Source organism: Hydrogenimonas cancrithermarum (genome assembly GCF_030296055.1).
GTDB classification, from domain to species: Bacteria; Campylobacterota; Campylobacteria; order Campylobacterales; family Hydrogenimonadaceae; genus Hydrogenimonas; species Hydrogenimonas cancrithermarum.
Genome location: NZ_AP027370.1, coordinates 1,465,782 through 1,691,303 on the forward strand (window position 1 = coordinate 1,465,782; position 225,522 = coordinate 1,691,303).

Sequence of the window (225,522 nt, forward strand, 5' to 3'; positions counted from 1 at the left end):
TTTTGTACATGCCTGCAGTCGTTTCCAGTCTCGTCGTCATTCCCATCATTTTGATCGGCCGCCTATACAACGCGACGACGATGGGCTTTTTCGCCGCGTTGCTCGGGTCGATCGCATGGAGTTACTACAACCGTACGATGACCGGCTACTACGATACCGACATGTTTTCGGCGATGGCACCGATGTTCATTCTCTATTTTTTGATCGGTGCGATCGAAAAGGAGAACTTCACCTATCTTCTGTTGGCGGCATTTTCGATCGTGCTCTATCCCTTCCTGTATGACATGGGGCTTTCGATTGTCTATGCGATGGGGCTTATGTACATGCTCTATATGATCGTGTTTCACCGTAAAGAGCGGTTTACCTATCAATCCATCGCCATCGTCGCTTTGGCTCTGATGCCACTTTACTGGCCGGTGAAAGTGGCGCTGATTGCACTTGCATACCTTCTTTTCAGGCAAGATCGTCTTGAAGTACTGTACGAGAAGGTTTTCGCAGCAGTGGCGGTCCTTCTCTTTTTGTGGCTGGGCGATGTCTTTCCTCTCATCTGGCACAAGATAGCCAGTTACGCTTTGAGAGGGACCGAAAGCCATGGGCTCCACTTCTTTCAGGTCAACGCCACGGTCCGCGAAGCGGGCAGGATACCGTTCGAACTGATGGCCAAGCGGATCAGTGGTTCGGTTCCCGGGCTTTTTGCCGCGCTCATAGGCTACATTCTGCTGGTCATCCGTCACCGCTCCTTCATACTCGCTTTGCCGCTTATCGGTATCGGTGTATTCTCTTTGTGGGGCGGGTTGAGGTTTACCGTCTATGCGGTACCTGTCGCCGCGATAAGCCTGGTCTATCTTATTTATCTTATCACCTCGTTTATGCAGAACGCACGTCTTCGGATAGCGGCGACGGGATTGCTGACGGTTGTGGCGTTATGGCCCAATGTTACGCATATCATCGGTTATAAAGTGCCGACCGTTTTCAATGCGAAAGAGGTGGCGATTCTCGATCGTTTGAGCGAAAATGGAAGTGAAAAAGATTATGTGATTACATGGTGGGACTACGGCTATCCGATCTGGTATTATGCCGATAAAAATACGTTGATCGACGGTGGCAAACACGACCACGACAATTTTATCGTCTCCAGAATTCTGACGACCGATTCGCAGCTGGAGGCGGCGAGATTGGCGCGCATCGCCGTGGAAACCTATGTCTCGACAGACTACAAAGTGGTTGCCGATACGCTTTTCAAAAACGGAACGCCGGATCAACTCGACCCCAATCGCTATCTCGCCCGGCTGGCCGAGCCGAAGCCCTTCGAACTGCCCTCCAAAAGCCGGGATGTATATCTTTATCTACCTTATCGAATGATCGATATTTTCCCTACGGTGGCGGTATTCAGCAATCTCGATCTTTCGACGGGTGAAAGATTGCCGCAAAAGATGTTCGTGAAGATGACCCGTTTCAAAAACAGTCCCGATCGTCTGATTTTTTCAAACGGTATCTCGCTGGAGAAAAAAAGCGGCCTTCTTCTGCTTGGAAAGAAAAAAGTTCCGCTTCGTAGATTCGTCACGACTCTCCTCGATCGGAAGGGGAAGAGTCACAACGCGGTGCAGGGGATCGATCCGAATGCACCTCTTTCGCTCATTTTCATGAAAAGCTACAATATGTTTCTACTGCTGGATGAGTCGATGTACAACTCTCTTTTCGTTCAGCTTTTCGTACTCGGAAACTACAATGAAGATCTCTTCGAACTTGTCGAAAGTTCGCCGTGGGCGAAGGTGTACAGACTGAAATTATGAGACGAAGTGACGAGGTTTTGAAACGGGGATTCGATCTTCTCCTTTCGGGTATCGGCCTGATGGTGTTTTGGCCGGTGATATTGGCTGCATGGGCCGCGGCATCTCTTGAAACCCGCAGCAACGGCTTTTTCCTGCAGACACGCGTAGGTAGAGACGGCAAACTTTTCCGTGTAGTCAAAATCAAGACGATGAAGCCGGTTGAAGGGGTCGATACGACTGTGACAACGGCACACGACATGCGTATTACCCGAAGCGGGCGCTTCTTCCGTAGGACAAAAATCGATGAACTGCCGCAGTTGTGGAATGTGTTTACGGGAGAGATGAGTCTTGTCGGCCCGCGCCCCGATGTCCCTGGATTTGCCGATAGACTCGAGGGTGACGATAGAGTGATTCTTACAGTTCGTCCGGGTATTACAGGGCCTGCGACGATAAAATATAAAAACGAAGAGGAGATTCTGGCAACACAGATGGATCCCGAAGCGTATAACGAGGAAGTGATCTGGCCGGACAAGGTCGAAATCAACAAAGAGTATATTCGGAACTGGTCTCTTGCGGGAGATATCGAAATCATCATAAAAACGATCAAAGGCACATAGATGGCCGAAAAGATTTTTCTTTCCCCGCCGCATATGGGCGGCAATGAGATGAAATATATCGAAGAGGTGTTCGAAAGTAACTATATCGCGCCGATCGGGGGGTTCATCGACCGCTTCGAACAGTCGGTCCGCGATTTTACGGGCGTGGGCCATGCCGTGGCGCTCAGTTCGGGTACGGCTGCGATCCATCTGGCTTTGCGGATTGCAGGAATCGGCCCGGGCGACCGGGTGGGCGCCTCGACATTCACCTTTATCGGATCGGTGGCACCGATCCTCTATCAAAATGCCGAACCGGTCTTTATCGATTCGGACGAGAGCTGGAATCTCGATCCGAACCTTTTGGAGGAAGCCATCGAAAAAGAGGGGCTGAAAGCGCTTGTTCTTACCCATCTCTACGGTCAGAGTGCGAAGATCGACGAGATTGCAGAGGTTTGCCGTGAAAAGGGTGTGGTGTTGATAGAGGATGCGGCAGAGAGCCTGGGTGCGACATTCGATGGAAAATATACAGGCACTTTCGGAGAATTCGGCATCTACTCTTTCAACGGAAACAAAATTATCACTACAAGTGGGGGCGGGATGCTGGTGAGCCGGAACGGCGAAGCGATAGCACGTGCGAGAAAACTTTCCACACAGGCGCGCGAGCCTGCCATATGGTATGAGCACGAGGAGCTCGGATACAACTACCGTATGAGCAATGTATTGGCCGCTATCGGGGTGGGCCAGATGGAAGTGCTCTCCAGGCGCATCGGAAAAAAACGGCAGATTTTCGAGTGGTACCGGGAGTCGCTTGGAGAGATTGGGGAGATCGAGTGGATGCCCGAAGTGCCGAAGAGCAGGGGGAACCGTTGGCTGACGACACTGACGCTGAAAAAGAGCGATCCGATCAAAGTGATCGATGCACTTGCGTGCCATCATATCGAGTCGAGGCCGCTTTGGAAACCGATGCATCTGCAGCCGTTGTTCAAAGATGCGAAGCGATATGGCGGCAGTGTGAGTGAGGCGTTTTTTGCAAAAGGCATCTGCCTCCCGAGCGGTACGGCACTGGGAAAAATCGATGTCGAGCGCGTAGCCGATATCGTAAGGGGTCTTTTGTGCTCTTGAAGCCGACTTTTGCCAAACGGATTCTCTTTTTTCTGCTGGCGGACCTTTTTTTGGGCACCCTTTCACTCTATAGCGCCTATGTTCTTCGGTTCAATTTCGCCATTCCGCCGCAGTTCCTGGACCATTTCTGGCGTGTGGCGTTTGTCCTTCTTCTTTGTAAGGCCATCGCCTTTTTTCTCTTCAAAATCTACTACAAGTCATGGCGATATTTTGGATTGCAGGATCTCAAACAACTCTTTTTTGCGCATGTTGCAGCTTACACGGCGTTTGTTCTGATATTTCTTGCAGCCTCTTCGTGGTTCAACCCGATGCCAAGAAGCGCCGTCATCATCGACTTTGTTCTCTCTTTGATGTTTATCGGGTTTTTACGCATTTCCAAACGTCTCTTTCTGGAGACGTATGAGCGTGAAGAGAGGAAAAAAGCGCTCATTGTCGGGATGACGCCGCGAACGCCACAGATTATCAAGAGTGCACTTTCGGGTGATATCCCGTACTATCCGTCGGCGGTGGTGGCCAAAGATGGAAGCATGGCGGGAACGTACGTTGAGAATGTCAAAGTTTACGATTTCGGCAAGCTTTCGAAAGTTATACGTGATGAAGGGATCGCATCGGCCTTGATCGCCGGCAGTTTTGAGCCGAAAGAGCTCGACCGTCTCGTCGAGCAGCTCAATGCGGAAGGGATCAAGGAGATCAAGATGGTATCGCTTTTGGCGGATCGGCAGGAGAAACTGAAAGATATCGCCATTGAAGATCTGTTGGCACGTAAACCCAAAGATCTCGATATGGAGGCGATCGAAGATTTTGTCAAAGGGAAAACGATTCTGGTGACGGGCGCGGGTGGCAGTATCGGGAGTGAAATCTGCAAAGAGGTACTCGAATTCGGTGCGAAACGGCTCATCATGGTCGATAATTCGGAGTTCAATCTGTACCAGATCGCGGAAAAGGTCGATTCGCTGAAATCGGTTGCGAAACTGGTTTCCGTAAGCGACAGGGAGAGGCTGAAGAGAGTGTTTGAAAGGTATCGTCCCGATATCGTGATCCATGCTGCGGCCTATAAGCATGTTCCGCTGTGTGAATCGAACATCGCCGAAGCGATCGAGAACAACCTGTTGGGTGTGATGAACGTCATCGACCTCTCTGTCAAATATGGGGTGAAAAAGGTAGTCAATATCTCCAGTGACAAAGCGGTGAGGCCGACGAATGTGATGGGCGCGACAAAGCGCATTGGCGAGCTTTATGCGCAGAATGTCGAAAACGGCGAAACGGAGATCGTCTCGGTGCGTTTCGGCAATGTTTTGGGTTCGAGCGGCAGCGTCGTACCGAAATTCAAGGAACAGATAGAGCGGGGCGGGCCGGTGACGGTGACCCATCCGGAGATTACCCGTTACTTCATGCTGATTCCGGAAGCGTGCCAGTTGGTGCTTCAGGCGGCGGCGATTGCCAAGGGCGGTGAGCTTTTTATTTTGGATATGGGCGAGCCTGTCAAAATTGTCGACCTGGCCAGAAAGATGATCCGCCTTTATGGGAAAGAGCAGGAGATCGATATCGAGTTTACGGGTCTCCGGCCGGGAGAAAAATTGTATGAAGAGCTGTTGATCGACGATGCGGAGTGCAAAACCAGATATGCCTCGATCTATGTCGCGAAATCGACCGAGTACCCGATAGAAGCGCTTCGTAAAGATATTGAAGCGCTTTTGAATGCGGAAGATAAAATGGAAATTCTGAAGAAGATCGTGCCGGAATTTCTCCGACGGGAAACCGATCGGCTAAAAGAGATACACTCTTCTAGCACTCGGTCTTGAGTACTGCACCGTTGGCGGCGTTGGAGACGAGCAGGCTGTAGCGCTTGAGCCATTTGCTCTGGATATTTTTCTTTTTCGGTGTCCATGTTTTTCGGCGCGTTTCGAGCTCTTCGTCGCTCAGGTCGACACGCAGCAGGTGGGCGTCGACGTCAAGCTCGATGATGTCCCCGTCTTTGAGAAGGCCGATGGTGCCGCCTTCCGCCGCTTCCGGGCTGACATGGCCGATGGAGGCGCCGCGGGTCGCACCGCTGAAGCGGCCATCGGTGATGAGCGCCACTTTGTCGCCAAGGCCCATTCCCATGATGAGGCTGGTGGGTGCCAGCATCTCCTGCATTCCCGGGCCTCCTTTGGGCCCTTCGTAGCGGATGACGACGACGTCGCCCGCTTTGACCTTGCCGCTCATGATGCCCGTAATCGCTTCGGGCTGGCTGTCGAAACAGACGGCCGGGCCTTTGAACCGGCGCATATTCGGATCGATGCCGGCGCTTTTGACGACGGCTCCTTCTTCAGCGAGATTGCCGTAAAGAATCGAAAGCCCGCCGACCCGGCTATAGGGGTTGTCGATCGTATGGATGATGTTGATGTCTTTGATCTCGGCATCTTTGATGCGATCGCCCAGAGTCTCTCCGGTAACGGTCATGGCATCGAGTTTCAGCACATCGCCGCGCTTGCTGATCTCTTTCATGACGGCATTGACGCCGCCCGCTTTGTTGATATCTTCCATGTGAACGGTCGATAGTGACGGTGAGATCTTCGCGATGTTTGCGACACTGTCGCTCAGTTCGTTGATTTTGGCCAGATCGAAATCGACTTCCGCCTCTTTGGCGATCGCCATCATATGCAGTACCGTATTGGTGCTGCCACCCATCGCCATATCGACGACGAATGCATTGTTGACCGCTTTTTCGTTCAGGATATCACGGATATTCGGTCCTTCGGCTCTGGCCATTTCGACAATCCGTTTGGCGGCCACGCGCACCATCTCCAGACGCTCTTCGGTCATGGCCAGTACCGTGCCGTTGCCCGGAAGCGCGATACCCATCGCTTCGCAAAGCGTGTTCATCGAATTGGCGGTGAACATTCCCGAACACGATCCGCCGCTCGGGCACGCTTCGCACTCGATCTCGTAGAGCTGCTCGTCGGAAATTTTGCCTTTGGCGTGTTCGCCGACCGCTTCGAATGCCGTTGCCAGATCGATTGGTGTGCCATCTTTCAGATGCCCCGCTTTCATCGGGCCACCGGAAACGAAGATGGTCGGAACGTTGACGCGCAGGGCACCCATGATCATGCCCGGAACGATCTTGTCACAGTTGGGGATACAGATAAGCGCATCGAGTTTGTGGGCGTTCATCACCGTTTCGATGCTGTCGGCGATGATCTCCCGACTCGGCAGGGAGTAGAGCATGCCGTCGTGACCCATCGCGATCCCGTCGTCGACGCCGATCGTGTTGAACTCGAAGGGCACGCCGCCCGCTTCGCGGATCGCCTCTTTGACGATGCGGCCGTACTCCTGCAGAAAGAAGTGGCCGGGAATAATGTCGATATAGCTGTTCGCCACGCCGATAAAGGGTTTGTCGAAATCTTCGTCTTTGAGTCCGGTCGCTCTCAGAAGGCTTCGATGGGGCGCACGTTCGAAACCGCGCTTGATGATATCGCTTCGCATGAATCGATCCTTTTAGGTAGTAAAATTTTGATTAATTGTATCGAAAAACCGCTTTGCAAGATTAAAAATAGTCGTCTAACACGAAAAACTCTTTACATCGGAGATTTTTTGGGCTATAATACCCATCCCAAAATATGCGGGAGTAGCTCAGTGGTAGAGCACGACCTTGCCAAGGTCGGGGTCGCGGGTTCGACCCCCGTCTCCCGCTCCATATTTTTGTATCCAAAAAAGTTTGTGATAGTTTGACAACCGAACAAATTTACTGCCCGGATGGCGGAATCGGTAGACGCAAGGGACTTAAAATCCCTCGAACGTTTGTTCGTGCCGGTTCAAGTCCGGCTCCGGGCACCAGTTTTTGGCATGGCGGTATAGCCAAGTGCTAAGGCAGCGGCCCTGCAAGGCCGTGATCCCCGTGTTCAATTCCGGGTGCCGCCTCCAGGCAGAATATGGCGACATAGCCAAGTGGTAAGGCACGGGCCTGCAAAGCCCTGATCCCCGGTTCGAATCCGGGTGTCGCCTCCAACAGTTCGCTTCTTTTTCGGGAGATGGCTGAGTGGTCGAAAGCGGCGGTCTTGAAAACCGTTGAGGGTCACACCTCCCAGGGTTCGAATCCCTGTCTCCCGGCCACGTTTTCATTTTGAATCATACATTTTTCCGTTTTGAGAATGTATCGTTCAAAATGAAGAGTTTTGTATAGAGAGGTGGCCGAGTGGTCGAAGGCGCACGCCTGGAACGCGTGTGTGGCGCAAGCCACCGAGGGTTCGAATCCCTTCCTCTCTGCCATATCGATTAGAAGATGAGCATTCAGCCCGTTACGGCGGTTTGAGTGCTCCTCTTTAGACCTGTGCAACGGCTTGGCAGGACACTGGGTCAGGACGGGAACGTAGCAGCCCACCCTGTCTCGCCGGGTGCCGCAGGAATCTGGAGGGGAGTCTTCCTCCGTCGAACCATCTACCGATCAATCCATCGTTCTTACATCCAGAAAACTTCCACTCTCATACTGTTTGACTTTTTCGAACGCTTCGATCAGACGTCGTGCCGCATCTTCGGGGTGCAAAATGGGTCCGTTTTTCAGACGCTGTGCCGAGGGGTAGCGTATCGCGTCGACCGTTTCGGTGATGTGCCGTACCATCGGTGTGTCGACAACGCCCGGTGCCAGTGCCGTAATGTGCGTATTTTCCATCTCTCTGCTGTAGAGTTTGAGTAGCATATTGAGGGCCGATTTTGAAAGCGAATAACTTCCCCATCCCTTGCTGGCATTGACGGCCGCACCCGAAGAGATGCCGATGATCTGCGCGACAGGTATCTGCAGGTCGATCAGCGTATCGATGATCACTTTGTTGGCCCAGACATTCACCTGCATGACCGTTTCGATTTCATAAAGCGGTGTGTATTGCATCTCCTTGATCTCACCGAGCAGGCCGGCATTCAGTATGGCGATATCGATAGAAACCGCTTCTCTCAGAAACTTCGATAATTTCGGTGAAATCGTTTCGATGGCCTGAAGATCGTGTGAAAGGTAGTGAAACCGTTCATGTTCGATAACGGATTGCTCCTTTTTGCCAAGGCCGTAAACCACCGCTCCTCGTTTGAGATAGGCTTCTGCCAATGCTTTCCCGATACCGGAATTCGTTCCTGTGATAAAAAGAGTTTTCATCGTCCAATCCTAAAGTTTCTCTGTCTGTTGATTGTATCGAAACTCCCTGACATCGGGATATCTTCCAATGGTGTATACATAATTCTAACAAAAAATAAGAAATAAACTTGACAATATAGCTATCAACTTGATATAATTCCGTAAATCAACTGAAAAAGGAGGTTATCATGTTGGTAACACGATTCGATCCATTCGCTGAAATCCGAGAACTTGAAAAACGACTGCTTGGCGCCGTCAGCGTTCCGACTGTCTCCGCAGAAGGCGACAAAGAGGTCGTCAATGCATTCGTGCCAAGCGTCAATACGCGCGAAGATGAGAATGCCTATGTGGTCGAGGTCGATCTGCCCGGTGTCAAAAAAGAGGACATCAAGGTCAATATCGATCCCGAGAAGCGTACGCTGACAATCTCCGGCGAGCGCAAGTTCAAGGAAGAGGTGAAAAAAGAGGACTACTACAAAATCGAGTCCAGCTATGGCAAGTTCATGCGAACCTTCTCTCTTCCTGAAAATGTCGATGTCGAAAACATCGATGCCAAGACGGAAGAGGGTGTGCTTCACATAACCCTGCCGAAGGTGAAAAAAGAGGAAAAAGAGGTCAAAGAGATCCCTGTAAAATAAGCTAACGGGCCTTCCGGGCCCTTAGCATCCTCTTTTCAATTTTCTCCAAGTCCCCCTATGTTATAAATCTCCTAAATAACATGTTTCAGGAGACGCTTCATGAGCGATATTTTAAAAATCGGCAATTATGAGTTTACAAGCCGTCTGATTGTCGGGAGTGGAAAATACCCCGATTTCCAAACCACCAAAGATGCGACACTCGCAAGCGGTGCGGAGATGATTACCGTGGCGGTTCGCCGTGTCAACATCACCAATCCGGACGAAGAGAACCTGATGGACTACTTCAAAGAGACCAACGTCAAGTTCCTTCCCAACAGTGCGGGGTGTACGACGGCCGAAGATGCGATTACGCTTTTCAGACTCACGCGCGAAGCGACGGGAATCGATCTGATCAAGCTCGAAGTGATTGGCGATACCCAAAAAACACTCTATCCCGATGTCATCGAAACGATCAAAGCGTGCGAAGTGCTGGCAAAAGAGGGTTTTACCGTCATGGCCTATACCAATGACGATCCGATCATCGCAAAACGCCTCGAAGAGGCGGGTGCGGCGGCCGTTATGCCGCTTGCCGCACCGATTGGAAGCGGACTCGGGGTACAAAATAGGTATAATGTAGTATTCGTTCGTGAAGCGGTCAACGTTCCGGTCGTCGTCGATGCCGGAATCGGCCAGGCGAGCGATGCGGCGGCGGCCATGGAGCTCGGTGCCGACGCCGTCTTGACAAATACCGCCATCGCACAGGCGAAAGAGCCGATCGTCATGGCGGAAGCGATGAAGCATGCGGTGATCGCCGGCCGCATGAGCTATCTGGCGGGACGTATTCCAAAACGCCCTTATGCAACAGCATCGAGCCCGGTAGATGGGATGATACAGTTCTAAATCCCAGCCTGCCTGGGCGTACCTGGAAGTGAAAGGATGCGCCATGCATTTCAACGGAATGCATTTCAAACAGAAGTTGGATGGGTGGATCGAGTCGAGCAACGTGAAGGGCTGCATCGACCGGGAGCTTTATCGTCTGAAGCGTTACGGCAGTCCTGCGACGATGGTAATGTACCGGTCGGACGACCCCCATTTCGAAGAAAAATTCTATCTTCACAGCCGGCGGACGGATCATCTGATACCGTTGGCGGACAAACACTACCTCCTGCTTTATGGCAATACCGACATGCCAAATGCCGTCAAAGCGATCGACAATCTCCGTGTCCATCTCGAAGCGGGTGGGGACAACAGAAAAAATCGTATCGCACTGACGCAACTCAGGGAGAATGACGAGCTCAACGATGCGTTGAAGCGACTGTTGACACTTTTTGTCATCGCGATCCAACGTGAAGACCGTATCGTCGACGACGCGTACCTCATGCGGTGAGATCTCGCGTCAGATTTTCAAAATCCCCATCAGGTTGAGTATCATGAAGATGAGAGCAACCGGTGCGATGTAACGGATACTAAAGCGCCAGATGGCAAAATACTTCTCTCCCATCTCATGTTCGAGCGCTGCATAGACTCTCTCTTTTTGCAACACATAACCCACAAAAATCGCGATCAGCAGACCTCCCAGCGGCAGCAGGATGGAATCGGTCGTATATTCGAGAATGTCGAAGAGTGGTTTGCCACCGATCGAAAAGGTGCTTCCCCACGCTTTTGTATAGCTAAGAAGAGCACCGATACCGACAAGGTAATAGGCGGACCCGGCGATCAGTACCGCCTTGAAGCGGGAAGTATCGAAGCGGTCGATGATGTACTGTACCACCGGTTCGACCAGCGAAACGGCGGATGTGAGCCCCGCGAACGAGAGGGCCAGAAAGAAAAGAAGAGCGAGTACCGTACCAAGAATGCCGAAATTGGAAAGCACCACCGGAAGAGAGATGAAGACAAGCCCCGGGCCCTGGGCGGCCGGCGCGCCTTCATGAAAGAGAAAGGTATAGATGACCAGGCCGGCGACGAGTGCGATGAGGGTATCCATAAAGGTGACGATGAAGGCGGCTTTGGTGATGCTGGTGTGTTTCGGCAACGAGGCGGCGTAGGTCATGATGGATCCCATACCTAGAGAAAGAGTGAAGAAAGAGTGTCCGACAGCCCGCACGATCGCTTCGGAGTTCAGTTTGTTCCAGTCGGGTGCGAACATGAACTCGAAGGCTTTGGAGAAGCCATCGAGATTGAAGGCATAGACGAGCATACCAAAGAGAATGATCATCAGTGCCGGCATGAGAACGAGGTTGGTTTTTTCGATACCTCCTTTGATACCGCGGTAGACGACATAGGTAACGATGAGCGTCGCGAGTGTGTGCCAGAAGATTTGAATGCCGGGTTCGTTGGCGACAAGGTTGTCGAACGTCGCTTTGGCCGCCTCGGTGGATGTGGGAAGACCGGAAAAGATTTCGAAAAGGTAGTAGAAGATCCATCCGATGACGACCGAGTAGAAGGTCATGATGATGAGGCCATTGAATCCCATGAACCCGGCATATTTCCATCCCGGCTGGCTGGGCGGTGCAAGCCGTTCGAAACTGCTGACGGTGTCACGGCGTCCGAGTGCACCGATGAGCATCTCCGCCACCATGACGGAAAAGCCGATAAAAGCGATCGTGATGAGATAGACCAGTACAAAGGCGCCACCGCCGTATTCGCCAGTCATATAGGGAAACTTCCAGATATTTCCAAGGCCGACGGCCGATCCGGCTGCCGCCATAATGAAACCGATCCGACTAAACTGTGCGACTTTCATCGATTTGCCCCTTTGAATTGTGGATATTTTAAATAGGCTTTCGGAAAATAGCGACAATTATACCATTTTTGTTGACAACCATAATCTTTTAGACTATAATTGCAGTCCACTTTTTGGACGGGGTGTAGCGCAGCCTGGTTAGCGCACCTGGTTTGGGACCAGGGGGTCGAAGGTTCGAATCCTTTCACCCCGACCACTTATATATTTTAACTCTTTTATGCTTGTTCATGGTGGGTGTAGCTCAGTCGGTTAGAGCGCCAGATTGTGGCTCTGGAGGTCGCCGGTTCGATTCCGGTCATCCACCCCATCGAGCTTAAGTTCAAGCAGGCAACATCTCGACATTACAGCTGCGCCCGTAGCTCAATTGGATAGAGCGACGGACTTCGGATCCGTAGGCTGGGGGTTCGACTCCTCCCGGGCGCGCCACCTTCTGAGCGCCCATAGCTCAGCTGGATAGAGCAACGGCCTTCTAAGCCGTAGGCCTCAGGTTCGAATCCTGATGGGCGTACCACTTTATTTGACTTCGCGGACGTGGTGGAATTGGTAGACACGCCAGACTTAGGATCTGGTGCCGAAAGGTGTGGAGGTTCAAGTCCTCTCGTCCGCACCACTTCAAACCCCTAAATAACGAACTCTCAAACCCCTAACCTCAAATTTGTGCAAGTTTTTGTGCACTTTCTCACCCGTTTTGATGTTGAGCGATTTGCGTATGTTTAAACGTGGTCTTTGAAAAAAGTCTCGATCGTGCGGAAATGGTTTTCAAACCCATCGAATGCGTGCGATCCTCCCTCTTCGATGATCATTTTAGCTCCCGGGAGTCTCTCTTTCGCGACACGGTAGTCGAGTGTTTCGTCTCCGGTCTGGAGCATCAGCAGAAAGCGAGCCGGGTTTGTGGCCGTTTCGATTTTCATCCGTCTGAGCGATTCGACATGGCGACGGTTCCACTCGAACGTTGTGAGGTCATAGAAATTGGTGACGGTTCCGACGTAGGGGGCGAGGGTGTTGTAGGGTTCGATGGAGGGGTTGACGAGCACGGCTTTGAGGTCGTACGTTTCGGCCAGGTGGATGGCGTAGAAGCCACCGAGGGAGGAGCCGATGAGGTGGACTGGTTCATGAACGGCCGATTTTTCTATCAGCTGCTTGAGGGAATCGAGGGCGAGGTCGGGAACGTAGGAGAGTGACGGGGCGATCGCTTCGCTTTTGAAATGTTCACGTACGAGGCGAGCTTTGGCGCCCAGCCCGCTGCTGGCGAAACCGTGGATGTAGACGATCATTGTCAGCTCCTTGCAGGCTCTAGGATCAGTTGCTTTTTGAGGATGCGTCCATTGCGTGCGATTTCGACGGTGACGACATCACCCACTTTGTAGTTATCGAGAACTTCGCCGAGATCCTTGACGGAGTGAATCGGTTTGCCGTCGATCGAGAGAATGATGTCGCCTGGATCGAACGAACCGTCAGGATAGACGACGATGCCGCGAAGCCCCGCTTTTTCGGCGGAAGTGCCGGGGATGGTGCGCAGGACCATCACGCCGTCGAATCCGAGCCGTGCCTGTGCGAGGCGGTTGATGTGTTCATCCGTTTCGATGCCGAGTGAAGGTTCCAGATATTTTCCATAGGCGATGAGCTGCGGGACGATACGGTTGACCGTATCGACGGGAATGGCGAAGCCGATACCGGCGTAAGCGCCCGATGGGCTGAAGATGGCGGTATTGACACCGATGAGGCGGCCGGCGCTGTCGAGCAGCGGCCCACCGGAATTGCCGGGGTTGATGGCGGCATCGGTCTGGATGAGGTGACGTATGACGGCACCGTTGCTTTCGGTCATCGACCGGTCGAGCGCCGAGACGATTCCTGTGGTCAGTGTCCAGTCGAGCCCGAACGGGTTGCCGATGGCGAAGGTTTTCTGGCCCACTTTGAGGTCATGGCTCGTACCGATCATGACCGGGTTGGGGCGTTTGACGGGGACATTGATGCGAAGTACCGCCAGGTCGTGGGCGGGTGAGGCGCCGATGAGTACGGCATGGTAGTCGCGTCCATCGCTGAGTCGTATGCGTGCTTCGCTGGCCCCTTCGATGACGTGATAGTTGGTGACGATGTGTCCCAGCTCGTCCCAGACAAACCCCGAACCGGTTCCGCGGGGGATGCTGTAGATGTTGCGCGTCCAGGGGTCGATGACCGCTTTGGTTGTGGCGATGTAGACGACCGAACCTTTGGTGCGTTCGAAGAGTTCTATCGTCGCCTTTTCATCTTCGGCCAGATCGCCGCGCGGCGTTACGGGGCGCGGCTGGGCTTGCCGGGCGATGATCAGGCTTTCGATAAACGGCAGGCTTTGCCAAAAAAGCATCAGCGCCATCACTGCGAGCGATGTGACGAAGAGTCGTTTGAGGTAGCGGTCTTCCATGCAGTGGATCTCCCTGGTTATGGTTTGGAAGATTATAGCATTTCAGCCATGCGTCCGCTATGTGGCGAGACGCACGGATAAAGGAGTCTGGCGTGTCACGGCTTCGCTGCAAGAGGCCCGGATCTCTTCGAGGCTCTTTTTTGAAGCCTTGCGCCAATAGACTCCCACATCTTCATACTCGGTAGTGAATGCACGCCAGGCGGAAGCCGTTGCCAGGCACAGAAAGATTAAAAAGGCATAGGGAAGGAGAAATCCCGCACCGAACGAGCCCCACAGCAGCCAGCGGTTGGCGGAGAGTTTCGCAAAGGTTCTTTTCATGGCATCTCCTTGAAAAATCGGATAATGCCATGATAGAGGAGACGTCAGACGGCGTCGTGTCCGTTTTCTCTTCGCAGGGCAAGGGAGAGCGTTTTTTCGTAAGCCTCTTTGACGAAAGTGGGTGCGAGGACGATGAGATCCGGAAGCCACGTTTTGAGCAGTTCCACAGCCTCCGGAACGGAAGTGGCCTTGATGACGACTTCGATATCGCCGTTGGCGTGGCGGGCGATGAGATGCTGGCTTGGGCTCAGGGGGCGCCGCTCCAGGTATTTGACGATGGCCCGCTTGGCGAGAAGGTGAAGTTCGAACGGTTCACAATTGGGGTCGAACCAGGCGTTGAGCGCGCCTTCGAGCCGCTCTTTCAGTTTCGGATCGGGAATGAAGCTGTGTTCGGTCGGTTCGGCGCCGCGAATCTCTTTGATATAGAACTTTTTGACCAGCCCGCTTTTGGGCTCAAAGCCCAGAAGGTACCAGTATCCGTCGAAATTGACGATACGGTAGGGGTGTACGAGACGTGGTTTTTCGTGGTAGTTGAAACGCAGGGCGGTCGATGAGGTGATGGCGCTTTCCAGCAGGCTGAACAGCGCTGCGTGCGAAGTGATATCTTCGATGGGCAGGTAACTCTGTATGGGCAGCTGTGTCGCGTTTTTCAGTTTTCCAAGCAGTGCCTTCGAACGGGCTTCGAACCCTTTGCCGATACTGCCTGCGATGGTCTCGAGGATTTGCAGTGTCAGCAGGTTGTCGATGTCCTGGATCTTTTCGATACCGAAGCCTTGCTGCATTCTCCATCGGCGACCCGTTTTTTCGATAGGAAAACGGATGAGCCGTTCGTTGAAGTCGCGCTGGATCGTCTTTGTCGAGACGTTGAACTCTTCGGCGAGTTCCGTGACGCTGAGTGTTTCTCCGCTGTAAAGCCGTTGCAAAATGGTTGTCAGGCGAGTCAATATTTTGTCGTAGTCGTGCGATTTGTTCATACGCTGCGAAAAGCATTTTCCGTTCCGGGGATGATATGGCAAAAAATGTGCTAAAATATATCAAAGTATCGATACAACAGGGTGGATGATGGGCAAAGAGTTCGTGTTTTTATTATTGGGGATCGGTGCGGGCGCAATTATCGCCTTTGTCGGTGGGTATATTCTAGCCAGGAGCAAAGCCGACAGAAGGCAGGCGATGTATCAAGTCGAGATCGACGAGCTTCTGCAGGCGAACGAAGAGATGGAGCAGGAGCTGCGGCCCCTCAAAAAACGTTTCAAGGAGCTTGAAGCGACACTGAACCAGGAGTATGTCGAAAAGGCGGCGCTTCTGGAGCGTATGAAGCATATCGGTGATGTAAGACGCGAATTGGAACATGAACGCTCCATCAACCGCCAGCTCAATGAACGGATCGCCGAACTCGAGCAGCTGGTCGGAAAACTCGAAGCTCAGATGGCGGCAGAAGCGGAGAGTATCGAGCGACAGCTCGATCAAATCGAAGATATGAAGCGCAAAGTGATCAAAGAGGTTCACGCGATCGTCAAAGAGATTGCAGAGAAAAAGGGGTAAAACTCCAACGAACCTATCTTCCGTACCCGTCATCTTCCCAAACCGGACATCACGGTTTCCTCCAACAATGAGACAATGATCGAAACAGCATAAATCATGAATCAATAAAGGAATTTCCGATGCAGATTCCCATGGAATGGATCTTTTTTGCACTCGGTTTGCTGGCAGGGCTTGTCGTGGCAGCGCTATTTGCCTATATGGTGCTGCGTGCGTGGCGAAAAGCGTTCGAGAAGCGTATGGGTGATGCACTGGTGCAAAAGGACGAGGTCATCGACCGCCTGGAGAGAGACCTTGCGGCGGCGGATGCCGATGTCGAAAAGATCGAACATCTACTGGACAAGTGCCGCTTTGAGAACAGCGCGCTCAAAGAACGTGTGGCGCATCTTGGTGCGATGGAGGAGAGCCTTTCGGAGCATGAAGCGATGCTCGATGCGATGCGCGGCAAAAACGTGGCACTCGAAAAGGAGGTGAGCGAGCTGTCGACGCGTCTGGAAGAGGAGCGTCGACAGTCGCGCCTGCGGTTGAACGAACTCAAAGAGGCAAAAGAGGTGATGCAAAGAGAGTTCAAAGTGCTCGCTTCGCAGGTTATGGAAGAGAACAGCAGGCGTTTTGGCAGGATCTCGAAAGAGGGTGTGGAGCAGGTGTTGAAACCTTTGCAGCAGCAGGTGGACGAGTTCAAAAAGCGAATCGAGCAGGTCCATACCGAAGAGACCAAAGAGATGGCGACGCTTCTGAACGAAATCAAAACCCTCAAGGAGCTCAACCGGCAGATTGGCGAGGATGCCGTCAACCTGACGCGAGCGCTCAAAGGGGAGAGTAAACAGCAGGGAATCTGGGGTGAGATGGTACTGGAGCGGGTTCTCGAGGCGTCGGGGCTGCGCGAGGGCGAGGAGTATGAGCGCGAAGTGAGTCTGCAAGACGGCGAGCGCCGTCGTTTCCGTCCCGATGTCGTCGTCCATTTGCCGGACGACCGGGATATCATCATCGATGCCAAGACATCGCTGGTAGCGTACGAGCGCTATGTCAATGCTGAAACGGACGAGGAGAAGGCGCTTTACGCCAAGCACCATCTTGCCGCTGTCAAAAGTCATATTGACAAGTTGAGTGACAAACGTTACACGTCGCTCGAAGGGGTCAATACGCTTGATTTTATCTTTATGTTCATGCCGATCGAAGGGGCATTGATGCTCGCACTTCAGATCGACTCGACGCTTTACGACAAAGCGTTCGCCAAGCATATCGTCCTGGTGAGCCCGACGACGCTGCTGGTGGCGCTCAGGGCCGTAGAAAACACATGGCGTCATGAACGTCAGAATCGCAATGCGATGGAGATCGCGAAACGGGCGGGGGCGCTTTACGACAAGTTCGTGGGGTTCGCCGAAGACCTGGAGAAAGTCGGAAAACAGCTCGATACGGTGCAGAAGACCTATGACGGTGCTTGGAAGAAGTTGACCGAAGGACGCGGAAACATCGTCCGGCAGGTGATGGCGTTGGAAGAGCTCGGGGCCAAGAGCGGGAAAAAGATGCCTAAGAAGCTTGCCGATGCCGCCGATGGCGGAAACGAGCTTCTTGGCGAATAGGTTTACAAAAGTGTCAACGCATCGTCCACATACGATTTTTTGCGCATTCCCAGCAATATCGTGTCGATTTCGGGACGGTTGATGAGCCATCGGAGGGCGTAGTGCTGGATGGGATGGCCGGCATCTTCATACCCCTGGGCATGAAGATAGGAGAGGGTTTTTTGCGAGCAGAGGTGGCTGACTTCCTGAAGATAGCTGTGCAAGAAAGGATTGAGCAGCGGGATGACGGCGGATTTGACCTGCTGGTCCGGAATGCGCGAAAGGATACCCTGGATAAAAGGGATGGTTTGTCTCTGGAGCGCCTCTTCGGCGGCCCCGGGCCATTTGAATTTTCCTTTGATGGAGTCGAGGTCCGTGACGACGGTGCGAAGCTCACTCAGCGAGTAGGTGTCGGCGGCCATCAGAAGCTTCTCTCTGTTCGTTTCGTATTCGTCGGGTTTTTCATAGGTTGCCAGCCGGTGCATCCCCTCGCTGTCGAAAGCGTTCAACGGCCGGTTGACAAGAACCGTCAACCCGTTCGCTTTTGCCCATGCGGCACATTTGAGCCCCTCCGTTTCAAGAAGATTGATCGGTAGCTGGATCGTCGTGAAGTGGTGGGTATCGCTCCCCGCTTCGGTTGCCGCCTCACGGGCGAGTGCGATGAGGTGGGTGTAGGGCATGAAGTGCAGTGCGTCGGGTGTTTTGGCGAAACTGTTGGAACTGATGCCGTAACTTTTGATCCGGCCTGCCTGTACCTCCTCTTCAAGGGCGATGAAGGCTTCGAGAATGCGCCGGTTCATCTCGTTGCGTGCCGGTTCGACATCTTCTTTCTTCTCGATCGTATGCATCAGGAAATATTCGGGGTTATGAAGCAGATAGGTGTCGATGTAATTCGTTTCCAGACGCTCCAGTGTGCCGCTTAGCTGTGACTTGAGAAAGTCGGAGTGGATTGAGTGGTAGCACCCCTCCTGATAGGGAACGAGGTCGAACACCTCCAGTGCCCCTCTTCGTACCCGCTCCAACAGCGGCCCCTGAATGTAGCCGGCTTTCGAGCAGATGGTCAGTTCCTCGCGTTTGGAACCGCTTTGACGTATCGCTGAGGCGATGGCGCGTTCGGAATCACCGGCGGCATAGTTGGCAGAGGTGTCGAAAAGCCGAATACCGTTTTGCATGGCGTAAGTCAGTGCTTCCAGGTGCTGGGGGCTTTTGGCGCTGATGCGGTAGGTCCCGAATCCGATATTGACATGTGTCAAGCGATTTCCTTTTTTACCGATAGTATAATGTTGAACACCAGGTTTTTATATTTACTGACAATATCAAGGGTTTCACTTAATGTACATTCCAGAATTTATACGAAAGATGCGTCTTTCCGTCATGTTTTCCATATTGATCGCCGGTGCTATGGTCGCGATTTCCACGGTTGTATACTGGTATCAGTTCGAAGAGAACAAAAAATCACTGGAGAGAAACCTCTATAGCGAAGCCACGACCGTTCTAAACTTCGCGGATGTCCTCCTGCAGAGCCGGAACGAGAAGTTCTTTTCCGGCGATTCGGAGGAGGTCCCGCAAGTCATTCAGAACGAGATCTTCGACAAGTTCACGAAAGTGAGTAACGGTAAGGTTTTTTTCAAAGAGGCATCCAAAAAACCGATGGACCCAAAAAACAGGGCCCTTCCGTTCGAAGCGGAGGTTATCGACTATTTTCAGGCACATAAAGATCAAAAAGAGCACACGATGAATGTGGAACTGGACGGAAAAGAGTATTTCATGCTTTCTCGCCCGATGATCGCCGAAAAGCGTTGCAAGCTCTGCCACCCGACATGGACACCGGGCGATATAATCGCGATAGAGGCGGTGCGTATCGATCTGAGCGATTACAAGCAGGCGCTCCAGGGCAACATTCTCTTCTCTTTTCTCAACTGGTTCGTCAATATCACGGTGGTTTTGCTGATCATCCACCTTCTCTTCAAAAAGTTGATTGCGAAACGGCTTGAAAAACTTCTGCAGATTTTCCAGCGCGTAGAAAAAGGGACATTCATTATCGACGATATTTTGGGAGAGGATGCGCATATCGACGAGAAGAGTAAAAACGAGATCGACCAGCTCTTCAGACATCTTAAAAAGATGGTGGATGTTCTTCGGCCTGTCATCGCGAAAGTGGTAAGGCAGTCGAAAAATGTCGCTTTCGAGGCATCCTACGGTTTGATGCGCCTGAAGGCGTCGAACGAGTATGTGATGGAGCAGACTGCAGAGGTCGAAAAAGTCGCGGACAATCTCAGGGAGATTGGTGAGATGAACCAGGCGCTCAATCGGCAGCTCGACGAGCTGGTGACCCATGTCGACCAATCGGTCAAACTGATCGGCAGTGGACAGGAGCAGATGCTGGAGAACGAGAAAGAGACGGTGAAAGCGTCGGAAGCGCTCGAAAATACGATCCGGGCGATCGAAGAGCTCAAAGGGTTTTCCCAAAATGTCTCCCGGACGATCGAACTTATTTCCGACATTGCGGATGAGACCAATCTGATCGCACTCAATGCCGCTATCGAAGCGGCACGTGCCGGTGAACACGGCCGGGGATTTGCCGTAGTGGCCGAAAAGGTAAGGGAGTTGGCGGAAGTGTCGATGGAGAATGCCCAGAACACTCGCCAGATCATCCGTTCGATGGTGGAGAATATCGAAAGTGTGGTAAGAAGCGCCACCCATACGAAATCTTTTTTCGAGCGTCTGCAGGAGAGTTCGGTACGCGTGGGAGACTACTTTACGCAGATCGCGTCGACACAGGAACAGACGATTGGAACGATGCGCCATTTCGGCGAAGAGTTCGAGCGGGAATTCCATGCCTTTTCTTCGATTCTCGAGCGGCTCGACGATGTGACGCATGGCAACGAAAAAATCCTCAAGAGTACGAAAAATGTGGAATCGGTCATGACGATGATTTCGGAAGAGAGTGCGGAGCTCAAGGTGCTGAGCGACGGGTTCGAAACGGTTACGAACCACAGGGCGATGCCACGGACCATCGTTTCGCCGCCACTGAAAGCCATGCTCGAGTTCGAGAATGGAACGACCGAAGAGGGATACATTTTCGACATTTCGAAAAACGGCATTTCGTTTTACGGGATCGATCCGAAGCAGCGGTGCAGCAGGGCGGATTTGAGCGGTGCAAAAGGGGTTGCACGGCCTGAGGTTCCGATCGACGGTGTTGCATCGATCCGTTTCGAAATCGTTTACCAGAGCGAGCCGAAATTCGACGGTATCCGCTTTTGCGGCGCGAAAAGAATCTAAAGGTTCAGAAGGCGCCTAATGACTTCGGGCAAGAGCCGATACTCCGCCTGATGGATCTTGTCGGCAAACGTTTCGAGGGTCTCGCCTGGTTCGATTTTGACGCAGGCCTGGTCGAGGATCTCTCCGTTGTCCAGCTCCGGGGTCACCCGATGGACGGTGACCCCTCCCACTTTCATGCCGCTTGAGAAACTCTCTTCGATCGCATGCGCTCCCTTGAAGAGAGGAAGAAGGGAGGGGTGGAGATTGATCGCTTCGACATTTTCGGTAAAAACGGGTGTGAGAATACGCATAAAGCCCGCCATGACCACCAACGATGGGTCAAACTTCTCGATCGCTTTCACCAGATCGGCATCGAAGGATTCCCTTCTCTCGTAACGCTTGTGGTCGATGACGATCGTATCGATACCATATCTTTCGGCACGCCGTATCCCTCCGGCATCCGGCCGGTTGGTAATCGGAACGATTTTGGTCACTTTTTCTCCGAAACGGATGTTGTGGAACTGTTCGATGAGATTTTCGAGATTGGTCCCTTCTCCGCTGAAGAGGACGACGATGTTCAATTCACCAGCCAACGAATCTCCTCGATCAGATCTTCCGCCGTGGCACTGAAGTTCGCTCCTTTGTATCTGCGGGCGCTCAGGGCATGGGCGAGCGAACCGTTGATCGCGGCATTGAGCGGCGTATAGCCCTGGGCCATCAAAGAAGCGATGAGGCCGCTCAGGATGTCACCGCTGCCGGCTTGCGAGAGAACCGGCGTCCCGAGGGGATTGATGTAGATGATCCCCTCGTGTGCGATCAGCGTATTGGCACCTTTGAGTAGCAATACCGTTTTGGGGTAGGCTTCCGAAAAGCGTTTCGCCCACCCAAAACGGTCGCGCTGAATCTCCGAAACGGTGACATTGTCGATTTCGAGCGTTTTTAGCAGGACGGAGAACTCTTTGGGATGTGGGGTGACGACAGTTTTACTGCACTTTTCGAGCAGTGTTCTGATCCAGGGGACATAGCACATATCGGCATCCATCAGGATGGGAATGTCATCTTCGACGATCGATGTTTTGATAAGGATGGGGTCATAGTCGTATCCCATACCCATTCCCATGGCGATAGCGCTGGTGGTGTCGGGAAGATCGCCGCTCTGCATCAGCGAGAAGGGAAGGTTGTCGATGTTCCGGTCACTGATGAGCGTCACGAGCCCCGCACCGAAACGCAGTGCCGCCGATCCGCAGAGTACGGCGGCGCCTCTCTTCTTCCCAGCGATGACGCAGAGGTGGCCGAAAGTTCCTTTGTGCGATGCGGCATTGGTGCGCAACGGAGGGGTGAAATCTTCCTGGGTCAGAAGAAAGGCATCGGTATGATGTTCGTAGTGTGTGCGGCTGATGCCGAGATCGACCACTTCGATTCTACCGACATAAGGTTTTGCATGATCGGAAAAAAGCGCTTTTTTGAGCGCTCCCATCGTGATGGTGGTGTCTGCATGAAACGCAATGGGGTTGGGGTTGCCGTTTGGATCGATGCCGGTAGGAACGTCACAAGCGATTTTGTACGCTTCCATTCCGTTGAAAGAGTCGACAAGGTCGATCCCTTTCGTATCAAGCGGTTTGGCGAAACCGGTACCGAAGAGTGTGTCGACGACAATGTCGGCTTGCAGGGGAGGTGACTGGACCGGTTCGGCACCCAGTTGCAAAAACCGTTCAAGCTGAATTTTCGCCATGGCGGATTTCGCTCCGTAGGGAAGATAGAGTGAAACGTCGAAGTCGCCGTGAAGCAGCCTTGCCAGTGTAATTCCGTCGGCTCCATTGTTTCCCGGCCCCGCAGCGATGAGAAGCTGTTCTTTGTCGCCACAGGTGTCCCGGATATGTCGAGCCATCCCCTCGGCGGCATGCTCCATAAGGATATCCTCTGTCAATCCGAATTTTTCATAACAGCGTCTGTCGAGATCGTAACAGTTGTTGAAAACCTTTTGCATGCACCACCCTTGTTTCAGCATAATGACGTATGATAGCAAAACTATGCTATAATTTCCGTCCAAATTCAAACTGGAAGGGGGTGATGTCAGAATGCCTGGCATCCTCGTACGTGAAAACGAGTCTTTCGATGAGGCGTATCGCCGATTCAAGAAGCAGGTCGATCGTAACCTGATCGTCACTGAAGCTCGTGCAAGACGCTTCTATGAGCCGATGACTGAAAAGCGCAAAAAGCAGAAAATCGCTGCGCGCAAGAAGTTGCTCAAGCGTCTTTTCATGCTGCGCAGATACGAATCTCGTCTCTAAGCAGCAAGCCCCTCCGGGGGCTTTCTTCTCGATGATGAATTGAGAATTGAAAATGAAGGGTGGAAGATCGCTTTCGCACTTTTTTAGCTCCTTTTAAACTTCGACGATCCATCTCTTCTCAACCCTCAGATATATAGTGGCAAAATACCCACTGACCACCCACTCAATGATGTCCGTGGCCGTCGTGCTCCGTTTTGCAGGTGTCGATTCCAAGCGGTCCGTACAGAGGACACCATCCGATAATTCCCGTAGCCAGCGGAATGATGCCGAACCATCCGACAGGGTTCCCGGAAATCATTGCGAAACCGACAAGAATGATACCGGCTGTGATTCTGCTGAGACGATCCTGCTCTCCCATTTGACATGCCATATTATCTCCTTCTTTAAATCAATTTTAGGTATATTACCAAAAAAAGATTAAGGATGAACCATGCATTTTCCGGCCCCTTTGAAATCGAATTCCGTGAAGATTATGCTGCTTGGAAGCGGCGAGCTGGGCAAAGAGGTGGCGATCGAAGCGCAGCGTCTCGGTATCGAGGTCGTAGCGGTCGATCGCTATGCCAATGCCCCGGCGCATCAGGTGGCGCATGAAGCGCATGTGATCGATATGCAGAACAAAGATGAGGTACTCGACCTTATCCGTCGGGTCAACCCGACCTATATTTTGCCCGAGATCGAGGCAATCAGCATCGATGCCCTTTTTGAAGCGGAAAAAGAGGGGTTTCATGTCATTCCCAACGCCGAGGCGGTCAACAAGACGATGAATCGTAAAAACATCCGGAAATTCGCCGCTGAAGAGTTGGGGCTCAAAACCAGTGCCTACCGCTTCGTTTCGACCTTCGAAGCGCTCAGAGAGGCTGCGGAAGCGATAGGATATCCCTGTGTCGTCAAGCCGGTCATGAGTTCGTCGGGTCACGGTCAGAGCATCGCGAGAACGCCCGAAGATCTGGAAAAATCATGGGAGATCGCCAAAGAGGCGCGCGGTGACGCGAGTGAGCTGATTGTCGAGGAGTTCGTTCGGTTCGATTACGAAATCACGCTTCTTACGGCACGTAATGAAAAAGAGACGGTCTTTTGCGAGCCGATCGGCCATGAGCAGAAAGATGGTGACTATATCTTTAGCTGGCAGCCGGCGTTTATGAGTCCCGAAGCCTTGTCAAAAGCACAGACCATCGCCAAAAAGGTGACAGACGGACTGGGTGGCCGTGGTATCTTCGGCGTCGAGCTTTTCGTCAAAGGCGACGAAGTCTACTTCAGCGAAGTGAGTCCACGTCCGCACGATACGGGGATGGTGACGCTCATCACCCAGAGTCAGAGCGAGTTCGCGCTGCATCTTCGCGCCGTACTCGGTCTGCCGCTGGAGTTTACCTTTTTCACGCCAGGTGCGAGTGCCGCTTACAAAGCCAAAAACGAGAGTGTCACACCGATCGTTCATGTCGACGACAAAGCGTTTTCGAAAGATTCGTTCGTTCGTATTTTCGGAAAACCGGAAAGCCATGAGGGGCGCCGTATGGCCGTCTTGCTGACGATGGCCGCAAGCGAGACGGAAGCGCTCGCCAAAGCGAAAGAGCGTATCGGCTATCTCGACGATTCGGCGCCGGTGACCAGGGTCGTGGAGGAGCATCGTGTGGAGTCGGAAGAGAGCTGTGTCATCAAAAAAGTTTTCAAGTTCATCTTCGGCTGATATGATGCAGATGGTTCAGGTGCCCATCACGCTGGTACACAAGCCGCGGGGTGTGCATCTCGTCACCCACGAAATTGTCTCGCAGCTGCCGCAGATCGGAGCGTTTGAGACGGGACTGCTTCACCTTTTTCTTCAGCACACGAGTGCGGCGCTCGCGATCAATGAAAATGCAGACCCCGATGTACGGCGGGACACCGAAACTTTCATCGATGAGCTGATTCCCGAAAGTTATCCGAAATTCACCCATCTTCTTGAAGGGAGGGACGACATGCCGGCTCATCTGAAGTCGATGCTTTTCGGCTGCCAGTTGACGATACCCCTTTCGGGCGGAACGCTCGCACTTGGTACCTGGCAGGGGATCTATCTGATAGAGGCGAGAAACCATGGGGGAAGCCGACGTCTTGTCGCGACACTTCAGGGCAACATGATATAATGAATATCATGAAACGATTGTTTGTACCTTTATGCTTGATGTTCGGAGTCTATCTTGGGGCGGCAGATGTGCAGTGCCGAGTCGAAAACGAACGTATCTACTGCATCTACTCTCTGGACCGTTCGGATAATCAGAACGGCAAAAATGTGAAGTTCCACTGGATCTCTCCAACCTCTCCCGAAGACGACCGTATTCGCCATTTTCAGATTCCACCCCTTTACGGCTCTGTCTACGACTATCGCTTTCTGCCCGGCCGTGCCGAAGGAAGATGGCATGTCGAAGTGATCGATCTCGAGACCAATGAGACGGTCGAGACGACATTCGATATCAATGCGACCGACAATTCGATGTTTGAAGAGGATTGATATGTTAGAACAGACTCGGTTGTTCCAGTGATTTGATCCTGAAGCTTTTACGGTGAATAGGCGAATAGCCGTTTTTTCTAATCGCTTCGATGTGTGCTTTGGTACCGTACCCTTTGTGTTTTTCGAAGCCGTACTCCGGATAGTTTTTCCCCATTTCGATCATGATTCGGTCGCGTGTCACTTTGGCGAGGATACTGGCTGCACTCACTTCCGCGATGTCGACGTCGGCTTTTATCTGAGAGCGCAAGCCCTGTATGCCGAAGGTAGTGTTGCCGTCGAAGAGATAGCCGTCGGCACTCAGCGTCAGCATGATCTCTTTCAAACCACAGATGAGACAGGCGCTGATCCCTTGCTCATCGATCACGGCGGCATCGAATATGACGATATGATACGCTGCATCCTTGGTTATCGTTTCATAGAGTTGCTCCCGGCGCTTTTCGGTAAGCTGCTTGGAGTCCGTCAGTCCGTCGATTGGCTCGTAGAGAACGACGCCGGCCATCACCAGTGGTCCTGCGAGGGGGCCGCGCCCCGCTTCGTCGATTCCGCATAGATTTTTCATGTTAGAATGATAACGATAGTGAGCTGAAAGGAATATGCGTATGACAAGGTTTTGGATTCTGCCGCTGCTGATACTCGTCTGGTCGGGCTGCGGCGAAAAACCGGTCACGAAAATCTACGAAGCTGCCAGATTGAAGCCGATTGCCTGCATGCGTCTCGATATCTATCCGGCAAGTCCCGAAATGGAACGGATGATGCGGAAACTATACCCTTTCAACAAGAGGTGTGACACGGTTTTGGAAGTGAGGCACAAAGAGAATATCTGCTGCAACAGCAACCAGAACGCTGCCCGCAAAGCGTTGTCGGCCTTTCCTCACCATTTCCTTCGACTGGAGGTTCGGCGTGGATTGACACCGCTCTACAGCTATTACATCGATCTACAGCATCGGGCCGACGAAGAGGATCTGCGCGAAGCATTCGCGAGATTGAAGAAAGATTTGGGATTTTAAAGATCCACTCTATTACTCCCCTACCATCCAGGCATAGAACGGCACCGCTTTCACCTCTATCTCTTCAAACATGAATTCGAATGCGTTGGCGATGGTCAATATGGTGATCTGCCGAATACCCAAAACATCGATTTCGTTGACAAGTTTCGCGATTTTCGCTGCAGAACTTTCCGGATTGGCGAATGGTGAGAGGAGAATGGCGTGGCGTGTTGCCGGCATGAAAAAATCGATTTTGTCGGTAAAAGTGGCTTGTGGGCAGCATTGTCTGATCTTGATGGCGGCAATCGAGTAGAGCTGACCCATGAGAGACTTTTCGAAATAGAGCGAAGCCGGCAACGCGAAGTCGTAGATCAGCAGTCGTCTGGCCGCTTTGGGCTGGTTGTGCTTTTCGACCCAACCGACGATCCGGCGTGCCTCCCACTCCCTGAGAGTTTTGTAAAGCCAGTCTTTGGAGATTTTGTACTCTTTTTTGATCGCGGTGTAGAGCTGATGCGCCGTGACAGGCTTTCCGAGAAAACGTGAGAGGTGTCGAAAGAGAAGCTGTTCGCTTTGCGTAGGGAAAATGGCGCGTATGTGGCTGTGCAACTGTCGGGTCAACAGTGATTCGTGTACCGAAGCCATGGCCGGAAGAGATCCTGTTCGAAGGTAAAGAGAGAAGGAGTGCTCGAGGTGGACGTGCCTCTTTTCAAAGGCAAGATACTCTTCGAAATCGAGTGTCCGGAGTTCAAGTGCGGGCATGACCGGGGTGTCGTCGAGTTGGGCCTGGGTAACGAGAATGGACTGCCTGCACAACGGCGGCGCGAATGAGCCGTCGTAGTGGTCGATGACGACGGTTTCGATGCCGTTCGCTTCGATAAAAAGATTCATCTCTCTGACAAGAGAATCCTTGTTTATGCGCAGGTCGTCCATATCGATGTAAAGATGCCGCTGTTTCGGAATACGGGCAAGGTAGTCGAGAACCAGCCATGTTTTTCCACAGTGCGGTGGCCCGAAAAGATTGAAACTGTGTGAAGGGAGCGACATTTTCCGTTCGGTGAATCCGACTGGTTTGGGTGTCGACTCGTAAAAGGCTTCCAACTGTTGCATGAAAAACTCCAATGAGATCGTTCGTCGTCGAAACAGAGCCGTGCTTCGATTTTTTAAATGACATACATTTCCTTTGAAAAAGGAAACAAATTTCCAAAAGTATAGCAGAAAAACCCCGCAAATCGTTGATTTTGAGAGAAGTTTTATGTATAATCTTGGCTCCAAAAAGCGTTGGTGGGTGCAAATCCAAATACCAACAAGTTCTTTTAAGGGAAAACCTATGGAAAAAATTCGACTTAAGCTCAAAGCGTACGATCATCGTGTGCTTGATCGGTCAGTTGCTGCAATCGTAGAAGCAGTCAAGCGAACGGGAGCCGAAATACGCGGCCCAATTCCTATGCCTACAAAGATCAGACGCTATACAGTGCTCAGATCACCTCACGTTAATAAAGATTCACGCGAACAATTCGAAATCAGAATTCACGGACGTATGATCGACATCGTCTCTGCAACGCCTGATACGGTCGATTCGTTGATGAAACTTGATCTGGCACCGGAAGTAGACGTCGAAGTACGATCTATGGGTAACAAGGGGTAACGGATGGAATTCATCGTAGAAAAAATCGGCATGAGCCGAACAATCAATGTACCGAGTATCCCTGTCACGCTTCTGAAAGTGCAGGATGTCAAAGTATGCGAGATCACGGAAGACGGTCGCGCTATCGTTGCCTACCCGAGCGGTAAGAAGCGCAACAAAGCGATCGAAGGTCAGCAGAAAAAGTATGGGTTGAGCCCTGAATACAACCGTTTCGCGACGCTGAAAGTCGCCAACACCGAAGCGGGCGATCTTGATTTGACACCGCTTAGCGAAGCGAAAAAAGTCAAAGTCACGTTCACCAGCAAAGGTCGCGGATTTTCAGGTGTTATGAAGCGATGGAACTTCGCGGGTGGCCCAAGAAGCCACGGTTCACGTTTCCACAGAGCACCGGGTTCAATCGGTAACTGTGAATGGCCTGGACGCGTACAGCCGGGACAGAAAATGCCTGGCCAGTACGGCAACGCGACAGTCACTGTAAAAAATGAGATCGTATCGTTCGATCCGGAAAACAAGATCCTTGTCGTCAAGGGTGCGGTTCCGGGACCAAACGGTGCGATGGGTCGAGTAAGGATTTCTAAATGAGTACAGCAGTAGTTTTGAACGAAAACCTGGAAAAAGCGGGCGACGCTGAGGTTCCTGCGAGCTTTCTCGAAGCGAGCGCTCACAACCTATATCTATATGTCAAATCATATCAGGCTGCGCTGCGTGCCAACACGGCACACAGCAAAAACCGTTCTGCTGTCAGCGGCGGCGGTAAAAAGCCTTGGTCTCAAAAAGGACGCGGCGGCGCGCGTGCCGGTTCTATCCGAAGCCCGCTCTTCGTCGGCGGTGGTGCGGCATTTGGACCGAAAGCGAACCGAAACTATGACCAGAAGATCAACAAGAAGCAGAAGCGCCTGGCGCTGATGCACGCTTTGGCTGAAAAAGCGGCCAACGGCAAGCTCTACATTGTTGATAGTGTCGAAGTTGCAAGCGGCAAAACAAAAGACGCGGCAGCGATGATGAACAAACTGGGCGAGCGTGATGCTCTGTGGGTAAAGTCTCTGATCGACGACAAAACCTATATGGCATTTAGAAATCTTCCGAACTGTTATTTGATCGAAGAGAATGAACTCAACGGCTATCTTGCAGCAGCGTATCGCGCGGTTGTCATCGAGAAAGCGGTTTGGGAAAATCTGACGAAAGAGGGCTAAGATGGCGGATATTACAGATATCAAATCGATACTTTATACTGAAAAGACATTGGGCCTTCAGGAAGAGGGTGTCATCGTGGTTCAGACATCTCCGAAAGTGACGAAGAATCAGCTCAAAGCGATCTTCAAAGAGTACTTCGGTGTGAACCCGTTGAAAGTCAACTCTCTCCGCCAGAGCGGTAAAGTGAAGCGTTTCCGCGGAAAAGAGGGGAAACGCCCGGATTTCAAAAAGTTCTATGTGAAGCTGCCGGAAGGCGCGAACATCGAGAGCTTGAGCGCGTAAGGGATAGAGCATGGCAATTAAAACATATAAACCGTATACACCCAGCCGACGCTATATGAGCGTCGTCGACAGCAGCGACATCACGAGCAAACCGACGGTTCGCAAACTGCTGAAGAAACTCCCTGCCAAAGCGGGACGCAACAACAACGGACGCATCACATCTCGCCACAAAGAGGCGGGCGCGAAGAAGCTTTATCGTATTATCGACTTCAAACGCAACAAGTTCGGCGTTGAAGGTACCGTTGCGACGATCGAGTACGATCCGTACAGAAACTGCCGCATTTGCCTCATCAACTACGTTGACGGCGACAAGCGCTACATCCTTCAGCCGAGCGGTCTGAAAGTGGGCGACAAAGTTCAGGCGGCGGAAGCGGGTCTGGATATCAAACCGGGCAACGCGATGAAGCTGAAAAACATTCCGGTCGGTACACTTGTTCACAACATCGAGATGAAGCCGGGCAAAGGCGGACAGCTCGTCCGAAGCGCCGGAGGATATGCACAGATCATGGGACGCGAAGGCAAATATGTCATCGTCCGTATGCCCAGCTCTGAAATGCGTAAAATCCTCGGTGAGTGTATGGCGACCATCGGTACCGTCGGCAACGAAGAGTTCGCGAACATCGTCATCGGTAAAGCGGGACGCAGCCGACACCTCGGTATCCGTCCTCAGACACGCGGTTCTGCGATGAACCCGGTCGATCACCCGCACGGTGGTGGTGAAGGTAAAACGAACTCCGGACGTCATCCGGTCACACCTTGGGGTATGCCGACCAAAGGCTTTAAAACTCGTCGTAAAAAAGCCAGCGATAAACTGATCATTTCACGACGCAAGAAAAAATAAGAGGGTAAGACATGGCAAGATCGATTAAAAAGGGTCCTTTTATCGACGAGCATCTGATGAAAAAAGTGCTCAAAGCAAAAGAGACCGGTGATAACAAACCAATCAAAACATGGTCACGCCGAAGCACCATCTTCCCGGAGATGATCGGTTTGACCATTAACGTCCACAACGGACGCCAGTTCGTTCCTGTGTATATCACAGAGAACCATGTCGGCTACAAACTCGGCGAGTTTGCTCCGACACGTACATTCAGAGGCCACAAGGGCTCTGTCCAGAAAAAGATCGGGAAGTAAGGGGTAGATGATGAGTAAAGCAACACTGAAATTCATCCGACTCAGCCCGACTAAAGCACGCCTGATAGCACAGGAAGTCCAGGGAATGAACGCAGAGTTGGCACTTGCAAGTCTCGAGTTCATGCCGAACAAAGCGGCGAAAGTCATTTCGAAAGTGATCGCTTCAGCGGTTGCCAACGGCGGATTCGAGCCGGAAGAGGTCGTTATCTCTTCATGCCGCGTCGACAAAGGGCCGGTTCTGAAGCGTTGGAAACCGCGTGCACGCGGTCGTGCATCACGCATCATGAAACCAACATCTCACGTGATCGTCGAAGTCACAGAAGCGAAGGATAAGTAATGGGTCAGAAAGTCAATCCGATTGGTTTGCGCCTGGGAATCAACCGTAACTGGTCGTCACGCTGGTATCCGAACTGGCAGCGCGTCCCTGCATTCGTAGCAGAAGATGACAAAATCCGTAAGTTCCTGAAAAAAGAACTCTACTATGCAGGTGTCGCAGACATCATTATCGAGCGAACCGCAAAGCGCCTTCGCGTGACAATCGTCGCAGCGCGTCCCGGTATCATCATCGGTAAAAAAGGTGCGGATATCGAGAAACTGAAGACGCGTCTTCAGAACATGGTTCAAAAGCCGGTTGCGCTCAACATTCGTGAAGAGAAGCGTCCGCAGGCCTCTGCACAGCTGGCGGCTGAAAACGTCGCGACACAGCTCGAACGCCGTGTCGCATTCCGCCGCGCAATGAAAAAAGTGATCCAGGCGGCCCAGAAAGCGGGAGCGAAAGGAATCAAAGTACAGGTTGCAGGACGTCTCGGCGGTGCCGAAATGGCGCGAACCGAGTGGTATCTCGAAGGCCGCGTACCGCTTCATACGCTTCGTGCAAAGATCGATTACGGTTTTGCGACAGCGTATACAACTTATGGAATCATCGGTGTCAAAGTATGGATCTTCAAAGGTGAGGTTCTCCAAAAGGGAATTCAGCCCGAGCCTGTTGAAGAGAAACGCGGCCGCCGTGCTCCAAGACGTGGGAGGAACTAATCATGTTGATGCCTAAACGAACAAAATACCGAAAGCAGCAAAAAGGGCGTAACCGCGGAAAAGCGTATCGCGGTAACCAGCTGGCATTCGGAAACATCGGAATCAAGGCGACTGAAGCCGGTCGTATCGACAGCCGCCAGATCGAAGCGGCGCGTGTTGCTATGACACGTCACGTCAAACGTACAGGTAAAGTCTGGATTCGTGTATTCCCGGACAAACCGATCACTGCCAAGCCTCTCGAAACCCGAATGGGTAAAGGTAAAGGTGCGGTGGACAAGTGGGTTATGAATATCAAGCCCGGCCGTATCATTTACGAAATGGCAGGTGTTGAAGATAAGCTCGCGCGTGAAGCGCTGACGCTGGCGATGCACAAACTCCCTTTCAAAACAAAAATTGTAACGCAAGAGGCTAGCAATGAAATATACTGAGATTCAAGACAAAAGCCTTCAGGAACTTGAAGGGATGTTGAAAGAGAAGAAGATGGAGCTGTTTGAGCTGAAACTCAAGCTCAAGACGATGCAGCTTACCAACCCGAATGAGATTCGTGCGTGCCGCAAGGACATCGCACGTATCAAGACTGCCATCAGTGCGCAGAAGAATGCATAAGGATTAGATTATGGCGTCTCATAAACGTATTATTCAAGGAACCGTTATCAAAAAAGCGGGCGACAAGACTGCGACCGTTCTGGTCGAGCGCCGCGTCATGCATCCCCGCTATCACAAAACGGTAAAACGATTTAAGAAATATCTCATCCATGATGAGAAGAATGCAACGAAAGTGGGTGATGTGGTTGTAGCGGTTGAGTGCCGACCGCTCTCTAAAACCAAATCATTCCGCCTCAAAGAGATCGTAAGCTCAGGAGTCGGATCATGATTCAAAGTTTCACAAGACTGAACGTCGCGGACAACAGCGGCGCAAAAGAGATTATGTGTATCAAAGTTCTCGGCGGCAGCAAACGACGCTATGCAAGCGTCGGTGACGTTATCGTCGCTTCCGTCAAGAAAGCACTTCCGAACGGAAAAGTGAAAAAAGGTCAGGTTGTCAAAGCGGTTGTTGTTCGTACGAAAAAAGAGATTCAGCGTGAAAACGGTTCTCTGATTCGTTTCGACGACAATGCAGCCGTCATTCTCGATGCGAAAAAAGAGCCAATCGGTACTCGTATTTTTGGACCTGTCAGCCGTGAAGTACGCTATGCGAACTTCATGAAAATCGTATCGCTTGCACCGGAGGTTCTGTAATGGCTAAGAAATTCAAGATCAAAAAAGGCGATACGGTAGAAATTATCGCCGGAGACGACAAAGGCAAGAAAGCGGAAGTCCTTCAGGTCCTTCCTGCCAAAGACGCCGTCATCGTCGCAGGATGCAAAGTGGTCAAAAAGGCTGTCAAGCCGACCGAGCAGAACCCGGAAGGCGGTTTCGTCAACAAAGAGATGCCGATTCACATCTCCAACGTACGCAAAGTAGAAGGTGCATAAGATGTTGAGACTCAAAGAGAAATTCAATGAACTCAAGCCGGTTCTGCAAGAAGAGCTCGAGCTTAAAAACCCGATGCTGATCCCTGCGCTTGAGAAGATCGTCATCAGCGTCGGCTGCGGCAACGATGCGAAAGATACCAAGCTGGTTCAGAACATCGCCGACACGATTACACTGATCGCCGGACAAAAAGCGATGATCGTTCCGGCAAAAAAATCTGTCGCGGGCTTCAAAGTTCGTGAAGGGATGCCGGTCGGCGTCAAAGTGACACTGCGCGGCGACATGATGTACAACTTCCTCGACAAGCTCATCAGCATCGCGCTTCCGCGCGTGAAAGACTTCCGCGGCGTTTCGCGCAATGGATTCGACGGACACGGAAACTACAACTTCGGTCTGGACGAGCAGCTGATGTTCCCGGAAGTGGAGTATGACAACATCATTAAAACGCATGGTATGAACATTACCATCGTCACGACAACTGACAGTGACAAAGCGGCATTCGCCCTTCTCGAGAAGTTGGGTATGCCTTTTGCAAAAGGACGACAAAATGGCTAAAAAATCGATGATTGCAAAGCAACAGCGAAAACCTAAATTCAAAGTTCGTGCCTATACGCGCTGCAGCATCTGCGGCCGTCCGCACTCTGTTTACCGCGATTTCGGTATTTGCCGAATCTGCCTGCGAAAGATGGCCAGTGAAGGCCTTCTTCCAGGTATCAAAAAAGCGAGCTGGTAACTTTCAGCAAGAAGTCCGCTTGGCGGCGAGCCTTCCGCTGAGGAAAACTCGGCGTTGGCACATTAATCAAATAAAAACAAAGGATATAGCATGGTGAACGATCTGATTGCAGATTCTCTGACACGCATCAGAAACGCATCAATGCGACGACTTGAAGTCACAACACTGATGTATAGCAAAATTGTTGAAGCGATCATGAAAATCTTTCAGGAGAAAGGTTACATCGAGAGCTACAAAGTAGTCGATAACGATGGCAAGAAGAGCATCAATGTTGTGCTCAAGTATGATGACAACGGACGCAGCGTCATCAACGAGATCAAACGTATCTCCAAGCCTGGCCGCCGTGTCTATCAGGGCAAAGAGGCGATCAAGCGATTCAAAAACGGTTACGGCACCATCGTCGTAAGTACATCTCAGGGCGTTCTGCCGAACGATGAAGCGTTCAAGCGCGGCATCGGCGGCGAAGTGCTTTGCAGTATCTGGTAAGGAAAAAAAATGTCACGTATAGGAAAGAAACCGATTGATATCCCGGCAGGCGTAGAGGTCAAAGTCGAGGGTACAGAAGTTGTCGTTTCCAAAGGAAAAGATGTCAAGCGTCTCGACACGCACGGTCGTGTAGATATCGAAATAGCCGACAATAAGATTGTCTTTCACCGCAAAGGTGACGACAAAGCGAGCAGTGCATTCTGGGGAACCTACCGCGCGCTTACGCAAAACATGATTATTGGACTGACACAGGGTTTCGAGAAGAAACTCGAAATCAACGGTGTCGGTTACCGTGCGGCCGTCAAAGGCAAGACACTCGAGCTTCAGCTTGGCTTCTCTCATCCGATCAACTTCGAAATTCCGGAAGGAATCGAGATCGGTGTCGAGAAAAATGTTATCTCTATCAAGGGGCAGGACAAACAAAAAGTTGGTCAAGTTGCCGCAGAGATCCGCGCATTCCGTCCGCCGGAGCCTTACAAAGGCAAGGGTGTCAAGTATGTGGATGAAGTGATTCTCCGCAAAGCCGGTAAAACAGGTAAATAAGGGTTGAACAATGAATAGAACACTACTTTTGAAGAAAAACCTGCAGCGCGCGAAGCGTAAAGCGCGTGTACGCGGTAAGATTTTCGGTACTGCCGATAAACCGCGTGTTACCGTGTTCCGATCGAACAAACACTTCTACGCACAGGCGATCGACGATGTTGCCGGTGTGACGCTTGCTGCGGCAGACGGCCGTGCGATGGGTCTGAAAGCGAACAAAGAGGCGGCTGCAAAAGTTGCGGAAGCGCTTGCTGCTGCGATGAAAGCCAAAGGACTCGAAGCGGCGGTCTTTGATCGTAACGGCTACATCTATCACGGTGTCGTAGCGGCATTTGCCGATGCTTTGCGTGAAAACGGAATACAGGTGTAAAGGTTAAACAGATGGAAAATATCAATCGAGAAGATTTTGAAGAAGTAATCGTCAACATCGGCCGTGTCACGAAAGTTGTCAAAGGTGGTCGACGTTTTCGATTTACGGCACTTGTTGTTGTGGGAGACCGCAACGGTACAGTTGGCTTTGGTATGGGTAAAGCGAAAGAGGTTCCCGATGCGATTCGCAAGGGAATCGACGAGGCGTTCAAGAACCTGGTCAAAGTCAACATCAAAGGCTCGACGATCGCACACGACATCGAGCACAAATACAATTCGAGCAAAATTCTGCTCAAGCCGGCCAGCGAAGGTACGGGAGTTATCGCCGGTGGTGCAGCACGTCCCGTCATCGAACTTGCCGGTATCAAAGATATCCTGACCAAATCACTGGGCTCCAACAATCCGAACAACCTCGTTCGTGCAACTGTTGAAGCGCTAAGCCGAATCAAAGGATAAGCGATGTCACTTCACAATCTAACAAACGCTCAGGGAAGCACAAAAGACCGCAAGCGCGTAGGCCGCGGTCAGGGAAGCGGAATGGGCAAAACCGCAACACGCGGTAACAAAGGCCAGAAGTCTCGAACCGGTTATAAGCAAAAGCGCGGATTCGAGGGTGGACAGCAGCCGCTTCAGCGACGCTTGCCGAAAGTCGGTTTTACATCGAAAGTTGAAAAACCGTATGTGATCAACATCGAGCGCGTTCCAGCGATCGCCGAACTCGAAGAGATCACCATGGAGACACTGACAAGTGTCCATACCATCAAAGGTAAATATAAGCGCGTTAAATTGATCGGCAAAGCTGCACGCGAGCTTGCCGCCAAAATTAAAGACGAGCGTATCACGACCAGCGGAAAATAACAATGAACAAATCATTGGTCAATAAAATCCTGATTACATTGGGATTTTTGCTGGCATACCGGATACTGGCCTATGTGCCGGTTCCCGGTGTTAACGTCGATGTGATCAAAGAGTTCTTTGATTCCAACTCCTCCAATGCCCTCGGCATGTTCAATATGTTCAGCGGTAACGCTATCAGCCGGCTCAGTATCATCTCTCTCGGAATCATGCCCTACATTACGGCATCGATCATCATGGAACTTCTTGCTGCAACCTTCCCCGAACTCGGAAAAATGAAGAAAGAACGCGACGGGATGACGAAGTATATGCAAATCATACGCTATGCGACGATTGCTATTACACTGGTACAAGCCGTCGGCGTCGCGATCGGCCTTCAGAGTCTTACAGGAAAAGGCGGTGAGAGTGCAATCATGATCGATACGACGTCGTTTGTTACGATGGCGGCCTTTTCGATGCTGACGGGTACGATGCTGTTGATGTGGATCGGTGAGCAGATTACGCAAAGAGGCGTCGGCAATGGTATTTCGCTGATCATTTTTGCCGGTATCGTTTCATCCATACCTACGGCGATCGGGGGAACGATCAATCTCGTCAATACGGGTGAACTCAACTTCCTTGTTGTCCTGGCGATTTTGGCAATCATCATTGCGACGGTCGGTTTCATTATCTATGTAGAGCTCGGTGAACGTCGCGTACCGGTCAGTTACTCACGCAAGGTGATGATGCAGAATCAGAAGAAACGGGTTATGAACTACATCCCGATCAAGGTGAATCTGAGCGGGGTCATCCCTCCCATCTTCGCTTCAGCGATTTTGATGTTTCCGTCTACGATTCTTCAGGCATCGACCAATCCGATTGTTCAGAAGATTTCCGACTTTTTGAATCCGAACAGCTATACATTTAACTTTATGATGTTCCTGTTCGTCATCTTCTTTGCCTATTTCTACGCTTCGATTGTCTTCAATGCGAAAGATATCGCCGACAACCTGAAGCGGCAGGGTGGATTTATACCAGGTGTACGACCGGGTGCTCATACGGCAGAGTTTCTGAATGAGGTCGCCAGCCGGTTGACATTCTGGGGTGCCATCTATCTTGCGCTCATCTCCACGCTTCCGTGGATTCTCGTCAAGAGTATGGGCGTTCCGTTCTATTTTGGCGGTACAGCTGTACTTATCGTCGTTCAGGTTGCACTTGATACGATGCGCAAGATCGAGGCTCAGATCTATATGAGCAAGTACGAAACGCTCAGTGCGGTAGGTCTGTAGATGTCGATTGCGATCCGCAAACCTGCCGAGATCGAAAAACTTCGAAAAGCGAACCAGATTGTCGGAGAGACACTCCAGTTTTTACAGGAGAGTGTCAAGCCCGGCATGACGCTCAAAGAGATCGATCAAATGGGCGAAGAGTTTCTGCGCTCAAAAGGCGCGAAACCTTCATTCAAAGGCCTCTACGGCTTTCCTGCAGCCGTCTGTACCTCTCTCAACGAAGTCATCATTCATGGTATTCCGGACGATACAAAGGTCAAAGAGGGGGATATCCTCGGGCTCGACATCGGAACGGAACTCGAGGGATGGTATGGTGATGCGGCGATAACGATGCCGATCGGAAAAATCTCCGAAGAGGATGAGAAATTGATCGCATGTGCCAAAGACGCACTTTATCATGCTATCGATATTATCCATCCGGGGATGAGATTTAAAGAATTGAGTCTGGAGCTTGAGAAGTTCATCAAGTCCAAAGGATTTACCCCACTGCTTAGTTTTTGTGGGCATGGTATCGGCCGTAAACCGCATGAAGAGCCTGAAATTCCGAACTATCTTGAGCACGGATCGCCCAAAAGCGGACCGAAAATCAAAAACGGTATGGTTTTTTGTCTCGAACCGATGATCTGTCAGAAGCTCGGAACTCCAAAGATTCTGGAAGACAAATGGTCCGTCGTAAGTCAGGACGGTCTGCGTGGCAGCCATTACGAGCATACGGTCGCCGTAGTCGGCAACAAAGCAGAGATACTCTCGCAACCATAAGGAGATAATACATGGCAAAAGATGATGTCATCGAAATTGACGGCAAAGTGATCGAGGCGCTCCCGAACGCGACATTCCGCGTCGAGCTTGAAAATGGACATGTGGTTCTGTGCCACATCGCCGGAAAAATGCGTATGCACTACATCCGTATCCTTCCAGGTGACAAGGTGAAGGTTGAACTGACGCCGTACAGTCTCGACAAAGGGCGCATAACTTACAGATATAAGTAAGCTGTAAGTTGCCTTAATGTATCATTCCATCCCCTTTTCCATCTACGTGAAGGAGTTTTGCATAAATCGCACTGTTTATGCAAGGGTCGGTTTGATTCACTCGTCAAACCTGTTTGGGGCGATATTCCGTTTCGATTCGGATGAGTTGTTCAGTGCAAAAAAAGCGCGAAGCGCGGTTTTTTAGTGGACAGTGTGCAGTGGGTAGTGAAGCTGCTTCCAGCTTTTTTACTATCCGTTGTGCATGGTCTCATTTCGGTTACCAGTTAAAGCGGTGCTGTGAGATATCAGGCAGTTTTTTTGCTTTCCCCAGTCAAGAAGCGTGGCGGTATTGACTGAAGCCGCATGAGTGCGGCGGGCCTGCTGCCGAAGCGAACACGGCATCGTTTTGAGATTGAGTCGGCTCTGATGAGCGCGGCATAGCTGCGCGCGAGCCCTCCGCTGAGGAGAACTCAGCGTTAGCGTAGTTGTTACGGGCTTTGCCCGTGCAACGTGTAAAGGAGCTAATAATGAAAGTTAGACCATCGGTTAAGAAGATGTGCGACAAATGCAAGATCATCAAACGAAAAGGCATTGTTCGCGTCATCTGTGTAAACCCAAAACACAAACAGAGACAAGGATAAAAGATGGCACGTATTGCAGGTGTTGATCTACCTAAGAAAAAACGCGTTGAGTATGCACTGACATACATCTACGGCATTGGTCTGACAACATCGAGAAAGATTCTCGATGCGACAGGCATCAGCTATGACAAACGTGTTCACGAATTGACAGAAGAGGAAGCTGCTGCCATTCGTAACGAGATCCAGAACAACTATATGGTTGAAGGGGATCTGCGTAAAAAAGTGGCGATGGATATCAAAGCACTGATGGACCTTGGCAGCTATCGCGGCCTTCGCCATCGACGCGGCCTTCCGGTTCGTGGACAGAAAACGAAAACCAATGCACGTACGCGCAAAGGTAAACGTAAAACTGTCGGCGCAGCAAGCAAGTAAGGAGTAAGCAGTGGCAAAACGTAAAGCAACCAGAAAAAAGATTGTTAAAAAGAATATTGCACGCGGTGTCGTCTACATCAGTGCAACGTACAACAACACTGTGATTACCGTAACCGACGAGGCGGGCAACGTGATTTCATGGAGCAGCGCAGGTTCTCTCGGTTTCAAGGGAAGTAAGAAATCAACTCCTTACGCGGCACAGCAGGCGGTCGAAGATGCCATGGCAAAAGCCATGGAGCATGGGATCAAAGAGGTCGGTATCAAGGTACAGGGACCTGGCAGCGGTCGTGAGACTGCGGTTAAAAGCGTGGGCGCAATCGAGGGAATCCGCGTGATGTGGTTTAAAGACATCACTCCGCTTCCCCACAATGGTTGTAGACCTCCGAAACGACGACGAGTATAAGGGGACGAGATGGCACGATACAGAGGACCAGTAGAAAAAATCGAACGTCGCCTTGGTGTGAGTCTCGGACTCAAGGGCGAAAGAAGACTAGCAGGCAAGAGCGCGCTCGACAAGCGCCCGTACGCACCAGGACAGCACGGACAGCGAAGAACGAAGATCAGCCAGTATGGTTTGCAGCTTCGCGAAAAGCAGAAAGCGAAATACATGTACGGCGTGGCTGAAAAGCAGTTCCGCCGACTCTTTAAAGACGCGAACCGCATGGAAGGCAACACGGGGGAAAACCTGATTGCACTTCTCGAGCGACGCCTCGACAATGTTGTCTACCGCATGGGCTTCGCAACGACGCGTGCGTTTGCACGTCAGCTTGTCACACACGGACACATTCTCGTCGACGGCAAGCGCGTGAATATCCCTTCGTTCCGTGTCAAACCGGGACAGAAGATCGAAGTTCGCGAAAAAAGCAAAAACAACCCGCAGATTCAGCGCGCAATGGAGCTGACACGACAGACCGGTATCGCTCCGTGGGTCGATGTCGACCATGAGAAAGCATTCGGTATCTTTACACGTATTCCGGAGCGTGAAGAGGTTGTCATTCCTGTAGAAGAGCGATTGATTGTCGAGCTTTACAGCAAATAATAGTTAAAAGCGAGTTGCCCATGAAAAGAATCAAAACATCACCCTTTATGCCGAGCGAGGTCGAAATCGAGCAGACCGGCGAAAATCGCATGCGCATTACGGCCTACCCGTTCGAAACGGGTTACGCCGTTTCTCTCGCGCACCCGATCCGCCGCCTGCTTCTTGGCAGTACCATCGGATACGCTCCGATCGGTGTGAAAATCGAGGGGGCATCGCACGAGTTTGATTCTGTACGCGGAATGCTTGAGGATGTTGCAGTATTTATCATCAACCTCAAAAACCTCCGTTTCAAAATCAAAGGTGACGAGAAGAAGGTCGAAGTGAACTACAGTTTCAGCGGCCCGATCGAAATCACCGGAGCAGACCTGAACAATGAACTGGTCGAAGTCGTTACGCCTGACGGATTTCTTGCGACGTTGAACGAAGATGCGGAGCTCAATTTCTCTCTGCTGATTCACCAGGGTATCGGATATGTGCCGAGTGAAGATCTGCGAGACGAACTGCCGGAAGGATACATCACACTCGATGCATTCTTTACGCCGGTACGTGCCGCGAACTATACGATCGAGAACATGCTGGTCGAGGACAATCCGAACTACGAAAAGATCGTCTTCGACATCGAGACCGACGGTCAGATCGACCCGGTCACGGCGTTTAAAAACACGATCGAAGTGATGTATCGACAGATGTCCGTATTTAACAATATCCTGGACATCAATGTGGCGGAGGAGACGACGGCACCGACTGCCGAAAATCCTGTCGTCAAAACATTGATGCAGGGTCTCGAAACGCTGGGACTGAGTGCACGAAGCTTCAACTCCCTGGAGCGTGCGGGACTTAAATACGTCGGAGAACTGGCCTTGATGAGTGAAAACGAACTCAAAGAGATCAAAAACCTCGGCAAGAAATCGCTTGAAGAGATCAAGGCGAAACTCGAAGAGGCCGGTTTCCCGGTTGGCAGCGAACTCGACGAAGAGACAGCGAAACAGCTGAAAAAGAAAATCGACGCAACGAAAAAATAATTAACAAGGAACTACGATGAGACATCGACATGGATATCGCAAACTGAGCCGAACATCTTCTCATCGCGCTGCTTTGCTGAAAAACCTTTCGATCGCTTTGATCGAGCATGGACGCATCGAGACCACGCTCGCCAAGGCGAAGACGCTTAGAAGCGTTTTCGAAAAGTTGGTCACACGCGCAAAAGCAGGCGATTTCAATGCACACCGTGCAATCTTTGCAAAACTTCAGGACAAAGAGGCAACCAAAAAGATGGTTGACGAGATCGCTCCGAAGTATGCTGAGCGCAATGGAGGATACACCCGTATCATCAAAACCCGCCAGCGCCGCGGAGACTCCGCCGATATGGCGATCATCGAACTCGTATAAGTTCGGCTTTCAGGGCTTCGGCCCTGAAATTAATTTCTTCTAAACTCTCTCAACCATTCTAAAACCCTGTTGCCAAACGACAACTTTTTTGTTATGATAGTTTCAAAATCAAATACGATTTAGGACGTTGATCATGATACCTTTTAGCGATGAAGAACTTTACCCGGCAGTGGAAAATGTAATTGAAAAAGTCCGACCTTCTTTGGCACTTGATGGTGGGGACATCAAACTGCTTGGTGTAAAAGACGGAAAAGTCTTCGTGCAACTGCAGGGTGCCTGTGTCGGGTGTGCGAGCAGTGGAAATACGCTCAAATACGGTGTCGAACGTCAGATGCGGATAGATATCCATCCAGAAATCGAAGTCATCAACGTTCCGATCGGAATGGAAAACCAGTGGGACAAATTGGCCAATGAAGTGTAATTATCGTTTTCCAAAATTGTAAAATCTTTAAAATAAATTGTGATTTCACTCCCTGAAAGCGTCTCTTTCGTGAGAGAAATCTCTTTGGAAACGGTTCTCAAAGAAAGGAGAACAAATTAGTGAAAAGTAAAAAAACAGAAAAAATGCTAGAACGTGCAGAAAACCATTTTTATCGCGGAGATTATGACGAAGCGCTTCGGATGTACGGTCTTCTTCTCAAAGATTTTCCCGAGCTTCAGGAAGCACGGATAGGGGCAATATTGAGTGATATCGCCTATGAAAACGACGAGGAGGCGCAGGCGCTTTTTGAGTACTATCAGGTACTCAAAGGGGAGGAGAACGAAGATGCCGAACAGATTATCGAAGAGATGATAGGTTCACTCGACGATGCACTCGAGAAAATCTCTGATCTGCTGGACGGATCGCTTTTTGCCCGTGATGAGACGATCAACGGAATCAGTTATGCCGATTTCAAAGAGTTGGTGGAACTTCGCGGAAGCTTCAGGCGCGCCTTTGAAGACATCATGTTTTCGACACGTGTCGTCATTACCGAAAAAGAGGAGCTGCTCGACTTTCTGCAGCAATTGGTAGAGAACGGTTTCAACGAGATGGCGATGCGCTATATCGAAGGAGCGGCAGTCGCTTATCCGGGTGAAACACGCATTCAGGATCTTATTGAAAAGATCAAAGGCTGATTGTGACGGTCGATTTTGGAAGCGGCATCGGCCGTGTGGCCGACGACAGTCGTGAAGCGGACAAAGATACAGCCTTTCTTTCTACGAGGCTGAACCGTTCTTTTGCGACAGAGGCGAAAGCGAAAGGCTCGCAGATCATTACACCCAAAGGGCTTATCGAAAATCTTCAACTCGCAGATTTGGATGTCGTCGGTATAACCGGCACGAACGGCAAAACGACGACAGCTGCAGCTATCTACTCGATCCTTCTTGATCTGGGCTACAAAACGGCGCTGCAGGGAACGCGCGGATTCTTTATCAACGATGAAAAGATCGAAGAGAAATCACTCACCACCCCGCCTTCCCTTGCAACGATCGCCCATATGGCTGAAGCCAAAAGTCACGGATGCGAATTTTTTGTGATGGAAGTAAGCTCGCACGCGATCGAGCAGGAGCGTATCGAGGGAATCGATTTTGCATTGAAAATTCATACCAATGTCACGAGTGACCATCTCGACTATCACGGTTCTATCGAAGCGTACCGGGCTGTGAAGAGCAGTTTTTTTCAGGACAGCGGAAAGAAATTGATCAACCGGGACGAAGAGATTTTGAAATTCAATATGCAGAATGCCTATAGCTACGGTATCGAAAATCCAGCGACTTATAAAGTGATGGCCTACACACTTGGCGGAGGGGTCAGCGGTGTTTTGAAACACTTCGAGACAGTTGTGCCATTCGAGACGACGCTGCAGGGATTTTTCAACCTCTACAATATCACGGCGGCGATTGCGGCGGCACATATCCTGACAGCCGAGGAGATCGGTGAGATCTGCGAAGCGGCGGAGAATTTCGGCGGCGTCGCGGGACGCATGGAGACGGTGAGCGAAGATCCGCTCATCATCGTCGATTTTGCCCATACGGAGGACGGCATCAAGCAGGTACTCGACTCGCTCAAGGAGAAAGAGGTACGCGTCGTCTTTGGCGCCGGCGGCGACAGGGACCGCAGCAAACGGCCGGCAATGGGCCGTGCGGCGGCTTCGATCGCGAAGAAGGTCTACCTTACCAGCGACAACCCCAGAAGCGAGGACCCCGTAAAGATCATCGAAGAGATCGTCGAAGGGATTACAGAGAAGGAGAAGGTCGAAAAGATCGTCGACCGCCGCGAGGCGATCGAGCGTGCGATCGAAGAGCTCCAACCGGGCGAAGTACTCCTGGTGCTGGGCAAAGGCGACGAAACCTACCAGGAGATCGCCGGAAAGAGGATCCCTTTCGATGACCGGCAGACGATTCGGGAGATTCTGGCCTCGCGTATATAGGCAGTGACTGGGAGATTCGAACGCCTACCGGGTCGTGCGGATGAAATCACATATCACACCCTTTGGGTGGAGACTCGAATCAGACCCGAAATTTGGCACAAATTGGATTGTGGTCGGAAACGGGTGTTTCGAGAACGAAGGCATCCATCAGAACGATGCCGCGGTAAAAGATGTGATCGAGGGGTTCTCCCAGTACCGATTTTACGGCGCGTGCATGGCGGGGGTGGACATGGTGTAGGCTGTGACGGGCCATCACCTCTTCAAGGTACGCACGCCGTTTCGGGCTCCAGGTGTTGAAGTCGCCGGCGACGACGAGGCGAGTTTCGACGACGTCGTCGAGCAGGTGGGAGATCGCATCGAGCTCGCGTGCGAAGAGGCGGTAGGGAACGAAATTGATTGCGTGGATGTTGAGCAGGCTCAGTGTCTCGTCTCCTGCAAGGCGGTAGCGGGTCAGAAGTGCGCTTTTGCGGGTGGCGAACCCAAGCTCCCGTACCTTCGAGTGGTAAGAATAGGTTTCGATCGGTTCCATATGCGAGAGTGTAAGTACCCCGAAACGGTGCCGGAAACGGGCAAAGTTGCTTCCCATGGCATGGAAATAGCCACGCAGTGGCGTAGGGAGGCGATCGTGTGGCATCCGCGCTTCCTGAAACAGCAAAAGATCGGCGGGACAGCTTTTTACGAGGGCCTCGAACGTATGGTAAAAAGAGGCGGAGAGGGTACGCTTCTGGACATTCCAGCTTACAATATGCAGTAGGGCCATATGACGCCTTTCATACCAGTGGCGCAAGCATCCGCATCATATTTTCGATACGGATCTGAAACGGTTTGTAGGTAGGGTCGAATGGGACCGTCGCATCGAGTTTCGCCATTCCCCACGTGGCGATGCTCTCACATTCCGCGGGTGAATAGATAAAGGTGGAGGCTTCGAAATTGTAGAAGAGGCTTCGGTTGTCGAAGTTGATCGAGCCGACAAGGGCACAGTCGTGATCGAAAACGATCGCTTTTGCATGAAGTATGCCTCCTCGAAAGAGGCGGACATCGGCTCCTTTGGCATGGAGTTCTCTTAGATAACTGCCGCGTCCGAGATCGGAAATGAGATGGTCGGAATGTTCGGGAACGACGATCTTTACATCCACTCCACGATGAACGGCAATGGCAAGCGCACGGACGAATTGCTCATTGGGCACGAAGTAGGGGGTGAAGATCCAGATACGCTCTTTGGCGTTGCATATGGCACCCAGCAACGCTTCGATTACGCCGTCGGAGGGTGTGTCCGGGCCGGAGGGCGCCACCTGCAGGGAGACCGTACCTTTCGTCGTTCGGGCCGACGGGGGAAAAAGGCGGGGTTCCGAGTGTGTCGCGAAAGACCAGTCCATTTCGAAAATCTGTGAGAAGAAGTGCGTGGCGGTTCCTTCGATTTTGCATAGAATGTCGTCGTAACGGGTTTCGTTGGAAACAGGAGAGAGATACTCTTTCGAGAGGTTCATACCGCCGGTCATGACGAGATGATTGTCGAAAATGAAAATTTTTCTATGATTTCGCAGGTTGATGAAGTTACGTACGGGAAAACTTAAAAAAGGCATGAAAAAGGCGATCTGCACACCAGCCGCCCTGATGCTCGAGAGTTGTTTTTGAAACAGGTAGAGATTGGCCGATCCGATGGAGTCGAGAAGCAGACGAACTTTTACACCTTCTTGTGCACGTTTTTCCAGTAGCTTCGAGAGAGTCTCCGTTACTTCGTCGAGTTCCAGTTTGTAGATACATAGGTCGATGGAGGATTCGGCGTTCACAATCGCCTCTTCCATTTCGCGATAAGCGAGAAGGGGGGAGTCGATCAGCACGAAACTGTTTTCCGAAGAGGCCGGAGGGATCGCATTGGCACAGAGGAGCTTCTCGGAAGGGTGACGACAGGCAGAGCCGATTTCCCCGATCGGCATGAGGGTGAACCGCAGCTTCTGGTAGCGTTTGAAAAGTTTGTGCTGACCGAAAAGGAAATAGAAGGGAACTGCAAAATATGGAACAAGAAAGATGGCAAGTGTCCAGGCAATCATACTGCTTGGGGCACGCCGTGTCGAAAGCATATGCAAAAACGCCAGAACGATCAAAACTTCAGCACCGACAGTGAGAATGATATCAGTCATACGTTCAGGCCACATGGTTATCTTTTTTTGCAAATTCTGCTAAAATTATAGTGTAATTTAATGTTAAGAGACAAACACTATAATTTGGACAAAATTTATCTGAAAAGAAGGATGGTTCCATGGGAATTCCTCAACCGGCATTTTATATCTTCAAATGTGAGCAGTCGTCACCTCCGGGCATGCCTCGCCCAAGTTGTGTTACGAACGAAACACGCGATCTTTTTCAGCATCTTGCGCAGCGTCTGATGGAAAAAGGGATTATCGGAACGGTTCAGCCAGTACGGACAGGGTGCCTCAACCGATGCCAGTACGGCCCGGTCATGCTGGTCGAGCCGGGTCACGTCATGTATGCGGGGCTGACGAAAGAGAAGATCGACCGTATCATCGACGAGCATATCATCGGCGGCAAAATCGTAGAAGATTTCGTGATCGAACCCGAAGCGTGGGATGATCCGATCAGCCCCGAGCAGATGATGAAAATGACCGGAGCGCACTGACAATGCAGATCGAAATGCTCTACTCCAAAATCCATCGTGCGACCGTGACCGACGCCAATCTGAACTACGTCGGCTCCATTACGATCGACGAGGATTTGCTGGATGCTGCGAAGATGCGGGTGGGTCAGAAGGTGGAGATTCTCAACATCAACAATGGGGAACGCTTCAGCACCTACATCATCCGTGGCGAGCGCGGCAAAGGTGACATCTGCCTCAACGGCGCGGCGGCCCGCAAAGCACACCCGGGCGACAAGATCATCATCGTCGCCTATGCTTCCTACGACGAAAAAGAGCTTGAAAACTACAAGCCGACTGTCGTATTGATGAACGAAGAGAGCAACACCATCGCCTCTGTTCACGAGGAGCTGTAGTATGTTCGAAGGGCTGAATATGGGCGAGTTGGGCAAGATGCTGGAAGAGGTCCAGAAAAAGGCGAAGGAGCTCGAAGAGAAGAGCGAGTCGATCGAGCTGACGGCCAAAAGCGGCGGCGGCCTCGTCAAAGTGACCGCCAATGGAAAAGGCGAGATCATCGACATTGAAATCGACGATTCGCTCCTCGAAGACAAAGAGGCACTCCAGATATTGCTCATATCGGCTCTCAACGACGTGATCAAAATGGTTGAAGACAACAAAAAGAGTGCCGCCATGAATATGCTTGGTGGCGGATTCAATCCATTTGCGGGAGGGGGCGGCAGCCAAAGCTGATGCGTCTTAGGCACCTTCTTCCGCTTCTACTGCTCTTTGGACCCTTTCTCGTTGCATCTGAAAGTTGTTTTCGTTTTTTTCCCGGAAGTTTCAAAGTGATCGGCGGCCATCCGGCCTACGCTGTCGCGAAAAACAGATTTCTATCGCTTGTATGTCCTCCGAACAAAAAGGTGATCGCAAACGATCCGTTCAAAGGGTTGTGTCTGTTTGAAGATACCGCAGCGAAACCCTTCTACCTCACCGCAGCGAAACCCCCGCTCTTTTACTGCCCTGCAAACAGGCCCGAACCGGTCGAAATAGTATCGTATCCCGTGTCGATCTATCCTGGAAAGTTGAAGAAGGAGTACGAAAACGAAGGAGCGCTCTTTGGCGGATGTTGCAGGCTGGCCGGTCTTGTGGCGAGTGGCGGGATATGGTTCGACACCGCTGCGATCCGGAAACTGATAAAAGGCGATACCCGTCATGGCGATATCGGCGTGCGATTTACCGCTGAAAAAGAGAAGGTGACGGTGACGGCCGTGGATCCTTTTTCAAAACTTCCGTTGATGCCCGGCGATCGGCTTATGGCGATAGAGAAGTTGAACCATCCGACGCTTCGGCAGCTCAGAGAACGAATCGATCGGTGCCAAGCGGGAGAGACCCTTTTTCTTCTCGTCGGACGCAACGGAAAGTCGTTCGGCCTGCATGCCGCATGTTTCGATCGTGTCGGCGGCGGCAAGCTCTCCGATACGTTCCTCGAACATTACGGTATCTGGTTTGACGACAGACTGGCCGTTAGAGAAATAGCGCACGATGGTATCGCATACAAAAAGGGGATCAGGCGTGGAGACAGGCTGGTGATGATCGAGGGGAAAAAGGTGAAGAACCAGGCGGAAGTCAGAGTGCTTTTGAGCCATTATGGTGTGAAAAAAAGTGTGCCAGAAAACATGCTCTGGGAGCGTGAAAACTTTCAGTTTTTTTTGGCGCTTCCTGCGCTATAATTCGCAAAATTTTTAGAGGGCGGTCATGCAAGATTTCGAAGCCTATCTGACCACACATCTTCCCGAAGCGCCAAGCTTCCATCCGACATTCGACAGGGCATTGAAGGCGATGCTGCTTGCCGGCGGCAAACGGTTTCGTCCGCAGCTGCTGCTTGCCGTCGTCGACGCCTATACGCCGCTGCTGCGCGAAAGCGCCTATCCTGTGGCGATGGCGCTGGAGATGTTGCATACCTATTCGCTGATTCATGACGACCTGCCGGTCATGGACGATGCCGACCTGCGACGCGGCGAGCCGACGCTTCACAAACGCTACGACGAGGTAACGGCGGTGCTGGTGGGAGACGCTCTCAATACCCATGCGTTCTACCTGATCGCCGACGCTCCACTTCACAACGACGTGAAGGTTGCGCTGGTCAAAGAGCTCGCCTACAGCGGAGGGATCGGTGGCATGGTGCTCGGTCAGGCGATCGACTGTCATTTCGAGGGCGAGAAACTGACCCCGGAACAGGTCGATTTTCTGCATGAATACAAAACGGGCCGGCTGATCGCCGCGAGTCTGAAGATGGGTGCGATCGTTGCCGGGTTGGAGGAAAAAGCACAACAGACGCTCTTCGATTTTGGCCTTGACCTCGGGCTTCTTTTCCAGATTCAGGACGATATCATCGATGCGACGCAAAGCAGCGAAGATGCCGGCAAAACGACCGGCAACGACGATGCCAAGAATAGTTACATCAACCATTTCGGCCTGCAGGGATCGCGGGAGCGTGCCGATGCGTTGGTCGCAAAAATCGAAAAGCAGATGGTTCAGTTCGATGCCCCGCTCCGCGCGAAACTCGAACCGATCCTGGACAACTATCTCAACCGACATAAAATTCAGTGAGGAGTGAGAAGTGAGGAGTGAGAAGTTTATTGCATCCTTCCCACTCCTCACTCCTTACTTCCCACTCAATAAAAAAGGAACTTTTTTATGGACAATCAAATGATGAAAAAGATGGCCGACACGATCCGGTTTCTGGCAGCCGACATGATTCAGGAGGCCAACAGCGGCCATCCGGGCGCACCGATGGGCCTGGCAGACATCGCCGTCGTACTCTCGAAGCACCTCAGGCACAATCCCAAAAACCCCAAATGGCTCAACCGCGACCGACTCGTCTTCAGCGGCGGCCATGCGACGGGGCTCATCTATTCGCTGCTGCATCTGTGGGGATACGATCTTTCGATGGAGGATCTCAAACGGTTCCGGCAACTCGGAAGTAAAACGCCGGGCCACCCGGAGTATGGCCATACTCCGGGCATCGAGATCACGACCGGGCCGCTCGGGCAGGGAGTCGCCAACGCCGTCGGTTTCGCGATGGCGAGCAAATACTGCGCGCATCTGGTCAACTCGGAGACGGCGAAGATCATCGACCACTATGTCTATTGCCTTTGCGGCGACGGAGACCTCGAAGAGGGGATCAGCTACGAAGCGTGTGCGATTGCGGGCCACCAGCAGCTCGACAACCTGATCATGATCTACGATTCCAACCGTATCACGATCGAAGGGGATACGTCGTTGGCGTGGAGCGAAGATGTGCGTATGCGCTTTGAAGCACAGGGATGGAAAGTCTACGAGACCGATGGCCATAATTACGAGCAGATCGACGAGACGATCGAGATGGCCAAAAAGGCGGACAAGCCGGTGCTGATTATCGCCCATACAGTCATCGCCAAAGGTGCCTGTGAAATGGCGGGCGACCACAACAGCCACGGCTCGCCGCTGGGCGAGGACCTGATCGCCCGCGCGAAAAAGGCGGCCGGATTCGATCCCGACAAAAAGTTCTATATTCCCGACGATGTCCTCATCCGTTTCCGCTGCGCCGTCGAAGAGGGCGAACTGGCCGAAAAAGAGTGGAAGCATCGGCTCTTGCAGGCTCCTTACATCGAACAGAACGAAGCGCTCGAGCGCCTGCTTAATCCCGATTTCGACGCGATCGAGTGGCCCCAGTTCGAGCCGGGCAGCGAAGTGGCGACACGCGATAGCAACGGCAAGATCCTCAACGCCATCGCCAAAGCGGTTCCGGGCTTCCTGGGTGGCAGTGCCGACCTCGCGCCCTCGAACAAGACGGAGCTCAAGGGGATGGGCGACTTCCCCAACGGAAAAAACCTCCATTTCGGTATCCGCGAACACGCGATGGCGGCGATTACGAACGGAATGGCGGCTTACGGCCCGCTGTTGCCCTTCAGTGCCACCTTTTTCGTCTTCAGCGACTACCTCAAGCCGGCGGCGCGCATCGCGGCGCTGAGCGGTCTGCAGCACTTCTTCGTCTGGACGCACGACAGTATCGGCGTCGGTGAAGACGGCCCGACCCACCAGCCCATCGAGCACCTGAGCCAGTTCCGTGCGCTTCCGGATTTCTACACCTTCCGTCCGGCAGATGCGAGCGAAAACGTCGCCTGCTGGAAAGTGGCGCTGAATCTCAAAGCGCCCTCGGCGTTCGTCTGCAGTCGCCAGAAACTCAAAGTCCTCAAAGGCGAAGATAAAATCGCCTTCGGCAGCGCCGACAAAGGCGGCTACCTGATCAAAAAACGGGACAATGCCGTCGTCACGCTGGTCGCCAGCGGGTCGGAAGTGATGCTCGCCCTTCAAAGCGGCTGCCATCTCGAAGAGAAGGGTATTATGGCCAACGTCGTTTCGGTGCCGTGTTACGAACTCTTCTGCGAACAGGATAAGGCGTATATCGATACCGTGATCGACCCGAACACGAAGGTCCTCGCGATCGAAGCGGCGAGCGGCAACGAGTGGTACCGCTTTGCCGACGACGTGCTGGGCATGAACAGCTTTGGCGCCAGTGGCAAGGCTGGCGACCTCTTCGAACACTTCGGTTTCACGATCCCCAGCGTCATAGAACGCGTCAAAGCGCTGCTTGGCTGAGGCAAATGCCCGGCCTATTTTTCCGGGCGGCTTGAAAAGAGGAGAGCCACAATAAAAAGATCTCTCCACTTCCCAGCTACGCTTTTGCGTGAAAAACGTGTCGAAATCTGGAGAATGGCTGCGATATCGTACGGAAGTATAGTGTGATGAGATTTTGTGGAGGCCGAAGCCTCCAGGTGGAAGTGACTATTTCCCTGTTTGCGGGTGAATGTTGTCGTTGGGAACGTTGGTTTGGTCTTTCGTGTTATCCTGGGGCCTCTCCATATCGTAATGGACCACTGTATCGGACGGCCCGTATGTCGTGTCGGCATAGTGCACCGTTTCTTCTGCCATGAGAGTTGTCGAGACGGCGAAAATAGCCGCGATTATAAAAGTTTTATTCATGAATTTTCTCCTCCTATGTATAAAATTCAAGTGCATTCTAACCAATCAATCAGTAAAACGAATAAAAATCATTAAGTAGTTTGTTCGTTTGAGGTAATCCGCTTTCAAATAGGTTTTTATTGTGGTCCGAGTTCTGGCTTAGTGACTTAGTCGTGGAGGTTTTCGTTTTTGAGCGGTTGCCACTTCGGTTCTTGGGTAAGCGGCGGGAATCCCTCCAGGACCTCTATCGGTTTGAAGTTCGTTTTGTAGGCAAATGATCGGCATCCTTCGACCCAGTAGCCAAGATAGATCCATTCGAGGCCCATCTGTTTGGCGAACTGAATCTGCATCAGAAGCGAGTAGGTGCCGAGAGAATATTTCGCATAGTCGGGATCGTAGTAGAAGTAGATGGCGCTGATACCGTCTTCACAAATGTCGACGAGGTCCACGCCGACCAGTTTGCCGTCGATGAAGTAGAGAATCTCTTTGCCGAAATCGTGGGCTCCATCGACGAAATTTTCGTAGTAGAGCTGCGGGTTGATAGGGGTGTATTTCCACGCACTCGTTTCGCTTTTGAATTTATGGTAGCGGTTGTAGAGGTCGAGATGCTCTTGGGTCATACTCGGTTTTTGTATATAAATGAGAGTGTCACGATTTTTTTTGATGACACGCTTTTGCGATTTTGTAAGCGTGAACGCTTCAGCATTGACACGAAGGCTTTTACAGCCGTTGCAGCCGGCACAGATCGGATGGAAGAAGTAGCATCCGAACCGCCGCCATCCTCTGCGGATAAGTTCGCTCACCAGTTTTTTGTCGGCATGGCGCATATAGCGGTAAAACATCCTCGTATTCTTCTCCGGCAGGTAACTGCATGGATAGTCGAGCATACAGAAGTCGATGGAGTGTTCGCTGTTTTCCTGAATATTCATGCCGTTATCTCGTATATGATCTCTTTTCTGTTTTTTATCTCTCTGATTTCGACGACGGAAAGATTTTCTATATCCATCGCCAGCAGGCTCTTCTCATCCATAATGCCGTATCGTGCCATATTTTTCAAGACAATGCCCCGGTAGGCTTTGGCCCAGTGGCTGACCGTTTTGCCATTTTTTAGAAATTTCATCGTGATATAGGGCATCGGAATCTTGTAAAACTTTTCGTAAAATCTTGCGCGAAGGTCGACGACGGGGCTGTGTGTTTCGAGATAGTCGTCGAGAAGCTTGCCGAAATGCTCTTTGTAAAACCTCTCTGGTGCGAAGTCGCCGATAGGCTCACCCTGTTTCAGTTTGTACTCGGGGATGCGGTCTTTGGCGCAGACGGGGCCGAAAAGATTGGAAAAGATGATCAGGTGTTCATCGATGTAATTTTTTGCTTTGTCGGGGAGGTTCGTATAATCCAGGTAGTCGTAGGCGACACCATTGTAGCGCTCCACGGCTCTCATCGTCGGCCGTTCGAAGATGTCGGTACGGTAGTGTTCGATCGCGCTTTCATCTTTGATGCCGAAGAGTTTTTGTAGGGCTTCGATCGGGGCGGTTTTGACAAATGAGTCGTACCGTTCGACCACTTCGATCCGGCGAGGGTAAAGTTCGGGAAAACAGAAGGCACTTTTATCGATGGGCGGAAGCGACCCGCCGCTCTTTTTTCCTTCGCTGGGCGCAAAAAGGATCGTCACTGAAACTCCTCGAAAGGTTTTGGTAATTTTAGCGAATTAATCCTTGTCTACGGATGCAGATGTATCGAATCGGTACAATCGAACCAACTCTTTCAATCCTCGTCGAAGAGAGAGTATCCTGATCGAGTACGTTTGTAGATTTGTAAAGAAAGTTTGAGAAGAGGTACGGTTAAAATTGTCATAATCCAGTATGTTATAAAATAAATCGTTATCTGTTATGCAAAAAATAAAAGGCAAACGTTCGATATTGTTTCCGGTCGTACTGCCCGATCATTCGACGGAAAAGGGTTGGAATGAAAAAATTTCTTATTTTGCTGCTGCTGTTGGCCGGGTGCGGGCATATCACGACGGAACCATCCATCCCCGAGACATCCGAGAATTTCCGAATCGGGGCGCGAGTCACACACGATTTGAGCGAACCACAAATCGAATTTCTCAATGCATGTTTCTACTATGTGATGACGCCGCTTCTGGAGGAGGATATGCGCGATGCGATTCGGGGCCCTCAACTCATTCTTTACCGCTCCATTCAGGGGACGTGGGAGGGGTTCGACCAGTTCGACTGGGAGCATATCGATTCTCACGAAAACATGTTTTTGCATCACGAGGGGGCGCGGATTCAAACGGTATGGGGTTCTTGGTTGATGAATCCCGGGGATTTCGTGGACGAATCGGCCCCCGATGCGATGGATCACTGGATCAATTACTATGCCGTCACTGCCGCGGAGCAGGTCTACGCGTATGGCTACGACGGGCTCTTCGTCGATTCCGCGAGCCATTGGCTCAACCCTTCCGCGGTAGATGGTGTGATGCCGGACGACTATGACCTGGATAATTGGTACCAGGATCGTGTGGATGGATTGGCGTACGTCAAATCGAAATTGCCGGACAGATTCGTAGTCTTCAATGGACTGCACAATCGACACGGTGCGGAAGATAGCCTGGCCAATACCGATGGCGGTATGTGGGAGACGTTCGCGTTCGAACCGGGCATCGGCAAGTATCGCGGGGAGGAGGAGTGGTCGGAGGTTCTCGAACTCGTCATGCGTCATCCGGACAGATTCATCGTACTGGTCGTCAAAGAGCAGCCCGGTTTGACGGACGATGTCCGAAAACGCCTCTTCAGTGTGGGGAGTTATCTTCTCGTGAGTGGAGAGAAGGTCGTGTTTTCGATGTCGGACGAGGAGCACACCCGAACCAATTCTCTCCTCTATTATCCCGAATACACTCTCGACCTGGGTGCGCCCCTGGGTAACTATACACGCTCTGAAAATGGTCTCTATCTGCGCTCTTTCGAAAAAGGATTGGTCATCGTGAACCCTTCCGAAACGAAAACTCTTTCAATGATGCTTTCTTCTTCTTTTATGAGGGTGGTGCCGGCAGGCGGGGGCGAGGTCGATGAGGTAGGCGGTTGGGACGGCTCACTCTCCTACGAACCGGTTTCCGGAGAGGTATCACTCCCGCCGGTAAGCGCGCTTTTGCTGGTGGTGCCATGAGCGCGGGTACGCGAACCGGCGGCGTGGGATGGTTCGGAGAGGGAAAGCTTCGTGAACCTCCATCCGTTCACTGCCGCAACAGAAAATCGGCGGCGACGCTGTCCATCGCCTGGATGTGAAGGTTCAGCCACGCGATGAAATCCTCCTCGATGAACGATTTCAATGCGTCGCGATCTTTGAAGTTGCGCCAGTTCATATAGGCCATGCGGGTTTCACCCATGATGCGGTTGTGGTCGTTGCGATGGATGTCATACATTCCGAAGCCACGGTTTTTCAGCATCGACTCTTCGTAGCTGAAGTGTTCCAGCATATGTTCGAGGAGCTTTTCGAAGATTTCGGTAACACTTTGAACTTCGGTATCCGCTTCGATCGCTTCGAGCAGCTCGTTGATGATCTCGACCTCTTCGTAATGGACTTTGTTCATACCGTCGAAACTGACTTTGGGAAGATTCTCTTTTTTTATCATGAATACCACTTTTTTAAAAGTCAGTTTATCAAAAAAGTGGCGAAAATCGGAACCTCCCTTTACAAAAAGAGAAACTTCAGCTATACTCCGGCCAACCAAAAGACACTTCGGTCTGTCTTTAAATGCTCTTCGGAGCGAGTAAACTATTACGAACTACACATTTTCCTCTTTTAGACTACTCACCCAAAAATCAAAACCATTGTTACGCCCGGGACCGGACAAACTATTGCGAACCGATAACTGTGCGGGTAAAACAGAAAGAACAACCATATGTCATTCGAGACTTTAAATCTGAACCCCCAAATCCAGCGTGCCATCAAAGAAGAGGGCTATACCCAACCGACACCGATCCAGGCGCAGGCGATTCCGACGATTCTGGACGGCAAAGACCTTCTCGCGGCTGCACAGACCGGTACCGGTAAGACGGCGGCCTTTACACTTCCGATGCTCCAGAAACTGAGCAGCAAAAAGGGCGAGGGAAAACGCTACGTCCGTGCCCTCGTCCTGACACCGACTCGCGAACTGGCGGCGCAGGTACACCAGAGTGTGCGAACCTACGGCAAGTACCTCAAGCTCAAGAGTGTCGAGATCTACGGCGGTGTGAGTATTCAGCCCCAGACACGCGCGCTTCGCAACGGCGTCGACATCCTCGTCGCAACGCCGGGACGACTGCTCGACCACGTCAACCAGGGCCACGTCGATCTGAGCAAGGTCGAAGTGCTCGTCCTCGACGAAGCGGACAGAATGCTCGATATGGGCTTCATCAACGATATCAAAAAGATCATTGCCGATCTGCCGCACTTCAGACAGAATCTGCTCTTTTCGGCGACCTTCTCCGATGAGATCAAACGCCTGAGCAAATCGATTCTCAAAGAGCCTGAGATGATCAAAGTCGCCGCCGACAACACCACAGCCGACCGTATCAAGCAGACGGTCCACCCGGTCGACAAAGCGAAAAAAGCCGATCTGCTGAGCCATCTGATCGGATCGAACAACTGGCAGCAGGTACTGGTTTTCACCCGTACCAAGCATGGTGCCGACAAACTCTCCAAACGTTTGGCGCAGGATGGCCTCCCCTCGACGTCGATTCATGGCAACAAGACGCAAGCGGCGCGTATGAAGGCGCTCAAAGCCTTCAAAGACGGCCGTGTCCGCGTCCTCGTCGCCACCGATGTCGCCGCGCGCGGTATCGATATCGACAAACTTGGCCAGGTGGTCAACTTCGACCTGCCGGAAGTGGCGGAGGATTATGTGCATCGTATCGGCCGAACAGGCCGTGCAGGCAACGCCGGCGAAGCCTTCTCGCTCGTCTGTATCGACGAGAGACATCTATTGCACCGCATCGAAAAACTGACATCGAGCGAAATCGAAAAAGTGCTCGTCGACGGTTACCATCCGGACCCATCGATCAAGGCAGAACCGGTCAAGAAACGCGGCGGAAACGGCCGCCGTCGAAGTTTCGGCAGCAGGAATCACGCAGAACAACATGCCTCGCGACCACACCGCAGCGGCAACTTTCAGCGCAAAAGCCGCTGAAACCGTTTCCCGGATTCTCTTCCGGGATACTTCTTCAACCGATGTATACTGCGGAACATCGGTTCTTTAAATCTCCCACCTCTTCAAAGAAAATAAAAAGAAAAACCTTGTAAAATAGTGCCAGTTTCAAAGAAGGCACGAATCATGATGATGCAACCTGAACACCTGACCGAAAAACGATATGAGAAATACAAAAGTGCACTGCGTCCCTACGACTATTTTCCGGAGATCGAAACGCTCGATTTCGAGAGTCTGGCCGAAAGCGACCGTGTCTATCTGCAGGATTTTGGCATCTTCAACTCCGAACTGGAAGAGGAGATGTTCATGCTGCGCGTACGGGTACCCGGCGGGCGCGTCGGTGCCGAAAATTTCAAGGCGATTGCCGAACTGGTGGAGAAGCACGATCTGACGTTGCTGCTGACGGCACGTTCGGGCATGCAGTTGCACGGCATAGAGCCGGAGAATGTGCTGGAACTCTTCAACCGCATCAATGCGATGGATGGGCTCAGTACCTGGCAGACGTTCGGTGACAATGTCCGGAACATCGTCACCGATCCCTTCGATGGCCGGGGTAGAAGCTGTGAAATCGAATCTTATCCCATCATTCAACAGCTCCACGGCTATTTCCTCAAAAATCCGGAACTGGTCGGAATGCTGCCGCGGCGCATCTCCATCGGTATCACCGGAATGCGCGAAAACAGTTGGCCTCTCTTTTCGAACGATCTCTTCTTCGGGTTGGCCGAACGGGAAGGCGAAAAGGGCTTCAACGTCTATATGGGCGGAAAAAACACGGAAGTGTCGAAGCCGGCCGATATATTTCTGCCGGCGGAGGAGGTGGCAGACTTCGCCAGAGCGGTCGTCGAAGCGTTCAATCGCTATGGCCTGCGGGAAAAGCGTATGAAGAGCCGCCTTTTTCACATGATCGAACACTACGGTATGGAACAGGTCAAGGCCTTCATCGGTGAATTCTATGGCAAAACGTGGTGTCCGGCGGGGAAATCGCTGCTGCGCAAGCGCCATTTCAGCGATTTCGAACCGCTTTCGGACGGCACATACGGCTACCGCTACCGCACCGATTACGGGCTCGTTACGCCGCAGGAGATAAGAGCCGTATCGGACTATGCGGCAAAATACAGGGCGGATGTGCGCATCGGTATCGACCAGCAGCTCTATATCCTTGGCGTTCCCGATAAATCGGTTCCGTTTGAGGTACGCGACACGTCGCCGACGGTCGTGGCGTGTGCGGGGAGCGAATATTGCCCCTTTTCCTACTGGAGCATCAAAGAGGAGGCGCACTATCTGCCGCGAGAAGAGCTTGCCGAGCATGATATCAAAGTGGGCTTTTCGGGATGTTTGAAGGGGTGTGGCCGGCACAAGCACGCCGATATCGGGATTGTGGGGCTTCGAAACAGCAAGTTCGGGAAGAACGACAGGTCTGCACGAATTTTTCTCGGATGCGAATACACGAAAGGAAAACGGCCGGCCGAAGTGGTTTTCCGTACGATTCCGGTGGGCGAGATGTCTACGATGGTCTCTCTTCTGGTCGATGAATACAAAAAGAGCGGAGCGGACGACTTCGAAGCTTTTACCGCCAATGTGCTCAATCGCTTCGATGAGAGTTTTGTCGAGTTGTTCTTTCTGGCACGGCGTGAAAGCGGGGCGGATATTCGGCTCGATCCGCAACAGGATCCTGATACGTTGTTGAAACAATTTGGCGAGAGATACTACGTAAAAATTGCCGAGCAGGATGGTTTTGCAAAAGCGTCTGACGCCATCGTCAAAGCGCTCTGGTATGCCGAAGAGATCGCTGTGGTGAAGCACATGGATCCTTCGAAACGGCGAAGCAGGTAACCGGTATGGAAGAGAAAAAAAGAGAGAAATATCTGCAGACACGCTACAAAAGAGAACTGGAGCGCTATCTGAACCGTGTCGTCAATTATGCGCAGCAGGAGTCGTTTTCGAAAGAGGGGTATGAAGCCTGGATCGACAAAGTGACAAAAAGGCTGCTGGAGGCGGAAAAGGTGCCCCTCTACAATGATTATTACGAGAAACTCGAAGCTTTCATCGAAAAGACGCATCGGATGAAAGAGAGTAACTTGGATAGTGACGAAATACAGGCGGAGATATTGCACGATGCCAACCAGATTCGCAAGGAAAAGCGCAAGAAAACATATAACAGAAAAGATAGAAAGAGAGCTTTCGAAGACGAATTTTGAAAAAAATCCGAAAAGTTCTTGACAAGAAATGAAAAAGATATTACAATTGCACTCCAATTTCAAACGCCGGTGTAGCTCAGTTGGCTAGAGCAGCTGATTTGTAATCAGCAGGTCGCGGGTTCGAGTCCCATCACCGGCTCCATTTTTTAATTTGTCAGTGTTTGTACCAGAGTGACAACTGGTGGGATACTCAAGTGGCCAACGAGGGCAGACTGTAAATCTGCTGGCTTTCGCCTTCGGAGGTTCGAATCCTCCTCCCACCACCATTTTGTCGTAAGCGATGCGGGAGTAGCTCAGTTGGCTAGAGCATCAGCCTTCCAAGCTGAGGGTCGCGGGTTCGAGTCCCGTTTCCCGCTCCATCGATTCTGGGAGCTGAAATATTTTTTGATTCTTGCAATTAGATTCACCCTGATATTCACTCCTAGTAAAAACCAATGCCCAGATAGCTCAGTGGCAGAGCACTTCCTTGGTAAGGAAGAGGTCGGCGGTTCAATCCCGCTTCTGGGCTCCACGCCCAAACGCCGATAATATCGGGGTTCAAAGAGGCTACGGAGCACACAAGCACAAAATGACAAATTTTTTGGTATAATACGGCCCACAAATTGGCAGGGTGCCTCTGTAAACAGGCTCATAAGAGTTTTTTGCGGGAATGTTTGCAGAGGTACCCTATTTTAATTCTTTTATGGAGGACACTATGGCTAAGGAAAAATTCGAACGAACCAAGCCGCACGTAAACATCGGTACTATCGGTCACGTCGACCATGGTAAAACTACACTGACAGCTGCGATCACTGCAGTTCTCGCTACCAAAGGTGATGCAGAGCTGATGGATTACGATCAGATCGACAACGCACCGGAAGAGCGCGAGCGCGGTATTACAATCGCTACATCTCACGTTGAATATGAGACTGACAAGCGCCACTACGCACACGTCGACTGCCCGGGTCACGCCGACTACGTCAAAAACATGATTACAGGTGCTGCTCAGATGGATGGCGCGATTCTCGTCGTTTCTGCAGCGGATGGCCCGATGCCGCAAACACGCGAGCACATCCTCCTCTCTCGTCAGGTAGGCGTTCCTTACATCGTTGTATTCATGAACAAAGCGGACATGGTTGACGATGAAGAACTCCTCGAGCTGGTCGAGATGGAGATTCGTGAACTTCTGAGCGAATATGACTTCCCGGGTGACGATACTCCGGTTATCGCAGGTTCTGCCCTCAAAGCGCTTGAAGAAGCGAAAAGCGGCACACTTGGCGAGTGGAGCGAAAAGATCCTCGAGCTGATGGACGCAGTCGACGAGTACATCCCGACACCTGAGCGCGAAACTGACAAAGACTTCCTGATGCCGATCGAAGACGTCTTCTCAATTTCTGGACGTGGTACGGTTGTTACAGGTCGTATCGAGCGCGGTAAAGTGTGTGTCGGTGACACAATCGAGATCGTCGGTATCCGTGATACGCAGACTACGACTGTTACAGGCGTCGAGATGTTCCGTAAAGAGATGGATTGCGGTGAAGCGGGCGACAACTGTGGTGTTCTTCTTCGCGGTACGAAAAAAGAAGATGTCGAGCGCGGTATGGTTCTTTGTAAGCCTGGCTCAATCACGCCTCATACACAATTTGAAGCTGAAATCTATGTTCTTACAAAAGAGGAAGGCGGACGCCATACTCCGTTCTTCAACGGATACCGCCCGCAGTTCTATGTACGTACAACTGACGTGACAGGCGCTATTACGCTTCCTGAGGGAACCGAAATGGTTATGCCTGGCGACAACGTTAAAATCACAGCTGAACTTATCGCACCGATCGCAATGGAAGAGGGTACACGTTTCGCAATCCGCGAAGGTGGACGTACTGTCGGCGCGGGTGTTGTTTCTAAGATCATCAAGTAACACACGAAACTAAAGGCAGCCGACAGGCTGCCTTCGCCTAAGGATCAAACAAGATGAGAATCAATATAGGACTCAAGTGCAGCGAGTGTGGCGAAATCAACTACACGACGACTAAAAACTCGAAGACTCATACTGAAAAGTTCGAGACGAAAAAGTTTTGTCCGCGCTGCAACAAGCACACACTTCATAAAGAAGTAAAACTCAAAAGCTAATCCCGCAAGGGATTCTAGCTTTTCGATAGGGCAGTAGCTCCAATGGTAGAGCATCGGTCTCCAAAACCGAGTGTTGGGGGTTCGAGTCCCTCCTGCCCTGCCACGTTAAGGAAAACAAATCATGGAAAAATTGATTAACTATGTCAACCATGCAAAAATTGAACTATCCAAAGTAATTTTTCCAACCAAAATGCAGGTTAGACAGGCTTTTTTTGCCGTTTTTCTCGTCGTGACGGTTGTTTCACTCTTTCTGGCACTGATCGACGTGATCATGTCAGCATCGCTTTCCGCGCTCATTTAAGGGGTTTTTGATGGCAGCTAAATGGTACGCAATACAAACCTATGCGGGAAGTGAGCAAAGTGTCAAAAGAGCGATAGAAACGATGGCCGAACAGCTGGGCATCCAAGATCGCATCGAAGAGATCGTCGTTCCGACCGAAGATGTGATCGAGGTGAAAAACGGGAAGAAAAAAATCACTGAACGATCGCTCTATCCGGGATACGTCTTTGCAAAAATGGATCTCGATACCGACCTGTGGCACAAGATCCAGTCGCTGCCGCGAGTCTCGCGTTTTATCGGCGAGTCGAAAAAACCGACGCCACTCAGTGAAAAAGATGTTCAGAATATACTGGACAAAGTTGAAAACCGAGCAGCGCCGAAGCCGAAAATATCTTTCGAACCCGGCGAGATGGTTCGCATTATCGACGGACCGTTTGCGAACTTTACCGGTATGGTGGAAGAGTACGATCTCGAGCACGGGAAACTTAAACTGAACGTTTCGATTTTCGGCCGAAGTACACCGGTGGAGATCCTCTACTCACAAGTCGAAAAAATAATCTAAACTCAAAAGAAGGGAAACGCAATGGCAAAAAAAGTTGTTGATGAATTCAAGTTGCAAATTCCTGCCGGGAAGGCGAATCCGTCTCCTCCAGTAGGTCCTGCGCTGGGTCAGCGTGGTGTAAATATTATGGAGTTCTGTAAAGCGTTCAACGAAAAGACCAAAGATATGATGGGATACAACATTCCCGTCGTTATCACTGTCTATTCCGACAGAAGCTTTACGTTTATCACGAAAAAGCCTCCTGTCACCGATCTGATCAAAAAAGAGATTGGACTGCAAAAAGGTAGTGACAACCCCCTTAAAAACAAAGTGGGTAAAATTACCAAAGAGCAGATCATGAACATCGTGAAAACGAAAATGGATGATCTTAACGCACACGATGACGAAGCGGCTGCACGTATTATCGAAGGCAGCTGCCGTAGCATGGGCGTCGAGGTAATCGACTAAACGATCTTCACCGCCAGATCTCAAAGATGCGGTAGCAAAAAAATTTGCGGAGAAAATAATTATGTCCAAAAAAGTTTCAAAACGAGTGCAGAAACTGCTCGAAAAAATCGATACAAACAAAACTTATTCTATTGATGAAGCGACAAAACTTGTAAAAGACCTCAAGTCGGCAAAATTCGATGAGACAGTCGAATTGGCTCTACGTCTAAATGTCGATCCGCGACATGCCGACCAAATGGTTCGTGGCGCTGTCGTTCTTCCTCATGGAACGGGAAAAAATGTTCGCGTCGCCGTTTTCGCGAAAGGAGCCAAAGCCGACGAAGCCAAGACAGCGGGAGCTGACGTCGTCGGAGCTGAAGACCTTGTAGAACAGATTCAGAACGGAAATATTGATTTCGACATCGTCATTGCCACACCTGACATGATGGGCCAGGTCGGTAAGATCGGCCGTATACTCGGGCCGAAAGGCCTGATGCCGAACCCGAAGACCGGAACGGTCACGATGGATGTCGCACAAGCGGTCAAAAACGCCAAAGGCGGCCAGGTGAATTTCCGCGTCGACAAAAAAGGTAACATTCATGCCGGTATCGGTAAAGCGAGCTTCGATGCCGAAAAACTGGCTGAAAACCTCAAGACATTCGTAGCAGCTATCAACAAGCAAAAGCCTGCGGCAGCCAAAGGGCGATATATTCAAAATGCTGCATTGTCATTGACGATGAGCCCTTCAATAAAGCTCGACACGACCGAGTTGATGGATATCAAATAAACGATTAGGTTCTGGGAACCACGTTTGGATTTGGGTAACACTTCCGAACCTGAAGAAAACCCAAAGCTTTTTATCTTAGACTGAAGATAGTTAGGGGCTACAAGCTTAATCGGCTTCATGCCGCCCTTCTTGAAGTCTCAGTCGGAAAGGAGGAAACATGACCCGAAGCGAAAAAGAACAGCTCGTTGCACAACTTTCCGATGCATTCAGCGAAGCCAACTGCATCGTCATCTGCGATTTTAAAGGGATGACGGTAAAGGAGTTGGAAGGCTTCCGAAAAATCGGATTTGAAGCAGGGCTCGGTGCACGCGTCATTAAAAACACGCTTGCGGAACTTGCGTTCAAAAATGCGGGAATCGAAGGCGTTGAGTTGCGTGAAACCAACATGGCAATCTGGGGAGAAGATCCGATTGCGACTGCCAAAGCGGTTGCCAAATACGCCAAAGAAAACGACAAATTCGTTATCAAAGGCGGTGTGATCGACAAAGTTGCTGTCGATGCTGCGAAAATCGTAGAGTACAGCAAACTCGCTGGCCGCGAAGAGCTGCTTGGAATGCTTTTGTCCGTATGGACGGCTCCGCTGCGCAATATGGTTTGCGGACTGGACAATCTGGCGAAGAAAAAAGAAGAAGAGGCTGCGTAACAATAGCCGCAGCTTGAAAATGGCTGCCTAAAATGCAGCCAATAAGATAATATTCCTAATAGGAGATAAACATGGCAATTACTAAAGAAGAATTGTTCGAATATATTGAAGGTCTGTCTGTTCTCGAACTCAACGAACTCGTAAAAGAGTTTGAAGAGCGTTTCGGAGTCTCTGCTACACCAATGGTCGTCGCTGGTGCTGCAGGTGGTGAAGCCGGCGGTGGTGCCGAAGAGCAGACTGAATTTGATGTTGTACTGACAAGCCCGGGTGCTAAGAAAATCAACGTCATCAAAGTTGTCCGCGAAGTTACCGGCCTTGGTCTCAAAGAGGCGAAAGAGGCTGTTGACAACGCTCCTACTACCATCAAAGAGGCTGTCAGCAAAGAAGAGGCTGAAGAGCTTAAAGCCAAATTCGAAGAAGCTGGCGCGACTGTCGAAGTTAAATAACATTTTAAAACATTTACATAAAGGGGAGGCTAAACCTTCCCTTTATCTGTTTTGTACTACACTTATTGGTTTTATGCCACTTACCGTATCATTCCTTGATACTTCCCTATGCAACACACTACTGAATGAGGTCTTAGCCCATGCTTAACAATCTTAAATCAGGAAACCGCTTACGTGTTGATTTTGCGAAAACTCCCCAGGAGATCGAAGTACCCAACCTCTTGCAACTTCAACAGAGCAGTTACGACAACTTTTTGATGATCAATGAAAAAGATCGATCCAACAGCGGTATCGAACATGTTTTCCGATCTATCTTCCCAATCCATGACCCACAAAACCGACTGACACTCGAATATGCCGGCAGTGAAATCACCAAGCCGAAATATACAGTCAGAGAGTGTATGGAGCGCGGACTCACGTATGCCGTTTCATTGAAAATGAAAGTGAGGCTCACACTGTGGGAACGCAACGACAAGACAGGTGAGAAAACCGGTGTCAAAGATATCAAAGAACAGGCTATTTTCGTTCGCGATATCCCGCTAATGACCGATCGGACATCATTCATCATCAACGGTGTCGAACGTGTTGTTGTAAACCAGCTTCACAGAAGTCCCGGCGTCATCTTTAAAGAAGAGGAAGCCGCTACCGGAGTCAACAAACTTCTCTACACGGCGCAGATCATTCCCGATCGAGGCTCTTGGCTCTATTTCGAGTACGATGCGAAAGATATCCTCTATGTGCGCATCAACAAACGCCGTAAGATTCCTGTAACCATTCTATTCAGGGCACTTGGCTATACGAAACAGGATATTCTCAAACTCTTCTACCCCCTGATGAGCATCCGTGTCAAGAGCAACAAGTTCCTGATGCCGTTCAAGCCGGAAAATTTTGCAGGCCGTCTCGAATACGACGTCAAAGATGAAGACGGCAATCTCATTATCGCGGCAGGCAAACGCCTCTCTTCAAAGCGTGCGAAAAAACTTGTGGATGATGGCCTCAAGTGGGTCGAGTATCCAGTGGATATTCTCATCGAACGTCATCTTGCCGAACCGATCATCGACCAGGAGAGTGGTGAGGTTCTGCTCGACACGTTGACGCAGCTCGACGAGGGCAAGTTGAAAAAGATCATCGACAACGGCGTCGAAGAGTTCGTTATCGCCGACGATCTCGCCAGCGGCGTGGACCAGTCGATTATCAACGCCTTCCATGCCGATCAGGAAAGCCTAAAGCTTCTGAAGCAGACAGAGCAGATCGAGGACGAGAACGACCTCTCCGCGATTCGTATCTACAAAGTGATGCGTCCGGGTGAACCGGTGACCAAAGACGCGGCGAAAGCTTTTGTCAAACAACTCTTTTTCGATCCGGAGCGGTACGACCTCACGCGTGTCGGACGAATGAAGATGAACCACAAACTCGGCGTCGAGGTTCCCGAGTACGTCACGGTTATGACCGATGAAGATATCATCAAGACGGTCCAGTACCTTATCCGTGTCAAAAATGGCCAGGGACATATCGATGACCGCGACCACCTTGGAAACCGACGAATCCGTGCGATCGGTGAACTGCTCGGAAACGAGCTTCAGACGGGTCTCATCAAGATGCAGAAAGCGATTCGCGACAAGATGAGTACGATGAGCGGTAATCTCGACGAGCTGATGCCACACGACCTGATCAACTCCAAGATGATCACCAATACGATTCTGGAGTTCTTCACCAGCGGCCAGCTGAGCCAGTTTATGGACCAGACCAACCCACTTTCGGAAGTGACACACAAACGACGCCTCTCCGCACTTGGTGAAGGCGGCCTCGTCAAAGAGCGCGCGGGCTTCGAAGTGCGCGACGTCCATCCGACCCATTACGGCCGTATCTGTCCGATCGAAACGCCGGAAGGCCAGAACATCGGTCTTATCAATACACTGGCTTCCTATTCGAAAGTCAACGATCTCGGTTTTATCGAAGCACCTTACAAAAAGGTCAACGAGGGCAAAGTGACAAGCGAGATCGTTTACATGACGGCGACGCAGGAAGAGGGTTTGACGATCGCGCCTGCGAGTACGAAACTCGATGAAGACGGCAATATCGTCGAAGATCTGATCGAAGCGCGACGCGACGGTGAGATTTTGCTTGTCGACCGCAGCGAAGTCGACTATATCGACCTCAATCCGCTGATGGTCGTCGGTGTTGCGGCGAGCCTCATTCCGTTCCTCGAGCACGATGACGCCAACCGTGCACTGATGGGATCGAACATGCAGCGCCAGGGTGTGCCGCTTTTGATCCCCGATGCTCCGGTTGTCGGTACGGGTGTCGAGAAATTGATCGCGCGTGACGCATGGGTCAGCATCAAGGCGAAGCGTGCGGGCATCGTCGAAAAAGTCGACGCCAAAAACATCTATATCATGGGCGAAGATGAAGATGGCGCCTTTATCGACCACTATGTGCTGCAGAAAAATATGCGAACCAACCAGAACACGACTTTTACCCAGGCACCAATCGTCAAAAAAGGCGACAAAGTCGATGAGGGACAGGTGATCGCGGATGGTCCAAATATGGATCAGGGAGAACTTGCGATCGGTAAGAATATCATGGTCGCCTTTATGCCGTGGAATGGCTACAACTTCGAGGATGCGATCGTCGTCAGTGAAAAACTGATTCGTGAAGATACGTTCACATCGGTCCATATCTACGAGAAAGAGGTAGAGGCGCGTGAACTGAAACACGGTGTCGAGGAGATCACGCGCGATATTCCGAACGTTCGAGAAGAGGATATCGGCCATCTGGACGAGAGCGGTATCGTCAAGATCGGTACATACATCAAGCCGGGCATGATCATGGTCGGAAAAGTTTCACCCAAGGGTGAAGTGAAGCCGACGCCGGAAGAGCGGCTTCTTCGTGCCATCTTCGGCGAAAAAGCGGGCCATGTCGTCAACAAATCTCTCTACTGTCCGCCTTCGATGGAGGGTGTTGTCGTCGACGTCAAAATCTTCACGAAAAAAGGGTACGAGAAAGATCAGCGAGCGATCCGTGCCTATGAAGAGGAGAAAGCGGAACTCGACCGTGAACATCACGACAAGCTTCTGATGGTCGACCGCGAAGAGATGCTGCGCATCTATTCACTGCTCGGCAATGCGGTTCTTGAAAGCGATGTCGAGATCGATGGCAAAACTTTCAAAGCGGGCGAAAAAATCGGCAAAGAGGTGCTCGAAGGTGTCAACCGCTTCGCGCTCAATGCGATTGCGAAGCACTTCAGTGAAGAGATTCAGCACAAATACGAAGCGCTGAAGAACTACTTCCAGAAAGAGAAACGAAAACTTCGTGACGAGCATGAAGAGAAGCTGAACATCCTCGAAAAAGACGACATTCTGCCAAACGGTGTCACAAAGCTTGTCAAAGTTTATATCGCGACCAAGCGAAAGCTGAAAGTCGGTGACAAGATGGCAGGGCGCCACGGTAACAAAGGTATCGTCTCCAATATCGTTCCGGAGATGGATATGCCGTATCTCGAAGACGGAACGCCGGTCGAGATCATCCTCAACCCGCTGGGCGTTCCTTCGCGTATGAATATCGGGCAGATCCTCGAAGTTCATCTCGGCCTGGTCGGCAAACGACTCGGGCAGCAGATTCAGGCGATCTTCGACGAGAAGAGAGAGGACTTCGTCAAAGAGCTGCGCAAGAAGATGGAAGAGATCGCGGATGTCGCGAAACTGATGAACGCCAAAGAGATGCTGAGTCAGCTGAACGACGAAGAGCTGATCAAATATGCACGTGATTGGGCGAAAGGTGTCCGTTTCGCGACACCGGTCTTCGAAAGTGTCGATGCCAAAGAGTTTGCGAAACTCTTCGAGATGGCGAAGATCGACAGTGACGGTAAGTGTGTCCTTTACGATGGCAAGACGGGTGAGCGCATGAAAGAGCGTGTCAACGTTGGATACATGTACATGCTCAAACTTCACCACCTGGTCGATGAGAAAATGCACGCCCGCTCCACCGGGCCATACAGCCTCGTTACCCAGCAGCCGGTCGGCGGTAAAGCGCTCTTCGGCGGACAGCGGTTCGGAGAGATGGAGGTCTGGGCGCTTGAAGCGTACGGTGCGGCCAATGTATTGAAAGAGATGCTGACGATCAAATCGGATGATGTCGAAGGACGTGTACGCGCCTACAAAGCGATTACGCGTGGCGAAAACGTACCGCCGGCAGGTATCCCTGAAACACTGTTTGTTCTTACCAAAGAACTTCAGTCACTCGCACTTGATGTAGAGCTTTTAGATGAGGAAGAAGAGAATGAAGAAACTGGTTCCAATTGAAGTAACGGAAGAGAATCGTCCGAAAGATATCAAGGCGATTCAGCTCAGACTGGCATCTCCGGAGAAGATTCTCTCCTGGAGCTACGGTGAAGTCAAAAAGCCCGAAACGATCAACTACCGAACACTGAAACCCGAGCGCGACGGCCTCTTCTGTGCGAAGATTTTCGGTCCTGTCAGGGATTATGAATGTCTCTGCGGAAAGTACAAGAAGATGCGCTACAAAGGTGTCGTATGCGAAAAATGTGGCGTCGAGGTTACAACGTCGAAAGTTCGCCGTTACCGTATGGGCCACATCGATCTGGTCACTCCGGTCGCGCATATCTGGTATGTCAATTCGCTGCCAAGCCGTATTGGGACGCTTCTTGGCGTTAAAATGAAAGATCTCGAGCGTGTACTCTACTATGAAGCGTACATTGTCGAAAATCCGGGCGAAGCGAGTTATGACAACGAGGGGAAAGCACCCGTTCTGAAATACGACATTCTCAACGAAGAGCAGTTCCAGTCACTTTTCCAGCGCTTTGGCGACAGCGGATTCCATGCGGAGATGGGCGGAGAGGTCATCAAGCGTCTTCTGTCGGATCTCGATCTCGCCGAACTCTTCCATACTCTGAAAGAAGAGGTCGAAAAAACCGGAAGCGAAGCGAAGCGAAAAACCTTTGTTAAGCGTCTCAAAGTGATCGAATCGTTTCTGAACTCCAACAACCGTCCCGAGTGGATGATGCTCGACGTTCTGCCGGTTCTACCTCCGGATCTTCGCCCGCTCGTCGCGCTCGATGGCGGCAAGTTCGCTGTTTCGGACGTCAACGATCTCTATCGCCGGGTTATCAACCGCAACCAGCGACTCAAGCGCCTGATGGAGCTCGATGCGCCGGAGATCATTATCCGAAACGAAAAGCGCATGCTCCAGGAGTCGGTCGATGCACTCTTCGACAATGGCCGCCGTGGCAATGCCGTCAAAGGCGCCAACAAACGACCGCTCAAATCGCTCAGCGAAGTGATCAAGGGTAAACAGGGACGTTTCCGACAGAACCTTCTGGGTAAACGTGTCGATTTCTCGGGACGTTCTGTTATTGTCGTCGGCCCGAATCTTCGTATGGACCAGTGCGGTCTGCCGAAAAACATGGCGCTCGAACTCTTCAAACCGCATCTTCTTGCGAAACTCGAAGAGAAGGGTTATGCGACGACGCTCAAAGCCGCAAAAAATATGATCGAGCAGAAGACGAACGAAGTATGGGAGTGTCTGCAGGAGATTGTCGACGAGTATCCCGTTATGCTCAACCGTGCGCCGACACTGCACAAACTCTCGATCCAGGCCTTCCATCCGGTTCTGATCGATGGGAAAGCGATTCAGCTCCATCCACTCGTCTGTGCGGCCTTCAACGCCGACTTCGACGGCGACCAGATGGCGGTCCACGTACCGCTTGGTCAGGAGGCGATCGCCGAGTGTAAACTCTTGATGCTCAGCTCCATGAACATCCTGCTGCCTGCAAGCGGCAAGGCGATCACGGTTCCGAGCCAGGATATGGTCCTGGGACTCTATTATCTTTCGCTCGAGCGTAAGGATGTCAAGGGCTCCAACAAGCTCTTCGCCAACGTCAAAGAGGTCCTTACGGCACTCGATGGCGAGCACCTCGACATCAATGCACGTGTCCGCACGATGGTCGATGGCCGCGTTGTCTATACGACGGCGGGCCGCCTGATCCTCAAGTCGATTCTTCCTGACTTCGTTCCCGAGCATATGTGGAACAAAGTGTTGAAGAAGAAAGATATCGGGTTGCTTATCGACCATGTCTACAAATTCGGCGGCCTCGAGATTACGGCGGAGTTCCTCGACAATCTCAAGGACCTCGGTTTCAAATATGCGACGATGGCAGGGATTTCGATCTCCGCCGACGATATCCGTATTCCGGATGCGAAGTACAAACTGGTCGACGATGCGAAGAAGCGTGTCCGTGAAATTCAGCAGCAGTACAGTGCGGGACTTTTGACGGAGCAGGAGCGCTACAACAAGATCGTCGACGTCTGGACCGACACGAACAACGCCGTCGCAGAAGAGATGATGAAACTGATCCGTGAAGACAAAGATGGCTTCAACTCGATCTTTATGATGGCCGACTCCGGGGCACGTGGTTCTGCCGCACAGATTCGCCAGCTCGCAGGTATGCGCGGACTTATGGCGAAACCGGACGGATCGATTATCGAAACGCCGATCGTCTCGAACTTTAAAGAGGGTCTGAACGTTCTGGAATACTTCATTTCGACCCACGGTGCGCGTAAAGGTCTCGCGGATACGGCGCTCAAAACGGCGAATGCCGGTTACCTGACCCGTAAACTGATCGACGTCGCGCAGAACGTCAAGGTCACGATGGAGGATTGTGGAACGCACGAAGGTGTCGAAATTACCGACATCACGATCGGTTCCGAGATGATCGAGCCACTCGAAGACCGTGTCCACGGCCGTGTCCTTGCCGACGACGTCATCGATCCGATCAGCAATGAAATTCTGATCTCCGAGGGAACGTTGATCGACGATGAAAAAGCGCAGCTTATCAAAGATGCAGGTGTCCGTGCCGTTACGATCCGTACGCCGATCACATGTAAAGCACCGAACGGTGTCTGCTCGAAATGTTACGGTCTCAACATGGGTGAAGGAAAACATGTCAAGGTGGGCGAAGCGATCGGTATCATCGCGGCTCAGTCGATTGGGGAGCCGGGTACGCAGCTGACGCTTCGAACCTTCCACATCGGTGGTACGGCATCGAGCGAGAAGGCGGAGCGTCAGGCGATTGCAACCAAAGAGGGCTTCATTCGCTACTATAACCTGAAGACCTACTCGAGTCGTGAAGGCAAACTTCTGGTAGCCAACCGTCGAAATGCCGGTATCCTTCTGGTCGAGCCGAAAATCAAAGCCCCTTTCAGCGGAGAGTTGACGGTTCAGACGATTCATGAAGAGGTGATCCTGACGCTCAAGAATGGCGACGAAAAGGTCCGTTACGCACTGCGCAAGAGCGACGTTGCCAAGCCGAATGAACTCGCGGGTGTCAGCGGCAAGATCGAAGGAAAATTCTATCTTCCGCATGCCAGCGGAACGAAAGTCGAGGAGCACGATTCGATCGTCGAGGTGATAAAAGACGGCTGGAATGTCCCGAATCGTATTCCGTATGCGGCGGAACTACGCGTAAAAGATGGCGCACCAGTGACGCAGACGATCAAAGCGGGTGAAAACGGAACACTCAAATACTTCCAGCTTAAAGGTGACTACCTCGAGCGATACACAGGCGTGAATGTCGGTGACAAAGTGGAAGAGAAAGGCCTTTTCGCCGTCGTTGCGGATGACGAAGGGCGCGAAGCGAATCGCCACTATATCGCACGCGGTTCGATCATCAAGGTAGGTGACGACGAGAAAGTGACGGCCGATACCGTTATCGCGGAGCCGGTGAGCACCGAACATACGATCATCGCCGAGTGGGACCCTTATACCGATCCGATCATCGCAGAAGCGAACGGAAAGGTGACGTTCGAAGATATCATTCCGGGGATTACGGCGAGCGAGCAGTTCGACGAAATTACCGGACAGACACGTCTCGAGATCAACGAGTATACACCGCCTGGGTACAAGCCTGCAATCGTCCTGGCAACGGAGAACGGCGATATTATCCGCTATACGATGGAGCCGAAAACGGCGATCTACATCCAGGATGGCCAGGACGTGCATATCGCGGACATTATCGCGAAGACGCCGAAAGCGGTCGCGAAATCGCGCGACATTACCGGGGGTCTTCCTCGGGTCAGCGAACTATTCGAAGCGCGTCGTCCGAAAGATCCGGCGCTCATTGCCGAGATCGACGGAGTCGTGGCGTTCGGAAAACCGCTTCGCGGCAAGGAACGCATCATCATCACGGATGAAAATGGCCAGACCAGCGAATACCTTGTCGACAAGAACCGGCAGATTCTCGTTCACAACGGCGAATTCGTCCATGCGGGTGAGAAACTGACCGACGGTACGGTTTCCAGCCACGATATTCTCAGAATTCTCGGTGAAAAAGCGCTGCACTACTATATGGTCAGCGAGATTCAGCAAGTCTACCGACGCCAGGGGGTCAATATCTCCGACAAGCATATCGAGATCATCTACTCGCAGATGCTTCGCCAGGTGCGTATCGTCGACAGTGGGAACACGAAATTTATCGCGGGCGATCTTGTGAGCAGACGGCAGTTTACGGAAGAGAACGAGCGCATTATGAAGTTGGGCGGCGAGCCGGCCATCGCCGAACCTGTTCTTGTCGGTATTACGCGTGCGGCTGTCAGTTCCGACAGTTTCATTTCGGCGGCATCTTTCCAGGATACGACGAAGGTTCTGACCGAAGCGAGTATCTCTGCGAAGATCGATCCGCTTGAAGACCTGAAAGAGAACGTCATCATTGGACGACTCATTCCCGTGGGAACAGGCCTTTACAGGCAGGACAAAGTGAAGTTGGAAAGAGGAGTGGATTGAAATCCACTTCTGCCCATTGCACGGATAAAAATTAAAAGATACTTAATTTAAGTTAAATATAATATTTGTTTGGCTATGATTTGCCATCAATTTTGAGAATACTATCAACAAGAAAGGAATTTGAGTGCCTACCATCAACCAATTGGTTCGTAGAGAACGCAAAAAGGTCATCAAAAAATCTAAGTCTCCGGCATTGGTCAAGTGTCCGCAACGACGCGGCGTTTGTACACGTGTCTACACAACAACACCGAAGAAACCGAACTCGGCCCTTCGTAAAGTTGCGAAAGTCCGTCTGACAAGCGGTTTCGAAGTGATCAGCTATATCCCGGGAGAGGGACACAACCTCCAAGAACACAGCATCGTGCTGGTTCGCGGCGGCCGTGTAAAAGACCTTCCGGGTGTTAAGTACCATATCGTCCGTGGTGCGCTCGATACTGCCGGTGTTGCGAATCGCCGCGTATCACGCTCCAAATACGGTACCAAACGCCCTAAATAATTCAAGATAACAAGAGGAACATATAATGAGAAGACGACGAGCACCGGTTCGTGAAGTGATGCCTGACCCGATTTACAACTCTAAAGTGGTCACCAAGTTTATCAACGGAATTATGCTTGACGGCAAAAAATCCGTTGCAGAAACAGTAATGTACAGTGCTTTGAAGATCGCCGAAGAGAAGACCGGCAAAAAAGGGATCGAAGTTTTTGATGAAGCGATCGAAAACGTCAAACCATTGATGGAAGTCAAGAGCCGACGCGTCGGTGGTGCGACTTACCAAGTGCCGATCGAAGTTCGTCCGGTTCGCCAGCAGGCACTCGCGATCCGATGGATTATCGACGCTGCACGAAAGCGCAACGAACGCACCATGGCTGCACGCCTTGCGAATGAACTGATCGAAGCAAGCGAAAAACGCGGTTCGGCATACAAGAAAAAAGAAGATACCTACAAAATGGCAGAGGCGAACAAAGCGTTCGCACACTACCGATGGTAAGCGACTCAGACCTTTACTTGTCTACCCACACCGAGCAGGTTACGCCTGCTTGGTCTTTTTTAAACTGCAATTTGCTATAATCACCCCAAATTTTACCAATGCTAAAAGGAAACAACGATGGCACGAAAAACACCAATTGAACGTGTACGAAACATCGGTATCGCTGCGCACATCGATGCCGGTAAAACAACAACCACTGAGCGTATCCTCTTCTATACGGGACTCTCTCACAAAATCGGAGAAGTGCACGAAGGTGCGGCGACGATGGACTGGATGGAGCAGGAGCAGGAGCGCGGTATCACGATTACCTCCGCTGCGACGACATGTTTCTGGAAGAACCACCAGATCAACATTATCGACACCCCCGGCCACGTCGACTTCACGATCGAAGTCGAACGATCCATGCGTGTTCTCGATGGCGCGGTTGCAGTCTTCTGTGCCGTCGGCGGCGTTCAGCCCCAGTCTGAAACCGTATGGCGCCAGGCCAACAAATACGGTGTTCCGCGTATGGCATTCGTCAACAAGATGGACCGTGTCGGTGCAGATTTCTTCGAAGTGGAGCGACAGATCAAAGAGCGGCTGAAATCCAATGCCGTGCCGATTCAGATTCCAATCGGTGCCGAAGATGATTTCCAGGGCGTTGTAGACCTTGTTACGATGAAAGCGATCATCTGGGAAGATGAAGGTTACGGACAGAAGTTCGAAGTGACCGATATTCCGGAAGATCTCGTCGAAAAAGCGAACGAATACCGCGAGAAACTGATCGAAGCAGTCGCTGAAACGGATGAAGCATTGATGGAAAAATACTTCGGCGGTGAAGAGCTGACCGAAGAGGAGATCAAAAAAGGTATCAAGCAGGCAACGCTCGAAATGACGATGATTCCTATGCTCTGCGGTACCGCATTCAAAAACAAAGGCGTTCAGCCGATGCTCGATGCGGTTGTCGATTATTTGCCGGCTCCGACAGAAGTCAAGTCTATCCATGCGGAAGACTTGGATGGCAACCCTGTCAGCATTGAAGCGACGGACAACGGCCCGTTCGCGGCATTGGCGTTCAAAGTTATGACAGACCCGTTTGTCGGTCAGCTGACATTCATCCGTGTCTATCGCGGCATCATCGAAGCGGGCAGCTATGTCTACAACTCGACCAAGAGCAAGAAGGAGCGTGTCGGACGTTTGCTTAAGATGCACTCCAACAAACGTGAAGAGATCAAAGAGCTCTACGCAGGTGAAATCGGCGCATGTGTCGGTCTGAAGTCGACACTTACAGGCGATACGCTTTGCGACGAGAAAGAGAAAGTGATCCTCGAGCGTATGGAGTTCCCCGATCCTGTTATCTCCGTCGCCGTCGAGCCGAAAACGAAAGCGGACCAGGAGAAGATGTCGATCGCGCTTCAGAAACTGGCGGAGGAAGACCCGAGCTTCCGTGTCCACACCGACGAAGAGAGCGGACAGACGATCATCTCCGGTATGGGTGAGCTTCACCTCGAGATCATCGTCGACCGTATGATGCGCGAATTCAAAGTCGAAGCGGAAGTCGGACAGCCGCAGGTTGCTTACCGCGAAACCATCAAAATGCCGGTCGAGCAGGAGTACAAATATGCGAAGCAGTCCGGTGGTCGCGGTCAGTATGGCCACGTCTTCTTGAAACTCGAGCCGATGGAGCCGGGAAGCGGATATGAATTCGTCGATGCGATCAAGGGCGGTGTCGTACCGAGAGAATTTATCCCTGCAGTCGACAAAGGTGTCCAGGAAGCTCTTCAAAACGGTGTTCTCGCCGGTTATCCGGTCGAAGATGTCAAAGTAACGCTTTATGACGGTAGCTACCACGATGTCGACTCGTCTGAAATGGCGTTCAAACTCGCGGGTTCCATGGGCTTCAAAGAGGGTGCGAGAAAAGCCAACCCCGTTATCCTCGAGCCGATTATGAAGGTCGAAGTCGAAGTTCCCGAAGAGTATATGGGTGATGTCATCGGCGACCTGAACCGCCGCCGCGGACAGATCAACAGCATGGAAGACCGCCACGGAAACAAGATCGTCAACGCATTCGTTCCGCTTGCAGAGATGTTCGGATATTCGACAGATCTCCGCTCCGCAACACAGGGACGGGGCACGTACGCAATGGAGTTCGACCACTATGAAGAGGTTCCGAAAAACGTTGCCGAAGAGATCATCAAAAAACGCAACGGCTAATCGAAAAACCGGGGACTTCCCCGGTTTTTTAGTGAAAAATGAAAAACTAAAAACTAAAAGTTGCGGAAAACGCTCCGCTTTTTATCTTCTACTCAACACTCAGTACTCAACACTCAACACTATCATCCGACCTCGTAGCTCAGCTGGATAGAGCATCGGATTCCTAATCCGAAGGCCGCGCGTTCGAATCGCGCCGGGGTCACCACCTTAAGCGGCCATGTTATTCTTTCTTTTTATCTCTCGACGCCATTAAATTGCTATAATCTCATCATGAGTAACAAACAAATAGAACATGACCTGATCGAAGCGGTCGAAAACGACGAAATTGTCCGTGTGAAACAGCTTCTCGACGCTGGTGCCGATGTCACGGTAGTGAACGAGGAAGAGATGCCGCTTCTGCTGATCGCCATTAAAAAAGGTGCTTCGAAGGAGATGGTAGAGCTTCTTTTGAATGCCGGAGCGAACATCGAGTGGAAGACGGATGAAGGCGTAAGCCTTCTGGACGAAGCAGTCGAGCGCAACAGAATCGATCTGGCGGAACTTTTCATCGAGTGCGGGATCGACCCTGCCGTCACATCTCGAAAGAGCGGGATGACGACGCTGATGCTGGCAGCCTGTTTCGACTATATCGATATGATGGAGATGCTGCTTTCACGGGGCGCCGATCTCTACGCCGTGGATGAAATAGGGATGGGTGCGACCGATTATGCCCGAAAACTCGGGCGGAAACGGGCACATAAATGGCTTGAAGAGAAGATGGCCAACCCCTTTTAGCGGTTGATCATCCAGGCCGAGAAGATATCGAGATATCGCCAGAAACCCTGTTTGAGATGTTCGGGAGCTTCGACCGGTTCAAGGGCCAGTGCGAACTGCTGCAGCCAAATGACGCGGGCCCTGGCATCGATGGCGAAGGGTTGATGTCGTTTCCCCATCATCGGAGCGCCGCGTCGTTCGTTGAAGTAGGGGTGGCCGCCGCAGATCTGGATGAAGAAGTCGGCACTGTTGCGTTTGGCCTCTTCCAGTTCATCCGGTTTATCCGGAAAGAGATGTTTGATTTTACTTTGAACCAAAAGATCGTAGAAGCGGCTGATGAGTGAGCGCATGCCCGCTTCGCCGATCGTTTGCAAAAATGCCGGATCGGGTTTGGTGACGGGCGGTTTGATGCCGGGGCCCGGAATGGGTGTGATCGCGTAATTCATGAAAATCCTTGATGCTCGATAAATTTTCATCAAGTGTAATGGATGGTTCGTGAAAGAGGCATAAAGTTTTGAAAGTATTGGAGAGATGATGGATTTGGCACAGATAATGGAGGGTGTGCAGGGGAAAAAGATCCTCTTTTTGGGAAAGACCCGCACGATGAGCGAAGAGGATATCGAACTCTTCCTCGATCAGGTTGGAGCTTCGAGGGCCGTAGACGAAAATGACGAGCCAATCGCTCTGATCGTGCAGGGGCGGCTGATCAATCCGGTGGAAGAGGCGTACTGCGATGAAAAGTATAAAACAGGTATTCCGGTTATCGAACTTGAAAAACTGGAGAAGTATTATGCAAGCAGCATCGATCGTGATGCGTTGCTCGGGAGTCTGAAACTTTTTGCCAACCGGGAACGTATCATCGACCTGCTGCATAACCGTGCGATCGGTGACGAACTTTTTTGTGAGATCCTCAAACTTTACGACTGGGAGGGAAAAGGGCCGTTCGAGAGCGACGAAAACCGCGATGTCGCCGGCTCGCTCGTGGCACGCTTCTATCCCGACATCGAGCGCAACCACAACATCCAGTACTCGCCGGTCGGCCCCTTTTTGGTGGCGGCACAAAGTGACAACAGAGAGTTGCTCGAAGCGATGGCACAGATACCGGACTACGAAATCACCCAGCGCAGCCAGGATGTATGGATGCCGCGTACGCTGCACGAGTCGCTTCTGATCAATCCGAATTTGCCCAAAGGATTGCTGGATCGATTCTACAATGGAGGTGACCTTCGAAAACGGGGATTTGTGGCGCGACATCCCAATCTTCCCGAAACGAAGCAGAAAGAGCTCATGCAGTCGAGCGCGTGCTGGGTGCATGAGGGATTGGCGCGCAATCCAAATCTTTCAAAGGAGCTCTACGAGGCGTTTTTGAAGGCGGGCAACGACGTGGTGAGAAATGCCTTTTTGCAAAGCCAGCCGATTGGATGGGAGGCGATCGTGACGCAATTGGAAGGGGCCGACGAAAAACGGCTTCAGGCGATCGGGGGTAATCTTCATATGGATGAGGTGACGGCGTTGAAGCTGATCGAGACGGGAGATGAAAACCTTTTGGCGGCGTTGGCTGCCAATGAATCGCTTGCGCAAAGCGTCTACGAAGCGCTGGAGAAGAGAGAGAAGCTCTCGGTACTCAGGAGGCTGGCCGGCAACCCATCGGTCGATCCGAAAATGCTGGAGCGTCTGACGCGCATTCGGGATAAAGGGGTTTACACCGCGCTCGCCGCGAACCCTTCGACACCGCAAAGTCATCTGAAGAATTTTTCCAAAATCCGTGACAAAGAGATAATGATGGCGCTTGCCTCCAACCCTTCGACCCCGATAGAGATACTCCTTGGGTACCAGACCAATGCCGATCTGGCCAACATCCTCAAACGCAACGAAGCGTTTGGAGAGTACATCAAACAGAATCTGGGAATGTAATTTTTCGATGGAAAATGGAGAATTGAAAATGGAGAATGCCAAGATAGCCGCACAGCGGCTTTTTATTTTAAGTTTGAATGAGAGGAAGCGAATCGACCTTCCAGAATCGCTCGCAACTCGTTTTAAAGGATTGTCGTGCGTCCTGTCGAAGTGAAAGCCGCTGTCTCCCATCTGGTCGACGAAAAGGTACCGCTCTTTCTGTGGGGGCCTCCGGGAATCGGCAAGTCTTCGATCGTTCGGCAGATTGCGGATGAGAAGGGGATCGGTTTCATCGACCTCCGCCTCTCTCTGCTCGATCCGACCGATCTGCGCGGTATCCCCTTTTTCGACCAGGTGAGCCGGCAGGCGGTCTGGGCACCGCCGGCTTTTTTGCCCGACGGCAGCGAAGCGGAAGGGGTTTTGTTTCTCGACGAGCTCAACACGGCGGCTCCGATGGTGCAGGCGAGCGCCTACCAGCTCATTCTCGACCGCCGTATCGGCGAATACCGGTTGCCCGACGGCTGGGCGATCGTGGCGGCCGGTAACCGTGAAAGCGACCGGGGGGTCGTCTACCGGATGCCCGCACCCCTGGCCAACCGCTTCGTACATCTGGAGATGGAAATCGATGCGGCACAGTGGAGACGGTGGGCTCTTGATAATGGAATCGACGCGTCGATTGTCGGCTTTATCGGTGCCCGGCCCGACGCGCTCTTCATGTTCGATGCCAAATCGGCGCATCGCAGCTTCGCGACGCCGAGGAGCTGGGAGTATGTCGACAGGATTTTGAAGTCGACCCCCGAAGCGGAGCTGCTGATGCCGCTGATTGCCGGAAGTATCGGCGAAGAGCTGGCAGCCGAGTTTCTGAGCTGGCGCGCCACAGCCTCCGACCTGCCCGATCTTGATGCCGTTTTGCAGGGTTGCGAGGCCGGCGTCCCGGAAGACCCGAATACGCTGCATGTGCTCGCATCGATGATGATGCAGCGTATCGACCGGGAAACGCCTCGCGAAACGCTCGAACATCTGCTGGCGTATCTGGTGAAACTGCCGGGCGAGTTTTCGGTGATGATCGTCAAGGAGCTTCAGCACAAAGGAGTGTTGCTCGAAAAAGCCTCCAACTGGAAAATATGGATCAAAAACTTCAGCTATCTTCTTGCATGAGTGTCGAAACCGAAATTACAAAAGCCAAAACCCGCCTGATGGTGAAGCATCCCTATTTCGGCCTGCTTGCAAGCCGTCTGAAGACGGAGCCAAGTGACGAGGTCGAAACGTTTTTGAGTGACGGGCGGGTGCTGCAGTACAACCCCGACTATTTCGATGACGAGGGGCTCGAGACGATCGAGTTCGCACTGGCCAACAGTGTCATGCACCATGTGCTGGCACACGAAAACCGCAGGCTCTTGCGCCAGGGATGGCTCTGGCAGTTGGCGACCGACTATGCGATCAACGATATGCTCAAACGAAACGGCTTCAAACTTCCCGCCCGTGTCCACTACGACGACCGTTTCGAGGGGATGTATGCCGAAGCGATTTACGCGCAGCTGAAGGACGAGATACAGAACGAAGATTACAACGACGACGAGAGCAACGAAGAGGGGTTCAACGAGCAGAACAAGAACCGTATGACAGAGCAGCAGCCCCCTGAAGATTCGAAAAAGCGCGACGACAACCTTCCGTTGCCACCGCAGGAGCTGGAGCCGGAGCTCGAAGAGCAGTGGGCGCAGGCGATGAAAGAGGCGCTGGAGAAGGCGCAGAATCAGGGGAGCGACCCCGGTGGTATCGAGCGTCTCTTTACGATCACGTCCGATACGACCGTCGATTGGCGCAGCGAACTCTACCAGGCGATCAACCGCCATCTCAAGAACGATTACACCTTCGCCAAACCCAGCAAAAAGATGATCGCACGGGGTGTCTACCTTCCCTCGACCACCAGCGACCGCCTCATCGTGACCGTGGCGATCGATTCCAGCGGATCGGTGAACGAAGCGCTGCTCGGGCTTTTCGTCGGCGAGCTCGAAGCGCTTTTGATGAGCTTTCCCGGTGCGGAGGTGGATGTGCTGATTTGCGATGCGAAGATTCAGGGTGTCTACCGCTTCGTTTCCGGCGAGATTCTCGAGTTTGCGATGAAAGGGGGCGGCGGGACCGATTTTCGGCCGGTTTTCGATTATATCGAAGAAGAACTTTCCGGCACATCGCTGCTCATCTACTTTACCGATGCCGAAGGAACTTTCCCCGACGAGGCGCCTTTTTACGATACGATATGGGTATTGCCCGAAGAGAGATCCGTGCCGTTCGGGCGGACGATCGTTTTGGAGGTGTAGAATGGGTATCCATGTCAAAACCGGAGACATCACGAAAGAGAGGGCGTGTGCCATCGTCAATGCGGCCAACAGCTCTTTGATGGGCGGCGGCGGTGTCGACGGAGCGATCCACCGGGCGGGCGGCCCGGCGATTCTGGAAGCGTGCAGAGAGATTCGTCGCACGAAGTATCCCGACGGTCTGCCCACAGGCGAAGCGGTGGCGACGACGGCGGGCGATCTGCCGGCGAAATATGTCGTCCATACCGTGGGGCCCATCTGGGGACGGTGTGGCGACCGATGCGACGAACTGCTGGCGAACGCTTACGGAAATTCGCTGAAGGTGGCGGCGGAGCTGGGGTGCGATTCGGTCGTATTCCCGGCCATTTCCACGGGCGTATACGGTTTTCCGCCTGAACGTGCAGCGCAGATCGCCTATCGCACCGTGAGGGAGTTTTTGAAAGAACATCCGGGCATGGAGGTGACCTTCATCTTCCATTCGCCGCAGAGCCGTGAAATCTTCGAGAGGGCCAACGGCCTCCTATAGCATCTCCACGGCGGACCGAATCGTGTCGATGCCGTACTTTTGCCGTATCTTGGCCGTCTGATGCCATAGACGCCGTTCTTTCATCTCTCTCTCGTGGCCGAAGAGCGATCCGCGTGTCGTCGGTCGGGTTTCGAAAGCGCCGCAGCCGATACCAAGTCTGACGATGGCCAGGGAGCGGTAAGTGTCGATGGCTTCGAAAAGTTCCAGGATATGACGGCGCAGGGCCAGTTCGCTGAAGGTGAAAGGTTCGGTGACACTGCGTTTGGCCTTCTGTCCGAACTGGTATTTGATCCCCAGAAAGAGCCTCTTGGGCTGTGCATCGATTTTTGTGACGAGGTGGGAGAGATGGCGACAGAGGATAATGAGTCTGCGCCGGATCTCTCTTCGGTCGAAGACCGGATCGATCGTACGGGAGATCCCGATGGAGCGCCGGTCATGTCCGGCGACGACCGATTCGTTATCGTCGCCGTTGACACGGTGGTAGAGCTGTATGCCCGGTTTTTTCCATCGGTAGAGCAGGTGCTTCGCCGCTTTCAACTCGCCGAGCGTTTCGATTTTGTAGGCCTTTAAACGCTTCGAAAAGCCGCGGCCGATACCAGGGAACGCCTCGATCGGTTTCGGATCGACAAAGGCATCGACATCTTTGGCGAAAAGAGCCTTGCACCCGTTCGGTTTCGCGGCGCTTGTGGCCAGCTTGGCGATCCACTTCGAAGGGGCGGCCCCGATGGAGACGGGCAGGCCGAACGTCGTTTCGATCTCTCGGCGAAGCGAATCGATGAAGGCGGGAACGTCTCTATCGGCGATCCATCCTTTCAAATCACCGAAAAATTCGTCGACACTGTACTGTTCGAGCACGGGAACTCTTTTCATCAGCCACTTTTTGAGTGCATGGGATCTGTCGTGATAGAAAAGGTGGCGGGGCGGAAGGACGATGAGGCCGGGAGATTGCTGAAGCGCTTCACGAATCGTCATACCGGTTTTGATGCCGCAGGCTCTCGCTTCGTAGCTGGAGGTGATTACGATACCCCGGATTCTGTCGTTTTCGACAAAATAGTCTCTGAAACTGCTCTCGGCATTGTAGAAAAGTGTCGGGACGAATGCGCCGCTGTTTTCGAGAGTGACATCGATGTTGTGCCCGCTTTTTTGGTCAAAGATAAAAGGGTCGCCGCGTCCCCCTACCGCGATGGGTCTGTTTTTCAGGCCGGGGTTCAAAAGGCGTTCGCATGAAGCGAAGAAAGCGTCAAGATCCAGATGGATGATCATCTCGCTCCTTTATGTGGGAATGGCTTTGTAAATCAGAAACAATTGTAGGGTGATATGGTATGATTGAATTCAAAATATATCATTTTCTAAAGAGGTAAAATGCTCTCTTTCGATGAGGTACTTTCCAGGCTTAAAGATATTTTGAGTGTCGAGGTGGGTGAACGCAAGGTTTTGGACAAGGATGTCGCCGAAACGCTTGGAATCGCACCGGCCTATTTCGCGGTATTGAAAAAACGCGGATCGGTTCCTTTCGCGCAGATCGCCGACTTCTGTGCACGGCGCAAGATCAGTATCAACTGGCTTCTCTACGATCAGGCTCCGAAGTCGCTGGAGGAGAGCACGGAAAAGGTCGCGACGATCCGCTACTTCAAACAGATCAATGCCTCGGCCGGCAGCGGGGCACTCAACTGGCAGGAGCGTTTCGAAACGATTCGTATCGACGAAGCACTGGTCGGACTCCTGGGAGGCAGAAAACATTTGAAATATATCGAAGCGCTGGAGGTACGCGGAGATTCTATGGAACCGCTTCTGTATGACGGTGACCTCGTGGCGGTCGACCGCAGCCGGCAGGCGGTGAAAAACGGATCGGTTTATGTATTTCGGATCGGGGAAGAGCTTTTCATCAAACAGCTGGAGAAACGAAGAGACGAAGATCGATGGGCTTGTATCTCTTTCAATCCCGCTTATCCCGTTATCTATACCGATCCGGAAGAGATTCATCTGATAGGCGAAGCGATCGCCGTGATGCAGAAGGGAGTTGCGTGAAAGGGTACGATCTGCAGCTTCGCCGCCAGCTTGTCGATATGATTTACGGCGCCATTCCGTTTAGCGTCGTCATCAATATTCTTGCAGGACTCGTCATTTTGGCGACCTATTGGCCCAAATCGCAGGAGAGTGCCGTACAGTGGTTCAGTCTGGTTATCGTCGTCATGTTCTACCGCCTTGGCATCTACCTCTATTACAAGGCCTATCAGGAGGAGATGGCGATAGGCCTTGCGGAGATATTGCAATGGATAGGGACATTTTTCAGTGCGTTGGTGTGGGTGAGCGGGCTTTGGTACTTCCTTGGAAAACAGGGAATCGCCTACGACTTTTTGATGGCATTCGTGATGGGGGGCATGGCATCGGGGGCGATCACGACACTCTCGGCCGATCGTATGACGACCGTGACCTATATCTTCGTGATTCTCGGCGGAACGGCACTCTGGCTGCTGGTGAGTCCGAATCCGATCGAGGTGATGATGGGGGTTTTGGTACTGGTCTATCTCGCCTTTTTGATCTCCAGTTCCGGAAGAATTCACAAAACGCTTGTCGATGCATTGATGCTTCGCAGGGAAAATACGCAGGCGATTCGGGCGCTGAAAGCGCATCAGGCGCAGATGGATCTCATCTTCGACAATGTCCCTGTCGGTATCTTTTTTTACGATACGGAGTTCAAAATCGTCAACGTCAATCAGTATTTCGTTCAGATTTTCGATTCGAGCCGGGAGAAGCTCATCGGTTTGGACCTGGAGGATATCACCGATAAACGGATCGAAGAGACGATACGGATTCCGATCGAATACAACGGCCTGGAAGATGGATACTACGAAGGGGAGTACCATGCGACGACGAGTGACATCGATGTTCTTGTCCGCATTCGTACCACAGCGCTCAAAGATTCCAAAAACCGCCTAGTGGGTGCCATCGGTATCGTGGAAGATATCGCCCAGGAGATGGAAGACAAGCGAAAGATCGAGTCGTTCGCCCAGTTTTACATCCAAAATCCCAACCCTGTCATGCAGATCTCATGCAAAACCCATGCGGTTTTAATCGAAAACGATGCTGCCAGAAAAATTCACGAAGGACTACTCAGACGTGCCCCTACCCGGTGGGAACGCTTTTTGAGGAGAGTGTGCGACGGTGAATACAAAAGCCTGGATTTGCGATTCGACGAGAAGATCTACCAATTCGACATCATGGTGCTGGACGAAGAGAAGATCAATCTTTACGGTCGGGATGTGACAAAAGAGAGGATTGCAAGAGAACGTGCCGACTATCTGGCCTATTATGACGAGCTGACGGGACTTCCGAGAAGAAAGCTCCTTTTCGAACATGTCAAAGTGGCGATGCTGCGTGCCGAACGAAACGGAACGACGAACGCCCTGCTCTTTCTCGATCTCGACAACTTCAAACAGATCAACGATTCGATGGGACACGATGTCGGAGACGATCTGCTCATACAGCTGAGTGAACGTTTGACCAATCTGATGCGTACCGGCGATATCGTTGCGAGACTCGGAGGCGACGAGTTCGTCATATTGATGGCCGACATCGAAGGGGATGCGGAAGAGGCCGCGATGAAGAGTGAAATCGTCGCACAAAAGATTAAAGAGGAAGTATCGAGGCCGTTTGCCATCAAAGGGCGGAAGCTTCATTTCAGCGCCAGTATCGGTGTGACGCTCTTTACGTACGGACGCGACTTTTTCGATCTGTTGAAAGAGGCGGATGTGGCGATGTACGAAGCCAAAACGGCAGGGAAGAACGGCGTCCGGATTTTCGATACGGCACTCGAAATGATTACGGGAGAGAAGAGTGAGCTTCTGCAGGATCTTCACAGTGCGATAGAGAGGGATCAACTGGCACTTCTCTATCATCCTCAGATCGAGATATCGACGGGCCGATGCGTCGGAGCGGAGGCGCTTCTTCGCTGGGAGCATCCTCGTCGAGGGGTCGTTTCACCCGATATTTTCATTCCTCTGGCCGAAGAGAGCGGGTTGATTCACGAAGTGGGACAGTGGGTTTTGCGTCGGGTCGCACAGGATTGTACCCGTTTGAATCTCGATTATATCGCTGTCAACGTAAGCATCAAAGAGTTTGTGCGCAGTGATTTCATCGAAACCATCAAAACCATGGTTCGTGACGGCGAGATCGATCCTTTCCGTATCGAGCTCGAGATGACGGAATCGGTCTTTATCGAAAACTTCGAAAGGACGAACGAGAAGCTTCAGGAACTTCGGGAAATGGGTTTCAGATTCAGTATCGACGATTTCGGTACGGGTTACTCTTCGCTTGCCTATCTGAAAAACCTTTCGATCAAAACTCTTAAAATCGACCGTGGATTTGTCAAGGATATCGGTATCAATCCAAATGACGAGGTCCTGACACGGACGATTATCGATATCGCGTCGCATTTCGAGATGAAAACGGTCGCGGAAGGGGTCGAGAACGAGACGCAGTTGGCATTTTTGAAGAAGTTCGGGTGCGATCTTGCGCAGGGGTACTTTTTTACCAAACCCATACCGCTCGACGCGTTCATCGAATGGCTGGGCCGACGGTGCGAGTCAGTTGCGGCTTCGGATGATGCGGACAACAAGCCTGAGAAGTGAGGTTCCGAGTGTCGCGGCCGCGATGACGGATGCCGCTCCCAACAGAGTGAACGCCGTCCATTCCATGGCTCCTCCTTTGGAAAATTTCATGACTGACAGAGGTGTGTAACGTCAGTTATAATGATAAATCGGTTCTTTCAATAAAGAGTGTATGGTTTGTCAATCAGTGTTAAGGATGAAATATGAACTATCGCTATATCGGCAAAACAGGTTTGAGAGTTTCGCCGCTCTGTATGGGAACGATGACTTTTGGATCGTTCTGTGACAAAAAGAGGTCGTTTGCGATCATGGACAGGGCGTATGAGCGGGGAATCAATTTTTACGATACGGCCGAGCTCTATCCTGTGCCTCCCCGAAGCACATGGGCCGGTACGACGGAGGAGATCGTCGGGGAGTGGATGAGAACGAAGCCGCGTGAATCGATCGTCCTGGCGACGAAAGTGGCGGGTGCGGCGAGTGGCTGGTTCGTCCCGCCGATCCGTCACGGCCTGACGGCGATCGACCGCTTTCACATCGAACGGGCGGTCGAAGGGAGCTTGAAGCGGCTGAAAACCGACTATATCGACCTCTATCAGATGCACTGGCCCGATGCGGTGGTGCCGATCGAAGAGAGCCTGGAAGCGTTCGACCGGCTGGTACAAAGCGGGAAAGTCCGCTATATCGGTACCTCCAACGATACCGCCTATGGGCTGACGAAAGCGAACGAAGCGAGCCGTTACCTCGGGCTGGCGCGTTTCGAGTCGATCCAGAACAATTTCTCGTTGCTCAACCGCCGTTTCATGGATGAGTTGGCAACGGTCTGCCGTAAAGAGAAGATATCCCTGCTTCCCTACGCTCCGTTGGCCGGCGGTGTTTTGACCGGTAAATACAATGGAGAGTTTTTCCCGCCGGATGCACGGTTTACGAAGTACCTGAACGACAAAAACCCGCGTGTGCGGGCACAGGCGACGAAGTATCTCAACGACAAGACACTCGAAGCGACGGCACTCTACATGGAGATCGCCCAAATGGCGGGAATGCGTGTGACGACACTTGCGACGGCATGGAGTATGCAGCACGACTTTGTCGCCTCTTCGATCATTGGGGCCACACGTGTTGAGCAGCTCGACGAGACACTCGCGGCACTCGACGTCACTCTCGACGATGAGATCATAAAAGCGTGTGACGGGGTCCATGAAGCGATTTTGTATCCGATGGGATAGTTCTCCCCGTTTCGTCTGTGACGTCCATCTTGCCAAAGTCGCGAAGTATTTGAGGCTGTTGGGGTTCGATACGCTTTACCGCAACGATATCACGGACAACGAACTGTTCGGTATGTGCCGCTTTGGACGCATCGGAATCACCTGTGACAGGCGTTTGCAGGAGAGACTGCCCGAATCGATCGTGGTGTTGCCGTGTGAAGAGGCCCCGAAGCAGGTCAGGCGCCTGAGTGCGATGTTCGATCTCGCCCGATACGCCCACCCATTCAGCCGGTCGCTTTGCTGTAACCGGACGATGCAGCCGTGTGACAAGCGTGAGTTTTTTTCCAAAATTCCGAAAGAGACCTATCGGTGGCGGAATGGGTTTTGGATCTGTCCGAAATGTAAAAAAATCTACTGGCAGGGAACGCATGCAGGCCGCATGCGTCAAAAAATAATAGATTTGCTTGGTGTATCAGAAAAAGTGCTAAAAGCTTAGGAGGTTGTTTCGAGTAGAAAGAAGTGGTGACCCCTAGGGGACTCGAACCCCTGTGACAAGGATGAAAACCTTGCATCCTGGACCGCTAGATGAAGGGGCCATCAACGGCTTTGTGGGTGAAATTATAGTGAATTTAACTTAAATTATTATAAAATTATGGCCAAAAAAGGAAAAAATTGAAAAATTTCTGTAAAACGCTTTTTCTGGGGCTTTTTTTCCTGTTGGGTGGATGCGCCAAACACTACTATGAAGCGCCGAAGGCGGCATTGATCGTCATCAAGTCGCCCGAATTGAAATATGCCGATATGGGATTTGTCTACAGGGGAAAAAAACAGATAAAGGTGCAGATCTACGCCTCGGGCCATGCAGCGTTCACACTGACGATTGGAAAACGTATCTGTGTCGATTCGCAATGCATGAGCGAAGAGGCGTTTTACAGGAAGTATCTGCACGTACGCTACCCGCAAGGGACACTGGCCCACATCTTTTCGAAAAGAGCGATTTTTGGGGGTGAGGACCTGCATGAAGAGAAGGGCAAAAAAGTACAGCATATTTACGAAGCTGGCAGATTTGATATAATCTACGCCTTTGACGCGACCTCGGTCCGTTTCAAAGACAGAATCAACCATATACTTATCAAGATTACGGAGAAATGATTTATGTCCAATAATAAATACGTTGGTGCCCACGATATCTCGATACGGGGTGCTGAATGCACGCCGAAATCGAGTAAAATCGTTAAGATCGAAACAGTGGGAGGTGAGATATGAAGTATGTCGGTGCCCACGTTTCCGCTTCCGGCGGTGTCTTCAACGCCCCTTTGAATGCCAAAGCCATCGGTGCGAAAGCCTTTGCCCTTTTTACGAAAAACCAGCGCCAGTGGACGGCGAAGCCGCTCGATGAAGAGACGATCGAGAAGTTCAAAGCCAATCTGAAAGCCAGCGGCATCGATGCCAGACATGTCCTGCCGCACGACAGCTACCTGATCAACCTGGGACATCCTGAAGAGGAGAAGCGTCAAAAGAGTCTGGACGCTTTTATCGATGAGGTCAAACGGTGCGAACAGCTGGGACTCGACAAGCTCAACTTCCATCCCGGAAGCCATCTGAAGAAGCTTAGCGAAGAGGCGTGCCTCGATCGTATCGCAGAAGCGATGAACATTACGCTCAATGAAACCGAAGGGGTGACACTCGTCATCGAAAATACGGCGGGACAGGGGAGTAACCTGGGCTATAAGTTCGAGCACCTCGCCTATCTGATCGACAAAACAGAAGATAAAAGCAGAGTCGGTGTCTGTCTCGATACCTGCCACACCTTTACGGCCGGTTACGATTTGCGCACGAAAGAGGCGTACGACGAGACGATGAAAGCGTTCGACGAGATCGTTGGATTCGAGTATCTGAAAGGGATGCACATCAACGACTCCAAACCGCCTCTCGGAAGCCGTGTCGACCGCCACCACTCTCTTGGTTGCGGCGAAATCGGCTGGGATGCCTTCAAATACATTATGAACGATCCGAGGATGGATGATATACCGCTGGTTCTGGAGACGATCGACGAGTCGATCTGGGCCCAGGAGATTCGGGCTCTTTACGATCTGGTGGAAAAGTGATCGTCAGTTGACGATTCTCGAAAGGTTGGCATCGATAGCCACTCCCTGGGAGTAGATGAAAGAATCCATCTGTGTCTGCATCTCGATCGTCGTATCGAGGTTGTAGTCAGGGATGAAGAGCGACCGGTGATTTCCGCTCTGGAAGAAGGTGTAAACGTCGTCTGACGTTTCGGGGAAGATCGTTTTGGTGGTTTCGCCTTCTGCAAAATAGGAGGTGATATCTTTCGCTCCCATCAGATGGACAATGGGGACTCCTCCTGCAAGTGGTGCGGCAGCGACCGTATTCGGAATGACATCGTCATCCTTCACCAGGTGTAAAAGAAGTCTCTGTTTTTCGGCCACTTTGTTCGCATAGTTGAGGGGGTCCGCATCATCGAGGATGGTCTGCATCGCGACAGTGAATGCCGCGAACTCGTTCGTACCCGGTTCGAGTCCGGCACCTTTCAATCCTTCGATGACCGCATCTCCGAATGTTTGAGAGTTGAGCATGATGTCTGTAATGCCGCCTCCCGGCATCGAAAGAAGAACGGTAGCGAGCGAAAGGCCCGCTTCATCCTGGTAGGAGAAGTAGCCAAAAGGTGCGATCGTTCCGAGAGAGTGGCCTACATAGGCGATTTTACTTTCGTCAAAATTCAACCCATTGACATTTTTCTGTGCGGAGGCGATGGCGTTTTGCAATGCGATGTAGTCGGATGTACTCTGCCGGATATTGTCCCGTGCGGTCAATAGGCTGACGAAATTGATGTAGTGGATGCCCGAGGTGTCCGGCTTTCCGTCGGGGACTTTTGCGAGAATGGTTTCGTTTTCGTCCTGGGTAAGAAAATCGAGATTGAACGTGCGTTCGTGATCTTTGTCGTATAGAGGATTCGTCGGATCGGCAATCCCATGCAGAGGCAGGTCGATACCCACGACGGCGTAGCAGATTTTCGCGAACGCTTCGGAAATCGCCAGAATGTCGAGGCGGTTTCTGGTGATACCGTGTTGGAAGATGGCGACCGGCCATCCTTCGGATGGTTCGGTACATCCGGAGCTGCTGCCTGGAACGGCCGCGAGAACGGGAATGGTCACTCTTCCTCTCTCCTGTGGCATGTCGCTACCGGCTGTGAAAACGAACGATTCGGTAATGGGTGCCGTCGGATCCTCGGGTGTCGGAAGGGCGAGATAGTAGGGAAGATTCGCGAGTATGCCGGCGTACACTTCGGCATTTCCTGTCATCGTCGCGTTGATCTCGGCCACTTTTGCAGAATCCCCGAGCCCGGCATAATAGGCCATCAACATATCCTTCGACGTCGCATTGGTGTCTTGCAGTCCCAGATAGGCATCGCTCGTGCCATTTTGGGCGATTGCCTTCGCGACCTTTCCGATGCTTTGGGTCGTAAAGCTCCAGACGGAGACCACATCGGAGGATGTGATGTTTTGGTCCCGTTGCGCGACGGAAAGCATCTGCTGTGTCAGCTGTTGAATGCCTGCGAGCTGCACCAGCGTGGCCTTGTTGACGTCTGGATCGCTGTCGAGAATGACGGTCGGCTTTCCTGCGGCATCGAAGAGCGGTGTGTTGTTGATGAGAAGCGATGTGACGTAATCGGGTTCGATCGCTTTGCCGGTAGCGGTTTTGATGCCGTTCGTCATGAGAACCATATAGTGGGTGTGGCTCTCAAGCGGCTTGAGAGGCAGTATGGCGATTTTCCCATTCGAATAGGTCGCAACATAATCCTGTCCGAATGAGAGTTCGGAGACGATTTTTATTACGACAGGAACGGGAGAGGTGGCATTGGATTCGGTCGCATCGACTCGATAGAAGTGGAGATTACCCGGCAGTGTGGCACTGTCGATGTCGTTACTGACACTCACGCTGATGGGTGCCGTGGTCGAAAAGCCGTCGAGTGTGTCGAGTGCCGCTTTGACCGCCGCATCCTTGTCGCTGGGATCGAACGGGATGTTGACCGTCCCGTCGGCAGGTTGTCCCTCGGCCGGTGCGAACAGAATATCGTTCGGATACGGGATGTCACCCCCTTTGGTATCCATGACGACATAACCTCCAACCGCGTCGGAGGCGCTGAAGTTGTCGGCCGTTTCGCCGCACCCGGACATCAACAGTACAGCAGCACCGCTTAATGCAATGATCCACGCTTTCATGATCGCAATCCTTCTCGTTGTGAACTCTTTCGAAACATTTTATAATCTTAAGTTTGAGGCGTAGATTAATTTAATCATTTTTTATCATATCTTCGGTAGTATTGCTACAAAACCGCGCAAGGATCGATCGATGAAACAGACCACATTTTTGATGCGTGCAGCCGTAACGAGCATGGCGGCTGCGACAGTAGTGATGGCGAGTGCTTACAAAATTCCCGAGCAATCAACGCGTTCGATGGCACTGAGTGCCGCTTATGTCGCCGGTGCCGATTCGGCCGATGCCAGTTACTTCAACCCTGCCAACATGAGCTGGGTGGAGGGCAATGCACTGCTAGAAGCGGGCCTCACCTATATCCATCTGCCGGAGGTCGAGTACAGAGGCAGTGTCGCAGGCGTACCGGCGGATGACAACTCCAAAACGGAAGATTTTCTGCTTCCCTATTTTCATTATGTGAGCCCGAAAGTGGACAACTGGCGTTTCGGCCTCTCGCTGGTCGAACCGGGCGGCCTTTCGAAGAAGTGGAACGGTACGGCGCAGAAGATGAAAGCGGAGGAGTTCACGCTCGCCGTGATCGAGCTCAACCCGACCGTATCCTATGCCGTAACGCCCGAGTTCAGTATCGGTGGCGGTGTGCGTCTCATCTACAGTGACGGCAAGGTGAAAGCCTATCTTCAAGATGCCTATGCGGAAAATATGACCGGAGACACGATAGAGTTCGGTTACAATCTGGCCCTCTCCTACAAACCGCAGCCCGAGACGACACTCAGCGTGACCTACCGTTCCAATGTCGATCTCGACCTTGAAGGCAGCTCGAGCGGGTTTATCGCCGTTGGTTCTCCCCAGCTTCCTTACTACGATACTCCCGGCGGTGTCAGTGTCCCTTTGCCGGCGACGTTGGCACTGGCAGCTGCCCATACATTCGGCAAGACCCGTGTCGAACTGGTCTATGAGCGAACCTACTGGTCGAAATACGAAAAGCTCGATTTCCATTTCGACGACGACACGGTCGATGCGATTTTCGGCAATCCGATCGACAAAGATTGGTCCGATACCAATACCTTCCGCATCGGTATCACTCATCGACTCGACGAAAAGTGGACGTTGATGGCCGGCTACGCCTATGACGAGTCGCCGATCCCCGAAAAGACGCTTGGGTTCGAACTGCCCGATGCCGATGCACATATCTTCTCTTTGGGTGCCATTATGCAGGTCAACGAAGATTTCGAAGCCGGTTTCAGCCTCCTCTATGACAGCAAAGACGAGCGCACCGTCCATACCCCTCCAAATGAAAACGGCATCGATGGCACCTTCAAAAAAGGGGGTGCAATCCTTACCAATATCTCACTTGGATACAGGTTCTAAATGGAGTATCCTTACGAGAATTTCTATGAGATGCTGGCGGTACATGCACGAAAAAAACCCCGCCGTCCCGCCATCTTTGTCGGCGATTACAAGCTGACATACGGCAGATTGCTCAAAAAGGTCGATACACTTGCGCGTTTTCTCGAATTGAGCGACATCAAAAAGGGTGACCGTGTCGCCATTTTCATGCAGAATGCCAAAGAGTTCGTCATCAGTCTCTTCGCCATTACGAAGATCGGTGCCGTTGCGGTTCCGATCAACACGTTTTTAAAGAGCGAAGAGGTCGCCTACATTCTCAACGATTGTGAAGCGAAGATGGTAATGGCATCGAGTGAGTTGAAAAAGGTGGTGGAGCCGTTGTGGGGGATGACGGGTATCAAACGTATCGTCTGGGAGGGCGAGTACGAGTCGCTCGACAACAAAAACATCGGTTTCGACGAGATTTTCGAGATTCTCAAGAGCCACGAAAAGATGGAGCTTCCGAAAATCGACGATCTCGCCGTCATCATCTACACCTCCGGCACCACCGGCAATCCCAAAGGGGCGATGCTCAGTTACCGCAACATCATGCATAACTGTATCGCGATCGGTGAGTTGACGAAATTCACGCGCAAAGACCGTTTTATCGTCTATTTGCCGATGTTCCATGCCTTTACGCTGACGGTGACGGTCATCATGCCGTTCTATTACGGAGCGTCGTTCGTGCTGATCCGCAATATCATGCCATTCAGCAATATCATCAAGCAGATCCTACTCAAGCGGGTGACGATGTTCGTCGGTGTGCCGGATGTCTACAACGCGCTCAGCCGCGCGAAGTTGCCGTGGTATTTTATGTGGTTTCAGAAAGTGCGCTACTTCGTCAGCGGCGCCGCGCCGCTCAGCGAAGCGACGATCGATCGGTTCACCTCCAAGTTCAGCCGCGCGAAACTGCTCGAAGGGTACGGCCTGAGCGAGTGTTCACCTGTCGTATCGGTCAATCTGCCCTCATTGCAGAAACCGATGTCGGTCGGTCCGGCGGTTCCGGGTGTGGAGATCAAAATCGTCGATGACAACATGATGGAGCTTCCCACCGGTGCGATCGGCGAAATTATCGTCAAAGGGGACAATGTCATGCAGGGCTACTTGAACCGTCCGACCGCAACGGATGAAACCATCGTTAACGGATGGCTTCTGACCGGCGATATGGGATACCTGGATGAAGATGGATTCCTCTTTATCGTCGATCGCAAGAAAGATCTGATCATCTCCAGAGGCATCAACATCTATCCGCGTGAGATCGAAGAGGTGATCAACGGTTTCGAGGGAGTGGGGGCTTCGGCAGTCGTCGGTATGCCGGATGAAAAGTCGGGTGAAGTGCCGGTCGCCTTTATCGAACCGGCAGAAGATGAAACGGTCGATGTCAAAGCGTTGCGGAAATATCTCAAAGAGAAGCTGGCCAACTTCAAGCAGCCCCGCGATATCCGCATCATCGACGAACTGCCGAAAAACGCGACGGGCAAAGTGCTAAAACGCATTCTCAAAGAGGAGCTGAAGCAAGAAGCCACCGCTTTTTGAATTCGGCCCTTTCGGCAAACAACCGTTTTTTATATATTTGCCGGGCCGTTCACCGCTGAACCACTCTTCAGCCATTCCAAACATTGCGCTATAATCCATTTCAAAACCGACACTATTACTATTATGTTTTAAGGAACCTATGAAATATCTGATTGAATTTCTGCAAAACCCGGATGTCGCGAAAACGGAAATTTTCGAGCATCTCAAATGCACGGAGGATGAGGCGAAAATCCTACGCGTGATGGCGCGCCGCTATGTCGAAGGAAGCGAAGAAGTCGGCGTGATCGATCTGCTGATGGAGATTTACGGCGATGAAGCCTACGGTTATGTCATGCATATGGAGAAGATCAAAAATCTATTCGAGCTGGGCTGGCTGATGCAGAACAGCTTCCATGCCATCAAGTTCGGCGAACTTTCATCGCTGGAACTTCTGCATACGAGCGTGAGTCTCAGTGTCTCTTTTCTGAAGCTGCTCGAAAACGGAAATCTCGACCTGGCGCTCCCTGAAGTGACGCCCTATACCGACCATCTGGAATATCTGCAGGACCAGTTTTTACGCATCGACCTCTACACCAAAATGGGGTCGTCGCGCCACAATTTCAACAGTACAAGTCCCAGTGTCAGCCGTCTTCAGAACAAACTGGGCCTGCTTGAAAAGCGGATCGAGGAGCGGGTGGCGGTCACGAAAGAGCCGATCGTCGTCGAAGAGTTCTTCAAAGAGAGGGGTCTGGAACCCAAGGAGCGGCTCATATTCCTGGCGCTTCTGAAAGAGGAGTATGCCGGCGGCGAAGGAAACCTGCGGGACATGAACACTTTGATCGATCTGGTCAGTTTCGACGAGTACGACCGCTTCAAAAACAGGGCGCTTCTGGAAGAGGGAGCGAAGCTGGTTTCTGACGATATCATCGACTATGACGAGATGCTCAACCCCTTTGGTGGCATCACCCGTTCTTTTTTTATCAACGAGGAGATTCTGCACGATATCATCCACCCGCAGAAAAAGAAAAAGAGGACGAAACTCAAGCTCGATATGCTGGTTAAAGAGCAGGAGATCTTCGAACTTATCGACCCCAAAACGACACTCGACGATGTCGTTCTGCATCCGCATACACGCGAGATTCTCGACGGCCTTTTGCGCCAGATGGACAAGAAAGTGGCCCAGCGCCTCAAAGCGTGGGGTATCAAATCGAAAGCCCGCAGTATCGATGCACGCATCATCTTTTACGGCCCTCCCGGTACGGGCAAGACGATGACGGCCCTCTCTTTGGCCAAGTCGCTCAAAAAACAGGTGCTCAGTTTCGACTGTTCGAAAATTCTTTCGATGTATGTCGGCGAGAGCGAAAAGAATGTACGAAAGATCTTCGATACGTTCAAAGATCTGGCCGAAAAGTCCAAAAGCGAACCGGTACTGCTTCTCAACGAAGCGGACCAGTTCCTGAGCAGCCGAAGCACAGGGCCCGGAAGTTCGGCTGACAAGATGCACAACCAGATGCAGAACATCTTCCTCGAGCAGATCGAGCAGTTCGAGGGGATGTTGATCGCGACGACCAACCTGCTGGAAAATCTGGATACCGCCTTCTCTCGCCGCTTCAACTACAAGATTGCGTTTAAAAAACCGAATAAGCTGCAGCGGGTGGAGCTCTGGAAGAAGATGTTACCCGAACATGCACCTTATGCCCAGAGTTTCGATATCGAAAAATTGGCGGAGTTCAACCTTACCGGCGGACAGATCAACCTCATTATCAAAAATACGGCCTACCGCGTCGCCGTCAAAGAAGAGCCGCTCTTTACGACAGATGATTTCATCGCCGAGATCAAGAAGGAGCAGGGCGGAAGTTTTGAGGGCGAGGGCAAGTCGATGGGATTTCTGGTGTGAAAACCAGGTACATCTGTGAGGGCCCTGGAGGGTAAAACACCAGGGCTTCCCTTCCTAAGGGTGTAGTTTTTTTATCGTACCGCTGGAGAGAAACCGGCAGAGAGAAAATATGTATCAAAATGTACCACTTCACTTTTGCTCGTGTTTCCATGTGAAACACATTAATCTTCACAACCCTTTCAAATTTCGAAACAATCTTCATTTAAAGTTTATTTGCTAAACTACCCTAACATTGGTTTATAGACACTAAACGAAGCCTAAACAGGCTTAAACAAAGGGGTTTTTGATGACACATATGGTCGTGGATCATCCGTATTTCGGTGCCTTTATGCTGCTGCTGATCACCTTCGGTGCTTTCAGCGCGACTCTGTTTGCCGCACGGTTTGTCAGCCGTAAACTGGCACGGCTCGATACCGAGAAGCTCAAGCTCACCATCTATGAGTGCGGGCCGGAGGTTACAAAACAGCCCAACACGATTTCGGCGCAGTTCTACCTTTTCGCCCTTCTCTTCATCCTCTTCGATGTCGAGATTATCTTTATGTTTCCGTGGGCGATCGACTTTAAAGTCCTGGGATGGTTTGGATTTGCCGAAATGATTCTATTTATCGTATTGCTTGCAATCGGATTTATTTACGCATGGAAGAAAGGAGCGCTTGAATGGCACAGCATCAAGTAAACTATACACAAAGTGGCGGTCTGCCGGTCGCACTGACGACGGTCGACAAGATCCTCAACTGGGGCCGAAGCAACTCGGTCTGGGCCCTGACTTACGGGCTCGCGTGCTGTGCGATCGAAATGATGGCATCGGGTGCGAGCCGTTACGACTTCGACCGTTTCGGTACGATTTTCCGTGCCTCTCCGCGACAGGCGGACCTGATGATCGTTGCCGGCACGCTGACGAAGAAGCATGCCGAGTTCATACGCCGTCTCTATGACCAGATGACGGAGCCCAAGTGGGTCATCTCGATGGGAAGTTGCGCCAACACCGGCGGGATGTTCAACACCTACGCGACAGTACAGGGTGTCGACCGTGTCATTCCCGTCGATCTCTATCTTCCGGGCTGCGCCCCGCGCCCCGAGACATTGCAGTATGCCGTGATGCTGCTTCAGCAGAAGATTCGGCGCGAATCTGCCAACAAATCTCAAAAACCGAAAAGGCTGGTATGATGAGACCCTATACTCCCAAAGACAATGTTCAGGCGAAAGCCTACTACACCGACCGTTTCTGGGTGGCCCCGCGCGTGCCGGAAGAGCCTGTGCCCGAAGAGGGCGTCTATGCAGAAGATCTAGCGGCCGTCAAGGCGAAACATGAAGTACTCAAAGCCTACATCCAGCGTGACCAGCTCGTCATCTACATCAACCCGCAGGACAATCTGGATGTACTCCGCATTCTGAAAGAGGAGCGCTGGTACGAGATGCTCTCGGAGATGAGTGCGGTCGATTTTCTGGCCGAACGCGGCGGCTTTGAAGTCTTTTATCAGATTTTGAATCTCAATACAGCCAAACGAATCCGCGTCAAGTGTTTCGTCGACGAAAATCAGGCGGTCGAGAGCGTCAATCCCCTCTACCGCAGCGCCGATTGGGCAGAACGCGAAATGTGGGACCTGATGGGTGTCAAAGTCAACAACCATCCTTACCTCAAACGCCTCATTATGCCGGACGACTGGGAAGGCCATCCGCTGCGCAAGACCTATCCGCTCGAAGGCGACGAATTCGCACAGTGGTACGAAGTCGACAAAATCTTCGGAAAAGAGGCACGCGATATCATCGGGCCGGAAAATCGCGATCCTGCGCGTATCGACCGCTACGACACCGAACGCTTCGCACGTCTGGGGCATGAGGTACCGAAAGGTGCTCCGGTCGACGAAGGTGCAGCGGCACCGGTTCAGTACCAGGAGGAAGAGGGTGTCTTCCTGATCGAAAAATTCAACAAAGCGCCAAAAGTGCTTGACAAGAGAAAGTAAGGGGACGCGGATGCAACAAACCAACAAACTACGACCGTTTTTCGAAAACCTGGAGTTCGAACGCGAAGACAACCATATGGTGATCAACTTCGGACCGCAGCACCCCTCCGCACACGGACAGCTTCGCCTGATTCTTGAACTCGACGGTGAGCAAGTGGTTCGCGCGGTTCCCGATATCGGCTATCTGCACCGCGGGATGGAGAAGATGGCGGAGAATATGATCTACAACGAGTTCCTGCCAACGACCGACCGTATGGACTACATCGCCGCGACCTCGAACAACTACGGTTTCGCCTTGGCGGTCGAAAGACTGATCGGCCTCGAAGTACCGCGTCGTGCGCAGGTGATCCGTACGATCCTGCTGGAACTCAACCGCATCATCTCACACCTCTTCTGGCTGGCGACACATGCCCTCGACGTCGGCGCGATGAGTGTCTTCCTCTACTGTTTCCGAGAGCGCGAGTTCGCGATGGACTTGATGGAAGATTACTGCGGAGCGCGTTTGACCCATTCAGCCGTACGTATCGGCGGCGTGCCGCTCGATCTTCCGGAAGGATGGCTCGGCGCATTGGCGAAATTCGTCAATGAACTTCCGGGCAACATCAAAGATTACGAAGATCTTCTGACGGAAAACCGCATCTGGCGTATGCGCCTCGAAGGTGTCGGCGTCGTCGACCAGGAGATGGCGAAGAGCTGGGGATGTACGGGCATTATGCTGCGGGGAAGCGGCATCGAGTACGACATCCGCAAAGAGGAGCCGTACGAGCTCTATGGCGAACTCGAATTCGACATTCCGGTGACCGACAGCTGCGACAGCTACGGCCGCTACAAGCTCTATATGGAAGAGATGCGGCAGTCGGTCCGTATCATCCAGCAACTGATCGCGATGTACGACGATACACCGCCGGAATTGATGGCCCACGCACCGCAGTATATCTCTGCGCCGAAAGAGGACATCATGACGCAGAACTATTCGCTCATGCAGCACTTCGTTCTCGTCACACAGGGGATGCGACCGCCGGTTGGGGAAGTCTACGTTCCGACCGAAAGCCCCAAAGGGGAACTCGGCTTCTACATCAATTCGCAGGGCGACCCATATCCGTATCGGCTGAAAGTAAGGGCACCGAGTTTCTGGCACTGCGGTATTTTGCAGGATCTTCTGCCGGGTACCTATATCGCCGATATCGTCACGATTATCGGTAATACCAACATCGTCTTCGGCGAAATCGATAGATAAAAGGGGAGAGAGTATGGTACGTTACGATTTACGCCATCTTCATGATGATTTTTACGACAGAATGATGGAACTGTTGGAGACAAAGACGCAGGTCGGCGAGGTTGCGATTTTCCTGTTCGAGATCGGCGACTTCAGCCCGATTCAGAAAACTGCGGACATGGTCAAGGAAGCTGGACATGAGTTGCTCAACTCGCTCAAGTTCAACGAAGCCGACTGGACCATCGTGGTGAGAAGGAAAAAGTAGTGGCCCGAGTGGTTTTCTCGACCTGGCGCGGTGAGTTTATCGACAACCGCGGCAAACCCGAAGAGGAGTGGGTTGAGTCGACATACAAACTGCCGGAGCAGTACGAAGCGGACCGTAACGCCAAAGCCTTTATCGGCTGGGACGGATTCGCCATATTCGACGAAGCGGTCGATGTCGTACGCCTGGGCACCGAGTATGCGGCGACCTACCAGAAGTATTCGGAAGCGTGCGGCCGTTGCGCGCCGGGTCGATGGGGTGGACGTATTTTGTACGACCTGATGGACAAAATCGCCCGCGGCGAAGGGGAAGCGAGCGATCTCGAGCATCTCAAAGATGTGTCGCGTACGATGATGGAGACATCCAAGTGTGAAATCGGACGGACGGTTCCCAAACCGCTTCTGGATATGATGGAGCACTACCATGACACTTTTATGGATCTCATCGAAAACAAGAAGCCGAGCAAAGATTATCATCTCGAAGAGGTGAACTACATCGCGAAAGTGACGGCACCATGTATGGATGCCTGTCCTACGCATGTCGACATTCCCGCCTATATCGAGGGGGTTCGTGACTTGCGTTACGACGACTCGCTCAAAGCGACGCGTCAGACGATGCCGCTTGCACATACCTGCGGCCGTGTCTGTCCGCATCCGTGTGAAGACGAGTGCCGCCGGGCCAATCTCGACGAGCCGATCTCGATTATGGAGCTCAAGCGTCTCGGCGCCGACTATGAAACCGACCACGGGCTCGAGTGGCTGCATCCCAAGGAGCCGGCGAAAGAGAAGATCGACAAAAAAGTGGCGATCGTCGGTGCGGGCCCTGCGGGCCTTACGGCAGCCTACTATCTCGGCCTCGAAGGGATTCAGTGCGACGTCTATGAAGAGTTGCCTGTTCTTGGCGGTGAAGTGGCTGTCGGTGTTCCTGAATACCGAATGCCGGTCGATCGCTACAACAAAGATATCGAATTGGCAAAAAGTGTCGGCACCAACTTCATCATGAACACCAGAGTCGATGCCGATATGCTCCGCAAATTCGACGAAGAGTACGACGCGACGCTGCTGTCGTTCGGGACACGTCTGAGCAAGAAGGTACGGGCGAAGAACGAACGCGAAGATATGCCGGGCTACTGGGGCGCGATCAGTTTCCTCGACGAGATAAACCTCTATGTCAAATACGGGATCGGAAAGCCGGTCGATCTGACAGGCAAGACGGTTGTCTGTGTCGGTGGTGGTTTCACCTCGATGGATGTCGTGCGCTGTTCGATCCGTGCCAATGCGGAAAAGGTGATCATGCTCTATCGCCGCGACGAGAAGACGATCATTCGCAACACGACGTATGAAGAGTACCATGAAGCGGTCGAAGAGGGTGTCGAGTTCATCTTCCACTCGGCGGTCGAAGAGATCATCGAAGATGAAAATGGGCGTTTGAAGGCACTCAAGTGCAACCGTTTCGAACTGGTACCCGATCCGGATGGCGGGCGCCCACAGTTGGTCAAGATCGAAGGCGCCGATTTCATCATCGAGTGCGATTTCCTGATTCCTGCCGTCAGCCAGGCTGCGGACCTGAGCCTGCTTCCGGAAGAGTGGGAGCTCGAGCTTACCAGTTGGGGAACGCTCAAAACGAACGGCCGTGACTATATGACGAGCCGCAAAGGCCTCTTTGCGGCCGGTGATTGCGAGTACGGCCCGATGACGATCGTCAATGCCGTCGGTCAGGCGAAGCGTGCCGCTTCCGTAATTTCGCGCTATGTCAAAACGGGTGAAATTACCCTGACGGACGAAGAGATCATGGAAGATCATCTGCGAAAACTGCGTGTCTATGACAAAAACGAGAAGGTAACTGGTTGGCTGCCCGGACTTCCGCGGCAGGTTAGCGAAAAACTTTCGGTCGAAGAGCGCCGCGACAATAACCGCGAGGTCAACCTTGGTTTTACGCAGGAAGAGGCGATCGCCGAAGCAGAACGCTGCATGCGATGCTACTATATCGCGATGACGGCTGTATAAGGAAATGTCCATGATTACATTGACAATCGACGGCCAGAAAATCGAAGCTAAAAAGGGTGAAACGATCCTGCAGGCAGCACGCCGTGCGGGACTCTACATTCCGACGATGTGCTACCTGAGCAAAGTGAAGCCGATCGCTTCCTGCCGGCTTTGTGTCGTGGAGGTGAAAGGGGCGGATGGGTTTATCCTCAGCTGCCAGGCACCTGTGCTCGACGGGATGGAGGTTCGGACCAATTCACCCGAACTCTTCGGCCACCGTCAGAACATTATGAAGCTATACGATGTCAACCATCCGCTCGAATGCGGCGTCTGTGACAAGAGCGGAGCGTGCGATCTTCAGAACAAGACGCTCGAGTTCGGTGTCGACAGCCAGGAGTTTTCGGCGAAAGAGCACAAGCGCGACCTACGCAAATGGGAGTTCATCGGCTACGACGAGTCGCTTTGTATTTTGTGTGAAAAGTGTGTGCATGTCTGTAACGAAGTGATCGGTGACGATGCGATCGAGATCTATTTCGGGGGCTACAATTCACGCATTCAGCCAAAGGGAACCGAAGAGCTCGAGTGTACCAACTGCGGCGAGTGTGTGGCTGTATGTCCGGTCGGTGCACTGATCAGTACCGACTTCCAGTACAAAGCCAATGCCTGGGAGCTCGAGAAGATTCCGGCCAGTTGTGCCCACTGCAGTGCAGGATGTGCACTCAACTACGAGCGCAAATATGCCGGAACGTGCGAAGCGGGCGAGCAGAAGCTCTACCGTGCCACAAACGAGTTCGAGTTTTCGACACTCTGCGGTGCGGGGCGCTTTGGATTCGACTTTGAAAACCATGTGCAAGGCAAAGACAAAGAGTCGTTTGAAAAAGCGATCGAAGCTTTTAAAAAAGCCGATACGATACGCTTTACGAGCCGCATCACCAACGAAGAGGCAATGATTTTGCAGAAGCTCAAAGAGAAGCACGGCTACAAACTTCTCAACGAAGACGCGAGAAACTATCAAAGATTCCTCGAAAGCTATGCGACGATGAGCGGTAAGACCCTCTTCAACGGTTCGCTCGAATCATTGGCCGACGCCGACGGTGTGATCGTGATGGGTTCGCGCATCCTGACCGACAACCCTGCGGTACGCTATCACATCACGATGGCTTCCAAGCGTCATAACGCGCGTGTCGTCTATATGCATCCGATGGAAGACAAACAGATGCAAAATGTCGTGACACAGTTTGTGAAATACGAAGTCGGTACCGAAGAGGGCGTGCTTGCGATGCTTGCCAAGACTATGCTCGAAGGCAAAGTCGACGTCAAGAAGATCGAGAGTTTCCTGAACGATCTGGACGAAGGGTATCTCAGTGCCGAGAGCAATGTCGGTGAAGAGGAACTCGAAGCGGTCAAAAAATCGCTGGCACGATGCAAGCGTATCGCCCTCGTGATCGGTGAAGACTGCATCAATCATCCGAGAGCCGAACAGATCGCGCGTCTTGCGGCACTCTTCGAACGCTTTGGCGGGGTCAGCGTACTGCCGGTTGCACCCAAGACCAATTCACTTGGGGTCGCCCTTGTCTGCGATCTGGATGAGAAAGCGGGAAATTACACGATTGGCTACAATGCACCGGGAGATTTCGTACTCAGTTCTCTGGGAGAGGGCGATCTGGACATGCCGGCGCTCAACCAGCAGGAGGGAACGTTCACCACGCTTGACAAGCGTGTCGTGCCGACCAATGTGGCCCTGCCGTTTCATGGATACGTTCTCAACGATATCGCGATCGAATTGGGTGTCGAAGCACGCTATACGATCGACTATACAGAGCAGTTGCCTCAGGAGAAGGGATTCGAAACCGTACGATTCGACGACATCCCATACTACTTCAGCAACAAAGAGGGTGAAGTACGCGGGTATGAGCTCAAGAGAATGAAACATTCAGTCGATTCGACGCTCGAAGAGGTGGCGGACCTTCCGGAGTTCAACGGGGCGATTCTCTACCGTTGCGATCCGGTACTGCAGTTCGGTCCGCAAACCTATCGTGCATCGCAGTTGAGCAAAGAGGAACCGGTTCTGTTCGGTTCACAACAGTTTGCGATGGCCGCGAAACTGAAAGAGGGGATGCGGGTCAAGTTGCATGTTGGGGGAGTCGAGATGGAGCGTGTGTTTAAAATCGACCCAGACCTGAAGGGTACGATCGCGCTCAATCCGACCTTTGACTTGGGATTAAGAGAAGATTTGCTATCTTCAATCTATCGATACAGCCAAAGCAAAATTGAAGTAGTGGGACAATAACTATGAGTGATATTACGATCAAGATAGACGGGAAAGAGTGTAAGACGAAAGAGGGCGAGTATATCCTCAACGTCGCACGCGCCAACGACATTTTCATCCCAGCCATCTGCTACCTGACACGTTGCAGTCCGACCCTGGCCTGCCGTATCTGTCTGGTGGAGGCCGACGGAAAGCAGGTTTACGCCTGTAACGCCAAAGCCAAAGACGGTATGGAAATTACGACGCTGACCGAAAATATCGCAGCGGAGCGCCGTGCGATCATGGAGGTCTACGACGTCAACCATCCGCTCGAGTGCGGCGTATGCGACCAGTCGGGCGAGTGCGAACTGCAGAACTACACGCTCGAAATGGGTGTCGACCAACAGCATTATGCCATTCGAGACACCCATCGTGTGGCGCAGGATTGGGGACTTATCCACTACGATCCGGCACTTTGCATCGTCTGTGAACGGTGTGTGACGGTCTGCAAGGATATGATCGGCGATGCGGCACTCAAAACGGTTCCGCGCGGTGGTGATCCACTCGACAAAGAGCTCAAGAGCGAGATGCCCAAAGACGCCTATGCGATGTGGAACAAGCTCAACAAGTCGCTCATCGGCCCGACGACGGGTGAGACACTCGAGTGTACCGACTGCGGTGAGTGTATTGCGGTCTGTCCGGTCGGTGCGCTTGTCAGCAGCGATTTCCAGTACACGTCCAACGCATGGGAGCTCAACTCCATTCCTGCCGCCTGTGCCCACTGCAGTGCCGGATGCCATCTCTATTACGATGTCAAGCACACCAGTATCGACAACCCCGAACCGAAGATCTATCGTGTCAAAAACGAGTGGAACTACGTTTCGCTTTGCGGAGCGGGACGTTTTGGCTACGACTTCGAAAACCGCACCGAAGGCAAGGACGAAGCGGCTTTCGACAAAGCGATCGAAGCCTTCAAAAAGGCGGACACAATCCGCTTTTCATCGGTCATCACCAATGAAGAGGCACTGATTTTACAGCGGCTGAAAGAGAAACATGGCTACAAGCTTGTCAATGAGGATGCAAGACGCTTTCAGAAGTTTATGGAAACCTTCTCCAAAACGGCGGGAAGCACGCTCTACAGTGGCGATCTGAACGACGTCCACCACAGCGATTTCGTCGTCAGCATCGGTTCTCAGCTCAAAAGTGACAATCCCCGTGCGAGATTTGCGTTTAACAACGCCATCAAGATGAACAAGGGGGCGGGGCTCTACTTCCATCCGGTCAAAGATCCGGTCGTCGAAAGCTTCGGTAAAAATCTGATTTGCATCAACCACAAACCCGGTCTCGAAGAAGCGGCAATGTATCTGATTCTCGACCTCTTCGGCAACAAAGAGACCCTACCGAAAGAGGTTGTGAAATATTTGGCGTCTTTTCACAAAAAAGGAAAGAAGACCATCGAAGAGACGATCAAGGAGAAAGTAACCGAAACCGTTACGAAGAAGGTCAAAGACGAAGAGACGGGCGAAGAGAAAGAGGTAACCGAAGAGGTGACCAAAATGGTTCCGAAAAAGGTCAAAAAAGAGATCAACGTCGATGTGAACGGACTCCTCGATATTCTGGGGGCGCCGGAGGATTTCGATGACAAAATGGTCAAGATGCTTGCGAAAAAAGAGAAGTTCTCCATTATTCTGGGCGAAGACCTGTTCGATCATCCGAAAGCGGAGAATCTCGCGAAACTTGCCGGACTTATCGAACAGCATACGAACTTCAGCGTCGTGATCCTGCCGAGCAAAACCAATACGCTGGGTGTCAGCCTCATCTGCGATCTCGACGACGAAGCGGGTGATTTTGTTATCGGCTACAACGCTAAGGGCGATTTCGTACTGAGTGCGAGCGGAGAGGGCGATCTCGACATGCCTGCGCTCAACCAACAGGAAGGAACGCTGACGATTGCCGACAAACGTGTCGTTCCGACCAATGTCGCACTCGGATACAAAGGTTACGTTCTAAACGACCTGGGCAATGCACTGGGGCTCGAGGCCAGGTTGACCGTCGATTACACTATGGCATTGCCGGAAGAGAAAGGGTTCAAACCTCTCGAATTCGACGATCTTCCGAACCACTACACCAACAGCGGCGAAGAGGTACGGGGATATCGTCTCGAGGCGAAAAAAGTACGCCGCATCAAAACCACTGTCGAAAAGTTCGATAAAGCGTCGGGAATGGAGGGTGAAATCGCCTACCGATGCAATCCCGTGCTCCAGTTCAGCGAGTTCACCAAGAGAGCACATGAGATCGCGACCGAAGCGAAACTCTATGTATCACCCGAAAAACTCGAAGCGCTCGGTCTCAACGAAGGAGACAAAGTACGCATAACGCTACCCGGCGGTACGGTTGAACTTCCGGTCCAGGCCGACAAGTTTATCGGTGGAGAGATTGTCATGGTGCCGGATTTCGATCCGGACATCGAAGCGGGCAGACTCTTTGCATCCAATCGATTCCAAAACGTAAACGTAGAAAAGGTGTAAGCCATGACATTAACAGAATTTGTAATCGCAACGATTGTCAAGATCCTTGTCGTGCTGGGTCTCTTCTCGGCACTTGCAGGGTTCGGAACCTATCTCGAGCGTAAGATCCTGGCCTTCATGCAGCGACGACTCGGGCCGATGCATGTCGGTCCGTACGGCTTGCTTCAGGTCCTGGCAGACGGTATCAAACTCTTCACGAAAGAGGATATCGTTCCCCAAAACTCCGTCAAACCGATCTTTATGATTGCGCCGATCATCGGTGCGGCGACGGCTTTCATCGCCCTCGCGGCGGTTCCGCTTCTTCCGGAATTCACGATCTTCGGCGTGACGATCCATCCGATCATCGCGGATATCAACGTCGGGGTACTCTTCGTACTGGGCGTTATGGCGAGCGGCCTTTTCGCTCCGCTTCTTGCCGGTATGGCGAGTGCGAACAAATGGGGACTTCTGGGAGCGGCCCGTACGGCGATTCAGCTGCTGAGTTACGAAGTCGTTACGGGACTGAGTATCCTCGCTCCGCTGATGCTGGTCGGTTCACTCTCTTTGATCGATATCAACAACTATCAAGTGGGCGGTTTTACCGACTGGATCGTCTGGAAGCAGCCGGTAGCGTTCGTGCTCTTTCTCATCGCGGGATTCGCGGAAACCAACCGAACGCCGTTCGACCTTCTCGAACATGAAGCGGAGATCGTCTCCGGTTATGCGACGGAATATTCGGGCATGCGCTGGGGGATGTTCTTTATCGGAGAGTATGCGAACATGATTACGCTCGGCTTCCTGGCCAGCCTTCTGTTCTTGGGCGGTTTCAACGATTGGGGATTCATCCCGGGAGGATTGGCGATCGTGCTGAAAGTGACGTTCATATTCTTCTTCTTCCTGTGGACACGCGCTGCCTGGCCGCATGTGCGACCGGATCAGTTGATGTGGCTCTGTTGGAAAGTGTTGATGCCGATCGCTGTAATTAACGTTGTCGTTACCGGCATCGTATTGATGATGTAAGGGGGAGAGAATGAGTCTGGAACAGTTCAAAGATAGAAACGTTATGCAAAACTACACCTATATTCCGGTGGACAAGCCGCCGGTCAAGTCGATGGATAAATTCAAACAGGTCGTCAAGCGAACCTTCAAGGGTGAACTTTTCGTCGGCCTTTGGGTCGTTTTTCGTGAAATGGTCAAGTTCAATATCCATACGGTGAAGTATCCGCTGGAGAAACTTCCGATCTCTCCCCGGTACCGCGCGGTACACAAGCTCTACCGGCTGCTTGAGAGCGGCTACGAGCGCTGTATCGGATGCGGGCTGTGCGAAAAGATATGTATCGCCAACTGTATCCGAATGGACACTCGATACGATGAAAATCAGCGTAAAGAGGTAACGGAATACACGATCAACCTGGGCCGATGTATCTTCTGCGGCTACTGTGCAGAGGTGTGCCCCGAGCTTGCGATCGTTCATGGGCCTCGCTATGAGAACGCCAGTGAGCAGCGTGCGCACTTCGTACTGAAAGAGGACATGCTCACACCACTCGACTTTCTGAAAGAAGGCAAGCAGGAAGAGTTCCCAGGATTCGGCGCTGTCAGCCCCAACGCGGATGAGCGTATCAAGAAAACGCCGTTGGCGTATTAAGGATTGGATAATGTTTGAAGCAATAGCATTTTATCTCTTCAGTGCGGTTACGATCGTCATGTTCTGGATCACCGTGATGAGCAAAAATGCACTCTACTCGATGAGTGCACTGGCTGCGGGGATGATTATGATTTCCGGGTTTTTCTTTCTGCTCGATGCCGATTTTTTGGGTGTCGTACAGATTATCGTCTATACGGGCGCAGTGATGGCACTGTATGCTTTCGGAATGATGTTCTTCGATACGACACGTGAAGTCAAAGAGAATATCCGCGCGCCGAAACTGGTTTTTCTACTCAGTGGCATGACGGCGTTGCTGCTTGTCATCGCGTTTGTCGCTCCGATCGTTTCCGACCATATTCAAGCGCTCTATCCGATGGCGGAAGGGGTTGAAAACCCTCAGGCGGTAGGTGTCGTTCTCTTTACCAAATATCTCGTACCGTTCGAAGTAGCGGCGGTGATGCTGTTGGTCGCGATGATCGCCGGAATCATCCTGGCAGGCAAAAAGATGGATGAGAGCCTTACGCTCAAAATCGAAGACGAATTTCAAGAAAAGGGTGCCAAATGATTACACTCAGTCACTACCTGATCCTTTCGGCCATACTCTTTTGTATCGGTTTGATCGGTGTCTACCGCAGAAAGAATCTGCTGTTGCTGCTCTTTTCGACGGAAATTCTGCTTAACGCGGTCAACATCGGGTTTGCAGCGATCTCAAAGTTTTACGGCGACCTGACCGGTCAGATGTTCGCTTTCTTCATCGTCGCCGTCGCGGCGAGTGAAGTAGCTGTCGGTCTGGGTCTGATGATAGTCTGGTACAAGCGCCGCGGTACGCTTGATCTCGATTCTATGCAGTCGATGCACGGGTAAAGGAAGCACATGGAAACATATCTTTATATTGCACTGTTTGCTCCGCTTGTCGGATCACTCTTTGCAGCAATTTTCGCTGACAAGCCGAAAACTCTCGTTACAGGGATCGCGACATCGACACTGCTGTTTGTTTCGTGGATCAGCTCCGTTGTACTGTTGATGCATGTCGTGCACGGCGAAGTCGTACACGTCAAGATGATGGATTGGATCCACGCGGGTGGACTCTATATTCCGTTCGGATTTGTGGTTGACCAGGTTACCGCGACGATGATGTTCGTCGTCACGACCGTTTCGACTGTCGTCCATGTCTATTCGATCGGTTATATGGACCATGATCGTTCGTTCAACCGATTCTTCGCGTGGCTTTCCGCTTTCGTCTTTTCGATGATGGTTCTGGTCATGAGCGACAACTTCGCGGGTCTGTTTATCGGATGGGAAGGCGTCGGCCTCTGCTCCTGGGCATTGATTGGATTCTGGTACGAGCGCGAAAGTGCGTCATGGGCTGCGAACGAAGCGTTTATCATGAACCGCATCGCGGACCTCGGCATGCTTATCGGCATCTTCCTTGTCTACTGGAACTTCGGAAGTCTCCAGTATGATGAAGTCTTCGCGCAGGTCGACCAGATGGACAGTACGATCCTGATGATGACGACGGCGTTTCTCTTTATCGGTGCCATGGGTAAATCGGCGCAGTTCCCTTTACATACATGGCTCGCCGATGCGATGGAGGGCCCGACACCGGTCTCCGCACTTATCCATGCCGCGACGATGGTTACGGCGGGTGTCTATCTTGTCATTCGTGCCAATCCTCTCTACAGCGCCGTTCCCGAAGTGAGTCTTTTCGTGGCGAGTCTCGGAGCGTTCGTCGCGATTTTCGCTGCTTCGATGGCACTGGTCAATCGAGACCTGAAACGTATTATCGCCTACTCGACACTGTCGCAGCTCGGCTATATGTTCGTCGCGGCAGGAATCGGCGCCTACTGGGTGGCTCTTTTCCACCTTATGACACATGCCTTCTTCAAAGCGCTTCTCTTCCTGGGTGCCGGTAACGTCATGCATGCAATGGATGACGAACTCGATATCTTCAAGATGGGTGGACTCGCGAAGAAGATGCGATGGACGATGATCCTGATGACGCTGGCATCCTTGGCGCTTGCAGGGATCTATCCGTTTGCCGGCTTCTTCTCGAAAGACAAGATTCTGGAAGCGGCCTTCGCGACCGACCACTATGTTCTCTGGACCGTATTGTGGGTGACAGCGGGTTTGACGGCATTCTACAGCTTCCGACTCGTCATGCTCGTCTTTTTCGGTGAAGAACGATACAAAATATTCGGTTTCCATCCGCATGAAGCTTACAGGTTCGTTCTCTGGGCGATGGCACCACTTGCCGTACTCGCCGTGATCGCAGGATTTTTCGAGCACGATTTCGTTCATATGATCTCGTATGTACTTCCGATCGAGGAGTACCATGTTTCGACTGCGACGTTCTGGATTCTCGTTGCCGTGACAATGGGTATCGCATTGACGGGTATCGCGGTCGCTGTGTACAAATATGGAAAAGGCGGTTTCAGCAAGAAGTGGGAAGAGACTTTCATCTACAAACTGCTTTTCAACCAGTATTACATTCCGAAGATTTACAACGATTTCATCTGTAAACCCTATGGTGAACTCTCGAGAATCTTCTGGAAAGACCTCGATCTCAGAGTCGTGGATGCAACCGTCGACTTCATCGCGACGACGATTTACAAATCCGGTATGGTTTCCCGCGTCGTTCAAAGCGGTAACCTTTCAAACATGCTGCGCTGGATGGGAGTGGGTCTGCTCATTCTGCTGCTTGCAGCCATCTTTTACAGTCCCGTGCGTTAAGGAGTAGGTATGGATCACATTTTATCAGTCTTGGTTTTCTTCCCGGTGGTTGCCGGGCTGCTTGGCTTTGTCGTCTCAAAAGAGTCGATCCGGGCATACGGTATATCGGTGGCTGCGATTGAATTCCTGCTCTCGTTGTGGCTCTGGTTCAGTTTCGACGGAAGTTATCCTGGAATGCAGTTCGTGGAGATTCTTCCGCTCATTCCGAGTTTTGGCATAAGCTACTATCTCGGTGTGGACGGCATCTCTTTGTTCATCGTCGTTCTTTCAACCTTTATCACGCTGATCGGGCTTATCGCGCTCAGTATCGAAAAAGATCTCAAAAACATGATCATATCGCTCCTCTTTCTCGAGATGACGATGGTGGGTGTATTTCTCTCTCTGGATGCGATACTTTTCTACGTATTCTGGGAACTCTCGCTCGTTCCGATGCTCTATATCATCGGTGCATGGGGCGGTGAGCTGAGAATCTACGCCGCGATCAAGTTTTTTCTCTACACCTTCGCCGGTTCGCTTATCATGCTGGTCGGTATGCTGGTCATGGCCTATCTCTATTACCAGGCAACAGGTGTCTGGAGTTTCGCGATTACGGAATGGCATCGTCTGATTTTGCCGATGAATTACCAGATCTGGCTTTTCATCGCCTTTTTCATCGGCCTCGCGATCAAGGTTCCAATGTTCCCGTTCCATACATGGCTTCCGTATGCACACGGACAGGCACCGACGATCGGTTCGGTCATTCTTGCAGCCGTTTTGCTTAAAATGGGTACTTACGGCCTTGTACGTCTGCCGCTTCCAATGTTTCCAGATGCTTCGGTCTACATGATCTATCCTGTCGCGATCCTGTCGCTCATCATGATCATCTATACCGCGATGGTCGCCTACGCACAGGAGGACATGAAACAGGTCATCGCCTACAGTTCCGTTTCTCATATGGGTGTCATCGTTCTGGGAACGTTCGCGATGAATCCCGAAGGAATTGCCGGCTCGGTATTCTTCATGCTTAGCCATGGTATCGTCAGTGGAGCGCTCTTCATGCTCGTCGGAGTCATTTACGACAGACGCCACACGAAACTGATGAGCGAGTTTGGCGGCCTGGCGAAAGTGATGCCTCGCTATGCGACGATCATGGGTATCATGGTCATGGCGTCCGTCGGCCTTCCGCTTACGATGAGTTTCGTCGGTGAGTTCCTGAGCCTCGCGGGCTTCTATCAGGTATCGCATACGATGACGATTCTGGCGGGGACCAGTATCATACTCGGTGCCGTCTATATGTTGACGCTCTACAAGAAGTCTTTCTTCGGCGACGTCGTACACGAAAAGAACAAAGATCTCAAAGATCTGAACGGAAAAGAGAGCATGGCGCTCTGGTCACTCGTACTTGTCACTGTCTGGTTGGGTGTCTATCCGAAACCGGTCCTCGAACCGATCAACACGAGTGTCGAATCACTCGTTTCATTTATGCATAAAAAAGCGATTACCGATGAAGCCAAAAGCGTGATCAAACCGACGGTAATCAAAAGGGAGGCGGAATAATGTTAGAGCCAATTTCAGTCAGCATGGAGACACTGAACCTCGGTACGCTGGCCCCGATGCTCGTAGCGATTGTCGGTGCATTGGGAATTCTGATCATCGATCTGATCAAGAAAGATCTCGACAAGACACTCTATGTCATGTTGAGTGTCCTGATTCTCTTTGTCGATTTGGGCGTCGTCTTCGGCCAAAGAATCGGAGAGCGCGGCTTTTTCGACGTGATGTTGATCGACGGACTTGCCGTCCTTTCGCAGATCATCATTCTGGCGGCATCGATGATGTTCATTCCGCTTGCACTGACATCCAAGCGATTCCACGAATACAGCTATCCGGAGTTTTTCGCACTCTTCCTCTTCATGGTAGCAGGATTCCAATTCATGGTCGCCAGCGACAACCTGATTCTTATCTTCGTCGGTTTGGAGACGGCAAGCCTCGCGCTCTATACGTTGATCGCGTTGCACAACCGTGAAAAATCTTTCGAGGCTGCCATCAAGTATTTCGTGATGGGTGCGCTCGCCGCCGGCTTCTACGTCATGGGTGCGATGATTTTTTACGCGCTTACGGGAAGTGTCGAGCTTTACAAGATTTCCGAAGTCCTGGCAGAGGGTGGATTCGCCAACATGACGATCCTCCTCGTAGGTGTCGCCTTTATGATCGCGGCACTCGGTTTCAAACTTTCCATGGTTCCTTTCCATACATGGACCCCGGATGTCTACGAAGGTGCGAGTGCCGCGTTGGCGGGGTACATGTCTGTCGTTCCGAAAATCGCCGGTTTTGTCGTTGCGATGAGGGTTTTCGAAATGCTCATTCACAGCGATGTCGTCTGGATGCGCGACATTCTCTACGCTGCCGTGGTCATCACGATGACGATGGCGAATATCATGGCGCTCGTGCAGCACGATGTCAAGCGAATGCTCGCGTTCAGCTCAATTTCGCACGCTGGATTCGTCATGGCGGCGATCATGATTGGAACGACACAGGCCAACAGTGCACTCTTCCTTTACTGGATCCTTTTCCTCTTTACCAACCTCGGTGCCTTCGCAATGCTGTGGGTTTCACGTCACAAAGCGTCGATATGGGATTCACGATACGACCATCCGTATCAGAAGTTTTCCGGTATGATCAAAATCATGCCTGTGGGTGCGGTCGTGATGGCTCTATTCATGCTCTCACTGGCCGGTGTTCCTCCCTTTTCGCTCTTTTGGGGAAAACTTTATGTGATGAGTGCCGCGGTAAACAGCGACTATATCGTCCTTGCACTCATCATGGCGGTCAACAGTGCGATTTCAGCCTACTACTATCTGAAGTTGATCGTCTACATGTTCCTCAAAGATCCGGCGGAAAACGAAGGGACGGTCTATATGCGTAACGCATCCAAACCGCTTCAGACGATCATCGGTTTCTCCGTATTTCTTACGGTATTTGCGGTGTTGGCGGTCGATCCTATGCTGGAGTTCATTACGACATATGTTCAGTCGAGCGGCTTTTAAGCCCTCTCTGAACGGAGCAGGAGTCAAGTATTTCATTTCGGCTTATCCTCTCCCTACTTCTTTTCAGTCTATCGCTGAACGCGCTGACAGTCAATCTCAAACGGGGCATTGAAAAAAACAAGAGTTATGTCATCTTGCATATTCGCGACGGTGCACCGTTTCGCTGCGAAACGGTGTTGGGCGAAGCGGGTGAACCCACATCCTACCGCTGTCTCTTCAGACGGATGCCCGAGAGCCGTCTGGCTCCCATCGTGACCGACTTTTTCGACATAGGGTTCGAAGAGAGAAAAGATGCCTTTGTCTGTCTGATCGCTCCGAAAAAACAGAGTCTTATCCACCCGCTTCCTCCACCCGTTCATGAAAATCCGGAAATCTCCACCCACCCTCTGAAAATTTCGAACCACTGGATCGTGATAGGCTATGAAGATCAGCCTCCCTATCTTGGAAAAAAACGAAAATTCGAAAACGGACTCTCGTTCCCGCTGGATTTCAAGTCATACAGTATTCCCACGGTCGGTGCAGTGGATATCAACGGCGATCCCGTCTTTATGAAAAACAATCGTGATATCGAACGCTTCATTGCGGTCAAAGAGGCTTTTGAACGCGGCAAATACAAAAAAGCGTACGATCTGGCAAGCGAGGCGCTCGAAAGTTTCCCGAACACCATTTTCGCCAGCGATTTTCTACGCTACAAGATCAAATCTCTGGCGAGGGAGGATATGAAAGAGCATGCAGACGAGATCATCGCATTGGGAAAGCTCTTCATCAAACGCTACACTTCCGACGAATATCTTCCCGAAGTACTGCTGCTGCTCGCACGTGTCTACAGTGCAACCGGGTTTACCAGCGATGCCAACTACTTTTTCGATCGTCTCATAAACGAGCACAAAGGGACGCGGTTCGCCAATCTCGGTCTTATCTATCTTGGCGATCAGCTCTATATCAACGGCAAGGTGAAAGAGGCGACCAAACGTTATCTCGAAGCCTACTACAGTGCAAAAGATATCGATGTCGCATCGTTGGCGGCATACAAACTCGCCATCCGTTACCTCGATCGGGGCATGACGAAAGATGCGGTCTCCTACCTGGAAAAGATATGGAAGAGAAATCCCGATTTTCTTCTCAAAGAGAAAGAGGATGCACACTCCATCGCGCAGCAGCTCGCCGCAAGAAGGGCGTACGACCTGGCGATCGAAATCAATAAGGGATTGCTGAAAAAACTGAAAAAACTGGACGATATCTATGAAACGGTGATGTTCGAGATCGCCGAATGGTACGATGAAAAAGGGGATGTCAGATCGGCGATCGATTGGTATGAAAAGTATCTTGACGCTTTTGCCTACGGTGAATTCAGCGACAAGGCGAAAGAGAATCTCGATGCACTCTTCGTCATGAGCAACGATGCCAATGCAACGGAAGCACTCAGAAAGTACGAGAGCCTGATGCGTGAATATCGAGGCTCCCCGATCGCCGACAAAGCTTTGGCCGCCAAACTGAAAGTGCTGTTGGCAGAAAAACGTTTCGACGAGGTACTGGCACTCTCGGATATGATCGACACGATCGAAACGCCGGAAGCGAAACGGGCGGCCGAAGAGACTCGCACCGCGGCGGCCAGAGCGCTTTTTGACGAAGCCGTGAAACGGAAGGAGTGTAAAACTGGTATCGCGATGGTCGAGAAGTATGGCATCGAGACGGCAGAGAAGGAGGACGACTATCTCTACGGCTGCTATGCCAAGTATGCACGCTATGAGGATGCATTGAAAATCGCGGAGAGACATCTCGGAGAAAAAAACCTCAAAGAACGGATTGTCTGGCTTTGCAGATCGGTTCATATGCTGACATCGCTGAGGCGTTATCGCGAAGCCCTGAAGGCCTCTGCCGACGTGAGGGCTTTGAGTGGAAAAGGTGCAGAGAAGGCGTGCCCGAATCTTCCGTGGGACGAGGTGAAAGCGTACCATGCGCTGTCGGACTACGCCAAAGAGATAGCCCTCATCCGTCAAATGGCCAGACGCTACGGGAACGATATGCGTATGGCCGAAATCTATCGGATGGGATACGACAGCGCCAAAAAAGCGGGAGATACGCTTCAGCAGTTCTGGATGCTGAAAAGACTCATCGCCCTGCAAAACAGCAAAGGGAGCCATCCCTACTCGCCGTGGGTAGAATTTGAGGCGATACGACTTTTGAAAGCGCAGAAAAAGTATAAAGAGGCACTCGCGATCGCCGAAGGGATGGAAACACTCTCTTTGAGTGGGGAAAAACGTGGCAGATGGCTCTATGAGAAAGGGCTGCTCTATCGTCTGACAGGTAGACAGAAGGCGTCGAAAGAGGCATTCAGGGAGTGTGCCGCCGTCAAAGGGGGCGGAGCGTGGCGGAAGCTCTGCGAAGAGGCGCTAACGCTCCAGAACTTCTGAGATTTTCTCTTTCAGTTCGTCGCGTCCCAGCTTGGGATGGGGCGGAAACTGTGTGCTATTGAAGGTGCATTGACGTTTGGCCAGCTGCCGCGTGTGGATAACGATGCGTTCTTGCATTTGTCCAAAAGAGAGTTTGCCGTCGAAATAGTCGAGTACTTCGATGATACCGATCGCCTTCATCGCACTTGGTTCTCTGCCGTAGCGCTTTTCCAAGGCAGAGACTTCATCGACAAGACCGGCTTCGATCATGCTTGCCGTACGGCGTTCGATGCGCTGGTGAAGTTCCACTCTCTCGACTCCGATTTCAAAGAGAGAGAGGTCACGAACGATCGGAGCGGGCGGGTGTTCGGCAAAATATCGGCTCGGCTCCTTTCCTGTCTGAAGATAGAGCTGCAGGCCCTTTTCGATGCGGTAGCGGTCGTTGAGCGCGATTTTTTCGGTATAGATGGGATCGATCGAGGCGAGGCGCTTGTGTGCATCGGAGAGATTCGAAACGATCTTTTTCACTTCGGCCTCGACGTTTTCATCGATCGGCGGTATGTCGGAGATCCCTTCTGTCAGGGCTTTCAGGTAGAAGCTGGTGCCTCCGACGATAAAAAGGTGTTTGCCGTACGTTTCGGCATATCTTTTGGCCTCTTTGAAAAGATCGATGAACGTGGCGACACTGAAGTGTTTGTCGGGTGTGACGACATCGATCCCGAAATGCGGAATACCTGCACGCTCATGCAGTGTCGGTTTGGCCGAGGCGATATCGATCTCCTTGTAGATCGAGAGCGAATCGAGTGAAAGGATGACACCGCCGTATTGTCTGGCGAGCTCTATGGAAAGATCGGTTTTTCCCGAAGCGGTCGGGCCCAATATCGCAATAGTTTTCATGGAATGGATTATATGATAAAATCCGTAGAAACAATACAAAAAGGGTCGCAGTGAAGATCGTCAAGTGGTACAAAGATTTTAACGAATTGATCATGTTTCAACATTCTGTCTTCTCGCTTCCTTTTATCTTTATCGCAATGATCGTATCGGCCGACGGATGGTTTGGCTGGCAGCTTCTGCTGCTCGGCGTGCTTGCGGCGGTGAGTGCCAGAAACTTCGCGATGCTGGTCAACCGCTATCTCGACCGCGATATCGACGCACTCAATCCACGGACCCGGAACCGCCCGAGTGTCGACGGGCGCTTTTCACAGACCCAGCTGCGCCTTCTGATTCTCATCAATGCACTCGTTTTCATCGCAACGGCATATATCATCAACGATCTGGCCTTTTGGCTTTCGTTTCCGATATTGCTCGTTTTGGGCGGCTACTCCTGGTTCAAGCGCTTTTCCGAGCTCGCGCACCTGGTGTTGGGACTCTCCCTTGGACTGGCCCCGATCGCCGGTGCCGTTGCCGTCGAAGGGGAGATTCCGATGTGGTCGATGATGCTTGCAGTCGGCGTGATGTTCTGGGTGGCCGGCTTCGATCTGCTCTATTCGCTTCAGGATATGGCGTTCGACAAAGCGCAGGGGCTCTTTTCGATTCCGTCGCGGTATGGGAGCGACTGTACGATCTTTCTGGCACGCATCTTCCATGCGATCGCCGTACTCTTCTGGGCCTTTTTCACGGCGATGGCGTCGCTCGGCTTTTTTGCATGGCTGGCCGTTTTTGTTGGCGCTGCGATGCTCGTCTATGAGCATCGAATCGTCAGCAGAGATTTCACGAAGATCGACCGCGCCTTCTTCACTGTCAACGGCTATCTCGGTTTTGTCTATCTCCTTTTGATCATCGCCGACAGGATGGCAGGATGAGTGACAACATACGACTCGTTCCGGCTCCTCTCGATATAGTCTTTGACGTAGCACAGAGGGATCCCGAGGGTTTCGAGCGTGAGTTTCAACGCCTGAGCGAGACCGACGACGACCCGATCGGACAGTGGCTCAAGATCGCCAAGGCGCGCGGCGAGACGAAAGAGACCGATCCGGTACTCCTGCATCTGATCATCGAACTTCATCGCAAAGTGGACCAGTTGACGCAGATCGTCAAGCATGAAGAGCCCGAAAGGATCGATCTGCCGTATCATGCCCATATCGAGTCGATAGGTTTTGAACACTTTAAACTCAAAGAGTCGATGCTGGAACCCGGCAAGCGCTACTACGGGCGCATCACGATGCCGCTTTTCCCAAAACGGGACATGGGGATATGGTTCGATGCGATCGACGAGCGGATGGCGAAAATCGTTCGCCTGCATGACCGGGACGAGAAGGAGTGGAGCAGTTATGTGGTTGCGAGGGAACGGGTGATGATACGCGAAATGAAAGGAAAGAAGGGTGAATGAAACGGTCTTGATGATTGCAGGCCTTGCCGGGGTGATGCTGATAACGTTGATCTACATGGCGATCAAAGACAAGGAGACGGGCCGAAAGCTGGCGATGATGGAAGCTGGTATCGACAGTGTGAATCAGGAGATATTCAAACTTTCGAGAACGGTCGACATGTTCCAGAAAAAGGTGATGCGGGAGCTGGACGAGCTTTCGCAACAGACGATCGAATTGGAAATCGATGAACGTGTAATCGGTCAGAAACTGCAGCCGCTTGCGCTTCAGGTTCAGCATCTGCAGGAGCAGATCGACAAGATTCGTACGGAACTTCAGGAGCGTGTCGAGCGGCTCGACGGCAAAGTGCGCCAGGTGACGTTCGCCGCTGAACACGCCGCCCCCGATGAACAGAAGATCCTGCAGTTGCATGCCCAGGGGTTGGACAGCGCCAGTATTGCAAAGCAGCTTCGCCTGGGCAAAGGTGAAGTGGAACTCGTTTTGAAGTTCTCGAAAATTCATGCTTGAAGTTCATCCCGAGTGGCGCGACGATATCGCCGCAGCCTACAACGCACTCGATGGGAACTACCGGAAGTTTGTAGAGAACGGCCGCTACATCCCTGCGCAAGAGCACATCTTCAACGCTTTCAAGACATTGCCGAAATCGAAACTCCGCTATATCCTTTTTGGCCAGGATCCCTATCCGAGAGAGGCGTCGGCGACGGGCTATGCATTTATCGACGGTGCGGTAGAGTCGATATTTTCCGAAAGTGGTTTGAGCAAAGCGGTCAATCGGGCCACAAGCCTTCGCAATTTCGTCAAAATGGCGCTGGTCGCCGATGGAAGGCTTCAGCCGGATGAACTTTCGCAAGAGGTGATCGCGGCACTCGACAAGCGTGATCTGATCGACTCGATCGAAGAGTTGCGTCTCAACTTCGAAAAAAACGGTGTATTGCTGCTGAATGCCGCACTACTGTTCGAGGATAAACGCGCTTCAACCCGCCATGCCAAAGCGTGGCAACCCTTCGTCGGAACGCTTTTGGAGCGCATCGATAGCAACGTCGAGCTGATCCTTTTCGGCAATATCGCCAAGATGATTCAAAAGATTCCGGAGGCCGGAAGGTTCCGCCATCGATGCATGGAACATCCCTACAACCATACCTTCATTCTCAATGAAAACGCCCACCGTCTCTTCGGACCGATGCATCTTTTGAAAAAAATCGAGAATTTTTCAAAAAAACCTTGAAATTCAAAACGATTTGGTGTATAATTCCCGTCCACAAAGAGATGCGCTCGTAGCTCAGCTGGATAGAGCACTGGTTTGCGGTACCAGCGGTCACACGTTCGAATCGTGTCGAGCGCGCCATCTTCAAGCTCCCTAAATATCGAACTTCAAAGCATTTTTCATAAAATTATATTTTGTTTAAGGTTTGACCGAGTCCCACTTTTATCTTCGGCAATTACACGTACGAAACGATCTACGAGATCGATTTTTTTTTTCATGCTTAAAGAAGTATTAAAAATTGATTTCAAACCAAATAGACCCATCGTGATTCGCAAAATTCCGCTACAATGGTTTTATAAGGATATGTGATGCACCATCGATTTTGCGAGAAAGAGCTGGATACCGTTTACGACGCTTTTTATCATGAGTTTCTAGCGCAAAAAAATATGTCCTCTTTCTTTGAATCGAAAGAGCAGATCGGGAAGATTGCCGAAAAGCAGAAAAAACTTTTAATCGACTATCTCGAACATGAAATCTTCGATCCGGCACTCTATGAGGAGCTAGGAAAAAGCCATCACGACAGAAAGATCCCTTTTCTATCTATATGCGAAGCGGTCAACTTTCTGGAACGGGCGACCATCTCTCTCTTTCTGCACCCCGAAACCCATGGAGACTCCGTAGAGTCCGTCATTCGCTACTACGAAGAGGCGGAACGCTTCATCGCAAAAGGCTATTTTTTCAACGATATGCATCGCTTTGTGCAAACCCTCACGAAAAAAAGAAACAAATCCAATGCCCCTGTTGTGGCCCATTTGATGAAGATCCATGTCGACTGGATGATGGAGCTGGACAAAATCGTACAAAAGGAGCCGCTCGATTACGATAGGCTCGAAGCGTTTATCGAGACGCCGTGCCGGTTCGGAAAGGAACTGGATATGCTTAAAGAGCATACCCATACCTGTGAAGAGTTCGACCAGATAAAGCGCGAACATATAGAGTTTCACAAAGATCTCTATGTGTTGCACTACACTTTGAAGCGGGAGGATTACATACGTGCTTATGCGCTCTTTCAGGAGATCAAGACGCTTATACTCGAGATAGAGACACTGCTTTTCGTCATCAATATCTTCGATATTTCGGAAGAGTTGAAGTACGATGGGCTGACCCGTGCTTTCAGCAAACGGATGATCGCTCCCATTCTCGGCCAAGAGGTCGAACTGAGCCGTCTCGCCGGAAAACCGTTGCTCGTCGCAATGATCGATATCGACGATTTCAAACGTATCAACGATACTTTCGGACACGCGTTCGGGGATTTCGTTCTCGCCAAACTGGTTCGTCTGATGCAGCGTAACATGCGGCGTTCCGATTATCTGTTTCGTTATGGCGGGGAAGAGTTTCTCGTACTTATGCCCAATACGGATTTGGAAGGAGCGTTGCGTGTTTTGGAAAAAGTGCGCCGAAAAGTGCATGGCCATTTTTTCAAGCAAGGCAATCGAGAAACGAGATTTACGATCAGTATCGGCCTTTTCGAAGTCGACCCGGAGTGGATCCGGTCGATCGATGGAATAATTGAGGAAGCGGACAAACGGCTTTACGAGGCCAAACGAAACGGAAAAAACAAAGTCGTTTATGGTTGTTTGCCTCGGTAGTTTCGGCAGTGTAGCTCAATATTGCAAAAAATTCCGATTTAAAATCCTTTTTTCGCGCGCTCCATCAACTCTTCCATCTCTTTTTTTCTTCGTATCTCTTCACGTCGTTCGACCGCTTCGTTGGACGGTGTTTTGGGATCGGCGAAGACCGCTTTACCGTAAAGGGTACACCCTTTCATACCCGGTTCGCAGGGCTGGTCTAGAAGGTCGCAAATGTTTCCGATTTGGTGGGAGCATGTCCATCCGCCCATCGTCTCTCCTGAACTTTTTAAAAAATCATAACATATTTTGGTGTAACACCGCTGCAGACGACGTTTTCCCCGGCTATTTTCCGACGGCCCGTTCGACGGCGGCGAGAGAGGTGAAGAGAGTGTAGTAGCTGACGACGAGGCTGCTGGAAGCGTCGATATACCCCTGGCGTGCCTGCTGCAGTTCGATATAGTCGCCGATGCCGTGTTCGTAGCGTTTCTGCGCCTGTTCGAACTTCTCTTTGGCCGCTTCGGCGAGGCTCTGGGCCAAGATCACCTCGTCACGGTTTCTGAGTGCCCGGGTGACGGCGTCGGCCACCTCCTGCCGAATACGTGATTTCACGTCGTTGTACTGCGCGAGTCTCTTGAGCAGTTCGGCGCGCGCCTCTTCGATGCGGGCATCGGTTTTGCCCCCTTCGTAGAGGTTCCACTTCAGGATGACGAGCGCGTTGGCCTGATCTTTTGGGACATAGAGCTCGAGATCACTGTCGGCCACTTCGTTGTGCGTATAATCGAGTGTGGCCAAGAACTTGGGGTAGTAGCCGCCCCTGAGACTTGCCAGGCGTGCTTTGGCACTCTCGATCCGGCTGTGGTGACTCCGTAGTTCCATGCGATGGCTGTAAGCGAATGCTACGAGCTCTTCGAGGCTCTTTTCCATGACCGGTAGGCTTTTGTCGGCGTTGGCGTAGTCGATTTCGGGAGCGTAGAGGCGGTGGGGAACCGCATGGGGATCGAGTCCGGCCACCTTCTCGAGCCAGATACGTGCACGACGGTATTCATAGCGTGCACTGTTGAGGGATTTTCGGGCCTGGATGAGGTTGACCTTCGCATCGGAAACGTCGATCTTGGTGCGGATCCCCGCTTCATAGTAGCGTTCGGCGCGGTGGAGCTGTTTTTCGTTGAGACGAACGTTCTCTTCGTTGACCGCGATCAGGTTTTTCGCCTGCAGGACATAGTAATAGGCCTCTTTGACGTCGAAAATCTTGTCGGAGATCTTCTGCTGCAGCGTTGCGTGGGCGGTGTCGGTGCCGAGGCGGTGGGCTTCGATCTTTTTCCCTGTCTTTCCGAAATCGTAGAGCAGCTGGGAGACGGAGAGGGTTCCGGTCATCAGGCCGGAGCTCTGTGTTCCATCGATGGAAGCGCTTTTGACTACGGTGCTTCCGGCGCCGGCACCGATGTCGACCCGCGGTCTGCGCTCCCCTTCGGCTTGGCGGGTACGTTGTTTCGATGCATTGTAGTCGGCCCGCCAGATGTCGAGGTCGGGGCTCTTTTCAAGTGCTATCGTGACAAGATCGTCGATTTTCAGAACCTTGGGCTCGGCCGAAAGCAGGGAAGAAAAGGCAATGAGCGAAAAAATCAAACGTATCATGGTGACTCCCGGTTTCATAACGACTCCCTTCTTGCGACTTCCTCTTCGACATCGACGAATTTCTCGCGCATCGTCTCCAGGACGACGTAAAGCACCGGTACCAGCAGGGTGCTGACGACGGTTGCCATCACCATCCCGCCCAACAGCCCCACGCCGATCGAGCGCTGGGTGATCGCACCCGCCCCTGTCGTGAAGGCCAGCGGCATGACGCCGAAGACGAAGGAGAGAATCGTCATCATGATCGCCCGGAAACGGAGTTTTCCGGCCATGATCGCCGCATCGAAGATGGTGTGCCCCTTCTCCCGTAGCTCTTTGGCGAACTCGACGATCAAAATGGCGTTTTTGGAGGCGAGGGCGATGAGCAGCACCAGCCCCACCTGGGCGTAGATGTTGAGTGGCAGCCCCGCCATCCGCAGGGCGACGATCGCACCGATCATGACGATGGGGACCGATAGCAGAATCATCAGCGGCAGGATCCAACTCTCATACTGCGCCGCCAATACCAGAAAGACGACGATCGTGACAAAGATGAAGACATAGATCTGCGCGTTTCCGGCCAGCTTCTCCTGATAGGACATTCCCGACCACTCGAAGCCGTAGGTTTTTGGCAGCAGGCGCTCGGCGATCTCCTCCATCGCCGCCATCGCCTGGCCGGAGCTGTAGCCCGGTGCGGCGTTTCCCGTGATCTGAATGGCTCGGTAGAGGTTGTAGTGCGGGAGGTTCTGCGGCCCTGTGATCTCTTCGATCTTCACGAGCGAGCCGATAGGCACCATCTTGCCGTAGGCGCTCTTGACGAAGAGTTTGGAAATGTCCGACTTGTCGCTTCGGAAGGCTTTGTCGGCCTGGACGAAGACGCGGAAGACCTTTCCGAATTTCGTGAAGTCGTTGATGTAATAGGAGCCCAGATAGGTCTGCAGCGTCGCGAAAAGATTGGCGATGTCGACCCCTAGGGCGTTCGCTTTTTTTCGATCAATGTCGATGTAGTACATCGGATAGGAGGCGTCGAACGTGGTGAAGGCCCGGCCGATGCGCGGATCGGCGTTGGCTTCTTTTATCAGCTCCCGGACGTGGCGGAGGAAGGTATCCAGGTCGCTCGCCAGGTAGTCCTGTACCCGGAAGTCGAAACCGCCGACACTGCCAAGCCCGGGAATGCCCGGAAGGTTGAAGGCGGCGACGGATGCCTCGGTGAATTTCGCACCTTTGCGGTTGACGGTTTGGATGATGCTTTCGACATCCATTCCCGCCGCTTTTCGCGCCTCCCACGGTTCGAGCGAAACGAAAAGCACGCCGGCACTCGGGTCGAGGGTGTTGGAGATGGCGTTGAAGCCGTCGATCGCGATGACGTCGGCGACACCGGGGATTTTAGCGACCACGTCACTCACCTCTTTGCGCAGATCGAGGGTCCGTTCGATCGTACTGCCGGGACGCAGCGTGAAGGAGACGAGAAACGCACCCTTGTCTTCGGAAGGGACGAAACCTGTCGGGGTGATCGAGAAGAGGTAGTAGACCCCGCCGAGTGCCAGGAAAAAAAGCGTCATGACGGCCCAGCGTAGTTTTACGAGCAGTGTGACGAGGGCCGTGTATCCGGCGGTGAGCCGGTCGAAGAAGCGCTCGAAAAGTTCGAAGCCGACAAACTTCTTCGCATCCGGCCCCTGCCGCCTGATAATGATGGCGCTCAGTGCCGGCGAGAGGGTCAGTGCGTTGAGCGAGGAGATGATGACGGCGAACGAGATCGTCAGTGCGAACTGCTGGTAGAGCGATCCGGTGATGCCCGGCATCATCGAAACGGGGACGAAGACCGCCACGAGCACCAGCGTCGTCGCGATGATCGGCCCGATCAGCTCGATCATCGCCTTTTTCACCACCTGGGGGATCGGCAGGTCGGGCTCTTTTTTCATGATCATCTCGACATTTTCGACGACGAGAATGACGTCGTCCACGACGATCCCGATGGCGAGGATCAGGCCAAAGAGCGTCAGGAAGTTGATCGAAAAGCCGGGGGCCGCCTGCATGACGGCGAAGGCACCGATGAGCGAGACCGGAATGGCGACCGAAGCGATGACGGTGGGGCGCCACGATTGCAGGAAGATGTAGATGATGAGGATGACGAGTAGAATCGCGATGAAGAGGTTTTTCACGACGTTGTCGATCGCCACCTCGACATATTGGGTCGTATCGTAGGGGATCGAGTAGGCGATTCCTTCGGGGAATCGGGATTTCAGCCGATCCATCGTCTCACCCACTTTTTTGCGGATCTCGAGGGAGTTGGAGCCGGGAAGCTGGTAGATGCCGATCATCCCGGTCGGTTTGCCGTTGAGGGCGGCGTTCCAGTCATACTTTTCGGCACCCAGTTCGATGCGGCCGACATCGTCGAGGTAGACGAGCGCACCGTCTTTACGGTGTTTGACGACGATGTTTCGAAACTCATCGACCGTGGCGAGACGTCCTTTGGTGGTCAGGACATACTCGAAGGGCTGGTCGCGGTAGGTCGGTGCCGCACCGATCTTTCCAAGCGATGCCTGCCTGTTCTGGCTTTTGATCGCTCCGATCACCTCGTTCGGGGCGATGCCGAGCGCTTTGAGTTTGTCGGGATCGAGCCATATGCGCATCGCATACTTCTTCTCTCCCATGATCTCCGCTTTTCCGACGCCCGGAATCCGCTTCAGTTCATCAAGGATGTTGATTGTGATGAAGTTGCTCAAAAAGGCATCGTCATATTGCTCGTCGCCGCTGAGGGTGACGGCGCAGACCATACTGGCCGTCTCTTTGTTGACGGTGATTCCCTGCTGTTTCACCTCCGCCGGCAGAGAGGGCTCGGCGATCGAGACCTTGTTCTGAACGTCGACGGCGGCGATATCGAGATCGTATCCCGGCTCGAAGTAGACGGTGATCTTCGACTGGCCTGCCGAGGTACTGGAGGATTCGATGTAGATCATCCCCTGTACGCCGTTGAGTTTGTCTTCGAGGGGGCGTGTGACGCTCTCTTCGACATCGAAGGCGTTGGCCCCCGTATAGTTGGCGGAGACCGTCACGGTCGGGGGGGCCACGTCGGGAAATTCCTGGACCGGCAGAACGTAGATCGAAAGAAGCCCCGCGATGATGATGATGAGCGAGATCACCATCGCGAAGATCGGGCGTTTGATGAAGAGGACGGAGAACATCGGTTATTCCATGCCCATCGCGTCGGCCACTTTTTTCAGCAGCGCTTCGGGGCCTTTGGTCTTCGTGACATCTTCGGGTTTGAGCGGCATGCCGTCACGGACCTTTTTGAGGCCCGACACGACGACACGGTCACCCTCGTCCAGCCCTTTTTTGATCGCGACGAAAAAACGGGTCGAGAAAGCCGGTTCGACCGTGGTACGCTTCGCTTTGGCGGTTTTACCGGCGCGATAGACGAATTTGCCCTGCTGGTCTTCGAAGATCGCCTGGGGCGGGACGACGATAAAGGGGTGCTGGTCGGTGACGAAGAGGTTGAGATAGACGAAGGTTCCCGGGAGGGCTTCGGACTGGCTGTTTTTCAAGACGGCGCGCATCGTGACGGTCGATGTTTTCGGGTCGACCGTGTTGTCGGTGAAATCGACATACCCTTTCAGCCGCGGACGCGAAAGCATCCCGTCGGAAGATGGGATCTCGACGAAGACGTCGAGCTTCGATTTGGATGCGTAGGTCGAAATTTTTTTCGCCTCTTTTTCGGAAGGGGAGAAGTAGACATAGAGCGGATCGGTCTGCATGATCGTCGTCAGAAGCGTCGCTTCGCCGTAGCCGACCAGGTTGCCCACATCGACACGGCGTGCGCTCGTTTTTCCGGCGATCGGGGCCCGTACGACCGTGTAGTCGAGGTCGAGTTTCGCTTCGGCGATTTTCGCCTCGTCGGCCAGAATCGCCGCTTCGTAATTGGCCATCTGCGCTTCATACTCCTCCAGTGTCGCCCTGGGTGCCAACCCCTCTTCGGCAAGCGGCTTGTAGCGGGCGACATTGGCTTTGGCGAGTCTGAGCATCGCCTCGTCGCGTTTTTTGTTGGCGATGGCCGCTTGAAGCGCCGCTTCGTAGCGGTCTGGCTCGATCAAAAAGAGCTTCTGCCCCTTTTTCACCGTTTCGCCGTCGCGGAAAAAGCGTTTGACGAGCCGTCCCGAGACGCGTGCGCGTACCGCCTGCTCGCTGCTGGCTTTGGTCATTCCCGTAAATTCTATCCAGATAGGGATGTTTCGCTTTTTGACGGTGATCGTTTCGACCGGAAGTGCCGGGGTCTCTTTGGCGGCTTTGGCTTCTGGCTTCTTCTCTTGACAACCTGTGAAAAAAAAGCCAAAGATCAATATCAGCGGCAGAAGCGTTCTTGGCATGAAGAATCCTTATACGGAGAAAAATACTCTCATTGGTATTATGATAGGTGAATTCGTGTTAATAGTAGATAAAGAGAGGGTGGAGCGAGAAGTTTAAGACTTCTCGCCGCTCTGTTTTTCGGCTTCGGCCACGAGGACCCCTTCGATCAGTTTGTCGATGTCGCCATCGAGAATCGCGTCGACATTGCTGAAGGCCTGGCCGCTGCGGGTGTCTTTGACCTGCTGGTAGGGTGCCAACACGTAGGAGCGGATCTGGTGCCCCCACCCGATATCGCTCTTTTCGACGCCGTCGGCTTCGGCTTTTTTCTTCTCGAGTTCCAGTTCGTAGAGGCGGCTTTTGAGCATTTTCATCGCCGTCGCTTTGTTTTTGTGCTGGCTGCGGTCGTTCTGGCACTGCACGACGATACCCGTCGGGATATGGGTGATGCGGATGGCGCTTTCGGTTTTGTTGACGTGCTGGCCGCCGGCACCCGATGCCCTGTAGGTGTCGATGCGAAGGTCCTTGTCTTCGATCTCGATATCGATGTCGTCGTCGATCTCCGGAGAGACCATGACCGAAGCGAAAGAGGTGTGGCGTCTGGCGTTAGAGTCGTAGGGGCTGATGCGTACGAGACGGTGGATGCCGTTTTCGACTTTGAGGTAGCCGTAGGCGTTTTCGCCCTTGATGATGAAACTGACGTCTTTGATCCCGGCCTCTTCACCCGGCTGGTAGTCGAGCACCTCGACCTTGAAGCCGTGGCGTTCCGCCCAGCGCAGATACATACGGTACAAAATGCTCGCCCAATCCTGGCTCTCGGTACCGCCTGCGCCCGGGTGGATCGATACGATGGCGTTGTTGGCGTCGTGCGGACCGCTGAGCATCACTTCGATCTCGACCTTGTTGACCCGCTCTTCGATCTCGGGGGCTTCGGAAAAGAGCTGCTCGAGCGTCTCTTCATCTTTCTCTTCGGTTGCCATCTCGAAGAGATCGAGTGCATCGTTGACAGCGCTTTCGGCCTCTTCGTAACGCTTCAAAATCCGCTCGAGGCGATTTTTCTCTTTCTGGATTTCGCCCGCTTTTTTGGCGTCGCTCCAGAAATTCTCCTGCATCTCCATCTCGGAGATCTCTTTAAGACGCTTTTTGATCTCGTCGGGCTTGATAATGTTTTTGATGTTTTCGATCTTGGTCTGAAGTTTTTTCATCAGTTCGGAAAATTCGTAACTGTCCACAGGTGATATCCTTTGATATAATTGCGTAATTATACTATCTCTTTGGAGTTAAAAACTAAAAGTTGAAAGCTAAAAGTTCAGGAAAGTCGCTTCGCTTTGTTCAGATGACTTTTAGTTTTACCAAATAAAGGCTTGCCTTGAAAATTATCCGTGATATCGAAGCACTCAAAGCTGTGCGCGGCCAACTTTCCGGAAGTGTGGGGTTTGTTCCGACGATGGGAGCGCTTCACCACGGGCATCTTTCGCTCATCCAGAAAGCCCGGGCCGAAAACGACCATCTCATCGTCTCCATTTTTGTCAATCCAACCCAGTTTCTGCCCGGCGAGGATCTTGACAGATATCCAAGACGTGAAGAGGCCGATAGAAAGATTTGCGAACTGGCCGGGGTGGACATCCTTTTCATGCCCGAGATCTCCTCGATCTACCGTGCCGACGAGGTGAAACTCAAAGCGCCTGCCTATCTGGGGTATATTCTCGAAGGAAACCGCCGGCCCGGACACTTCGACGGTGTGGTACAGGTGGTGATGAAGCTCTTTGGCCTTACACGGCCGACGCGTGCCTATTTTGGGAAGAAAGATGCGCAGCAGCTGAGAATCCTGCAGAAGATGGCGGAAGACTTTTTCCTGCCGCTCGAAATCGTCCCGGTCGATACGGTGCGCGAAGAGGACGGGCTCGCGCTCAGCAGTCGTAACGTCTACCTGCGACCTGAAGAGCGAGAAAAGGCTCTCTCGATCTCCAGGTCGCTCAAACGCGCTTCACGCCTCGTCATGGCGGGTGAACTGGAGAGTGAAGCGATCAAGCGACAGATGCACGAGATGATGAAAGATATCGATGTCGAGTATGTCGCCATCGTCGATCGTGATTTCAAGCCGCTCGAGAAGGTCGAGATAAAAAATACGATCATTCTCGTCGCCGCGAAGGTTGGGCAGACGCGTCTCATCGACAATCTTTGGATTTAAGTACCTGAGCGCAGAGGAGTTTAATGCCCTCTTTTTTCACCCGCACGGGGGCCCAGTGACGGATCGGGCACCAGATCGCCCTGTTCGACCATCAGGTCGACAATCTGTTTGAAGAGCGGCACGGCCGACATCGCCGCGAAGTAGGCGTAGGGCTTTTTCGCTTCGCGTACCAGCACGCCGATCGTATAGCGGTGGTTTTTGTCATTGGCGAAGCCGATGAAGGAGCTGTTGTAGAGCTTCGCGTAGCCCCCTTTTCTTGAGGCGATATGTGCCGTCCCCGTCTTTCCCCCTATCTGTAGCCCCGGTGTTCTAGCTTTGGTTCCGGTTCCTTTCAGGACAACCTTTTCCAGAATCTTTTTCATTTGAGCGGCGGTGGCCGGCGGGATTACCTGACGGATCGACTCGTCGGCGGTGACCGGATAGTGTCTGCCCATCGGATCGACGATCTCTGCGACGATTTTGGGTTCGACGAGACGGCCGCGGTTGTTGAAAACGTTGTAGGCGCGGACCAGCTGCATGAGGGTGACGCGTATGCCGTAGCCATACCCGACCGTCGCTTTGTAGATTTCGCTCTCCATCTGCGTCACATGCGGCATGATGCCCGTATGTTCGTAGGGCAGGTCGATGCCGGTTTTCTGGGTGAAGCCGAAATCTTTGAAGCCCTCGACGAAATCGACGCCGTCGAGACGTTGCGCCAACTGGGCGATCCCGATGTTGGAAGAGTGGACGATGACGTTTTCGGCACTCATCCACTCCTCTTTGTGTTCGTCGGTGATGATTTTCCGGCCCAGTTTGTAGCGGCCGCCGTAGGTGCGGACGATGTCGAACGGATTGACGCGTTTGTGCTTCAGCAACAGCGCGAAGGTGATCGGTTTCATGACCGATCCCGGTTCATAGGTGTATTCGACGGCGGCGACATTGAGCGAAGGGTAGTCCTTTCGGCGGATGTTGGCCGGGTCGTAGCGGTTGGAGGTGGCGAGCGAGAGGATTTTTCCGCTTTCCGCTTCCATAATGCAGGCGATCGCCTCTTTGGCTTCCAGCTCCTTTTTCGCCTTGTCGAGCAGGGCTTCGACCCCTTTTTGCAGACCGACGGGGATGTTGAGGTAGAGGGTCATTCCGTCGATGGCGGGCCTGACGAGGCTGTTGCCGCTGAGAATGATCGTGTTCCCGATGTCGCGCTCCCCTTTGACGATGCCGTTTTGGATGGGGCGCAGCTCCTCTTGGTAATACTTCTCGAGGCCCTTGACACCCTCGGGGCGAGTGAAGCCATCCTCTTCCCTTTTGCGCATGTATCCCATCACGGGGGTGAGCATGTCTTTGTAGGCGAAGATTCGCGACTCGCCGCTTTCGGTCAGACTCAGGCCGTACTTGATGATGCGGCCGTTCTTGTCTTTGTAGGGGATGAAAACATCGAGCAGACGGAGCTTGCGTGCCAGCGATTTGAGGTATTTCGCGCGGTTGGCATCAACCCTGTAGGAGAGGACGACATTTCCTTTTTTTCGGAGCCGCTTGGCCACCGTTTTTTCCGGGATGCCGCTGTAGATGCTGAAGAGCCGGATGAAGAGCTCTTTTTTGTCGGGATCGATGTTGCGGGTGTTGACCATCGCTTTGTAGAGTTTCTGGCTGAAAGCGAGTTTGAAGCCCTCTTTGCTGACGATGCCGCCGCGAAGCGCACGGTTGGTTTCGCTGATGACCAGTTTGGGTATTTGCCGCTGGCCGAGAGCCGTGTGGACGATGGAACCGACGAAGACGGCAAGACCGATGATGAAGAGAATGAGAATGACAAGAAGTTTGGTCTTTTTGCCGATTAGCTCGTCAAGTTCGCTGGAAGGAGAAAATAGTGGCGACACGGCAGTCCTGGGTGTGAGGTTAGATCTGGGTTCTTAGAATCTCTTTGTACGCATTGATCGCCTTGTTGCGTACTTCGAGCATCAGTTTCATACTCATCTCGGCTTTGTCGATGGCAAGGGCTGCCTGGTGCAGATCTTTTACCTGGCCGGTTGCGATATCGCTCATCGCCTTCTCTCCCTCTTTTTGCAGATCGTTCACCTCTTCGAGCGACTCTTTGAGTACATCGCCAAAATCGCTGCCTTCGGGCTTTGCGACTCTGTTCTTGCTCTGGAGCAGATCGCCGGTAGAGAGTTGGTTGAGACCCTGAACGTTTTTGTCCACTGAAAAGTCCTTACGCTCTTAAGATGTCGATGGCGCTCGTCGCCATCGCTTTGACGCTCTGAAAGGCCGCCACATTGGCCTGGTAGGCACGCGTCGCTTCTATTAGATCGGCCATTTCGATGACCGGGTTAATGTTTGGGTAGGCAACATACCCTTCGGCATTGGCATCCGGATGGGAAGGGTCGTATTTCATACGCGGTTCGCTGTCGTCGCGGACGACTTTGTCGACGACGACCCCCATCACCGGCGGCACGGCCGTTTTTCCTTCTCTCCCTTCCCCGAGCGGATCGGAGTAGGGCAGAAACTCTGAATCTTCTTCTATTTTACTGTTTAAAACTTTATCGAAATTGAAGGCTTTGAAAACCACTTCGCGACGTCGGTAGGGGCCGCCCTCGTCGGTTCGGGTCGTGTTGGCATTGGCGATGTTCGAGCTGATGATGTTGACACGGAAACGCTGGGCCGAAAGACCGTAGCCGTTGATGTCGAAACTGCTCAAAAAACTCATGAAAACTCCTTAGACTTTCGCCGAAGCGTCGATAACGCTGCGGAAGATGGCGCCGTTTTTCTTCAGTGCGGCGACCAGGGCATTGTACATGACCGTGTTTTTGGCCATCTCCGTCGTTTCGACGTCGAGATCGACCGTGTTGCCGTCGTTGCGGGCTGTGTGGCCATCCCTGAAGAAAATCTCGGCGTGTGCCGATGCATCCTCTGTCGTGCCGTTCAGATGGTTTGCATGGGTCGCGGCAAGCTCGAGTTTTGCAGAGGGTCTGGCATAGAGGCGGTCGCGCTCGATGGCCAGCGCATCCTCAAACGCTATGTCGCGCGAGCGGTAGAAAGGGGTGTCGACATTGGCGATATTCGAGCTTATCAGATCCTGTCTGAGTGCCCGGTAGTCGAGAGCTTTGGCCATCAGAGTGTGGGCGCGGTTGATCTCCATTGAGACTCCTTTTGCAAATGTTGCAAAAGAACAAGCAAAAAACGTTCCCAGTTTGTATGGTTTTCGTGATGTCTCAGGAGCGGCTATGCATCGGGGTGGATGACGACGGGACGGTTGGTTTGAAGTTTCGCGCGGTCGAGCCATGCGAGGTTGTTGGTACGGATCAGTTTGATGAGGTCTTCGACGTACGCCTCTTTGCGTTCGGAGTAGTGGTCGAGCGTATGGATAAGCGCCATGCCCGTCAGCGGTCTGTTCTCTTTGCGAAGTCGGGCACGGAGTTCGCGAAAGCGGCGGTAGGCAGGATGGGTGTTGAGGTTCAGAAGATAAGAGCGAATCGAATCGAGCGGCGAATCGAAAGTTGCTAGGCCGTAGTTGCCAAGGTGGCTTCTTTGCTCTTTGGGTTTGAGTGCGGTGTCGCTGAAGCTCCATTGGCCAAAGAGCGCATTGCCCTCCACGGCGAACCGCGACGTTCCCCATCCGCTCTCGACGGCGCCCTGGGCCAAAATGAGCGTCGGCGGGATGATGTCAACCCGCTTGAGCAGTTCATCGAGTTTTTTGGGTGTGAGGGATTCGTTCTTCTCTTTGAGCACTTTGTATTTGAGTGCCAGCTGCCGAAGCCACTTGGTATCGCTGCGTGAAATCGGCCCTTTTTTGAGTTCGCCGTAAATTTTCAGAAGCTTTTCGCGCTCTTTTTGGACCTCTTCGTTCGCCATCAGCGCTTCGGAGGCGAGCAGACGCAGGAAGATACTCTTTTTAAGCGGTACCGGAATCTTGTCGGCCTTTTCGCCCCACCGCTTCGAGATATGGGTAATGACGATGCGCGGAATCGTTTTCATTCCCTTTCTGAAGGCTTCGTCGGTGTAGCCGAGATTGTCGAGTATCTGCATCGTCTGCTGGTACGATTTGACGGTATAACGGATAAACGAGGGCTCTTTGGGTGTCTCTTTTTTCTCCACTTTCGACTCGCATCCGGCATAAAAAAGAAGTATCAATGAAAAGAGCGCCAATCTTCTTGTCATCTTGAAAACCTTTATCCGTTAAACAGTTACGTTTCCATATAATATCAAAAATTAAGAGCCAAACAATTAAAGAAAAACATGCATGATTGACCGTCCCCTCTTTTTAACCGCAACGGTACTCATTGTCATCGGTATCGTCTTCAGTTACTCGTTATCTGCCTATACGGTGCTGCTTTTCAACACGCCGCCGTGGCACTTTTTCCTGCGGCAGTTCGTCGCGGGGATGGCGGGCATCGTGCTGATGTGGCTTATTGCGCGGCAGAATCCGGAAAAGATCGCTACACCGCTGGGATTTACCCTGTTGATCGTCTCGATCTTAATGATGGTCGCTCTGCCGTTTCTGCCCGAACAGTTCGCCAAAGAGGTCGGCGGTGCGAAACGGTGGTTGAGGCTGGGACCGCTCTCGCTGGCACCCGTCGAGTTTTTCAAAATCGGCTTCGTCTACTTTCTGGCATGGAGCTTTTCGCGTAAGGTGCTTCCCAAGCATGTGGCCCGTGCCAAAGAGGTGCGCTACACGCTCAAAGAGGAGCTGCTGATTGTACTGCCGTACCTGATCGTCTTCGTGGCGATCATGTTTATCATCGCCATCTTTCAAAACGACCTGGGGCAGGTGATCGTGCTGGCGGCGACGCTGCTTTTTTTGATGATTTTCGCCGGCAGCAGCATTCGCTTTTTCGGGATGACGCTGCTGGTCGGTCTTCTCTTGATCGCCGGGTTCATTGTCACATCGCCCCACCGGATCGAGCGCTTCAAAGGGTGGTGGTACATGCTGCAAAACGCGATCGCCGAGCTCTTCCCGCAGTGGGCGGCGGCAGTGCCGAAAGTGAACCTTGCCGAGGAACCCTACCAGGTAAGCAACTCGCTTCATGCAATCCACCATGGCGGTCTCTTTGGTGTAGGGCTCGGTAACGGTGTGCTGAAGCTTGGCTTTTTGAGTGAGGTTCACACCGACTTCGTTCTGGCCGGCATGACCGAGGAGATCGGCGTAGTGGGGGTAGCAGCCGTTGTGACGCTGATGATGTTCGTCATCTTTCGGCTTCTAAAAATCGCCGGACGCAGCGACAACGCCATCTACTATCTCTTTTGTGCGGGGCTTGCGATGATTATCGGCTTTTCGTTTTTGATGAATGCGCTCGGCATCAGCGGCGTCATCCCGCTCAAAGGGATCGCCGTGCCGTTTCTCAGTTACGGCGGATCGCAGATACTGGCACTCTCCATCGGGATGGGACTGGCGCTGTCGATGAGCAAAAAAGCGAAACTTTAAACAGTGAAAAATTTGAGGAGTGTGTAACGTGGATAAACTTTCGAAACTTGTCGAGATGTTCAGGCTGCAGCAGCGGCTTAACGACGATACCAACGGCCCGAAGTGGCGCGAAGGCGTGACGAAACAGGGCAAGGTGATCAACTGGAAGCGATGCATCGTGATGGAGACGGCGGAGCTCGTCGACAGTTTCAGCTGGAAGCATTGGAAAAACATCGCCGGCGGTATCGACCTGGAAAACATCAAGATCGAGATGGTCGACATCTGGCACTTCGTCATGAGCTACATTTTACGCTTTCATACCCCCGAAGAGGCGGCGAAACTGGCGTTCTCTACGATGAAGGTGAGCCAAATAAAACTGCCGAAAGCGTGGAGTGAAGCGGACAATGCGCGTCTGGAAGCGCTGCTGGAGCCATTCGAAAACCTGATGGCGATGGCACTCGTAAAAACCGACGACGAGGTCTACCAGGAAGAGCTGCTGGAGCAGTTCTGGGAGTGTGTCGACGCCGTGGGGATGAGTTTCGACGAACTCTACCGTCTCTACATCGGCAAAAACGCTCTCAACCAGTTCAGGCAACGGCACGGCTACAAAGAGGGCACTTACGTCAAAGTCTGGAATGGCAAAGAGGACAACGTCGTCATGCAGGAGATCCTCGCCGCAAATCCCGACATCACTTACGACGCTCTTCTCGCCGCACTGGAGAAGGCGTACGAAAAAGTGAGAAGTGAGAAGTGAGAAGTGAGAAGCCGAAACCATCCAAAATTCTTTTGACCGGAGGAGGAACCGGCGGGCATCTGGCCATTGTCCGGTCGGTCAAAGAGGAGCTGCTCAGGCGAGGCATTCGTCCTTGTTACATCGGCTCCGAGAGCGGGCAGGACAGGGCGTGGTTCGGTGAAGACGCAGATTTCGAAGCGAAACGCTTTCTCCCCACACGCGGCGTTGTGAACCAAAGAGGCTTCGGAAAGCTCGCTTCGATGGCACAGGTGTTCAAAGCGACGCTGCAGGCGCGCCGCTTCATAAAAGCGCACGGCATCGAAGCGGTATTGAGCGTCGGCGGTTTCTCCGCCGCTCCCGCATCGTTCGCTGCCATTCTTACCGGCACGCCGCTTTTTATCCACGAACAAAACGCCGTCAGCGGCCGCCTCAACCGCATTCTCGAACCCTTCGCCAAACGCTTCTTCTCCTCCTACGGCGACGACCGCATCGACTACCCCGTCGGCGAAATTTTCTTCCAAACCGCCCGTCTCCGAACGGAGGTCGAAACCGTCATCTTCCTCGGTGGCAGCCAGGGCGCCAAAGCGATCAACGATTTCGCCCTCGAACTCGCTCCCGAACTGCGAAGACGCGGCATCCGCATCGTCCACCAGACCGGAAACCTCGACTACGAGCGCATCAAAGGTGCTTACGAAGCGCTCGGCATCGAAGCCGACGTTTTCGCTTTCGACAAAGAACTCTACAAGCGGATCGCCCAAGCCGACTTCGCCGTCAGCCGTGCCGGCGCCAGTACCCTCTGGGAACTTGCCGCGAACAGGATTCCAACCCTTTTCGTTCCCTACCCCTATGCCGCAGGCGACCACCAGTATCACAATGCCCGTTATATCGTTGAACGAAACGCCGGATGGATTGTGAGACAGAATGCGTTGAAATCGGATCTTTTTTGGGATATAATCGACAAAGAAAATATCGCCCCGGTCAGTGAAAAACTCGCAACGATGATCGGCCCCGACGGTGCCCGGAAGATCGTGGAGAGCATGCTGGCGGAGGGAAGATGAAAGGGTGTTTTGTACAGAAATTCGGTGATGGTTTGCTAAAAACGTGTGACTATCGGGATATTTTGGACGAAACGGTAGAAAAAGGTCGATGTTCTGTCGCTATGGTGTGAGAATGGTACGGAAATATCGGATCAATAAAAAAGGACACTACGATGATAGCATTTGATTATATTGAACCAAATTATAAATACATTGCAATTTTCACCAATTTAGATCAAGAAAACAATCAAGAAATCCACAAAAAAAACTTAAATAGAGATAGTAGAGAAGGATATAGTGGAAATTGGATTATTTCACAAAATAGAATTTTTCAAAAAGTTTTGCTATATGTTAGAGAAAATGGTCAAAATAAAATATATCTTGCAGATTATTTAGATAGAGAAATTATTGAAGCAAATAGATCAAGGATATATTTTACAAATTTAAAACTTGTTGATACAACTAATTTGCATTGGGGAGCTTTTACTGAAAGTAACAACGCTCAAAGTCCTGTTAGATATATTGAAAAAAAGATATAACAAATACTTGGCGAATGAAACTGTTATAAGTGTTATATGTTATAAGGGTCAGGTGATAACCGATAACTTCAGGATTTTTACGGTAAAATCATAAAATCCCGATTTTCCAAAGGAACACCATGCCCCGCAAGCCCCGTATCGAGATTCCAGGATTTTATCATCTTGTCAACCGCGGTGTCGAACAAAGAACGGTATTCGAAGAACCGCAGGATTATAAAAAGTTCGAAGCGCTGGTATGCGAGGCAGCGAAAACTCATGGTGTCACCCTGCACAACTATTGCCTCATGAGCAACCATTACCATCTACTTGTGGAAATAGAAAAGTCTGTGCTCTCGAAATTCATGCGACAGATCAATGCGGGTTACGCCATCTACTTCAACAAAAAATACCATCGTAGCGGTCACCTGTGGCAGGGGCGTTTCAGGTCGTGGTACGTAACTGACGAGGCCTATCTCTATGCGTTGATTCTCTATATCGAGCAGAACCCTCTCAGAGCCGGGCTTGTAGAACGTCCCGAACGCTACCCCTATGCGACGGCCCGGTATTTCACAGGAGAAGAGAAGCTGCCGGAATGTCTGAAAGAGGCCTGGTTGATCACGAACTTCGAAAAAAACGAAAAAGCGCTTCGTGAAATGCTTTCGGTGCGTGTCAGCAAAGAAACGTTGAGTGAACTCGAAAAAGCTTCTTCGCTCGTTGAGGCGTCAATTCAAAAGGAAGAACCCCCTTCCGAACTTCTGGAAAAAGTGAAAATCGCCCAGAAAAGAGAAGAGCGTAATGCAAAGATTGTGCAAGCCTACGAGGCGGGCCATTCGCAACATGCCATCGCCAAAGCTGTGGGAATTTCCCAGCCGGCGGTGTATGGCATTTTACGCCGGATGAGGGAAAAGTAGTTATCGGTTATCACCTGACCCCTCTATACTTATACTTACTTACACTATATCATCCTATCCTATCTGCTCCCTCTTCTTTTTGGATATAATGTAAAAAATTCGCTTGAAGGAGCGCCCGATGACACGGAAAGCGACGACGGCAAATCAGCCGGATGCAGAGGTCGAAGCACTGAAAAAAGAGATAGAGATACTTAAAAAAGATCTTTTGAGGCTCACGGAAACACTCGGGAAAGTGGGGGAAGAGACGATCAAAAGTTCCGTCGAGGATGTGAAGGAGAAGATTTCCGCCCAGATTCCCGAAGAGCGGCTCGAACAGATCGAAGCTCTGAAAAGTCAGGGGGAAGAGGCGATCGAAGCGATCAGGCAGCAGCAGAAGGAGCACCCGGTCGGAACGCTTCTTCTGGCGGCCGGTATCGGGTTCCTTCTCGGAAAGGTTCTGGGCGGTAAAAGCTGATGAGCAAGGTGACGGTATCCGACTTCATCATCGCGCTGATGGACCTGCTCGAAGCCGAGAGCCGCGCGTTTCAGGAGTCGGCGGAACTCTTCATGCAGCGGCAGCGGGAGTCGCTTCGCGATACCCTCTATCGAAGCGGTTGGATGGTAGGATGGATCGCCGCCGCTTTCATCTCCCTGCTCGGCGCTCTCGCATTTCTGACATGGGGGTTCTACCGGCTTTTCGCCCTCTACGTCTCGGAGACCGCCGCCCCTTTTGTCGCCGGCGCGCTGCTGCTGCTCTTCGCCCTCCTATTCGCCCGTTTCGCCACGAATTCCAGGTTGCGTGAATGAGCGAACTCGAAGAGGCGAGAAGGCGTTTCGACGCCATAGCGAAAGGGCGGTACGCTCCCAGAACGCTTTCGCTCGAAGAGGCCAAAGCCAGACTCCGTGAGACCGATCCGGGCATCGACGTTTCGGATCTTCTCGCTGCACTCGACGAAGGAGATCTGAAACGCGCCGGCACCTCCCTGGTCTGGCAGGTGATAGCGCCCGAAACGATCGCCTATTTCACCCCTTTGATCGTCGAACTCCTTCAGTCCGCGGTGGCCTCCCGCAGTGAAAAAGGCTCCGAAAAAGCGTGATTCTCCTCTATGCTTCATAACAGTTATAAGAGTTATAAGGGTCAGGTGATAACCAATAACTTCAGAATTTTCACTGTAAAATCATAAAATCCCGACCTTCCAAAGAACACCATGCCCCGCAAGCCCCGTATCGAAATTCCAGGGTTTTACCATGTCATCAACCGCGGTGTCGATAGATGAAAAACGATTATACTGCTTGAAAAAAATAGTTACATTTATCGGATTTGTTGAAAAATGTTTATAAAATACCTAATCTTTATCAAATATCTCTGCGACTGTTCGCTGCATTTTCTCTATCTCTTGATCGGTAAACTTTTCAAAGTATCGGTCTCTTTTATTTTTGGAGAGCTTTCCGTGGTTTTGCATCGTGAAGCGGATAAAAAGATCGATCAGGCGATCTGGCATATCGACAATCTCCTTGAGCGCTTTTTTCGCTTTATCGTAACCTGATAGGAACAACAGTTCGTTTGGCAACTCTTCTTCTATTGTCTCTTTCACAAAGTGGTAAAGCGCTTCACTTTGAGATGTCATATCCATATAGCGATACCAAAGTGCTGTATCTGAGAGAACTCGCATCATGCCTTCTTCATCGAGGGCATACTCAATAAGCGGTATAAGTTTGGATGAAAAGGCTTCCAAAGATCTATCGTAAGAGACGGCATCTTTAAGCATTACGGCAGATACAGGGAACATAATGCCACTTGGCGTAAAACCTCGGATAGCAAGAATGTTGTGAATCAAAAAACGGTGTATCCGTCCATTCCCGTCTTCGAAAGGGTGTAAAAAAACAAAACCGTATGCAATAATCGCAGCGTGGACAATAGGATGGACTCCACCTTCTCCCATTCGATGATGACACTCGATCAGCCCTTCCATCAACCCTTCCAGATCTTGGGGTTTTGGTGAAATATAGTGGACTTTTTCTCTTCCAAATGAAACGGTTTCACCCACATAGTTTTGATTTTGACGATAATCTCTGTCTGCGAACCGTTTATCTACAATACGGTTTTGCAACTCGAGTAATCTCTCTTTTTGGCAAAAATCCTCTTTTTGAGCTTCTTGAAGCAAAGCCACAAATCTTTCGGTGCGTGTACTGTTTGGTTCTTCATGCTCTATAAAGAATGAAGATTTGGTCTCCTTGGTATAGAGATAGGCGAGCGCTCGTCTTAGAAGTTCAGGAGGGTAGTCGACAAGCAGATCCTCGCAGAGTTGTGCAAGATCTTCCTCTTCCATCCGCCGGAGTGTTTCCGTTTTTCTAACAATGGGGCAGAATGCTTTGGTTCCCAGTAGATTATTGCGGATCCTTTGTCGTCTGACAGATTCGCCTTTTGAGAGTGTATAGTATCGATCACTCTCAAGAAGATCGATATAGTTTCCCTGCTCCAGATCTTTCAGAGGGAGTTCTTCGCCGGTCAGAAACTCATAGAGAAACCAGATGCGCCTTGCATACTTTCCTGTTGGCTTGGACTCAAGGTATTCAAGCAGTTCCTTCGTATCGACAATGGAAAATATTTGTGAAAGTATGGCAAGGTTCACGCCATCGTATTTCAAGGCAAACTCCAGCTGTTCTCCTATGCCTGGGCCTGGTTGGTATCGTGCAGGGTATATCTCTTCGATACCGTTATCATTGTCTTGCCGGTGATGCACTTGACGCTCTTTCCAAATATAGGAGCGGTGCCAATTTGGTATGACATCAAGACGATACTGTTTTATGATGGCTTCATAGCCGGCAGGGTTATACCTCATGCCAATTCCTTGAAAAACGATTACAATTATTGAAAAATGATTATATATTGTAGCATATTTTGAAAAATGATTATTTAAAAAGGATTGTAGCGGAACAAAGAGGCCGGGGTTCGAGTCTAGAATTTTTCTACGACTTTCCTCTTCCGAACGCTTCGACGATCTGTTGAGGAATGCGCATCGGGCGCATTGTTTCACTGTCGACGAAGATCCACTCTGTTTCTCCTTCGCACACGATGCTGCCGTCACGCGCTTTCGTTATGCGGTAGCGGCGGACCGCCTTGATTTTTCCGATCTCTTCCAGCCATGTCTCCATGAGGAGGGTTTCGTTTTCGAATGCGGGATGTCTGTACTCGATGACGTGTGATTTCGCGACCCATGTTCCGCCCAGTTTTCGGCACTGTTCAAAGCCCCATCCAAGGCTTTCCGAATGGGCGGTGGCGGCTTCTATCATCCACTGCAGATAGGTGACGTTACCCACGTGGCCGTTGAAGTCGATCGCATCTTCTGCAACGGTGAATCGGTAGGTATAGCGCTTTCGTTCATCCATCGTTTAATCGTTTATCTGTAATTGCACGCGGTTTTGTCGACGTCGAAACGAAACAGTTCTCTTGTCGTAGCGGCCGAAACGTAATGGTAGGCGATCGTGATGCCGCTTTCGAGAAAACGTCGAGACGTGTTGCAGACGCCGGCCGTGACGTTTTTTCGCATACGCTCTTTTCCCTCTTTGACGATCGCTTCGTCGTTTTTGGGGGCGGCATCGATCTCGAAGGTGTAGATCAGTTTTTCACCGTCGGCTTTTATGCCGATGAGCTGCGTATGTGGGTCCACGCGCTTGGGAAGCTCTTTGGACATCGCTTCGGCTGCGGCTTTGACGACGCTTTGATTTTGGAGTCTTATCTTCTCCGCCATCTCGTCGGCAAACGTGAATGTGCTTAAAAGCAGAAAAAGCGTCATTAAAATTCTTTTCATATCAACGGACCTTTTTGGAATTTTGGAGATTATATCATATCGGCTTTGGCGAAAAGAGGGTTATCGGTCCGATTTCTCCGGCTATTTTCAGTGCCGTTTTTTCGGAGGGAAACTCTTCATCACCTCTTTGACCACTTCGCGGATATATTTCATGCGTTCATTCGGGGTTTTGAAGCTGTGAAGCCTGTCGGTGGCGACACCTCGCCAGAAGATATTGTTGCCGTGCGGGTCGAGGGCATCGATGATGATCTTGGCCTCTTCGTAGGTGTACTCACGCTCGACAGGGACCATCACTATGGGGGTACGGTAGCCATAGTAGTAGGGGTAGAGGCCGACGGCCTGGTAATCGGTAACTACCTGTTTTCGCGTCGTGACGTCGAGATGGAAGACGATGTAGAAATCGGCATGGGCCTTGTCGGTTTCTACAAACCCTTTGGAGGCCATTTCGTCGGTGACCGCTTTGGCGATGCGCTCTTGTGTAAGCGTGATGGCTTCGTTTTTGGGATAGATGACGGCGAAACGTTTCAGTTTCGAAAAGTCGTACCCGGGGTTGTAGTCGGTCTGGACATTCAGGCTGGAACATCCACCCAAGATCAGAAAAAGCGTTGCGAGAAGAAGGCGGAGCAGCATGGTCACCCCTTGCGTGCGTTAGGGAAAGCGGCGAGCATTTCGCGGATGCGTGCTTTGAAAAACGCTGCACGCTTATGCGGATCGTCGGCCGTTTCAAATCGTTTCGTATCGGAAGCGGACCAAAAAACCTTACGGGTGGCAGGATCGATCATATGCAGTTGAATCGTCGCTTCGTCATGCCTGGGTGTGACCGAGGTGCCGACCGAGGCCCCGATGTTTCTGCCGAAACTTCCAAAACCGAAGCCGAAACTGACGTTGGAGGGAACATCTTTTCGGATCGTGACGGCATACTCGACGACGAAATCGTTTTTCACACCGGTTGCCGCGGCGGTGTACCCTTTGGCGCGAAGCGTCTGGACGATCGCAGCCTCGATCCGTTCACCATCCAGCGGGCTGATACCAGAAGCACCGTTTTGTTTGACGACAAACGTTTGCAGTCTCTGAATCGGATAGTCCGGATCGTAATCGGAGACGCCGTTTTTGCCCGCGCATCCGGCGAAGAAGAGTGTTACACTCATGAGAGCGAGAAGAATCTTTTTCATACCGACGATTATATCACAGGGGTTTTTTAAAAGGCACCGGGACGTCTCATACAGATCTCGACTTCCTTGTCCGAGAAGCATCGGCTGTAGCCTTCGTCCCACCCCTCTTTGTAGAGCGGGTCGTTTTCGTAACGGATCTCGTTTTTTTTCAACGTGGAAAAGGTGTAGCCGGCACGCTCTTCTCCGCTGACACAGCCTGCCTCATACCCTTCCTGAAACGGCACGGGCTTGGTTTTTAGCCACGTCTGTGTCGAGGCACACCCGACAAAGAGCATGATCGAAAGAGCCGAGAAGACGATTTTTTTCATAAGATTCTCCAATATCTCGGTGGTTCAGAACCGGCGGTCGCTTTCGAGTATTACCTATTTTTCATTAGAATTTGGATAAAATCAGATCAATTTTCTTTCAAGGTAACGAAACGATGGATATTCGACAAGCTTTTTTGGACTTTTTTGCCTCCAAAGGGCATAAGATTTACGAGAGTGCGCCGCTGGTTCCCGAGGATGCGACACTTCTTTTCACCAATGCAGGGATGGTTCCTTTCAAAAGCGTCTTTACCGGTGAAGTGCCCGCCCCAAATCCGCCGCGTGCGGCGAGCTGCCAGACCTGTATCCGTGCAGGCGGAAAACACAACGACCTCGAAAACGTCGGCCATACGGCGCGCCACCACACGTTCTTCGAGATGCTGGGAAACTTCAGTTTCGGCGACTACTTCAAAGAAGATGCCATCGCCTATGCCTGGGAGTTCGTCACCGAAGTACTCGAACTGCCTGTCGAGAAGCTCTGGGTGACGGTACACGAGAGCGACGACGAAGCGGAAGCCATCTGGGCCAAATATATCGCCCGTGAGCGCATCCTTCGAATGGGGGACAAGGACAACTTCTGGCAGATGGGCGACACCGGGCCCTGTGGTCCGTGCAGCGAGATCTTTTTCGACCAGGGCGAGGAGCATTTCCACGGCCCCGAGGATTACATGGGGGGCGACGGTGACCGCTTTTTGGAGATATGGAACCTTGTCTTTATGCAGTACGAGCGTGACAAAGAGGGCAACCTCACGCCGCTGCCCAAACCCTCCATCGACACCGGCATGGGGCTCGAGCGTGTTGTGGCGGTAAAAGAAGGGAAGCTCAGCAATTACGACACCGAGCTTTTCATGCCGATCATCCGCGAAGTGGAAAAAATGGTGGGCAAGCCCTACGTCTACGCTGACGGGGCGAGCTATCGTGTCATCGCCGACCACCTGCGCTCGACGACTTTTCTGCTTGCACAGGGCGTCAACTTCTCCAACGAGGGACGCGGCTATGTCCTTCGCCGCATCCTTCGCCGTGCGGTGCGTCACGGCTATATGCTTGGGCTGCGCGAGCCGTTCATGTTCAAACTCGTCGACACTCTCGTCAAGATCATGGGGGACCACTACACGTACCTCAAAGATAAACAGGAGACCGTCAAGCAGCTGATGCAACTCGAAGAGGAGCGCTTCTTCGCTACGATCGCGGCGGGAATCGAACTCTTCGAAAAGGAGCTTGAAAAGACCAAAAAGCTCTTCAGCGGCGCCGTCGCCTTCAAACTCTACGATACCTACGGCTTCCCGCTCGATCTGACGCAGGATATGCTCAAAGACAAAGGGCTCGAGGTCGATATCGCGGAGTTCGAGCGTCTGATGCAGGAGCAGCGCGAACGTGCCAAAGCGGCCTGGAAGGGAAGCGGCGACGCAAAAGTGGAAGGGGACTTCAAAGCGCTGATCGAGGCGTTCGGAAAGAACACCTTCGTCGGCTACGACAACCTGACGGCGGAGAGCAAAGTGCTGGCGGTGCTGAACGACGGTTTCGCACGTGTCAAATGCCTCGAGCCGGGACAAAAGGGCTGGGTAATGCTCGACATCACCCCTTTCTATGCCGAAAGCGGCGGGCAGACAGGCGATGCAGGGGCGTTGCGCACGATGGAGGAGGGCGAGATGGTCGCCGAGGTTTTGGATACGAAGAAGTTTTTCGACCTGAACCTTTCCGAAATCAAAGCGGCGAGAAAGATCTGCGAAAACGACCTTGTCGAAGCGGCCGTCGACACGACACGCCACGAGATCGCCAAGCATCACAGCGCGACCCACCTGCTCCATAGCGCGCTGCGCGAGATTCTGGGTGAGCATGTTTCGCAAGCGGGTTCGCTGGTCGAAGCCGACCGCCTGCGTTTCGATTTCAGCCACCCGAAGGCGCTGAGTGCCGAGGAGATCGCGGCGGTCGAGCAGTGGGTCAACGACAAAATCGAGCGCGGCATCGCGGGCGAGACCGAAGAGATGAGCATCGAAGATGCGAAAGCGAAGGGAGCGATGGCGCTCTTTGGCGAGAAGTACGGCGACAAGGTGCGCGTCGTGAGCTTCGGCGAAAGCAGCATCGAGCTTTGCGGCGGGACGCATGTGCACAACACGGCCGAGATCGGGATGTTCCTCATCACCAAAGAGAGCGGCGTGAGCGCCGGAATACGCCGCATCGAAGCGGTCTGCGGCCACGCGGCGTACGAACTGGTCAAGAGAATGCGCGGCACGCTGACGACGATCGAGCGGGAGCTCAAAGCCAAAGATCCTATGCAGGGCATCGAAAAGCTCAAATCACAGGTCAAACAGCTCAAGCAGGAACTTGTCGAGGCACAGAAGAGTAAAAAGAGCGAGATCAAAACCGAGACGATCGGCGACGTGACGGTCGTGGTCGACGAGGTCGAAGGTGGCGACATCAAGGCGATGATCGACGATCTGAAAAACGCCCACGACAGAGTGGCCGTGATGCTTTTCCAGAAAAAGGGCGACAAAGTTCTGATCGCCGCAGGCCAGAAAAACACGGCCGTCAAAGCGGGTGCATGGGTCAAACAGATCGCCCCGGTTCTGGGCGGCGGTGGCGGCGGCCGCGACGATTTCGCGCAGGCGGGCGGAAAAGATCCGTCGAAGATCGGCGAGGCGAAAGAGAAGGCACTGGCCTATTTGCAAGAAAATCTGTAGAGGAAAGAGGGGGAAGCGGATGAAAGAAGCGATTGTTACACTCTTTGCAGATTACGCCTTTTTTATCGTTTTTCTACATGTGCTCAGCGCGTTTGTCTGGGTCGGTGGGATGATCGCGATCCGCGGGGCGGTCCATCCGAGCCTTCAGCATATCGAGGATCCGAAAGTACGCATCGCGCGCACGCTCGAGATCACGCAGCGGCTTTTCATGATCGTGATGCCGTTTATTGCCGTGCTGATCGTCACGGGCGGCATCATGGCGGTCGCTATGGGCTTCAAAGGGACATCGCTTTATGGCATGGTACATGTGAAAGAGGCGATCTGGACGATCATGACGATCAACTATACGCTGATGTTCATGAAGCGCAACAAAGCCGAGCGGCTCTTCGTCTCGGGCGATATGGCGGGTGCGAAAGCGGTGATGGCGCCGATCCCGGACCTGATGCTTCCGCTCAATATCGCGCTGGGTATCATTGCGCTGGCGGTTGGCGTGATGCTTAGAGGGTTTTAAGCCGTGATACTTCTTGGCTCCTCCTCCCAAACGCGTGCGAAGATTCTCGAGAGCCGCGGCATCGCCTTCAAACAGGTGGGGTGTGACTTCGACGAGGAGGCGTTGGAGCAGACGGTGCCCAAAAACTTCGTCTACCATGCGGCAATGGGGAAGATGAAGGCATGCGAGAGCCGCTTCGGGCTCGAAACGCCGATTTTGTGTGCCGATACGGTCGTAACGGCACACGGCGAGATTTTGCGCAAGGCCAGGGATGAAGCCGATGCCCGCCGTATTTTGATGATGCAGAGTGGCAGCGACGTGAGCATCATCACCTGCATGGTCTACAAATCCGAAAAAAAGATGTTCATTGACCTCTCTGCCACTGTCTATACCTTCGCCCCGTTCGATGAAGCGGATCTGAATCGCTATATAGAAAGCGGCGAGTGGCGCGGCAAGGCGGGAGCGTGCATGGTCGAGGGGTTCTGCAAATCCTACATCCAAAGCGTGCGCGGCTACGAGTCGTGTGCGATGGGGCTGACCATAGAAAAACTGGAGCCGTGGCTCGATGTATGAAAGAGAGTTGGCGGCACTGCGGCGCTCGGGACGGTTTAGAGAGCCGATCACGGCAGATCCCGAAGCGTGTGACATGGCCAGCAACGACTACCTCGGCCTTGCCCACAAACGAAAACTTCTGAAACACGCCTGCAACAAGGTGGCGCATTACCCGTATCACGGACCGAAATCTTCCCTGTTCGTCGGTGGCTACCACCCGATTCACGCCGAGTTCGAGCGTGCACTTTGCGAAGCGAACGGGTTTGAAGCGGGTGTCGTGGCAGGCAGCGGGTTTCTGGCGAATCTCGGGCTCATCGAGGCGCTCGTGCGTCGCGGTGACGTGCTTTTTATCGATGAGAGTTACCATGCCAGCGGAATGGCGGCAACGAAGCTGGTGCAGGGGCAGGTCGTGACCTTTTCGCACAACGATTCGGACGATCTTGTCACAAAACTGGCCGAAACCGATGCGAAAAGAAGACGCATCATCGCCGTCGAGGGGATCTACTCGATGGAAGGCGACATGGTGAAGCGCGAATTTTTCGAGATCGCCGAATGGTTCGATGCACTGATGATCGTCGATGAGGCGCACAGCAGCGGCACCGTCGGGCCCAATCTGCTGGGAGTCTTCGACTACTACGGCATAACACCGAAGGCGCACCACATCAAGATGGGAACACTCGGCAAAGCCTACGGCAGCTATGGCGCCTACATCCTCGGCTCCGAAGAGGTGGTGAGTTTTCTGCACAACCGTGCCAAACCGCTCATCTATGCGACGGCGCCTTCGCTTTTCGACATTGCGCTGGCACATGAAGGTTTTGGATACATCGGTGCCAGGAAAGAGAAGCTGACGCACAAGATCGAAAAGCGTAAAGATATCGTCGAAGAGGCTCTTGGCTTCAGGCCTGAGGGGATGATCGTACCGGTACCGATGCCGGATATAGAGACGGCGTTGCGCATCCGCGATGCATTGAGAGTGGAGGGGTATGAAGTGGGGGCGATCCGGCCGCCGACGGTTCCCTCGCCGATTCTTCGTGTCATCCTGCGTACCTCCATCAAACCGAAGGCGTACCGCCGGTTGTTCGCCCATATTGAAGAGTTGATGCATGGGTGAGCTACGCTGCAGGTCGCTCAAGATCCTTCGGGACGACGAACTTTTTGTCGATATCTCGTTTGTGATCGACCGTTCACTGGCTCTCGTGGGTGAGAGCGGCAGCGGCAAGAGTCTGACACTCAAGGCGCTTTTGGGGATGCTGCCGAAAGGGTTCCGTGTGCAGATGGAATGCGAGAGCGATTTTGCGCTGATCCGCGGCAGGACACTGGGATACGTGCCCCAAAACCCCTTTACAGCCCTTTCCCCTCTCACGAAGATCGAAGATCAGTGGATCGTCGCAACCGAAAAGGCTGCGCATATGATGGAGCAGGTGGGACTCGATGCCGAACTTTTGAAGCGTTTTCCGCCTGAGCTCTCCGGCGGGCAGCTGCAGCGGGTCGTCATTGCGATGGCACTGGCATCGGCGCCGAAACTGCTGCTGCTGGATGAGCCGACGACCGCGCTCGATGCCGATCTGCGAACGGTGGTCGTAAAGCTGCTGCTCGAGCTTCAGAGGAGGCTGGAGTTCAAGATGCTCTTCGTTACCCACGATATCTCGACGGCGGCGAAACTATGCGATGAGATCACCGTCATCAGGAGTGGAAAAGTGATGGAGAGCGGAGCGATGGAGAGGGTTTTGAGCCATCCGGCCTCGGAATATACGAAAGCGCTGATCGAAGCCAATTTTGCGAATCGGGAGTTTAGAAAATAATGAGATTTTTGTTGCGATGGATCGTCCGGCTGGGTTTTTTGGCAGGCATGCTGCTTTTTGGTTACCTGGTCTACCTCTATTTCGAAATCGGCCACGAAGTGGAGCCGCTGGTACATTACAATCCGCCGAAGACGACGCAGATATTCGACAGAAACGGAAAACTTCTGGCCAATGTTTTCGAAAAGGAGCACCGCCTCTATGTTCCCTACGAGCAGATTCCCGGACGGGTGATCGAAGCGCTCGTGGCGATCGAGGATACGCTCTTTTTCGAGCATCACGGGGTCAATCCGGAAGCGATTTTTCGTGCGATCATCAAAGATATCAAGGCGAGAAAGCTGGTCGAGGGCGCCTCGACGCTGACGCAGCAGCTGGTCAAATCGACGCTTTTGACGCGAGAAAAGAAGATCGAGCGCAAGATCAAGGAAGCGCTCCTTTCCATTCGGCTCGAGCAGGTACTTACCAAAGAGGAGATTCTCGAGCGTTATCTCAACGCCATCTTCTTCGGTCACGGTTACTACGGGATCAAAACGGCGGCGCTTGGCTATTTTCACAAAGATCTGGACAAGCTGTCGCTCAAGGAGATCGCGGTGCTGGTCGGTATGCCGAAAGCGCCAAGCGCCTATGACCCGACCCGGCATTACGCCAATGCGATGGCACGTGCCAACCGCGTTTTGGAGCGGATGAAGACACTCGGCTGGATCGACGAAGCGACCTATATGCGCGAAATCAAGGCAGCGCCGAAGGTCTACGACGACACGCTGACGCAAAACAGGGCACCCTACATTGTCGATGCCGTCGTCAACAGGCTTCAGGCGAAGTACCCCGATATTCGACGGGGCGGCTACCGTATCGAGACGGCGGTCGACCTGGAGTATCAACAGATGGCCAGGGTGGCGCTGAAGTTCGGGTACGACGCCTACTGGAAACGCCATGCCGACGACGGCAACATCTCCGATACCTTCAACGGGGCGATGGTGGTGCTCGACGGCCGAAGCGGCGATGTACTGGCGATGCTTGGCGGGGTGGACCATGCCAAAAGTCCCTTCAACCGTGCCATCTCGTCGAAGCGGCAGCCGGGTTCGGCATTCAAGCCTTTCATCTACGAGACGGCACTCAACCTGGGTTACAATCCCGAAAGCAAGATTCCGGATATCGCGCGGACCTACCGCTTCGAGGAGGGAGATACGGAAAAACTTTGGCAGCCGAAGAATTATGAAAAAGATTACAAGGGGATGATCACGTTGCGCGAGGCGTTGGTCCACTCACGCAACCTCGCGACGATCAACCTCGTCAACGAAATCGGTATCATGACGCTTCACAAGCGATTGGATGTCTTCGGCATCGAGAATCTGCCTTACAATCTCTCGATCGCCCTTGGAAACATCGCGCTTTCGCCGCTGCAGATGGCGCGCCTCTACTCGGTCTTCGCCGATATGGGTACCCTGCACGAGCCGCGTCTGATCGTCAATCTCTACGACAACCTCGGCAATCTTGTCGAGCATATCGAGCGTCGCAGCAAACAGGTCTACCCCAAACCGCAGGCCTATCTGATGGTCGATATGCTGCGTGACGTCGTACGGCGCGGTACAGGGCGAAACGCCAGAGTACGGGGCATGGATGTTGCGGGTAAGACGGGAACCACCAACAACAGTGTGGATACATGGTTTTGCTCTTTTACACCCGATATGGAAGCGATCGTCTGGTTCGGAAACGACGACAACACGCCGCTGGCGAAGCGTGAAACGGGTGGCCGTACCGCCGCCCCTGTCGTGAGGGTTTTCTACCAGGCGCTTGTAAAGAAGCATCCGGAGTTCAAGCGCAAGTTCGAAGAGCCCGAAGGGGTCTACCATGTGAAACGGGGCGGCAGAGACTTGATCTATACCGATATCTCCCCGCTGCCGGCGGAAGATATGACCCCCGCAAACGAAGAGATTATATTTTAACTGAGGATATGACATGACAACCAAAGAGCGATACAAAAAACTCAAACAGCATCTCAAAGAGGAGAACCCGGTTCTTCTGGAAGTGATCAAAGAGTACGAAACCCTCGACAGGGTGGCCCACTCGCTGGGCTTTCTCTCTCCCGATGAAAGTTATACGGCCAATATCTCCTGGTGGCCGCTGATCTCGGTACTTGGGACCTTTTCTGCCGGTAAATCGACCTTCATCAACGAGTACCTCGGCCAAAAAGTTCAGCAGAGCGGAAACCAGGCGGTCGATGACAAATTTACCGTGATCTGCTACGGCAACAACGAGAAGGTGACGACACTGCCGGGCTTGGCGCTCGATGCCGACCCGCGCTTTCCTTTCTACAACATCAGCGAAGAGGTGGAGAAGGTGGCGAAGGGCGAAGGGAGTCGCGTCAACCTCTACCTGCAGCTCAAAACGGTCAAGTCCGATGCGATCAAGGGCGAGATTCTGATCGACTCGCCAGGTTTCGACGCGGACAGTCAGCGCGATTCGATCCTGCGCATCACGAGCCATATCATCGATATGTCCGATCTCGTGCTGATCTTCTTCGATGCGCGCCATCCCGAACCGGGCGCGATGCGCGACACACTGGAACATCTTGTCGGAAAGACGGTCGCCCACCGCGACGCCAACAAGATTCTCTACATTCTCAACCAGATCGACACGACGGCAAGGGAGGACAATCTCGAAGATGTCATCGGCTCGTGGCAGCGGGCGTTGTCGCAAAAGGGGCTCATATCGGGCAACTTCTTCGCGATCTACAGCGAAGAGGCGATGAATCCGATCGACGACGAAGCGGTGGCGGAGCGGCTGAAACGCAAACGTGACGAGGATCTCGCGCAGATCGTCGAGCGGATGGAGGGTGTGAAAGTCGAACGTGCCTACCGCATCTCCAAGGCGCTCGAGGATTTCGCCAAGGAGATTACGAACGAGAAGCTTCCGAAACTGCGTGAAGCACTCGGCCGCTGGGGGCGAAAGGTGATGCTGGCCGATCTCTTTGCGATCATCCTTCTGGCGGCAGGTTCCGGCGCGCTCTTCGCGACGGGAGTTCTTCCCTCCTCTGCCGCGGCAGTGGGGGGTGTGACGGCAGCCGCCGTTGTTCTCTTTTTGCTCCTGCACTTCAAAGTGCGAAGTTGGGCGGCACGCTCGGAGATAAAAAAATGGATGGAGAAAGAGCCTGCCATTGCAAAAGCGATCGAACACAATACCCGCTGGTACCGTCCGATGCTGCGCATCTGGGGCAAAGGGTGGAGCAGACGCGCGTCCGAAAAACTCGAGCAGGTCATGGATTACAGCCGTTCGGCGATCCGAAAACTCAACGACCAGTTCGTGAGTCCTGCCGGGGAAGATCGTAACGAAATAAAATAGACATGTAAAAAGTCATAAAACTTGACATTGAAACTGTCAACATTGTAAAATTCTGAATAAAAAATCAAGGAGTTTTGCAATGTCAAAACATGAATTCCAGACCGAAGTGAATCAGCTGCTGCACCTGATGATTCACTCGCTCTACTCCAACAAAGAGATCTTTCTGCGCGAGCTCATCTCCAACGCCAGCGACGCACTCGACAAGCTCGAGTATCTGAAGCTGACCGACGAGAACTACAAAGAGCTCGAGCAGCCATCCAAAATCGTCATCTCGTTCGACAAGGATAAAAAGAGCCTGACCGTGAGCGATACGGGAATCGGCATGAACGAAGAGGAGATGGTCGAAAACCTGGGAACCATCGCCAAAAGCGGTACGAAACATTTCATCGAAAGCCTTACGGGTGACGCGAAAAAAGACAGCCATCTGATCGGTCAGTTCGGCGTCGGCTTCTACAGCTCCTTCATGGTGGCCAAAAAGGTCGAAGTACTGAGTAAAAAGCCGCTCGAAGAGAAGGCGTGGAAATGGGTCAGCGAAGGTGATGGCTCCTACGAGATCGAAGAGGCCCAAAAAGAGAACTATGGCACCGAGATTACCCTCTATCTGCGCGACGAAGCCGAAGAGTTCGCCAGCGAATGGCGCATCAAGAGCATCGTCGAGAAGTACAGCAACCATATCCCTTTCCCGATCTATCTCGTCAACGAGAAGGGCGAAGAGGAACAGATCAACAAAGCTTCGGCTCTGTGGCGTCTGTCAAAGAGCGAACTGAGCGACGAGGATTACAAAGAGTTCTACAAGCAGATCAGCCACGACAGTGAGGACCCGCTTCTGTGGATCCATACACGTGCCGAGGGAACGCTGGAGTACTATACGCTCTTTTACATCCCGAAAAAAGCGCCGATCGATCTCTTCCGCGTCGATTATCAGCCGGGCGTGAAGCTCTATGTCAAGCGGGTTTTCATTACCGACGAAGAGCGCGAACTGCTGCCGACCTATCTGCGTTTCGTGCGCGGTATCATCGATGCCGAGGATCTGCCTCTCAATGTCAGCCGCGAGATTTTGCAGGAGAACGTCATCCTCTCCAAAATCAAGAAGGCGAGCGTCAAGAAGATTTTGGGCGAACTGAAAAAATTGCTCGAAAAAGACCGCGAAGCATACGAAGATTTCTTCAAAGAGATGGGCAAGGCGCTCAAAGAGGGGATTTACAGTGACTTCGAAAACAGAGAGAAGCTGCTCGATCTGATGCTCTTCAAGTCGAGCAAGCGTGAGGGCTACATCACGCTGAAAGAGTACAAAGAGGCGATGAAAGAGGGGCAGGAGAAGATCTACTATATCATGGGAGAGGATGAAAACCTGCTGCGCCACTCACCGCTGCTCGAGAAGTTCAAAGAAGAGGATATAGAAGTGCTCCTCTTCGACGATGAGGTCGATGCGATCGTCATGCCGGCCGTGGCCGAATACGACGGCACGCCGCTTGAAAATATCGCCAATGTCGAGGAAGAGGGTGAAGTGAGTGACGAAGTGAAAGAGAAATTCGCCTCGACCATCGCAGCGATGAAAGCGGAGCTTGGCGAAAGTGTCAAAGATATCCGACTGACCGGACGCCTCAAAGATTCGCCGGCATGTGTCGTCTTCGACAAGAACGATCCCGACGTGGCGATGCAGCAGATTCTGCGTCAGATGGGGCAGGAGGTACCGACACCCAAACCGATTCTCGAAATCAACCCCGACCATGAAATCTTCAAGAAATTGCTGGAAAAGAACGATGAAGCGGTGACGCGGGACATCGCCCATGTCGTGCTCGACGAAGCGAAGATGGCGGCAGGTATCGAAGTGGAGGATATCGCCGATTTCAATGCCCGCCTCAACCGCCTGATCGCCAAAGCGATCTAACGTGCCGGCTTCAGGCCGGTAATGACAAAGTGGTGGCGTCCCTTTTCATAGCGGTGCGAAAGTTCAGCACCGTGGGCGTCGAGAATCGATTTGACGATATAGAGCCCCAGGCCGAAGCTCTCTTTCGAACCTGACGGCGACCCTTTGGCGAATGGTTCGATCATCCGCTCGAAACTTTGCGCCAGAGGCGCTCCTTTGTTGATCACTTCCAAAACATCTTTTCTGTAACAGAGGTCGACGCGTTTGTCGGTACCGTATTTAAAGGCGTTGTCTATCAGGTTTTTCAGAACGATCGTGATCAGGTCGCAGTCGGCGACGATCGAGCAGGGGTGACAGGAGAGTTTGATCCGCTCAGGTTCGACAAAAAGAAGCGTCGCGACATTTTCGACGATGGTTTCGAGGTCACATTTTTGCATCTTCAGTTCGAGCGACTGGGATGTGATGAGTTCGATCTGTGCCATCTCCTGAATCAGCTCCTCCATACGGGAAAAGGCGCGGCGAAGTATTTCGGCCTCGACACCTTCTTCGATCAGTGCGACACTCAATTTCCCTTTCGTGATCGGTGTTTTGAGCTCGTGCATGATGTTTCGCATAAAGAGCGTGCGGGCCTCTTTCATCGCTTTGATCTTTTTGACGGCGGCATCGAACTGGTTGGCGACATAGGCGATCTCGTCTTTTTTGTCGGAACGGGTCGAGATCGTCATATCCCCCTCGCCAAACCGTCGGATTTGCGTGGCGAGCGTCTTGAGCGGAATCAGGCTGCGCCGCATCGTCCAGTAGAGGAGGAGAACGACACCGATCATGCTGCCGAAAAAGAGTGCGATCCATTTGGGACGGTAGGCATCGATGGGTGTCGATATCATACGACTGTGTGTCGGCCCGATCAATTCGAAATAGAGGTGGTTGCCATCGCGATAAATCTTCAGACGGCCGTCGTGGATGCGCTCTTGCAGTGTTTCCGGAAAAGAAGCGGGAGGATGCTGAAATATCGGTTTCAGTTTCGCTCTGATAGCGGAGGGGTCTTCGATGGGCCGATATCCTTTGGATCTGAACGACTCTTCGAGATTCTTGCCGTCATGAATGATGATCTTACGGATCTCGGATTCGCTGGTGACCACCTTTTTTTCGAGCAGGCGCAGCTCCTGCGTCTGGATTTCGCGCACCATCATCACGAAAAAGGCGATGAGTGTCGCGAGCGAAAAGAGAAAGATGAGGTTGAGTTTGAAAAAGATCGAGTGTCGGTTCACGGCGTAAATTTGTACCCTGCACCACGGATCGAATGGATGTAGCGTGGCTGTTTCGGATTGTCACCGATCTTGTTTCTGACACGGCTGATGATGACGTCGATCGTTCTTTCACTGCTCTCCCATGAGATCGATTCCGCATTGTTGGCCAGGTAGTCACGGCTGAGTACCGTACCGGCGTTGAGAAGAAGGAGGCGCAGAATCTCATACTCCGCCGTTGTCAAATCGAGGAGCTCGCCTTTGAATCTGATCTGCATCTTCCCTTCGTTGAGTTCGAAATCGCTCCCTTCGTTTCGAAGGGTGGGGCGGTAGCGGCGAAGGACCGTCTGGATACGTGCGACGAGCTCTCTGGGTTCGTAGGGTTTCGGAAGATAGTCGTCCGCACCGTATTCGAGGCCGATGATCTTGTCTGTCAGATCGCTTCTGGCGCTCGAAATGATGATGGGGATGTCGTAATCTTTTCGGATCAGTTTGCAAAGCTCGAGACCGTCCATCTGTGGTAGCGTGAGATCGAGAATTATCAGGTCGTATTGGTCGAGCTGCAGTGCATTGAGTGCGGCTTTCGGTGTTTCGACACACTGAACGTTCATACCGTATTGTGCGAGAAATTTGGCCAAAAGCGAGCTGATATCGATATCGTCTTCGATCATTAAAATGTTTATCATCTTCTTCAGCCTTTCGTAGAGTGCCCATTGGTCATTGGTATATTATACGCTATTTTGAAATGTGATGTTTTTGGGGCAGAGTGTTTTTATCGTACACGCTTTGCTGCATCGCCGATCCGATGGTCAGAAGCAGGGCACAGATAAGGGCAAAAAAACGTACCAGCATATAGACTCCGTAAAGGTTGAATGTCGTGAAAGTATACGTCATCGAAGTCAATCGGCTGTCAATATTTTGTAAACGGGAATGAACGAAAGGAGTCCGCGCCGAGACCGGCGCGGATAGAGATTAGCAAGAGTAAGTTGTTTTGAATTCGAAGGCGGTCGGGCGGGATTCGTCAGGCCAGATCTGCGTTTCGAATTTGTAAGTTTTGTATGCGTCGATGAACGCATCGCTCATGACGGGCTTGAGGAAATCATTGTCTTTGATCATCGCTTCGACCGCTTCGCGCAGTGTGTGAGGCATCTGCTGAATACCTTTTTCGCGGATCTCGTCGAGGCTCAGCTCGAAAAGGTCGATATCCATCGGGCCGACCGGCTCATATTTGTTTTTGATGCCGTCGATACCTGCAAGCAGCAGTGCCGTGAAGGCAAGGTACGGGCATGCGGAGCTGTCGGGGAAGCGTGTTTCGATACGCGTCGCTTTTTCGCCGGCACCATAAGGGATACGGATAGAAGCGGAGCGGTTCTGGCTCGAATAGGTCAGGATAGAAGGTGCTTCGAAGCCCGGAATCAGACGCTTGTAGGAGTTGGTCGTCGCGTTGGTGAATGCCGCAACCGCCTGTGCATGTTTCAAGACGCCGCCCATGTAGTGACGTGCCGTTTCGCTAAGGTTGCCGTACTCGCCCTCTTTGTAGAAGAGGTTTTTGCCGTCTTTCCAGATGGACTGGTGAACGTGCATGCCGTTTCCGTTGTCGCCAAAGAGAGGTTTCGGCATGAATGTCGCGGTTTTTCCATTGAGGTGAGCGACCATGCGGACGACGTACTTGTACTTCTGGACATTGTCGGCAGCTTCGACGAGGGTACCGAATTTGACACCGATCTCGCCTTGCGCCTGTGCCACTTCGTGGTGTCCGAGGACCACTTCGAGGCCAACCTCTTCGAGAACCTGCATCATCTCGGCGCGCAGATCGACCATGCTGTCGGTCGGGGCGACCGGGAAGTAACCGCCTTTGGTGCGTGGTCGGTGTCCGATGTTGCCGAAGTCGTCGTTGCGGCTTGGGTCGTTCCATTCACCCTCTTCACTGTCGACACGGTAGAATGACTCGTTGATCTCGTCTTTGATCTGAACGTCGTCGAAGATGAAGAATTCGTTTTCTGGCCCGAAGAATGCGACATCGCCGATGCCGGACTCTTCGAGATACTTGAGTGCCTTTTTCGCGATCGAGCGCGGGCATTTTTCGTAGAGTTCGCCTTTGTAGATGTCGAAAACGTCACAGAATACGATGATCGTCGGATCCGCGGTAAACGGATCGAGGAACGCCGTTTCGATATCCGGCTTGAGGATCATATCCGATTTGTTGATCGGCTGCCATGCTTCGATGGAGCTGCCGTCGAACGGAAGGCCATTGCTCAGCATATCTTTGTCGAGTGCGCTCAGAAGATAGGTCAGGTGGTGCCATGCCCCTTTGATGTCCGTAAAGCGCAGGTCAACGAATTTGACGTCGTTGTCCGCACAGAATCTGAAAAACTCATCGACATTGTTGACAAATTTGCCCATTGTCTCTCCTTGGAAAATTTAAAATATCGGGTATTGTAACAAAAAAACTGTAAGAGACAAGTGAAAGAGTTGATTAAAAAATATGCAGTCGTAAAGGGAAATAGCGTTTTAAGTTGAAACTCTTCTTAAGGAGTTCTATTTTATCATTTATTCATGTTCAATTATCAGAAATTATTTTTCTCGATCGGATGTATGTGGCTGTTGCTGGTGTCGGATGGCATGGCGGAAGGCAATACCTCGCAGCAAGAGGGATATATGGACGAGTTGCATAAAAGTTTTTCCGAGAAAGTGCTGGAGTGGTCGGACATGGTCGACGTCACGCTCTCCGAATGGCTCGGCGGCGAAGAGAATTCGACGGAGCCCGGGAGGGCGAAAAGCGAAGAGGAGAAGCTGCTGAAGGAGCGAACGTCGACCGACGCCTTCTTTCAGAGCGACAAGTATCTCGGCGAAACGGATGACACCTATTTGAGAGTGCGTTTCGATACGCAGTTTCAAAATCGCGAGGAGAACGAGTTCAATGTAAGGGTGAGCGCCCATCTTCCGCTTTCACGGAGTAAAAAACGCTTCAATCTCTTCGTGGAGGATGTCAACAAAGACAACGCGAAAAACGTTCTCGAAGATACCGACGAAAAAAATGCCGCCCCGCGTCTGGGGATCAACTATTTCGCCCCCGAAGCCTACGGTGTCAGGTCGAAATACTCTATCGGGTTGGTTGGCATTCACCCCTATGTTCGTGCACGCTACAACATCCTTTTCGAAACGGGAGAGTGGATCATCGAACCCGTTCAGAGTTTCGAATACTCCACGAAATATCAATTCGAGGAAGAGACCGATCTCTATTTCGATACCCAACCGAACGATGTATCGCTGTTTCGTCTTCAGCTCTACCGGAAAACGGAGACCCGGACCGATGGGATGGATTACGCTTTCATATTCAGCTATTTCTATACAGGAAGCCGGGAGACCGGATGGAGAGTGTCGCAAACCTTCTGGGGCAATACCCAATACAGTTACAGTGTCGACGACGGTACCGAGCCTCCTGTCATGAGTGAGCCTTACGGCGGTATCAGCGACTATCGGACGGAATTGAGCTGGCGGCGGAACGTATGGCGCAAATGGTTTTTCTACGAACTCATGCCGAGTGTCAATTTTCACAGGCGGCATGACTACCGTCCCAACTATGCATTCCGTTTCTACCTCGATTTCTATTTCGGCACCTACCGCTGGTAGAGGGGGTCCACCGGTTGATTAAAATAGGGAGAGTTCCCGGTCGCGTCCTTTGAAGTGTGCCGCTTTGGTATAGCCGACCGACTTGGCGAAAGCCCGAATCTCCTCCTTTTTGAATCCGACCTGTTCCGGTGCGTGCGCATCCGACCCGAAGGTGATCGGGATGTCGCGTTCATACGCCATTTCGAGAAGTTGGCGGCTGGGGTAGGGTTCGCCGATCGGTTTGCGGTAGCCGGCGGCATTGATCTCGATGACCATGTCGGCTTTTTTGATCGCATCCATGGCGTTTTCGGCGATGAGGCGTACATCGGTTTTCGGGACATATTTGAAGACTTTGATCAGATCGAGGTGGCCGACGATGTCGAACTTCGCCTCTTTCGCCATCGCTTCGACCAGGTCGAAATAGTCCTGCCAGATGCCGTCGATGTCGGCACCTTCGTATTTTCCGATAAATTCAGGATTGTCGAACCCCCATTTGTCGATGAAGTGGACCGACCCGATGAGGTAGTCGACATCGGCATGCAACACCCGTGCATCCATATGGCCCGGCAGATAGTCGACTTCGTATCCCAGTCTGATGTCGATCTGTCCGGCATATTTTCGACGTGCCGTTTTGACATCCTCTTCATACGCCTGCATCTCTTCGAACCCCATACGGTAGCGCGGATCGAAATCCATCGGTGCGTGATCGGAAAAACCGAAGATATCGATTTTCTCGGCGATCGCTTTTTCGATATAGTCGTCGATCGACCCCTCCGCATGATTACAGCGTGTCGTATGGTTGTGCAGATCGACCGTCACTTGCGACTTGCGGCTTGCGATTTGCGGCTCCTCACTTCTCACTTCCCACTCCTCGTTTTGAGAAACGTTCCGTTCTCTTTCACTTCGATTTTCCCCGTCTCGATCAGTTTCGTCAATGCCCGTTTGAAATTTTTCCGGCTCAGCCCCAGCAGCGCTTTGATCCGCTCCGGATCGCTCTTGTAGTTGAGCGGCATCATCCCTTTGTGATCGTTCAGGTAGGCCAATACCTTTTCGGCCGCCAGCGTATCGCTCTTTTTTCCGATTGGGCGGAGCAGGATGTCGATTTTGCCGTCATCACGAACGATCTTCACGTAACCTTTCGTCCTCTTGCCGATTTCGATCGGTTCGAAGACTTCGGAATGGAACACGAGACCGTCATACTTTCTGTCGACCACCACTTTGTAGCCGAGGTCGGTTTTGGCGTAGACGAAGAGTTCAACCTCCTGATTGCGTTTGAGATCTTTCGGAGAGCGTTCCAGCACTCTGTCGAACTTCTGCGTGCCGACCAGCCGATGTGTTCTCTCGTCATAGGCGACATAGATCAGGTGGCGCTCCCCTTTTCGCATCGGTTCGCGCTGAAACATTTTCGGTACGAAGAGGTCTTTGGGAAGCCCCCAGTCGACGAAAGCCCCGTGCTGTGTCGTATCGACCACTTCCATTTCGGCCAGTTCCCCGAGCATCGCTTTGGGGCGCTCCGTCGTCGCAACGATGCGGTCTTCGCTGTCGGTGTAGACGAAAACGTCGAGTTCGTCACCTACCTTCATCGATTCGGTGACGTAGGCCTTCGGCAGTAGTACCTCCTTCTCCTTTTCGGAGGCGAGCACGAGCCCGTGGTCCGTTTCGCGTGCCACTTTCAATCGGTTGATTTTTCCAAGTTCCAGATATTCATTCATAAGGTGATTATAGCGGATTTTCCGTGACATGGGCCGAGCTTTGCTAAAATGGGGCATCTCTTTTTCGGAGCGTAAGAGCGGATGCGAATCATCGAATATTTTATCACCAACAAGCGACTTCATTATGTGCTGCTTCTGTTTATCCTGATCGCCGGCGTCACGGCCTACCGCGATATTCCCAAAGAGCTCTTTCCCGACGTGACACTCAATATGATCGACGTCGGCGGCGGGTATCCCGGATCGAGTGCGAAGATTCTCGACAAGATGGCGGTACGCGATATCGAGGATGCGATCGAGGGGATCAGCGGGATCGAAACGACCGAGACGATCATCGTTCCGGGACGTTTCGACATTATTTTGACGCTGAGTGACGATGCCGATCCGATCGATGTGCTGAGCAAGGTCAAGGATGCCATCGCCGCCAACCGCCAGTACCTGCCTGCCGATATGACCGAACCGGTGGCGACGCTTCTGACGCGCAAACGGGATCTTCTCTCGATTTCGCTTTCGTCCGAAACACTGACGCGTGACGCACTGATCGCCGCCGCCAAAGCGATCAAGAGCCGCATCATGCATAGGCCCGATATCGCGGAGGTGAAAATTTTCGGAGATTCGGACGAAGAGATCCTCGTGCGTATCGACACCGAAGCGGCAAGCGCGTACGGCATCAGCCAAAAGAGCTTGCTCAACGCCATATCCAACCTCTCCTACATCTATCCGGTTGGAAATATCGAAGAGCCCGGCAACTACGTCTTTCTCTCGACGGTGCATGGCAAGCATGGGGAAGAAGCGTGGCGGGAGGCGCGCTTGAAAGTCGACGGCAAGATGATCCGCCTGGGCGACGTGGCGCGGGTATCGCGCCACCTGGCGCAGACGGCGACGCTCTCTTCGTTCAATACGCGTGACAATGTGACGCTCAAAGTCTACAAGTCGGCCGAAGGGGATGCGATACGCCTCTCGAAAGAGCTGAGAGAACTGGTCGAAACACTCCGTAAGGAGTATCCCGATCTGATTCTCGATATCTACCACGACAGTTCGATCCCGATCAAAAAACGGCTCGATGTCATCATCTCCAATATCATGTTCGGGCTCGTTCTCATTTTCGTCACGATGGCGCTGCTGATCAATCTGCGCATTGCCGCGATCGTGACACTTGGAATCCCCTTTTCCTTCGCGATCGGCCTGCTCTTTCTCTACAATCTGGGCTACACGATCAACATCGTCTCTTTGCTCGGTGCGCTTATCGTCATCGGGATCGTCGTGGACGACGCGGTGGTCGTGGCGGAAAATATCCAGCGCTATATCGACGAAGGGATGGATCGTCGCAGCGCCGTGCTGCGCGGTGTCAAAGAGATGGTGTTGCCGGTAACGCTGGCGACGGTGACGACCATCGTCGCCTTTTTGCCGCTCTTTCTGCTTTCGGGAGAGATTTCCCATTTCATCATTCTCATTCCGATCGTCGTCGTCATGGTGCTGCTCGGTTCACTGATCGAGAGCTTCTTTTTTCTGCCACTTCATGCCGAAGAGTTTCTGAAAAAAGGGCGCAATATGGTCGACTGGCGTCCTCTGCAGCGGAAGTATGAACGAGCGCTCATCTTCATCGTCCGCCACAAAAAGAGCTTTCTCTCACTCTTTTTGATCGGCATTCCCGTTCTGACGGTGGTGATGGTGAAACAGCTCCATTTTCAGTTCTTTCCGACATTCGACAGCCGCTATATCTATGTCACAGGGAGGCTCGATATCAATACACCGATCGAAACGACCCACCGCGTCGCCAAAGCGATCGAAAAGGCGCTCCTGGCGCATAAAGAGGAACTCGGTCTCAAGTCGGTTTCGGCCGTGGCCGGATCGCGTACGACGATGGGCGGTGAGAACGAGAAAGACAACGGATCGTTCTACATCACGATGGAGCTTTACGATCTCAAACCGCGTGACTGGATCAACCGTTATCTCAATCCTCTGCTCAATTTTTCGTTCGATTTCAACGACCCCGATCAGCGAAGAGAGATCGCCACCTATGCGCTGGCACATAAGATCGAAGCGATCATCGCCCCGTTCAGAAAAAAATATCCACTCCAAGAGTTGGGGGTACGGCAGCGTCATATCGGTGTGATTCGCAACGATATCAAGATCAACTTTACAGGAAACGACGATACGAAGGTGGTCGCCGCGATCGAAAGAGTGAAAGAGGCATTGGGCGCTCTCGACGGCGTGACGGGCGTGAGCGACAATCTGCAATACGGCAAAACGGAGTATCGTCTGAAAATCAACGACTACGGCGAAAAGCTCGGGCTCAGCGAAGGAGAGGTGGCACGTCTGCTTTCGGGCTATTTTCTGCAACGGCGTCAGGCATTGACGTTCGGCGAGGAGGGGATTGTGGAGATCCGAACCGAAGAGATCGGAAAGGACGATCTCGCCCGTCTCGAAAATTTCGACTATCCGCTCGCCGATGGCCGTTACGTGAAGCTGACCGAGATCGCCGATTTCGTCAAGTCGCGCGACTTCATGCAGATCAAGAAGCGTGACGGTGAGATCGTCAAAACGGTCTTCGCTACGATCGACAAGCGCAGAACCACGGCGAACGATGTCCTTGAACGCGTCGATCCGCTGCTGAAAAGCATCGAAAAAGAGGGCGTGAAGATCCGTCTGATGGGAGAGAAAGAGAAAAATACCCAGCTGGCGAAGGAGATGAAAAAGGCGGTGGTCGTGGCACTCTTTCTGATACTTATCGCTCTGCTGCTGATCTTTTCGAAGATCAAATATGCACTGATGGTGATGTCGGTGATTCCCTTTTCGATCATGGGCGCGCTTGCCGGCCATTTGATGCTGGGCATCAATCTCACGATGCCTTCGATCATCGGGATTCTAGGGCTCGCGGGAGTCGTCGTCAACGATGGAATCATCATGCTCGATTTCCTGCATGGCACCCATGAGACGAAAAGCTTTTTCGAGCGTGCGGTATTGCGTCTTCGGCCCATCCTCATTACCTCGATCACGACGTTTCTCGGGCTTTTCACGCTGATCTTCTTCGCGACGGGCCAGGCGGTGATTCTGCAGCCGATCGCCGTTTCGATCGGTTTTGGGCTCCTCTGGGGGACCGTCCTCAATCTTTTCTATCTCCCTACGCTTTATGCGGTCGTCAACGGCATTGAAAAAGGGCCGTAATTTTCCTATAATGAACAAAGCAATATAATTTATGCGATTCATACAAAACCGAAGGGTAGCAGCATGACACAAGAAGAGCTCGATGCACTGATGGCCGGAGACCTCGACCTGGAGTCGGACGAACCGGTCGAGGGGAGCGAAATGACCGATGAAACCGTCGATGTGGCCGAAGCCTCCGAAGAGAGTGTGGAGGAAGAGGAGGTGATCACCCCTCCGCCGGCGACCAAAGAGCACCGTGTCGTCAGCCAGCTCGACGATGTCACGCGCGATTCCGAGGAGAAGGCGAGCGAAATCTTCGATGCGCTCGATATCGTTATGAACGATATCGAAGGGGCACTTTCGGCACTCGAACGGATGCAGGCGATCGCCAACGATTTCGAAAATCTGTTCGGAACGCTTCGTGAAAAATTTCCCCATATCCAGCGCTTCAAAAAAGCCTCCGACGAGGCGGACGAGCTGCAGAAACTCGCCGATGAGGCAGTCGCCATGCTTCAGAGTGCCAACGACCAGATTCTGGGAGCGATGGATACGATGCAGTACCAGGATATCCATCGTCAGAAGATCGAGCGTGTCATCAATATCATGCGGGCACTCAGCAAATATATGAGCGCACTTTTCGAAGGCAATGTGGAAGATGAAAAACGGGTCAAGTCGGCCCGTCATATCGAAGGGGACAGCCATGTCGAAGAGGTGATCTCCAACGACGATATCGAAGCGCTGATCGCGCAATTCGGAGGCAAATAGTTTCATGGTCGAACTTCTTTCGCCTGCGGGCAATCTCGAAAAACTGAAAATCGCGTTCACCTACGGTGCGGATGCCGTCTACGCCGGAGTGAGCCACTTTTCGCTGCGTATCCGCAGCGGCAAAGAGTTTACCTACGAAACGTTTCAGGAGGGGATCGACTACGCCCACGCGCTCGGCAAAAAAGTCTATGTGACGATCAACGGATTTCCTTTCAACTCCCAGCTCGAGCTCTATCGAAGCCATATGGAGAAGATGGCGGCGATGGGGCCCGACGCGTTTATCATCGCGACGCCGGGACTCGTGAAGATGGCCAAGGAGGTGGCGCCCGACATCCCGATCCACCTCTCCACTCAGGCGAACGTCATGAATGTGCTCGATGCGCAGTTTTACTACGACCAAGGTGTCAGCCGCATCATCGCCGCGCGCGAGATCAGCCTCAGGGATCTCGAAGCGATCAAAAAGACGATTCCCGACCTCGAACTCGAAGTCTTCGTTCACGGTTCGATGTGTTTCGCCTACAGCGGCCGCTGCCTCATCAGCTCTTTGCAGAGCGGTCGGGTTCCCAACCGGGGCAGCTGTGCCAACGACTGCCGTTTCCCTTATGTCCTCTATGCCGAGAACCCCGAGACGGGTGTCGCTTTCCGGCTCGAAGAGGAGGAGGGTATCGGTACCTACATCATGAACGCCAAAGATATGAACCTGGCCAGCCATGTCGACGAGATTCTCTCTTCCGGCGTCGTCGATTCGCTCAAGATCGAGGGACGTACGAAGAGCCCCTACTACGTTGCCGTGACGGCACACGCCTACCGGCAGGCGATCGACGACTTTTACGCCGGGAGATTTGAAGCCGAAAAGTACCAAAAAGAGCTCCGTACGACCAAACACCGGGGGTTTACCGACGCCTATTTGATCCATCGGCCGTTTGAACGGGAAGGGACGCAGAGCCTGGAAAGTTCGATCAGCGAGGGGACGCATCAGGTCCAGGCACTGGTCGATGAACACGGGTTGGCTTTTTTGGCCAAGGACAAAGTGTGCGAAGGGGATGAGATGGAGATCCTTTCACCCGAGCCCCTCGAGGAGCGTGTCGGCAACGAGCGGGGCGAGATTTTTCAAAAGGAAGACGGAAGTTGGTGGCTGAAGATGAAAAGGCTCGAAACACCCAAAGGCAAAACATATGCGTGCATTCACAGTGGCAACGAAAACCCGATTCTTCTACCCGCACCCCTGCCGCCCTTTACCTTTTTGAGAAAGCCTCTCGATGGATGAGCGGCTGACGGTCAAACGCCTTTTGCGTATCTGGTGGGCATGGCAGTGGCGCACCGTCGTGGCGACTTTCATCGGCTCGCTGGTGTTCATCACCGTTTTCGCCTTTGTCGCCGGCTTTCTGGGCATGTCGAAACAGAATATCGCCATGATCGGCAATCTCATCTATATGGGAATCGGCATCTTCGCCTCCATCTATTTTCTCGGGTTTGTATTGAAGAAAGATTTCGGCGACTTCAAACTCTCCATCGTCGAAAGGGTCTATTGCGAAGAGAAGGAAGAGGACGCGAAAAGTTGAAAACCGAAAGCTTCTAGCCAAGTTCTCGGTTTTCAACTTTTATCTAAAAAAGGAAAGATATGCGATTTGTATCGATCATCATCGGAAGCAAGAGTGACTACGAGGTTATGAAAGAGTGCGGCAAGACATTGGAGAAGTTCGGGGTTCCGTATGAACTGATCATCTCCTCGGCGCATCGAAGTCCCGAACGGACCAAAACCTACATCAAAGATGCCGAAGAGCGAGGGGCAGTCGTCTTTATCGCTGCGGCAGGCATGGCGGCGCACCTCGCAGGGGCCGTTGCGGCGACGACCATCAAGCCGGTGATCGGTGTCCCGATGAGTTCGTCCGACCTTCGCGGCGAGGATGCGTTGCTCAGTACCGTCATGATGCCGGCAGGCATGCCTGTCGCGACATTGGCGATCGGAAAAGCGGGTGCCATCAACAGCGCCTACCTCGCGATGCAGATTTTGGCGATCGACGATGACGAACTGAAGGTAAAGTTGACCGAAGACCGGCTGGCGAAAGCGAAAAAGGTCGAAACCGATTCGGCTGAGATCGAGGTGTTGATCTCGAAACAATGAGCCGGTTGGGCCGTGGACGGCCCGGCTGCCGAAGCAAACCCGGTGTTAACGCAGCTTTCCGGGCTCTGCCCGGAAAGCGTAAGGAATTGAAATGAAAACATGGTTGAGTATCAGAGCCTATGCAAAGCTGGTTGGGAAAGATTTCGACGAGGTGCTCGCACTTGTCGACAGCGGCGAGATAGTCTCGAAAGAGGAGGATGGAGAGATTTTCATCGAAGCCGACTCTCAGCGGCATCTTCCCAGTGCCTCGGCCGGCGGTGAAGTGCTGAAGGTCGACCTGGAAACCGGAGACGGCATCCAGTTCGTCGAAAAGACGATCGGTACGATTTTGACGATGCACGAGAAGGTCGTCGATGCGAAAGATGAGACGCTTCAAGCGCTCAAAAACGAAAACCAGTTTCTCAAAGATGCGCTGATGTCGATGCAGGAGCTTTACGACGAGGACAGAAAGACGATCGAAACCCTCAGCAACGAGCTCAACGCCACACGCGAAGAGCTCGAGTTCATGAAAAGAAAATACAAGTTGATGTGGGGCAAAGTGGTCGAAAAACATGCCGGAGCGGAAAAATGAATATGACACCCGAATGCGTTGCCTGTATCTTCTCACAGGCGCTTCGTGTCTGCGAGACGCTCCATGTCGACAAAGAGACGACGAAAAAGGTGCTCGACACTATCGGATGCATGGTGCCGCAGTGGCGCTTCGACGAAACACCGCCACAGGTGGCGGCGCGAGTCTATCCGAAGATCGCCGAAATTTTGCAGACCGACGACATTTACCGCGATTTCAAGCGTGAAGCGACGGAGCATGCCAAAGCCTTTCTGCCCTATATCGAAGCGATGATCGACAAAAGTGTCGACCCGTTTCATGCGGCCTTGAAAGCGGCGGTGGCGGGCAACGTGATCGATCTGGCCGCGACCGAGCAGTTCGATCTGGAAGAGGAGGTGGCGAAGGTGTTCGAGACACCGTTCGCCATCGACGACAGCGGCGAGCTTCGCACGATGCTCGAATCGGCACGAAGGGTGCTGGTCGTTGGCGACAATGCGGGCGAACACCTTTTCGACAAAGTGCTGATGCAGCGGCTCAAAACGCTTTTTCCGAAACTTTGGATCGGATACGCGGTACGCGGGGTGCCGATCATCAACGATGTGACGATAAAAGAGGCGGAAGAGGCGAAAATCGACGAAGTGGCGGAGATTGTCGACAGCGGTGTCGATACGCCGGGACTCGACCTTTCGCGTGCAAGCGGCGTCATGCGTGCGGCATACGAGAACGCCGATGTCGTCATCGCCAAAGGGATGGGCAACTACGAATCGCTTAGCGATACGCTGACACGTCCGACCTTCTTTTTACTGAAAGTCAAATGCAACGTCGTCGCATCTTCGCTCGGACGCGACGTCGGCGACATTATCTGCTACAAAGGGGAGTGCCATGTTTGACAAGCTGATCGACGAAAAACTGCTGCCGTTTATCTTTACACAGCCGAAGCATCCGATGCGTTTCAACGAATTGATGCGGGCCAACAAACTCTTTGTCGACAATATGCCGCTGGAAGGGCAGATACCAGGCGTCAAGCTGCGGCTGGGGCGCGCCTACCTCTTCATGATCGTCGTCTGGAATCTCGTTCTCATTCCACTGGCGCTCATCTTTCACAAGATTCTGGCCAAGATCGACTGCCACGTCGCGATCATTCTAGCCGTCGTCTTTACGCTACTCTTTTTCGGCATTCTTTCCATTTTCAAACAGTGGGCAGCCGAGAAGATGGCCGAGAAAATGATCAGGCAGGCGTGGAAAATCCACTTCCCCTATTACGATTACGAGACCTACCACGCCAAAGTGGCGAAATTCTACGACGATGCGGTCGAGCGTGGTGTGACGGGCGCGAATCTTGAGATGTATATCATGAACGCCCTGTCGCTGGAAAAGTGATATAATTCGCAGAAAATTTTACGATAAGGAGGGTTGAAATGGCCGAAACGAAACCCAAACGACAAAAACAGGTGGTTCTTTTTACATCACCCGGATGCATCTGGTGTACCCGTGCCAAAACCTTCTTCAAACGCAACAACATCAAATTCAAAACGATCGACATCAGTACCAACAAGCAGGCGGCCAAAGATTGCGAACGCCACGGCTGTCGCGGGGTGCCGGTGGTTCTCGTCGGGAGTCAGTGGATCTGTGGATTCGACGAACCGAAAATCAAAAAAGCATTGGACCTTAGATGATCACATTTACCGACCTTCTTCTCAAACTTCAGACTTTCTGGGCGCAGCAGGGCTGCAACATCGTTCAGCCATACGATATTCCGGCGGGTGCCGGGACGTTTCATCCGGCGACGCTTCTACGAAGCCTCGATTCCAGGCCGTGGGCTGCGGCCTATGTGGCACCCAGCCGCCGTCCGACCGACGGGCGTTACGGAGAGAACCCGAACCGTCTGGGGGCCTATTACCAGTTTCAGGTTCTGATCAAACCGAGCCCCGACGATATCCAGGATCTCTACCTCAAAAGCCTCGAGTACCTGGGGCTCGATCTGAGCCGGCACGACATCCGTTTCGTCGAAGACAACTGGGAGTCTCCGACGCTGGGCGCGTGGGGGCTTGGCTGGGAAGTTTGGCTCGACGGCATGGAGGTGACGCAGTTCACCTATTTCCAGCAGGTCGGCGGCATCACCTGCGACCCGGTGGCGGCCGAGATCACCTACGGAACGGAGCGGCTGGCGATGTACCTGCAGGGGGTCGAGTCGGTCTTCGACATCGTCTGGAACGAGAAGGACGGGAAGGTGACGACCTACGCCGACGTCCACAAAGAGAGCGAGTACGAATTCAGCAAATACAATTTCGAAGTGGCCGATGTCGAGATGCTCTTCCGCCACTTCGACGACGCGGCCGCCGAGTGCCGCCGCTGCCTCGACGCCGGCCTGCCGCTGCCGGCGTACGATCAGTGCATGATCGCATCGCACATCTTCAACACCCTCGATGCCCGAAAGGCGATCTCGGTGACCGAGCGCGCCAACTACATCCTCAAAATCCGTGATCTCGCCAAAGGGTGTGCGGAGCTCTACAAAGCGCAGGAGCAGGAGCGCGAAGCGCGCATCGGGGGCAACCCGAAGTGACGGTCGGCGAAGTCTACGGACGGCTCGATGAACTGAGTCCTTTCGAGCTGCAGGAGAAGTGGGACAACAGCGGGCTTCTGCTCGGTGACGAATCCCAACGTATCGAGAAGGTCGTTCTAAGTGTCGATATCGATGCCGGGATGATCGAAGCGGCGGAAGAGAACACCCTTTTCGTTCTTCACCATCCGCTTATCTTTTCGGGGCTCAAACGCCTGCTCTGGAGCGAATACCCGGCCAATCTTCTGCGCGAAATGATCCGCAAAAACCATGCGATGATCGCCATGCATACCAATTTCGACCAGACCCATCTCAACCGATACGTTTTCGAAAAGGTGCTGGGTTTTCAGGGTGCGGAGTGCGAAGGCTTTGTCTGTCGTGCCGAGGGCAAATGGGAGGCCGGCCGGCTGTTGAAAGAGGTCAAAACGCGGCTTGGGCTCGAGACGCTTCGGATCGTCGGAAAAAAAGAGACGATCCGAAGCGTCTCCATGACGACGGGATCGGGTGCGAGCCTGATGGATTCGGTCGAAGCCGATCTCTTTTTGACCGGCGACATCAAGTTTCACGATGCGATGAAAGCCCTTTCGAAAGGGCTGATGATGGCCGACATCGGCCACTTCGAGAGCGAGAAGTATTTCGCCGAAGCGTTGGGCGCACATTTGAAAAATTTGCCGATTCCGGTTATAATTGCACAATCAATCAACCCCTTTGGCTATATTTGATATACGCTATCGAAAGCAAAGCAGAGGGCCCGCGCGTAGCTGAACCACGCTTTGTTTGAAACAAACATCAATGTAAGGAAATCCATGAACAAGCATCTAGAAGAGCTTATAGAACTTTCGAAAATCGACAAAGCGATCGATGCGTTCGAACCGAGAATCCAAGAGGCACGTGCCAAACTGGCGGAGGTCGAAGAGCAAGAAAGCGCGGTCGAACGTGAGATTCTTCAGCTCGAAGAAGATATCAAAGATGCCGAACTCAAAAAGGCGAAAAACGACCTGCACATTCAGGAGCTGATCGACAAACTCGAGGCGAACAAGAAAAAGGGCGCCGAGGCGAAGACCGAAAAAGAGATCAAAGCGCTGCAGCTTGAAGAGGAGATCGCGAAAGAGCAGCTCGATTTCGCCAACGAAGAGATCGAACGTCTCGAAAACCTGATCGAAACACGCAAAGCGGAGATCGAGACGAAAAAAGCGGAACTCGAAGCGATTATGGAGAAAAGTGCGCTCCTCAAAGAAGAGATCGAGAAAGAGTTGGCCGAAATCGAGAAAGAGAAGCAGGAACTCTTCAAAAAGAAGCAGGAACTGGTCTCCAAAATGAGCCAGAAGATTCTCGCTTTTTACGACAAGATCCGACGCTGGGCGAAAAATACGGCGGTCGTTCCAGTCCGGAAACAGGCATGCATGGGATGTTTCATGAAGATCAACGACAAGACTTACGCCGAAGTGATCAAAGGCGAAGAGATTACGAACTGCCCACACTGTGGACGCATTCTCTACCTTGAAACAGAAAAAGAAGAAGCGAACGCTGAATAATTCCGTTTTTACCGCCCTCTACACACTTTCCGTGTGGGGGCTTTATCTCCTTTTTTTACCCATCATCCTCCTTTTTTCATTCAAAAAAAAGTATCGCCGTTCGATTCCAGCCCGCTTTTTTCTATGGCACAACCCGCCGCTCCCGGAAGGCCGCATCTGGTTTCATGCCTGCAGTTTCGGAGAGACGCGTGCGCTGAAGCCGCTCATCGAAGCGCTGGATGCGGATGAAGTGGCTTTGACGACGACGACGCAGACCGGTTTCGAGGAGGCGAAAAAGGTGGCTGAAACGGTGCGCTATCTTCCCTTCGAACCGCTTTTGTGGCTATGGGTGCGTCCACAGAAGGTATTGGTCGTGATGGAAGCCGAACTGTGGTACCTGCTTTTTTATCTCGCCAAACGAAGCGGTGCCAAGACGATGCTGATCAATGCACGCATTTCCGATCGAAGTTATCGAAGCTACCTTCGATTCGCATGGTTTTACAGAAAAATTTTCGCGAACATCGATGAAGTCTACGCCCAGAGCGAAACCGATAAAAGGCGGCTGCTGGAGCTGGGGGCCAAAGATGTGAAGGTCACGGGAAACATCAAGTTGGCACAACCGGCGAAAGCGACCAGACGTTACGCAAAGCCGGAGGGGATCGTCGTCACGGCGGCGAGTACGCACGAGGGTGAGGAAGAGGGCATCCTCGACGCGTTCGTCGCATGGAAAAAGAGGCATCCGGACGCGAAGCTGTTGCTGGTTCCCCGTCATCCGGAGCGGTTCGGTAAAGTGGCTGCAGTGGCGGAGTCGGCGGCACGCGAAGCGGGCCTCTCTTTTTCCAGATGGAGCGAAGAGGCCGCCCTGGATGCCGATATCGTTCTCATCGACGCGATGGGTGAACTGGTCAATTTTTACGCCATCAGTGACATCGTCGTTCTCGGGGGTGCGTTCGTTCCCGTGGGCGGCCACAATCCGGCCGAGGTGATTCCTTTCGGATGCCGGCTCGTCAGCGGCCGGGAGATCTTCAATCAAAAGGCGATGTTCTCGGCTGTCGAAGGAGCGATTTTTTGCGATCTCGAAACGCTTGAAACGGCACTCGACCGGGCGCTGGAGGGTGAGCCTCTTCGTCTCGAAACGGCCGTTTCGCTCGAACCGCTTTTCGAAGGGATGGCCAATGTGGTATGATGAAAGAGACGAGACGGTCGATCTTTATATCGATGCCCGGCCTGCCAGCAGCCGAAACGAAGTGGCCGGAATTTTCGATGATACACTCAAAATAAAGATCAAGGCCCCTGCGGTCGAAGGAGCGGCGAACAAAGAGTTGGTGAAGTTCCTTTCCAAACGCTTCAAGATTCCGAAAAGCTCCATTCACTTCGTTTCGGGCGAGAGATCCAAACGCAAGCGGATCCGCCTTCCGAAAACGGAGAGTGTCGTGCGATTCATCGAAGAGGTCGAGGCCGAAAATTGAAACAGGATAGAAAATATTATGGAAAAAGAAAAAGCGTATAAACTGCTGGCGGTTCAAATGGGGCTTTCGAATTCGAAAGCCAAAGAGCTGATCGATCGCGGGGTCGTCTATGTGGGCAACAAAAAGGTCGCGATCGCCAGAGGGGAACTCCCGGTCGATACGAAGTTTAGAGTGCTGAAGCTTCACAGTGTCGACGTGATTTACGAAAACAACGAGGTTCTGGCTCTCAACAAACCCGCCTTCCTCACAAGCGACGAAGCGGCCAAGGAGTTTCAGGGCGCCAGGCTTCTGCACCGGCTCGACCGCGAAACGAGCGGCGTGCTGCTGCTCGCAAAAACGAAGGAGTTCGAGAAGAAAGCGCTCGAAGCGTTCAAGGCACGTGCGGTGTACAAAGTCTACAGCTGTTGGGTCGAGGGCATCGTCAGCGAACCGATGACGATCGACAAACCGCTCAAGACGATCAAACAGAACGGTCATGCCTACAGCAAGGTGGACCGCAAAGGAAAAGATGCCGTGACCCATATCGAGCCGATCATGATCTCCGGAAAACGGACGAAACTGCGCGTCATTATCGAAACGGGGAGGACCCATCAGATCCGTGTGCATCTCAAAAGCATCGGCCATCCGATCATCGGAGACCGTCAGTACGGCGTGACTTCGGCCCAGACCAACCGGATGCTGCTGCATGCGCTCGAGCTCAAACTGCTCGGATACGATTTCAAAGCGAAAGAGCCCAAAGGGTTCGATGTTCTCGCGGGCGGATAGAGGCAGAGGCTTTTCTTATATTTAATTAAAATTAAAGTCTTTATAAGGTAAAATTCCGCACTTTTAGTAGACCCAGTAGAGCGAGGTAGGAGCAGCCGTGTTTGAACATTTAAGCAACAGTTTTCAGAACGCCATCAGCAAGATACGTTTCAAGGATGATGAAAAGGCCCTGAAGCGTGCACTCGATGAACTGAAAAAATCGCTGCTCAAAGCGGACGTACATCACAAAGTCGTCAAAGAGCTGCTAAGCGTCGTCGAGCGTGAAACGAAACGCAAAGGCATCGGGAAAGAGAACTTTCTGGGAGCGCTCAAAGAAGAACTGACCGATATCCTGACGGCACCGGGAAAGCAGGGGTTCGTCTACAGCCCGACACCTCCGACGGTGGTCATGATGGCCGGCCTGCAGGGGTCCGGCAAGACGACGACTTCGGGGAAACTGGCCTACTACCTCAAGCTTCGCAAGAAGAAGGTTCTTCTGGCGGCAGCCGACCTTCAGCGGCTGGCCGCGGTCGAGCAGCTTCGCCAGATCGCGAACCAGATCGAAGTCGACGTCTTTGCGGACGAATCGATCAAAGATCCGGTCGAGGTTGCCAAAAAGGCACTCGAGAAAGCGAAAGAGGGCAACTACGACGTCCTCATCGTCGACACCGCCGGCCGTCTGGCGATCGACGAAGCGCTGATGGACGAGATAAAGCGCGTCAAAGAGGTGCTTCATCCGGACGAGATCTTCTATGTCGCCGACTCGCTGACGGGCCAGGATGCCGTTCGAAGTGCCGCGGCGTTCAACAAAGAGCTCGGCCTCACCGGTGTCATTTTGAGCAAATACGATGGCGACAGCAAGGGTGGTGTCGCGCTCGGTATCGCCAAGCAGGTAGGCGTTCCGCTGCGCTTTATCGGTTCGGGCGAGAAGATGCCGGATCTGGAGGTCTTCATCCCGGACCGTATCGTCGGCCGGCTGATGGGAGCGGGCGACATCGAGTCTCTCGCCGAGAAGGCATCGGCCGTCATCGACGAAAAAGAGGCGAAGCGGGTCGCGAAAAAGATCAAAAAAGGGCAGTTCAACTTCAACGACTTTCTCGAGCAGCTCGAGCAGATGAAGAAACTCGGAAGCCTGAAATCTCTGATCGGAATGATTCCGGGCATGGGGAAAATGGCGGGTGCCATCAAAGATCTGGATTTGGAAAACTCCGGTGAGATCAAAAAGATCAAAGCGCTTATCAGCTCGATGACGCCAAAAGAGCGGGAAAATCCGGATCTGCTCAACAACAGCCGCAAACGCCGTATCGCACAGGGTGCGGGTTTGAGCCAGATGGAGGTCAACAAAGTCCTCAAACAGTTCAAGAACGCCGCGAAGATGGCGAAGAAGTTTTCCGGCAAAAAAGGGATGCAGGATCTGCAGAACATGATGAGCCAGATGCAGGGCGGCGGCGGGTTCCCCCGCTGACACGCTCGTTTCCTGCGGGGCATTGACCTAAACGATCCCGTCAATCGCTTAGGTCAATGCCTCTTAAGGTAGCATGAAAAAAAGACACAAACTCAAGGAGAAAAAATGACTACAATCAGACTGACACGCATGGGACGCAAGAAACGCCCATTTTACCGAATCGTTGTAACGGATAGCCGAAAACGACGAGACAGCGGCTGGATCGAGTCGATCGGATACTACAACCCCATGACGGAGCCCGCGACGGTCAAGATCGACGAAGAGCGCTACAACTACTGGATCAGCGTCGGTGCTCAGCCGAGCGAGCGCGTCAAAAAACTCGCCGGAAAGTAAGCGAATGATCGAAACCTTTGTGCGTGATTTCGCGAAACTTGTCGTATCGCACCCGGAAGATGTCGTCGTCGAGCGTCGTAACCTTGGTGAAAACTTCGACGAGATCGTCATCTACACGCACAAAGAGGATGCCGGAAAGCTGATCGGCAAAGAGGGGCGTATGATCAATGCGCTCAAAACGGTGATCAGCGGCTGTAAAGCCAAGGACGGCGTCAACTACCGGGTCAATGTGCGAACGACCGAGGAGCGGGAGGGGTGAACGCTTCGGAGAAGCTTCCGGTTGCACGTATCGGCAAGGCGGTCGGGCTTCGCGGCGATCTGCGGCTCAATCTGCTCACCGATTTCCCCGAACAGTTCAAGAAAGGTGCCACCTTCATGAGCGACAGGGGAGATTTGACGATCAGCGCCTTCAATGCGGATCGTGGAATCGTACGATTTGAAGGCATCGACAATGTCGACGACGCCAGACGGCTCACCAATGCCTACCTCTACACGACGAAAGAGGCGGGAGAAGCGGCCTGCAGGCTGGATGAAGGAGAGTACTTCTGGTATCAGATCATCGGACTCGATGTGGAAGATGCGGGAGAGCTTCTCGGAAAAGTGGAAGAGATAGAGCGTCTGGCCGGGACCGATTATCTCGTTGTCGGGACAGCTCCCTCTCTGGTCGAGCAGGGGGCTGCCAAAAGTTTCCTGATTCCCTATATCGGCCGGTATGTCGACCGAGTCGATCTCGAAAAGGGAAAGGTCGTGACGTCAGGGGCCAAAGCGATACTGGACGCGAGTTGATGCGTTTTACGTTCGTGACGCTTTTCCGTTCGCTTATGGAGGGGTACTTCGAAGACTCCATCCTGAAGCGTGCGATCGCGAAAGGGCTGCTGGAGGTCGACTACCTCAATCCGCGCGACTTTACCGAAGACAGGCATCGCAAAGTCGACGACACGATGGCCGGTGGCGGCGCGGGAATGGTGATGATGGCGCAGCCGCTTTGCGATGCACTCTCGTCTCTCAAAGCCGAGTCGCCGGAGGTGCATGTCGTCTTTGTGTCGCCGGTAGGGAAACCTTTCCGCCAAAGCGACGCGAAGCGGCTTGCCAGGCAGAAACGGCATGTCGCATTCGTCAGCGGCCGCTATGAGGGGATCGACGAGCGGGTCATCGAACTTTTTGCCGACGAACTCTTTTCGATCGGCGATTATGTTCTGACAGGCGGCGAGCTTCCTTCGCTCGTGATGGCCGATGCGATCAGCCGGATCGTACCGGGGGTGCTCGGCAATGCCGATTCGCTCGAGGCGGAGAGTTTCGAATCGCTTCTGCTCGAGGCACCGTCGTTCACACGACCTAAAAGTTTCCATAATTTAAGCATTCCTTCAGAATTATTAAAGGGAAATCATAGTAAAATTAACGCCCTGAAAAAAATGCTGGCGTTATCCAAAACAAAATATTTTCGCCCGGAACGATATTTGAAATTTACCCAAAGGGACAGTGATGAAAAATCGATATATTGAGTCTTTCGAACAAGCTCAGATGGCAAGCAAGAACATCCCGGCCTTCCGTGCCGGCGATACGGTCCGCGTCGCGGTCAACATTAAAGAGGGTGAAAAGACCCGTGTCCAGAACTTCGAAGGTGTTTGTATCTCCATTCGTGGGGAAGGAACGGGCAAAACCTTTATCGTCCGAAAAATCGGTGCGAACAATGTAGGTGTCGAGCGTATCTTCCCGCTCTACTCTGACAGCATCGAAAGCATCGAAGTACTTCGCCGCGGCCGTGTACGCCGTGCGAAACTCTACTATCTTCGCAACCTCCGCGGAAAAGCGGCTCGTATCAAAGAGCTTCGCCGCAAATAACATAAAAGCCCCCTCTCCCTTTGGGGCTTTTCTCTCACTTTTCGCTACAATACCTTTGAAATAAATACGATAAGGTATCGACATGAAACGACTACTCGCAATATTCCTGTTTATAAATACACTCGTTTTTGCCCAGCAATCCGGCACCGATGCCGAAACGCAGAAGCACCCTTTGGTCAAACTACAGACGAATATGGGTGATATCGTGCTCGAAATCCGTTCCGACTGGGCGCCGCTCGCCAGCGAAAACTTTCTGCAGCATGTGAAGGAGGGGTATTACGACGGGGTACCGTTTCACAGGATCATCCGAGGGTTCATGATCCAAGGCGGCGACCCGACGGGCACCGGCCGCGGGGGTGATTCGATCTGGCACAAGCCCTTCAGAGACGAATTCGCTCCCAATGTCGTCTTCGACCGTCCCGGGATCCTTGCGATGGCGAACGCCGGACCCAATACGAACCGAAGCCAGTTTTTCATCACGGTCGGACGTGCCCCGTGGCTCAATGGCCACTATACGATCTTCGGAGTCGTCAAGGAGGGAATGGAGACGGTTTACAACATCTCGAAAGTTTCGACGGACCGCAGAGACAGGCCGAGAAAGCCTGTCAAGATCATCAAGGCTACACCCATCCGTTAGGGTCGTAGCGATTCACTGTCAAAAACGGTACGCTTTTTCAAAAAACTACATATAACACATATCATCAATAAAAATAAAAATTTGTCGATCTTTCTCTAAACGTATCGAAAAAGGCATGCCGTATGATTACCAGATTTTACCGTTTCGAGAAAGAGTGGAACGAGCCGTTCGACACTTCACTCGATTCGGAAACGACATTCTTGCTCATGTTCGGCGAGATGGGACGCGATGAACGTCTGAACAGGGCGATTGAAGAGGTTTGCCTTGCCTTTCCCAAAGCGCTCAAAGGCGGTTGCAGCGGAGCGGGAGAGATTTTCGGTGAGCAGCTTTTCGAAAATACGCTGGTCGTTGCGGTGGTACGGCTCGAAAAGAGCCGGGTAAGAAAAGTGGATATACCGATCGCATCGGCCGAAGAGTCGAAAGCGGTGGGTAGAAAAGTTGTGGAGTCGCTGCTCGACGATTCCCTCAAAAGCATCTTTGTTCTGAGCGAAGGTTTGACGATCAACGGTTCGGAATTGAGTGTTGGCATCAACGAAGTTCTTCCAAAGGGTGTCAACGTGACGGGTGGGCTTGCCGGTGACGACGACCGTTTCGAAAAGACCTATCTGCTTGGCCAGGATTGCAGGGTGGCTTCGGAAGTGGTCACTGCGTTCGGTTTTTATGGAGAGTGTTTCAGGAGTGCTACGGGATACAGAGGCGGATGGGACAGGTTCGGAGTCGAACGGATGATCACGTCGTCCAAAAAAAATATCCTCTATACCCTCAACGAAGAGCCCGCACTGGATGTCTACAGACGCTATCTTGGAAAGTACGCGCAAGGGCTTCCGGCCAGCGGGCTTCTGTTTCCTCTGGCGGTCCGCGCTTCGAAAGAGAGCGATGAAACGAAAGTCCGCACCATTCTCGCCATAGACGAAAAGGAGCGGTCGATCACCTTTGCGGGAGATATTCCGGAAGGGGGGTATGCCACCTTCATGAAAGCCAATTTCGACCGTCTGATCGATGGTGCCTACGAAGCGGCGAGCATGATGACCGAAGGGGTCCACATTGATGGCAGCGCACTCAGTATCGCCATCAGCTGTGTCGGCAGGAAACTGGTTTTGAAAGAGCGCACGGAAGAGGAGTTGGAGGCGATATGCGATGTCCTGCCAGAGGGCACCGGACAGATCGGATTTTACTCCTACGGTGAAATTTCGCTGATGAGCACCGGCACGTGCGACCTGTTCAATCAGACCATGACACTTACACTCATGTGGGAAGAGTAGATGCATCGTCTGCTGCAGCGGCTTCTGAAAAAGTGTGGAGTCGACGAGAATACCGCACCCGGATACGACGCCTGGCGCACGTTTCTCGAAAAGGTCGACGCCATCTTCGTCTACAACGACGAGGAGCGGTATCTGCTCGAACGCTCCCTCGAAATCTCTTCGGAGGAGATGCAGCAGTTTCTGGAGGCATCCAGGGAGAATTATCAGCAAAGAATCAGCGCCTTGATCAACGTCATTCCGGATTTGATCTTCTATGTGGACGAGGACGGGAAATATCTGGATGTTTTTTCGCAGGGAAAAGACGACCTTCTCTATTTGCCGAGAGAGCAGATTATCGGAAGGCGGATAGACGAGATATTCCCTTCGGCGTATGCCAGAGATTTCTATGAAACGACCCGGGAAGCGATCGAGAGCAACACGCTGCAAATTCTCAACTATTCGATGAAGACCAAAGGGGAAAGGCGCTTTTTCGAAGCACGTGTCATGCCGACCAACATCAAGGAGAATGGCAAACGGACGACGATCGCGATCGTCAGAGATATGACGGCGGAGAAGAAGTCGATAGAGTATCTCAATGTGATCAAAAAGATTTTCGAAGATGCGACGGAGGGGATATTCATCGCCTCTTTGGATGGAAGCTACTTCGAAGTGAACGAGGCATTCTGTACGATGCTCGGCATACCGTGTGAAAAGCTGGAGAGGATCGACCTGCAGGGGCTCGCCCGTTTTTTTACCGCGCAGACGTTCGAAACGATTTCAAAGTCGCTCGAAACGGAGGGGTGTTTTCACGGGGAAGTGGTGGTTTTGCGGGAGGATGCCTCCAACCTGTTGGCATGGCTGACCGTCGATACGGTCTATAACGAACAGCATGTGGCGAACTATCATGTCGCGATGTTGACCGACATCTCCGAACTTCAAAAATCGAGAGAAAAATTGCGCTATACCGCCACACACGATGCACTGACGAAACTTCCGAACCGGATGCTTCTGTTTGAAAAACTCGATGAGGCGCTCTCGCGTGCCAGACGAACCGGACGCTCGGGGGCACTCTTTTTCATCGATTTGGACAACTTCAAAGAGATCAACGATACGATGGGCCACAGTGCCGGCGATATGGTCTTGATCGAATGTGCGAACCGAATTCGCTCTCTCCTGAGAGATTCGGACATCTTCGGAAGGCTTGGCGGTGACGAATTTCTGCTGATCGTCGAAAATTTCAAATGTGTCGACGGTTCGATTCGTGTGGCGGAGAAGGTGATCGGAGCGCTGAACCGCCCTTTTAGAGTGGGCGACGTGGAGTACGACCTGGGGTCGAGTATCGGAATCGTCATTTTCCCGGATGACAGCGATGAGAGGGAAGAGCTTGTGCAGTATGCCGACATGGCGATGTATCGGGCGAAAGAACAGGGAAAGAACCGTTTTCATTTCTACTCCAGGGCCCTGGACAACGATGTAAAGCGCCACTATAGGATTGAAAGAGCGTTGAAGGAGGCTCTGGCGGATGAACGTTTTTTTCTGCTCTTCCAGCCACAGATCGCGCTGCGGGATGGAGATGTCACCGGTGTCGAAGCGCTGCTTCGCATCGACGAACGGGTCATGGGGCGTATGTCGCCGGCCGAGTTCATTCCGGTTGCGGAAGAGAGCGACCTTATCTTGAAAATAGGAAAGTGGGTCTTTGAAGCGTGCTGCAGGCAGATCGCAGCGTGGCGAAAAAGGGAGGGGATCCATGATCTGACGGTTGCCGTCAATCTTTCGAGACGGCAGTTGATGGATGAAGGATGGGCCCATTTCGTGGCTGAAACGCTGCAAACCTACGAGATAGATCCCGGTAGAATCGAATTCGAAATCACCGAAACCACTTTTGTGCACATCAGGAAGAGAGGATATGAAACGATCAAGAGATTGCAGGCTCTCGGATGTAGATTTTCGATCGACGATTTCGGTACCGGCTACTCTTCGCTGGCGAACCTGAAACAGTTTACCGTCGACAAACTCAAAATCGACAAATCTTTTATCGACGAGATCGTCGAGAACGATTCCGACCGAGCGATCGTGAGAGCGTCCGTCGCACTGGCGCATGCCCTCGGACTCTCCGTAATCGCCGAAGGTGTGGAGAGTGAGAAACAGAAAAGAATTCTGGCACAGATGGGCTGCGACGAGATACAGGGGTACCTTTTCAGCCGGCCGGTGAAGCCGGAGGAGATTCCTCCCCTTCTATCCAGGTAGCGGCGATCGATTCAAGACTTTTCACGCTCCGATCCCTCTTCGGGGCGGGACGCTTCTTCATTGTTCTCTTTTGTATAACCGAGGATAATCGGTTCGTTCGGCGCCGCTTCACCCTTCAGCGGCCTCTCTTCGATCAGGTTTTCGACGAGTTCGTGCAGCGCTTCGACGGCATGGAGCAGCTGCTCGGCGGCTCTGTTTTCCGTCGTCAGTATCGCGATGTTCAGAAGCGGTATCATGGCGGTGACCGCTTCGGATGCCCGCTCTATCAATCTTTTCGAAGCCGGTTTGAAGGCTTCGAAATCGTTTCCTTCCGTCAATAGGATGCGCTGGATCGATGCATTGAACTCGTTGACGAAGGCATCGCAGATTTCGAGATCTTGCCGATATTTCCGAAGGGCTTCCGCAACTTCCTCCATCGTCTCCGCGGTCTCGCGCATCGCATGGCCGTAAGCCTCCGCCTCGCTCTCCAGCGATTCGGCGATGTCGAGGTTGTGCCGGGCGGTTTTCGAGAGCGTGATGGACCATGTTATGAGCGCGGCCGTGATCGCCGCCACTGCAAGGCCGGCCGCACCCCAGAGAGGATTGGCTATCTCCGGATCGAACGCACCGCCTCCGATCCATGCGAGAATCCTTTCGATCGCGTTGGGATCGCTGAACGTATCGAGTGTGAGAGGAAGGGCGGTACCGAGTGCACCGATGAGAAGTGCGGCGGCAACGGTAACCAGCGCAGCGAAGAGTGCGGCGAAGAAGGCTCCTCCTTTTTTTTGTCTGAGTTGCACGATTTGGGGAGGTTCCGCTTCGCTTTGCCGAAGAAGCGGTTCGGCCTGTTCGATGAAGAGCGTTTCGCTGACGGGTGTGATTTCGAGCGGGGGTTCGTTGTGCAGCTCTTTGGCGAGTTTTTGAAAGCGTGTAAGGCTCTTTTTGCTAAGCCGCTCTTTGACGCTGTCGCTTTTGGATATCTCCTCGACCAATCGATCTTTCGCCTCTTTTATCTGTTTCGAGGCGCTTTCGATCGCCGATCTGGCGCGTTCGATCAGTTCGCTGGCCCTGGATTGGTTGTGCATCGTGGAAAACATGGTCTCGCTCCTTTGTCACGTTTTTCCCAATTATGCCAAAAGAGTGTGTAAAGTCTATTGATTACGATTCGTTTGCAGTGTATAAGGCGAAATGAATTTACGTATAAATATAAAAAATATTAATGAAAAATCCTGCCTGAAAGCTGATTTTTAGGGATACTTTAAGGGTTGGATGGGAAAAATATCAAGACAATTTTTAGGAAAGGGGATTTGATCATGACACCGATGGAAATGATTGCGTCTGTCTATGCCGTAGCGGCTGCCGCCCTCGTGCCGACCTGGACCATTTTCCAGTTTAAAAAGCACTGAGCGAACGTCAATATTTCTGTTTCATCGCCGCTTGCGCTTCGCGCTCGGCGGTCTTCTTTTTAAGTGTTTCTCTCTTGTCGTGCAGCTTTTTCCCTTTCGCCAGAGCGATCTGTAGTTTCGCTTTGTTACGTTCGTTGAAGTAGAGCATTAGCGGTACGATCGCCAACCCCTCCTGTTTCATCTTTCCCAGCCATTTGTCGATCTGTTTGCGGTGCAAGAGCAGTTTTCTCGGACGTTTTTCGTCAGGCTTGTAGTGGGGGTTGGTACTTTCGAGAAACGAAATGTGCATACCGAAGACCCACGCTTCTCCTTTGACGATGCGAACATAGCTGTCTTTGAGATTGACACGCCCCATCCGGATCGATTTGACCTCGCTGCCGAGCAGTTCGATACCCGCTTCGAGCTTTTCGATGATTTCATAATCGTGAAAGGCTTTTTTGTTCTTGGCGACGATTTTTATCGGCATCTATCTCTTTCCCAAAAGTTTTGAGGCTATTATACATGAATGGTGTTTATATTCATTTATGAAGAGAAGAAGGTACTTCCGCTGCCGCTGAAGAAGCGGTGCGGCGCCTGATAAGACTTCAATGACGGATAGAGTAAAAGCGCCGCTTTGTAGAGGTCGTTCGCTTCGACTGGATCGAGGCTTTTCAGCAATTCACCGCTTTCGATCGACATCCACTCTTTGGCCGCGTCTTTGTCGATATCTTTTGCAAAATTCTCTCTGAAGGTTCTGTAAACCAGGCCCGTATCACAGTGAATCGGTGGCGTGAAGAGCTTCAGTTTCGGCAGCTCCTCTTCAAAGGGTACGATGATCTCGCCGATCCCCTCCACATTGGCGCTTGGGTAGCCATAGACGAAAAACGGTACGTCTGCACCGATCTTCTCTCCGATGGCGGCGAGCTGCGTTTTGGAGAGTTTCAAACCGCATAGTTCGTTGCAAAGATTCAAAAAAGCCGCCGCATCCGAACTGCCGCCGCCAAGGCCCGCACCCTGGGGAATTCGTTTTTCGAGGGTGACACGGTGCCGTTCGAAAAACTTTTCGATGGAGGGTGCAGTCTCTTTGAGCAGTCTGTAGGCTTTGGCCACGGTGTTCTCTTTGGGAAGCGGGACCGAAGATTCGAGTTCGAAATTTTTGTCCGGACGCTCTTTTTCTGTGAACGAAAGGGTGTCGTACAGCGAATCGACCCGGACGAACCGGGAACGCAGCTCGTGATAGTTGCCGCGCAGGCCCGTAATTTTGAGAAAGATGTTGACTTTGGCGGGGGCTTGGATCGTCATGATTTGGAGAGTTTCTCCCTGAGTTTCGCAAGCAGTTCGACGGGGGCCTTTTGGGTCGCTTTGAGGTTCTCCTCACTGACTGCCCGTACCAGCTCTTCACGTAAAATCGTGACGTTGTCGGGGGCTTCGATGCCGATGCGGACGCTGTTTTTGTCGGTGGCGATGATCTTGATGACGATATTGTCGCCGATGCGGATCGCTTCATCTTTTTTTCGGGTCAGTACGAGCATAGTTTTACCTTGTTGAGCAGATAGGCGACCCGGTCGCCTTCATCGATCTCGAGGATCGAGAAGTAGTCGTCGAACACGACGGTATAGGTGCCCGGTCTCTGGATCTCGAAACGCTCCTTTTGGAGCTTCTTTCCCAGAAGAAGGTCCCGGGGATCACCGAGATAGCGGTTTCGAGGGGGCTGAAGATATTCGAGTGGATCGAGCGGTTTTTCGTGGTCGTATACAAATTTCCCTTCGCGTTTTCGTTCCAGATAGCTCAATGCCCCGGCACATCCCAGCTTTTCGGCGATCGCCTCGCCGAGAGAGCGGATATAGGTCCCTTCGCTGACCGTCGCTTCGAAGGTGACGAAAGGGTGGCGGTAGTGGAGCATCGAGATGGCATGGATCCTGGAGCGGCAGGTCGCGAGTTCGACGGACTCTCCGGCGCGCGCCAGGTCGTAGGCGCGTCTTCCGTCGATTCGTTTCGCACTGTATTTTGGGGGAATGTATTCGAAGGTGCCCTCGAACGCCTTTACCGCATTTTCGACGCGCTTCTCCTCCATCGGGGCGATGGGGTCGATACGTTCGATATGTTCGATGTCGAGGGTATCGCTGACGGCACCGAGCCAGAGAACCGCCCGGTAGGTTTTGGGCGATTTTTGAAGAAAGCGGAAGAGTTTCGTATACTGCCCGAAAGCGATGATCAGAACACCGCAGGCGAAAGGGTCGAGTGTTCCGGAGAAACCGGCTTTTTTGACACCATAGCGCCGTTTGATCCGTGACAAAAAGGTGTTGGAACCGACGAACATCGGCTTTTTCGCCACGAAGAGCCGGTTGGGGCACGTCATCGTCTCACACCTTCTCGACGAACGAGGAGAGGATGTCCCGGCGGTTGCCCCCGAAGTTGATCTTCAGCTTGTAGTCGCGCCCGGCACGCGAGACTTCGAGTACCCGTCCGATGCCGAAAAGTTTGTGTTTGACCAGGTCCCCTTTTTTGTAGCCGGTGCTCTTCTCGATCGAAAGTGCCCCCTGCAACAGCCCCGCCTCGGTCAGAAAACGGCTCTTCTCCAACTGTTTCCTGCGCCCTTTGTGGAAGCGGCTCTGTACGGTGGAGAGTGTGAGTGTCTCTTTCGCCCGTGTCATCGCCACATAGCCCAGGCGCCGCTCCTCCTCCATGTCGCACCCGTCGCCCAGCAGCGGAAAGAACTCCTCCTCCATCCCGATGACGAAGAGGTGCGTGAACTCCAGTCCCTTGGAGGCGTGGACGCTCATGATCGAGATCTGTTCCCCTTTGATCTGGTCCTGGTCGCTCTGAAGGGATATTTCGTTCAGGAAGCCATCGAGACTCATATCGGGATTTTTCTTGATCATATCGCGGAAGAGGCCGTAGAACTCGTCGAGGTTCAGCACCCGTTCCATGCCGTCCGGAAGCGAAGCGTAGTGGGCTTTGAGCCCGATGGCGCTGTCGAACATCTCCATGAACTCCATCGTCGAACGCTCGAGTGTCTCCTGCAGAATCTCGAGATCGTTGATGAAGCGGTTGATCGAGGCGTACGCCTTTTTGCTCAGCAGCTTGGAGAGCTCCGTTTTCGGTGTTTCGCTCAGGAACTGGTAGAGCGAAAGATGTTTTTCGTAGGCCGCCTTTTCGATCTTGTCGATCGTCGCTTTTCCGATGCCGCGTTTGGGACGGTTGATGACCCGTTTGAAACTGAAGTCGTCGTGGCTGTTGGCGATGATACGCAGATAGCTGATAGCGTCTTTGATCTCCGCCCTTTCGTAGAAGCGCACGCCGCCGACGAGCTGATAGGCGATGCCGGCACGGTTGAGCCCCTCTTCGAGCGAGCGTGAGAGGGCGTTGATGCGATAGAGTACGGCGATCTCGCCCGCCGCGACACCGCTGTCGATCAGCTGTTTGATGGCACGGGCGATCTTGTCGGACTCTTCGTTTTCGTCGCTGCTTTGGAAAATCTCGACCGGTTTTCCCTTCCCTTTGGTGCTGATAAGCGTCTTTCCGAGCCGGCTGCGGTTGTGTTGAATCAGAAGGTTGGCCGCTTTGAGGATCTCTTCAGTGGAGCGGTAGTTGTGCTCGAGTTTGACGACCTTCGTATCGTCGAACATGTTGGGAAACTCGAGAATGTTTTTGATGTTGGCGCCCCGCCATCCGTAGATGCTCTGGTCGTCGTCTCCGACGACGCAGAGGTTGGTGTGGCTGTCGCAGAGCTTTTTGAGCAGCTGCAGCTGCAGTTCGTTGGTATCCTGGTACTCGTCGACCATGATGTAACGGTAGCGGTCGCTGACGCTTTTTCTGAGATCTTCGTCCATCTCCAGCAGTTCGTGGGTCAGCATCAGAAGGTCGTCGAAATCGACCAGATTGTTTTCGACCAGGTACTCCTGGTAGGTCTGGTAGATGGCGGCGATCTTTTTGTACTGGGGCTGTTCGGCCTGTGCGATCGCCTGGGCGGGATGGATGAGCGAATTTTTGTAACGGGAGATTTCACTCGCGACGAGTGCGGTCGGAAGCTCTTTGTCGATCTGTTTGATGATCCGTTTTTTGTCGTCGGTATCGATCACGACGAAATCGTTTTTCCGTCCCAGTTTTTCGATGTGGAACTTCAAAAAGAGGAGCCCGAATTTGTGAAACGTGCATAGAAGCGGCGGATAGACGGGGTTGTCGATCATCGAAAGCGCGCGTTCGCGCATTTCGGACGCCGCTTTGTTGGTGAAGGTGAGTGTCAGTGTATTGGCAGGGTCGATACCGAGCGAGAGGAGATAGGCAAGACGTGTCGTGATGGTTTTGGTCTTCCCGCTTCCGGCACCGGCCAAAATGAGTATCGGCCCGTCGATATGGCAGGCGGCCTCACGCTGTTCGGGGTTGAGTTGGTCGAGTATTTTGTCCATAATCCGTTTCTGTTGCTTATAAATTGTATTTAGTATATCAAAAAAAAGTTGAAGAGACGCTCTATCGTGGCATCTTGGTTTTTCCGGAACCGATTTTTTCGTTAAATGAGAGATGGAACTTAACCGGGAATGTTTGGGCACTTAAAGAAGAATAAAATGATTACAAATAACAAAAAATTATTGCATTTATAAATATAATCTGGTAGAATAACAAATAAAAATCTTAAGGATTTGTTATGCTGAAAGATTTCGCAAAACTGGAAACTTTTTTGACGGTTGTTCGCGAACGCAGCTTTTCGAAAGCGTCTGCAAAGCTCGGAATTTCGCAGCCGGCGGTAACCCAGCAGATCAAGTTTATCGAAAAATATCTCGACTGCAAAATCATCGAACGTAAAAAGAATGGCGTCATTCTGACGAAAGAGGGAGAAGATCTCTACCGTATCGCCCTGCGCCTCGAAAAGTGCATCAACAATGCCGAGCGCGATCTCATCAAAATCATCAACAAAGAGATCACCTTCAGAATCGGTGCATCGTTCACGATCGGAAACTTCATTATCCCCGGAAAATGTCTCAACAACATCAAAAACGTCATCCACAACGACGTGCAGATCAAAGTCGAAGTGTCGGAACAGGTCATCGACGACATCCTCACCAAACAGATCGATCTTGGCCTCATCGAATCGCCGATCTTCAAAGACGACGTCATCTATCGGGAGTGGCTCGAAGACGAACTGGTGATTTTCAGCAATCAGCCGCTGCCCAAAACGCTCAAGCCCGAGGATCTGAACAACTACCGATGGATCTGCCGCGACGAAGCTTCGCATACGAGACGTATGGTGAAAGAGGTGTTCGAAGAGATCGGAACCGAATGCAAAAATCTCGACGTGCTCTATGAAGTGGACAGTTCGGCCACGCTGAAAGCCGCCATCTTGAAAGCGGAAACGAACGAGGGCGAGCCTCCGGTCGTCTCGTTCATCTCCCATGTCGCAATCGCGGACGAAGTGGAGAATGGCCAGCTCTACGAATCGAGGATACGCGGTTACCGCATCAAAAGAAAACTCTACATCGCCTACTCGAAAGACCGCAAACACGATGCTTTCATCGAAAACGTCGTGAACTTTCTCCAGCAAAACAAATGCTAGCGGGAGGCCGAAGAAGCGAAGCCCCTTCGGCTTCGCTTTGCGATGCCTGCGGCATGAAGCTCTTCCGCCATGGCGGGTTCACGCAACGCTAGGCCGTACGCAAACCTTTACCCTTTCACTTCTTTAGAAATTTTCTGTTTTCCGGATTGCTGAGAAAACTTTCGAGCGAACTTTTGACACCGGACGTCTCTTTTGTCGTTTCGAGATCGGCCATCGGCTGTGCCATATTGATCAGGATCGGCGTCTCTTCGACGAGCAGCTGCAAGACGGCAAGAATCGGCATGCTGACGACGCTTCCGAAATTCTGCGGCCCGAAACCGGCTTCGAAGAAAAGTGTCCGCTCCTCCACTTCGAAACTTTCGAAGGTGTAGCCTGCGATCATAAAAAGTGTCACCTCCTGAAGCATACCCGCGAGCTCTTCGGGCAGAGGCGGATCGAAGGTGACGTGTTCGAGATTGCAAAGCAGCCCGAAAGGCTGGTCGCTTTCGAGAAGATAGAGCAGCATATCTTTGATATGCGCTTCCATGATCTCCTGAAATTCTCTCTCTTTGATCATATCGATAAGCATAAAACTTCTTTTTTTAGGTAATTGTACCATGTTTGACGGGTTCGAATCCGATCATCGCGTTCAAAAGCGCGAACGTTTCGAAATTTCCGAGCTCGTCGACGCGGATGTCCCGGGGTATCAGAAAACCGCTTCGCACGAGCCGTTCCCTTGTCGTACCGCGAAGCAAAGGCGATTTGGGAGTGATCCATTTTTTGCCGTCGTAAAAGGCGATATTGGCGACGCTCGTATCGGTGATCAGCCCGTTTCGTACGATCAGAACGTCATCGGCGCCACCCCGTCGGGCGAAGAGGTCGTCGAGCGCTTCCCTGTCACTGTATTTGTGGGCGTAGTCGATGGAGGATTCGATCAGTTTGAGGTGCCTCACTTCTCTGGGGTGGTAGGGTGCGTAGCTGATGTCGATGAGCTCGTCCGCATAGACGATGCGGCATTTGATCTGTCCCGATCCGGAGGGTGGATGGATGAGACTGCCAAGATCGATAGGGGTGTAGTCCTCGAACAGAGCGCTTTGGCTTCTGTCGAGACGTGCCTGGTGGAGCGAAAGGTGTTGGATGGAGCCGTTTACGATCGAGATGGTTTCTAACAGCATGGTGATCCTTTTTGGTTAAGCGGTTTTACCGAATCCTTTTTCGAATTTTCGCAAAAGGGTATAGAGCTTGCATCCGACGCAGTAGCTGAATGCGGCTTCCAAAAACGCACAGAGCGCCATGACGGCGATGAGTGCCTTTGCGCCTTCGACGAGGCCCGCCATATGCAAGAGCAGTGCACCGAGGCTCATCGCTATACCGATCTTCGCGGCGAACTTTTTCGGGGCCGCATCGACGACCTGCGCTTTGCCCAGAAAGCGTGCGAAGATTCCCGAAAGCCTGGCGATCAGGCTGAAACGCCTTGAAAAGGCGCGCGCGAAGAAGTCGAGCAGCAGAAAAAGAAGCCACAGCGGCGACGGGGCCGCCATGTATGAAAGGGCGGCCATACAGGTAATGGCGCCTGCGATGCGTGCCTGTTTCTCGTTGATCCGTTCGGCGGAGATGGGGCAGCTTGGCATCTATTCGCCATCCTCGAAGAGTTCGGTGCTGAGGTAGCGTTCACCCGTATCGCAGAGGATCGTGACGACCGTTTTTCCGCGGTTTTCCGGACGCGATGCCACTTTCATCGCGGCATAGACGTTGGCACCTGAAGAGATGCCGACCAAAAGCCCCTCCTCTTTGGCGATGCGCCGGCTGGTTTTGAACGCATCGTCGTTTCCGACTTCGATCACCGATTCATAGACTTCGGTGTCGAGAATCTTCGGTACGAATCCGGCGCCGATGCCCTGGATCTTGTGCGGCCCGGGTTTTCCCCCGGCAAGGATGGGGGAGTCTTCGGGCTCGACGGCATAGACTTTGATTTCTGGAACCTTCTCCTTCAGTACCTCGCCCGTTCCGGTGATCGTCCCGCCGGTTCCGACGGCCGCGACGAAGATGTCGATTGCCCCATCGGTGTCGCGCAAAATCTCCAATGCCGTCGTTTTGCGATGAATGTCGGGATTGTCGGGGTTTTCGAACTGTTGCAGGATGATGGAGTTGTCGATCTCCTTGCAGAGTCGTTCCGCCATCTTTATCGCCCCTGTCATCCCCTCTTCAGCCGGTGTCAGCTTCAATTCGGCCCCCAACGCTTTGAGAAGCTTTCTTCTCTCCAGACTCATCGATTCCGGCATCGTGAGGATCAGTTTGATCCCCTTTGCCGCACAGATGCTCGCCAGAGCGATGCCGGTGTTGCCGCTCGTCGGTTCGATGATCGTGCTCGTTTCGTCGATGATGCCGCGTTTCAGTGCCTGTTCGACCATATTTTTGCCGATGCGGTCTTTGACCGATCCGCCGGGGTTCATGAATTCACACTTCCCAAGGATCGTGCATCCGGTTTCGCGGCTTGCGAAATGCAGCTTGACAAGCGGGGTGTTTCCGATCAGTTCGGATACGTCGTTGGCGATATTCATTGCTCTGCTCCTGGCTCAATATTCTTCCGATGTTAGCATAAGAGAAATAAATAGAAGATTATGCGTCCGGCCAAGGGTGTCAGTCGGGTTCGACGATACCGGTAATCGGCCCGTTGGTGGCGTGAAAAATCGTCGTGCCGTGGCGGTCGGCCTGTAGTTGGAGAAGCAGCCGCTGGAGTGTCGGTTCGATCGAAGGGATGAACCATGCGTTGTTGCTGATGGCGACCATGTATTTGGGATTTCCCTCGAAAAGCCGGTCGCAGGTCGCCTCGTAGCAGATGGCGTTGCGCCAGGTGTGGCCGAGCATCTCGAAATCACTCGGTTTTTCGGCAGTCGTATAGTCGCTCGCCCCTTCGAAGAATAGGTCGTTGATCCAGTGCCCGAGCCATTTGGGAAGCGGAACCGCTTCGCCAAATGGAACGAGGACCACTTTGTGCATGATGCGTAGATCGCCGTATTGGAAAAGGTAGGTGGAGTTGTAGGATTTCCCCTTCTGGGCGTAGAGGGCACCGGTGACGATCGTAATGTCGTGGCTGAGTTCCATCAGGGTCTGCATCAGTTCGATGTCGTGGTTCAAAAAGAGAGGAAAAGCGCTTTCGGGCAGGATGACGGCCCCCTTTTTTTCAGCGATCGCGTTTCGGATCGCCTGGAGGTTGAGCTCGACGATCGGCCGACGGTAGCGCGGGTCCCACTTTTTGGCCTGGTCGATATTCGTTTGGACCAGTTGGATCCGCTGTTCCAGCTGATGACGATGCGTGGTGGACGATGGATGATGAATGGCGAAGAGAAACAGTGCCGGCACGGCGTAACGGGCTTTGTGTTTCATCGGAATGAAGAGGGCGAGGGTAGCGAGAACGATCCAGAGCTGCCAGAGGTGGTCGCCGAGGATGGAGCCGGTGAACATCAGGGCGGGGCGGAACCAGTCGAAACCGAAAGGGTGCAGATACTCGACGAGGCCGAAGGCGGCAGCACGCGGCACGATGTGCCCAAGCGCCGCGATGAGCCGGAAAATGAAACCGTAGCAAAGGGCGATGCCCAGAACGACGAAGGGAATCATCCAGCTCAGGTCGTAGTAGCGGAAGCTCAGTCCGATCCAGTGGAACCAGAGCGTGGCGGTAAAAAATCCGCTCCAAAACATCGCGCGCGGCGGAAGCGTCAGCCAGAACCAGAGCGCGCCGATGCCGAGAAAGGCCTGAAACCACGGCAGATGCAGGCCGAAATGGTGCAAATAGATGAAGGCGGAGGCACAAAGTGCGGAAAGAAAGCCTAAACTAATCACAGGAGTGCTAAAATAGTGCTTCAAATTTTTCATGGCAAAAGGATAGTGTATGAATGGTGCTGAACAGGGCAATATGCTGGCTTCATTGTTTCCGCTTCTCGTATTGTTCGCGATCTTCTATTTCCTGGTGATCCGTCCGCAGCAAAAGCAGGCGAAAAAGCACAAAGAGATGGTGGCATCGCTCAAAAAAGGTGACAAAGTCGTTACCACAGGCGGCTTGATGGCCGAAGTGGTCAAACCCGAAGAGGATTTTATCAAAGTCAAGCTTAACGACGATACGATCGTCAAACTCGTTCCCGATGCCGTAGCGAGAAAGATCGAGGATGAAGCTTAATTACCGCGTCCTCGTTTTCATCGCCGCGGCGATCTTCGGCCTGGCGCTCTCTGCGCCTTCTCTTCTGAATCTTCAAAAAGGTCCAAAAATCACGCTCGGCCTCGACCTGCAAGGCGGCCTGCATATGCTTCTGGGTGTCGATACCGACGAAGCGATCGAGTCGAAAATCAAATCGCTCGCCTCCTCTGTCAAGTATGCGGCCGAAGACGAAGATCTGATCATCGACGAGTTCAAAGTGCGTGACGGCAAGATCGGCTTCGAACTGCTCGACAAAGACGATATGCCGAAAATGGACGAGATTCTGAAGAAGATCGAAGGGATCGCCGTTCAGAAAGATGGCCTGAAGTATACGGTTTCGTTGACGCCACAGGAGATCGAATCGGTCAAGAAGTATGCGATCACCCAGGCCGTCGACACGATCCGAAACCGTCTCGACCAGTTCGGCCTGGCGGAGCCGACGGTCGCCAAGCAGGGCGAAGACAAGATCCTGGTCGAAGTACCCGGTATCAAGACGCCCGAGCAGGAGCAGCGCATCCGCGAGCTGATCGCCAAAGCGGCGCACCTGCAGCTGATGGCGATCGACGAGGAGCGTGCGGCGAACGTCGACCGCATGACACCGGCCGAGGCGGCGCAGTACGGCGATGTCATTTTAAAAGATGCCCAGAACCCGAACCGCAAATATCTGGTCAAAGAGATCCCGATTCTGGACGGTTCGATGCTGACCGACGCGCGCGTGGCGTTCGACAAGAACAATCAGCCGGTCATCAACTTCTCGCTCAACTCGCAGGGGGCGCAGATTTTCGGAGACTTCACCGGCAAAAACGTCGGCAAGCGGCTGGCGGTCGTGCTGGACAACCGCGTCTACAGCGCGCCGGTCATCCGTGAGCGTATTGGCGGCGGCAGCGGGCAGATAAGCGGCGGCTTCAGCGTCAAAGAGGCGCACGACGTGGCGATCGCGCTGCGATCGGGTGCACTGCTGGCCCCCGTCTTCATGGAAGAGAAGCGCAGTGTCGGGCCGAGTCTCGGAGCCGACAGCATCAAAGCGTCGATGGTCGCTTTGATCACCGGTTTCATCGCCGTCGTCGTCTTTATGATTCTCTACTACGGCATCGCCGGGGCCGTGGCCGATGTGGCGCTTATCGTCAACCTCTTTTTGATTTTGGCGATCATGGCGCTCTTCGGCGCGACGCTCACGTTGCCGGGTATGGCAGGTATCGTCCTGACCGTCGGTATGGCGGTCGATGCCAATGTCATCATCAACGAGCGGATACGCGAGCTTCTATATGAAGGCAAAAGCGTCGCCAAGGCGATCGAGCAGGGGTATGCCAACGCTTTCAGCGCGATTCTGGACGCCAACATCACCACGCTGATCGCGGCGGTGGTGCTCTACGCGTACGGTACCGGCCCGATCAAAGGGTTCGCGATCACGATGAGCATCGGTATTCTGGCATCGATGCTGACGGCGATTCTGGGAACCCACGGTATCTGGCAGATGCTGGAATCAAAAATCGACAAGAACAGGCTGAATCGCTGGTTCGGCATCAAACTCGAAGGGGGTAGGTAGATGAAAAAGGTTAATGAGCGCGGTTTAGCTGCGCGTGGGCCCGCTGCCGAAGCGAACCCAGTGTTAACGCAGCCCGAGGGGCTTGGCCGCTCGGGCGTATTCCCCGGAGGGGAGAGCTGATGGAACTGTTTCGCTATAAAAAACCGATTCCTCTGATGTCCAAATCGAAGATATTTTTTGCCCTCTCTTTGATTGCCGTGTTGGCATCGTATGTGCTGATCTTCACCAAGGGGTTCAATTACGGTATCGACTTCGCCGGCGGTACGCTGGTACAGGTGAAATACGAAGGCAAAGCGCCGATCGACAAGGTACGCGAGGCGATCAAATCCTCCAAAACCTTCGAGGGCGCATCGGTCAACTACTTCGGCAGCGACGACGAAATCGTCATCAAGGTGCGTACGAGTTCCAAAAAACTTGGGACCGATATCGGTGACGAGGCGCGCAAACTGCTGGAAGGAACGGGCAAGTTCGAGATCCGCCGGGTCGACATGGTCGGGCCGAAGGTGGGTAACGAGCTGCGTGAAAAAGGGATCATGGCGCTCGTACTGGCGATCGCCGGTATTTTGCTTTATGTCAGCTTCCGTTTCGAGTGGCGCTTCGCGATCGCTTCGGTGCTGGCGCTCGTGCACGATATCTCGATCGCCATGGGGGCCATCGTCCTTTTCAATGTCGAAGTCAATCTCGACATTCTGGCCGCACTGCTGACGATTCTTGGCTACTCGCTGAACGACACGATCATCGTCTTCGACCGTATCCGCGAGGGCCTGACGACCGTGAAGAGTTCGAAACTGGCCGATGTCATCGACGAGTCGGTCACGCGAACGTTGTCGCGTACGACACTGACGTCGCTGACCACCTTCTTCGTGGTTCTGACGCTCTTTTTGATGGGCGGCGAGATCATCCACGGTTTCAGCTTCACGCTGCTGGTGGGCATCATCGTCGGTACCTACAGCTCCATCTTCATCGCATCGCCGCTGCTGATGATGATGGGCTTCGATGTGGAGAACTACCGCAAAAAGCTGGCGGAGAAGAAGAAACGCGAGCAGGAGAAAGCGAAGATGCGCGCGATGTACGAGCAAGGAACCGTCTGACGCACTGCAGCCCTGGGCTGCATGCGTGACGCAAGAGGATGGATGATGGATGCAGCCGATGGGCTTTATCCATTTTTTATCCCATCACATGAGAGTTTTGAATGAAATACAATCCTTCCGAGATTGAGAAGAAGTGGCAGCGGTTCTGGGACGAAAACGAGAGCTTCGAACCCAGTGAAGAGAAGAGCTTGCCGAAAAAATATGTGTTGAGTATGTTCCCGTATCCGAGCGGGCGTATCCATATGGGGCATGTACGAAATTACGCCATCGGGGATGCGGTGGCGCGCTACTGGCGCAAGAAGGGGCACAACGTGCTCCATCCGATCGGGTGGGACGCCTTCGGTATGCCCGCCGAAAACGCGGCGATCAAGAACAAGGTACACCCGAAAAAGTGGACCTACGAAAACATCGACTACATGCGCAAGGAGCTCGCGGCGCTGGGGCTCTCCTTCTCGAAAGAGCGGGAGTTCGCCACCTGCGATCCGCTCTATACCAAATATGAACAGGCGTTCTTCATCGATATGTGGGAGAAGGGGCTGGTCTACCGCAAGAAGGGGTATCTGAACTGGTGCCCGCACGACCGGACGGTACTCGCCAACGAGCAGGTGATCGACGGTTGCTGCTGGCGCTGCGATACGCCGATCGTCCAGAAAGAGATGTACCAGTACTACATCAAAATCACCGACTACGCCGACGAGCTGCTCGAAGATCTGAAGAAACTGGAAGCCGGCTGGCCGAGCCAGGTGATCGCGATGCAGCGCAACTGGATCGGCAAGAGCACAGGCCTGGAGTTTTCTTTCGAACTCGACGAAGAGAGCAAAGAGAAGACGGGAATCGGGAGCTTCGAAGTCTTCACGACGCGCCCCGATACGATCTGCGGCGTCAGTTACGCCGCCGTGGCACCCGAGCACCCGCTCGCCAAAGCGCTGATGGAAAGAGGGTTGCTGGACGACGAGATCGCAGCGAAAATCGAGGCGATGCGGCGTATGCCGGTGCGGGAGCGCAACATGGCCGAAAAAGAGGGGGTGCCGCTGGGCATCTACGCACGTCACCCGATCACGGGCGAGAAGGTGCCGGTCTGGGTCGCCAACTTCGTTCTGATGGAGTACGGCAGCGGTGCGGTGATGGCGGTGCCGGCACACGATACGCGCGATTACGATTTCGCGAAAAAGTATGGCCTGCCGATCAAGCCGGTCGTCTATCCGAAAGAGGGTGAACTGCCCGAAAACGAAGCCTACACCGAAGATGGGGTGTTGAAAGGATGCGGCGAGTTCGACGGCCTCTACGGCCAGGCGGCACGCGACGCGATCATCGCGTGGTTCGAGGAGAAAGGGATCGGCAAGAAGGTCGTCAATTTCCGCCTCAAGGACTGGGGTGTCAGCCGCCAGCGCTACTGGGGTGCGCCGATTCCGATGATCCACTGCGAAAAGTGTGGCGTCGTGCCGGAAGCCAAAGAGAATCTGCCGGTGACACTGCCCGACGATGTCGAGATAACCGGCGAAGGGAACCCGCTCGATCACCATCCGGCCTGGAAATTCACGAAATGTCCGAAATGCGGAGGCGATGCGACCCGAGAGACCGACACGCTCGACACCTTCGTGCAGTCGAGTTGGTACTTTCTGCGCTACACGACACCGCGCCGCCTCTGGGAAGAGGTCGCGTTCACGAAAGAAGATACCGACTACTGGATGCCGGTCGACCAGTATATCGGCGGTATCGAGCATGCGATTTTGCACCTGCTCTATGCCCGCTTCTTCACCAAAGTGTTGCGCGATCTTGGCTACGTCGACGTCGACGAGCCGTTCAAACGCCTTTTGACCCAGGGCATGGTGCTCAAAGACGGTGCGAAGATGAGCAAGTCCAAAGGCAATGTCGTCGACCCCGATGCGCTGATCGAGAAGTACGGTGCCGATACGGCGAGGCTCTTCATCCTCTTCGCCGCACCGCCGACGCAGGAACTGGAGTGGAACGACAGTGCCGTCGAGGGAGCGCACCGCTTCCTGCGCAAGCTCTACGACCGCGCGCAGAAGACCGAGCCGTGCGAATCACTGCCCGAAATCGACCACAAGTCGCTGGAGAAGAGTGAAAAAGAGGCGCGCAAAAAGGTCTACGAAGCGCTGAAGAAGGGTGAAGAGGTCTACGGTGAACGCTTCACCTTCAATACCCTGATCGCCAGCTGCATGGAGGCGATCAACGCCCTCGACAAACAGCAAAACCCGCAGATTTGGCAGGAGGGTATGTGGATTCTTCTCAACCTTCTGGAACCGATCGTTCCGCATATCGCCTGGGAACTCGGCGAGCGGCTCTTCAAACGCGCTAACTTCGTGCCTCTCGCAGTGAAGGAGGAGGTTTTCGAAGTCGACGCGATACCGATGGCCGTTTCGATCAATGGCAAACCCCGTGCCCAGATCGAAGTGGCACCGGACGCGAGCAAAGAGGAGATCCTCGAAGTCGCCCGGGCGGCCGTACCCAAATGGCTCGAGGGCAAAACGGTCGTCAAAGAGATCGTCGTGCCCAGGAAGCTGGTCAACTTGGTCGTGAAATAGCTTGCGTGAGGAGTGGGAAGTGAGAAGTGAGAAGTTGAGAAAGGGTCGGCGCCGGACATGGACGCTTCTCCTTCTTTCATCCATCATCCATCATCCGTCATCCATCATCGCGCTCTCCGCGACAGCGCTTGCCGGTTGCGGCTACAAACCGATGACGGCCTATACCAAAAAGGTATTCACCGACAAGATCTTCACCGAGGTCGAAGTCTATCTTCGCGACCCCGAAAACGCCGTTCTGGTCAAAGATGCGATGAACGAAGCGATCGTCAGCCGCTTCGGTGCCCGCATCGCGAAGAAAAAAGATGCGACGACCCATCTGAAAATCGCTTTCAAAACGGTCTCTTTCACCCCGATTCAGTACGATGCCAACGGTTACGCCGTCTACTACCGTGCGAATGTCTCCCTTGAAATCCATTACGAATCGCCCAAGAGCAGCGGGGACGAGACCGTCTCGGGATTTTACGACTTTCCGATCGAGCCCAATGCGATCATATCGGATGCGAAGCGCTTCGAGGCGATCCGCTTTGGCGCCCAGAAAGCGCTCGACGCATTTATATCGCGTATCGCGATGCGAGGAGAGAGTCTATGACGATACAAGAGATCATCAAAAAGTCGCTTCAAGAGATCAAGAGCCGCGGCCTTCAGCTCACGCCGGATACCTACAGCGAGATCTTCTGCCGCCATGCCAAACGTGCAAACGTCATTTTCGAAGATTGCCAGAGGCTGGAGAAGTTTCTCAAACGCCTTTCGCCGGAGCTTCAAGAGAGTGTCAAGAACCGTCATGTCTCGACACTGGACCAGCTGGTCCAGTATCTCGCATCGGAAGTGATGCGTTCGGATACGAAAAAGAGCGGTGAGATCATCCAGGCCTATGTGTTGCTCGTCAAGCGGCTTTTACAGGCGGTTTCGATGCTGCACGACAAAAAGGCGGCACAGCTTGCGGAAAAGGATATAAAAAAGATCGTTCCCTACCTCGAAAAAGGGGAAATCGATGCGATTCGCGAGCATTGGAACCGGTTCGTCATGGAGTACGACGACAGCTTCCTGAACCGGTTGAACCCCTACTGCGATGCCGATACGAGCGATCTCGAAGCGATGGTCGACGACCTGGTCGCCTGTTTTAAATCCCGTGAGGGAAGCGGCGGAGATTTGAGTCTGGTGGCGCAGCTGATCGTCGCGTCGCTGGTCCCGTCGATCGCGTCGGGCATGAACGACGAGATCGCCACCGTCAGTGCGCAGATCCGCTCCAATCCCGAACTGTTGACATCCCCGGCGATGATGGAAGATATCCGCCACATGATCAAAAAACGGATCGAACTGGACAAGAAAGCGGTCGTTTCGCGGATGACGGAACTCGATACGATCATCGAACATATCAATCTGACATTGGTACGTGTCGTCGACTGCGGCGAGACGAATCACGACGCGATCAGCAAAATCCAGGGAGAGCTCGGCGAGGTCAACCTTGGAATCGACTCTTTCGAAGTGATCCATGCCAAACTTCTGGCGATCGCCAACTCCCTGGAGACGGAAACGCGGGTACTCAGCGACGAAATGAAGCAGAGCCAGGAAGATGTGACGGAACTCCGCCAGAAGGTGAGGGTGCTCGAAGACGCACTTCGCAAAGAGCGGAAAAAATCGGGGACCGATACGCTGACGAAGCTCCCCAACCGCCGGGCGATCGACGATTTTCTCTCCAAACAGGAGGCGGCTTTCAAGCGTTACGGCGACAACTATGCCGCTGTTCTTTTCGATATCGACCATTTCAAGTCGGTCAACGACACGTATGGACACGATGCCGGCGACGTGATTCTGGCATCGTTTGGAAAAATGCTCAGACGATACAGCCGCGAACTCGATTTCGTCGGACGATGGGGCGGAGAAGAGTTTCTGGTCGTCCTTCCGAAGACGGACAAGGAGGGTGCCTACAAATTCGCCGAGAAGCTGCGCGATGTCGTCTCCAAAAGCAAATTTATGTACAAAGGGACGCGTATCCCGGTGACGGTCAGCGGCGGCGTTGCGGACCGTGCATCGAGCGAGAGCATGGAGGAGGTGCTCAAACGCGCCGACAAGAATCTCTACAGCGCCAAAGCGGGCGGTCGAAACAGAATAGTCGTTTGATGAAACTGGCCGATTTTCTGGAGACGAAACCCCTCTACTACGACAAAATCGATCTGAGCCGCATGCCGCGCGCCTATGCCATGGTGCGTCCACATCTGAATCTCGGGGAGGTCGTGCATCTTGTCGGGACCAACGGGAAGGGAAGTACGGGGCGCATCCTGGCCTCTCTTCTGAAAGAGGCCGGCTACCGTGTGGGGCACTACAGCTCTCCGCACATCCTCCGCTTCAACGAACGTATCTGGATCGACGGTGCCGATGCGGAAGATCGGCGGCTCGAGGCGGCACATCGAACGCTTATGTCGTGGCTGGGCAGCGAGTGTGCCGAGGAGCTGAGCTATTTCGAATACACGACGCTTCTGGCGTTGACCGCGTTCGAAGGGTGTGATTTCGTCGTTTTCGAAGCGGGCCTGGGCGGTGAGTTCGATGCGACGAACGTCGTCGACAAAGTCTTGAGCGTCGTTACGCCCATCGGTATCGACCATCAGGCCTTTCTTGGTGACTCCATCACCCAAATCGCGGAAACGAAGATCCGAAGCATTCAAAAAGAGGCGCTCGTCGCACCCCAGCCCGCACCGGAAGTCTATGAAACGGCAAAGAGGATCGCGAAGGCAAAAGGCGCCCGTCTGCTTACGCCGGAAGGGGTGCTTGGAAAAGCGGTGCGCCGGTCCATTCTCGACACTGCGGTTTCGATAGGATGGCCTCTCTACCTGGGTGAAAACGCGGTGGCCGCTTTCGCAGCCGCGAAACGTCTCACACACCGTGACTACGACCCCGAAATGCTGGCCTCCATACAGCTCAAAGGCCGGTTCGAAAGGATCCTGCCCAACGTGATACTGGATGTCGGCCACAATCCGCTCGGAGCGAGAGCCGTTGCCGAAGCGCTTGACGGCAGGACGCCCGTTTTGGTATACAATGCACTCGAAGACAAAGATGTGGTGCAGATCCTCGAGATCCTCCAACCGGTCATCCGCCGTCTCGAGATCATACCGATCGAGAGCGAACGGGCGATCGCGGAGGAGCGGCTCGCGGAAGCCGCCGCCAAACTCGGAATCGAAGCCGGGCCCTTTCGGGGATTGCGTGAAGAGGAGGAGTACCTGGTGTTCGGCTCCTTCATCGTGGCGGAAGCATTTTTGAAGTCGTTGCATGAAACATAAAATTCTCATCACGATCACCGACACCGGCAGCTTTCGCCAGTATACGCTGAGCCAGATTCTCAAATGGGTGGTACTTGCACTCTTTTTCGCACTGGTTCTGGCAGGGGCCGCAACCTACCTCTATATGAAATGGCTCGAAGAGGCCAATGAAATGGCGAAGCGACGCCAAGAGGTACTCGAACGCAACATCGCGGCACTCAACCTTCAGATCGAAAAGCGGCAGAATGCGCTTGATCGTCTTGGGGACAGGCTCAGCGACCTGGAGATACTGGTCGGCGAGAAACCGGATACCGGCATCTCCACCTCGACACGGCTGGAAAACGTGACCCTTTCGGCGGCACAGCTCGCACTTCTCTTTTCGATCGTCCCCAATGGAGACCCGCTGCCGATGGAGGGGGTGACCAGCGCATTCGGCTGGCGCAGACACCCGATCAGAAAGTGCAAGGAGTTTCATGCCGGCATCGACCTGCGCGCCAAACACGGAAAGCCTGTCTGGACGACGGCCGACGGCGTGGTGGAGTATGCAGGCTACCATAAAAGGAGCGGCTACGGCAATCTCGTCATCGTCGATCATGGATTCGGGTTCAAGACCTATTACGGTCATCTCAAAAAACTGACGGTAAGAACAGGCGATACGGTGATTAAGGGCGATGTAATCGGCCTCAGCGGTAACACGGGGCTCAGCACTGCACCGCATCTACATTACGAGATCCGTTTCCTGTCACGTCCGCTCAACCCCTACTGGTTTTTGAAGTGGAGACGGGATGCATACACCTCGATATTCAAGAAAGTGAAGCAGGTACCATGGGAATCTTTCATCGCACTGGTAAGTCACATGGCCGCACAGGCCATACCACCATCGTCGCCCCCGGAACAAAAGTGACGGGCACCATTCGAAGCGGCGGCGGCATCCATATCGACGGAGAGGTCGAAGGGAACGTCGAAGCCAAAAGTTATGTCATCGTGGCGAAAGGGGCCGTCGTGCATGGAGATATCCATGCCGCGGAAGTCTATCTGAGCGGGACGGTTCACGGTGACATCTGGGCGCTTGAAATAGAGCGCTACGCCACCGGCGTCTGCCACGGACAGATCGAAGCATTCAAAATCAACGAGGATATAACGAAAAGATGATCGAAGCCAATCTCTACGACTATTTCGAAAAAAGCAAAGCCCCGCAGATCCTGCTGGTCGAGAACGACAAAGAGGCGCAGACCGCCGCGACGGTCGCCACGCTGCACGGCATCGAATCCGTCGTACTCCCGGATTTTCGTGCCACCTACGGCGAAGACCTCAGAAGCTGGCGGGAAGAGCTCTTTGCATTGAACGATGCCCTGAAACGCTATTACGAAAAAATCATCCAAAATCCAAAATCCAAAATCCAAAATCCCATCCTGATCGCCCCGTACCACACCCTTCTCTATCCCCTGCCGAAGCCGGAGCTGATGCAAACCTTCTCTCTCGCGTTCGGCGACGATCTCGATCTCGAAGCGCTCAAAGAGAAGCTCTACGCATGGGGTTACAGCTTCGTCGACGTCGTCGAGACGAAAGGGGAGGTATCGATCCGCGGGGATATCGTCGATATCTTTTCCCCCGGAAGCGAAAAGCCGTGGCGCATCAGCCTGTTCGACACCGAAGTGGAGAGTATCCGGACGTTCGAAGTGGAGAGCCAGAAGTCCAACAAAGAAGAAGAGCTCGAAGAGGTTGTCGTGGAGCCGGCACTCTTTTCCCTGACGAAGCCGGCGTTCGAAGCGCTGCAAAAACGGGTGGAGCTGAGCGACAGCGACGTTTTCGTCAAGGATGTGGCCTCTTTGGGGCTCTGGTTTCTGGAGGATCTCGCGCACGATCTGATGGCGGGGAAGATGGCGGTCGCGGTAAAAGATCTCGCCGACGAGGTGGCGTTCGCCTACGAACATGCCAAAAACGCCCTTCCCAAAGCGCGTTTCGACGTCGAAGTCGTTCCCGAAACGGGCCGTGTCAAAGCGATCGAACCGATCAATGTCGACCTGCTGACCGAAAACTACCCCGAGAGGGAACTTGTCATCGTCGCCGCCAGCGAAGCGCTCGTGCGCCGAAGCCCGATCAAGGAGCTGGCACGCGCGACGATCGTCAAAGCCGAGGGGGCCGTCAATCTTCTGACGCCCGAAAAGATCATCGTTTCGCTCAACAAACCGTTCAAGAAACGCGCCGTCAAGCGCCCGACGATTCTGCTCGACGACCTGAAGCCGGGCGACTACGTCGTGCATGAAAACTACGGTGTCGGCATCTTCAAAGGGATCGAACCGCACCAGGTGCTCGGCGCCGTGCGCGACTTCGTCCACATCGCCTACCAGAACGACGACACGCTGCTTCTACCGGTCGAAAACCTCGACATGATCGACCGCTACATCGCCGAAGGCGGTTCGCTGCCGGCCCTCGACCGGCTCGGAAAGGGGGGCTTCGGAAAGCTCAAAGCGAAAGTCAAAGAGCGCCTCTTCGCGATTGCGAGCGAGATCGTCAACATGTCGGCGAAGCGGATGCTGATAAAAGGGGCGGTGATCGATACCGATATCCCGGAACTGTTCGAGTTCCGCGAGGCGTCGGGCTTCGAGTACACACCCGACCAGATCACGGCGGTGGAGGAGATTTTCGCCGATCTCTCCAGCGGCCGCGTCATGGACAGACTGCTCAGCGGCGACGTCGGTTTCGGAAAGACCGAAGTGGCGATGAACGCGATTCTCGCCGTCGCCAAGTCGGGTTACCAGAGTGCGTTCGTCGTGCCGACGACACTGCTGAGCGCACAACACTTCAAGAGTGTCGAGGCCAGGCTCGCACCCTTCGGCGTGCGTATCGACAAGCTCGACCGTTTCACGACGGCGAAACGGAAACGGCAGATCCTCGAAGAGCTGGAGAAGGGGGAACTCGATCTCGTCGTCGGCACCCATGCGCTGCTCGGGGCGAAGTTCAAGAACCTGGGGCTTGTCATCATCGACGAAGAGCACAAGTTCGGCGTGAAGCAGAAAGAGGCGCTCAAACTTCTCAGCGAAAACGTCCATCTTCTCAGTATGAGCGCCACGCCGATTCCGCGAAGCCTCAACATGGCACTCTCCAAAATCAAAGGGTACAGCGAGTTGCGCACGCCGCCCGTGGAGCGCAAAGGGGTGCGTACCTTCGTCAAGAGTTTCGACGAGACGGTCGTCAAAGAGGCGATCATGCGCGAACTCCGGCGCGGCGGACAGCTCTTCTATGTCTACAACTCGATCGCCGGCATCGAGAGCAAGAAGAGCGAGCTTCTGGAGATTCTTCCCGGCCTTCGTATCGCGACGCTCCATTCGAAAATCACGGCGGCGCAGACCGAAAAGGAGATGCTGAAGTTCGAGGCGGGCGAGTACGACCTGCTGCTTTCCACCTCCATCATCGAGTCGGGTATCCATATGCCCAAAGTCAACACGATGATCGTCGACGGCGCCGACCGTTTCGGGATGGCGGACCTGCATCAGCTGCGCGGCCGTGTCGGGCGGGGCAAAGTCGAGGGGTACTGCTACTTTCTCGTCGAAAACAAGGATGCCCTCACCGACCAGGCCAAACGGCGGCTCATCGCACTGGAGAGCAACTCCTTCCTCGGAAGCGGTGCCGTGCTCGCCTACCACGACCTGGAGATCCGCGGCGGCGGCAACCTGATCGGCGAGAGCCAGAGCGGGCACATCAAGCAGATCGGTTATGCGCTCTACCTGAAGATGCTCGAGGACGCGATCCGTATTTTGAGCCAGGAGGCGGCGCCGGAACGCAAGAGTGTCGATATCAAACTCTCCATCACCGCCTATATTTCCGACGAGTTGGTGCCGCACGAGCGGGTCCGCTTGGAGCTCTACCGGCGTCTGAGCGCCTGCAGCGAGCCCCACGACGTCATCGAGATCGAGCAGGAGATCGAAGACCGCTTCGGCAAACCCGATCTTCCGACACGCCAGTTCCTCGATCTCGTCACGATCAAGGTACTCGCCCTCAAAAAGGGTGTCGAGCGGATCGGCAATTACAACGAAAATATCACAATACAGTATAATGATGAGAACAAAACGGTGGTCAAAGCGCGCAGCAGGGACGATGACGACCTGATCGCGAGCGTGCTGGAGGCACTGAGGAGCAAAGCGACATGAGATATCTCGTAACGATGGCAGCGTGTACAGTCATGCTTTTTGCAGGCGATTACTACTATATGGAGGGTGGAAAACGTGTCGAGTTGACCCCCGTCACCTCGGAGTTTCCGGCAGCCAGGAGCCTCCAAAACGTCTTGAAGTTCAAGAACGAAAGAGGCGCCGACGTGGCGATTCCGAACAGGCTGATCGTGAAGTTCAAATCGCCCGAAAATTTCGACCGCTATCTGAAAGAGTTCGGGTTGAAACTTCTGCACAGGTATCGAAACGGCACATGCCTTCTTCAAGCGCCCACGCCGAAAGCGGCCATGGATGCGGCCAACGCACTGAGCCAAAGAGAGGATGTGCTTTTCGCGCAGCCCGATCTCATCAAAAAGTGGAGCTTGCGATGAGGTATCGGGATTTTTGTGCAGCGTTTTCGCTGACGGGCGCGCTTCTTCTTTCCGGTTGCGGCGGCGGTGGATCGGCGGATATGGTTTCCGTCGTCACACCCTCGAACGATTCGACCCTTTCATGCCAGGTAGACGATATCAACAAATCCAACCTTCCGCCGCTCCCCTCCGCCTCTTCCTTTTCCGCCAATCCTCTCTTTTCGCAGCAGTGGGCGATCAACTACGACGAAAATTTTTACTGGCATGCCGCCCGTGCGACGGAGGACGCTTCGATCCATATGGAGCCGGAGCACAGGTTTCTGGGCCGTGGAATCAAAGTGGCCGTCATCGACAATGGGCTCGATCTGACTCACGAGGACCTTCGGGGCGCGGTCGCCGGGGCCTACGATGTCGAGAGTAAAAGCTCCGACGTCCAGCCCACGGAGGACGAGCAGAACCACGGGACGGAAGTGACGGGCGTTATCGCGGCGAGGAACAACGGGTTGGGCCTCGTCGGTGTCGCACCGGAGGTGCAGATCTACTTCATCCGCCTGCCCTTCGACCGGGAAGTCTCCATTTCCGATATCGTGGAAGCTTTCGAGAAAGCCGCCGCGTGGGGCGCGGACGTGATCAACTGCAGCTGGGGAAGCGGCGATGTCAACGACGCCGTCAGAAGCGCCATCGTCGATGTGGCGAAGAACGGCCGCGACGGCAAAGGGACGATCGTCGTTTTCGCCGCGGGTAACGGCGGGATCGATGGCAAAGGCGACCCGATAGGAAACGACGAATCCTCGATTCCGGAAGTGATCGCCGTAGGCGCCACCAACATCTACAACGAGAGAGCGGAGTACAGCAACTACGGCGAAGCGCTCGATCTCATGGCGCCCGGAGGGGAGTATACCGGCCTTGCGACACTCGATCAGATGGGAAGTGCCGGCACGGCGACAAATCAGCCGAACTATCTGGAGTACAACGATGCCAAAGCGTTCGTGGGGACATCCGCCGCTACACCGGTCGTTACCGGTGTCGTCGCGCTTCTTCTGGAAGCCAACCCCAACCTGACACGCGAAGAGGTGCTGAGCCTGTTGGCGTGCAGTGCCGAGAAAATCGGCGATCGTTCATCCTATGCCGATGGGCGAAACGACTATTACGGTTATGGCAAAGTGAATGTCGTCGACGCGTTGAACCTTGCACGATAAGGAGGGGTGGATGAGAGAGCTTTTTATTTTGCGCCATGCGAAGTCGAGCTGGGACGATCCGGCACTTTCCGATTTCGACCGGCCGTTGAACCATCGCGGCAAAGAGGACGCGCCGATGATGGGAAAACATCTGGCGACGATCGGCGTCGATCCCGATCTCATCGTCTCCTCGCCGGCGAAGCGCGCGAAAAAGACGGCGAAGATCGTGGCGGAAAAGCTTGGGTACGATCCGCAGAAGATCGTGTATAGCGAAACGATCTACGAGGCGTCACCGCAGTCGCTTCTCTATCTCGTCTGCCAGTTTCCGGAAAACGCGAAGCGGGTGATGCTTGTCGGGCACAATCCCGGATTGACGCAACTGGCGAATATCCTCGGCGATATCACGATCGACAACATCCCCACCGCGGGGATCGTCGCCATCGCGTTCGACACCTCCAAATGGGAAGAGGCGTGCCGGATGAAAGGCCATACGCTCTTTTTCGAATATCCGAAAAAAATCAAAGAAAAGGGAACGAAGTGACCTTGCAGAAACTCTCCACTCTCCACTCTCCATTCTCCATTTCAAAGGTTCTCCTTTGAAGATCGGCTTTATCGGCGATATCGTGGGGCGTCCTGGGCGCGCGATGGTACGGAAACATCTGCAGGAGCTGCGTGAAACGGAAGGGCTCGATTTCGTCATCGGCAATTACGAAAACGCCAGTCACGGCTTCGGCCTGACCGAGAAGAACGCCCAGGAGCTTTTCAAAGCGGGTATCGACGTCATGACGGGTGGCAACCATACCTGGGACAAAAAAGAGATAAAAGGGATGCTGGAGTCGTTGCCGCTGCTTCGTCCCGTCAACTACCCCGAAGGGGTTCCCGGACGTGGCGTACGCATCTTCGAAGTTGGCGGAGAGCGGCTGGCGGTCGTCAACATCATGGGCCACTTCGCGATGCCGATGGTCGACAACCCTTTCATCGCCGCCAACCGCATCGTCGATGTACTCCGCTCCGAAGGGATCGGGCATATCTTCATCGATATGCATGCCGAAGCGACGAGCGAAAAGCGGGCGCTCCTGATGATGCTGCGCGAAAAGGTGAGCGCGATCGTGGGAACGCACACCCATGTCGGCACCGACGATCTGGTGATCGACAAGGGGTGTGCCTACGTGACCGACGTCGGCCTTACCGGATGTCGCGACAACGTCATCGGGATGGACGCCAGAGTGCCGATCGAGCGTTTTCTGACCGGGCTTCCCGGCCGCTTCGACGTACCGGACAAGTGCAAAGCGATTTTGCAGATGGCCGTCGTACGGCTCGAGAAAGGGCGTGCGGCCGATGCGTACAAAATCCGGGTTTACAGCGAAGGCGACAGGGAGATCGCGCTCAGGGCGCGGATAGAGGACTAATGTGATCGAGGAAGGGGGCAAGGAGAGGCAAAAAAGCCTCTCCTGTGACGGTCAGTGTGCTTTGATCGCAAAGATGCAGATCAGCGCAATGACAAGTAGTAGCCGCCACATGATTGCCCCCTTCGGTGTAATTGGGGGGACGGTAAAAAAAAAGCCCGCCGGGAGCGACCCGACAGGCTAACCGTCCCTTCAATTACACCGAAGGTTACTACTTGTCGTTTCAATTATAGCGAAAAAAGAGTGAAGATGACAAATAGCTACGAGCTTCTTAAAGTGTTATACACACTCCAACTGCCGATCCAGGCGCGCGATCCCTGGTGGTGGCCGAACAGCGGAACCTACGAGGTGGTGATCGGTGCCGTTCTGACGCAAAATACGAAGTGGCAGAAAGTGGAAGAGGCGCTGGAAAATCTTCGAACTCTGGAAGCGTTGACGATCGAAGGGCTGGCGAAGATCGACGAGGAGTCGTTGCGCGAGGCGATCAAACCGGCCGGCTTCTACAACACCAAAGCCAAGCGTCTCAAGCTTCTCAACCAATCCATCGGCGACAAGTTCGGCGATTTCGAAACGTTTCAGGCAGAAGTCGATCGCCGTTGGCTGCTCGGCAAGAAGGGAATCGGCGAAGAGACGGCCGACGCGATTCTGAACTACGCATGTTACGGTGAAGCGATGGTGGTCGACAGTTATACGGCGGCACTGCTGCGCGCTTTCGGATACGACTTCGAGGATTACCGCGGCATTCAGGGGTGGCTGATCGAAGGGCTCAAAGATTACGACATCAAAGTACGCGAACTTTTCCCCCGTGAGCCAAAAGCGCAGATCTACGCCCTTTTTCACGGAATGATCGTGGAGTACTGCAAGCGGTACAAAAAGGGAAAGAGTGTGGATGTGGGATTGTTGGAGGGTTGAATGTGGGCTTCGCCCACCGTCATTGGTCATTGGCCATTTGGTAGCGTTGAGTATTGAGTTTTGAGGGTTGAGAATTGAAACAGTTTTTTACCCAAAAATTGACCGAAACCCTTGACAAGGCTCGGCAGGCTGTGCTCGCCTTCTCAAAACTCAAAACTCAAAACTCAAAACTCAAAACTCAAAACTCAAAACTCAAAACTCAAAACTCAACTACGATATTCATCGACCGTATTCTCTCGATCAACAGTGACGCTTTGTCCGCTTCCGGCAGATTCTCTCCCAGCCAAAGATCGGTAATGACCGCCTTTCCGACGATGTAGCGGCCGCCGTTGCCGGTCCGTATGCCCCATATGTTGTGCATGGCGTAGGCTCTGCCCTCTTGTTTCCCCACATAGAGCATGATGTGCCCCGGCAGGTAGAGGAGTGTACGAAACGGTACGGCCTCTTTCAGAATGATCCTCTCTTTCTCTTTGGCGGAAAGCGTCTGAAGATCGATGGCCTTTCCGGCCTTCGCCTGCGCTTTGGAGTTACGCGGCAGCCAGATGCCGAAGGGGGCGAAAAAGTCGCGTGTCATCGCCGAGCAGTCACGGTCTTCCGCCATACCGCCCCATCCGTAGGGTTCGCCAAGCAGCTGTGAGGCGACACGTCCCACGTTCTCCCTCTTCATCTCCAGGGGCATGGCGGAAGCCCACGCTTTGGGAAGCAGCGATCGGCTCAAAGATAGAGATCCGCCCTCTTTTTGGGGAACGAGAATTTTGTAAAACCCCTCCTCTTCTCCGGCCCATGGAAAGAGTGTGGCCATCTTGGCATAGAAGAGAAAATTCTGGCGGCCGTCGTAGACTGGGATATACTCTTTCAACACGGCAAGCTTCGGAAGCCGCATGATCGTCTCGATCTGTTTCTCGGAGACGAATGCGATGTCCCGGACCGGAAGCCATCCCAGGGCGAAGGGGCTCTGCACGAAAGCCCATCCGCCGTCACGGCTCAGATGGGAGACGATGAGCGGCGTGCAGGCTTTGATCGCACTGTTTTGGTTGTAGTCGAAAGGGTACCCCTCGCCGGGCAGGCTCGGGTCGTAAAAGATGGGCCGACGGGTCGGAAAGAGGCGCAGCGATGTCGGGTGGACGACGATCGCATGGCGTTTCAGCGTATTGAACGCTTCGTAGTCGGCATTCTCCACCCATGCGTCGAAACGCGCTTTGGGCAGAGGACGCCTGTTTTCGGCGAAAAGAGCTTTTCCGGCGTAGTGGCGAACGGCCCAGGAGGCCGTTTCGGCCGTCGTATCGAGCTCGTCGAGTTGCCAGGGACGGTAGTAGCGGGCAAGAAAGTCGGCATAGAGCCGTTTTTCCTGCGTTTTGGGCAGAGGGCCGGATACCTGCTTCAAAAAGGGGGCGATCTGCGTGGAGGTTTCCAGAAGATGGGGCGATTTCGGTGCACATCCTGCGAACCATGCCAGCCAGAGGAGTGCGAGAACGAGCCCGAAGTGCGAGCGGCTCATACTTTCGAGCGGATGACGATCTTTTTGGCGCCGAAGAGCTCCTGCGCTTTTTTGACCATCGGGTCGTTGAGGATCTCTTTGGCGTCGTGCTCTTTGCTTGGCTCCTCTTCGCTGCAGTTGCCGGTGACGCATCCGGCATTGTTGCAGTCGACATCCTCGACCATCGACCCCGTATGGGTCGCCCCGTTGGCGTCACTCTCCGGTGAGGAGAGATCGGCATCGGTGGAGCTGGAAGGGCTTCGCTCGTTCGGCGTACCGTTTTTTACGGCCGTTTCGACCTTCGGAGGCGGCGGGTTGTCCGACTTGACCAGTTGGATTTTTGTGCCGACTCCGAAAACGTCCTGCACGAAGTGGCGGACGATGCCGAAATGGGTCTTCAGGAGTTCGCGGTTTTCCCCTTCCGCATGGCTCGCCCACGAAAGCACGCCATCTTCGTAGCCGACGAACTCGATGCTCTCTTCGAACGCTTTTCCCAGATCGGCATTGCGGTCGTAGAGTTTTTCGATGAGCTTCTTGAAGCGGATTTCGTTGTTGGGTGTCGGGTGCTGGGTATCGGGCGCCGGGGCTCGAGCCTGTTTGGCCTCCGCGGCAGGGGAAGGGGTTGGAGCCGGGATGGGAGCGGCTCGCTCCGTTTTCCATTTTCCATTCTCCATTCTCAATTCCGCTTCGAGCGCCTCGATCATCTCGTCGATCTGCTTGATGTTCATCGCTTCGACCATTTTGAAAAGGGTGAGCGAAAGCACGAAATCGCCGTCGGTATTCAGTGCCAGCAGCGGTTTCGCTTCGGCGAGGATGCGGTAGAAGCGCTCCAGCAGCATCGGAGAGAATTTCGGGTCGTTCTGCAGCAGCTTCTCTTTCAGAAAGAGGCTCATCTCGTCGATCACCATTTCCGCTTCGTAGTTTTCGAGATCTTTGAGGTATTCGCGGATCTTTCTCTCATCCTTTTGCAAGACCGCATCGAAAAGTTTTTCGAGAAACTCCGGGTCGATGATGCCGAGCATCTGTGTCACCGTCGCGACGTCGACATGGCTTTTGGAGTAGACGATGGCCTGGTCGAGAAGGGTCAGCGTATCGCGCAGCGAGCCGCTGCCACTGCGCGCCAGAATCTCCAGCGCTTCGGGTTCGAACGCGATATTCTCGGTGTTGAGAATGTGCTCGAGATGTTTGATGACGAGTGGCTTGGCGATCTTTTTGAAGCGGAAGTGCTGGGTACGGCTAAGAATCGTCGCCGGCAGTTTCAGCGGGTCGGTCGTCGCCAGGATGAACTTCACGAACTCCGGCGGCTCCTCGAGCGTCTTCAAAAGCGCGTTGAACGCCTCTTTGGTGAGCATGTGCACTTCGTCGATAATGAAGACTTTGTAACGCCCGACGGAGGGTTTGTACTTCGTATGCTCGATGAGGTCGCGGATGTCGTCGATCTTGCGGCTTGAGGCTGCATCCATCTCGATGATGTCGATATGGCGCCCTTCGTTGGCCATGCGGCACTGTTCGCAGCTGTCGCACGGTTTGGAAGTTGGGCCGTTTTCACACAGGAGCGCCTTGGAGAAGATGCGCGCCGTCGACGTCTTCCCGCTTCCGCGCAGCCCGGAAAAGAGGTAGGCGTGCCCCAGCCGGTTCTGGTCGAGTGCCATTGCCAGGGTCTGGGAAATGGAGTCCTGGCCGATCAGATCTTCGAAACGTTTCGGACGGTATTTGAGTGCGAGCGCCTGTGACACATGAACCTCTTTTTTTGTTTTAGTGTAGCGAAGAGCAGCTAATAAACTTCTTTTCGATGCCGAACCCGTATGACCTCTGTTTTGTCGGCGAACATCTTACAAGCCAAGCTCTTTTTCTATCTCTTCGAGCGTGATCGATTCACGATGTGGGTCGTTTTTGCGTTTCATCACTTCGTGATAGTCGATCATATCCTCCAGATAATTTTCGAGAGCTTCCTTGACGAGAGAACTTATGGGACGTTTTGTCTCCTTCGCCAGTTTTTCAAGTTTCTCTTCCATCTCTTTGTCGAGTCTCACGGAAATCATTGCGCGTTCCCCTTTCATATGATGAATCAACGTGAAAGCCACTTTTCAGCGATGCGCTTCAACCCATCCGGATTCTCCGAAGCGAAAATTTTCAGATCGGATTTCCCTTGTTCGCGTGGTTTGCATCCGTTGTTTTCCAAATGCTCCGCGATCGCCTCGCCGGAGTGGATGAGCAGGGGCCTGTTTGGAAAATAGTTGCGAATGGCGTCTGCAATGAGCGGAAAATGGGTGCAGCCGAGGATGATCGCGTCGGGTGGCCGAACCTCTTTGAAGTAGTGGTCGAGTACACTTTGGAGCACCGGCCCTTCGAAAAGCCCCTCTTCGACGATCGGTACGAAAAGTGAAGGTGCGATCGCCTCGATGTTTTCGAACCCCAGCTCGCGAATGCCGTTTTGGTAACGGCCGCTGCCGATCGTCGCTTTCGTCCCGAGCACCAGAATACGGCTTGCGCTTGGAAGGTTCGCGTTTTTAAGCGCCAGAATACCCGGTTCGATCACCCCGTAGACATCGAAGTCTGCATTGGCCCGAAGCTCGGGCAGCGCATGCGCACTGACACTGTTGCAAGCCGTGATCATCAGATCGATCTCGAAGTTTTTGAAAAACTCCAACGCCTCGAGCGCATACCGGGTGATCGTGGCAGGATCTTTCGGCCCGTAGGGAACACGCGCCGTGTCGCCATAGTAGATGATCTCGTCGAACAGGTGATGCTCGAGAAGGCTTTTCACCACAGTCAAACCACCAGAGCCGCTGTCGAAAACGCCTGCGCGTTTTCGAATGGAGAATGGAGAATGGAGAATGGAGAATTTTTTTTTCATGGCGGTTTAGAGTGACTCTTTGGATGTGATGGTGATCGATGTCAGAAGCTTGATGAGTTCTTCTGCTTCGGACAAGAGAGTCGATACATGATGATGCGACTTGTCGAGGTATTCCGTTTCGATGAGAAGGCGTAGCCAATATCGTGTCTCTTTGGCCTCTTTCAATGCGATGGAAATCTTTGAAATGAAATCTTTTTTGCTTTGAGCATCCTGTGCTTCTGTGACGTTTGCCCCAATAGAAGTCCCTGAACGTAGAAGTTGGTCAGCCAGGGAATAGGCTTTGTAGCGCTCGTTGAGATATTTGTAAAGTTTTACGATACGAACGGAGAAACGAAACGAACGCTCCAGAACGACATTTTTGTGCATCGAATCATTCTCCATTTTCCATTCTCAATTCTCAATTCGCGAAGCGTAAGCTTCGCGCTAAGCTCCTTCGTTCATGATGCTAAGAAACTCTTCGTTGTTCTTCGTCTTCAACATCTTCGAGTAGAGGAACTTGAGTGCTTCGACCTCGTCCATCTGGTGCATCGCGTTGCGCAGCGCCCAGATTTTCGGCAGCGTGTTGGGGTCGGTCAGAAGCTCCTCTTTTCGCGTGCCCGACTTGATGATGTCGACAGCCGGGTAGATGCGGCGGTCGGCGATGTTGCGGCTGAGGACGATTTCGCTGTTGCCCGTACCTTTGAACTCTTCGAAGATCACTTCGTCCATGCGGCTTCCCGTGTCGACGAGGGCGGTCGCGATGATGGTGAGGCTGCCGCCGTTTTCGATGTTACGCGCTGCACCGAAGAAGCGTTTTGGCTTGTGCAGGGCGTTGGCGTCGACACCGCCGGAGAGGACTTTTCCGCTGCTGGGTGTCACGGTGTTGTAGGCGCGTGCGAGGCGGGTGATGGAGTCGAGGAGAATGACGACATCTTTTCCGAGCTCCACACGGCGTTTTGCCTTTTCGATGACGAGTTCCGCGACACGCACGTGGTTTTGCGCCGGAAGATCGAAGGTGGAGCTGTAGACTTCGCCTCTGACGCTTCGCTCCATGTCGGTCACCTCTTCGGGGCGTTCGTCGACGAGAAGGACGATGAGCTCGACTTCCGGGTGGTTGTGGGTGATGCCGTGGGCGAGCTCTTTCATCAGCTCCGTCTTTCCGCTTCTCGGCGGTGCGACGATGAGCCCGCGCTGTCCTTTTCCGATCGGCGTGAAGAGGTCGAGGACGCGGCCGGTCAGTTTCGTCGGGTGGTACTCGAGTTTCAGCTTCTCCTGCGGGTAGAGCGGCGTGAGGTTGTCGAAGAGCGGCCGGTTCTTGCTCTCGGCCACCGGCATGTAGTTGATCGCCTCGATTTTGAGCAGGGCGTAATAGCGCTCCTGATCTTTGGGCGGACGCACCTGGCCGGTGACGACGTCCCCGTTACGCAGGGCGAATTTGCGGATCTGTGTACTGGAGACGTAGGCGTCGTTGCTGGAGTTGGAGAAGTTGGCGTCCATCGCGCGCAAAAATCCGTACCCTTCGTTGGTGATTTCGAGGATGCCGGTAAAGAGGATGTATCCTCCTTTGCTAACTTGCGACTTGAGGATCTCGAACATCAGATCCTGGCGCTTGAGTTCGTTCGGATGCTCGACGCCGAGCTCTTTGGCGATCGCGATGAGATCTTCGAGGTTCTTTCGGCGAAGATCTTCGATCTTGTACCCTTCGACGGGGATATGGGTTCGGGATTTGCTGTTGTTGCTGTTGCCGGTATTACGGGTAGAGGTTTCGCTCATGGTTCCTTCTTTGTGAACTTGAAATTTTGCAGAATTCTGGCAGGATTGTAGAAGTGCCGAAGCACAGAATGTGTCAGATAAGTTTTGTTAGGGCTATTGTATCAATTTTGGGATTTTTTTGTCAACCTGTAAGCGCCATCGCCAGAAGCGCAGGGTAGATTACGACATTGATCCATGGCATCCATGGCGAAAGCGGAACACTGAGCATGCCTCGAAACTCGGCCGAGAGCGCACCTTCGTCGATCTTCCTTACCATCCAGAGTTTGAAGGCGAGGTCGGCCGCTTTCATGACCAATATAAGGCTCAGAAGCGTCCCTCTTCCACCCTGGTAAAGAAAGATGAAAAGCACCAGCCAAAACGAAGGATGCATCAGCAACAGAACGAAGATGTCGATATGGTAATAATGGCGGACCTTCTCCAATACCCCGCCCAACGTCGGCGCATGCTGCCACCAGCTTTCGAAAATCTCGCAGAGTATCAGAAGTACGATGAAAAAAACCGCGTCATTCATCATTCATCATTCATCATTTAAAATTCAACATTCAACATTCAACATTCAACATTCACCCCGTATCCTTCCGGATTTTTCGTCTGCCAGTTCCAAGTATCTTCACACATCTTTTTCATATCCCGCGTCGCTTCCCACTTCAGAAGCCGTTTCGCTTTCGAGGGGTCGGCGTAGCAAGCGGCGATGTCTCCGGGGCGGCGCTCGACGATGCGGTAGGGGACTTTTCTGCCCGATGCCGCTTCGAAAGCTTCGACCACGTCGAGCACACTGTAGCCGTTGCCGGTGCCGAGGTTGACCGCTTCGCACTGTGCGGACTCGAGCGACTCGAGTGCTTTCAGATGCCCCAGCGCCAGGTCGACGACATGGATGTAGTCGCGTACGCCGGTACCGTCATGGGTGTCGTAGTCACCGCCGAAGACGTTGAGGTATTCGCGGCGCCCCACGGCTACCTGGGCAACGAATGGCATGAGGTTGTTCGGGATCCCCTGCGGGTCTTCGCCGATGAGCCCGCTTTCGTGGGCGCCGACGGGGTTGAAGTAGCGCAGGATGCTGATGCGCCAGCTCTCGTCCGAACGGTAGAGGTCGCGCAAAATCTCTTCGATGACGAGCTTGGTCTGGCCGTAGGGGTTGGTGGTGCGTAGCGGGTGCTCTTCCGTCAGCGGAAGAAAGTCCGGATCGCCATAGACGGTGGCCGAGGAGCTGAAGACAATCGTCTTGATACCGAGCTTCTTCATCGTTTTGAGCAGCGTCACGGTACCGCCCACATTGTTGTCGTAGTACTCCAGCGGTTTTTCGACCGACTCGCCCACCGCTTTGAGCCCGGCGAAATGGATGACGGCGTCGCAGCCGGCCATCGCCTCCTCGAGTCTCTCGGCATCGCGGATATCCCCTTTCACGAAAGCCAGGGACTTCCCGGTAATCCGCTCCACTCTCCGCAGCGCCTCTTCGCTCGCGTTGGAGAGATTGTCGTAAACGACGACGTCGTACCCTGCATTCAAAAGCTCGACGCAGGTATGGGAACCGATGTATCCGGCACCGCCGGTCACGAAAATTCTTTTCACAGATATCCTTTAAAGTAGAACCCATCTCAAAAATCCTCATAGGCGGGAATGAGATGGGTTCTAGTAAACTCTAAGGGTATTTTAGTGTATGGTTGGTTAAAGTTGGTGAAAAATAGAACCCATCTCAAAAATCCCCATAGGCGGTAACGGAAGCGATTTTGCTTCCTGTCGCGGCGGTTCGACGAAGGCGTGGCCAAAGCCACGTCGAGGAGAACCAACAAAAAGAGGGGGCAAAAGCGCTCCGCCCGTAGGGGTGGCTCTCAATCGGCACCTTCACTTCGTTGAAAAGCTTGAACGTAGCTTCGGGGCTATGCCCTGCGCCTTTCGCCTTGTGATCGCACCGATCGAAAGCCATTCCCGCCTATGGGGATTTTTGAGATGGGTTCTATGCACAGGGGAACGGATGAAACGGATAGCGATGATCTTGACGGCGGGTAGCATGCTGTACGCCGGAACGGTGGAGCGTTCGGGAGATTTGCTGGCACTGCTGCTGCCGGCGGCTGCGGCGGGTTCTACGGCCGTGTTGGAGGATCGCACCGGCGGATGGCAGTTCGCCCGGGGGTTCGCCGCGAATGCCGCCGTGACCCTGGGGCTCAAATATACGGTGGCCGAAACCCGTCCGAACGAAGAGGACGATCACAGCTTCCCCTCCGGGCATACATCGCTCGCTTTTCAAAGCGCTGCGTTCATTCATAAACGCTACGGTTTGAATTATGCACTGCCCGCCTACCTCGCCGCCGTTTATGTCGGCTACAGTCGGGTGGAGTCGGACAACCACTACATCCATGACGTCGTTGCCGGAGCTTTGATCGGCACGGTAAGCACCCTCTGCTTTACGACGAAATACAAAGGGTGGAAGATGAGCCCCGTGGCGAGAGGGAAGCGTATCGGAGTGGAGTTGAGTTTCAAGTTTTGAAACTTTTATCCAACCGAATGTTATATCAAAAGATCCATTTGACTTTCACTCCAAGCCATGAAGCATCCTCGCCTACGCTGCCATCGACGCCGTATTCGACACTGTTTTGTGCCCGGTAGCGGACTCCGAAGCGCAGCGTGTCGCTGCTCTTTTCCAGGCCGCTGAAGTGCTCCCATGCGAGGGTATAGTCGCTTTGGATATCTTTCAGATACTTCACGCGCAGGATGTCGCGGCTGCCGTTGCTGCCGTTGTAGTGCCCCATGATCATCCCGTCGTTGGTGTAGCCGTCGCGGTAGATGTGGTGGTGATACCAGAGGTTTTTTACCTTGTACATTTTCAGATGTTCGAAACTCGTCTGCAGGCCTTCGATGTTTCCCGTATCGGAAAACAATATCCCTACAATGTAACTCTCTTTGTAGGGGAGCATTCCTGCCTCGTCTTCACCAGCCCACTCCCCATAGAGTTTCAGCGGCTGAACGGTGTTTGGAATGTACCATTCGAAGTTGAAACCACCCTTCTGGTCGCCCGGTTCGTTCAGTGTGCCGGTGTTTTCACTCTGTCCGAAAGGGAAGAGTACTTTCCAGAAGGTGCTGAAGCTCTCGTCACGCCCGCCGCCGCCGAACAGTGCGGTCCGGTAGATCCCGACACTGAAAAGGTCCCACGGCCGGAAGGTGAACTGCATCCCCATCAGTTTGGGGTATCCACTGTGAATCGTCCCGTCTTCTTTCACGATCGTGTCGTAGCGGTGCAGGCGCCCGACGAAGAAGTCGACGTCCATCGCACCGAAGAGTTTGTTCAAAATATTGTGCCGGTAGGGGTGGAAACGAAACGGACGGCGAGACGAAAACCGGGCTATGTCGAGCGATTTCGCGTTTTGAGAAAAGAGCAGGGTCCCTTCGCGGCCGGCACCCATCCAGAGCGCTTCGCGCCCCAACGTGATGTTCATGTTTTTCCAGGGGATGCGAAGGTAGGTGTCGCCCACGCGCCCGCCGCTGTCGCTTGCGTTGTCGCGATACCCGGGTGTGAAAACGAGGCCGAGTTTTCTGGTTACCATCTGCATGCGCACCGACGCGTCGGCATTTGCCCCATCCCTCAAAACGCGCCCCTGGGCATTGGGCACTGCCGTTTCTTTATCGGCATAGGTAGCGCTGATGCCGGCTTCGACGACGGCCGTACGTTTGTAACGCCGGAGTTCCCGCTCCAAAAACCGTTTGGCCGCCATTGCGGAAGGCTCCTCCATCGAATCGAGAAGTGCTTCCACTTCGTCGGTGTTGAACGGTTTCATCATCGGCAGTGCGGCCTCGATGGCTCCGAGGCTCTTTAGGCGTTCGAGCTGCGCATAGAGGGGAGAGTCGAGCGGAATGTCGACATTGCCGCCCCAAAGAAGGGAGGCGGCCAGCAGCGGAAGGGTGAGTTTTTTCATGTGGCTCGAGGTGCGGTACCCTCATCGTTTTTGGAGTTTTTCAAAAATTCCAAAAAGAAAACCGCGAAAATCCCCAGAATGATCGACGTGATGAACGCCACGACGAGAATGAGACCCCGTTTGGGCTTCGTCTTGTCCATGACGTTCGCCACGCCGGGCATGATGAGCGGCTGGACGTTGTAGTAGCGGTTGCTCTGCGCCAGCACTTTTTTCTGGATGAGCGAAGAGATCATCTGGCTCAGCTGCTCTCTCAGCTGAACGTTGTTTGTACTTTCGAGCGCCTTTTCGTAGTAGGCGATCTTCTTGTCGACATCGAGCATCTCGTTCTCTCTCAGCCGGTTCACCGCTTCGTCGAGGTAGATCAGCACGAGATCGCGGGCGAAGAAGCGGTTGGGGTGGCTGGCACTGAGCGTGATGGCACCGCTCTTTTTGTCGGAGGAGATGCTGACACTCCCTTTGAGCGCTTTGTAAACTTGAAAGAGTGTCTTCTCGTCGTGCGCATACTCCGGTTTGGAGTGAAAGAGTTTGAAAAGGCCGTCGTAACCCAGTGCGAAGACATACCCTTTGGTTAGGTTCTCGTCGTACCATCGGTCGATGAGGTTGTGTTTTTCTATGACATACTTCTGGAAGTCGTAATCTTCCAGAATCGTCTTGAGCGAAGTGAAGGCATCCATCTGGCCGCCGCCAAGGGAGATGCCCGCCATGCCGGCCAGTGCCCCGAGTCCGCCCCCGAGCGAGACCCCTTTTTGCTGCTCCTGCGGTGCCAGGACCGCTTTGGAGCTGTAGCTGTTGGGTGTCGCGAGAAGGTAGGCCAGCACCAGGGAAACCACGACGAAAGTGAAAAGCGCAATCTTTCCTTTATAGCGGCCGATCGTGGCGAAGAGTTCGCGCAGGTCGATCTCGTCCTCTTCCGCACATTCGGGAGGCATCACATAGTAGGGCTGTTGGGGCATCGTTGTGTTCTCTTGCATCAAAGCGCCCCTATGCCGCTGAGAGCCGCGATGCTCACAGCCGTCTGATAGATGATCTGCGTGGCATCTTTGGCGATCTGCAGGTTCGACGTCGTTTTGATGAGAATCGGTGCGACGATGGTATCGCCCGGACGAATTTCCGGGGTATCGATGACGAACATACCGTCGTCGAGTCTCTCCGCCTCTCCGTTGGCGTGGACGATGTAGATGGAATCTTCGTTGGCGTTGTCGCTGAGGCCCCCCGCGCGCTCGATGTAGTCCCACGGGCTCATAGACTTTTTGTAGACCATCGCCGTCGGGTTGAGCACTTCACCGAGGACCGTCACCGTATCGTTTTTGGTTGGGATGTAGAGGGTGTCGCCATTTTTGAGGACGATGTTACTGTCGCTTTTTCTGAGCTTTTCAGGGTCTTTTTCGAGGTCGATGGTGATCCGGCCAATGGGCTGCGCCTCTTTCGCCTGCTCGATGACGGCGTCGATACTCGTCAAAAGGTCCTGTGGCGCCATCTGGCCCGTGCCGAAGTCGGAGGGCTGTGCCGAGACGATCATCGCTTTTTTCTTCAAGCGGTTCAGTGCCTTCATCAACTGTTCACGCTGCATCCTTTTCACGCTCTCGCGCGTGAAGACTGCGCCATCGATGAACGCGTCCTCCGTAAAGCCGCCGGCCCGTTCGATAACGTCGGCGAGTGTTTCACCCTCTTTGACGATGTAGGTTCCCGGGTATTTCACTTCCCCTTTGAGAGTGACGCGCATCTGCTCGCTCCAGTTCGGAATGCGGAAGACCGTCACGATGTCGTGGTTCTCCAGCGGCCTGTCCAGCGCTTCGTCATCGAGTCGGAAAGGGACGATTTTTCGTTTGCGCTCGTCGTTTTCGACGTAGTAGCGGACGATCTCTCCTCTTTTCGAGGCGCGTTCGGTCAGGCCACCCGCGATGCTTATGATCTCCCGCAACGTCGTCTCTTTCCCTATGGCGTATTCACCTGGTTTCACGACTTCTCCGCCAACGGTTACGGCCGCTTTTTGGTGGGTTTTGTAGTAGTCGAACAGGTAGACTTCGTCATAAGCATGAAGCGGATAGCCGGGGTGCTTTTTCATGTTCACGACCACGGTTTTTGGCAGATGGTCCGGCGTAGCATAGGTGGTGATCTGCACATTCTCGTCGGCGAGGCGCCTGATGCCCGCGGCATGGACGAGGTCGCTGAGTTTCATGCCGTCGATATAGCGGTAGAGTCCCGGTTTGAGAACCTGTCCGTCGACGGTAATGTAGGGGCTCTCCATGACGTCGTAGCGGTTGAGGAAGTAGATTTCGTCCTCTTTGTGCAGGGCGATGTCGCTTTCCCCCGCATAGACCTTCATCGGGTCGAACCCTATGATGCGCTCTTTCAGGTTGGGCAGACGCCGTTTGATGTAGGCGTATCTGAAGTAGGTGTCGGGCAGGAAGAGCTGGCCGAACGCTTCGGGTGCTTCACGGCGAAGCAGGGTATGCAGCGTCATTCCCGCTTTTTGCAAGGCGCGGGGGCCCGGTTTGACGACGTTGCCGAAGAGGTAGACATTCTCTTTTTTCGCACTGTCGAGTGGGTAGATGCAGACTTCGTCTCCGTCTTTCAGGCTAAAACGCTTGAAAGCGTCGAGAGTGAGGCGGTAGGTCTTGAGGGCGCGGTGGGTGTCGTAGCGTTTGACGACGATGGCGTCGCGTCCCGCTTTGGGAGTCAGCCCGCCTGCGTAAATCAGCAGTCTGTCGCTCTTCTCACCCTTTTTCAGCTCATAGATGGCCGGCTTTTTGATCTCTCCATAGACGGCCACTTCGCTTCCGGCTTTGGCGACATGGACGATATCACCGGAACGCAGTAGCGTCTCCCGTTCGGGTTTGCCGGTCAGAAGCGCGTAGAGGTCGACCCTGTCGATGCGTTTGCCGTTACGGTAGATCTCGATGTTTCGCAGGCTTCCGGTCGGCAAAACGCCATGTGCCTGCACGAGAAGCGTCTGGACCGTCGAAAGGGAGGGGAGGTTGTAGATGCCGGGGGCTTTCGCCTCTCCCGTCAGGATCACCTGGATCGTCGAGAATTTCTGGATGTTGACGGTCGCCTCGATGCCGGGAAACGACTTTTCGATCGTGACGGCGAGCTCTTTCTTGACCTCGCCGAACTCTCTTCCTCCCACATGTCTCGGCCCGATGACGGGGATCATGATCTCCCCGTTGTTGTCGATGGGAAGCGAGTAGGTTTTGTTGGTCGAGCCGTAGACCTGGACGATCAGCTCGTCACCCGGTGTCAGGACGTAGTAGTCGGGTGTTGGAAGAATCGTGGGGTCGAAGGTATTGGCATTGGCGAAAAAGTTGAAGCCGAAATGGGGCAGCCCTTTGGCTTCGAGCGGTTTTTGTTGAAGCTTCATCACCTTTTTTATCAGCGCATCGCCGCCGATGTAGGCGAGGGGGTTCTTTCGCGTACCTTTCGTTTCCACTTTTATGATGGTGGGTGTTTGGGCGGTTTCCGTCACCGTCGTGTCGATCTCCTGCGTGATCGCGGCGCTTTCGACACGCTGGGCCGCACTCCCGCTTTGTTGCAGCAGCGCTTTCGCATCCTCTTTGCTCAGGCCGTACTTTCTCAGCATCACCTGGCCCTGTGGTGTGTCGAGCAGGGCGGGATTGGCTCGAAGCGTGTCGAGAGCGCTTTTTGGGATCTCGGCCGCGAGAACCGAGAAGATCATAAGTAGTAGCCAGAAAATTCTCATAAAATGAAGTCTCCTTAAAATTGCCGGTTGCTCGGAAGAGGGGTGCAAAAAACCGTTATAAAGATTTTTTTGCAAAACAAAATTGGGAAAGATTATACAGTAAAGAGTTTTAAAAACGTTTTTACCCGATATGGTGGCTTCCGGAAATATCTTGTGAAAAATCGAGTTCCTAGATTCGTCTATGCCGATCTTTCACTCTTCTCTCACTGGTCAGGTACGCTTCCACTCGCAAAAAATCGAGATATTTACTGATATCTTCACCTTTATCGAACTTTTCATCGAATTCACTGAGGGCAATAGCTCTATTTTCATCTCGCTTCATCATAGTGCTTCTCCTCGTTTTTTCTGCATCTACGAAGTCGATTCTATATTTTCTTGATTGGCGAGACTTTTGTTCGGGTTATACAATGGATATGTAATTGAAGGTATATTAATCATACTCCAACTCGAAAACCTGCGGTAAGTCAAGTGAAAATGTCAGTTGCGTTTGAAATCGTCGTCGAGACGGACGATGTCGTCTTCACCCGTATACTCCCCTACCTGCGCCTCGATGAGTACGACGGGTATCTTCCCTTCGTTGGCGAGGCGGTGGACTTCACCCATCTTGATGTAGGTCGACTCGTTGGGGCGTATCAGTTTGGTTTCGTTGCCCACCGTCACCGTAGCCGTACCGCTTACGACGATCCAGTGTTCGTTTCGATGGTAGTGCTTTTGCAGGCTCAGGCGTTTGCCCGGTTTCACGACGATACGCTTGATCTTGTAGCCAGGGGTGTCTTCCAGTACCGTGTAAGTTCCCCATGGACGGTGGGCGGTCAGGTGAATCTTCGGCAGTTCCGAGCCTTTCTCTTTCAAATGCTTGACGACCTCTTTGACTTTCTGAGAGCTTCCTTTTTTCGAAACCAGCAGCGCGTCTCCCGTGTCGACGATCATCAGGCCTTCCACGTCGATCGTGGCGATGGTTCTGTCGTCGGCGATGACGAGGTTGTTTTTCGAATCCAAAGAGATGTGGTTGTCGTTGAGAGTGTTGCCGTTTTCATCTTTCTCCAGCTCATCGTAGAGGGCGTCGAAACTTCCCAGGTCGCTCCAGCCGATGTCGCAGGGGATCACCTTGACCTTATCGCTCTTCTCCATCACCGCGTAGTCGATGCTTTCGTCGGGAATCGCCATCATATCTTCATGTCGTATGCGCAGCTGCCCTTGGGTAATCTCCTGTTCGTTTTCATACGCCTCGAGGCACGCTTCGTAAATCTCGGGCGCGTACTTTTTCAGCTCATCCAGAAAGAGGCCGGCTTTAAAACAGAACATGCCACTGTTCCAGTAGTAGTTTCCCGCATCTAGATATTTTTGCGCCGTTTCGGCATTGGGTTTCTCATGAAATTTTCGAACATCGAGTACAGAAAACTTCCCACTTCCCACTTCTAACTTCTCACTATCTCGAGACTTTGCCTCGATATACCCAAACCCCGTTTCCGGATAGGTCGGTTCGATGCCGAAAGTGACAAGGTTTCCCTCTTCGGCGGCAAGCTTCGCAGTGGATACCGCTTCGAGATAGGCTGTTTCGTTTTTGATGAGGTGGTCCGACGGTGTGACCAGAACGATCTCCTCCGCATCGATGTTCAGGCATGCCAGGGCGATGGCAGGTGCCGTGTTGCGTCCTACCGGTTCGAGTAGGAATGTTGAATGTTGAATGTTGAATGTTGAATGAATACCCGGTTCTTCGAGCTGGTCGAGAGCCAGAAAGTACTGCTCGGCATTCGAGACGATGAACTGGTGGTCACATGCTTTGGCATTGCGCTCCACGGTCAGCTGAAAAAGCGATTTGTCATTGAAAAGTTTGACGAACTGTTTTGGCATCAATGTCCTGCTGATGGGCCAGAGTCTCGTGCCGCTTCCGCCGCATAGAATGATGTTGGTCATCGTATTCCTTTCCCGTCGAGGAAGTAGTTTTTCGTATATCGGTGCACCATGGGGTCTGCCAGCAACGTTTCGACATCGAACCACCGGTACGCCTCGTGCTGCGCTTTCATCCCCTTGGGGACATCTTCGAGCGATATCTCGAAACCCATCACG

At 52.8% G+C, this 225,522-nt stretch carries 235 protein-coding genes, 19 tRNA genes and 1 other RNA gene (2 of these 255 running past the window's edge); 183 read left to right on the forward strand and 72 right to left on the reverse strand.

Annotation, left to right across the window (positions count from 1 at the left end; genetic code table 11):
- The 4 genes in view from QUD54_RS07555 to QUD54_RS07570 are tightly spaced (each overlapping or abutting the next) and all read left to right on the forward strand, a layout consistent with a single transcriptional unit that may run on beyond the window.
- Positions 1 to 1,793 carry the 3' portion of an STT3 domain-containing protein gene (locus tag QUD54_RS07555; protein ID WP_286336143.1) on the forward strand. It extends 316 nt beyond the left edge of the window, so 1,793 of the gene's 2,109 nt are visible here — the last part of the coding sequence; its start codon lies beyond the left edge, outside the window; the stop codon is at positions 1,791 to 1,793.
- Positions 1,790 to 2,389 (forward strand): sugar transferase, encoded by a 600-nt coding sequence (locus tag QUD54_RS07560; protein WP_286336144.1) that lies wholly within the window; start codon positions 1,790 to 1,792, stop codon positions 2,387 to 2,389. The genes QUD54_RS07555 and QUD54_RS07560 overlap by 4 nt, the downstream gene beginning before the upstream one ends.
- Positions 2,390 to 3,490, forward strand: a complete 1,101-nt coding sequence (locus QUD54_RS07565) for an aminotransferase class V-fold PLP-dependent enzyme (RefSeq protein WP_286336145.1) — start codon at positions 2,390 to 2,392, stop codon at positions 3,488 to 3,490.
- On the forward strand, positions 3,481 to 5,292 hold the full coding sequence (locus tag QUD54_RS07570) for a UDP-N-acetylglucosamine 4,6-dehydratase family protein (protein WP_286336146.1): 1,812 nt from the start codon (positions 3,481 to 3,483) through the stop codon (positions 5,290 to 5,292). The genes QUD54_RS07565 and QUD54_RS07570 overlap by 10 nt, the downstream gene beginning before the upstream one ends.
- Here QUD54_RS07570 and ilvD read toward each other — a convergent pair.
- Entirely contained in the window at positions 5,276 to 6,955 is a 1,680-nt protein-coding gene (gene ilvD / locus QUD54_RS07575) for a dihydroxy-acid dehydratase (RefSeq protein ID WP_286336147.1), read from the reverse strand. The genes QUD54_RS07570 and ilvD overlap by 17 nt on opposite strands.
- Before the next feature lie 136 nt (positions 6,956 to 7,091).
- Here ilvD and QUD54_RS07580 point away from each other — a divergent pair.
- The 7 genes from QUD54_RS07580 (at position 7,092) to ffs (ending at position 7,886) form a co-directional block, all read left to right on the forward strand.
- Positions 7,092 to 7,166, forward strand: a tRNA-Gly gene (locus QUD54_RS07580).
- A gap of 53 nt (positions 7,167 to 7,219) precedes the next feature.
- Positions 7,220 to 7,306, forward strand: a tRNA-Leu gene (locus QUD54_RS07585).
- Positions 7,307 to 7,317: 11 nt separating this feature from the next.
- Positions 7,318 to 7,393, forward strand: a tRNA-Cys gene (locus QUD54_RS07590).
- 10 nt (positions 7,394 to 7,403) lie between these two features.
- A tRNA-Cys gene (locus QUD54_RS07595) sits at positions 7,404 to 7,477 on the forward strand.
- Positions 7,478 to 7,494: 17 nt separating this feature from the next.
- Positions 7,495 to 7,582, forward strand: a tRNA-Ser gene (locus tag QUD54_RS07600).
- 68 nt (positions 7,583 to 7,650) lie between these two features.
- A tRNA-Ser gene (locus QUD54_RS07605) sits at positions 7,651 to 7,738 on the forward strand.
- A 50-nt stretch (positions 7,739 to 7,788) separates the two neighbouring features.
- An RNA gene (ffs, locus tag QUD54_RS07610) (signal recognition particle sRNA small type) lies at positions 7,789 to 7,886 on the forward strand.
- 27 nt (positions 7,887 to 7,913) lie between these two features.
- Here ffs and QUD54_RS07615 read toward each other — a convergent pair.
- Positions 7,914 to 8,612 (reverse strand): SDR family NAD(P)-dependent oxidoreductase, encoded by a 699-nt coding sequence (locus QUD54_RS07615; protein ID WP_286336148.1) that lies wholly within the window; start codon positions 8,610 to 8,612, stop codon positions 7,914 to 7,916.
- Between the two features lie 167 nt (positions 8,613 to 8,779).
- Here QUD54_RS07615 and QUD54_RS07620 point away from each other — a divergent pair, with 167 nt between their 5' ends.
- The 3 genes from QUD54_RS07620 (at position 8,780) to QUD54_RS07630 (ending at position 10,595) form a co-directional block, all read left to right on the forward strand.
- Positions 8,780 to 9,229: an Hsp20/alpha crystallin family protein gene (locus QUD54_RS07620; protein WP_286336149.1), complete on the forward strand. Its 450-nt coding sequence runs from the start codon at positions 8,780 to 8,782 to the stop codon at positions 9,227 to 9,229.
- Positions 9,230 to 9,328: 99 nt separating this feature from the next.
- Entirely contained in the window at positions 9,329 to 10,108 is a 780-nt protein-coding gene (locus QUD54_RS07625; protein WP_286336150.1) for a thiazole synthase, read from the forward strand.
- Between the two features lie 43 nt (positions 10,109 to 10,151).
- Positions 10,152 to 10,595, forward strand: a complete 444-nt coding sequence (locus tag QUD54_RS07630; protein ID WP_286336151.1) for a hypothetical protein — start codon at positions 10,152 to 10,154, stop codon at positions 10,593 to 10,595.
- 9 nt (positions 10,596 to 10,604) lie between these two features.
- On the opposite strand, the gene QUD54_RS07635 is transcribed toward QUD54_RS07630, so the two are convergent.
- Positions 10,605 to 11,951 (reverse strand): sodium-dependent transporter, encoded by a 1,347-nt coding sequence (locus QUD54_RS07635; protein WP_286336152.1) that lies wholly within the window; start codon positions 11,949 to 11,951, stop codon positions 10,605 to 10,607.
- Between the two features lie 118 nt (positions 11,952 to 12,069).
- On the opposite strand from QUD54_RS07635, the gene QUD54_RS07640 reads away from it, so the two are divergent.
- The 5 genes from QUD54_RS07640 (at position 12,070) to QUD54_RS07660 (ending at position 12,561) form a co-directional block, all read left to right on the forward strand.
- Positions 12,070 to 12,147 (forward strand) — tRNA-Pro (locus tag QUD54_RS07640).
- 34 nt (positions 12,148 to 12,181) lie between these two features.
- Positions 12,182 to 12,258, forward strand: a tRNA-His gene (locus QUD54_RS07645).
- 42 nt (positions 12,259 to 12,300) lie between these two features.
- Positions 12,301 to 12,377: transfer RNA gene (locus QUD54_RS07650), tRNA-Arg, on the forward strand.
- An 8-nt stretch (positions 12,378 to 12,385) separates the two neighbouring features.
- A tRNA-Arg gene (locus QUD54_RS07655) sits at positions 12,386 to 12,462 on the forward strand.
- A 14-nt stretch (positions 12,463 to 12,476) separates the two neighbouring features.
- Positions 12,477 to 12,561: transfer RNA gene (locus QUD54_RS07660), tRNA-Leu, on the forward strand.
- A 103-nt stretch (positions 12,562 to 12,664) separates the two neighbouring features.
- Here the strand turns inward: QUD54_RS07660 and QUD54_RS07665 are convergent.
- Genes QUD54_RS07665 through QUD54_RS07680 form a run of 4 tightly spaced genes read right to left on the reverse strand, consistent with a single transcriptional unit; the run spans position 12,665 to position 15,644 of the window.
- Positions 12,665 to 13,225 carry a YqiA/YcfP family alpha/beta fold hydrolase gene (locus QUD54_RS07665; RefSeq protein WP_286336153.1) on the reverse strand — a complete coding sequence of 187 codons (561 nt, stop codon included), beginning with the start codon at positions 13,223 to 13,225 and terminating at the stop codon, positions 12,665 to 12,667.
- Between the two features lie 2 nt (positions 13,226 to 13,227).
- Positions 13,228 to 14,352, reverse strand: coding sequence for a S1C family serine protease (locus QUD54_RS07670; RefSeq protein WP_286336154.1), 1,125 nt, complete (start codon positions 14,350 to 14,352; stop codon positions 13,228 to 13,230).
- Between the two features lie 57 nt (positions 14,353 to 14,409).
- Positions 14,410 to 14,670, reverse strand: a complete 261-nt coding sequence (locus QUD54_RS07675; protein WP_286336155.1) for a hypothetical protein — start codon at positions 14,668 to 14,670, stop codon at positions 14,410 to 14,412.
- Between the two features lie 44 nt (positions 14,671 to 14,714).
- Entirely contained in the window at positions 14,715 to 15,644 is a 930-nt protein-coding gene (locus tag QUD54_RS07680; RefSeq protein WP_286336156.1) for a helix-turn-helix transcriptional regulator, read from the reverse strand.
- A 103-nt stretch (positions 15,645 to 15,747) separates the two neighbouring features.
- Between QUD54_RS07680 and QUD54_RS07685 the strand changes: the two genes are divergently transcribed.
- Positions 15,748 to 16,212 (forward strand): hypothetical protein, encoded by a 465-nt coding sequence (locus QUD54_RS07685; RefSeq protein ID WP_286336157.1) that lies wholly within the window; start codon positions 15,748 to 15,750, stop codon positions 16,210 to 16,212.
- A gap of 119 nt (positions 16,213 to 16,331) precedes the next feature.
- Entirely contained in the window at positions 16,332 to 17,792 is a 1,461-nt protein-coding gene (rmuC, locus tag QUD54_RS07690) for a DNA recombination protein RmuC (RefSeq protein ID WP_286336158.1), read from the forward strand.
- Positions 17,793 to 17,794: 2 nt separating this feature from the next.
- Here the strand turns inward: rmuC and QUD54_RS07695 are convergent, their stop codons facing one another.
- Positions 17,795 to 19,024 (reverse strand): aldo/keto reductase, encoded by a 1,230-nt coding sequence (locus QUD54_RS07695; RefSeq protein ID WP_286336159.1) that lies wholly within the window; start codon positions 19,022 to 19,024, stop codon positions 17,795 to 17,797.
- Positions 19,025 to 19,145: 121 nt separating this feature from the next.
- On the opposite strand from QUD54_RS07695, the gene QUD54_RS07700 reads away from it, so the two are divergent.
- On the forward strand, positions 19,146 to 21,053 hold the full coding sequence (locus QUD54_RS07700) for a methyl-accepting chemotaxis protein (protein ID WP_286336160.1): 1,908 nt from the start codon (positions 19,146 to 19,148) through the stop codon (positions 21,051 to 21,053).
- Here the strand turns inward: QUD54_RS07700 and purN are convergent.
- Together purN and QUD54_RS07710 are read right to left on the reverse strand one after the other, a co-directional pair.
- Positions 21,050 to 21,625, reverse strand: a complete 576-nt coding sequence (gene purN / locus QUD54_RS07705) for a phosphoribosylglycinamide formyltransferase (RefSeq protein WP_286336161.1) — start codon at positions 21,623 to 21,625, stop codon at positions 21,050 to 21,052. The two genes, QUD54_RS07700 and purN, sit on opposite strands and share 4 nt — an antisense overlap.
- Entirely contained in the window at positions 21,610 to 23,019 is a 1,410-nt protein-coding gene (locus QUD54_RS07710) for an NAD(P)H-hydrate dehydratase (protein WP_286336162.1), read from the reverse strand. The genes purN and QUD54_RS07710 overlap by 16 nt, the downstream gene beginning before the upstream one ends.
- A 91-nt stretch (positions 23,020 to 23,110) precedes the next feature.
- Between QUD54_RS07710 and rpsU the strand changes: the two genes are divergently transcribed.
- The gene (rpsU, locus tag QUD54_RS07715) at positions 23,111 to 23,323 is read left to right on the forward strand and encodes a 30S ribosomal protein S21 (protein WP_092913660.1); all 213 of its coding nucleotides are present in this window, start codon (positions 23,111 to 23,113) and stop codon (positions 23,321 to 23,323) included.
- A gap of 163 nt (positions 23,324 to 23,486) precedes the next feature.
- Here rpsU and QUD54_RS07720 read toward each other — a convergent pair whose 3' ends face one another.
- Positions 23,487 to 23,693, reverse strand: coding sequence for a YgaP family membrane protein (locus QUD54_RS07720; protein WP_286336163.1), 207 nt, complete (start codon positions 23,691 to 23,693; stop codon positions 23,487 to 23,489).
- Between the two features lie 60 nt (positions 23,694 to 23,753).
- Here QUD54_RS07720 and purT point away from each other — a divergent pair, with 60 nt between their 5' ends.
- From purT to QUD54_RS07735, 3 genes are read left to right on the forward strand one after another with little or no spacing between them, the layout of a single operon-like run.
- Positions 23,754 to 25,007 carry a formate-dependent phosphoribosylglycinamide formyltransferase gene (gene purT / locus QUD54_RS07725; protein ID WP_286336164.1) on the forward strand — a complete coding sequence of 418 codons (1,254 nt, stop codon included), beginning with the start codon at positions 23,754 to 23,756 and terminating at the stop codon, positions 25,005 to 25,007.
- Between the two features lies 1 nt (position 25,008).
- Positions 25,009 to 25,440, forward strand: a complete 432-nt coding sequence (locus tag QUD54_RS07730; protein WP_286336165.1) for a secondary thiamine-phosphate synthase enzyme YjbQ — start codon at positions 25,009 to 25,011, stop codon at positions 25,438 to 25,440.
- Between the two features lie 8 nt (positions 25,441 to 25,448).
- The gene (locus tag QUD54_RS07735; RefSeq protein WP_286336166.1) at positions 25,449 to 25,805 is read left to right on the forward strand and encodes a hypothetical protein; all 357 of its coding nucleotides are present in this window, start codon (positions 25,449 to 25,451) and stop codon (positions 25,803 to 25,805) included.
- Positions 25,806 to 25,809: 4 nt separating this feature from the next.
- Here QUD54_RS07735 and QUD54_RS07740 read toward each other — a convergent pair whose 3' ends face one another.
- Positions 25,810 to 26,364, reverse strand: a complete 555-nt coding sequence (locus QUD54_RS07740) for a ribonuclease HII (protein WP_286336167.1) — start codon at positions 26,362 to 26,364, stop codon at positions 25,810 to 25,812.
- Positions 26,365 to 26,404: 40 nt separating this feature from the next.
- Here QUD54_RS07740 and QUD54_RS07745 point away from each other — a divergent pair, with 40 nt between their 5' ends.
- Complete coding sequence (locus QUD54_RS07745; protein WP_286336168.1) at positions 26,405 to 26,812, forward strand: hypothetical protein; 408 nt, start codon at positions 26,405 to 26,407, stop codon at positions 26,810 to 26,812.
- 12 nt (positions 26,813 to 26,824) lie between these two features.
- Here QUD54_RS07745 and QUD54_RS07750 read toward each other — a convergent pair whose 3' ends face one another.
- On the reverse strand, positions 26,825 to 27,898 hold the full coding sequence (locus tag QUD54_RS07750) for an ATP-binding protein (RefSeq protein ID WP_286336169.1): 1,074 nt from the start codon (positions 27,896 to 27,898) through the stop codon (positions 26,825 to 26,827).
- A 220-nt stretch (positions 27,899 to 28,118) separates the two neighbouring features.
- On the opposite strand from QUD54_RS07750, the gene rpsJ reads away from it, so the two are divergent.
- From rpsJ to QUD54_RS07910, 32 genes are all read left to right on the forward strand, one after another.
- Positions 28,119 to 28,436: a 30S ribosomal protein S10 gene (gene rpsJ, locus QUD54_RS07755; RefSeq protein WP_286338028.1), complete on the forward strand. Its 318-nt coding sequence runs from the start codon at positions 28,119 to 28,121 to the stop codon at positions 28,434 to 28,436.
- Between the two features lie 3 nt (positions 28,437 to 28,439).
- Positions 28,440 to 29,018: a 50S ribosomal protein L3 gene (gene rplC / locus QUD54_RS07760; RefSeq protein ID WP_286336170.1), complete on the forward strand. Its 579-nt coding sequence runs from the start codon at positions 28,440 to 28,442 to the stop codon at positions 29,016 to 29,018.
- Positions 29,015 to 29,629: a 50S ribosomal protein L4 gene (gene rplD / locus QUD54_RS07765; protein ID WP_286336171.1), complete on the forward strand. Its 615-nt coding sequence runs from the start codon at positions 29,015 to 29,017 to the stop codon at positions 29,627 to 29,629. The genes rplC and rplD overlap by 4 nt, the downstream gene beginning before the upstream one ends.
- 1 nt (position 29,630) lies before the next feature.
- Positions 29,631 to 29,912, forward strand: coding sequence for a 50S ribosomal protein L23 (locus tag QUD54_RS07770; RefSeq protein ID WP_201351996.1), 282 nt, complete (start codon positions 29,631 to 29,633; stop codon positions 29,910 to 29,912).
- A gap of 10 nt (positions 29,913 to 29,922) precedes the next feature.
- The gene (gene rplB / locus QUD54_RS07775; RefSeq protein ID WP_286336172.1) at positions 29,923 to 30,753 is read left to right on the forward strand and encodes a 50S ribosomal protein L2; all 831 of its coding nucleotides are present in this window, start codon (positions 29,923 to 29,925) and stop codon (positions 30,751 to 30,753) included.
- Positions 30,754 to 30,764: 11 nt separating this feature from the next.
- Positions 30,765 to 31,046: a 30S ribosomal protein S19 gene (gene rpsS / locus QUD54_RS07780; protein ID WP_092912953.1), complete on the forward strand. Its 282-nt coding sequence runs from the start codon at positions 30,765 to 30,767 to the stop codon at positions 31,044 to 31,046.
- 10 nt (positions 31,047 to 31,056) lie between these two features.
- Positions 31,057 to 31,383 (forward strand): 50S ribosomal protein L22, encoded by a 327-nt coding sequence (gene rplV / locus QUD54_RS07785; RefSeq protein WP_286338029.1) that lies wholly within the window; start codon positions 31,057 to 31,059, stop codon positions 31,381 to 31,383.
- Positions 31,383 to 32,078, forward strand: coding sequence for a 30S ribosomal protein S3 (gene rpsC, locus QUD54_RS07790; RefSeq protein WP_286336173.1), 696 nt, complete (start codon positions 31,383 to 31,385; stop codon positions 32,076 to 32,078). The genes rplV and rpsC overlap by 1 nt, the downstream gene beginning before the upstream one ends.
- 2 nt (positions 32,079 to 32,080) lie before the next feature.
- Positions 32,081 to 32,506 (forward strand): 50S ribosomal protein L16, encoded by a 426-nt coding sequence (gene rplP, locus QUD54_RS07795; protein WP_286336174.1) that lies wholly within the window; start codon positions 32,081 to 32,083, stop codon positions 32,504 to 32,506.
- A complete protein-coding gene (gene rpmC / locus QUD54_RS07800; RefSeq protein ID WP_286336175.1) occupies positions 32,493 to 32,684 on the forward strand; it encodes a 50S ribosomal protein L29 in 192 nt (63 codons plus the stop codon). Before rplP ends, rpmC begins: the two co-directional genes overlap by 14 nt.
- A gap of 10 nt (positions 32,685 to 32,694) precedes the next feature.
- On the forward strand, positions 32,695 to 32,952 hold the full coding sequence (rpsQ, locus tag QUD54_RS07805) for a 30S ribosomal protein S17 (RefSeq protein ID WP_286336176.1): 258 nt from the start codon (positions 32,695 to 32,697) through the stop codon (positions 32,950 to 32,952).
- Positions 32,949 to 33,317, forward strand: a complete 369-nt coding sequence (gene rplN / locus QUD54_RS07810) for a 50S ribosomal protein L14 (protein ID WP_286336177.1) — start codon at positions 32,949 to 32,951, stop codon at positions 33,315 to 33,317. Before rpsQ ends, rplN begins: the two co-directional genes overlap by 4 nt.
- The gene (gene rplX, locus QUD54_RS07815; protein WP_201351987.1) at positions 33,317 to 33,553 is read left to right on the forward strand and encodes a 50S ribosomal protein L24; all 237 of its coding nucleotides are present in this window, start codon (positions 33,317 to 33,319) and stop codon (positions 33,551 to 33,553) included. Before rplN ends, rplX begins: the two co-directional genes overlap by 1 nt.
- A gap of 1 nt (position 33,554) precedes the next feature.
- Entirely contained in the window at positions 33,555 to 34,106 is a 552-nt protein-coding gene (rplE, locus tag QUD54_RS07820; protein WP_286336178.1) for a 50S ribosomal protein L5, read from the forward strand.
- Complete coding sequence (locus tag QUD54_RS07825; RefSeq protein WP_286336179.1) at positions 34,099 to 34,284, forward strand: type Z 30S ribosomal protein S14; 186 nt, start codon at positions 34,099 to 34,101, stop codon at positions 34,282 to 34,284. Before rplE ends, QUD54_RS07825 begins: the two co-directional genes overlap by 8 nt.
- 90 nt (positions 34,285 to 34,374) lie before the next feature.
- Positions 34,375 to 34,770, forward strand: coding sequence for a 30S ribosomal protein S8 (rpsH, locus tag QUD54_RS07830; RefSeq protein WP_286336180.1), 396 nt, complete (start codon positions 34,375 to 34,377; stop codon positions 34,768 to 34,770).
- Between the two features lie 9 nt (positions 34,771 to 34,779).
- On the forward strand, positions 34,780 to 35,313 hold the full coding sequence (gene rplF, locus QUD54_RS07835; RefSeq protein WP_286336181.1) for a 50S ribosomal protein L6: 534 nt from the start codon (positions 34,780 to 34,782) through the stop codon (positions 35,311 to 35,313).
- 10 nt (positions 35,314 to 35,323) lie between these two features.
- The gene (gene rplR, locus QUD54_RS07840) at positions 35,324 to 35,680 is read left to right on the forward strand and encodes a 50S ribosomal protein L18 (RefSeq protein WP_286336182.1); all 357 of its coding nucleotides are present in this window, start codon (positions 35,324 to 35,326) and stop codon (positions 35,678 to 35,680) included.
- A gap of 11 nt (positions 35,681 to 35,691) precedes the next feature.
- A complete protein-coding gene (gene rpsE / locus QUD54_RS07845; protein ID WP_092912926.1) occupies positions 35,692 to 36,135 on the forward strand; it encodes a 30S ribosomal protein S5 in 444 nt (147 codons plus the stop codon).
- 3 nt (positions 36,136 to 36,138) lie between these two features.
- Complete coding sequence (gene rplO / locus QUD54_RS07850; protein WP_286336183.1) at positions 36,139 to 36,537, forward strand: 50S ribosomal protein L15; 399 nt, start codon at positions 36,139 to 36,141, stop codon at positions 36,535 to 36,537.
- A gap of 2 nt (positions 36,538 to 36,539) precedes the next feature.
- On the forward strand, positions 36,540 to 37,802 hold the full coding sequence (secY, locus tag QUD54_RS07855; protein ID WP_286336184.1) for a preprotein translocase subunit SecY: 1,263 nt from the start codon (positions 36,540 to 36,542) through the stop codon (positions 37,800 to 37,802).
- On the forward strand, positions 37,803 to 38,561 hold the full coding sequence (gene map, locus QUD54_RS07860) for a type I methionyl aminopeptidase (RefSeq protein WP_286336185.1): 759 nt from the start codon (positions 37,803 to 37,805) through the stop codon (positions 38,559 to 38,561).
- An 11-nt stretch (positions 38,562 to 38,572) separates the two neighbouring features.
- The gene (gene infA / locus QUD54_RS07865) at positions 38,573 to 38,791 is read left to right on the forward strand and encodes a translation initiation factor IF-1 (protein ID WP_092912918.1); all 219 of its coding nucleotides are present in this window, start codon (positions 38,573 to 38,575) and stop codon (positions 38,789 to 38,791) included.
- 506 nt (positions 38,792 to 39,297) lie between these two features.
- Positions 39,298 to 39,411 (forward strand): 50S ribosomal protein L36, encoded by a 114-nt coding sequence (rpmJ, locus tag QUD54_RS07870; protein WP_092912916.1) that lies wholly within the window; start codon positions 39,298 to 39,300, stop codon positions 39,409 to 39,411.
- A gap of 3 nt (positions 39,412 to 39,414) precedes the next feature.
- Positions 39,415 to 39,783, forward strand: coding sequence for a 30S ribosomal protein S13 (rpsM, locus tag QUD54_RS07875; protein ID WP_286336186.1), 369 nt, complete (start codon positions 39,415 to 39,417; stop codon positions 39,781 to 39,783).
- Positions 39,784 to 39,793: 10 nt separating this feature from the next.
- Complete coding sequence (rpsK, locus tag QUD54_RS07880) at positions 39,794 to 40,186, forward strand: 30S ribosomal protein S11 (RefSeq protein WP_286336187.1); 393 nt, start codon at positions 39,794 to 39,796, stop codon at positions 40,184 to 40,186.
- A gap of 9 nt (positions 40,187 to 40,195) precedes the next feature.
- Positions 40,196 to 40,822 carry a 30S ribosomal protein S4 gene (gene rpsD / locus QUD54_RS07885; protein ID WP_286336188.1) on the forward strand — a complete coding sequence of 209 codons (627 nt, stop codon included), beginning with the start codon at positions 40,196 to 40,198 and terminating at the stop codon, positions 40,820 to 40,822.
- A gap of 20 nt (positions 40,823 to 40,842) precedes the next feature.
- A complete protein-coding gene (locus tag QUD54_RS07890) occupies positions 40,843 to 41,844 on the forward strand; it encodes a DNA-directed RNA polymerase subunit alpha (RefSeq protein ID WP_286336189.1) in 1,002 nt (333 codons plus the stop codon).
- A 16-nt stretch (positions 41,845 to 41,860) separates the two neighbouring features.
- Complete coding sequence (gene rplQ / locus QUD54_RS07895; protein ID WP_286336190.1) at positions 41,861 to 42,211, forward strand: 50S ribosomal protein L17; 351 nt, start codon at positions 41,861 to 41,863, stop codon at positions 42,209 to 42,211.
- A gap of 133 nt (positions 42,212 to 42,344) precedes the next feature.
- The gene (locus QUD54_RS07900; RefSeq protein WP_286336191.1) at positions 42,345 to 42,632 is read left to right on the forward strand and encodes a NifU family protein; all 288 of its coding nucleotides are present in this window, start codon (positions 42,345 to 42,347) and stop codon (positions 42,630 to 42,632) included.
- Positions 42,633 to 42,775: 143 nt separating this feature from the next.
- On the forward strand, positions 42,776 to 43,327 hold the full coding sequence (locus QUD54_RS07905; protein ID WP_286336192.1) for a hypothetical protein: 552 nt from the start codon (positions 42,776 to 42,778) through the stop codon (positions 43,325 to 43,327).
- Positions 43,328 to 43,329: 2 nt separating this feature from the next.
- Positions 43,330 to 44,622 carry a UDP-N-acetylmuramoyl-L-alanyl-D-glutamate--2,6-diaminopimelate ligase gene (locus QUD54_RS07910; protein WP_286336193.1) on the forward strand — a complete coding sequence of 431 codons (1,293 nt, stop codon included), beginning with the start codon at positions 43,330 to 43,332 and terminating at the stop codon, positions 44,620 to 44,622.
- Between the two features lie 79 nt (positions 44,623 to 44,701).
- On the opposite strand, the gene QUD54_RS07915 is transcribed toward QUD54_RS07910, so the two are convergent.
- A complete protein-coding gene (locus QUD54_RS07915) occupies positions 44,702 to 45,382 on the reverse strand; it encodes an endonuclease/exonuclease/phosphatase family protein (protein ID WP_286336194.1) in 681 nt (226 codons plus the stop codon).
- 10 nt (positions 45,383 to 45,392) lie between these two features.
- On the reverse strand, positions 45,393 to 46,763 hold the full coding sequence (locus tag QUD54_RS07920; protein WP_286336195.1) for a phospholipase D-like domain-containing protein: 1,371 nt from the start codon (positions 46,761 to 46,763) through the stop codon (positions 45,393 to 45,395).
- A 119-nt stretch (positions 46,764 to 46,882) separates the two neighbouring features.
- Between QUD54_RS07920 and QUD54_RS07925 the strand changes: the two genes are divergently transcribed.
- From QUD54_RS07925 to tkt, 6 genes are all read left to right on the forward strand, one after another.
- Positions 46,883 to 47,260: a (2Fe-2S) ferredoxin domain-containing protein gene (locus QUD54_RS07925; RefSeq protein WP_286336196.1), complete on the forward strand. Its 378-nt coding sequence runs from the start codon at positions 46,883 to 46,885 to the stop codon at positions 47,258 to 47,260.
- Positions 47,261 to 47,262: 2 nt separating this feature from the next.
- Complete coding sequence (panD, locus tag QUD54_RS07930) at positions 47,263 to 47,631, forward strand: aspartate 1-decarboxylase (RefSeq protein WP_286336197.1); 369 nt, start codon at positions 47,263 to 47,265, stop codon at positions 47,629 to 47,631.
- Position 47,632: 1 nt separating this feature from the next.
- A complete protein-coding gene (locus tag QUD54_RS07935) occupies positions 47,633 to 47,965 on the forward strand; it encodes a YbaB/EbfC family nucleoid-associated protein (RefSeq protein ID WP_286336198.1) in 333 nt (110 codons plus the stop codon).
- Entirely contained in the window at positions 47,965 to 48,945 is a 981-nt protein-coding gene (locus tag QUD54_RS07940) for a PDZ domain-containing protein (RefSeq protein WP_286336199.1), read from the forward strand. Before QUD54_RS07935 ends, QUD54_RS07940 begins: the two co-directional genes overlap by 1 nt.
- Positions 48,946 to 48,970: 25 nt before the next feature.
- Positions 48,971 to 49,825 carry a polyprenyl synthetase family protein gene (locus QUD54_RS07945; protein ID WP_286336200.1) on the forward strand — a complete coding sequence of 285 codons (855 nt, stop codon included), beginning with the start codon at positions 48,971 to 48,973 and terminating at the stop codon, positions 49,823 to 49,825.
- 87 nt (positions 49,826 to 49,912) lie between these two features.
- A complete protein-coding gene (tkt, locus tag QUD54_RS07950; protein WP_286336201.1) occupies positions 49,913 to 51,856 on the forward strand; it encodes a transketolase in 1,944 nt (647 codons plus the stop codon).
- 186 nt (positions 51,857 to 52,042) lie between these two features.
- Here tkt and QUD54_RS07955 read toward each other — a convergent pair whose 3' ends face one another.
- The 3 genes from QUD54_RS07955 to QUD54_RS07965 form a co-directional block, all read right to left on the reverse strand.
- Positions 52,043 to 52,240, reverse strand: coding sequence for a hypothetical protein (locus QUD54_RS07955; protein WP_286336202.1), 198 nt, complete (start codon positions 52,238 to 52,240; stop codon positions 52,043 to 52,045).
- 146 nt (positions 52,241 to 52,386) lie between these two features.
- Positions 52,387 to 53,148: an arginyltransferase gene (locus tag QUD54_RS07960; RefSeq protein ID WP_286336203.1), complete on the reverse strand. Its 762-nt coding sequence runs from the start codon at positions 53,146 to 53,148 to the stop codon at positions 52,387 to 52,389.
- Entirely contained in the window at positions 53,145 to 53,888 is a 744-nt protein-coding gene (locus QUD54_RS07965) for a YaaA family protein (protein WP_286336204.1), read from the reverse strand. The genes QUD54_RS07960 and QUD54_RS07965 overlap by 4 nt, the downstream gene beginning before the upstream one ends.
- A gap of 293 nt (positions 53,889 to 54,181) precedes the next feature.
- Between QUD54_RS07965 and QUD54_RS07970 the strand changes: the two genes are divergently transcribed.
- The gene (locus tag QUD54_RS07970) at positions 54,182 to 55,384 is read left to right on the forward strand and encodes a putative glycoside hydrolase (protein WP_286336205.1); all 1,203 of its coding nucleotides are present in this window, start codon (positions 54,182 to 54,184) and stop codon (positions 55,382 to 55,384) included.
- Positions 55,385 to 55,451: 67 nt separating this feature from the next.
- On the opposite strand, the gene QUD54_RS07975 is transcribed toward QUD54_RS07970, so the two are convergent.
- A complete protein-coding gene (locus QUD54_RS07975) occupies positions 55,452 to 55,850 on the reverse strand; it encodes a bacteriohemerythrin (RefSeq protein WP_286336206.1) in 399 nt (132 codons plus the stop codon).
- Between the two features lie 270 nt (positions 55,851 to 56,120).
- Here QUD54_RS07975 and QUD54_RS07980 point away from each other — a divergent pair, with 270 nt between their 5' ends.
- From QUD54_RS07980 to QUD54_RS08090, 23 genes are all read left to right on the forward strand, one after another.
- Positions 56,121 to 57,386, forward strand: a complete 1,266-nt coding sequence (locus tag QUD54_RS07980) for a DEAD/DEAH box helicase (RefSeq protein ID WP_286336207.1) — start codon at positions 56,121 to 56,123, stop codon at positions 57,384 to 57,386.
- 144 nt (positions 57,387 to 57,530) lie between these two features.
- Positions 57,531 to 59,237: a nitrite/sulfite reductase gene (locus QUD54_RS07985; protein ID WP_286336208.1), complete on the forward strand. Its 1,707-nt coding sequence runs from the start codon at positions 57,531 to 57,533 to the stop codon at positions 59,235 to 59,237.
- A gap of 5 nt (positions 59,238 to 59,242) precedes the next feature.
- Entirely contained in the window at positions 59,243 to 59,602 is a 360-nt protein-coding gene (locus QUD54_RS07990; protein ID WP_286336209.1) for a hypothetical protein, read from the forward strand.
- Positions 59,603 to 59,667: 65 nt separating this feature from the next.
- Positions 59,668 to 59,744 (forward strand) — tRNA-Thr (locus tag QUD54_RS07995).
- Positions 59,745 to 59,782: 38 nt separating this feature from the next.
- Positions 59,783 to 59,868, forward strand: a tRNA-Tyr gene (locus QUD54_RS08000).
- 16 nt (positions 59,869 to 59,884) lie between these two features.
- A tRNA-Gly gene (locus tag QUD54_RS08005) sits at positions 59,885 to 59,961 on the forward strand.
- Between the two features lie 77 nt (positions 59,962 to 60,038).
- Positions 60,039 to 60,113: transfer RNA gene (locus QUD54_RS08010), tRNA-Thr, on the forward strand.
- Between the two features lie 183 nt (positions 60,114 to 60,296).
- Positions 60,297 to 61,496, forward strand: a complete 1,200-nt coding sequence (tuf, locus tag QUD54_RS08015) for an elongation factor Tu (RefSeq protein ID WP_286336210.1) — start codon at positions 60,297 to 60,299, stop codon at positions 61,494 to 61,496.
- 53 nt (positions 61,497 to 61,549) lie between these two features.
- Positions 61,550 to 61,708 carry a 50S ribosomal protein L33 gene (gene rpmG / locus QUD54_RS08020; protein WP_286336211.1) on the forward strand — a complete coding sequence of 53 codons (159 nt, stop codon included), beginning with the start codon at positions 61,550 to 61,552 and terminating at the stop codon, positions 61,706 to 61,708.
- Between the two features lie 27 nt (positions 61,709 to 61,735).
- A tRNA-Trp gene (locus QUD54_RS08025) sits at positions 61,736 to 61,811 on the forward strand.
- Between the two features lie 18 nt (positions 61,812 to 61,829).
- The gene (gene secE, locus QUD54_RS08030; RefSeq protein WP_286336212.1) at positions 61,830 to 62,009 is read left to right on the forward strand and encodes a preprotein translocase subunit SecE; all 180 of its coding nucleotides are present in this window, start codon (positions 61,830 to 61,832) and stop codon (positions 62,007 to 62,009) included.
- A gap of 10 nt (positions 62,010 to 62,019) precedes the next feature.
- Positions 62,020 to 62,550 (forward strand): transcription termination/antitermination protein NusG, encoded by a 531-nt coding sequence (nusG, locus tag QUD54_RS08035; RefSeq protein ID WP_286336213.1) that lies wholly within the window; start codon positions 62,020 to 62,022, stop codon positions 62,548 to 62,550.
- A 21-nt stretch (positions 62,551 to 62,571) separates the two neighbouring features.
- A complete protein-coding gene (gene rplK / locus QUD54_RS08040) occupies positions 62,572 to 62,997 on the forward strand; it encodes a 50S ribosomal protein L11 (RefSeq protein ID WP_286336214.1) in 426 nt (141 codons plus the stop codon).
- A 61-nt stretch (positions 62,998 to 63,058) separates the two neighbouring features.
- Positions 63,059 to 63,763, forward strand: a complete 705-nt coding sequence (gene rplA, locus QUD54_RS08045; RefSeq protein WP_286336215.1) for a 50S ribosomal protein L1 — start codon at positions 63,059 to 63,061, stop codon at positions 63,761 to 63,763.
- A 157-nt stretch (positions 63,764 to 63,920) separates the two neighbouring features.
- Positions 63,921 to 64,406, forward strand: coding sequence for a 50S ribosomal protein L10 (gene rplJ / locus QUD54_RS08050; RefSeq protein ID WP_286336216.1), 486 nt, complete (start codon positions 63,921 to 63,923; stop codon positions 64,404 to 64,406).
- Positions 64,407 to 64,477: 71 nt separating this feature from the next.
- On the forward strand, positions 64,478 to 64,852 hold the full coding sequence (gene rplL / locus QUD54_RS08055; protein ID WP_286336217.1) for a 50S ribosomal protein L7/L12: 375 nt from the start codon (positions 64,478 to 64,480) through the stop codon (positions 64,850 to 64,852).
- 140 nt (positions 64,853 to 64,992) lie between these two features.
- Positions 64,993 to 69,153 carry a DNA-directed RNA polymerase subunit beta gene (gene rpoB / locus QUD54_RS08060; protein ID WP_286336218.1) on the forward strand — a complete coding sequence of 1,387 codons (4,161 nt, stop codon included), beginning with the start codon at positions 64,993 to 64,995 and terminating at the stop codon, positions 69,151 to 69,153.
- Entirely contained in the window at positions 69,131 to 73,648 is a 4,518-nt protein-coding gene (gene rpoC / locus QUD54_RS08065) for a DNA-directed RNA polymerase subunit beta' (protein WP_286336219.1), read from the forward strand. The genes rpoB and rpoC overlap by 23 nt, the downstream gene beginning before the upstream one ends.
- Positions 73,649 to 73,772: 124 nt before the next feature.
- Entirely contained in the window at positions 73,773 to 74,144 is a 372-nt protein-coding gene (gene rpsL, locus QUD54_RS08070) for a 30S ribosomal protein S12 (RefSeq protein ID WP_286336220.1), read from the forward strand.
- Positions 74,145 to 74,169: 25 nt separating this feature from the next.
- Complete coding sequence (gene rpsG, locus QUD54_RS08075; RefSeq protein WP_286336221.1) at positions 74,170 to 74,637, forward strand: 30S ribosomal protein S7; 468 nt, start codon at positions 74,170 to 74,172, stop codon at positions 74,635 to 74,637.
- 117 nt (positions 74,638 to 74,754) lie between these two features.
- Positions 74,755 to 76,830, forward strand: coding sequence for an elongation factor G (fusA, locus tag QUD54_RS08080; RefSeq protein ID WP_286336222.1), 2,076 nt, complete (start codon positions 74,755 to 74,757; stop codon positions 76,828 to 76,830).
- Positions 76,831 to 76,958: 128 nt separating this feature from the next.
- A tRNA-Arg gene (locus QUD54_RS08085) sits at positions 76,959 to 77,035 on the forward strand.
- A 65-nt stretch (positions 77,036 to 77,100) separates the two neighbouring features.
- Positions 77,101 to 77,604, forward strand: coding sequence for an ankyrin repeat domain-containing protein (locus QUD54_RS08090; RefSeq protein WP_286336223.1), 504 nt, complete (start codon positions 77,101 to 77,103; stop codon positions 77,602 to 77,604).
- On the opposite strand, the gene QUD54_RS08095 is transcribed toward QUD54_RS08090, so the two are convergent.
- The gene (locus QUD54_RS08095) at positions 77,601 to 78,029 is read right to left on the reverse strand and encodes a globin domain-containing protein (protein ID WP_286336224.1); all 429 of its coding nucleotides are present in this window, start codon (positions 78,027 to 78,029) and stop codon (positions 77,601 to 77,603) included. The two genes, QUD54_RS08090 and QUD54_RS08095, sit on opposite strands and share 4 nt — an antisense overlap.
- Positions 78,030 to 78,114: 85 nt before the next feature.
- Here QUD54_RS08095 and QUD54_RS08100 point away from each other — a divergent pair, with 85 nt between their 5' ends.
- The 4 genes from QUD54_RS08100 to QUD54_RS08115 all read left to right on the forward strand — a co-directional run bounded on the left by QUD54_RS08100 (position 78,115) and on the right by QUD54_RS08115 (position 82,317).
- Positions 78,115 to 79,497, forward strand: a complete 1,383-nt coding sequence (locus tag QUD54_RS08100) for a hypothetical protein (RefSeq protein ID WP_286336225.1) — start codon at positions 78,115 to 78,117, stop codon at positions 79,495 to 79,497.
- A gap of 135 nt (positions 79,498 to 79,632) precedes the next feature.
- Positions 79,633 to 80,634, forward strand: a complete 1,002-nt coding sequence (locus QUD54_RS08105; protein ID WP_286336226.1) for an AAA family ATPase — start codon at positions 79,633 to 79,635, stop codon at positions 80,632 to 80,634.
- Positions 80,631 to 81,794 carry a vWA domain-containing protein gene (locus QUD54_RS08110; RefSeq protein WP_286336227.1) on the forward strand — a complete coding sequence of 388 codons (1,164 nt, stop codon included), beginning with the start codon at positions 80,631 to 80,633 and terminating at the stop codon, positions 81,792 to 81,794. The genes QUD54_RS08105 and QUD54_RS08110 overlap by 4 nt, the downstream gene beginning before the upstream one ends.
- A gap of 1 nt (position 81,795) precedes the next feature.
- Positions 81,796 to 82,317: an O-acetyl-ADP-ribose deacetylase gene (locus QUD54_RS08115; RefSeq protein WP_286336228.1), complete on the forward strand. Its 522-nt coding sequence runs from the start codon at positions 81,796 to 81,798 to the stop codon at positions 82,315 to 82,317.
- Here the strand turns inward: QUD54_RS08115 and QUD54_RS08120 are convergent.
- The gene (locus QUD54_RS08120; protein WP_286336229.1) at positions 82,312 to 83,580 is read right to left on the reverse strand and encodes a DNA polymerase Y family protein; all 1,269 of its coding nucleotides are present in this window, start codon (positions 83,578 to 83,580) and stop codon (positions 82,312 to 82,314) included. The genes QUD54_RS08115 and QUD54_RS08120 overlap by 6 nt on opposite strands.
- 99 nt (positions 83,581 to 83,679) lie before the next feature.
- Between QUD54_RS08120 and QUD54_RS08125 the strand changes: the two genes are divergently transcribed.
- The 4 genes from QUD54_RS08125 (at position 83,680) to QUD54_RS08140 (ending at position 88,625) form a co-directional block, all read left to right on the forward strand.
- Entirely contained in the window at positions 83,680 to 84,345 is a 666-nt protein-coding gene (locus QUD54_RS08125; protein ID WP_286336230.1) for a LexA family transcriptional regulator, read from the forward strand.
- The gene (locus QUD54_RS08130) at positions 84,342 to 86,948 is read left to right on the forward strand and encodes a sensor domain-containing protein (RefSeq protein ID WP_286336231.1); all 2,607 of its coding nucleotides are present in this window, start codon (positions 84,342 to 84,344) and stop codon (positions 86,946 to 86,948) included. Before QUD54_RS08125 ends, QUD54_RS08130 begins: the two co-directional genes overlap by 4 nt.
- Before the next feature lie 182 nt (positions 86,949 to 87,130).
- Complete coding sequence (locus QUD54_RS08135) at positions 87,131 to 88,150, forward strand: aldo/keto reductase (RefSeq protein ID WP_286336232.1); 1,020 nt, start codon at positions 87,131 to 87,133, stop codon at positions 88,148 to 88,150.
- Positions 88,122 to 88,625, forward strand: coding sequence for a Mut7-C RNAse domain-containing protein (locus QUD54_RS08140; protein ID WP_286336233.1), 504 nt, complete (start codon positions 88,122 to 88,124; stop codon positions 88,623 to 88,625). Before QUD54_RS08135 ends, QUD54_RS08140 begins: the two co-directional genes overlap by 29 nt.
- A gap of 24 nt (positions 88,626 to 88,649) precedes the next feature.
- On the opposite strand, the gene QUD54_RS08145 is transcribed toward QUD54_RS08140, so the two are convergent.
- Positions 88,650 to 88,725 (reverse strand) — tRNA-Glu (locus tag QUD54_RS08145).
- A gap of 76 nt (positions 88,726 to 88,801) precedes the next feature.
- On the opposite strand from QUD54_RS08145, the gene QUD54_RS08150 reads away from it, so the two are divergent.
- Positions 88,802 to 89,281 (forward strand): hypothetical protein, encoded by a 480-nt coding sequence (locus QUD54_RS08150; protein ID WP_286336234.1) that lies wholly within the window; start codon positions 88,802 to 88,804, stop codon positions 89,279 to 89,281.
- Positions 89,282 to 89,391: 110 nt separating this feature from the next.
- Positions 89,392 to 90,237: a deoxyribonuclease IV gene (nfo, locus tag QUD54_RS08155; protein ID WP_286336235.1), complete on the forward strand. Its 846-nt coding sequence runs from the start codon at positions 89,392 to 89,394 to the stop codon at positions 90,235 to 90,237.
- A 3-nt stretch (positions 90,238 to 90,240) separates the two neighbouring features.
- Here nfo and QUD54_RS08160 read toward each other — a convergent pair whose 3' ends face one another.
- Entirely contained in the window at positions 90,241 to 92,373 is a 2,133-nt protein-coding gene (locus QUD54_RS08160) for a hypothetical protein (RefSeq protein ID WP_286336236.1), read from the reverse strand.
- A gap of 130 nt (positions 92,374 to 92,503) precedes the next feature.
- On the opposite strand from QUD54_RS08160, the gene QUD54_RS08165 reads away from it, so the two are divergent.
- The 19 genes from QUD54_RS08165 (at position 92,504) to QUD54_RS08255 (ending at position 117,160) form a co-directional block, all read left to right on the forward strand.
- Positions 92,504 to 93,736, forward strand: a complete 1,233-nt coding sequence (locus tag QUD54_RS08165; protein ID WP_286336237.1) for an OmpP1/FadL family transporter — start codon at positions 92,504 to 92,506, stop codon at positions 93,734 to 93,736.
- A complete protein-coding gene (locus QUD54_RS08170; RefSeq protein ID WP_286336238.1) occupies positions 93,737 to 95,290 on the forward strand; it encodes a fatty acid--CoA ligase in 1,554 nt (517 codons plus the stop codon).
- A 139-nt stretch (positions 95,291 to 95,429) separates the two neighbouring features.
- Positions 95,430 to 97,166, forward strand: a complete 1,737-nt coding sequence (locus QUD54_RS08175) for an ATP-binding protein (protein WP_286336239.1) — start codon at positions 95,430 to 95,432, stop codon at positions 97,164 to 97,166.
- Positions 97,167 to 97,452: 286 nt separating this feature from the next.
- Positions 97,453 to 97,842: an NAD(P)H-quinone oxidoreductase subunit 3 gene (locus QUD54_RS08180; protein WP_286336240.1), complete on the forward strand. Its 390-nt coding sequence runs from the start codon at positions 97,453 to 97,455 to the stop codon at positions 97,840 to 97,842.
- Positions 97,824 to 98,333, forward strand: coding sequence for a NuoB/complex I 20 kDa subunit family protein (locus QUD54_RS08185; RefSeq protein ID WP_286336241.1), 510 nt, complete (start codon positions 97,824 to 97,826; stop codon positions 98,331 to 98,333). The genes QUD54_RS08180 and QUD54_RS08185 overlap by 19 nt, the downstream gene beginning before the upstream one ends.
- Positions 98,333 to 99,130, forward strand: coding sequence for an NADH-quinone oxidoreductase subunit C (locus tag QUD54_RS08190; RefSeq protein WP_286338030.1), 798 nt, complete (start codon positions 98,333 to 98,335; stop codon positions 99,128 to 99,130). The genes QUD54_RS08185 and QUD54_RS08190 overlap by 1 nt, the downstream gene beginning before the upstream one ends.
- A 10-nt stretch (positions 99,131 to 99,140) precedes the next feature.
- Complete coding sequence (nuoD, locus tag QUD54_RS08195) at positions 99,141 to 100,367, forward strand: NADH dehydrogenase (quinone) subunit D (protein ID WP_286336242.1); 1,227 nt, start codon at positions 99,141 to 99,143, stop codon at positions 100,365 to 100,367.
- Between the two features lie 13 nt (positions 100,368 to 100,380).
- On the forward strand, positions 100,381 to 100,611 hold the full coding sequence (locus QUD54_RS08200) for an NADH-ubiquinone oxidoreductase subunit E family protein (protein ID WP_286336243.1): 231 nt from the start codon (positions 100,381 to 100,383) through the stop codon (positions 100,609 to 100,611).
- Positions 100,611 to 102,614, forward strand: coding sequence for an FAD-dependent oxidoreductase (locus QUD54_RS08205; RefSeq protein WP_286336244.1), 2,004 nt, complete (start codon positions 100,611 to 100,613; stop codon positions 102,612 to 102,614). Before QUD54_RS08200 ends, QUD54_RS08205 begins: the two co-directional genes overlap by 1 nt.
- A 10-nt stretch (positions 102,615 to 102,624) precedes the next feature.
- Positions 102,625 to 104,883 carry a 2Fe-2S iron-sulfur cluster-binding protein gene (locus QUD54_RS08210; protein ID WP_320051520.1) on the forward strand — a complete coding sequence of 753 codons (2,259 nt, stop codon included), beginning with the start codon at positions 102,625 to 102,627 and terminating at the stop codon, positions 104,881 to 104,883.
- A 2-nt stretch (positions 104,884 to 104,885) separates the two neighbouring features.
- Entirely contained in the window at positions 104,886 to 107,369 is a 2,484-nt protein-coding gene (locus tag QUD54_RS08215; RefSeq protein WP_286336246.1) for an NADH-quinone oxidoreductase subunit G, read from the forward strand.
- A 3-nt stretch (positions 107,370 to 107,372) separates the two neighbouring features.
- Positions 107,373 to 108,368 carry an NADH-quinone oxidoreductase subunit NuoH gene (gene nuoH, locus QUD54_RS08220; protein WP_286336247.1) on the forward strand — a complete coding sequence of 332 codons (996 nt, stop codon included), beginning with the start codon at positions 107,373 to 107,375 and terminating at the stop codon, positions 108,366 to 108,368.
- A gap of 10 nt (positions 108,369 to 108,378) precedes the next feature.
- Positions 108,379 to 108,993, forward strand: a complete 615-nt coding sequence (gene nuoI / locus QUD54_RS08225; RefSeq protein ID WP_286336248.1) for an NADH-quinone oxidoreductase subunit NuoI — start codon at positions 108,379 to 108,381, stop codon at positions 108,991 to 108,993.
- A 10-nt stretch (positions 108,994 to 109,003) separates the two neighbouring features.
- Positions 109,004 to 109,558: an NADH-quinone oxidoreductase subunit J gene (locus QUD54_RS08230; RefSeq protein ID WP_286336249.1), complete on the forward strand. Its 555-nt coding sequence runs from the start codon at positions 109,004 to 109,006 to the stop codon at positions 109,556 to 109,558.
- On the forward strand, positions 109,555 to 109,857 hold the full coding sequence (nuoK, locus tag QUD54_RS08235) for an NADH-quinone oxidoreductase subunit NuoK (RefSeq protein ID WP_286336250.1): 303 nt from the start codon (positions 109,555 to 109,557) through the stop codon (positions 109,855 to 109,857). The genes QUD54_RS08230 and nuoK overlap by 4 nt, the downstream gene beginning before the upstream one ends.
- 9 nt (positions 109,858 to 109,866) lie before the next feature.
- The gene (gene nuoL, locus QUD54_RS08240) at positions 109,867 to 111,723 is read left to right on the forward strand and encodes an NADH-quinone oxidoreductase subunit L (RefSeq protein WP_286336251.1); all 1,857 of its coding nucleotides are present in this window, start codon (positions 109,867 to 109,869) and stop codon (positions 111,721 to 111,723) included.
- Positions 111,724 to 111,732: 9 nt separating this feature from the next.
- On the forward strand, positions 111,733 to 113,259 hold the full coding sequence (locus QUD54_RS08245; protein ID WP_286336252.1) for an NADH-quinone oxidoreductase subunit M: 1,527 nt from the start codon (positions 111,733 to 111,735) through the stop codon (positions 113,257 to 113,259).
- Positions 113,259 to 114,746: an NADH-quinone oxidoreductase subunit NuoN gene (gene nuoN / locus QUD54_RS08250; protein ID WP_286336253.1), complete on the forward strand. Its 1,488-nt coding sequence runs from the start codon at positions 113,259 to 113,261 to the stop codon at positions 114,744 to 114,746. The genes QUD54_RS08245 and nuoN overlap by 1 nt, the downstream gene beginning before the upstream one ends.
- 134 nt (positions 114,747 to 114,880) lie before the next feature.
- Positions 114,881 to 117,160 carry a tetratricopeptide repeat protein gene (locus QUD54_RS08255; RefSeq protein WP_286336254.1) on the forward strand — a complete coding sequence of 760 codons (2,280 nt, stop codon included), beginning with the start codon at positions 114,881 to 114,883 and terminating at the stop codon, positions 117,158 to 117,160.
- Here the strand turns inward: QUD54_RS08255 and miaA are convergent.
- Positions 117,140 to 118,036, reverse strand: a complete 897-nt coding sequence (gene miaA, locus QUD54_RS08260) for a tRNA (adenosine(37)-N6)-dimethylallyltransferase MiaA (RefSeq protein ID WP_286336255.1) — start codon at positions 118,034 to 118,036, stop codon at positions 117,140 to 117,142. The two genes, QUD54_RS08255 and miaA, sit on opposite strands and share 21 nt — an antisense overlap.
- A gap of 92 nt (positions 118,037 to 118,128) precedes the next feature.
- Here miaA and mqnP point away from each other — a divergent pair, with 92 nt between their 5' ends.
- The 6 genes from mqnP (at position 118,129) to QUD54_RS08290 (ending at position 122,322) form a co-directional block, all read left to right on the forward strand.
- Positions 118,129 to 118,944 carry a menaquinone biosynthesis prenyltransferase MqnP gene (gene mqnP / locus QUD54_RS08265; protein WP_286338031.1) on the forward strand — a complete coding sequence of 272 codons (816 nt, stop codon included), beginning with the start codon at positions 118,129 to 118,131 and terminating at the stop codon, positions 118,942 to 118,944.
- Positions 118,941 to 119,471, forward strand: coding sequence for a hypothetical protein (locus tag QUD54_RS08270; RefSeq protein ID WP_286336256.1), 531 nt, complete (start codon positions 118,941 to 118,943; stop codon positions 119,469 to 119,471). Before mqnP ends, QUD54_RS08270 begins: the two co-directional genes overlap by 4 nt.
- Positions 119,464 to 119,976, forward strand: coding sequence for a DUF6115 domain-containing protein (locus tag QUD54_RS08275; RefSeq protein WP_286336257.1), 513 nt, complete (start codon positions 119,464 to 119,466; stop codon positions 119,974 to 119,976). The genes QUD54_RS08270 and QUD54_RS08275 overlap by 8 nt, the downstream gene beginning before the upstream one ends.
- On the forward strand, positions 119,969 to 120,694 hold the full coding sequence (locus tag QUD54_RS08280) for a uracil-DNA glycosylase family protein (protein WP_286336258.1): 726 nt from the start codon (positions 119,969 to 119,971) through the stop codon (positions 120,692 to 120,694). The genes QUD54_RS08275 and QUD54_RS08280 overlap by 8 nt, the downstream gene beginning before the upstream one ends.
- A 43-nt stretch (positions 120,695 to 120,737) precedes the next feature.
- Positions 120,738 to 120,814 (forward strand) — tRNA-Arg (locus QUD54_RS08285).
- 227 nt (positions 120,815 to 121,041) lie between these two features.
- Positions 121,042 to 122,322, forward strand: a complete 1,281-nt coding sequence (locus QUD54_RS08290; protein ID WP_286336259.1) for a GGDEF domain-containing protein — start codon at positions 121,042 to 121,044, stop codon at positions 122,320 to 122,322.
- A gap of 38 nt (positions 122,323 to 122,360) precedes the next feature.
- Here QUD54_RS08290 and QUD54_RS08295 read toward each other — a convergent pair whose 3' ends face one another.
- From QUD54_RS08295 to prfB, 5 genes are all read right to left on the reverse strand, one after another.
- On the reverse strand, positions 122,361 to 122,573 hold the full coding sequence (locus tag QUD54_RS08295) for a hypothetical protein (protein WP_286336260.1): 213 nt from the start codon (positions 122,571 to 122,573) through the stop codon (positions 122,361 to 122,363).
- Positions 122,574 to 122,646: 73 nt separating this feature from the next.
- The gene (locus QUD54_RS08300) at positions 122,647 to 123,939 is read right to left on the reverse strand and encodes a TolC family protein (RefSeq protein WP_286336261.1); all 1,293 of its coding nucleotides are present in this window, start codon (positions 123,937 to 123,939) and stop codon (positions 122,647 to 122,649) included.
- Between the two features lie 14 nt (positions 123,940 to 123,953).
- Complete coding sequence (locus QUD54_RS08305) at positions 123,954 to 127,100, reverse strand: efflux RND transporter permease subunit (RefSeq protein ID WP_286336262.1); 3,147 nt, start codon at positions 127,098 to 127,100, stop codon at positions 123,954 to 123,956.
- 3 nt (positions 127,101 to 127,103) lie between these two features.
- Positions 127,104 to 128,279 (reverse strand): efflux RND transporter periplasmic adaptor subunit, encoded by a 1,176-nt coding sequence (locus QUD54_RS08310; protein WP_286336263.1) that lies wholly within the window; start codon positions 128,277 to 128,279, stop codon positions 127,104 to 127,106.
- A 93-nt stretch (positions 128,280 to 128,372) separates the two neighbouring features.
- Complete coding sequence (prfB, locus tag QUD54_RS08315; RefSeq protein WP_286336264.1) at positions 128,373 to 129,488, reverse strand: peptide chain release factor 2; 1,116 nt, start codon at positions 129,486 to 129,488, stop codon at positions 128,373 to 128,375.
- 137 nt (positions 129,489 to 129,625) lie between these two features.
- Here prfB and panC point away from each other — a divergent pair, with 137 nt between their 5' ends.
- A complete protein-coding gene (gene panC / locus QUD54_RS08320; RefSeq protein WP_286336265.1) occupies positions 129,626 to 130,447 on the forward strand; it encodes a pantoate--beta-alanine ligase in 822 nt (273 codons plus the stop codon).
- 20 nt (positions 130,448 to 130,467) lie between these two features.
- On the opposite strand, the gene QUD54_RS08325 is transcribed toward panC, so the two are convergent.
- The 5 genes from QUD54_RS08325 to QUD54_RS08345 all read right to left on the reverse strand — a co-directional run bounded on the left by QUD54_RS08325 (position 130,468) and on the right by QUD54_RS08345 (position 134,575).
- A complete protein-coding gene (locus QUD54_RS08325) occupies positions 130,468 to 132,297 on the reverse strand; it encodes a peptidoglycan D,D-transpeptidase FtsI family protein (RefSeq protein ID WP_286336266.1) in 1,830 nt (609 codons plus the stop codon).
- Positions 132,298 to 132,316: 19 nt separating this feature from the next.
- On the reverse strand, positions 132,317 to 132,619 hold the full coding sequence (gene fliE / locus QUD54_RS08330) for a flagellar hook-basal body complex protein FliE (protein WP_406600560.1): 303 nt from the start codon (positions 132,617 to 132,619) through the stop codon (positions 132,317 to 132,319).
- A 10-nt stretch (positions 132,620 to 132,629) separates the two neighbouring features.
- Positions 132,630 to 133,124: a flagellar basal body rod protein FlgC gene (gene flgC, locus QUD54_RS08335; RefSeq protein ID WP_286336267.1), complete on the reverse strand. Its 495-nt coding sequence runs from the start codon at positions 133,122 to 133,124 to the stop codon at positions 132,630 to 132,632.
- Positions 133,125 to 133,133: 9 nt separating this feature from the next.
- On the reverse strand, positions 133,134 to 133,556 hold the full coding sequence (gene flgB / locus QUD54_RS08340; RefSeq protein ID WP_286336268.1) for a flagellar basal body rod protein FlgB: 423 nt from the start codon (positions 133,554 to 133,556) through the stop codon (positions 133,134 to 133,136).
- 83 nt (positions 133,557 to 133,639) lie between these two features.
- Positions 133,640 to 134,575 carry a glucosaminidase domain-containing protein gene (locus tag QUD54_RS08345; protein WP_286336269.1) on the reverse strand — a complete coding sequence of 312 codons (936 nt, stop codon included), beginning with the start codon at positions 134,573 to 134,575 and terminating at the stop codon, positions 133,640 to 133,642.
- Positions 134,576 to 134,657: 82 nt separating this feature from the next.
- Here QUD54_RS08345 and QUD54_RS08350 point away from each other — a divergent pair, with 82 nt between their 5' ends.
- The 8 genes from QUD54_RS08350 to QUD54_RS08385 all read left to right on the forward strand — a co-directional run bounded on the left by QUD54_RS08350 (position 134,658) and on the right by QUD54_RS08385 (position 140,093).
- Positions 134,658 to 135,839: an FtsW/RodA/SpoVE family cell cycle protein gene (locus tag QUD54_RS08350; protein WP_286336270.1), complete on the forward strand. Its 1,182-nt coding sequence runs from the start codon at positions 134,658 to 134,660 to the stop codon at positions 135,837 to 135,839.
- Between the two features lie 28 nt (positions 135,840 to 135,867).
- On the forward strand, positions 135,868 to 136,572 hold the full coding sequence (locus QUD54_RS08355) for a dUTP diphosphatase (RefSeq protein ID WP_286336271.1): 705 nt from the start codon (positions 135,868 to 135,870) through the stop codon (positions 136,570 to 136,572).
- Positions 136,569 to 137,609: an undecaprenyldiphospho-muramoylpentapeptide beta-N-acetylglucosaminyltransferase gene (gene murG, locus QUD54_RS08360; RefSeq protein WP_286336272.1), complete on the forward strand. Its 1,041-nt coding sequence runs from the start codon at positions 136,569 to 136,571 to the stop codon at positions 137,607 to 137,609. The genes QUD54_RS08355 and murG overlap by 4 nt, the downstream gene beginning before the upstream one ends.
- 152 nt (positions 137,610 to 137,761) lie before the next feature.
- The gene (locus QUD54_RS08365; protein WP_286336273.1) at positions 137,762 to 138,127 is read left to right on the forward strand and encodes a hypothetical protein; all 366 of its coding nucleotides are present in this window, start codon (positions 137,762 to 137,764) and stop codon (positions 138,125 to 138,127) included.
- 119 nt (positions 138,128 to 138,246) lie between these two features.
- Complete coding sequence (locus tag QUD54_RS08370; RefSeq protein WP_286336274.1) at positions 138,247 to 139,017, forward strand: transposase; 771 nt, start codon at positions 138,247 to 138,249, stop codon at positions 139,015 to 139,017.
- 118 nt (positions 139,018 to 139,135) lie between these two features.
- A complete protein-coding gene (locus QUD54_RS08375) occupies positions 139,136 to 139,471 on the forward strand; it encodes a DUF883 family protein (RefSeq protein ID WP_286336275.1) in 336 nt (111 codons plus the stop codon).
- Positions 139,471 to 139,803 carry a hypothetical protein gene (locus QUD54_RS08380; RefSeq protein WP_286336276.1) on the forward strand — a complete coding sequence of 111 codons (333 nt, stop codon included), beginning with the start codon at positions 139,471 to 139,473 and terminating at the stop codon, positions 139,801 to 139,803. The genes QUD54_RS08375 and QUD54_RS08380 overlap by 1 nt, the downstream gene beginning before the upstream one ends.
- On the forward strand, positions 139,800 to 140,093 hold the full coding sequence (locus tag QUD54_RS08385; protein ID WP_286336277.1) for a hypothetical protein: 294 nt from the start codon (positions 139,800 to 139,802) through the stop codon (positions 140,091 to 140,093). Before QUD54_RS08380 ends, QUD54_RS08385 begins: the two co-directional genes overlap by 4 nt.
- 249 nt (positions 140,094 to 140,342) lie before the next feature.
- On the opposite strand, the gene QUD54_RS08390 is transcribed toward QUD54_RS08385, so the two are convergent.
- From QUD54_RS08390 to QUD54_RS08415, 6 genes are all read right to left on the reverse strand, one after another.
- Entirely contained in the window at positions 140,343 to 141,839 is a 1,497-nt protein-coding gene (locus tag QUD54_RS08390; protein ID WP_286336278.1) for a Fic family protein, read from the reverse strand.
- A 127-nt stretch (positions 141,840 to 141,966) separates the two neighbouring features.
- Positions 141,967 to 142,386, reverse strand: coding sequence for an acyl-CoA thioesterase (locus QUD54_RS08395; RefSeq protein ID WP_286336279.1), 420 nt, complete (start codon positions 142,384 to 142,386; stop codon positions 141,967 to 141,969).
- An 11-nt stretch (positions 142,387 to 142,397) separates the two neighbouring features.
- On the reverse strand, positions 142,398 to 142,808 hold the full coding sequence (locus tag QUD54_RS08400) for a hypothetical protein (RefSeq protein WP_286336280.1): 411 nt from the start codon (positions 142,806 to 142,808) through the stop codon (positions 142,398 to 142,400).
- An 87-nt stretch (positions 142,809 to 142,895) separates the two neighbouring features.
- The gene (locus QUD54_RS08405; RefSeq protein ID WP_286336281.1) at positions 142,896 to 143,438 is read right to left on the reverse strand and encodes a DUF4136 domain-containing protein; all 543 of its coding nucleotides are present in this window, start codon (positions 143,436 to 143,438) and stop codon (positions 142,896 to 142,898) included.
- A gap of 2 nt (positions 143,439 to 143,440) precedes the next feature.
- Complete coding sequence (locus QUD54_RS08410) at positions 143,441 to 143,980, reverse strand: DUF4136 domain-containing protein (RefSeq protein WP_286336282.1); 540 nt, start codon at positions 143,978 to 143,980, stop codon at positions 143,441 to 143,443.
- A 26-nt stretch (positions 143,981 to 144,006) separates the two neighbouring features.
- Positions 144,007 to 144,288: a hypothetical protein gene (locus QUD54_RS08415; protein ID WP_286336283.1), complete on the reverse strand. Its 282-nt coding sequence runs from the start codon at positions 144,286 to 144,288 to the stop codon at positions 144,007 to 144,009.
- A gap of 113 nt (positions 144,289 to 144,401) precedes the next feature.
- Between QUD54_RS08415 and alaS the strand changes: the two genes are divergently transcribed.
- From alaS to htpG, 8 genes are all read left to right on the forward strand, one after another.
- Positions 144,402 to 146,966: an alanine--tRNA ligase gene (alaS, locus tag QUD54_RS08420; protein ID WP_286336284.1), complete on the forward strand. Its 2,565-nt coding sequence runs from the start codon at positions 144,402 to 144,404 to the stop codon at positions 146,964 to 146,966.
- Between the two features lie 19 nt (positions 146,967 to 146,985).
- Complete coding sequence (locus tag QUD54_RS08425; RefSeq protein WP_286336285.1) at positions 146,986 to 147,477, forward strand: hypothetical protein; 492 nt, start codon at positions 146,986 to 146,988, stop codon at positions 147,475 to 147,477.
- Between the two features lie 3 nt (positions 147,478 to 147,480).
- A complete protein-coding gene (maf, locus tag QUD54_RS08430) occupies positions 147,481 to 148,029 on the forward strand; it encodes a septum formation inhibitor Maf (RefSeq protein ID WP_286336286.1) in 549 nt (182 codons plus the stop codon).
- Positions 148,022 to 149,119, forward strand: coding sequence for an aminotransferase class I/II-fold pyridoxal phosphate-dependent enzyme (locus QUD54_RS08435; RefSeq protein ID WP_286336287.1), 1,098 nt, complete (start codon positions 148,022 to 148,024; stop codon positions 149,117 to 149,119). The genes maf and QUD54_RS08435 overlap by 8 nt, the downstream gene beginning before the upstream one ends.
- Entirely contained in the window at positions 149,112 to 149,810 is a 699-nt protein-coding gene (locus QUD54_RS08440) for an ATP-binding cassette domain-containing protein (protein ID WP_286336288.1), read from the forward strand. Before QUD54_RS08435 ends, QUD54_RS08440 begins: the two co-directional genes overlap by 8 nt.
- Positions 149,810 to 151,753: a penicillin-binding protein 1A gene (locus QUD54_RS08445; protein WP_286336289.1), complete on the forward strand. Its 1,944-nt coding sequence runs from the start codon at positions 149,810 to 149,812 to the stop codon at positions 151,751 to 151,753. The genes QUD54_RS08440 and QUD54_RS08445 overlap by 1 nt, the downstream gene beginning before the upstream one ends.
- A 13-nt stretch (positions 151,754 to 151,766) precedes the next feature.
- Positions 151,767 to 153,149 carry a dynamin family protein gene (locus QUD54_RS08450; RefSeq protein WP_286336290.1) on the forward strand — a complete coding sequence of 461 codons (1,383 nt, stop codon included), beginning with the start codon at positions 151,767 to 151,769 and terminating at the stop codon, positions 153,147 to 153,149.
- Between the two features lie 79 nt (positions 153,150 to 153,228).
- Positions 153,229 to 155,040: a molecular chaperone HtpG gene (gene htpG, locus QUD54_RS08455; protein WP_286336291.1), complete on the forward strand. Its 1,812-nt coding sequence runs from the start codon at positions 153,229 to 153,231 to the stop codon at positions 155,038 to 155,040.
- Here the strand turns inward: htpG and QUD54_RS08460 are convergent.
- The 4 genes from QUD54_RS08460 to glnA all read right to left on the reverse strand — a co-directional run bounded on the left by QUD54_RS08460 (position 155,037) and on the right by glnA (position 158,666).
- Positions 155,037 to 156,287, reverse strand: a complete 1,251-nt coding sequence (locus QUD54_RS08460; RefSeq protein ID WP_286336292.1) for an ArsS family sensor histidine kinase — start codon at positions 156,285 to 156,287, stop codon at positions 155,037 to 155,039. The genes htpG and QUD54_RS08460 overlap by 4 nt on opposite strands.
- Positions 156,284 to 156,949: a response regulator transcription factor gene (locus QUD54_RS08465; RefSeq protein ID WP_286336293.1), complete on the reverse strand. Its 666-nt coding sequence runs from the start codon at positions 156,947 to 156,949 to the stop codon at positions 156,284 to 156,286. The genes QUD54_RS08460 and QUD54_RS08465 overlap by 4 nt, the downstream gene beginning before the upstream one ends.
- Before the next feature lie 49 nt (positions 156,950 to 156,998).
- On the reverse strand, positions 156,999 to 157,157 hold the full coding sequence (locus QUD54_RS08470) for a hypothetical protein (protein WP_286336294.1): 159 nt from the start codon (positions 157,155 to 157,157) through the stop codon (positions 156,999 to 157,001).
- Positions 157,158 to 157,235: 78 nt separating this feature from the next.
- Positions 157,236 to 158,666, reverse strand: coding sequence for a type I glutamate--ammonia ligase (gene glnA / locus QUD54_RS08475; RefSeq protein WP_286336295.1), 1,431 nt, complete (start codon positions 158,664 to 158,666; stop codon positions 157,236 to 157,238).
- 153 nt (positions 158,667 to 158,819) lie between these two features.
- Here glnA and QUD54_RS08480 point away from each other — a divergent pair, with 153 nt between their 5' ends.
- Positions 158,820 to 159,896 carry a hypothetical protein gene (locus QUD54_RS08480; protein WP_286336296.1) on the forward strand — a complete coding sequence of 359 codons (1,077 nt, stop codon included), beginning with the start codon at positions 158,820 to 158,822 and terminating at the stop codon, positions 159,894 to 159,896.
- A gap of 18 nt (positions 159,897 to 159,914) precedes the next feature.
- On the opposite strand, the gene QUD54_RS08485 is transcribed toward QUD54_RS08480, so the two are convergent.
- Positions 159,915 to 160,694 carry a histidinol-phosphatase gene (locus QUD54_RS08485; protein WP_286338033.1) on the reverse strand — a complete coding sequence of 260 codons (780 nt, stop codon included), beginning with the start codon at positions 160,692 to 160,694 and terminating at the stop codon, positions 159,915 to 159,917.
- Between the two features lie 38 nt (positions 160,695 to 160,732).
- A complete protein-coding gene (locus QUD54_RS08490) occupies positions 160,733 to 161,587 on the reverse strand; it encodes a CvfB family protein (protein ID WP_286336297.1) in 855 nt (284 codons plus the stop codon).
- Between the two features lie 81 nt (positions 161,588 to 161,668).
- Between QUD54_RS08490 and QUD54_RS08495 the strand changes: the two genes are divergently transcribed.
- The 24 genes from QUD54_RS08495 to QUD54_RS08610 all read left to right on the forward strand — a co-directional run bounded on the left by QUD54_RS08495 (position 161,669) and on the right by QUD54_RS08610 (position 182,220).
- Positions 161,669 to 164,752: an efflux RND transporter permease subunit gene (locus QUD54_RS08495; protein WP_286336298.1), complete on the forward strand. Its 3,084-nt coding sequence runs from the start codon at positions 161,669 to 161,671 to the stop codon at positions 164,750 to 164,752.
- 63 nt (positions 164,753 to 164,815) lie between these two features.
- The gene (locus tag QUD54_RS08500; protein WP_286336299.1) at positions 164,816 to 165,496 is read left to right on the forward strand and encodes a chemotaxis protein; all 681 of its coding nucleotides are present in this window, start codon (positions 164,816 to 164,818) and stop codon (positions 165,494 to 165,496) included.
- A gap of 4 nt (positions 165,497 to 165,500) precedes the next feature.
- Positions 165,501 to 166,763, forward strand: coding sequence for a peptidase U32 family protein (locus QUD54_RS08505; protein WP_286336300.1), 1,263 nt, complete (start codon positions 165,501 to 165,503; stop codon positions 166,761 to 166,763).
- The gene (locus QUD54_RS08510; protein ID WP_286336301.1) at positions 166,756 to 167,058 is read left to right on the forward strand and encodes a hypothetical protein; all 303 of its coding nucleotides are present in this window, start codon (positions 166,756 to 166,758) and stop codon (positions 167,056 to 167,058) included. Before QUD54_RS08505 ends, QUD54_RS08510 begins: the two co-directional genes overlap by 8 nt.
- Before the next feature lie 59 nt (positions 167,059 to 167,117).
- Positions 167,118 to 167,621: a 5-(carboxyamino)imidazole ribonucleotide mutase gene (gene purE, locus QUD54_RS08515; RefSeq protein ID WP_286336302.1), complete on the forward strand. Its 504-nt coding sequence runs from the start codon at positions 167,118 to 167,120 to the stop codon at positions 167,619 to 167,621.
- 91 nt (positions 167,622 to 167,712) lie between these two features.
- Positions 167,713 to 168,192: a DUF3972 domain-containing protein gene (locus tag QUD54_RS08520; RefSeq protein WP_286336303.1), complete on the forward strand. Its 480-nt coding sequence runs from the start codon at positions 167,713 to 167,715 to the stop codon at positions 168,190 to 168,192.
- Positions 168,189 to 169,058 (forward strand): damage-control phosphatase ARMT1 family protein, encoded by an 870-nt coding sequence (locus QUD54_RS08525; RefSeq protein WP_286336304.1) that lies wholly within the window; start codon positions 168,189 to 168,191, stop codon positions 169,056 to 169,058. Before QUD54_RS08520 ends, QUD54_RS08525 begins: the two co-directional genes overlap by 4 nt.
- Positions 169,051 to 169,548 carry a hypothetical protein gene (locus QUD54_RS08530; protein WP_286336305.1) on the forward strand — a complete coding sequence of 166 codons (498 nt, stop codon included), beginning with the start codon at positions 169,051 to 169,053 and terminating at the stop codon, positions 169,546 to 169,548. The genes QUD54_RS08525 and QUD54_RS08530 overlap by 8 nt, the downstream gene beginning before the upstream one ends.
- A gap of 38 nt (positions 169,549 to 169,586) precedes the next feature.
- Entirely contained in the window at positions 169,587 to 169,844 is a 258-nt protein-coding gene (locus QUD54_RS08535) for a glutaredoxin family protein (RefSeq protein WP_286336306.1), read from the forward strand.
- Positions 169,841 to 170,731 carry a glycine--tRNA ligase subunit alpha gene (glyQ, locus tag QUD54_RS08540; protein ID WP_286336307.1) on the forward strand — a complete coding sequence of 297 codons (891 nt, stop codon included), beginning with the start codon at positions 169,841 to 169,843 and terminating at the stop codon, positions 170,729 to 170,731. The genes QUD54_RS08535 and glyQ overlap by 4 nt, the downstream gene beginning before the upstream one ends.
- Positions 170,728 to 171,450 (forward strand): Nif3-like dinuclear metal center hexameric protein, encoded by a 723-nt coding sequence (locus QUD54_RS08545; protein WP_286336308.1) that lies wholly within the window; start codon positions 170,728 to 170,730, stop codon positions 171,448 to 171,450. The genes glyQ and QUD54_RS08545 overlap by 4 nt, the downstream gene beginning before the upstream one ends.
- Before the next feature lie 84 nt (positions 171,451 to 171,534).
- Positions 171,535 to 172,263, forward strand: a complete 729-nt coding sequence (locus tag QUD54_RS08550; RefSeq protein WP_286336309.1) for a zinc ribbon domain-containing protein — start codon at positions 171,535 to 171,537, stop codon at positions 172,261 to 172,263.
- Between the two features lie 31 nt (positions 172,264 to 172,294).
- Positions 172,295 to 173,428, forward strand: a complete 1,134-nt coding sequence (waaA, locus tag QUD54_RS08555; RefSeq protein ID WP_286336310.1) for a lipid IV(A) 3-deoxy-D-manno-octulosonic acid transferase — start codon at positions 172,295 to 172,297, stop codon at positions 173,426 to 173,428.
- Positions 173,418 to 173,711 carry a DUF167 domain-containing protein gene (locus tag QUD54_RS08560; RefSeq protein WP_286336311.1) on the forward strand — a complete coding sequence of 98 codons (294 nt, stop codon included), beginning with the start codon at positions 173,418 to 173,420 and terminating at the stop codon, positions 173,709 to 173,711. Before waaA ends, QUD54_RS08560 begins: the two co-directional genes overlap by 11 nt.
- Positions 173,712 to 173,729: 18 nt before the next feature.
- Positions 173,730 to 174,476: an RluA family pseudouridine synthase gene (locus tag QUD54_RS08565; RefSeq protein ID WP_286336312.1), complete on the forward strand. Its 747-nt coding sequence runs from the start codon at positions 173,730 to 173,732 to the stop codon at positions 174,474 to 174,476.
- Between the two features lie 97 nt (positions 174,477 to 174,573).
- Positions 174,574 to 175,920, forward strand: coding sequence for a signal recognition particle protein (gene ffh / locus QUD54_RS08570; protein WP_286336313.1), 1,347 nt, complete (start codon positions 174,574 to 174,576; stop codon positions 175,918 to 175,920).
- 105 nt (positions 175,921 to 176,025) lie between these two features.
- Positions 176,026 to 176,253 carry a 30S ribosomal protein S16 gene (rpsP, locus tag QUD54_RS08575; RefSeq protein ID WP_286336314.1) on the forward strand — a complete coding sequence of 76 codons (228 nt, stop codon included), beginning with the start codon at positions 176,026 to 176,028 and terminating at the stop codon, positions 176,251 to 176,253.
- Between the two features lie 4 nt (positions 176,254 to 176,257).
- A complete protein-coding gene (locus tag QUD54_RS08580) occupies positions 176,258 to 176,512 on the forward strand; it encodes a KH domain-containing protein (RefSeq protein WP_286336315.1) in 255 nt (84 codons plus the stop codon).
- The gene (gene rimM / locus QUD54_RS08585) at positions 176,509 to 177,039 is read left to right on the forward strand and encodes a ribosome maturation factor RimM (RefSeq protein WP_286336316.1); all 531 of its coding nucleotides are present in this window, start codon (positions 176,509 to 176,511) and stop codon (positions 177,037 to 177,039) included. Before QUD54_RS08580 ends, rimM begins: the two co-directional genes overlap by 4 nt.
- Positions 177,039 to 177,755: a tRNA (guanosine(37)-N1)-methyltransferase TrmD gene (gene trmD / locus QUD54_RS08590; protein WP_286336317.1), complete on the forward strand. Its 717-nt coding sequence runs from the start codon at positions 177,039 to 177,041 to the stop codon at positions 177,753 to 177,755. The genes rimM and trmD overlap by 1 nt, the downstream gene beginning before the upstream one ends.
- Positions 177,736 to 178,095, forward strand: a complete 360-nt coding sequence (gene rplS / locus QUD54_RS08595; protein ID WP_286336318.1) for a 50S ribosomal protein L19 — start codon at positions 177,736 to 177,738, stop codon at positions 178,093 to 178,095. Before trmD ends, rplS begins: the two co-directional genes overlap by 20 nt.
- Before the next feature lie 82 nt (positions 178,096 to 178,177).
- Positions 178,178 to 178,732: a peptidylprolyl isomerase gene (locus QUD54_RS08600; protein ID WP_286336319.1), complete on the forward strand. Its 555-nt coding sequence runs from the start codon at positions 178,178 to 178,180 to the stop codon at positions 178,730 to 178,732.
- 122 nt (positions 178,733 to 178,854) lie between these two features.
- Entirely contained in the window at positions 178,855 to 179,994 is a 1,140-nt protein-coding gene (locus QUD54_RS08605; RefSeq protein WP_286336320.1) for an FIST signal transduction protein, read from the forward strand.
- Positions 179,995 to 182,220 carry a sensor domain-containing protein gene (locus tag QUD54_RS08610; RefSeq protein WP_286336321.1) on the forward strand — a complete coding sequence of 742 codons (2,226 nt, stop codon included), beginning with the start codon at positions 179,995 to 179,997 and terminating at the stop codon, positions 182,218 to 182,220.
- Positions 182,221 to 182,231: 11 nt separating this feature from the next.
- Here QUD54_RS08610 and QUD54_RS08615 read toward each other — a convergent pair whose 3' ends face one another.
- From QUD54_RS08615 to QUD54_RS08640, 6 genes are all read right to left on the reverse strand, one after another.
- Entirely contained in the window at positions 182,232 to 183,296 is a 1,065-nt protein-coding gene (locus QUD54_RS08615; protein WP_286336322.1) for a hypothetical protein, read from the reverse strand.
- Between the two features lie 316 nt (positions 183,297 to 183,612).
- Positions 183,613 to 184,071, reverse strand: coding sequence for an SsrA-binding protein SmpB (smpB, locus tag QUD54_RS08620; RefSeq protein WP_286336323.1), 459 nt, complete (start codon positions 184,069 to 184,071; stop codon positions 183,613 to 183,615).
- A gap of 56 nt (positions 184,072 to 184,127) precedes the next feature.
- Positions 184,128 to 184,886 (reverse strand): 4-(cytidine 5'-diphospho)-2-C-methyl-D-erythritol kinase, encoded by a 759-nt coding sequence (locus tag QUD54_RS08625; RefSeq protein WP_286336324.1) that lies wholly within the window; start codon positions 184,884 to 184,886, stop codon positions 184,128 to 184,130.
- A complete protein-coding gene (gene csrA / locus QUD54_RS08630; protein ID WP_286336325.1) occupies positions 184,883 to 185,116 on the reverse strand; it encodes a carbon storage regulator CsrA in 234 nt (77 codons plus the stop codon). Before csrA ends, QUD54_RS08625 begins: the two co-directional genes overlap by 4 nt.
- Positions 185,104 to 185,943: a tRNA pseudouridine(55) synthase TruB gene (truB, locus tag QUD54_RS08635; protein ID WP_286336326.1), complete on the reverse strand. Its 840-nt coding sequence runs from the start codon at positions 185,941 to 185,943 to the stop codon at positions 185,104 to 185,106. Before truB ends, csrA begins: the two co-directional genes overlap by 13 nt.
- A gap of 4 nt (positions 185,944 to 185,947) precedes the next feature.
- The gene (locus QUD54_RS08640; RefSeq protein WP_286336327.1) at positions 185,948 to 187,993 is read right to left on the reverse strand and encodes an ATP-dependent helicase; all 2,046 of its coding nucleotides are present in this window, start codon (positions 187,991 to 187,993) and stop codon (positions 185,948 to 185,950) included.
- A gap of 236 nt (positions 187,994 to 188,229) precedes the next feature.
- Between QUD54_RS08640 and QUD54_RS08645 the strand changes: the two genes are divergently transcribed.
- Positions 188,230 to 189,135 carry a LysR family transcriptional regulator gene (locus QUD54_RS08645; protein ID WP_286336328.1) on the forward strand — a complete coding sequence of 302 codons (906 nt, stop codon included), beginning with the start codon at positions 188,230 to 188,232 and terminating at the stop codon, positions 189,133 to 189,135.
- Positions 189,136 to 189,250: 115 nt separating this feature from the next.
- Here the strand turns inward: QUD54_RS08645 and QUD54_RS08650 are convergent, their stop codons facing one another.
- The 5 genes from QUD54_RS08650 to QUD54_RS08670 form a co-directional block, all read right to left on the reverse strand.
- A complete protein-coding gene (locus QUD54_RS08650) occupies positions 189,251 to 189,703 on the reverse strand; it encodes a hypothetical protein (protein ID WP_286336329.1) in 453 nt (150 codons plus the stop codon).
- A 13-nt stretch (positions 189,704 to 189,716) separates the two neighbouring features.
- Positions 189,717 to 190,289: an aminotransferase class IV family protein gene (locus tag QUD54_RS08655; protein ID WP_286336330.1), complete on the reverse strand. Its 573-nt coding sequence runs from the start codon at positions 190,287 to 190,289 to the stop codon at positions 189,717 to 189,719.
- Between the two features lie 15 nt (positions 190,290 to 190,304).
- Positions 190,305 to 190,745 (reverse strand): DUF4395 domain-containing protein, encoded by a 441-nt coding sequence (locus QUD54_RS08660; protein WP_286336331.1) that lies wholly within the window; start codon positions 190,743 to 190,745, stop codon positions 190,305 to 190,307.
- Positions 190,746 to 191,675: a cysteine synthase A gene (gene cysK, locus QUD54_RS08665; RefSeq protein ID WP_286336332.1), complete on the reverse strand. Its 930-nt coding sequence runs from the start codon at positions 191,673 to 191,675 to the stop codon at positions 190,746 to 190,748.
- Between the two features lie 79 nt (positions 191,676 to 191,754).
- On the reverse strand, positions 191,755 to 192,987 hold the full coding sequence (locus QUD54_RS08670) for an apolipoprotein N-acyltransferase (protein WP_286336333.1): 1,233 nt from the start codon (positions 192,985 to 192,987) through the stop codon (positions 191,755 to 191,757).
- A 16-nt stretch (positions 192,988 to 193,003) separates the two neighbouring features.
- Between QUD54_RS08670 and yajC the strand changes: the two genes are divergently transcribed.
- The 15 genes from yajC (at position 193,004) to QUD54_RS08745 (ending at position 209,758) form a co-directional block, all read left to right on the forward strand.
- Positions 193,004 to 193,288 (forward strand): preprotein translocase subunit YajC, encoded by a 285-nt coding sequence (gene yajC, locus QUD54_RS08675; RefSeq protein ID WP_286336334.1) that lies wholly within the window; start codon positions 193,004 to 193,006, stop codon positions 193,286 to 193,288.
- Entirely contained in the window at positions 193,278 to 194,852 is a 1,575-nt protein-coding gene (secD, locus tag QUD54_RS08680) for a protein translocase subunit SecD (protein WP_286336335.1), read from the forward strand. Before yajC ends, secD begins: the two co-directional genes overlap by 11 nt.
- A 119-nt stretch (positions 194,853 to 194,971) precedes the next feature.
- Entirely contained in the window at positions 194,972 to 195,943 is a 972-nt protein-coding gene (gene secF, locus QUD54_RS08685) for a protein translocase subunit SecF (protein WP_286336336.1), read from the forward strand.
- A 101-nt stretch (positions 195,944 to 196,044) separates the two neighbouring features.
- Positions 196,045 to 198,489, forward strand: a complete 2,445-nt coding sequence (gene leuS / locus QUD54_RS08690) for a leucine--tRNA ligase (protein WP_286336337.1) — start codon at positions 196,045 to 196,047, stop codon at positions 198,487 to 198,489.
- Positions 198,490 to 198,508: 19 nt separating this feature from the next.
- Complete coding sequence (gene lptE, locus QUD54_RS08695; RefSeq protein WP_286336338.1) at positions 198,509 to 199,078, forward strand: LPS assembly lipoprotein LptE; 570 nt, start codon at positions 198,509 to 198,511, stop codon at positions 199,076 to 199,078.
- Positions 199,075 to 200,610, forward strand: coding sequence for a diguanylate cyclase (locus tag QUD54_RS08700; RefSeq protein ID WP_286336339.1), 1,536 nt, complete (start codon positions 199,075 to 199,077; stop codon positions 200,608 to 200,610). Before lptE ends, QUD54_RS08700 begins: the two co-directional genes overlap by 4 nt.
- On the forward strand, positions 200,610 to 201,764 hold the full coding sequence (locus QUD54_RS08705; RefSeq protein ID WP_286336341.1) for a bifunctional folylpolyglutamate synthase/dihydrofolate synthase: 1,155 nt from the start codon (positions 200,610 to 200,612) through the stop codon (positions 201,762 to 201,764). The genes QUD54_RS08700 and QUD54_RS08705 overlap by 1 nt, the downstream gene beginning before the upstream one ends.
- On the forward strand, positions 201,754 to 202,647 hold the full coding sequence (locus QUD54_RS08710) for a M23 family metallopeptidase (protein WP_286336342.1): 894 nt from the start codon (positions 201,754 to 201,756) through the stop codon (positions 202,645 to 202,647). The genes QUD54_RS08705 and QUD54_RS08710 overlap by 11 nt, the downstream gene beginning before the upstream one ends.
- Entirely contained in the window at positions 202,644 to 202,895 is a 252-nt protein-coding gene (locus QUD54_RS08715) for a bactofilin family protein (RefSeq protein ID WP_286336343.1), read from the forward strand. Before QUD54_RS08710 ends, QUD54_RS08715 begins: the two co-directional genes overlap by 4 nt.
- Positions 202,892 to 205,894, forward strand: a complete 3,003-nt coding sequence (gene mfd, locus QUD54_RS08720) for a transcription-repair coupling factor (RefSeq protein WP_286336344.1) — start codon at positions 202,892 to 202,894, stop codon at positions 205,892 to 205,894. The genes QUD54_RS08715 and mfd overlap by 4 nt, the downstream gene beginning before the upstream one ends.
- Positions 205,891 to 206,283: a S8 family serine peptidase gene (locus QUD54_RS08725; protein WP_286336345.1), complete on the forward strand. Its 393-nt coding sequence runs from the start codon at positions 205,891 to 205,893 to the stop codon at positions 206,281 to 206,283. The genes mfd and QUD54_RS08725 overlap by 4 nt, the downstream gene beginning before the upstream one ends.
- Positions 206,280 to 207,461, forward strand: coding sequence for a S8 family peptidase (locus QUD54_RS08730; RefSeq protein ID WP_286336346.1), 1,182 nt, complete (start codon positions 206,280 to 206,282; stop codon positions 207,459 to 207,461). Before QUD54_RS08725 ends, QUD54_RS08730 begins: the two co-directional genes overlap by 4 nt.
- Before the next feature lie 10 nt (positions 207,462 to 207,471).
- The gene (locus QUD54_RS08735; protein ID WP_286336347.1) at positions 207,472 to 207,981 is read left to right on the forward strand and encodes a SixA phosphatase family protein; all 510 of its coding nucleotides are present in this window, start codon (positions 207,472 to 207,474) and stop codon (positions 207,979 to 207,981) included.
- A 55-nt stretch (positions 207,982 to 208,036) separates the two neighbouring features.
- The gene (locus tag QUD54_RS08740) at positions 208,037 to 208,849 is read left to right on the forward strand and encodes a TIGR00282 family metallophosphoesterase (protein ID WP_286336348.1); all 813 of its coding nucleotides are present in this window, start codon (positions 208,037 to 208,039) and stop codon (positions 208,847 to 208,849) included.
- 246 nt (positions 208,850 to 209,095) lie between these two features.
- Positions 209,096 to 209,758 (forward strand): 3-methyladenine DNA glycosylase, encoded by a 663-nt coding sequence (locus tag QUD54_RS08745; RefSeq protein ID WP_286336349.1) that lies wholly within the window; start codon positions 209,096 to 209,098, stop codon positions 209,756 to 209,758.
- Positions 209,759 to 209,957: 199 nt separating this feature from the next.
- Here QUD54_RS08745 and QUD54_RS08750 read toward each other — a convergent pair whose 3' ends face one another.
- The 9 genes from QUD54_RS08750 to QUD54_RS08790 form a co-directional block, all read right to left on the reverse strand.
- Positions 209,958 to 211,256 carry an SH3 domain-containing C40 family peptidase gene (locus tag QUD54_RS08750; protein ID WP_286336350.1) on the reverse strand — a complete coding sequence of 433 codons (1,299 nt, stop codon included), beginning with the start codon at positions 211,254 to 211,256 and terminating at the stop codon, positions 209,958 to 209,960.
- Positions 211,253 to 212,971, reverse strand: a complete 1,719-nt coding sequence (locus QUD54_RS08755; RefSeq protein ID WP_286336351.1) for a DNA polymerase III subunit gamma/tau — start codon at positions 212,969 to 212,971, stop codon at positions 211,253 to 211,255. The genes QUD54_RS08750 and QUD54_RS08755 overlap by 4 nt, the downstream gene beginning before the upstream one ends.
- Before the next feature lie 96 nt (positions 212,972 to 213,067).
- The gene (gene relB / locus QUD54_RS08760; protein ID WP_286336352.1) at positions 213,068 to 213,277 is read right to left on the reverse strand and encodes a type II toxin-antitoxin system RelB family antitoxin; all 210 of its coding nucleotides are present in this window, start codon (positions 213,275 to 213,277) and stop codon (positions 213,068 to 213,070) included.
- 26 nt (positions 213,278 to 213,303) lie between these two features.
- Positions 213,304 to 214,092, reverse strand: coding sequence for a glutamate racemase (gene murI / locus QUD54_RS08765; RefSeq protein ID WP_286336353.1), 789 nt, complete (start codon positions 214,090 to 214,092; stop codon positions 213,304 to 213,306).
- Positions 214,093 to 214,098: 6 nt separating this feature from the next.
- The gene (locus QUD54_RS08770) at positions 214,099 to 214,458 is read right to left on the reverse strand and encodes a four helix bundle protein (protein WP_286336354.1); all 360 of its coding nucleotides are present in this window, start codon (positions 214,456 to 214,458) and stop codon (positions 214,099 to 214,101) included.
- A gap of 57 nt (positions 214,459 to 214,515) precedes the next feature.
- Positions 214,516 to 215,844, reverse strand: a complete 1,329-nt coding sequence (gene rho / locus QUD54_RS08775) for a transcription termination factor Rho (protein WP_286336355.1) — start codon at positions 215,842 to 215,844, stop codon at positions 214,516 to 214,518.
- 121 nt (positions 215,845 to 215,965) lie between these two features.
- Positions 215,966 to 216,358, reverse strand: a complete 393-nt coding sequence (locus QUD54_RS08780) for a hypothetical protein (RefSeq protein ID WP_286336356.1) — start codon at positions 216,356 to 216,358, stop codon at positions 215,966 to 215,968.
- 35 nt (positions 216,359 to 216,393) lie between these two features.
- Positions 216,394 to 217,413 carry a UDP-glucose 4-epimerase GalE gene (gene galE, locus QUD54_RS08785; RefSeq protein ID WP_286336357.1) on the reverse strand — a complete coding sequence of 340 codons (1,020 nt, stop codon included), beginning with the start codon at positions 217,411 to 217,413 and terminating at the stop codon, positions 216,394 to 216,396.
- 124 nt (positions 217,414 to 217,537) lie between these two features.
- The gene (locus QUD54_RS08790) at positions 217,538 to 217,768 is read right to left on the reverse strand and encodes a hypothetical protein (protein ID WP_286336358.1); all 231 of its coding nucleotides are present in this window, start codon (positions 217,766 to 217,768) and stop codon (positions 217,538 to 217,540) included.
- A 48-nt stretch (positions 217,769 to 217,816) separates the two neighbouring features.
- Between QUD54_RS08790 and QUD54_RS08795 the strand changes: the two genes are divergently transcribed.
- Positions 217,817 to 218,329, forward strand: coding sequence for a phosphatase PAP2 family protein (locus QUD54_RS08795; protein ID WP_286336359.1), 513 nt, complete (start codon positions 217,817 to 217,819; stop codon positions 218,327 to 218,329).
- A gap of 25 nt (positions 218,330 to 218,354) precedes the next feature.
- On the opposite strand, the gene QUD54_RS08800 is transcribed toward QUD54_RS08795, so the two are convergent.
- The 6 genes from QUD54_RS08800 to QUD54_RS08825 all read right to left on the reverse strand — a co-directional run.
- A complete protein-coding gene (locus QUD54_RS08800) occupies positions 218,355 to 219,752 on the reverse strand; it encodes a capsule assembly Wzi family protein (RefSeq protein ID WP_286336360.1) in 1,398 nt (465 codons plus the stop codon).
- Positions 219,749 to 220,723 carry a Wzz/FepE/Etk N-terminal domain-containing protein gene (locus QUD54_RS08805; protein WP_286336361.1) on the reverse strand — a complete coding sequence of 325 codons (975 nt, stop codon included), beginning with the start codon at positions 220,721 to 220,723 and terminating at the stop codon, positions 219,749 to 219,751. The genes QUD54_RS08800 and QUD54_RS08805 overlap by 4 nt, the downstream gene beginning before the upstream one ends.
- The gene (locus QUD54_RS08810; RefSeq protein ID WP_286336362.1) at positions 220,723 to 223,452 is read right to left on the reverse strand and encodes an SLBB domain-containing protein; all 2,730 of its coding nucleotides are present in this window, start codon (positions 223,450 to 223,452) and stop codon (positions 220,723 to 220,725) included. Before QUD54_RS08810 ends, QUD54_RS08805 begins: the two co-directional genes overlap by 1 nt.
- Before the next feature lie 169 nt (positions 223,453 to 223,621).
- Positions 223,622 to 223,777, reverse strand: a complete 156-nt coding sequence (locus QUD54_RS08815) for a hypothetical protein (RefSeq protein ID WP_286336363.1) — start codon at positions 223,775 to 223,777, stop codon at positions 223,622 to 223,624.
- 152 nt (positions 223,778 to 223,929) lie between these two features.
- A complete protein-coding gene (locus tag QUD54_RS08820) occupies positions 223,930 to 225,369 on the reverse strand; it encodes a mannose-1-phosphate guanylyltransferase/mannose-6-phosphate isomerase (protein ID WP_286336364.1) in 1,440 nt (479 codons plus the stop codon).
- Positions 225,366 to 225,522 carry the 3' end of a GDP-mannose mannosyl hydrolase gene (locus tag QUD54_RS08825; protein WP_286336365.1) on the reverse strand. The gene runs 308 nt beyond the window's last position, so only the last 157 of its 465 coding nucleotides appear in the window; its start codon lies beyond the right edge, outside the window; the stop codon is at positions 225,366 to 225,368. Before QUD54_RS08825 ends, QUD54_RS08820 begins: the two co-directional genes overlap by 4 nt.

Bases quoted from the DNA above. Each gene is read 5' to 3' on its own strand.
- QUD54_RS07560 (WP_286336144.1), top strand. From the start codon at position 1,790: ATGAGACGAAGTGACGAGGTTTTGAAACGGGGATTCGATCTTCTCCTT.
- QUD54_RS07565 (WP_286336145.1), top strand. From the start codon at position 2,390: ATGGCCGAAAAGATTTTTCTTTCCCCGCCGCATATGGGCGGCAATGAG.
- ilvD (WP_286336147.1), bottom strand. From the start codon at position 6,955: ATGCGAAGCGATATCATCAAGCGCGGTTTCGAACGTGCGCCCCATCGA.
- QUD54_RS07615 (WP_286336148.1), bottom strand. From the start codon at position 8,612: ATGAAAACTCTTTTTATCACAGGAACGAATTCCGGTATCGGGAAAGCA.
- QUD54_RS07620 (WP_286336149.1), top strand. From the start codon at position 8,780: ATGTTGGTAACACGATTCGATCCATTCGCTGAAATCCGAGAACTTGAA.
- QUD54_RS07625 (WP_286336150.1), top strand. From the start codon at position 9,329: ATGAGCGATATTTTAAAAATCGGCAATTATGAGTTTACAAGCCGTCTG.
- QUD54_RS07630 (WP_286336151.1), top strand. From the start codon at position 10,152: ATGCATTTCAACGGAATGCATTTCAAACAGAAGTTGGATGGGTGGATC.
- QUD54_RS07635 (WP_286336152.1), bottom strand. From the start codon at position 11,951: ATGAAAGTCGCACAGTTTAGTCGGATCGGTTTCATTATGGCGGCAGCC.
- QUD54_RS07665 (WP_286336153.1), bottom strand. From the start codon at position 13,225: ATGATCGTCTACATCCACGGTTTCGCCAGCAGCGGGCTGGGCGCCAAA.
- QUD54_RS07670 (WP_286336154.1), bottom strand. From the start codon at position 14,352: ATGGAAGACCGCTACCTCAAACGACTCTTCGTCACATCGCTCGCAGTG.
- QUD54_RS07675 (WP_286336155.1), bottom strand. From the start codon at position 14,670: ATGAAAAGAACCTTTGCGAAACTCTCCGCCAACCGCTGGCTGCTGTGG.
- QUD54_RS07680 (WP_286336156.1), bottom strand. From the start codon at position 15,644: ATGAACAAATCGCACGACTACGACAAAATATTGACTCGCCTGACAACC.
- rmuC (WP_286336158.1), top strand. From the start codon at position 16,332: ATGCAGATTCCCATGGAATGGATCTTTTTTGCACTCGGTTTGCTGGCA.
- QUD54_RS07700 (WP_286336160.1), top strand. From the start codon at position 19,146: ATGTTTTCCATATTGATCGCCGGTGCTATGGTCGCGATTTCCACGGTT.
- QUD54_RS07710 (WP_286336162.1), bottom strand. From the start codon at position 23,019: ATGCAAAAGGTTTTCAACAACTGTTACGATCTCGACAGACGCTGTTAT.
- rpsU (WP_092913660.1), top strand. From the start codon at position 23,111: ATGCCTGGCATCCTCGTACGTGAAAACGAGTCTTTCGATGAGGCGTAT.
- QUD54_RS07720 (WP_286336163.1), bottom strand. From the start codon at position 23,693: ATGGCATGTCAAATGGGAGAGCAGGATCGTCTCAGCAGAATCACAGCC.
- purT (WP_286336164.1), top strand. From the start codon at position 23,754: ATGCATTTTCCGGCCCCTTTGAAATCGAATTCCGTGAAGATTATGCTG.
- QUD54_RS07730 (WP_286336165.1), top strand. From the start codon at position 25,009: ATGATGCAGATGGTTCAGGTGCCCATCACGCTGGTACACAAGCCGCGG.
- QUD54_RS07735 (WP_286336166.1), top strand. From the start codon at position 25,449: ATGAAACGATTGTTTGTACCTTTATGCTTGATGTTCGGAGTCTATCTT.
- QUD54_RS07740 (WP_286336167.1), bottom strand. From the start codon at position 26,364: ATGAAAAATCTATGCGGAATCGACGAAGCGGGGCGCGGCCCCCTCGCA.
- QUD54_RS07745 (WP_286336168.1), top strand. From the start codon at position 26,405: ATGACAAGGTTTTGGATTCTGCCGCTGCTGATACTCGTCTGGTCGGGC.
- QUD54_RS07750 (WP_286336169.1), bottom strand. From the start codon at position 27,898: ATGCAACAGTTGGAAGCCTTTTACGAGTCGACACCCAAACCAGTCGGA.
- rpsJ (WP_286338028.1), top strand. From the start codon at position 28,119: ATGGAAAAAATTCGACTTAAGCTCAAAGCGTACGATCATCGTGTGCTT.
- rplC (WP_286336170.1), top strand. From the start codon at position 28,440: ATGGAATTCATCGTAGAAAAAATCGGCATGAGCCGAACAATCAATGTA.
- rplD (WP_286336171.1), top strand. From the start codon at position 29,015: ATGAGTACAGCAGTAGTTTTGAACGAAAACCTGGAAAAAGCGGGCGAC.
- QUD54_RS07770 (WP_201351996.1), top strand. From the start codon at position 29,631: ATGGCGGATATTACAGATATCAAATCGATACTTTATACTGAAAAGACA.
- rplB (WP_286336172.1), top strand. From the start codon at position 29,923: ATGGCAATTAAAACATATAAACCGTATACACCCAGCCGACGCTATATG.
- rpsS (WP_092912953.1), top strand. From the start codon at position 30,765: ATGGCAAGATCGATTAAAAAGGGTCCTTTTATCGACGAGCATCTGATG.
- rplV (WP_286338029.1), top strand. From the start codon at position 31,057: ATGAGTAAAGCAACACTGAAATTCATCCGACTCAGCCCGACTAAAGCA.
- rpsC (WP_286336173.1), top strand. From the start codon at position 31,383: ATGGGTCAGAAAGTCAATCCGATTGGTTTGCGCCTGGGAATCAACCGT.
- rplP (WP_286336174.1), top strand. From the start codon at position 32,081: ATGTTGATGCCTAAACGAACAAAATACCGAAAGCAGCAAAAAGGGCGT.
- rpmC (WP_286336175.1), top strand. From the start codon at position 32,493: ATGAAATATACTGAGATTCAAGACAAAAGCCTTCAGGAACTTGAAGGG.
- rpsQ (WP_286336176.1), top strand. From the start codon at position 32,695: ATGGCGTCTCATAAACGTATTATTCAAGGAACCGTTATCAAAAAAGCG.
- rplN (WP_286336177.1), top strand. From the start codon at position 32,949: ATGATTCAAAGTTTCACAAGACTGAACGTCGCGGACAACAGCGGCGCA.
- rplX (WP_201351987.1), top strand. From the start codon at position 33,317: ATGGCTAAGAAATTCAAGATCAAAAAAGGCGATACGGTAGAAATTATC.
- rplE (WP_286336178.1), top strand. From the start codon at position 33,555: ATGTTGAGACTCAAAGAGAAATTCAATGAACTCAAGCCGGTTCTGCAA.
- QUD54_RS07825 (WP_286336179.1), top strand. From the start codon at position 34,099: ATGGCTAAAAAATCGATGATTGCAAAGCAACAGCGAAAACCTAAATTC.
- rpsH (WP_286336180.1), top strand. From the start codon at position 34,375: ATGGTGAACGATCTGATTGCAGATTCTCTGACACGCATCAGAAACGCA.
- rplF (WP_286336181.1), top strand. From the start codon at position 34,780: ATGTCACGTATAGGAAAGAAACCGATTGATATCCCGGCAGGCGTAGAG.
- rplR (WP_286336182.1), top strand. From the start codon at position 35,324: ATGAATAGAACACTACTTTTGAAGAAAAACCTGCAGCGCGCGAAGCGT.
- rpsE (WP_092912926.1), top strand. From the start codon at position 35,692: ATGGAAAATATCAATCGAGAAGATTTTGAAGAAGTAATCGTCAACATC.
- rplO (WP_286336183.1), top strand. From the start codon at position 36,139: ATGTCACTTCACAATCTAACAAACGCTCAGGGAAGCACAAAAGACCGC.
- secY (WP_286336184.1), top strand. From the start codon at position 36,540: ATGAACAAATCATTGGTCAATAAAATCCTGATTACATTGGGATTTTTG.
- map (WP_286336185.1), top strand. From the start codon at position 37,803: ATGTCGATTGCGATCCGCAAACCTGCCGAGATCGAAAAACTTCGAAAA.
- infA (WP_092912918.1), top strand. From the start codon at position 38,573: ATGGCAAAAGATGATGTCATCGAAATTGACGGCAAAGTGATCGAGGCG.
- rpmJ (WP_092912916.1), top strand. From the start codon at position 39,298: ATGAAAGTTAGACCATCGGTTAAGAAGATGTGCGACAAATGCAAGATC.
- rpsM (WP_286336186.1), top strand. From the start codon at position 39,415: ATGGCACGTATTGCAGGTGTTGATCTACCTAAGAAAAAACGCGTTGAG.
- rpsD (WP_286336188.1), top strand. From the start codon at position 40,196: ATGGCACGATACAGAGGACCAGTAGAAAAAATCGAACGTCGCCTTGGT.
- QUD54_RS07890 (WP_286336189.1), top strand. From the start codon at position 40,843: ATGAAAAGAATCAAAACATCACCCTTTATGCCGAGCGAGGTCGAAATC.
- rplQ (WP_286336190.1), top strand. From the start codon at position 41,861: ATGAGACATCGACATGGATATCGCAAACTGAGCCGAACATCTTCTCAT.
- QUD54_RS07900 (WP_286336191.1), top strand. From the start codon at position 42,345: ATGATACCTTTTAGCGATGAAGAACTTTACCCGGCAGTGGAAAATGTA.
- QUD54_RS07905 (WP_286336192.1), top strand. From the start codon at position 42,776: ATGCTAGAACGTGCAGAAAACCATTTTTATCGCGGAGATTATGACGAA.
- QUD54_RS07915 (WP_286336194.1), bottom strand. From the start codon at position 45,382: ATGGCCCTACTGCATATTGTAAGCTGGAATGTCCAGAAGCGTACCCTC.
- QUD54_RS07920 (WP_286336195.1), bottom strand. From the start codon at position 46,763: ATGACTGATATCATTCTCACTGTCGGTGCTGAAGTTTTGATCGTTCTG.
- QUD54_RS07925 (WP_286336196.1), top strand. From the start codon at position 46,883: ATGGGAATTCCTCAACCGGCATTTTATATCTTCAAATGTGAGCAGTCG.
- panD (WP_286336197.1), top strand. From the start codon at position 47,263: ATGCAGATCGAAATGCTCTACTCCAAAATCCATCGTGCGACCGTGACC.
- QUD54_RS07935 (WP_286336198.1), top strand. From the start codon at position 47,633: ATGTTCGAAGGGCTGAATATGGGCGAGTTGGGCAAGATGCTGGAAGAG.
- QUD54_RS07940 (WP_286336199.1), top strand. From the start codon at position 47,965: ATGCGTCTTAGGCACCTTCTTCCGCTTCTACTGCTCTTTGGACCCTTT.
- QUD54_RS07945 (WP_286336200.1), top strand. From the start codon at position 48,971: ATGCAAGATTTCGAAGCCTATCTGACCACACATCTTCCCGAAGCGCCA.
- tkt (WP_286336201.1), top strand. From the start codon at position 49,913: ATGGACAATCAAATGATGAAAAAGATGGCCGACACGATCCGGTTTCTG.
- QUD54_RS07955 (WP_286336202.1), bottom strand. From the start codon at position 52,240: ATGAATAAAACTTTTATAATCGCGGCTATTTTCGCCGTCTCGACAACT.
- QUD54_RS07960 (WP_286336203.1), bottom strand. From the start codon at position 53,148: ATGAATATTCAGGAAAACAGCGAACACTCCATCGACTTCTGTATGCTC.
- QUD54_RS07970 (WP_286336205.1), top strand. From the start codon at position 54,182: ATGAAAAAATTTCTTATTTTGCTGCTGCTGTTGGCCGGGTGCGGGCAT.
- QUD54_RS07975 (WP_286336206.1), bottom strand. From the start codon at position 55,850: ATGATAAAAAAAGAGAATCTTCCCAAAGTCAGTTTCGACGGTATGAAC.
- QUD54_RS07980 (WP_286336207.1), top strand. From the start codon at position 56,121: ATGTCATTCGAGACTTTAAATCTGAACCCCCAAATCCAGCGTGCCATC.
- QUD54_RS07985 (WP_286336208.1), top strand. From the start codon at position 57,531: ATGATGATGCAACCTGAACACCTGACCGAAAAACGATATGAGAAATAC.
- QUD54_RS07990 (WP_286336209.1), top strand. From the start codon at position 59,243: ATGGAAGAGAAAAAAAGAGAGAAATATCTGCAGACACGCTACAAAAGA.
- tuf (WP_286336210.1), top strand. From the start codon at position 60,297: ATGGCTAAGGAAAAATTCGAACGAACCAAGCCGCACGTAAACATCGGT.
- rpmG (WP_286336211.1), top strand. From the start codon at position 61,550: ATGAGAATCAATATAGGACTCAAGTGCAGCGAGTGTGGCGAAATCAAC.
- secE (WP_286336212.1), top strand. From the start codon at position 61,830: ATGGAAAAATTGATTAACTATGTCAACCATGCAAAAATTGAACTATCC.
- nusG (WP_286336213.1), top strand. From the start codon at position 62,020: ATGGCAGCTAAATGGTACGCAATACAAACCTATGCGGGAAGTGAGCAA.
- rplK (WP_286336214.1), top strand. From the start codon at position 62,572: ATGGCAAAAAAAGTTGTTGATGAATTCAAGTTGCAAATTCCTGCCGGG.
- rplA (WP_286336215.1), top strand. From the start codon at position 63,059: ATGTCCAAAAAAGTTTCAAAACGAGTGCAGAAACTGCTCGAAAAAATC.
- rplJ (WP_286336216.1), top strand. From the start codon at position 63,921: ATGACCCGAAGCGAAAAAGAACAGCTCGTTGCACAACTTTCCGATGCA.
- rplL (WP_286336217.1), top strand. From the start codon at position 64,478: ATGGCAATTACTAAAGAAGAATTGTTCGAATATATTGAAGGTCTGTCT.
- rpoB (WP_286336218.1), top strand. From the start codon at position 64,993: ATGCTTAACAATCTTAAATCAGGAAACCGCTTACGTGTTGATTTTGCG.
- rpoC (WP_286336219.1), top strand. From the start codon at position 69,131: ATGAAGAAACTGGTTCCAATTGAAGTAACGGAAGAGAATCGTCCGAAA.
- rpsG (WP_286336221.1), top strand. From the start codon at position 74,170: ATGAGAAGACGACGAGCACCGGTTCGTGAAGTGATGCCTGACCCGATT.
- fusA (WP_286336222.1), top strand. From the start codon at position 74,755: ATGGCACGAAAAACACCAATTGAACGTGTACGAAACATCGGTATCGCT.
- QUD54_RS08090 (WP_286336223.1), top strand. From the start codon at position 77,101: ATGAGTAACAAACAAATAGAACATGACCTGATCGAAGCGGTCGAAAAC.
- QUD54_RS08095 (WP_286336224.1), bottom strand. From the start codon at position 78,029: ATGAATTACGCGATCACACCCATTCCGGGCCCCGGCATCAAACCGCCC.
- QUD54_RS08100 (WP_286336225.1), top strand. From the start codon at position 78,115: ATGATGGATTTGGCACAGATAATGGAGGGTGTGCAGGGGAAAAAGATC.
- QUD54_RS08110 (WP_286336227.1), top strand. From the start codon at position 80,631: ATGAGTGTCGAAACCGAAATTACAAAAGCCAAAACCCGCCTGATGGTG.
- QUD54_RS08115 (WP_286336228.1), top strand. From the start codon at position 81,796: ATGGGTATCCATGTCAAAACCGGAGACATCACGAAAGAGAGGGCGTGT.
- QUD54_RS08120 (WP_286336229.1), bottom strand. From the start codon at position 83,580: ATGATCATCCATCTGGATCTTGACGCTTTCTTCGCTTCATGCGAACGC.
- QUD54_RS08125 (WP_286336230.1), top strand. From the start codon at position 83,680: ATGCTCTCTTTCGATGAGGTACTTTCCAGGCTTAAAGATATTTTGAGT.
- QUD54_RS08135 (WP_286336232.1), top strand. From the start codon at position 87,131: ATGAACTATCGCTATATCGGCAAAACAGGTTTGAGAGTTTCGCCGCTC.
- QUD54_RS08140 (WP_286336233.1), top strand. From the start codon at position 88,122: ATGAAGCGATTTTGTATCCGATGGGATAGTTCTCCCCGTTTCGTCTGT.
- nfo (WP_286336235.1), top strand. From the start codon at position 89,392: ATGAAGTATGTCGGTGCCCACGTTTCCGCTTCCGGCGGTGTCTTCAAC.
- QUD54_RS08160 (WP_286336236.1), bottom strand. From the start codon at position 92,373: ATGAAAGCGTGGATCATTGCATTAAGCGGTGCTGCTGTACTGTTGATG.
- QUD54_RS08165 (WP_286336237.1), top strand. From the start codon at position 92,504: ATGAAACAGACCACATTTTTGATGCGTGCAGCCGTAACGAGCATGGCG.
- QUD54_RS08170 (WP_286336238.1), top strand. From the start codon at position 93,737: ATGGAGTATCCTTACGAGAATTTCTATGAGATGCTGGCGGTACATGCA.
- QUD54_RS08175 (WP_286336239.1), top strand. From the start codon at position 95,430: ATGAAATATCTGATTGAATTTCTGCAAAACCCGGATGTCGCGAAAACG.
- QUD54_RS08180 (WP_286336240.1), top strand. From the start codon at position 97,453: ATGACACATATGGTCGTGGATCATCCGTATTTCGGTGCCTTTATGCTG.
- QUD54_RS08185 (WP_286336241.1), top strand. From the start codon at position 97,824: ATGGCACAGCATCAAGTAAACTATACACAAAGTGGCGGTCTGCCGGTC.
- QUD54_RS08190 (WP_286338030.1), top strand. From the start codon at position 98,333: ATGAGACCCTATACTCCCAAAGACAATGTTCAGGCGAAAGCCTACTAC.
- nuoD (WP_286336242.1), top strand. From the start codon at position 99,141: ATGCAACAAACCAACAAACTACGACCGTTTTTCGAAAACCTGGAGTTC.
- QUD54_RS08200 (WP_286336243.1), top strand. From the start codon at position 100,381: ATGGTACGTTACGATTTACGCCATCTTCATGATGATTTTTACGACAGA.
- QUD54_RS08210 (WP_320051520.1), top strand. From the start codon at position 102,625: ATGATTACATTGACAATCGACGGCCAGAAAATCGAAGCTAAAAAGGGT.
- QUD54_RS08215 (WP_286336246.1), top strand. From the start codon at position 104,886: ATGAGTGATATTACGATCAAGATAGACGGGAAAGAGTGTAAGACGAAA.
- nuoH (WP_286336247.1), top strand. From the start codon at position 107,373: ATGACATTAACAGAATTTGTAATCGCAACGATTGTCAAGATCCTTGTC.
- nuoI (WP_286336248.1), top strand. From the start codon at position 108,379: ATGAGTCTGGAACAGTTCAAAGATAGAAACGTTATGCAAAACTACACC.
- QUD54_RS08230 (WP_286336249.1), top strand. From the start codon at position 109,004: ATGTTTGAAGCAATAGCATTTTATCTCTTCAGTGCGGTTACGATCGTC.
- nuoK (WP_286336250.1), top strand. From the start codon at position 109,555: ATGATTACACTCAGTCACTACCTGATCCTTTCGGCCATACTCTTTTGT.
- nuoL (WP_286336251.1), top strand. From the start codon at position 109,867: ATGGAAACATATCTTTATATTGCACTGTTTGCTCCGCTTGTCGGATCA.
- QUD54_RS08245 (WP_286336252.1), top strand. From the start codon at position 111,733: ATGGATCACATTTTATCAGTCTTGGTTTTCTTCCCGGTGGTTGCCGGG.
- nuoN (WP_286336253.1), top strand. From the start codon at position 113,259: ATGTTAGAGCCAATTTCAGTCAGCATGGAGACACTGAACCTCGGTACG.
- miaA (WP_286336255.1), bottom strand. From the start codon at position 118,036: ATGAAAACTATTGCGATATTGGGCCCGACCGCTTCGGGAAAAACCGAT.
- mqnP (WP_286338031.1), top strand. From the start codon at position 118,129: ATGTTTCAACATTCTGTCTTCTCGCTTCCTTTTATCTTTATCGCAATG.
- QUD54_RS08270 (WP_286336256.1), top strand. From the start codon at position 118,941: ATGAGTGACAACATACGACTCGTTCCGGCTCCTCTCGATATAGTCTTT.
- QUD54_RS08280 (WP_286336258.1), top strand. From the start codon at position 119,969: ATGCTTGAAGTTCATCCCGAGTGGCGCGACGATATCGCCGCAGCCTAC.
- QUD54_RS08290 (WP_286336259.1), top strand. From the start codon at position 121,042: ATGCACCATCGATTTTGCGAGAAAGAGCTGGATACCGTTTACGACGCT.
- QUD54_RS08295 (WP_286336260.1), bottom strand. From the start codon at position 122,573: ATGGGCGGATGGACATGCTCCCACCAAATCGGAAACATTTGCGACCTT.
- QUD54_RS08300 (WP_286336261.1), bottom strand. From the start codon at position 123,939: ATGATACGTTTGATTTTTTCGCTCATTGCCTTTTCTTCCCTGCTTTCG.
- QUD54_RS08305 (WP_286336262.1), bottom strand. From the start codon at position 127,100: ATGTTCTCCGTCCTCTTCATCAAACGCCCGATCTTCGCGATGGTGATC.
- QUD54_RS08310 (WP_286336263.1), bottom strand. From the start codon at position 128,279: ATGCCAAGAACGCTTCTGCCGCTGATATTGATCTTTGGCTTTTTTTTC.
- flgC (WP_286336267.1), bottom strand. From the start codon at position 133,124: ATGAGTTTTTTGAGCAGTTTCGACATCAACGGCTACGGTCTTTCGGCC.
- flgB (WP_286336268.1), bottom strand. From the start codon at position 133,556: ATGGAGATCAACCGCGCCCACACTCTGATGGCCAAAGCTCTCGACTAC.
- QUD54_RS08345 (WP_286336269.1), bottom strand. From the start codon at position 134,575: ATGACAAGAAGATTGGCGCTCTTTTCATTGATACTTCTTTTTTATGCC.
- QUD54_RS08350 (WP_286336270.1), top strand. From the start codon at position 134,658: ATGATTGACCGTCCCCTCTTTTTAACCGCAACGGTACTCATTGTCATC.
- QUD54_RS08365 (WP_286336273.1), top strand. From the start codon at position 137,762: ATGATAGCATTTGATTATATTGAACCAAATTATAAATACATTGCAATT.
- QUD54_RS08370 (WP_286336274.1), top strand. From the start codon at position 138,247: ATGCCCCGCAAGCCCCGTATCGAGATTCCAGGATTTTATCATCTTGTC.
- QUD54_RS08375 (WP_286336275.1), top strand. From the start codon at position 139,136: ATGACACGGAAAGCGACGACGGCAAATCAGCCGGATGCAGAGGTCGAA.
- QUD54_RS08380 (WP_286336276.1), top strand. From the start codon at position 139,471: ATGAGCAAGGTGACGGTATCCGACTTCATCATCGCGCTGATGGACCTG.
- QUD54_RS08385 (WP_286336277.1), top strand. From the start codon at position 139,800: ATGAGCGAACTCGAAGAGGCGAGAAGGCGTTTCGACGCCATAGCGAAA.
- QUD54_RS08390 (WP_286336278.1), bottom strand. From the start codon at position 141,839: ATGAGGTATAACCCTGCCGGCTATGAAGCCATCATAAAACAGTATCGT.
- QUD54_RS08395 (WP_286336279.1), bottom strand. From the start codon at position 142,386: ATGGATGAACGAAAGCGCTATACCTACCGATTCACCGTTGCAGAAGAT.
- QUD54_RS08400 (WP_286336280.1), bottom strand. From the start codon at position 142,808: ATGAAAAGAATTTTAATGACGCTTTTTCTGCTTTTAAGCACATTCACG.
- QUD54_RS08405 (WP_286336281.1), bottom strand. From the start codon at position 143,438: ATGCTGCTCCGCCTTCTTCTCGCAACGCTTTTTCTGATCTTGGGTGGA.
- QUD54_RS08410 (WP_286336282.1), bottom strand. From the start codon at position 143,980: ATGAAAAAGATTCTTCTCGCTCTCATGAGTGTAACACTCTTCTTCGCC.
- QUD54_RS08415 (WP_286336283.1), bottom strand. From the start codon at position 144,288: ATGAAAAAAATCGTCTTCTCGGCTCTTTCGATCATGCTCTTTGTCGGG.
- alaS (WP_286336284.1), top strand. From the start codon at position 144,402: ATGGATATTCGACAAGCTTTTTTGGACTTTTTTGCCTCCAAAGGGCAT.
- QUD54_RS08425 (WP_286336285.1), top strand. From the start codon at position 146,986: ATGAAAGAAGCGATTGTTACACTCTTTGCAGATTACGCCTTTTTTATC.
- QUD54_RS08435 (WP_286336287.1), top strand. From the start codon at position 148,022: ATGTATGAAAGAGAGTTGGCGGCACTGCGGCGCTCGGGACGGTTTAGA.
- QUD54_RS08440 (WP_286336288.1), top strand. From the start codon at position 149,112: ATGGGTGAGCTACGCTGCAGGTCGCTCAAGATCCTTCGGGACGACGAA.
- QUD54_RS08445 (WP_286336289.1), top strand. From the start codon at position 149,810: ATGAGATTTTTGTTGCGATGGATCGTCCGGCTGGGTTTTTTGGCAGGC.
- QUD54_RS08450 (WP_286336290.1), top strand. From the start codon at position 151,767: ATGACAACCAAAGAGCGATACAAAAAACTCAAACAGCATCTCAAAGAG.
- htpG (WP_286336291.1), top strand. From the start codon at position 153,229: ATGTCAAAACATGAATTCCAGACCGAAGTGAATCAGCTGCTGCACCTG.
- QUD54_RS08465 (WP_286336293.1), bottom strand. From the start codon at position 156,949: ATGATAAACATTTTAATGATCGAAGACGATATCGATATCAGCTCGCTT.
- QUD54_RS08470 (WP_286336294.1), bottom strand. From the start codon at position 157,157: ATGACGTATACTTTCACGACATTCAACCTTTACGGAGTCTATATGCTG.
- glnA (WP_286336295.1), bottom strand. From the start codon at position 158,666: ATGGGCAAATTTGTCAACAATGTCGATGAGTTTTTCAGATTCTGTGCG.
- QUD54_RS08480 (WP_286336296.1), top strand. From the start codon at position 158,820: ATGTTCAATTATCAGAAATTATTTTTCTCGATCGGATGTATGTGGCTG.
- QUD54_RS08490 (WP_286336297.1), bottom strand. From the start codon at position 161,587: ATGAATGAATATCTGGAACTTGGAAAAATCAACCGATTGAAAGTGGCA.
- QUD54_RS08495 (WP_286336298.1), top strand. From the start codon at position 161,669: ATGCGAATCATCGAATATTTTATCACCAACAAGCGACTTCATTATGTG.
- QUD54_RS08500 (WP_286336299.1), top strand. From the start codon at position 164,816: ATGACACAAGAAGAGCTCGATGCACTGATGGCCGGAGACCTCGACCTG.
- QUD54_RS08505 (WP_286336300.1), top strand. From the start codon at position 165,501: ATGGTCGAACTTCTTTCGCCTGCGGGCAATCTCGAAAAACTGAAAATC.
- QUD54_RS08510 (WP_286336301.1), top strand. From the start codon at position 166,756: ATGGATGAGCGGCTGACGGTCAAACGCCTTTTGCGTATCTGGTGGGCA.
- purE (WP_286336302.1), top strand. From the start codon at position 167,118: ATGCGATTTGTATCGATCATCATCGGAAGCAAGAGTGACTACGAGGTT.
- QUD54_RS08520 (WP_286336303.1), top strand. From the start codon at position 167,713: ATGAAAACATGGTTGAGTATCAGAGCCTATGCAAAGCTGGTTGGGAAA.
- QUD54_RS08525 (WP_286336304.1), top strand. From the start codon at position 168,189: ATGAATATGACACCCGAATGCGTTGCCTGTATCTTCTCACAGGCGCTT.
- QUD54_RS08530 (WP_286336305.1), top strand. From the start codon at position 169,051: ATGTTTGACAAGCTGATCGACGAAAAACTGCTGCCGTTTATCTTTACA.
- QUD54_RS08535 (WP_286336306.1), top strand. From the start codon at position 169,587: ATGGCCGAAACGAAACCCAAACGACAAAAACAGGTGGTTCTTTTTACA.
- glyQ (WP_286336307.1), top strand. From the start codon at position 169,841: ATGATCACATTTACCGACCTTCTTCTCAAACTTCAGACTTTCTGGGCG.
- QUD54_RS08550 (WP_286336309.1), top strand. From the start codon at position 171,535: ATGAACAAGCATCTAGAAGAGCTTATAGAACTTTCGAAAATCGACAAA.
- QUD54_RS08560 (WP_286336311.1), top strand. From the start codon at position 173,418: ATGTGGTATGATGAAAGAGACGAGACGGTCGATCTTTATATCGATGCC.
- QUD54_RS08565 (WP_286336312.1), top strand. From the start codon at position 173,730: ATGGAAAAAGAAAAAGCGTATAAACTGCTGGCGGTTCAAATGGGGCTT.
- rpsP (WP_286336314.1), top strand. From the start codon at position 176,026: ATGACTACAATCAGACTGACACGCATGGGACGCAAGAAACGCCCATTT.
- QUD54_RS08580 (WP_286336315.1), top strand. From the start codon at position 176,258: ATGATCGAAACCTTTGTGCGTGATTTCGCGAAACTTGTCGTATCGCAC.
- trmD (WP_286336317.1), top strand. From the start codon at position 177,039: ATGCGTTTTACGTTCGTGACGCTTTTCCGTTCGCTTATGGAGGGGTAC.
- rplS (WP_286336318.1), top strand. From the start codon at position 177,736: ATGAAAAATCGATATATTGAGTCTTTCGAACAAGCTCAGATGGCAAGC.
- QUD54_RS08600 (WP_286336319.1), top strand. From the start codon at position 178,178: ATGAAACGACTACTCGCAATATTCCTGTTTATAAATACACTCGTTTTT.
- QUD54_RS08605 (WP_286336320.1), top strand. From the start codon at position 178,855: ATGATTACCAGATTTTACCGTTTCGAGAAAGAGTGGAACGAGCCGTTC.
- QUD54_RS08610 (WP_286336321.1), top strand. From the start codon at position 179,995: ATGCATCGTCTGCTGCAGCGGCTTCTGAAAAAGTGTGGAGTCGACGAG.
- QUD54_RS08615 (WP_286336322.1), bottom strand. From the start codon at position 183,296: ATGTTTTCCACGATGCACAACCAATCCAGGGCCAGCGAACTGATCGAA.
- smpB (WP_286336323.1), bottom strand. From the start codon at position 184,071: ATGCCGATAAAAATCGTCGCCAAGAACAAAAAAGCCTTTCACGATTAT.
- QUD54_RS08625 (WP_286336324.1), bottom strand. From the start codon at position 184,886: ATGACGATCCAAGCCCCCGCCAAAGTCAACATCTTTCTCAAAATTACG.
- csrA (WP_286336325.1), bottom strand. From the start codon at position 185,116: ATGCTCGTACTGACCCGAAAAAAAGATGAAGCGATCCGCATCGGCGAC.
- truB (WP_286336326.1), bottom strand. From the start codon at position 185,943: ATGACGTGCCCCAACCGGCTCTTCGTGGCGAAAAAGCCGATGTTCGTC.
- QUD54_RS08640 (WP_286336327.1), bottom strand. From the start codon at position 187,993: ATGGACAAAATACTCGACCAACTCAACCCCGAACAGCGTGAGGCCGCC.
- QUD54_RS08645 (WP_286336328.1), top strand. From the start codon at position 188,230: ATGCTGAAAGATTTCGCAAAACTGGAAACTTTTTTGACGGTTGTTCGC.
- QUD54_RS08650 (WP_286336329.1), bottom strand. From the start codon at position 189,703: ATGCTTATCGATATGATCAAAGAGAGAGAATTTCAGGAGATCATGGAA.
- QUD54_RS08655 (WP_286336330.1), bottom strand. From the start codon at position 190,289: ATGCTGTTAGAAACCATCTCGATCGTAAACGGCTCCATCCAACACCTT.
- QUD54_RS08660 (WP_286336331.1), bottom strand. From the start codon at position 190,745: ATGCCAAGCTGCCCCATCTCCGCCGAACGGATCAACGAGAAACAGGCA.
- cysK (WP_286336332.1), bottom strand. From the start codon at position 191,675: ATGAATATCGCCAACGACGTATCCGAACTGATCGGAAACACCCCGCTT.
- QUD54_RS08670 (WP_286336333.1), bottom strand. From the start codon at position 192,987: ATGAAAAATTTGAAGCACTATTTTAGCACTCCTGTGATTAGTTTAGGC.
- yajC (WP_286336334.1), top strand. From the start codon at position 193,004: ATGAATGGTGCTGAACAGGGCAATATGCTGGCTTCATTGTTTCCGCTT.
- secD (WP_286336335.1), top strand. From the start codon at position 193,278: ATGAAGCTTAATTACCGCGTCCTCGTTTTCATCGCCGCGGCGATCTTC.
- secF (WP_286336336.1), top strand. From the start codon at position 194,972: ATGGAACTGTTTCGCTATAAAAAACCGATTCCTCTGATGTCCAAATCG.
- leuS (WP_286336337.1), top strand. From the start codon at position 196,045: ATGAAATACAATCCTTCCGAGATTGAGAAGAAGTGGCAGCGGTTCTGG.
- QUD54_RS08700 (WP_286336339.1), top strand. From the start codon at position 199,075: ATGACGATACAAGAGATCATCAAAAAGTCGCTTCAAGAGATCAAGAGC.
- QUD54_RS08705 (WP_286336341.1), top strand. From the start codon at position 200,610: ATGAAACTGGCCGATTTTCTGGAGACGAAACCCCTCTACTACGACAAA.
- QUD54_RS08710 (WP_286336342.1), top strand. From the start codon at position 201,754: ATGAAACATAAAATTCTCATCACGATCACCGACACCGGCAGCTTTCGC.
- mfd (WP_286336344.1), top strand. From the start codon at position 202,892: ATGATCGAAGCCAATCTCTACGACTATTTCGAAAAAAGCAAAGCCCCG.
- QUD54_RS08725 (WP_286336345.1), top strand. From the start codon at position 205,891: ATGAGATATCTCGTAACGATGGCAGCGTGTACAGTCATGCTTTTTGCA.
- QUD54_RS08730 (WP_286336346.1), top strand. From the start codon at position 206,280: ATGAGGTATCGGGATTTTTGTGCAGCGTTTTCGCTGACGGGCGCGCTT.
- QUD54_RS08735 (WP_286336347.1), top strand. From the start codon at position 207,472: ATGAGAGAGCTTTTTATTTTGCGCCATGCGAAGTCGAGCTGGGACGAT.
- QUD54_RS08745 (WP_286336349.1), top strand. From the start codon at position 209,096: ATGACAAATAGCTACGAGCTTCTTAAAGTGTTATACACACTCCAACTG.
- QUD54_RS08750 (WP_286336350.1), bottom strand. From the start codon at position 211,256: ATGAGCCGCTCGCACTTCGGGCTCGTTCTCGCACTCCTCTGGCTGGCA.
- relB (WP_286336352.1), bottom strand. From the start codon at position 213,277: ATGATTTCCGTGAGACTCGACAAAGAGATGGAAGAGAAACTTGAAAAA.
- murI (WP_286336353.1), bottom strand. From the start codon at position 214,092: ATGAAAAAAAAATTCTCCATTCTCCATTCTCCATTCTCCATTCGAAAA.
- QUD54_RS08770 (WP_286336354.1), bottom strand. From the start codon at position 214,458: ATGCACAAAAATGTCGTTCTGGAGCGTTCGTTTCGTTTCTCCGTTCGT.
- rho (WP_286336355.1), bottom strand. From the start codon at position 215,844: ATGAGCGAAACCTCTACCCGTAATACCGGCAACAGCAACAACAGCAAA.
- QUD54_RS08780 (WP_286336356.1), bottom strand. From the start codon at position 216,358: ATGATGAATGACGCGGTTTTTTTCATCGTACTTCTGATACTCTGCGAG.
- QUD54_RS08790 (WP_286336358.1), bottom strand. From the start codon at position 217,768: ATGGCTTTCGATCGGTGCGATCACAAGGCGAAAGGCGCAGGGCATAGC.
- QUD54_RS08795 (WP_286336359.1), top strand. From the start codon at position 217,817: ATGAAACGGATAGCGATGATCTTGACGGCGGGTAGCATGCTGTACGCC.
- QUD54_RS08800 (WP_286336360.1), bottom strand. From the start codon at position 219,752: ATGAAAAAACTCACCCTTCCGCTGCTGGCCGCCTCCCTTCTTTGGGGC.
- QUD54_RS08805 (WP_286336361.1), bottom strand. From the start codon at position 220,723: ATGCAAGAGAACACAACGATGCCCCAACAGCCCTACTATGTGATGCCT.
- QUD54_RS08810 (WP_286336362.1), bottom strand. From the start codon at position 223,452: ATGAGAATTTTCTGGCTACTACTTATGATCTTCTCGGTTCTCGCGGCC.
- QUD54_RS08815 (WP_286336363.1), bottom strand. From the start codon at position 223,777: ATGATGAAGCGAGATGAAAATAGAGCTATTGCCCTCAGTGAATTCGAT.
- QUD54_RS08820 (WP_286336364.1), bottom strand. From the start codon at position 225,369: ATGACCAACATCATTCTATGCGGCGGAAGCGGCACGAGACTCTGGCCC.